Source organism: Streptomyces sp. NPDC001373, assembly GCF_042895815.1.
GTDB lineage: Bacteria > Actinomycetota > Actinomycetes > Streptomycetales > Streptomycetaceae > Streptomyces.
Genome location: NZ_JBIAWQ010000013.1, coordinates 1 through 178,725 on the forward strand (window position 1 = coordinate 1; position 178,725 = coordinate 178,725).

Genomic DNA, 178,725 nt, shown 5'->3' on the forward strand with positions numbered 1-178,725 from the left:
TCCTACGCCCTTGCGCCACCGTCCGCACCTTGCGGATCTCGAAGTCCATCGCACCCCTTGAGCTGGGGTGTTGCGACGACTCCTAGAACCCAAGAGGGGCTGACGGGGCCTTTCGGAAGACGTGAGAGGTCAGGCGGCCGAGCTGGAGCTGCTGCCCGTGCTCGAGGACGTCGAGGACGACGCGGCGGCCGGAGCCGAAGCGGTCGACGCCGTGGACGCGGACTTCGAGGCGGGCGTGCTGCTCGACGAGGCGCCACGGCTGTCGTTCCGGTAGAAACCGGAGCCCTTGAAGACGATGCCGACGGCGGAGAACACCTTCTTCAGGCGTCCGTCGCAGCTCGGGCACACGGTCAGCGCTTCGTCGGTGAACTTCTGCACGGCCTCAAGGCCCTCACCGCACTCGGTGCACTGGTACTGGTAGGTCGGCACGAATTTCCTCCTGGCACTCTGACTCAATGAGTGCTAACGACGCTCCATGGTGACGTATTCCGGCGGATCAGTCCACCGTTACAGGCGTGCGGTGACCGAGCCCACGCTCGGTCGCGCGCTCCCGCCCGGCCTGTTCGGCAGCGGCGGCGGCCGGCGCGGACGTGTTCACGAGGCGGCTCGGGGCCTTGGGCGCCAGCTTCCCGCGCAGCGCCACCAGGGTGGCCAGCGCGAGCGCGGTGGCGGCCAGCGGCACCAGGAAGCCGTACGAGGACCCGTGCGCGTCCGTCAGACGGCCGGCCACGATCACGGCGACGGCCTGGCCGAAGGCGACCGCACCGGTCAGCCAGGTGAAGGCCTCGGTGCGCGAGGCCGCCGGGACGAGCTGCTCGATCATCGTGTAGCCAGTGATCAGCGCGGGGGCGATGCACAGGCCGACGAGCAGGCCGACCGCGCCCATCAGGACGGCCGAGTTCACGGCCCACAGGACCGAGGCGGTGGCGGTCAGGCCGACGTAGCCCAGGATCAGGCGGCGGCGCGGGCCGATCTTCCAGGCGATGGCGCCCATGGTGATACCGGCGATCATGTTGCCGGCCGCGAAGACGCCGTACAGCAGGCCGTTGGCGCCCGGGTTGCCGATCTCGCCGGCGAAGGCGGTGAGCGACACCTGCATGCCGCCGAAGACGGCGCCGATGCCGAGGAACGCGACGATCAGGACGCGCAGGCCCGGGAACGACAGGGCCGACGCGTGCTTCTCGCCGTGGGCCGCCTGCGGGGCGGTCTTCGGCTCGGTGGCGCGCTGGGCGGCGAAGAACAGGCCGCCGAGCAGGGTCAGGGCCGCCTCGGTGGCCAGGCCGGCGGCCGGGTGGACGCCGGTGCACAGCGCGGTGGCGAGCACCGGGCCGACGACGAAGGTGAACTCGTCGGTGACGGACTCGAACGCGGCCGCCGTCGGCAGCAGCGGGGAGCCCTCCAGCTTGGCCGCCCAGCGGGTCCGGACCATGGGCCCGACCTGCGGGACGGAGGCGCCGGCCGGGACGGCGGCCAGCGCGAGCGCCCACAGGGGGGCGCCGAGGAGAGCCAGCGCGGTCAGAGCGGAGACCGCGGTGGCGTGGGCGAGGACGACCGGCACGAGGACGGCGCTCTGGCCGCGGCGGTCGGTGAGCTTGCCCATGACCGGCGCGAACAGGGCCATCGAGACGCCGGTGACGGCGGAGACGATGCCCGCGTCGCCGTAGGAGCCGGTGGCGTGCTGGACGAGCAGCAGGATGCTGATGGTCAGCATGCCGAAGGGCAGGCGGGCGGCGAAGCCGGGGAGGACGAAGGAGAGGGCGCCGGGTGTGCGCAGCAGCTGCGCGTAGCCGGGTCGGGCGGACGTGTCGGTCGTGACCGCGGATGTCACGGCCTGGCCTTTCCGCTGCCTGGTAGAACTCCCCGTCTGCGGACGGCCGGCCGCCTTGTGAGCGACCGTACCCGTACATGTGGGAGCCCCGAGAGCTGTCCTCTTGCGCAGAACCGAGTGATACCTGGGCGCCCACTGCGGGAGGGTGCCACGGCCGCTTTGCGGTCGCGCCAGCTCTGCGTCAGGCAGAGTTGGTTCGATCTGGTGTGCCTTCATCGTACAGGGGAATCCACTACCACGCCCTGTGATTACGGTGACAAGGTATGCCTTCACCTGCGATTAACTGGAACTTTGCATTCCGACCCGCAAGCCACCGGAAATGGCCGAATTGGAATGCTGCTCTAACGGGAATCCCCTGCTCAGACGGCCTTTCGGTCACCCTCCGGCACCTAGAGTGACGCTCCGCCACCCGTGCCCAGCCACCCCGCGAGCTTGCCCCCGCGCGCCACTGCCCGCAGCCGCGCCTCCGCCGCGTCTCGCACCGGATCCGTGGCGACCACCAGCAGCTCGTCCCCCCGGCGCAGCACGGTCGACGGCGCCGGCACGAAGCTCTTCGCGTCCCGGACCACCAGCGTCACCGAGGCGCCGGCCGGCAGCCGCAGCTCGCCGACCTCCACACCGTGCATCCGCGAGGCGTCCGGTATCGCGAAGGACAGCAGGTGCCCGCGCAGCTTCTCCAGCGGCGCCGACTCGATCCCCAGGTCCGCCGCGGCCTCGCCGGTCTCGCGCAGGTTCAGCTTGCGCGCCAGCCAGGGCAGGGTGGGGCCCTGCACCAGCGTGTAGACGACGACCAGCACGAAGACGATGTTGAAGACGCGGTCGCTGCCCTCGATCCCGGTCACCATCGGGATCGTCGCCAGGATGATCGGCACGGCTCCGCGCAGACCCGCCCACGACATCAGCACCTGCTCCTGCCATGCGACCCGGAACGGCAGCAGGCTGACGAACACCTCCAGTGGGCGCGCCACCATCGTCAGCACCAGTCCGATGATCACGGCGGGCCAGAAGTCGCCCGCCAGCTCGTGCGGGGTGACGAGCAGGCCCAGCAGCACGAACATGCCGATCTGCGCGATCCAGCCCAGCCCGTCCGCGAACCCCCGCGTGGCGGGCCAGTGCGGCAGCTTGGCGTTCCCCAGCACCATCGCCGCCAGGTAGACGGCGAGGAAGCCGGAGCCGTGCGCCATCGCGCCGGCGGCGTACGCGCTCACGGCGATCGCCATCACCGCGATCGGGTAGAGGCCGGAGGCGGGCAGTGCCACGTGCCGCAGCGCGTACGCCCCCAGGAAGCCCACGGCCAGGCCGATCGCGGTGCCGATGGCCAGCTCCAGCGCGATCTTGCCGACCAGCACGTACCACGCGTCCACCGGCGAGACCGTCGCGAAGGCGACCACCAGGATGACGACGGGGGCGTCGTTGAAGCCCGACTCGGCCTCCAGCACGCCGGTCACCCGCGCGGGCAGCGGGACCTTCCGCAGGACCGAGAAGACCGCCGCCGCGTCGGTCGAGGAGACGACCGCACCGATCAGCAGCGCCTGCCGCCATTCGAGTCCCACGAGGTAGTGCGCGCCGGCCGCGGTGACGCTCACGCTGATGGCGACGCCGACCAGCGACAGGACGACCGCCTGCGGCAGGGCCGGTTTGATCTCTTTCCACTTCGTGCCCAGGCCGCCCTCGGCGAGGATGACGACGAGCGCGGCGTAACCGATGACCTGGGTCAGCTCGGCGTTGTCGAATACGACGTTGCCGATGCCGTCCTGGCCTATCGCGATGCCTATGCCGAGGTAGATGAGCAGGCTGGGGAGGCCGCTGCGTGAAGAGATGCGTACCGCCGCTACCGCGACGAGCAGCACGAGCGAGCAGACCAGCAGGAGCTCATTGAGCGTGTGGACAGTCAGTGGGCGGCCCTTTCCTCAAAGCGCGCACGACGGAACGTTCCACCGGCGGCGTATTCGGCAAGTGCTTCGTTACCTTACCTAATCTTTGACGGACTCTTTACGCGATACCCACATTGTGAAACGGCAGTTCGTCCCTGTCCTACGGACCTTGACCCCTGGCGGATCAACGGAGGCGGTCCTGCGCCTATGGTTGCTCCAGCACTCCCAGGACCACCCTGCCCCTCGAAGGACAGCGATGCCCGCCAAAGAATCCGGACCTTCCGTCAAGAAGAAGGGACGACGCGCACGCCTGCTCGTGCTCGTCATGGTCCTGGCGCTCTTGGCGGTCCTCGGCTACGGCGCGTACTGGAGCGCGGACACCGTACGCGCTTCTTTCCCGCAGACCACCGGCTCCCTCAAGGTCCCCGGCCTGACCGGGACCGTCGACGTGAAGCGCGACGAGCACGGCATTCCGCAGCTCTACGCCGACCACGACGAGGACCTCTTCCGCGCGCAGGGCTTCGTGCACGCGCAGGACCGGTTCTGGGAGATGGACGTACGCCGTCACATGACCTCCGGCCGGCTGTCGGAGATGTTCGGCTCCGGCCAGGTCGAGACCGACGCCTTCCTGCGCACCCTCGGCTGGCGCCAGGTCGCGCAGGAGGAGTACGACAAGAAGCTCTCGCCCGAGACGAAGAAGTACCTCCAGGCCTACGCCGACGGGGTCAACGCGTACCTGAAGGGGAAGTCCGGCAAGGACCTCTCCGTCGAGCATGCCGCCCTCAAGATCACCGACAGCTACAAGCCCGAGAAGTGGACGCCGGTCGACTCGGTGGCCTGGCTCAAGGCGATGGCCTGGGACCTGCGCGGCAACATGCAGGACGAGATCGACCGCTCGCTGATGTCGAACAAGCTCACGCAGGCCCAGATAGACGAGCTCTACCCGGCGTACCCGTTCGACCGGAACAAGCCGATCGTCGAGGGCGGCACCGTCGCGGGCGGCAAGTACGCCCCGCAGGGCACCCCGGGCGCCACCACGGCGGGCACCGGCTCCGCGGCGGGCACCTCCGCCGGCACGACCGGTACCGGCACCACAGGCACCGGCACCACGGGCACGGGCGCAACGGGCACCGGCGGCACCACGGGCTCCACCACCGGCACCGGCTCGCAGGCCACCCCCAACGGCGGCACCAACCCCGCCACCGGCCTCGCCGACAACGCGAGCGCCCAGGGCGCGACCGTCGGCCTGCGCACGCAGCTCACCTCCCTCGCCAAGACCCTGGACGACATCCCGGCGATCCTCGGCCCCAACGGCAGCGGCATCGGCTCGAACTCCTGGGTCATCTCGGGCAAGTACACGACCACCGGCAAGCCGCTGCTCGCGAACGACCCGCACCTGTCCCCGCAGCTGCCCTCGGTCTGGTACCAGATGGGCCTGCACTGCCGCGCGGTCTCGGCCCAGTGCCAGTACGACGTCGCCGGCTTCACCTTCTCCGGCATGCCCGGCGTGGTCATCGGCCACAACGCCGACATCGCCTGGGGCATGACCAACCTCGGCGCCGACGTCACCGACCTCTACCTGGAGCAGGTCCGTCCCGAGGGCTACGTCTACGACAACAAGGTCGTCCCCTTCACCACCCGTGAAGAGGAGATCAAGGTCGCCGGGGGCGCGACCAAGAAGATCACCGTCCGCACCACGAACAACGGACCGCTGATCTCCGACCGCAGCGACGAGCTCGAGACCGTCGGCTCGCGCGCCCCCGTCCCGAGCTCGGCCCCCGACCGCGGCACCGGCTACGCCGTCGCCCTGCGCTGGACCGCCCTGGACCCCGGCAAGTCGATGGACGCGGTCTTCAAGCTCGACCGCGCCAAGGACTTCGCGAGCTTCCGGGCCGCGGCCGCGGACTTCGAGGTCCCGTCGCAGAACCTCATCTACGCCGACAACAAGGGCGCCAACGGCAACATCGGCTACCAGGCCCCGGGCCGCGTCCCGGTCCGAGGCCAGGGCGACGGCCGCATGCCGGCCCCCGGCTGGGACCCCAAGTACGCCTGGAAGGGCGGCCGCGACGGCAACGCCGGCTACATCCCGCAGAACGAGCTGCCCTGGGAGCTCAACCCGCAGCGCGGCTACATCGTCACCGCCAACCAGGCCGTCACCGAGTCCGGCACCGGCGCGGGCAAGTACCCGTACGTGCTGACCACCGACTGGGGCTACGGCGCCCGCAGCCAGCGGATCAACGACCTCATCGAGGCGAAGATCAAGGACAGCGGCAAGATCTCCACCGACGACATGCGCACCATGCAGATGGACAACAGCAGCGAGATCGCCGCGCTGCTGACCCCGATGCTGGCCAAGATCCCGGTCTCCGACCCGGACGTGCGTTCGGCGCAGAAGCTGCTGGAGGGCTGGAACTACACGCAGGAGAACGACTCGGCGGCGGCCGCGTACTTCAACGCGGTCTGGCGCAACATCCTCAAGCTGGCGTTCGGCGACAAGATGCCGAAGGAGCTGCGCGTCGAGGGCAGCTGCATGAACGTCATCGAGGAGGGCACCGGCCCGAACGACGACCTCGCCAAGACCGTCCGCGAGTGCGGCACCCGCGGCCCCGACTCCGCGCAGCCGGACGGCGGCGACCGCTGGTTCGAGGTGGTCCGCCGCCTGGTCAAGGACGAGAAGTCGCCGTGGTGGACCGCCACCCCGAAGACCGTCCACGACAAGCCCATCAAGACCCGTGACGAGCTCTTCGCCCGGGCGATGGAGGACGCGCGCTGGGAGCTGACCGCCAAGCTCGGCAAGGACCAGTCGACCTGGAGCTGGGGCCGGCTGCACCAGCTGTCGCTGAAGAACCAGACCATCGGCAAGGAGGGCCCGGCCTTCATGCAGTGGCTCCTCAACCGCGGCCCGTGGAACCTGGGCGGCGGCGAGGCCACCGTCAACGCCACCGGCTGGAACGCCTCCAGCGGGTACGACGTCACCTGGGTGCCGTCGATGCGGATGGTCGTCAACCTCAGTGACCTGGACAAGTCCCGCTGGATCAACCTGACCGGCGCCTCGGGCCACGCGTACAACGGCAACTACACGGACCAGACGACCCTGTGGGCCAAGGGTGAGCTGCTGGACTGGCCGTTTGGGAAGGCCGCCGTCGACAAGTCGACAGTGGACACCCTGACGCTCAAGCCGTGAGCGGCGCGCACGACCCGGCCCCGGCATCGCGGTCCGGACGGTGATCCGGACGCCGTGATCAGGTCGTGAAGCGCACCACCCCCGACGGGGTGGCGACCGCCTGGACGGGGTGGTCGTGCGGTTCCTCCGGGACCCGCGCGACCACCTCTTCGTCGTAGAGGAGCACCACCAGCGCCGGATGCGCGCCCGCGCGCTCCAGCCGCGCGAGCACCCGGTCGTACGAGCCCCCGCCGCGCCCGAGCCGCATCCCGCGCCGGTCCACCGCCAGCCCGGGCAGCAGCACGGCGTCCGCGCCGGTGACGGCCTGCGGGCCCAGCGGCGGGCCCGAGGGCTCCAGCAGCCGCATCCTGCCAGGGTGCGCGGCCTCGGCCAGGCTGTCCGGGCCCTCGTACGCCGCCCAGTCGAGGTCGTTGTCGGGCAGCAGCAGGGGCAGCAGCACCCGCTTGCCGGCGTCCCGCAGCGCGTCGAGCAGCTCGCGGGTGCCCGGTTCCGCGCCCACGGAGACGTACGCGGCCACCGTGCGCGCGCCGGCCAGTTCGGGCAGCGCCAGCGCGGAGCGCGCGAGCGCCCGGGCGGCGGTCCTGCGGGACTCGGGGGACAAGGTCCTCCGGGCGGCGAGGAGTTCCCGGCGCAGAGCGGTCTTCTCGGGAGGGAAGGAGAGGTTTCCGGGCAGGCTCTCTACCACAGTTCGGTCACATTTCCTTTTCTATCGGGACAGAGTTGGATCTATTTACCGGAATCTGGCCGGGTGTTCGGTACGACCCACTATGGTTCTGCCCATGACTCAGTCGCACCCCGTGATCAAGAAAGCCGTCATTCCGGCCGCGGGCCTCGGTACTCGCTTCCTCCCGGCGACCAAGGCGACGCCCAAGGAAATGCTCCCGGTCGTGGACAAGCCGGCCATTCAGTACGTGGTCGAGGAGGCCGTCTCGGCCGGGCTCGATGACGTCCTCATGATCACAGGACGTAACAAGCGGGCCCTCGAGGACCACTTCGACCGTAACTACGAGCTCGAGTCGGCCCTGACTGCGAAGGGCGACGACGACCGGCTGAAGAAGGTCCAGGAGTCCAGCGACCTCGCCACCATGCACTACGTCCGCCAGGGCGACCCGCGCGGCCTCGGCCACGCCGTCCTGTGCGCCGAGCCGCACGTAGGCGCCGAGCCCTTCGCCGTCCTCCTCGGCGACGACCTCATCGACCCGCGCGACCCCCTGCTGCGCCGGATGGTCGAGGTCCACGAGAACACCGGCGGCACCGTCATCGCCCTGATGGAGGTCGACCCCGCCAACGTCCACCTCTACGGCTGCGCCGCCGTCGAGGCGACCGGCGAGGACGACGTCGTCCGCATCACCGGCCTCGTCGAGAAGCCGGAGCCCGCCGAGGCGCCCAGCAACTACGCGGTCATCGGACGCTACGTCCTGCACCCCGCGATCTTCGGCATACTGCGGGAGACCGAGCCGGGCCGCGGTGGGGAGATCCAGCTCACCGACGCCCTGCAGAAGCTGGCCGCCGACGAGAGCGTGGGCGGCGCGGTGCACGGCGTGGTCTTCCGCGGCCGCCGCTACGACACCGGGGACCGGGGGGACTACCTGCGGGCCATCGTCCGACTCGCGTGCGAACGTGAGGACCTGGGCCCGGATTTCCGCACCTGGCTTCACCGTTACGTCACGGAGGAGATGTAGCACCTTGAGCAGCAGCGCACCGCAGGACACCCGCCGGCAGCGCCTGTGGTCGGTGGACGAGCACCTCGCGGACGTCCTCGCAGCCGTCCGGCCGCTGGAGCCCATCGAGCTCCAGCTGCTCGACGCCCAGGGCTGCGTCCTGGTCGAGGACGTCACCGTGCCCGTCGCCCTCCCGCCCTTCGACAACAGCTCCATGGACGGGTACGCCGTCCGCACGGCCGACGTCCAGGGTGCGAGCGAGGAGTTCCCCGCGGTGCTCACGGTCATCGGCGACGTCGCGGCGGGCAGCGGCGAGCTGCCTACCGTCGGCCCCGGCCAGGCCGCCCGCATCATGACCGGCGCCCCGCTGCCGCCCGGCGCGGAAGCCGTGGTACCGGTCGAGTGGACCGACGGCGGCACGGGCGGCGCCGCCGCCTCCGGGATGACCCCGGCCAGCGCCGCGCCCGAGGGCGCCGGCGGCGAGGTGCGCGTGCACCGCGCGGCCGAGGCTCGGGCGCACGTCCGCTCGCGCGGCAGCGACGTCCAGGCGGGCGACCTGGCGCTGGCCGCCGGCACCGTCCTCGGGCCGCCGCAGATCGCGCTGCTGGCGGCGATCGGCCGGGGCACCGTACGGGTGCGGCCGCGCCCGCGCGTGGTCGTCCTGTCCACCGGCAGCGAGCTGGTCCAGCCGGGTGAGGCGCTGGCCGCCGGCGCGATCTACGACTCCAACAGCTTCGCGCTGGCCGCCGCCGCCCGGGAGGCGGGCGCCATCGCCTACCGGGTCGGCGCGGTCGCCGACGACGCCGACACGCTGCGCTCGACGATCGAGGACCAGCTGATCCGGGCCGACCTGCTGGTCACCACCGGCGGGGTCAGCGTCGGCGCGTACGACGTGGTCAAGGAGGCCCTCACCGCGGCCGGCACCGGCGACGGCGACGAGCCGCAGGCCGGCGGCGTGGACTTCCGCAAGCTCGCGATGCAGCCCGGCAAGCCGCAGGGCTTCGGCACGGTCGGCCCCGACCACACCCCGCTGCTGGCGCTGCCCGGCAACCCGGTGTCCTCGTACGTCTCCTTCGAGCTGTTCGTGCGTCCCGCGATCCGTGCCCTGATGGGGCTGCCGGCGTCGCAGGTCAGCCGGGAGAGCGTGCGGGCCGTGCTGAAGGCCGACGAGCCGCTGCGCTCCCCGGCCGGCCGCCGGCAGTTCCTGCGCGGCGCGTACGACCCCGGGGCGGGCACCGTCAGCCCGGTCGGCGGATCGGGCTCGCACCTGATCGCCGCCCTGGCGCACGCCGACTCGCTGATGGTCGTACCGGAGGACGTCACCTCGGTGGAGCCCGGCACCGAGCTGGAAGTCATCCCGCTCGGGTAGCCCCCGCGTCCGCCCGGCGGTCCCGTCCGGCCGGCCGTCCCGCACGGCCGGCCGCCCTGTTCGGCCAGTGGTCCTGCCCGGCTGGGGACCGCCCGGTGCGGGTAGCGTGTTGCACCACACAGGCCCCGGCGTTTCGGGGCCCGGAGCGGGAGCGGCACGTAGACATGAGTACGCAGAGCAGGCTGACGCACATCGACGAGGCCGGCGCGGCCCGGATGGTCGACGTATCGACAAAGGACGTCACCACCCGCACGGCGCGCGCCAGCGGCCGCGTCCTGGTCTCGTCCCGGGTGATCGAACTGCTGCGCGGCGAGGGTGTGCCGAAGGGCGACGCCCTCGCCACCGCGCGGATCGCCGGGATCATGGGGGCCAAGAAGACCCCCGACCTGATCCCGCTCTGCCACCCGCTGGCGGTCTCCGGGGTGAAGGTGGACCTGGAGGTCGCCGACGACGCCGTGGAGATCCGCGCCACCGTCAAGACCACCGACCGCACCGGCGTGGAGATGGAGGCGCTGACCGCGGTCGCCGTCGCCGGGCTCACCGTGATCGACATGGTGAAGGCCGTCGACAAGGGCGCGGTCATCACCGACGTGCGCGTGGAGGAGAAGACGGGCGGCAAGTCCGGCGACTGGACCCGCTCGTGACGCCCCCGCGCGGCGGCGAGGTCCACAGCCACGTGCGGGCCGACGCCGACGGGGCCCGGGAAGCCGCCCCGCCCGCCGCCGGCAAGCACGCCCCCCGGGGCCTGGTGGTCACCGCCTCCAACCGTGCCTCGCAGGGCGTGTACGCCGACAAGGGCGGCCCGCTGCTGGCCGAGGCGCTGGAGCGGCTCGGCTTCGCGGTGGACGGCCCGCGCGTGGTCCCGGACGGGGACCCCGTCGAGCAGGCGCTGCGCGAGGGGGTGGCCGCCGGGTACGACGTCATCCTGACCACCGGCGGCACCGGCGTCTCGCCGACCGACCGGACCCCGGACGCGACCGCCCGCGTGCTCGACTACGAGATCCCGGGCATCCCGCAGGCCATCCGCGCCGAGGGTCTCGCCAAGGTGCCGACCGCCGCCCTGTCGCGGGGCCTGGCCGGCGTGGCGGGCCGCACGCTGATCGTGAACCTGCCCGGTTCCACAGGCGGCGTGCGCGACGGCCTCGCCGTCCTGTCGCGGATCCTGCCGCACGCCGTCGACCAGCTCCGGGGCGGCGACCACCCCAGACCGGACGCGGCATCCGGGAGCCCGAGCTGAACGGCCCGTCCTGGCCGGTGGTGCTGGCGGACGGCGACGTCACCCTGCGGCCGATAAAACTGCGCGACCAGCGCGCCTGGCGCGAGGTCAACCGGCGCAACCGCGACTGGCTGCGGCCTTGGGAGGCCACGATCCCGCCGCCGGCGCCGTGGGGGCCGGTGATCCACCGGCCGACGTACCGGCAGATGGTCCGCCACCTGCGGGCCGAGGCGAACGCGGGCCGGATGCTGCCCTTCGTCATCGAGTACCAGGGGCGGCTGGTCGGCCAGCTGACGGTCGCCGGGATCACCTGGGGCTCGATGTGCGCCGCCCACGTGGGCTACTGGGTGGACCGCGACGTGGCGGGCCGCGGGGTGATGCCGACGGCGCTCGCGCTCGCCGTGGACCACTGCTTTTTGAAGGTCGGGCTGCACCGCATCGAGGTCTGCATCCGCCCGGAGAACGGCCCCAGCCGCCGGGTCGTGGAGAAGCTGGGCTTCCGCGAGGAGGGGCTGCGGCCGCGCTATCTGCACATCGACGGGGCGTGGCGCGACCACCTGGTCTTCGCGCTCACCGCGGAGGAGGTTCCGGAGGGGCTGCTGCGCCGCTGGAACCGGGTGCGCAAGAAGGAAAGCCCGCCGCCCGCGACAGCCCCGTAAGCAGGTAATCGCAAAAGCGTTCGAATTAATGGTCGATTCGCCCATAACCTGATCCGAAGAATCACAAAAAAAGTCGGTGATATCAGCCGGATCGTGCGACACACCGGCCCAATTGGCTGATCCGGTCGGCCGCGCCCCTCTACGGTGTGGGGTGTGAGCAGCAGCGGCCTCATCTACGCAGTCATCGTGGGGGCCTGGGCCGCCTACTTGGTGCCCATGTGGCTCCGGAGGCAGGACGAGCTGAACGAAGCGCGTCCGACGGAACGCTTCTCCACGGCCATCCGGCTGCTTTCCGGCCGGGCGGGAATGGAGCGGCGTTACGCCAAGGGGCTGCGTGAGCGCGGTGAAGTCCAGGCGGAGCCCCAGCCCCACGCGGACCCGGACGCGGCGACGGAAACGGTGAATTCCGTGGACGCCGACGCCCGGGCCCTCGGCGTGTCCCCGACCAGGGCCGAGCCGAGATCCGTCGAGGTCGAGCGGGTCGAGAGGGTCCGCCGCCAGCAGCGCCTCCAGGTCCTCGCGCGCCGCCGGCGCACCACGGCCCTGCTCTTCCTCGCCTTCAGCGGCGGCGCGATCGCCGCCGCGGTCGGCGGGCTGCGATACCTGTGGGCGCCGGCCGTGCCGGCGCTGCTGCTGAGCGCCTACATCGTGCACCTGCGGGTCCAGGAGCGGCGGCGCTACGAGTTCACGATGGACCGCCGCCGCGCCGAGGCGGCCGCCCGCGCCCTGCGCGAGAGCCGCTCCCGCCACCGCCACCGCGACCGCGACCGCGCCACCGAGCCCGCCGGCGCCGCCGAACCGGACCCCGCGCCGCCGGTGTCCCCGCAGGAGGCCGGGCGCCGCGCGCTCGTCGAGCAGACCGACCACGCCGAATGGGTCGACCAGCAGCGCGAGCGCGAGCGCGGCCCGGCGCGCGGCGACAGCTGGGAGCCCGTACCGGTCCCGCTGCCGACGTACGTGACGGCCCCCGTCGCACCGCGCGCCACGGGCCCGGTCAACCCGGACGGCTGGAGCGCGACCCGCTCCAGCGCCGCCGAGCCGACCAACCCGCGCCTGCGCGCCCAGCCGGGCCCGGCCCCCGCGAAGCCGGACCCCCAGCCCCAGCCGTCCGCCCCGCGCCCGCGCGGCCGCGACGCCGGGCGCACCCCGCTCTTCGACCAGTACGAGAGCGACGAGCGGCCGCGCGCCGCGAACGAGTGACGGGGACGCCGTCCGGCGGGTGACCTGCGCCGACCCCCGCCGGACGCCTCCCGCGGCGGCCGCCGGCCGCCTCCGGGAACGCGTTTTGGAGCAGCGGCGCGGGGATGCTAATGTTTCATACGTCGCAAGGGCCTGTGGCGCAGTCTGGTAGCGCACCTCGTTCGCATCGAGGGGGTCTGGGGTTCAAATCCCCACAGGTCCACAGACGATGAAGGTCCCGTCCGATCGTAAGATCGGGCGGGACCTTTGTGTTTTCCCTGAAGAACCGTCACGCCACACTGGGGCGCATGACGAGCCAGGACGGCGCTACGGCGCAAGCGTGGAAAGCACTCGGCGGGGCTGACGAGCTCGCCGGGCGGGTGGCCTACCGGGGGCCGAGCGGCCTGGAGGGGCCGCTGCCGGTGCGGGAGTTGGCGCGGGCCACCGTCGGGGTGTGCGCACTCGCGGCGGCCGAGCTGGCCGCCGTAAGGGCCGGAGGGACGGCGCTGGACGCGGATCCCGTGGTCGTGGACGAGGGGGCCGTGGCGACGGCGTTCGTCAGCGAGCGGCATCTGCGGGTGGACGGCCGGGCGCCGGTGAGTTTCGCCCCGCTGTCGGGGTTCTGGCGGGCGGCCGACGGGTGGGTGCGCACCCACGCCAACTATCCCCATCACGAGGCGGCCCTCCTCCGGGCCCTCGGCGTGCATGCGACCCCGGAGGCGGTGCGCGGGGCGCTCGCGCGGCTGGGCGCCGTGGAGGCCCAGGAGCGCGTGTACGGGGAGGGCGGGCTGGCGGTCGCGGTGGCGCCCCCGTACGGGGAGCCGCAGCCACTGGTGGAGTGGACACCGGGGGACCTGCGCGAGCCGGTGGCGGGGAAGGCGGGGCTCCCGGCCTCCGGGGTGCGGGTGCTGGACCTGACGCGGGTGATCGCCGGCCCCGTGGCCACCCGCACGCTCGGCGTGCTCGGGGCGGACGTGCTGCGGATCGACGCGCCGGGGCTGCCGGAGTCGGACGACGCGCACGCGGACACCGGCTTCGGGAAGCGGTCCGCGCTCCTGGACCTCGCGCGGCCGGAGGACCGGGCGGTGCTGGAGGGGCTGCTCGACGGCGCCGACGTGGTGGTCACCGGCTACCGGCCCGGGGCGCTGGAGCGGTACGGGCTGGGCGGGCCCGAGCTGCTGGAGCGGCGTCCGTGGCTGGTGGTGGCGGAGCTGTGCGCGTGGGGCCGGCGCGGGCCGTGGGCCGGGCGGCGGGGGTTCGACTCGCTGGTGCAGGCCGGCTACGGGATCGCGGCGCGGTGTGCCGGGGAGGACGGCGTTCCGGGGGTGCTGCCGGCGCAGGCCCTGGACCACGGGACGGGCTACCTGGTGGCGGCGGGCGTCCTCAGGGCCCTGGCGGGCGGGACCGGGGGGCTGCTGCGGTACTCCCTCGCGGGGACCGCGTCATGGCTGGTGCGGGAGGTCCCCGGGTACGAGGCCGGGCCGTGGCTGCGGGAGGCGAAGTCGGGGTACGGGGCGCTGCGCCACGCCGCCAGTCCCTTCGGGGAGTGGGAGCGGGGGCCGTCGCGGTGGGGGTCCGACCGGGCGGTGTGGCTCGGCCGGTAGGAGGCCGGTGCGGCTGCGCGGGGCGGCTCCGCGGACTGGTGCCGCGCGGCGGTCCCGTTCGGCGGCGGCCGCGCGCGATGCGGTGGGTGGCGGCTGCGGGGCAGCCGCCGCATGCGGCGGTCGTGCGCTCCGCTCGTCCTCTCCGGCCGCCGCTTCGGCCGCGCGGGGAGCCTTGGAACGGGGGAACGGGGGAACGGGGCGGGCGTGGGAGCGGCTGTGCGGCGGCGGCCCGGCAGGGGCTGCGGGCGGGTCAGGCCGGGGTGCCCGGCGACGGGAGGAGCTTGGCCATGCACAGGCTCGACTCGTAGTCGCGGTAGTAGCCGAACTTCTCCGACGGCGCGTACCCCGACGAGAGGTACAGCGCGATCGCCTCGGGCTGCTGGTCGCCCGTCTCCAGGACCATCCGGGTGCGTCCGGCCGCCGTCGCGTCGGCCTCCAGCTCCGCCAGGATGCGGCGGGCCAGGCCCTTCCCGCGGGCGTCCGGGATCACGTACATGCGCTTGATCTCGGCGTCGCCGTCCGCGTAGCCCTCGTCGTTGTGGTCCTGGGCGCGCCAGCCGCCGCTCGCCACCGGGGTGTCCGCGGCGTCGTAGGCGAGCAGGTAGAGCCCGGCCGGCGGGACGAACATCGCCGGGTCGAGGAAGGTGGCGTCGCCCTCGCCGTCGTAGCGCGCCTGGTATTCGAGCTGGACCTGGGCGTCGAGTTTCAGCGCGTCCGGGTGGTCGTACGGTACGGAGCGCAGGTGTATCCCGTGAGACATCAGAACATCGTACGGAAGGCTGCGGTTATGGTGCTGGGATGCTCACCGTGACCACCGTGAATGTGAATGGGATCCGCGCCGCCGCCAGGAAGGGGTTCGTGGAGTGGCTCGCCGGATCCGACGCCGACGTCGTGTGCCTGCAGGAGGTACGGGCTGAGGAGGGGCAGATTCCGGTGGAGGCGCGGGAGCCCGGGGGCTGGCACACGGTGTTCGCGCCGGCCGCCGCGAAGGGCCGGGCCGGCGTCGCCCTGTATACGCGCAAGTCACCTGAACGGGTACAGGTGGGCTTCGGAAGTGACGAGTTCGACACGAGCGGGCGGTACATCGAGGTCGACCTGCCCGGGGTCACCGTGGCGAGCCTGTACCTGCCATCCGGCGAGGCCGGGACGGAGAAGCAGGAGGAGAAGTACCGCTTCATGGCGGAGTTCCGCACCTACCTCCAGGGGCTGAAGGTGCGGGCCGCTGCCGACGGCCGCGAGGTCGTGGTGTGCGGGGACTGGAACATCTGCCACCAGGAGGCCGACCTCAAGAACTGGAAGACCAACCGGAAGAGCGCCGGCTTCCTGCCCGAGGAGCGGGAGTGGCTCGGGAAGGTGTACTCGGAGGCCGGGTACGTGGACGTCGTGCGCGTGCTGCACCCCGACACGGCGGGCCCGTACTCCTGGTGGTCCTACCGCGGACGGGCCTTCGACAACGACGCCGGCTGGCGCATCGACCTCCAGGTCGCGACGCCGGGGCTGGCCGCCAGGGCCGTCAAGGCCTTCGTGGAGCGGGCCGAGACGCACCCGGAGCGGTGGTCCGACCACGCGCCGGTGACCGTGGTCTACGAGCTCGGAGCCTGAGGTTCACGGGGCGCACGGGCGGGCTCGGGCGCCCCGGGCGTCTCGGCTGGCACGGGTGCCTCGGCCGGCACGGGCGTCCGGGCCGGTGCGGGGCCGCGCCGCTGGTGCAGGCGGTCCATGGCCATCGTGAGCTCGGCCTCGACCACGCTCTTGGCCAGCGGGCGCAGCCGGCTGACGTCCTCCTCCCCGAGGTGGGCGGAGATCAGCTCGGTGAACAGCTCCGCCAGCGCGTCCGCGTGCACGCGCACCCGGCGGCCCGTCTCCAGCACCGCCGCGAGCGGTACGCCCTCGCGGACCAAGGCCGAGGAGACGTCCAGCAGGCGCCGGCTGACGTGCACGATCTCCTCGCCGTCGGTGGCGAGGTAGCCGAGATCGAGGGAGGCCGCCAGGTTCTCCGGGGTGACCTCGCCCTCGAAGTAGTCGGCCAGGGCCTCGGGCGAGAGCCGGACCGGGGTCTCCTCCGACCAGCCGATCCCGAGCAGCTCGCCGAGCTGGCCGACGTCGCGGCCCTTCTCGAAGGCGGCGGTCAGCTCCGCGATGCCGCCGAGGGTGTGGCCGCGCTCCAGCAGGGCGGCGATGGTGCGCAGCCGGGCCAGGTGCTGGTCGTCGTACCAGGCGATCCGCCCCTCGCGGCGGGGCGGCGGGAGCAGCCTGCGCTCACGGTAGAAACGCAGGGTGCGCACCGGGATGCCGGCGGCCTCCGCCAGCTCCTGGGTCCGGTACTCGCGCTTCACGGCCGCCTCCGCCTCCCACGTCCCCCGTGTCTCCACACGCGCAGCCTAGGGCGTACCCGCAGTAACTTTCCGGGCGCGACCCCTACCCATGGGTACGGAGCTGCTCTACCCTCCCGATTGTGCCAGTGATTGCTGGCAGTGTTGTGATGGGCGTGACGGCGTGTCCCGGCGTGGCCGGGACGGACTGCGGAAGCGGGAGGCGGCGGGCATGAGCGGCATGGGCGGGCACGGGCGCGAGCACGTACGGGTGGCGGTGATCGGGTCCGGGTTCGGCGGGCTCGGCGCGGCCGTACGACTGAGGCGCGAGGGGATCACCGACTTCGTCGTCCTCGAACGGGCCGACTCCGTCGGCGGCACCTGGCGCGACAACAGCTACCCCGGATGCGCGTGCGACGTCCCCTCGCACCTGTACTCCTTCTCCTTCGCGCCCAACCCCGACTGGCCGCGCACCTTCTCCGGGCAGCCTGCCATCCGCGCCTACCTCGAACACGTCACCGACACCTTCGGGCTGCGCCCGCACATCCGCTTCGGGCACGAGGTCCTGATGATGCGCTGGGACACCGAGGAGCTGCGGTGGGAGATCGACACCTCGGCGGGCGCCTTCACCGCCGACGTCGTGGTGTCGGCGACCGGCCCGCTGTCCGACCCGAAGATGCCGGAGATCCCGGGGCTGGACGGCTTCCCCGGCAAGGTGTTCCACTCCGCCCGCTGGGACCACGACTACGACCTGAGCGGCAAGCGCGTCGCGGTGATCGGTACGGGCGCCTCCGCGATCCAGATCGTGCCCGCCATCGCCCCGAAGACGGCACGCCTGACCCTCTTCCAGCGCACCCCGCCGTGGGTCATGCCGCGCACCGACCGGGCCATCAGCTCCCTCGAACGCCGCCTGCACCGCCAGCTGCCCTTCACCCAGGCCGCCCGGCGCGGGCTGCTGTGGGGGATCCGGGAGCTCCAGGTCAGCGCCTTCACCAAACGGCCCAACCAGCTCGGCCTCATCGAATCGCTGGCCAAGGCCAATATGGCGCGCTCCATCAAGGACCCGGCGCTGCGCGCCAAGCTGACGCCGTCGTACCGGATCGGCTGCAAGCGGATCCTGCTCTCCAGCGAGTACTACCCGGCGCTCGCCCGGCCCGACGTGGACCTCGTCGCATCCGGGCTGAAGGAGGTCAGGGGCTCGGTCCTCGTCGCCGCCGACGGGACCGAGACCGAGGTGGACGCGATCGTCTTCGGCACCGGATTCCACGTCACCGACATGCCGATCGCCGACCGCGTGGTCGGCGCGGACGGGCAGACCCTCGCGGACTCCTGGAAGGACGGGATGCAGGCGTTGCGCGGGGCGACCGCCGCCGGCTTCCCCAACTGGATGACGATCATCGGGCCGAACACCGGCCTCGGAAACAGCTCGATGATCCTGATGATCGAGTCCCAGCTGAACTACATGGCGGACTACCTGCGCCAGCTCTCCCTGCTCGGCGACGGAAGCCGCGGGGGGCGCACCGCGCTCGCCGCCCGCCCCTCCGCCGTCAACCAGTGGAACCGGCGCGTGCAGGCGCGCATGGAGCGGACGGTGTGGAACACCGGCGGCTGCACCAGCTGGTACCTGGACGCACAGGGCCGCAACACCACGGTCTGGCCGGGTACGACGGGTGAGTTCCGGCGCGCCACGTTGACGGTCGACCTGGCCGAGTACGAGGTCGTACGGGTCCGCGAGAGCGGTGCCGGGCGGCTCCCGGCCCCCGTCGGCGCGTCCGCCGCTGCCGCGTCCGCCGCTGCCGCCGACGCGGCCCTCGCCGACGAGGGCGCGGCGTGAGCCGCCCGCCGCACGTCACCGCCGGGCGCTACGCCCCGCCGGCCGCCGGCCGCGAACTGGTCGCCGTCTCCGCAGACGGCTCCCGGCTGCACGTCGAGGTGCACGGGCCAGAAGGGGCGCCCGCCGTGGTCCTCTCCCACGGATGGACCTGCTCCACCGCCTTCTGGGCCGCCCAGATACGGGCACTGGCCCGCGACCACCGGGTCGTCGCCTACGACCAGCGCGGCCACGGACGCAGCCCGGCCGCCGCCGCGTACAGCACCACCGCCCTCGCCGACGACCTGGTCGCCGTACTGGAGGCCGCCCTCGCCCCCGGCGAGCGGGCCGTCGTCGCCGGGCACTCCATGGGCGGCATGACCGTGATGGCCGCCGCGGGCCGCCCCCGGTTCGCCGAGCACGCCGCGGCCGCCCTGCTGTGCAGCACCGGCAGCGCGCGGCTGGTCGCCGAGGCGACCGTGCTGCCGATGCGCCCCGGGCGCGCCCGGACCCGTCTGACCCGTGGGCTGCTGGGTTCGCCCGCCCCGCTCGGGCCCGTCACCCCTGCCACGCGGGCGGTGCTCAAGTACGCGACCATGGGCCCGGGATCCGCGCCCGACCGGGTGGAGGCCTGCGCCCGGATCGTGCACGCCTGCCCCGCCGCGGTGCGCCGCGCCTGGTCGCACGTCCTGGCCGGCCTCGACCTGGACGACGGGCTCGCGCGGCTGACGGTGCCCACCGCCGTCATCGTGGGCCGCGACGACCGGCTGACCCCCGTCGTGCACGCCCGCGGGCTCGCTGCCGCGCTGCCGAACTGCGTGGGGCTGACCGAACTCACCGGAATGGGGCACATGACCCCCGTCGAAGCACCCGAAGCGGTGACTTCCGCCGTGCGCGAGTTGACGTCCCGGTACCTGACGGCGGCGCCCACCATGACCACGACCACGAGCACCCCGACCTCGACCTCGACCTCGACCGAGAAGGAGACGACGCCATGAGCGCTCGCAGGAGTCTGGAAGGCCAGGTCGCCGTCGTCACCGGCGCCGCCCGCGGGGTCGGCGAGCTGCTCGCCCGCAAGCTGTCCGCGCGCGGCGCGAAGGTCGCCCTGGTCGGCCTGGAGCCGGAGGTGCTCAAGGAGGTCTCCGAGCGGCTGCACACCGACAGCGACCACTGGTACGCCGACGTCACCGACCACGAGGCGATGGCCCGGGTCGCGCAGGAGGTCAAGCAGCGTTTCGGCAAGGTGGACATCGTCGTCGCCAACGCCGGCGTCGCCTCCGGCGGCCCGTTCGCCGACTCCGACCCGGAGGCGTGGCGGCGGGTGATCGAGGTCAACCTGATCGGCGGAGCCGTCACCGCCCGCGCGTTCCTGCCCGTCCTCATGGAGAGCCGCGGCTACTTCCTCCAGATCGCCTCGCTCGCCGCGATCACCCCCGCGCCGATGATGACGGCGTACTGCGCCTCCAAGTCCGGGGTCGAGGCCTTCGCGCACTGCCTGCGCGCCGAGGTCGGCTACAAGGGCGTCAAGGTCGGCGTCGGCTACCTCTCCTGGACCGACACCGACATGGTGCGCGGCGCCGACCAGCACGACGTGATGCGTGAACTGCGCGGGCGCCTGCCCTGGCCGGCGAACCGGACCTACCCGCTCGGCCCGGCCGTGGACCGGATCGTCGCCGGCATCGAGCGGCGTTCGGCGCACGTGTACGCGCAGTGGTGGCTGCGCGGGATGCAGGGCGTCCGCGGATACCTGCCGGCGGTCATCGCGGCGGGCGGGCAGCGCGAGATGAAGCGGTTCGAGCCCCGGCTGGCGAGCGTGCCCAAGGGGCTGGTGGGTGCGGGCGGGGCGGCCGACGAACAGGAGCGCGCCCAGAGCCGCTGATCAAAATGCGGCTTTTGCTCCCCCATGTCAGTCTGGTCGAGCCCGACCACCAACACCCCTCAGGGAGTGCACGCATGGGTATCAAGGACCAGTTCCAGGACAAGGCGGAGCAGCTCAAGGCGAAGGCGCAGCAGCCGCAACAGGGGGCGAAGGACGAGGCGTCCTCGCGTTCGCGGCAGGCCAAGGCGAAGAAGCCGCAGGCGCAGAAGCCGATCGACGACGTCCGCACCGAGCTGGACGACAGCTGGGACTGACCGTCCGCAGACAGCCCCGAGGGGCGCGATCCGCACGTCCCGCGGATCGCGCCCCTCGTGCCGTGCGCCCTCGTCGCCCCCGCGCCCTCGTCGCCGTCGCCCTCGTCGTCGGGCGCTCCGGCCGGCCGTGCGCTCCGTGCGCTACGGCCGCGGCGGGAGCTTCGGACGGCGTCCGTCCGGGACGTTCGTGTAGCCGGGCGGGATCGCGGCCGGGTCCTGTTCCAGCAGCTCCAGTGCCAGGTACACGGCGTCGTCCAGCTGCGCGTGGCGCCCTTCCGCCCAGTCGAGGGGGGTGCGCATGATCTCCAGGTCCGGTTCCACGCCGTGGTTCTCCACCGACCACCCGTACTCCGGGAACCAGGCGGCGTTCATCGGCACGGTGATCACGGTGCCGTCGCCCAGGGTGTGCCGGCCGGTCATGCCGACCACCCCGCCCCAGGTGCGCTGGCCGACCACCGGCCCGAGGCCGAGCAGTTTGAACGCGGCGGTGATCATGTCCCCGTCCGAGGAGGTCGCCTCGTCCGCCAGGGCCACGATCGGGCCGCGCGGTGCGTCGGAGGCGTAACTGACCGGCTGGGCACCGCGCGTCAGGTCCCAGCCCAGAATCGATCGGGTGAGTTTTTCGATGACGAGTTCACTGATGTGGCCGCCGGCGTTTCCCCGTACGTCGACGATCAGCGCGGGCCGGGACATCTCCATGCGCAGGTCGCGGTTGAACTGGGCCCAGCCCGAGCCGCCCATGTCGGGGATGTGCAGGTAGCCGCAGCGTCCGCCGCTGACCTCCCGGACGACGGCGCGGCGCTTGGACACCCAGTCCTGGTAGCGCAGCGGCCGTTCGTCGACCAGCGGGACGACCGCGACGCGCCGGGAGGGGCCCTCGCCCTCGGCCGGGGCGAACGTCAGCTCGACGGTGGTGCCCCCGGCCGCCGCGAGCAGCGGGTAGGGGCCGGCGACCGGGTCGACGGGCCGGCCGTCGACGTGGGTGAGGACGGCGCCCTCGCGGATGCCGGTGCCGGCGAGCGGGGAGCGGGCCTTGGAGTCGGAGGACTCGCCGGGCAGGATCCGTGCGACCACCCATCCCCCGTCGCGGCGCACGAGGTTGGCGCCGAGCAGGCCGATCGCCCGCTGGTAGTGGGGCGGGCCCTCGTTGCGGCGGGCGGGGGAGACGTACGCGTGCGAGGTGCCGAGTTCGCCGAGCACCTCGCGCAACAGGTCCGCGAACTCGTCCGGGGAGGCGACCCGTTCGACCAGGGGACGGTACTGGCTCAGCACCGCGTCCCAGTCGATGCCGCACATGTTCGGCTCCCAGAAGTACGCGCGGATGAGCCGGCCGGCCTCCTCGAAGGCCTGCCGCCACTCGGCCGCCGGGTCCACCTCGTGCAGGATGCGGCGCAGGTCGAGGTAGACGGTGGAGTCGCCGTCACCCGGTTCGGTGGCCGGCACGGCGCGGAGGTCACCGTCGTCGTTGACGACGATGCGGGTGCCGTCGCCGCTGACCGCGAACCAGTCCAGCCCCGAGGCCAGTTCGGTCTTGCGGGCCTTGGTCATGTCGAAGTGCTCCAGCGTCGGCTTGCCGCTGGTGTCGGCCGGGTTGGCGAAGGTCTCGCCGAGCGCGCCCGAGATGGGCCAGCGCAGCCACACCAGCCCGCCGCCGTGCACGGGGTGCAGGGCCGAGTACTTCGAGGCGGTCACGGGGAAGGGGGTGACCCGGCTCTCCAGGCCCTCCACTTCCACGGTCACCGTCCCGTCGCCCTCGCCGGGCTCCCCCTCGACGGGGTCGAGCCCGCCCGCCGCCGGGCGGCCGTCGGGGGAGAAGGCGAAGGGCGAGGGGGTCGCGGAGGACAGCGGTACCAGGTACGGGCGGCAGCCCAGCGGGAACGACAGGTCGCCGGTGTGGACGTCGTACACCGGGTCGAACCCGCGCCAGGACAGGAACGCGAGGTAGCGGCCGTCGCGGGTGAAGACCGGGTTCTCGTCCGCGAAGCGGCCGTTGGTGACGTCGACGACGACGCGGGCTCCCGGCCCGGAGATCCTCGCCATCTTGATCTGCCGCAGGGAGCGGCCGATCCCGGGGTGCGACCAGGTCAGCCAGTAGCCGTCGGGGGAGAAGGCGAGGTCGGTGACGGGCCCGTTGTCGGACCGGATCAGCTCGGTGGCCTGCCCGTCGGACTCCTCGGTCGCGTCGAGGAGCAGCAGCCGTCCGTCGTGGGAGGCGACGGCGAGCCGCTCGCCGGCCGGGTCGGACAGCAGCTCGGTGACGCGGCCCAGTTCGCCCGAGGCGAGCCGGCGCGGCTCGCGGTCCCCGGAGGCGCGGGGGAGGTAGGCGATCTCGACGGCGTCCTCGCCCTCGGCGTCGGTGACGTAGGCGACCTGGCCGCCGCTGCCGAGCATCTCGGGGAGGCGCACGCGCACGCCCGGGGTGTCGGCGATGGTGCGGGCCGGGCCGTCGCGGTGGGTGAGCCAGTACAGGCTGCCGCGGATGACGACCGCGCTGGCCCGGCCGGTGGTGTCCACGGACAGCGAGTCGACGTTGCTGGCGGCGGGCACCTGGTAGGTGCGGCGGCCCGCGCGCGGGCCGCCGAGGCGGACGTCGAGCCGGCGCGGGGAGGCGTCGGCGGCGAGGGAGTCCACGAGCCAGAGCTCGCCGGCGCACTGGTAGACGACACGGGAGCCGTCGCTGGAGGCGTGCCGGGCGTAGAACTCCTCGTGGTCGGTGTGGCGGCGCAGGCCGGTGCCGTCGGGCAGGCAGGAGTAGAGGTTGCCGACGCCCTCGTGGTCGGAGAGGAAGGCGATGCGGCCGTCGACGAACATCGGCGACTCGAGGTGGCCTTCGAGATGCTCCAGCAGGCGTACGCCGTGCAGCCACAGCCGGCCGGTGGCGCCGCCCCGGTAGCGCTTCCAGGAGGCGGGCTCGTGCGGGGGCTTGCCGGTGAGCAGCAGGCTGCGGTGTTCGCCGTCGATGTCGGCGACCTGGATGTCGGAGACCGGGCCCCAGGGCAGGCGTCCGCCGGGGCTGCCGTCCGTGGGCAGCTTGTAGGCCCAGGAGTAGTACGAGAACGGCTGCCCGTGCGAGGAGACGGCCAGGACGTTGCCGTCGGGGTCCCAGCCGCAGACGCGGGTGTCGGTGGAGCCCCAGTGGCTGAGGCGGCGCGCGGGGCCGCCGTCCACGGGGGCGAGGTGGATCTCGGGGTCGAGGCTGCGCCAGGTGGTGAAGGCGATCTGCCGCCCGTCGGGGGAGAAGCGGGGGTGGCCGACCCGGGTGCGGTCGACGGTGATCCGCCAGGCCCGGCCCGGTGTGCGGCCCTCGGGGACCAGCGGGGCGACCCACAGGTCGTCCTCGGTGGCGAAGCACAGCAGTTCGTCGTGCAGGTGCGGGAAGCGGAGGTACGCGACGTCGTGACTCACCCCACAATGCTTTCCGCGCCAGAGGGGCCCGGCAACTCGTACAGGTGCCCCATGTGTGACCCAGACCACCGGCCCTAGCGAAACGGAACGGTTTCGTTTCGTTAAGGGCGGGGGTACGCTTGCTGGTGTACGAAACCGTTTCGTTCGGATGGGTGGTCGTGATGAAGGGAAGCTGCCGGGTCACCGACGCGATGTCGGCGCGGCGCAGCCGGATCACCCCCGAGCGGGAGGCCGAGCTCCACGAGGCGGTCCTCGACCTCCTCCGCGAGGTCGGGTACGAGGCGCTGACCATGGACGCGGTCGCCGCCCGTACGAAGTCCAGCAAGGCCACCCTCTACCGCCAGTGGGGGAGCAAGCCGGAGCTGGTCGCGAAGGCCCTTCGGTGCACCCAGCCGGTCTCCCTGCGGGAGATCGACACGGGCACCCTCCGCGGGGACTTCGCACGGATGGTCGCGCACTCCGACGACGTGCAGATGGCCAAGGACACCGCCCTGATGCGGGGTCTGGCCCATGCCGTCCACGAGAGCCCGGAGCTGCACCGGGCCCTGCGCGACCTGCTGGTCGACCCGGAGATCAACGGTCTCCAGGCCATGCTCCGCCGCGCGGTGGAGCGGGGCGAGGTCCGTCCGGACTGTCCGGCGCTGGACTTCGTGCCGCACATGCTCATCGGGGCGTTCATCGCACTGCCGCTGATCGAGGACCGGTCCGTCGACCGGGCGTTCCTCACCCAGTTCATCGACGCCGTGGTCTTCCCCGCCCTCGGCGTCTGATTCCCGAGCGACTCCCCAGTCCTTCCTGAGCACCGCCGGGTACTGTCCGGTTCCGCCAGTGCCGTCCAGTACCCCCGGGGCCGCTGCCCGTACTCCCCGTACCTCCCCACGTACCGCCTGCTGCTCCTGACACGCCGCTCTCGTCGTCGGGCCGGCTTTTCACGCCCTGATCCGCCCTCGGCCCTGCGGCCGTACGGGCGCAGGATCCATCCCACGACCTGAAACGGGAGAACCACGACGTGGCCACCTTCCTCTACCGGCTCGGGCGCGGCGCCTTCAGGCGCCGCGGCCTCGTCGCCCTCATATGGGTGGCGCTGCTGGTCGCCGCCGGCTTCGGCGCGGCGACGGCCGCCGCGCCCACCTCCGGCTCGTTCTCGATCCCCGGCACCGAGGCCCAGAAGGCCTTCGACCTGCTGGACAAGAAGTTCCCGGGCATGTCCGCCGACGGCGCGACCGCCCGCATCGTCGTCAAGGCCCCGGCGGGCGCCAAGGTCACCGACCAGGGCCCCAAGGCCGAGGTGGAGAAGCTCATCTCCGGCCTGAAGGAGGGCGAGGGCGCCGCACAGGTCGCCACCGTCGACGACCCGTACCAGGTGCAGGCGGTGAGCCAGGACGGCTCCACCACCTACATCACGGTGAAGTACAAGGTCAGCGGCATGGAGCTGAAGGACGTCACGCGTGACGCCCTCAAGGACTCCGGGCACGACGCGCAGAAGGCCGGCCTCCAGGTGGAGATCGGCGGAGACGCGCTGATGGAGGCTCCCGAGACCGGCTCCGGCGAGGCCATCGGCATCCTGATCGCCGGCATCGTCCTGGTCATCACCTTCGGCTCGCTGGTCGCGGCCGGGCTGCCGCTGCTGACCGCGCTGATCGGCGTGGGCATCGGCGTCTCCTCGATCACCGCGCTCGCCAACGTGCTGGACCTCGGCTCCACCACCTCCACCCTCGCGATGATGATCGGCCTCGCGGTCGGCATCGACTACGCGCTGTTCATCGTCTCCCGCTACCGCGTGGAGCTCGCCGAGGGCCGTGAGCGCGACGAGGCCGCCGGCCGCGCCGTCGGAACCGCAGGCTCCGCCGTCGTCTTCGCCGGTCTGACCGTGGTCATCGCCCTGGTGGGCCTGGCCGTCGTCAACATCCCGATGCTGACGAAGATGGGTGTCGCGGCCGCCGGAACGGTGGTCATCGCGGTGCTCGTCGCCCTGACGCTGGTCCCGGCGATCCTCGGACTCGCGGGCAGGAAGGTCCTGCCCGCCGGCAAGAAGAGCAAGCTGTTCGGCAAGGGCCGCCCGGCCGGCGCCGAGGCCAAGCCCAACGGCGGCACCCGCTGGGCCCGCTTCGTGCTGCGCCGCCCGGTCATGGTGCTGCTGATCGGCGTGATCGGCCTCGGCGCGATCGCGGTGCCGGCGAGCAAGCTGGAGATGGGCCTGCCGGACGACGGCTCCAAGCCGGTCTCCACCAGCCAGCGCAAGGCCTACGACATGCTGTCCGAGGGCTTCGGCCCGGGCTTCAACGGTCCGCTGATGGTGGTCGTGGACGGCGACAAGGCGCTCGCCGACAAGACCGTCGACCGGATCAAGGGCCTGGAGGGCGTGGTCGCGGTGACCCCGCCGCACCAGAACGAGGCCAAGGACGCGGCCGTCATCAGCGTGATCCCGAAGGAGCGGCCCTCCTCCACGGAGACCGAGAACCTGGTCCACAAGATCCGCGAGGGCAACGGGGACGATGTGTTCGTCACCGGCGCGACCGCGATGAACATCGACTTCTCGCAGAAGATGAACGACGCGCTGCTGCCCTACCTGGCGCTCGTGGTCGGCCTGGCCTTCCTGCTGCTGATGCTGGTGTTCCGCTCGATCCTGGTCCCGCTCAAGGCGGCCCTCGGCTTCCTGCTGTCGGTCGTCGCCGCCCTCGGCGCGGTCGTCGCGGTCTTCCAGTGGGGCTGGCTCGGCTCCGTCTTCGGGGTGGAGCAGACCGGTCCGATCATGTCGATGATGCCGATCTTCATGGTGGGTGTCGTCTTCGGCCTGGCGATGGACTACGAGGTCTTCCTCGTCACCCGGATGCGGGAGGCGTACGTCCACGGCGAGCGGCCCGGGCAGGCCGTGGTGACGGGCTTCCAGTTCAGCGCCCGTGTGGTCGTGGCCGCCGCCGTCATCATGATCGCCGTCTTCTCCGGCTTCCTGGGCGCCAGTGACGCGATGGTCAAGATGATCGGCTTCGGCCTGGCCGTCGCCGTCCTGTTCGACGCCTTCGTGGTGCGCATGGCGATCGTGCCGGCGGTGCTGGCGCTGCTCGGCCACAAGGCCTGGTGGCTGCCGGCGTGGCTGGACCGGATCCTGCCCAACGTGGACGTGGAGGGCGAGAGCCTGCGCAAGCACCTCGGGGAGTCGGCGCAGGAGTCCGGGGCCCCGGAGGACCCTGACAAGCAGCGCGAGCTGGTCAACGCCTGACCCCGCGGGCGGCTAATGCCCGGTGGTTGGTTGGAGGCATGTGAATCCCGGCCCCGCATCTGGAACCCCAGGTGCGGGGCCGGCCGCGTCCGCTACGCCGTACGGGTGGCCGTGGGCCGCGCGCCGGTGGCGGATCCCGCGTCGGCGGCGGCCGCGGTGGCGTACGTACGGCGCAGGAAGCGCCGCAGCACGGCGCTGTCGAACTGGAGCACGGCGACACCGTCGGGGGAGTGGAACTCGACCACGGCCTGGACCCGGCCGCAGGGCCAGACCCGTACGTCGCCCGTCCCGGTCGGCGCGAGCAGGCCGGCCTCCAGCAGGGTGCGCGGGAAGACCCACTCGTTGTCGGTGCCGTCGGGGGACAGCTCGGCGGGGAAGACGATCCTGACGGCCAGGGGCTCGGCGGTGGTGAACCGCAGGGCCACCGGGATCGCGCGGAAGAGGGGGTCGTCGCTGATCACGCGGGCGCTGACCCGCTCCTCGACGGCCGCTGAGGTGGCTGGTGGATTCTCGGCGGTGGCTGACATCGACCGGACTCCTTGAATCGGAACATGCACGTCCGTTTTCCTGTCCAGCCTCGCACATTCCCACGAAACCGCACGTATGTATTTGTGTGGCGCCAGCTCTTGCCAATCGTTTGCAAGTGGGCACTACTCTTGAACGGTTAAACACTCATGCGAGGAAGAGGAAGCGGAGCCGCTCCATGCACGTGCCCGACGGATTCATCGACGCACCCGTCTCGGTGGCCGCAGGAGTGGCGGCCACCGCCGCTGTCGCGGTCAGCCTGCGCGGCGCCCGCCGCGAACTCGACGAACGCACCGCCCCCCTGGCCGGCCTCGTCGCCGCCTTCATCTTCGCCGTGCAGATGCTGAACTTCCCCGTCGCCGCCGGAACCAGCGGCCACCTCCTGGGCGGCGCGCTCGCCGCGATACTCGTCGGCCCCTACACCGGCGTCCTCTGCGTTTCCGTCGTCCTGCTGATGCAGGGCATCCTCTTCGCCGACGGAGGCCTCACCGCCCTCGGCGTCAACATCCTGAACATGGCCGTGGTGACCGTCCTCGTCTCCTACGCCGTCTTCCGCCTCCTGCTGAAGCTCCTGCCCTCGGGCCGGCGCTCGGTCACCGTCGCCGCCTTCGCCGGAGCCCTGCTCTCGGTGCCCGGCGCGGCCTTCATGTTCACCCTGCTCTACGCCCTCGGCGGCACCACCGACGTCCCGATCGGCAAGGTGTTCACCGCCATGGTCGGCGTCCATGTGCTCATCGGCATCGGCGAAGCCCTGATCACGGCCGCCACCGTCGGCGCCGTGATCGCCGTCCGGCCCGACCTGGTCCACGGCGCGCGCGGACTGGCCACCCCGCTGAAGCTGCGCGTCGGCGGAGAGCTCGTCGACGCCCCCGCCGCGGCCCCCGTCCCGGCCGCCGCCCGCTCCACCCGCAAGCTGTGGCTGACCGGCCTGGCCACCGCCCTCGTGCTCGCCGGGTTCGTCTCCTTCTACGCCTCCACCAGCCCGGACGGCCTGGAGAAGGTCGCCGCCGACAAGGGCATCGACAGCAAGGTGCAGGAACACGCCGCCGCCGACTCCCCGCTCGCCGACTACAGCGTCAAGGACGTCGACGACGCCCGCCTGTCGGGCGGCCTCGCCGGCGTCATCGGCGTCGGCGCGACCGTCGCCGCCGGCAGCGGCGTCTTCTGGGCCGTGCGCCGCCGCCGCGCCCAGGACCTGACCGCGTCCTCCACGGCCGCCCCGTCGGCGGGCTGACGTGGGAGCGGGCCACGCGCACAAGCTCTACCGGCACGGGCACTCGCCCGTGCACGAGCTGCCGCCGCACTGCAAGATCGCCGCGACCGCCGGCTTCGTCATCGTCGTCGTCTCGACACCGCGCGAGGCGATGTGGGCCTTCGGCCTGTACGCCGTCCTCGTGGCCGCCGTCGCCACGGCGGCCCGGATCCCCGCCGGGTTCCTGCTGCGCCGGCTGCTGATCGAGGTGCCGTTCGTCCTGTTCGCCGTGCTCATGCCCTTCGTGTCGCAGGGCGAGCGGGTGGACGTCCTCGGCATGTCGTTGAGCGTCTCCGGACTCTGGGGCGCCTGGAACGTGCTCGCCAAGGGCACCCTTGGGGTGGCCGCCTCCGTGCTCCTCGCCTCGACCACCGAACTGCGGGCGCTGCTGCTGGGTCTCCAGCGGCTCAAGCTGCCGCCGCTGCTCGTGCAGATCGCCTCCTTCATGATCCGGTACGGCGACGTCATCAGCGACGAGCTGCGCCGGATGGCCATCGCCCGGCGCTCGCGCGGCTTCGAGGCGCGCGGGATCCAGCACTGGGGGGTGCTCGCCAAGACCGCCGGCGCCCTCTTCATCCGCTCCTACGAGCGCGGCGAGCGGGTCTACCTCGCGATGGTCAGCCGCGGCTACGCCGGCTCCATGCCGGTGATCGACGACGTCACGGCGACCCGCGCCCAGTGGGCGTACTCGGCCGTGCTCCCGGTGACGGCGCTCGCCGTCTGTCTGATGGGATGGACGCTGTGACCGCTCCCTCAACTTCTAATGCCTCCACCGCTTCCGCTGCCGTTAGCCCCGCGCCTTCGCTGGAGGTGTCCGGCGTCGCCTACGCCTACCCGGACGGGCACCAGGCCCTCTTCGGCGTCGACCTCACCGTCGGGCGCGGCGAACGCGTCGCCCTCCTCGGCCCCAACGGCGCCGGGAAGACCACCCTCGTCCTCCACCTCAACGGCATCCTGGGCGGCGGCGTCGGCACCGTCACCGTCGCCGGGCTGCCCGTGGAGAAGCGCAACCTCGCCGAGATCCGGCGGCGGGTCGGAATCGTCTTCCAGGACCCCGACGACCAGCTGTTCATGCCGACCGTGCGCGAGGACGTCGCCTTCGGCCCGGCGGCCGCCGGCCTGCGCGGCGCCGAGCTGGAGGCCCGGGTCCGCGAGGCCCTCGAACAGGTCGGCATGGCCGGCTTCGCCGACCGCCCGCCGCACCATCTGTCCTTCGGGCAGCGGCGCCGGGTGGCCGTGGCGACCGTACTGGCGATGCGGCCGGAGATCCTCGTCCTGGACGAGCCCTCCTCCAACCTCGACCCCGCCTCGCGGCGCGAGCTGGCCGACATCCTGCGCGCACTGGACGTCACCGTGCTGATGGTGACGCACGACCTGCCCTACGCCCTGGAGCTCTGCCCGCGCTCGGTGATCCTCAGTGAGGGGGTCATCGCCGCCGACGGACGCACCCGGGACCTGCTGTGCGACGAGGAGCTGATGGGCGCGCACCGGCTGGAGCTGCCGTTCGGCTTCGACCCGCGCTCGGTGGCCGCGGCGTAGTCCCGGCGCGGGCCCGCGGGACGCTCCCGCACCGCCCACGGGGGCGTCCCGGGCGGCGAGGGCGCGGCATAAGCACAGGTCTTCGGTTGTTGGGGTGCTCGTGAACATCCAGGGTGTGGTGACCGAGGGCTTCGAGCCCGTACGAGAGGCCTTCGCGCGCAACTTCGAGGTGCTCGGGGACCGGGGTGCGGCCGTGGCCGTGTACCACGACGGCCGCACGGTCGTCGACCTGTGGGGCGGGACGAAGGACGCCCACGGCACCGAGCCCTGGGCCCAGGACACCGCGACGATCGTGCGCTCCGCGACCAAGGGCGTGGCGGCGGCCGTACCGCTGCTGCTGCACCAGCGCGGGCTGCTGGACCTGGACGCGCCCGTGAGCGCGTACTGGCCGGAGTTCAAGGCGGGCGGCAAGGAGCGCGCCCTGGTGCGCCACCTGCTCGCGCACCAGGCCGGCGTTCCCGCGCTGGACCGCGGCCTGACGACGGCGCAGGCGGCGGACGGGGCGTCCGGGGCGCGGGCCGTCGCCCGGCAGCAGGCGTTCTGGGAGCCGGGCAGTGCGCACGGCTACCACGCGCAGACCTTCAGCTGGCTGGTGTCCGAGCTGGTGCTGCGGGCCACCGGTCGCACCGTCGGCGGGATCCTGGCCGAGGAGATGGCCGAGCCGCTGGGGCTCGACTTCTGGATCGGCCTGCCGGAGGGCGAGGCGCACCGGGTGGGCCGGGTGGCGCCGGTCGAGCCGCCGCCGAGTGCGGGACTGCTGAAGACGCGGCCGAGGAGAAACGTTTCGGAGGCGTATGCCGACCCCGAGTCCCTGACCCGCCGCGCCTTCGCCGCCATCGACCCCCAGCCGGACGAGAACGACCCCGTCTACCAGGCGGCGGAGCTCCCGGGCTCGGCCGGCATCGGCACCGCTCGCGCCCTGGCGCGCTTCTACGCCGCGACCATCGGTGTGGTGGAGGGCGGGGCCCGGATCTTCACCCCGGCGACCACCGTGCTGGCCGGCACCGAGTTCGCGGCGGGGCCCGACCGGGTGCTGGTCGTGGGCACCCGCTTCGGCCCGGGCTACATGCTGCACGGTCCTTCGTCCCCGCTGCTGTCCCCGGCCTCCTTCGGCCACCCGGGCCGCGGGGGCTCGCTGGCCTTCGCGGACCCGGAGGCGGGCATCGGCTTCGGCTATGTCACCAACGCGCACGCCAAGTCGGTCACCGCCGACCCGCGGGCGCAGGCGCTGGTGCGGGCGCTGCGCTCCTGCCTTTAGCGCTTTGTCGCTTTGGCGTTTTTCGCCGTTGTCGTCGTCAGCTCCGCTCGCGTACGTCGGCCAGTTCCGCGGCGGCGTGCGTGACCAGTTCGTGCGGGGGCATCGGGAACACGGTGTGCGGGGTGCCGGCGGCCGCCCAGACGACGTCGTGCCGCAGGAGGGCCCGGTCCGCGAGGACGCGGGTGCGGGTGCGGTGGCCGAAGGGCGGGACGCCGCCGATGGCGTAGCCGGTGGTCTCGCGGACGACCGCCGCGTCCGCGCGGGTGACTTTCCCGGCGTCGAGTTGACGCCGTACCGCCTCGACGTCGACGCGCGAGGCCCCGTCCATGAGGACCAGGACCGGGACGCCGTCCGCCGCGAAGACCAGTGACTTCACGATCTGGCTGAGCTCGCAGCCGATCGCGGCGGCGGCGTCGGCGGCCGTCCGGGTGCCTTCGGGGAAGGTGCGGATGGCGAGGTCGAGGCCCAGATCGGCGAGGGCCTGGGCGAAGAGGGGGTGCGGGGTGCTGGTCGTCATGCCGGGACGCTAGCGCCGTGCGTGGCCGGAGGCGAGGCGTTTTGTCCCCGCCTCCCGGCCCGCGACCCCCTGCCGGCCCCGGCGCGCCCCGACCCGCCGCGCCGGCCCCGTCCCAGGCCGCCCAGGCCACCCCCGTCAGGAGGCGTTGAGGACCGCGGCCACGACGGGGCCCGCCGCGTCGGCGCCGTGGCCGCCGCCCTCGACCATGGCCGCCGCCGCCACGTCGCCGCTGAAGCCCGTGAACCAGCTGTCCGGGGCCGCCGCGCCGTCGACCTCCGCCGAACCGGTCTTGGCGCCCTTGTCGGAGCCGCCGACCGCCGCCATCGCCTTGGCCGCCGTGCCGCTCGTCGCCGTCTGCCGCATCATCCGCACGAGCTGCGCCGACACCCCCGGCGCCAGCGACCGGGGGGCCGTCGCCAGGGCGCGGCCGTCCAGCGAGGCCTTGACCAGGACCGGCTGGCGGAACGTTCCGGTGCGGGCGGTCGCCGTGACCGAGGCCATGTTCAGCGGGTTCATCAGGATCGGGCCCTGGCCGATGTACTCGGCCGCGGCGGCCGAACCCGAGGTCACCGGGACGGTGCCGTCCTGCGAGGGGATGCCCGTCTTCCAGTCCAGCCCGATGCCGAAGGCCTCCTTGGCCACCCGCGGCAGCGCGCCGTTGTCCTTCACGTCGTCGATCAGGCTGATGAAGGCCGTGTTGCAGGACCTGGCGAAGCTGGTCGAGAAGGGCTGGCCCTGAAGGGAGAAGCCGCCCTGGTTGCGGAAGGTCTTGCCGTCCCACGTGGCGCTCGGCGGGCACGCCGCCGGCCGGTCGGCCGCCACGAGGCCCTTCTCCAGCAGCATCGCCGCCGTCACGATCTTCATCGTCGAGCCGGGCGCCCGCCGGCCCAGCATCGCCGCGTTGAAGCCGTCCTGCCGGTGGTTGGCCACCGCCAGGATGTCGCCGGTGCTCGGCTGGACGGCGACGACCGAGGCCTCGGCGTACTGCGCCACCGCCTTCTCCGCCGCCGCCTGTACATCGGCGTCGAGCACGGTCCGCAGCTGCCCCGGCGTGCCCTCGACCAGGGTCGCCAGGGTTCGCCTGGGGGCGTCGGCGGTGGCCGGTTCGATCCACACCTCGACGCCGGGGGTGCCGCCCGCCTTCTCCCCGTACGTCTTGCGCAGCGCGTCCAGCACCGGCCGCAGCGAGGGGTACTGCTCGGGTGTCAGCTCCTTGCCGTGCCGGTCGACGGCCTTGAGCGGCGGGCTGGCCGGGGTGCCCGCGCGCAGCCGCTCGTCCTTCTGGAGCTGGGGGTGGACCACCGAGGGCTGCCAGTCGACGAGCGGCTTGCCGCTGTCGGCGCCGCGCACGACGGTCAGCCGCGAGTCGTAGGCGAAGGACTTGGCCGTTCCCGCGTGGGTGATCTCGGCCTCGACCTTGAACGGCACGCCGGTGGCGTCCGGGGTGCCGGGCGTGATGACCGCCTTGGAGACGAGCGCCTTGGACCGGAAATCGGCGAGCACGGGGTGCGCCGCCTGGGCGTTGTTCGTCAGGTCGGCCGCCGCGCGGGCGTCGCCGGCGGCCCACGCGGCAAGGAAGGCCTTCGCGACCTGGGCCGTCTCCTGGTCGGTGACCGGCCGGGTGGCCCGCTGCGAGGTCACCGCGCCGGTGCCCGCGTCCCCGTTCCTGCCCGCGCCGGAGCGGCCGTCGCCGCTGTCACCCACCAGGGTGACCACCCCGTACGCCGCACCGCCGGCCATCGCCAGGAACACCCCGCCGACGATGGCACCCTTCGCCGCCCCGTTCATTGCGTCCCCTCCCCAGGAGCCACAGCCCTCTGAACGCGTTCAAAGAGTCTGAGTGGCCCACCTTACGCGCCGGTAGGGGTCAGATCCACGTATCCAGCCACATCCGGCCACGCCACGAGTCCATGGGCAGGGTCTCGCCGGTGTAGATCGGCCAGAAATAGATGAAGTTCCAGACGATCAGGAGCACCAGCACCCCCGCCCCGATCGCCCCCAGGGTCCGCCGCCGCTCCGATGAGCCCGACGGCCCCAGCAGGGCGCCGATCATCATCGCCACCGCCAGGCACAGGTACGGGACGAAGACCACGGCGTAGAAGTAGAAGATCGTCCGCTCCTGGTAGTTGAACCAGGGCAGCAGCCCTGCGGCCAGCGCGCACGCGATCGCGCCCGCCCGCCAGTCGCGCCGGAAGAACCAGCGCCAGAGCACGTACACCAGGGCGAAGCAGCCCGTCCACCACAGCAGCGGCGTGCCCAGCGCCAGCACCTCGCGGGCGCACTTGCCGGCCTCGGTCGCCGGGCAGCCGTCGGTGCCGGGCGCGGGGGACTCGTAGAAGTAGGAGACGGGCCGGCCCAGGACCAGCCAGCTCCACGGGTTGGACTGGTAGGTGTGGCCCGAGGTCAGGCCCACGTGGAACTTGTAGACCTCCGTCTCGTAGTGCCACAGGCTGCGCAGCCACTCCGGCAGGAAGGACAGCGCGCTGTGCTGGTCGTTCTTGGCGGCCCAGTCGCGGAAGTAGCCGCCCCTGCCGTCGTCCGGGCTCAGGATCCAGCCGAGCCAGGAGCCCAGGTACACGGCGATCGCCACCGGCACCGTCGACAGGAAGCCGGGCAGCGCGTCCCGGCGCAGCATCGCCGCGTACGGGGCTCCCGCGCCGGCGGTACGGCGCGCGGCGGCGTCCCACAGCACGGTGAGGACCCCGAAGAAGGCCAGCACGACCAGGCCGTTCCACTTGGTGCCGAAGGCCAGGCCCAGGCAGACGCCGGCCAGCAGCCGGTACGGGCGCCAGCCCAGCCGCAGGGTCTCCGCGACGGCCGCGTCCGGGCGGGTGCGGCCCTCCTCGTCGACCGGGAGCGCCGCCGCGAGCCGGGCCCGTGCCCGGTCGCGGTCGACGAGCAGTGCCCCGAAGGCGGCCAGCACGAAGAACATCAGCACCAGGTCGAGCAGCGCGGTGCGGCTCATCACCAGGTGCAGGCCGTCGACCGCGAGCAGCGCGCCCGCCAGGCAGCCGAGGAAGGTGGAGCGGAAGAGGCGCCGGCCGATGCGGCAGAGCATCAGCACGGACAGCGTGCCGAGCAGCGCCGTCATGAAGCGCCAGCCGAACGGGTCGAAGCCGAACATCCACTCGCCGAGCCCGATCACCCATTTGCCCACCGGCGGGTGCACGACGTAGCCGGGGTCGGTCGGCAGCGGCACCGCGTCGGGGTTCGCGAGGATCGACTTGTCGACATCCTTGGGCCAGCTGGCCTCGTAGCCCTGCCGGATCGTGGCCCAGGCGTCCTTGGCGTAGTACGTCTCGTCGAATATCACCGCCTTCGGGCTGCCCAGGTGCGTGAACCGCAGCACCCCCGCGACGAGCGCCACCAGCAGCGGCCCCGCCCACGCCATGACCCGTTCCCAGGCCTGCCGGCTCGCTTCCGGGACCCCGAGCGCCGCCCAGAGCTGGGCGGACGGCCGGGCGTACGGGGGCACGAGGCGGGTACGGAGGTCGGCCGCCGGTGCGGCGGGCACGTAGCCGAACCCCCGCAGGCGGCGCAGCCACACGGGCGTCTCGTGCTCGGAGCCGCGTCCGCCCGGCGGGACGGGCGGGGCCCCCGCGGGGCTGGGCGGCGGCGTCGCGGTACTGGTCACCGGGTCATCGTAGGGAACGCCCCTGTGCGAGCCCCAGTCCCCACGAGCCCCAATGAGAGGATGAGCCGGTGACAGCAGACCAGCCCCACGGCGCGCGAACCCCCTCCTCCCACGGCGTACTCGTCCTCGCCGGGACCCCGATCGGCGACCTCGCCGACGCCCCGCCCCGGCTCGCCGCCGAGCTGGAGCGGGCCGATGTGATCGCCGCCGAGGACACCCGGCGGCTGCGCCGGCTCACCCAGGGGCTCGGTGTGCACACCACCGGGCGGGTCCTGTCGTACTTCGAGGGCAACGAGTCCGCCCGCACCCCCGAGCTGGTCGAGGCCCTGGAGTCGGGCCGGCGGGTGCTGCTGGTCACCGACGCCGGGATGCCCTCGGTCTCCGACCCCGGCTACCGGTTGGTCGCCGCCGCCGTCGAGAAGGACATCAAGGTCACGGCCGTGCCCGGGCCCTCCGCCGTCCTCACCGCGCTCGCGCTCTCCGGGCTCCCCGTGGACCGCTTCTGCTTCGAGGGGTTCCTGCCGCGCAAGGCGGGCGAGCGCCTCGGCCGGCTCCGCGAGGTCGAGGGCGAGCGGCGCACGCTCGTCTACTTCGAGGCCCCGCACCGGCTCGACGACACCCTCGCGGCGATGGCCGAGGTGTTCGGCGCCGACCGGCGGGCCGCCGTGTGCCGCGAACTCACCAAGACGTACGAGGAGGTCAAGCGCGGCGGGCTGGGCGCGCTGGCCGAGTGGGCCGCCGAGGGCGTGCGCGGCGAGATCACGATCGTGGTCGAGGGCGCCCCGGCCGCCGGGCCCGTCGACCTGGACGACGAGGAACTGGTGCGCAGGGTGCGGGTGCGCGAGGAGGCGGGCGAGCGGCGCAAGGAGGCCATCGCGGCGGTCGCGGCCGAGGCCGGCGTACCCAAGCGCGAGGTCTTCGACGCGGTCGTCGCGGCAAAGAACGCGGCACAGAAGATGCCGTAAATCGGTAAAGGGCTAACCTGAAAAGCAAAGCTCAGACCGCGCACCGGCCGCTTTGAGACATGACTGGCCCAAAGTACGTCCAACTCTGGACAGGGCCTGATGCGCTCCCGCCCGAAGAGGCGTCCACTGGCAATGGCACCAGTGGAACAAGAGGAGCTGGCATGAGTGAGATCGCAGACACCCCGGTACCCGTCCCCGCCGCAGGTCCTGCCGCCGTTACCGCCCCCGACGTGCAGATCGTGCACGAGGCCTACTCCTTCGCGTGCATGAAGTGCGGGTACGGATGGGAGCAGGCCTACGCGATCGAGCACCACACCGACGGCCAGGGCCAGCCGTTCATCATGTACAAGGTGAGCGGCGAGCGGGTGCCCTCCCCGCTGTCGAACCCGACCTGCCTGAACTGCGGCGGACACGTCGTACGGATCATGCGGGCCGGCCAGGTCTCCCAGGTGAACGCGACCATCGACCGGCTCTACCACCACCCCATAGCCCCCGGGATCGCCGGGCCCGTGCCGGCCGGCGAGAACCCCCCGCGCCCGCCGAAGCCGCGCGGGTCCTCGCACGACTCCCCGGGACCCGTCGCGGTCAACGAACCCGGCCGCCGCCGCGGCCTGTTCTCCCGTCTCCTGGGGCGGCTGCGCCGGTCATAAGATCGGCCCATGAGCCCCAGCCCTTCCTCCGCCGCCAAGGACGCCCCGCCCCCGCTGCCCGAACCCCTCCGGGTGGCGGTGGCGGACTCGCACACCCACCTCGACATGCAGTCCGGCACCGTCGAGGAGGGTCTCGCGAAGGCCGCCTCGGTGGGCGTGACCACCGTCGTGCAGGTGGGCTGCGACGTGAAGGGCTCGCGCTGGGCCGCCGAGACCGCGGCGGCCCACGCCAACGTCCACGCGGCGGTGGCCCTGCACCCGAACGAGGCGCCCCGCATCGTCCTCGGCGACCCGGACGGCTGGTCGCGCCAGGGCGCCCGCGCGGGTGGCGGTGAGGAAGCCCTGGACGAGGCCCTCGCCGAGATCGAGGCGCTGGCCGCCCTCGACCACGTCAAGGCCGTCGGGGAGACCGGGCTGGACTACTTCCGCACCGGACCCGGGGGCATGGCCGCGCAGGAGCGTTCCTTCCGCGCCCACATCGAGATCGCCAAGCGGCAGGGCAAGGCCCTCGTCATCCACGACCGCGACGCCCACGCGGACGTGCTGCGCGTGCTGCGCGAGGAGGGCGCGCCCGAGCGGACGGTCTTCCACTGCTACTCCGGGGATGCGGAGATGGCCCGGGAGTGCGCGGCCGCCGGGTACTACATGTCCTTCGCCGGCACCGTCACCTTCAAGAACGCGGCGCCGCTGCGCGAGGCCCTGGCCGTGGCCCCGCTGGAACTGGTGCTGGTGGAGACGGACGCCCCCTACCTCACCCCGGCGCCCTACCGCGGGCGGCCCAACGCGCCGTACCTGATCCCGCTGACGGTGCGGGCGATGGCGGCGGTCCGCGGCATCGACGAGGACGCCATGTCCACGGCCCTCGCGGCGAACACGGCCCGCGCCTTCGACTACTGACCGACTCCTGACCGGCCCGGCGCGGGCGGCCCCCCGTGCCGGTCGCCCGCCGTGCCCATCGCGTGCCGCGCCGCCCGCCCGCCGCGCACGCGGCATTGCCGACATGGGGACACAGAGACATGCCGTCATGGCGATGTGCCGACATTCCGGCACGGCCATGGCGACACCTTCGGTACATCCGTTCGTTCGACACACTGGGTAGTCGAACGGCTTTGGTGCGTGACGGCCGCTCCCGTTAGGGTGCCGTGCCCGAACCAGCCGGGCCGGACCAGTGGAGCGAGCGACGTGAGCGATACGCAGGGCAGTCACCGCCGTGTCTCCTGGCCGGAGACCGAGCCGGACGCGGGCCCGGACCCCGGCACGGGCCCGGACCCCGGCACGGGCCCGGACCCCGGCGTCCCCGCCCCCCGCGCCGAGGGCCGGCGGGCCGCACGCCGCCGCGCGGCCGGAGCGGTGCGCACCGACCCTCCCCCGGCCGCCGCCGGCCAGGGGAGCACCGGCCAGGGCAGCGCCGCCCAGGGCACCGGCAGGCGGCGCGCCGGCGCGGGCCCCGCCGCCACCCCCGCCCCCGCACCGGCCCAGGCCCCCGCCCGGCGGCCCGGCGGAGGAGGAGGCGGCCGCCGCCGGGCCGCGGCCCCGGCCGAGCCACCCCCACCCCCAGGCGCCGCCACCCCACCCCCGCCCGCCACGACCACCCCCACCCCCCCCGACCCGGCCGCTCCCGGCGACGGCCGCCGCCCCACCGGCAGGCGCCGCGCGGCTCCCCGCCCCGACGCCACCCCCGACGTCCCCGACCGCGCCCTCCCCGCCGCCCCCACCGGCCGCCGCCGGGCCGCCCCCCGCCCCCCGGCCGCGACCGGAACCCCGGCCGACACCGGAACCGCAGCCGCCCCCCGCCCCCCGGCCGACACCGCAACCGCGGCCGCGACCGGAACCGGAGCGGCAACCAGAAACGACACTGCAACCGCCCGCCGCACCGACGCCGGCGACGGCCCGAACACCCCCCACCCCGCCCCCGGCCGGCGCCGCCGCGCCCGCACCGCCGCCGTACAGAGCGCCGTCGTCCGCGACGGCTGGCGGCGCCTCGTCCCCCAGGCCCTCGTCGTGGCCGTCCTCGCCGGCGGCACCACCGCCTTCGTCGCCGCCGACAAGTCCGTCCACCTCACCGTCGACGGCGAACCCCGCACCCTCCACACCTTCGCCGGCAGCGTCGAGGACCTCCTCGACGCCGAAGGCCTCGGCGTCGGCCCGCACGACCTCGTCGCCCCCGCCCGCGACTCCGCCCTGGAGGACGGCGAAGAGGTCGTCGTCCGCTACGGCCGGCCCTTGCGCCTCACCCTCGACGGCACCAGCCGCCAGATGTGGACCACCGCCCCCACCGTCGACGCCGCCCTGCGCCAGCTCGGCGTCCGCGTCGAGGGCGCCTTCCTCTCCGCCCCCCGTACCGCCCCCGTCCCCCGCACCGGACTCACCCTCAGCGTGCGCACCGAACGCGGCGTCACCTTCATGGCCGACGGCCGCGAACGCACCATCCGCACCAACGCCGCCACCGTCCGCGAAGCCCTCGACCAGGCCGGCATCACCCTGCGCGGCGAGGACACCACCTCCGTCCCCCCGGACTCCTTCCCGCGCGACGGCCAGACCGTCACCGTCCTGCGCATCACCGGCACCCGTGAGGTCCGCGAGGAGCGCATCCCGTACGAGACCGAGCGCGTCGACGACGACACCCTGTTCGCCGGCACCGAGGTCGTCGAGCGCTCCGGGCACGCCGGCGCGCGCCGGATCACGTACGGGCTGCGCACCGTCAACGGGGTCCGCCAGCCCGCCCGCAAGATCGCCGAGGAGGTCGTCCGCGAGCCCGTCAGCCAGCTCGTCAAGGTCGGCACGAAGCCACTGCCCACCTCCGTCGCCGGGGCCGACGGCCTCGACTGGGCCGCGCTCGCCCAGTGCGAGTCCGGAGGCCGGCCCACCGCCACCGACGCCTCGGGCACCTACGGCGGCCTCTACCAGTTCGACGTGACCACCTGGCAGGCCCTCGGCGGGAGCGGCCGCCCCCAGGACGCCCCGGCCGCCGAGCAGACGTTCCGCGCGAAGAAGCTCTACGTGCAGCGGGGGGCGAGTCCGTGGCCGCACTGCGGCCGTAGGCTTTACCGGTGAGCACCGCAGAGCAGCAGCAGCCCCACGGGACCCCCGGGACCCCTTCCGACGCCCTCCTGGGGCCGGCCGACATCCGAGAGCTGGCCGCCGCCCTCGGCGTGCGCCCGACGAAGCAGAAGGGCCAGAACTTCGTCATCGACGCCAACACGGTCCGCCGGATCGTACGCACCGCCGAGGTCCGCCCCGACGACGTCGTCGTCGAGGTCGGCCCGGGCCTCGGCTCGCTGACGCTCGCCCTGCTGGAGGCCGCCGACCGGGTTGTCGCCGTAGAGATCGACGACATCCTGGCCGCCGCGCTGCCCGCCACCATCGAGGCGCGGATGCCGCGGAAGAAGGACCGTTTCTCGCTCGTCCACTCCGATGCCATGCTGGTGACCGAGCTGCCCGGCCCCGCGCCGACCGCGCTCGTCGCGAACCTGCCGTACAACGTGGCCGTGCCGGTGCTGCTGACCATGCTCGACCGCTTCCCCAGCATCGAGCGGACCCTCGTCATGGTCCAGGCGGAGGTCGCCGACCGGCTCGCCGCCCGCCCCGGCAACAAGGTGTACGGGGTCCCCTCCGTCAAGGCCAACTGGTACGCGGACGTCAAGCGTGCCGGGTCCATCGGCCGCAACGTCTTCTGGCCCGCCCCCAACGTCGACTCCGGACTCGTCTCGCTCGTCCGGCGCTCCGAGCCGATCAGGACCAGCGCCTCCAAGGCCGAGGTCTTCGCGGTCGTCGACGCCGCGTTCGCGCAGCGGCGCAAGGGCCTGCGCTCCGCCCTGGCCGGCTGGGCCGGCTCGGCCGCCGCCGCCGAGGCCGCGCTGACCGCCGCCGGGATCAACCCGCTGGCCCGCGGCGAGTCGCTGACGGTCGAGGAGTTCGCGGCGATCGCCGAGCACAAGCCCGCCGACGCGCAGAAGCCCGCGCTGTGAGCGCCGCGCCGCGCCCGGCGGTGACCGTACGGGTCCCCGCGAAGGTCAACGTGCAGCTGGCGGTGGGCGCGGCCCGCCCCGACGGCTTCCACGACCTGGCCAACGTCTTCCTGGCCGTCTCCCTCTACGACGAGGTGACCGCGACCGCGACCGACGGCGACGGGCCCACCGTCGGCTGCGAGGGCCCCGACAGCGACCAGGTGCCGCTGGACCGCACGAACCTCGCGGCGCGGGCCGCCGAGGTCCTCGCCGCCCGGGCCGGGCTCACCCCCGCCGTCCATCTGCACATCGCGAAGAACATCCCCGTCGCGGGCGGCATGGCCGGCGGCAGCGCGGACGGCGCGGCGGCGCTGCTGGCCTGCGACGCGCTGTGGGGGCTCGGCACCCCGCGCGAGGAGCTCCTGGAGATCTGCGCGGAGCTGGGCAGCGACGTCCCCTTCAGCCTCGTGGGCGGCGCGGCGCTCGGCACCGGACGGGGGGAGCTGCTCACCCCGGTCGAGGCGGGCGCCTTCCACTGGGTGTTCGCCGTGGCGCACGGCGGGCTGTCGACGCCGGCGGTGTTCCGCGAGTTCGACCGGCTGACGGAAGGCACGGACGTGCCCGACCCGCAGGCCTCCCCGGAGCTGCTCGCCGCGCTGGCCTCGGGCGACCCCGACGCCCTGGCGGCGGTCCTGCCGCGGTCCAACGGGCTCCAGCCGGCGGCGCTGTCGCTGCGGCCGGAGCTGGCGCGGACGCTGGAGGCGGGCGTCGGGGCCGGGGCCCTGGCCGGGCTGGTGTCCGGATCCGGGCCGACGACGGCGTTCCTCGTGCGGGACGAGGAGGCCGCGGCGAAGGTGGCTGCCGCCCTGGAGGCCTCGGGCACGTGCCGTGCCACGCGGGTGACGGGGTCGCCTGCGGCGGGGGCCACGGTCCTGGCGTAGCCGGCGCCGCCGTGGGCGGCGCCCCTGGGGGCACCGCCCAGCGGTGGCCGGGGCACCTCCCAGCGGAAGCTGGGGGAGGAACGGCGGACGGGCGGGGGACCGGCCCGCGCAGCGGCCCACCGACCCCCACCCCACCCCCGCTACTCAGGCCGCGGATGAGTACCCGCGCCCTGTTCCCGGCCGCCCCGCGCCGGGACCGTAGGGGCATGACAGCCAGCGCACGCGACCTCGCCGACGCCACCCCCGCCTCACGGGACCGGTATGTGGATCTGCTCCGCGTCGCCTCCCTCGGGACCGTCGTCCTCGGCCACTGGCTGATGGCCGCGGTCGGCGCCGACGGCATAGGCAACCTCCTCGCCCTCGTGCCCCCGCTCCAGGTGCTCACCTGGGGCCTCCAGGTCATGCCCGTCTTCTTCTTCGTCGGCGGGTTCTCCCACGCGCTCTCGTACCGGTCCCTGGAACGCCGCTCCGCCGGCCGACCCGTCTACGCCCTCTTCGTGCGGGCCCGGCTGCGCCGCCTGCTGCGGCCCACCCTCGTGTTCGTCCTCGTGTGGGCGGCGCTGGCCCTCACCGTGCAGCTCGCCGGCGCCGACCGCGGGCCGCTGGCCGGGGCCGCGCTGCGGATGGTGACGCAGCCGCTGTGGTTCATCGGGATCTACCTGGCCATGGCGGCCTTCACCCCGCCCCTGCTGCGGGCCCACGCCCGCTGGGGCTGGGCCGCCTTCGCCGCCCTGGCCGGCGCCGCCGCGCTCGTCGACGTCCTGCGCTTCGCGCTCCACGTCCCGTACGCGGAGTTCCTGAACTTCGCCTTCGTCTGGCTCGCCGTGCACCAGCTCGGCTTCCTGCGCGCGGACGGCCGCATCCGCCGCCCCGCCCTCCTCGGCGCGGCCGGCCTCGCCGGGGCGGTGCTCCTCGTCGCGGCCGGGCCGTACCCGCTGTCGATGGTGGGGATGCCCGGCGAGAAGGTCTCCAACATGGCCCCGCCCACTCTCGCCCTGCTCTGCCACGGCATGTGGCTGGTCGGCGCCGTCCAGCTGGCCGCCCGGCCCGCCGCGGCCCTGCTCGCCCGGCCCCGCGTCTGGCGCGGGGTGGTCGCCGCCAACGGGGTGGCCATGACCGCGTTCCTCTGGCACCTCACCGCCATGCTCGCCGTGTACGCCGCCCAGCTCGCCGCCGGCCTCGCCCTGCCCGAGCCCGCCACCGCCGCCTGGTGGGCGCAGGCGCCGGTGAGGATCCTGGCGGCGGCCGCCCTCACGGCCCTGCTCGTGGCCGGCTTCCGCCGCTTCGAGGCGCCCTCCGGGGCGGACGCCGCCCCCGGCAGCGGGCCCGTCGCCGCCCTCGGGGCCGCCCTGTGCCTCCTCGGGATCCTCGGTCTGTCCATGACCGGCCTCGGCGGGCTGCTGGAGGGGCACACCGCCACCCTCGTCGCCCTCCCGGTCACCGCGCCCGCCGCCATCGGCATGGCCGTGGCGGGCGCCTGGCTGGTGGAACGGTCGCCGTCGGCGCGGAGGGTTAGGCTGAGGGGCTGATCCACACCCTCCCCGGAGTCCTGCGGGGGATCCCCACCTGGAGCGCGTCTGATGGCCGTCAATCTGGTCAATGTCGAGGCAGTCAGCAAGGTGTACGGCACCCGTACCCTGCTCGACGGCATCTCCCTCGGTGTGTCCGAGGGCGACCGGATCGGCGTGGTCGGCCGCAACGGAGACGGCAAGACCACCCTCATCCGGATGCTCGCCAAGCTGGAGGAGCCCGACAGCGGCCGGGTCACCCAGAGCGGCGGCACGCGCATGGGCGTCCTGACCCAGCACGACTCCCTCGATCCCGCCGCCACCATCCGGCACGAGATCATCGGCGACATGGCCGACCACGAGTGGGCCGGCAACGCCAAGATCCGCGACGTGCTGACCGGGCTCTTCGGCGGGCTCGACCTGCCCGGCTTCGGCCAGGGCCTGGACACCGTCATCGGCCCGCTCTCCGGCGGCGAGCGCCGCCGCATCGCGCTCGCCAAGCTCCTCATCGGCGAGCAGGAGCTCCTCATCCTCGACGAGCCCACCAACCACCTCGACGTCGAGGGCATCTCCTGGCTGGCCGGCCACCTCCAGACCCGCCGCAGCGCCCTCGTCTGCGTCACCCACGACCGCTGGTTCCTCGACCAGGTCTGCACCCGCATGTGGGACGTCCAGCGCGGCTCCGTCTACGAGTACGAGGGCGGCTACAGCGACTACGTCTTCGCCCGCGCCGAGCGCGAGCGGATCGCCGCCACCGAGGAGGCCAAGCGGCAGAACCTGATGCGCAAGGAGCTGGCCTGGCTGCGGCGCGGCGCCCCCGCCCGTACCTCCAAGCCCCGCTACCGCATCGAGGCCGCCAACGAGCTGATCGCCGACGTGCCGGAGCCGCGCGACAAGTCGGAGCTGATGCGCTTCGCCAACGCCCGCCTCGGCAAGACGGTCTTCGACCTGGAGAACGTCACCGTCACGGCCGGCCCCAAGACCCTCCTCAAGCACCTCACCTGGCACCTGGGCCCCGGCGACCGCGTCGGCCTCGTCGGTGTCAACGGCGCGGGCAAGACCTCCCTGCTGCGGGCCCTCGCCGAGGCGGCCCGCACCCAGGGCGAGGTCCAGCCGGCCTCCGGCGAGATCACCGTCGGCAAGACCGTCCGCCTGGCCTACCTCTCCCAGGAGGTCGGCGAGCTCGACCCGTCGCTGCGCGTCCTGGAGGCCGTTCAGCGCGTCCGTGACCGCGTCGACCTCGGCAAGGGCCGCGAGATGACGGCGGGCCAGCTGTGCGAGCAGTTCGGCTTCACCAAGGAGAAGCAGTGGACGCCCGTCGGCGACCTGTCCGGCGGTGAGCGGCGCCGGCTGCAGATCCTGCGCCTGCTGATGGACGAGCCCAACGTCCTGTTCCTCGACGAGCCCACCAACGACCTCGACATCGAGACCCTCACCCAGTTGGAGGACCTCCTCGACGGCTGGCCCGGCTCGATGATCGTGATCTCCCACGACCGGTTCTTCATCGAGCGCACCACCGACACGGTGATGGCGCTGCTCGGCGACGCGAGCCTGCGGATGCTGCCGCGCGGCCTGGACGAGTACCTGGAGCGCCGCCGGCGGATGATCGAGGCCGCCGCCGCCCCGGCGCCCTCCCCGGCCGCCGCGGCCAGGCCGACCTCCTCCGGCGACTCGCGCGCCGCGAAGAAGGAGCTCCAGAAGATCGAGCGCCAGCTCAACAAGATGGCCGACCGCGAGACGAGCCTGCACGCGCAGATCGCCGAGCACTCCACCGACTACGACAAGGTCGCCAAGCTCGACGCGGAGCTGCGCGAACTCATCTCCGAGCGGGACGAATTGGAGATGCGCTGGCTGGAACTGGCCGAGGAGGCCTGAGCCCCGGGCCCGGTACGACCGGATAACGGGCTCGTCACAGGCCGGTCCGCCCTTGGGAACAGGGGTGCGACCGGCCCGTTGCGCGGCGGCCCCGAGTGATAGAAAGGGTCGGTTCTTTTCGATCTCCGGGGGTCCCTCCCGGTTCACCGACCGCCTGAAGCCGAAGGTATGCGCCGATGACCGAGCAGCCCCAGCCGCCGAACCAGCCGCCGCCCCCTTCCGGTTACGACCACCTCCCCGGGCCGCCCCCACCGGGATACGGCTACCCGCCCCAGGGCGGCAACCCGTACGCCCAGCAGCCGCCGACCGTCCCCCAGCCGCTCCTCCCGCAGGGCGGCCCCGGCTACCCGGCGGCCCCCGGAACGCCGTCCGGCGGCCGCGGCAAGGGCCCGGCCGTCATCGCCGCGGCCGTCGCGGGCGTCCTCGTCCTGGGCGCCGGAGCCTGGTTCGCCTTCGCCGGCGACGACGGCCCCGGCAAGCCGGCCGCCCAGGCCTCCACCCCCGCCGACCCCAAGCCCTCCGCCTCCCCGTCCGTGGACAAGGGCGACGGCAGCGGCAACGGCACCGCCGAGCAGACCGACCTCAACGCGGGCCGCAAGCCCGGCGAGGACAAGGCACTGTGGCTCAAGACCGTCAAGCTCCAGGGCCCCGGCTCGGGCATCCCCACCGCGGGCCAGTGGGTGGTCGGCGACACCGTCGCCAAGACCGTCGGCACCGCCCTCGTCGGCTACGCCGTCACCGACGGCAAGGAGAAGTGGCGGATCGACACCCGCGCGGAGATCTGCGGGCTCACCGACCAGACCACCGCCGACGGCAGGACGGTCGTCGTCGTCAAGGACGGCACCGGCTCCAACGCCTCCTGCAACCAGCTGAAGCTGATCGACCTGAAGGCAGGCAAGGAGGGCTGGACGAAGGAGGTCGTCAAGGAGGGAATCTTCGACGGCGGCGGCAGCGCCGCCGTGAGCCTCACCGGCGACACCGCCGTCGTCAACCGGCTCGGCGGCACCAGCGCCTACCGCATCAGCACCGGCGACAAGCTCTTCTCCGGCAACGTCCCCGAGGGTTGCCAGCCCACCCAGTACGCCGCCGGCAACGGCAAGATGCTCGGCATCGCCCTGTGCATGGACGACGACCACACCGTCGAGGTCCAGGACGCCGACCCGGTCACCGGAAAGAAGACCTGGGCCTACCGGCTCCCCAAGGGCTGGCAGGTCAAGGGCGTCTACTCGGTCTCCCCGGCCGTCCTCGACATCGGCAACCGCGACACCAAGGAACGCGCCGTCATCGCCCTGACCGCCGACGGCAAGAAGCGCTCCAGCATGGCCGCCGAGGGCTCCTTCCAGGTCAACTGCGGCGGCAGCAGCGTCGACGACCTCCAGGGCTGCGGGGACTCCGCCGTCGACGGAGACACCCTCTACCTGGCGACCGACACCAAGGCCGGCTCCGCCAACGAGATCGTCGCCTTCGACCTCGGCACCGGTAAGCCCAGGTGGCGCCAGGCCGCCGGGGACAAGCGGGGCCTGACCCCCCTCAAGGCCGCGAACGGACAGCTGACCGCCTACCGCACCGGCGCCCTCGACGAGCCCGGCGAGATCGTCTCGTTCCCGGTGGCCGGCGGCGCGCCCAAGACGCTGCTGCGCCTGCCCTCGGGCCCGTCCGCGAAGATCGAGGGCTCCTTCATGTTCGCCAAGAGGTCCTTCGAGGACGGCCGTTTCTTCCTGTCCGTGACCACGCTGGCCGCCAACAGCACGGACGAGAAGCTCCTGATGGCATTCGGCAAGTGAACGAGTCCACCGAGCCGCCCACCGAGAGGCAGTAGCAGCAGATGAGCACCCCGCCGCCCCCCAGCCAGCCGCCCTCCGGCGGTTTCGGCGGCCCCCCGCCGCCGCCCGGCCCGCCGCCCGGGCAGCCCCCGGCAGCCCCGCAGCCGCCCCAGGCCGCGACCCAGCCCGCCCAGCCGGCCGTGCCCCCGCCGGGCGCCCAGCCCGGCTACGGCTACCCGCAGCAGCCGCCCGGCCAGGCCTACCCGCCGCAGCCGAGCACCCTCCAGGCCCCGGCCCCGCAGCCGCCGACCCCGTCCGCGGGCGGCGGCAACGACCTGCGCAACCAGCTGATGATCGTCGGCGCGGCCGTACTGGCGATGGCCCTCATCATCGGCGGCGGCTACCTCTACACCTCCGACGACGGCGGCGGCGACAACCCGCCCGGCGCCTCGGCGAGCGGCTCGCCCGACCCCAAGGCCCCCGCCCTGGCCGGCAGCGAGAAGGCCCCGGCCAACCCCAAGTCGAAGACGCTGGTCAACGTCACCACCCAGCCGCCCTCCGACGTGGTCTCCGTCAAGGGCTCCTGGCTCACCGACACCACCTACGTCAAGTCCGACCTGGGCAAGGTCGTCGGCTACAACCTCACCGACGGCGGCAAGAAGTGGGAGCTCCCGCTCAACGCCAACGTCTGCGGCGCCAGCAAGCACGTCAGCGACAACAAGACCGCCATCCTCTTCGAGGAGGGGCCGGCCACCAACGAGAAGAAGTACCCCCAGTGCACCCAGGCCGGCGTCATCGACCTGAACACCGGCAAGCTGGTCTGGTCCGCCACCGCCAAGTCCGCCACCGGCGGTGACAAGCCGGTGGCCTTCACCGAGGTCACCATCAGCGGCCAGACCGTCGCCGCCGGCGGCCTCTACGGCGGCGCCGCCTGGAACCTCGCCGACGGCAAGCCCCTGTGGACCCCCAAGACCGACGCCGACGGCTGCTACGACCTCGGCTACGGCGGCGGCGAGGCCCTCGCCGTGCTCCGCAAGTGCGGACGCGCCGCGGAGGAGACCCTCTACGCGCAGGCCCTCGACCCCGTCACCGGCGCGCCGAAGTACTCGTACAAGCTGTCCGCGGGCATCGAGTGGGCCGGCATCCTCTCCACCAAGCCGCTCATCGTCGCCGCCAACGTCGGCAACACCGCGAAGAACGCCACCAACGTCAGCGACCTCTTCGTCCTCGACGACGCCGGTCAGCTCAAGACCCGCATCGGGCTCTCCGCGGGCAGCTACGCGCCCAGGTGCCCGGCGACCGAGGTCGAGCAGTGCACCAACATGGTCGTCGGCAACGGCAAGGTCTACCTGCCCTCGTACGAGCACCAGGGCGCGTCCCCCACCGGACGCACCAACGAGATCGTCTCCTTCGACCTGGAGACCGGCAAGGCCACCAGCGACCGCGCCGACGCGGGCGAGAAGTACGTCATGTACCCGCTGCGCATGGACGGGTCGAGCATCATCGCCTACAAGGTGCCCCCCTACGACGGGGGCGGCCAGGTCGTCAGCATCGACGGCAAGACGATGAAGGAGACCCTCCTGATGCAGAACCCGCCCGGCACCCGGAGCCTGGAGGCCGGCTTCTCACCGGACCGCTCCGAGATCCGATACCACAACGGGCGCCTGTTCATGGCCGAAACCCTCGCGAGCAAGCCCTACTCCGACAAGGAGAAGGACTACCTGTTCATCTCCTTCGCGGCGAACTGACGCCCGCGCGGACACGGCGCGCACAGCGGCGAGAGCCCCCGGACGGCACCCACCGATCGGGGGCTTTCGCGCGGTAACCCCCGCGCCCCGTCGAACAAGCGTGTAGCTTGCCGGGTCAGAAGGATCTGGGGTGGGAGCCTTGATGGGCGTACGCGTCATGGTGGTCGACGAGCACCGTCTGCTGGCCGAGGCGCTCGCCTCGGCCCTGAAGCTGCGCGGGCACCGCGTGCTCGCGGCGGCCGCGCCGGCGGCCGGAGCCGCCGAACTGGTCATCAGCCGCGCCCCGGAGGTGTGCCTGTTCGGCACCGCCACCCCTGCGGAACCCGGGGTCTTCGAACCCGTCGTGCGCATCAGGCGCGAGCGCCCGCAGATCGCCGTCGTGGTCCTCGGCCCGGTGCCGAGCCCGCGCGGGATCGCGGCCGCCTTCGCCGCCGGCGCCTGCGGCTACGTACGCCAGGACGAGCGCATCGAGGGCGTCGAGCGGGCCCTGGCCAAGGCGCGGGCGGGGGAGGCGGCCATCTCCCCGCAGCTGCTCCAGAGCGCCTTCGCCGAGCTCCTCAACCCCTCCGCGCAGCCCGACGACGAGGGGAGCCGGCTGCTGCGGCTGCTGACCCCGCGCGAGGTGGAGGTGCTGGTGCGGGTCGCCGAGGGCGAGGACACCCGGCTGATCGCCGCCGGGATGGACATCGCGCCGAGCACCGCGCGCACCCACGTCCAGCGGGTCCTGATGAAGCTGGGCGTAGGCTCCCGGCTGGAGGCGGCCGCACTGGCCGCCCGTACCGGACTGCTCGACCGGGCCGCGCCGCCCGCACAGCGGACGCCGCAGGAGCACCGGGACCGGCCGCAGCCGGCCGGGAGCTGAGCTCCCGGCGGGCCGGGGGGCCGGGCCCCCCGCCCCGCCGGGCCGGGCCCCCCGGGGCCCGCGATTTCCCCGGAAGCGCGGAATCCGGTAAGCCAGACACGAGACACCAGCACGCGCAGCCGCGTGCTTCCGCGAGAGGTAGGAGTACGAGTGAGCAAGTACCTGGTCACCGGTGGTGCGGGATACGTGGGCAGCGTCGTCGCCGCCCATCTCCTGGAGGCCGGACACGAGGTCACCGTCCTCGACGACCTCTCCACCGGCTTCGGCGAGGGCGTCCCCGCCGGCGCCACCCTGGTCAACGGCCGTATCCAGGACGCCGCACGCTACCTGGACTCCTCCTACGACGCCGTCCTCCACTTCGCGGCCTCCTCGCAGGTCGGCGAGTCCGTGGTGAACCCCGGCAAGTACTGGGACAACAACGTCGGCGGCACCCTCGCCCTGCTCACCGCGATGCGCGAGGCCGGGGTCCGCACGCTCGTCTTCTCCTCCACCGCCGCCACCTACGGGGAGCCCGCACAGGGCGCGCTGACCGAGACCTCGGTGACCGCCCCCACCAACCCCTACGGCGCCTCCAAGCTGGCCGTCGACCACATGATCGCGGGGGAGTGCGCGGCGCACGGCCTCGCCGCGGTCTCGCTGCGCTACTTCAACGTGGCCGGCGCCTACAAGGAGTTCGGCGAGCGCCACGACCCCGAGACCCACCTGATCCCCCTGGTCCTCCAGGTCGCCCTGGGCGAGCGCGAGGCCATCTCCGTGTTCGGGGAGGACTACCCGACCCCCGACGGCACCTGCGTGCGCGACTACATCCACGTCGCCGACCTCGCCGAGGCCCACCTCGCCGCGCTGCGCGTCGCGGCCGAGGGCGAGCACCTGATCTGCAACCTCGGCAACGGCAGCGGCTTCTCGGTGCGCGAGGTCATCGAGACGGTCCGCAAGGTCACCGGCCACGAGATCCCGGAGGTCGTCGCCCCGCGCCGGGCCGGCGACCCGGCGGTGCTGGTCGCCTCCGCGCGCACGGCGCACGAACGCCTCGGCTGGGTCCCGACCCGCTCGGACCTCACCGGCATCGTGACGGACGCCTGGAACTTCGCCCGCGGGCACCGCTCCTGACGCTCCGGACCCGAGGGGGGCCGCGCCCCCTGCGCCCCCTGTGCGCCGGTCCGACGACGCCTCGCCGCGCCCCCCGCACCGTCCGGTGCGGGGGGCGCGCGCCTGTCCGGCGGGCGCGGCCCACGGGCGCCCTGCGCGGGCGCCCGGCGTGCGTACGCCGGGTGAAACCGACCCCGCGCAACTGCCCGGGGCACACGCCGGCCGGGACCTCGCGCTCCCGGGCTTCCGGACAGTCGAAAACCGGCCACACGGAGGGCCGTTGCGGACCCAACGACCCGAAAATCGCTCGGAAAACTTCTGCTATTCGGCCAACCACCGGACGCGGCCCGCTCTACGCTGAAGCGTGACGCCGGTGGGGGCCGGTGTTGATTCAGGGGTCGAGACACGCCGGGTACGGCGTCCGGTCCCGGGTAGGTGCACAGATGTCGCGGCGGCGGCCGCGGCGGCCTGTGGGCCACCCGGCCGGGCGTCGTACCCGTAGTCGTCCGTTCCCCGACCCTTGGGGGTTTTGTGGTTCGTATCCGGGTCCTGGTGGTCGACGACCACCGCATCTTCGCCGAATCTCTCGCAGCCGCGCTCGCGGCCGAGCCGGACGTGGACGTGTCCGCGGCCGGCAGCGGTCCCGCGGCCCAGCGCTGCCTCGAACGCGCGGCGGCGGAGGGTCGCCGCTTCGATGTGCTGCTCGTCGACGCAGACCTCGGCGCGGCCGCCGCACGGGGCACGGCGGGCACGGCGGGCACGCCTGCCGCACCGGGCGCGCCCCCCGGTGCGGGTGCGGTCCTGCCCGTACCCGGCCAGCGCGCGCCGGGAGCCCAGGCCCCGCCGCCGGCGGACGGGATCGCCCTGGTCGCCGGGGTGCGCACCGCCCACCCCGGCGTGCGGACGGTGGTCCTCGCCGAGCGGGACGACCCCCGCCGGGCGGCCCTGGCGCTCCAGGCCGGGGCCTCCGGGTGGGTGGCGAAGGACTGCTCGCTGTCGCGGCTGCTCGCCGTGATCCGGGGGGTGCTGCGCGAGGAGACGCATCTGGCGCCGGCCCTGCTGACGGGGGTGCTGCGGGAGCTGACGGCCGCCCGCAAGCACCGCACCGACAGCGAGCGGCTCGTGGAGTCCCTCACCCCGCGCGAGCACGAGGTGCTGCGGTGCATGGTGGCGGGGCTGGGCCGCAAGGACGTGGCGGCGCGGCTGTTCCTCTCCCCGCACACCGTCCGCACCCACATGCAGAACGTGCTGGGCAAGCTCGGGGTGCACTCCACCCTGGCGGCCGTGGCCCTGGCCCGGCGGGCCGGCGTACGGCCGGCGGAGCTATCCGGGGATGTTGTCGAACGGAGCGGTCAACTGGCGTAGCAGGCCCGCCAGGTCGACGCGCTGGGCCGCGGAGAGCTGGGCCAGGATCGCCCGTTCCTGGGCCAGCAGCCCCGCCAGGGACTGGTCGGCGCGGTCGCGGCCCTCGGGGGTCAGCCGTACCAGCACCCCGCGCCGGTCGCTGGGGTCCGGCAGCCGTTCGACGAGGCCCTTCTTGGCGAGCCGGTCGATCCGGTTGGTCATCGTGCCGGAGGTGACGAGCGTCTGGGTCAGCAGCTGTCCGGGGGAGAGCTGGTACGGGGCTCCCGCACGCCGCAGCGAGGTCAGGACGTCGAACTCCCACGGTTCGAGGCCGTGCTCGGAGAAGGCCAGCCTGCGGGCGCGGTCGAGGTGGCGTGCGAGCCGGCTCACTCGGCTGAGCACTTCGAGCGGTTCCACGTCGAGGTCAGGGCGCTCTCGCCGCCATGCCGCGACCAGTCGGTCGACCTCGTCCTCCATGCGGATCAGTGTACGGGGTCTGTCGACATGAAGTCTCTTCAAATCGAGAATCTTGATATCGAGATATACTCTGGACGAGCATGGGGCATGGAGGGGGCCGGAACAGCTTCCGCTTCCGACCGCCCCACCAGTAGGGAGGCTCGAACATGCATTCCGACACCGCGCCGGCCGTGCGCCCCCGCGCCATGGACGGCTCCACCCCCTCCGCACCCGTCTGGGATCCCCACCAGTACCTGCGGCACGCCGGCCACCGGACCCGCCCCTTCCTCGACCTGCTGACGCGCATACCGGAGCTCCCCACCCGGCCCGCGCGCATCGCCGACCTCGGCTGCGGCCCCGGCAACGTCACCGCCCTCCTCGCCGACCGCTGGCCCGAGGCCCACATCACCGGCTTCGACCTGTCCCCCGAGATGCTCCGCCTCGCCGACGCCGAGCACGCCGGACCCACCCCCGGCGGCGGCCGCCTCGACTTCCGCCCCGGCGACATCGCCGACTGGATGCCCGAGGAGACCTACGACCTGATCGTCTCCAACGCCGCCCTCCAGTGGGTGCCCAGCCACCCCGGCTCCTTCGCCGCCTGGATCAACGGCCTGCGGCCCGGCGGGACCTTCGCCTTCCAGATCCCCGGCAACTTCACCGCCCCCAGCCACCGCCTCCTCGCCGAGCTCTGCGACACCCCGCGCTGGCGCGAACGCCTCGGCGGGCACGGCGCCCGCTACATCCACATCCTCGAACCCGCCGAGTACCTTGCCCGCTTCACCGAGCTCGGCTGCGCCGTCGACGTGTGGGAGACCACCTACTATCAGATGCTCCAGGGCCCCGACCCCGTCCTCGACTGGGTCAAGGGAACCGCCCTGCGCCCCGTCCTCACCGTCCTCGGCGACGACCGCGACGCCGCCGAACGCTTCCTCGCCGAATACCGCGAAGCGCTCCGCCTGGCCTACCCCAGCGGCCCCCGGGGCACCGTCTTCCCCTTCCGCCGCATCTTCGCCATCGCCCGCAAGGAGGCATGACCGTGCTGACCGCCGTCGACCACGTGCAGCTCGCCGCACCGCCCGGATCGGAGGACAGGCTCCGCGCCTACTACCAGGACGTCCTGGGCATGACCGAGATCTCCAAACCCCCCGTCCTCGCCGCGCGCGGGGGCTGCTGGTTCGCCGCGGGCGCGGTACAGCTGCACCTGGGGGTGGAGGAGGACTTCCGGCCCGCCCGCAAGGCCCACCCCGGACTGCGCGTGAGCGGCATCGAGGAGTACGCCGGCAGACTCCGCGAGCGCGGAGCGGACGTCGTCTGGGACGACAACCTGCCGGGCCACCGGCGCTTCTACTCGCACGACCCCGTGGGCAACCGGCTGGAGTTCCTGGAACCCCTCACCGGCCGCTGAACACGGCCGCCGCCCCAGGCGGCGGCCCCCCACGCACGACGGCGCCCCGTCACCGGAATCCCGGTGACGGGGCGCCGCCCCGCACACGTACGGCGGGCCCTCAGCTCTTGCGGTGGCCCACCAGCCGCGGCCGCGCCTCCAGGTGCTCCAGCCCGTGCCAGGCCAGGTTCACCAGGTGCGCCGCCACCTCCGCCTTCTTCGGCCGCCGCGTCTCCAGCCACCACTGCCCCGTCAGCGCCACCATCCCCACCAGCGCCTGCGCGTACAGCGGCGCCAGCTTCGGATCGAACCCCCGCGCCTTGAACTCCAGACCCAGGATGTCCTCCACCTGCGTGGCGATGTCACTGATCAGCGACGCGAACGTCCCCGTCGACTGCGCCACGGGAGAATCCCGCACCAGGATCCGGAAGCCGTCCGTGTAGTTCTCGATGTAGTCCAGCAGGGCGAAGGCCGCCTGCTCCAGCAGCTCCCGCGGATGCCCGGCCGTCAGCGCGCCCGTCACCCCGTCCAGCAGCTGGCGCATCTCGCGGTCCACCACCACCGCGTACAGGCCCTCCTTGCCGCCGAAGTGCTCGTACACCACCGGCTTGGACACCCCGGCCTTGGCCGCGATCTCCTCCACCGACGTGCCCTCGAACCCCTTCTCGGCGAACAGGGTGCGGCCGATGTCCAGCAGTTGCTGGCGCCGCTCGGCGCCCGTCATCCGGACCCGGCGTCCTCGCCTGGGCTTGTCGCTGCTGGTACTGCTGCCGTCGATCGCCACGTCCCCCATCATGCCGCGTTCGAGGTCTTTTCCTTGCGCCGGGCGTCGATCCTCGCCCCCGACGGCCACCGCACGTCCCAGGCCCAGCCCGCCAGCTCGAACCAGCGGATCAGCCGCGCACTCGAATCGACCTGCCCGCGCAGCACGCCGTGGCGCGCCGACGTCGGATCCGCGTGGTGCAGGTTGTGCCAGGACTCCCCGCACGACAGCACCGCCAGCCACCACACGTTGCCGCTGCGGTCCCGCGACCGGAACGGCCGCTTGCCCACCGCGTGACAGATCGAATTGATCGACCACGTCACATGGTGCAGCAGCGCCACCCGCACCAGCGAACCCCAGAAGAACGCCGTGAACGCCCCCCACCAGGACATCGTCACCAGACCGCCCACCAGCGGCGGCACCGCCAGCGACACCACCGTCCAGTAGACGAAGTCACGGCTGATCCGCCGGATCGCCGGATCCCTGATCAGATCCGGCGCGTACTTCTGCTGGTCCGTCTGCTCTTCGTCGAACAGCCAGCCGATGTGCGCCCACCACAGGCCCTTCAGCAGCGCCGGCACCGTCTCCCCGAACCGCCACGGCGAATGCGGGTCGCCCTCGTGGTCCGAGTACTTGTGGTGCTTGCGGTGGTCCGCCACCCAGCGCACCAGCGGACCCTCCACCGCCAGCGAGCCCATCACCGCCAGCGCGATCCGCAGCGGCCGCTTCGCCTTGAAGGAACCGTGCGTGAAATAGCGGTGGAAGCCGATCGTGATCCCGTGGCACGCCAGGAAGTACATGAACGCCATCAGGCCGAGGTCCAGCCAGCTCACCCCCCAGCCCCACACCAGCGGCACCGCCGCCAGCAGCGCCAGGAACGGCACGGTGATGAACAGCAGCAGCGCGACCTGCTCCATGGAACGCTTCTGCTCACCGCCGCGGGTCGCGGACGGCACCGGGATATCGGAGGGCGCCGCAGCACTCTCCATCAGATCGGGACTGAGGGTCATCGAGGATCCCCTGGGGGGTGAGAAGCCGGCAGATGCCCCGGTCAGGGGCCCCGCAGACCTACGGACCCGTAACCTACGGCAACGTAAGTATGGCAAAACCGCCCCGCCCGGCAAGGCCCCCCGCGCACACCCCACCCCCGAGCCACCCCCCACTCCATCCCCGCCACCCCCTCGGACCACCCCACCTCCGCGCCGCCGCACCGCCGCACCGCCACCCCGCACCACGCCGCCCCGCCACACCCGGGCCCGCTCTGCCGGGGCACAGGGGCACTCCACCTATCCTGGTGTCGTCGGACAGCGCGGTCCGCACGGGCAGCCCGGGCTGCGCACCACCATCGGCACCGCCGGACGCGCACCCCCGGGAGCCCACAGCCCAGTAGCGCTCGAACACTGCAAGGAGCCGCACCTGTGAGCAGTGCTGACCAGGCCCCCCAGGCCCCCGTCACCCAGCCCGCCGCCCCGTCCGACCGCAAGGACGCCGCTCAGACGGCCAACGCGGAACTGCGCGCGGACATCCGCCGCCTCGGCGACCTCCTCGGCGAGACCCTCGTACGCCAGGAGGGCCAGGACCTCCTCGACCTCGTCGAACGCGTCCGCGCACTGACCCGCACCGACGGCGAGGCCGCCGCCGCACTGCTGGGCGACACCGACCTGGAGACCGCCGCCAAGCTCGTACGCGCCTTCTCCACCTACTTCCACCTCGCCAACATCACCGAGCAGGTCCACCGCGGCAAGGAACTGCGCGCCCACCGCGCCGCCGAGGGCGGGCTCCTCGCCCGCACCGCCGACATGCTCAAGGACGCCGACCCCGAGCACCTGCGCGAGACGGTCAAGAACCTCAACGTCCGCCCCGTCTTCACCGCACACCCCACCGAGGCCGCCCGCCGCAGCGTCCTCAACAAGCTCCGCCGCATCGCCGCCCTCCTCGAAGAGCCCGTCACCGGAGCCGGCGACCGCCGCCGCCACGACCTGCGCCTCGCCGAGAACATCGACCTCGTCTGGCAGACCGACGAACTGCGCGTCGTCCGCCCCGAACCCACCGACGAGGCCCGCAACGCCATCTACTACCTCGACGAGCTCCACGCCGACGCCGTCGGCGACGTCCTCGAGGACCTCGCCGCCGAACTCCGGCGCGTCGGCATCGAACTCCCCGCCGGCACCCGCCCCCTCACCTTCGGCACCTGGATCGGCGGCGACCGTGACGGCAACCCCAACGTCACCCCCGACGTCACCCGCGACGTGCTGATCCTCCAGCACGAGCACGGCATCACCGACGCCCTCGAACTCATCGACTTCCTGCGCGGACTGCTCTCCAACTCCATCCGCTACACCGGCGCCACCGAGGAACTCCTCACCTCCCTCCAGGCCGACCTCGAACGCCTCCCCGAGATCAGCCCCCGCTACAAGCGCCTCAACGCCGAAGAGCCCTACCGCCTCAAGGCGACCTGCATCCGCCAGAAGCTCCTCAACACCCGCGAGCGCCTCGCCAAGGGCACCCCCCACGAGGAAGGCCGCGACTACCTCGGCACCGCCGAGCTCCTCAGCGACCTCACCCTCATCCAGACCTCCCTGCGCGAACACCGCGGCGGCCTCTTCGCCGACGGCCGCATGGACCGCACCATCCGCACCCTGGCCGCCTTCGGCCTCCAGCTCGCCACCATGGACGTACGCGAGCACGCCGACGCCCACCACCACGCCCTCGGCCAGCTCTTCGACCGCCTCGGCGAAGAGTCCTGGCGCTACACCGACATGCCCCGCGACTACCGGCAGAAGCTCCTCGCCAAGGAACTCCGCTCCCGCCGCCCCCTCGCACCCACCCCCGCACCCCTCGACCCCGCCGGCCAGAAGACCCTCGGCGTCTTCTCCGCCATCAAGGATGCCTTCGAGAAGTTCGGCCCCGAGGTCATCGAGTCCTACATCATCTCGATGTGCCAGGGCGCCGACGACGTCTTCGCCGCCGCCGTCCTCGCCCGCGAAGCCGGCCTCCTCGACCTCCACGCCGGCTGGGCCAAGATCGGCATCGTGCCCCTCCTGGAGACCACCGACGAGCTCCGCGCCGCCGACGTCATCCTCGACGAGATGCTCGCCGACCCCTCCTACCGGCGCCTCGTCTCCCTGCGCGGCGACGTCCAGGAGGTCATGCTCGGCTACTCCGACTCCAGCAAGTTCGGCGGCATCACCACCAGCCAGTGGGAGATCCACCGCGCCCAGCGCCGCCTGCGCGACGTCGCCCACCGCCACGGCGTACGCCTGCGCCTCTTCCACGGCCGCGGCGGCACCGTCGGCCGCGGCGGCGGCCCCTCCCACGACGCGATCCTCGCCCAGCCCTGGGGCACCCTCGAAGGCGAGATCAAGGTCACCGAACAGGGCGAGGTCATCTCCGACAAGTACCTCGTCCCCTCCCTTGCCCGCGAGAACCTCGAACTGACCGTCGCGGCCACCCTCCAGGCCTCCGCCCTGCACACCGCGCCCCGCCAGTCCCCCGACGCCCTCACTCGCTGGGACGCGGCCATGGACATCGTCTCCGACGCCGCCCACGCCGCCTACCGCGAGCTCGTCGAAGACCCCGACCTGCCCGCCTACTTCTTCGCCGCCACCCCCGTCGACCAGCTCGCCGACCTCCACCTCGGCTCCCGGCCCTCCCGCCGCCCCGACTCCGGAGCCGGCCTCGACGGACTGCGCGCCATCCCCTGGGTCTTCGGCTGGACCCAGTCCCGCCAGATCGTCCCCGGCTGGTACGGCGTCGGCTCCGGCCTCAAGGCCCTGCGCGAAGCCGGCCAGGACGACGCCCTCGGCGAGATGGGCGAGAAGTGGCACTTCTTCCGCAACTTCCTCTCCAACGTCGAGATGACCCTCGCCAAGACCGACCTGCGCATCGCCCGCCACTACGTCGACACCCTCGTCCCCGACGAGCTCAAGCACGTCTTCGCCCGCATCGAGGCCGAACACGAGCTCACCGTCCGCGAGGTCCTGCGCATCACCGGCGGCGAGAAGCTCCTCGACTCCCAGCCCGTCCTCCAGCAGACCTTCGCCGTCCGCGACGCCTACCTGGACCCCATCTCCTACCTCCAGGTCTCCCTGCTGGCCCGCCAGCGCGCCGCCGCCTCCCGCGGCGAAACCCCCGACCCGCTGCTGGCCCGCGCCCTGCTCCTGACCGTCAACGGCGTCGCCGCCGGCCTGCGCAACACCGGCTGACCCCGCCCGCACACGACGGAGCCCCCCGCACCATCCGGCGCGGGGGGCTCCACCATGTACCGCCCTACGAGTTGTACGCGGACTGCGCCCGTTCCAGACCCTCCTGGACCAGGCACTCCACCGCATCCGCCGACCGGTCCACGAACCAGTCCAGCTCCTTGCGCTCCGTCGACGAGAAGTCCTTCAGCACGAAGTCCGCCACCTGCATCCGCCCCGGCGGCCGGCCGATACCGCACCGCACCCGGTGGTAGTCCGCACCCATCGCCTTCGTCATCGACTTCAGCCCGTTGTGGCCGTTGTCCCCGCCGCCCAGCTTCAGCCGCAGCGTCGCGTAGTCGATGTCCAGCTCGTCATGGACCGCCACGATCCGCTCCAGCGGCACCTTGTAGAAATCGCGCAGCGCCGCCACCGGACCGCCCGACAGGTTCATGAACGACATCGGCTTCGCGATCACCACCCGCCGGTTCGCCGGCCCCGGAGCACCGATCCGGCCCTCCAACACCTGCGCCCGCGCCTTGTGCGCCTTGAACCTGCCGCCGATCCGCTCGGCCAGCAGGTCGGCCACCATGAAGCCGATGTTGTGGCGGTTGCCGGCGTACTCCGCTCCCGGGTTCCCGAGGCCGACGATCAGCCAGGGTGCCGCGTCGTCCGACATCAAAAGCTCCTTAAGGCCTTGAACGAAGACGACCGCCGTCCCGCTCCAGTGGAGCCGGACGGCGGTCGGTCAGCAACTGCTGAGGGAGAAGGGCGAGGCTCAGGCCTCGGCGCCCTCGGCCGCCTCGGCGGCCGGCTCCTCGGCCTGCGGGGCGACGACCTGCAGGACGGCGGTCTCGCCGTCGATGGCCAGCGTGGTGCCGGCCGGCAGGACCAGGTCGGAGGCGTGCACGGTGGCACCGGCCTCCAGGCCCGCGATGGAGACGGTGACCTCGGTCGGGATGTGGGTGGCCTCGGCCTCGACGGAGACGGTGGCGAGGAGGGTCTCCAGCAGGTTGCCGCCGGCGGCCAGGTCGCCCTCGGTCACGACCGGAACCTCGACCGTGACCTTCTCGCCCTTCTGGACGATCAGGAAGTCGACGTGCAGGATGTTGCGCTTCAGCGGGTGACGCTGGACGGCCTTCGGGATGACCAGCTCGGTGCCGTCGCCCGCGATGTCCAGGGAGAGCAGCGCGTTCGGGGTCTTCAGGGCCATCATCAGGGCGTGGGCCTCGACACCGACGTGCTTGGGGGCCGTGCCGTGACCGTAGATGACACCCGGGGTCAGGGCGTCGCGGCGGGCCTGACGGGCCGAGCCCTTGCCGAAGGACTCACGGAGCTTCGCGGAAAGCTTGATCTCGGACATGTTCACTCCTCGTGGGGTGACGAAAACGGACAGAAGTCACCCGGCCGAAACGGCCTGCTACGAAGAGCGCGTCGATAACGGAGCACCCGTACCGGAAAACAGGTACGGCCTCCCTCGCCGAGCAACTCGTCGAGTGTACCCGGCGGGGGAGGCCGCGCCCAAAAGGATCTAGCGCAGGACCCTCAGGCCCCTACTGCTGCTCCTCGAACAGGCTCGTCACCGAACCGTCCTCGAACACCTCGCGCACCGCGCGGGCGATCATCGGGGCGATCGACAGGACCGTGATCTTGTCGAGCTCCAGGTCGGACGGGTCGGGCAGCGTGTTCGTGAACACGAACTCGCTGACCTTCGAGTTCTTCAGGCGGTCGGCCGCCGGACCCGACAGGATGCCGTGCGTCGCCGTCACGATGACGTCCTCCGCACCGTGCGCGAACAGCGCGTCGGCCGCGGCGCAGATCGTGCCACCCGTGTCGATCATGTCGTCGACCAGCACGCAGACGCGGCCCTTGACCTCACCGACGACCTCGTGGACCGTCACCTGGTTGGCGACGTCCTTGTCACGGCGCTTGTGCACGATCGCCAGCGGCGCGTCCAGGCGGTCGCACCAGCGGTCGGCCACCCGCACGCGGCCGGCGTCCGGGGAGACCACCGTCAGCTTCGTGCGGTCCACCTTGGCGCCCACGTAGTCCGCGAGGACGTTGAGGGCCGAGAGGTGGTCCACCGGGCCGTCGAAGAAGCCCTGGATCTGGTCCGTGTGCAGGTCGACCGTCAGGATCCGGTCCGCACCCGAGGTCTTCAGCAGATCCGCGACCAGACGCGCCGAGATCGGCTCGCGGCCCTTGTGCTTCTTGTCCTGGCGGGCGTACCCGTACGACGGGATGATCACCGTGATGGAACGAGCCGACGCGCGCTTCAGCGCGTCGATCATGATCAGCTGCTCCATGATCCACTTGTTGATCGGAGCCGTGTGGCTCTGGATCAGGAAGCAGTCCGCGCCACGCGCCGACTCCTGGAAGCGGACGTAGATCTCACCGTTCGCGAAGTCGAAAGCCTTGGTCGGCACCAGGCTGACCCCCAGTTGGTGCGCGACCTCCTCGGCCAGCTCGGGGTGGGCGCGGCCGGAGAAGAGCATCAGCTTCTTCTCGCCGGTCGTCTTGATCCCGGTCACAGCACTGTCTCCTCAGACGTGTGAAAAGCTGCTCGCCCCCGTGTACGTCCGTCCCGCACACGGTGAGCCAGCCGAATTGCGTGCACCTATCACGGTACGCCGTCCAGGGCGTACTCGTTTCCGGTCAGTTCACCTCAGTGCTGGCCGGAGTCCTTCTCGGTCGAGGACTGCGCCGCCGTCGCGGCAGCGCTGCCGGGCCGCTTGCGGGCCACCCAACCCTCGATATTCCGCTGCTGGCCGCGTGCCACGGCCAGCGCGCCCGCCGGGACGTCCTTCGTGATCACCGATCCGGCGGCCGTGTAGGCACCGTCCCCGATCGTGACCGGAGCCACAAACATGTTGTCCGAACCCGTCTTGCAATGTGAGCCGACGGTGGTGTGGTGCTTGTGCTCCCCGTCGTAGTTCACGAAGACGCTCGCGGCGCCGATGTTCGTGTACTCGCCGATCGTCGCGTCGCCGACGTACGACAGGTGCGGGACCTTCGTCCCCTCGCCGATCGTCGCGTTCTTCATCTCGACGTACGTACCGGCCTTCGCCTTCACCCCGAGGTTCGTCCCCGGACGCAGGTACGCGAACGGGCCGACCGCCGCCTGGTCGCCGACGACCGCCCCGTCCGCCACCGTGTTGTCCACGCGCGCCCCCGCACCCACGCGGGTGTCCTTCAGGCGGGTGTTCGGACCGACCTCGGCCCCCTCGCCGACGTGCGTGTCGCCCAGCAGCTGGGTACCGGGGTGGACGAGCGCGTCCTGCCCGAAGGTCACCGTCACGTCCACGAACACGCTGCCCGGGTCCACGACCGTCACGCCCGCGAGCATGGCCCGCTCCAGCAGACGCGCGTTCAGCAGGGCACGGGCCTCGGCCAGCTGCACCCGGTTGTTGATCCCGAGGATCTGGCGGTGGTCGCTGCCCACCGCCGCGCCGACGCGGTGGCCCGCCTCGCGCAGGATCCCCAGCACGTCGGTGAGGTACTCCTCGCCCTGGCTGTTGTCGGTGCTGACCTTGCCGAGCGCGTCGGCGAGCAGGGCGCCGTCGAAGGCGAAGACCCCGGAGTTGATCTCCCGGATCGCGCGCTGCGCGTCGGTGGCGTCCTTGTGCTCGACGATGGCCGTGACGGCGCCGGTGGCGGGGTCGCGGACGATGCGGCCGTAGCCGGTGGAGTCGGGGACCTCGGCGGTGAGGACGGTGACGGCGTTGCCGTCGGCCTCGTGGGTGGCCGCGAGGGCGCGCAGGGTCTCGCCGGTGAGCAGCGGGGTGTCGCCGCAGACGACGATGACGGTCCCGTCGACCGTGCCGCCGAGTTCTTCGAGGGCCATCCGGACGGCGTGGCCGGTGCCGTTCTGCTCGTGCTGGACGGCGGTGCGGACGCCGGCGTCGATGCCGGCGAGGTGCGCGGTCACCTGCTCGCGGGCGTGGCCCACGACGACCACGAGGTGGGTCGGGTCGAGCTCGCGGGAGGCGGCGACCACGTGACCGACGAGCGAGCGCCCGCAGATCTCGTGCAGGACCTTCGGAGTGGCCGACTTCATGCGGGTGCCCTCACCCGCTGCGAGTACGACGACGGCTGCCGGGCGGGTTGCGCTCACGGGTGTGCCCTTCGGCTTCGGGGGTGGACCCGTGAAGGATAGCGGGGGGTCACAGGTCGGAAACGAGGCCGGGTCCCGACCTTGAGGTCAGGACCCGAATCTGAGCGGCCGTGTGCTGTGAGCTCCCGGAGAAGGATTCGAACCCTCATTCAATGGACCAAAACCATTTGTCCTGCCCTTAGACGATCCGGGATAGTTCGCCCTTTATGTCCGATTTTGTTGATCGGATTCGGTTGCAGCCCCTACTATGCCGCACCACCAGCCTTCGATGCGACGGTACAGACCGGCGCTTTGCAGCACGCGGACCGCGAGGCAACCGTTGTAGCCGTCGCCTGAGTTCTTCCGTGTGGCCCTGGGGTTGTGCCGCTTCGGGGTGGCCTTGAGGAAGCGTGACGTGTCGACCCCCGTGAACTCGACCCAGAAGCGTTCCGCGCCGGCGACGTCGGCCGTCTCGTGGATCATGACGGAGAGCCGGAGCTGCTCCTCCGTGACGCCCAGGAGGCGCAGCCACGCGAGGTGCACGCCGATCATGTCGGGGTCGCTGTTCACGAAGGTCGCACGCTCACGGCGCTCGTACGGCTTGTCCTTGGCGCCCTCCGACCAGTACAGGGCCACGCCCACCAGGAACAGCTCCCGGTCCGAGAGTGCGCCGATCTGGGAGGCGGCCTCCTGCTTGACCCGGCGCCGCTCCTCGTTGCGCACGGCGAGGGTGCGCTCCCATCCGTGCCTGGCGATCGCCGAGGCCTCCTCCGGGGAGCGGTGCCGCTCCGGCTTCGGCAGGTCGCGGACCCAGAGGGAGATCGAGCTCTTCGAGCAGCCGAGCTCGACCTGGATCTGGTCGTAGGTCAGGCCCTGGAGGCGAAGTTCGCGGGCCCGGTCGCGGAGGCCGTCCTTCGCGTTGGGCCGCTTCGTCCATTCCGGTGGGGGCTCACCCTCCAGGAGCCGGTTGAGGATGTCGTTGTTGTGGACCCGCAGGCGGTCGCGGATCTGTCGGCGGCTGAGGCCCTCGCGCCGCAGGGCGATGGCCTGCTCCCGGAGGGATTCGAAGGTCGTGGCCCCGCTGCGGAGGCCGCCTGTGCCGTCGCCGGGGGGAGGTCGGGTTTCGCTCATGCCGCCACTGTCGTCCGGAATATGGGATTCAGGTCTCGGATCGCGGGCGATTCAGTCGTACGTGCGATTACCCCGCGTTCGCGGGAATTGCGGTCGCGCCTGTGCTGGGGGCGCTGCGTACGCTGGTCGGCATGACCAGTACGGGGGACGAGCGCGAAGGGGCCGGGCGGGACGGGCCCTGGTGGTGGGAGCGGCGGCGGGGGGCCGTGCTCGATGTGGGGCTGGGGGTGGTGTCCGCCGTCGAGTGCGCCTTCGAGGGGATTCCGTTCGCGCACGAGGCCGGGCTGCCGGTGTGGCTGGGGGTGCTGTTCGGGTTCCTGGTGGGGGCGGTGCTGGTGCTGCGGCGGCGGTGGCCGATCGCCGTGGTGCTGGTCGGGATCGCCGTCACGCCGGCGGCGATGGGGTTCCTGCTCGCGGTGGTGGGGCTGTACACGCTGGCCGCCTGTGAGGTGCCCCGGCGGATCACCGCCACGCTGGCCGCGATGTCGCTGGCCGGGACGTTCGTCGTCACCTACCTGAGGACCCGGGGGGACGTCGAGGGGGAGGGGGCGCTGGTCTTCGTGCTGTCCGCGTTCATGGCGGTGGCGCTGACCGTGCCGCCGGTCCTGCTCGGACTGTACGTGGGGGCGCGGCGGCGGCTGATGGAGAGCCTGCAGGAGCGGGCGGACTCGCTGGAGCGGGAGCTGTCGCTGCTGGCCGACCGGGCGGAGGAGCGGGCGGAGTGGGCGCGGCAGGAGGAGCGGACGCGGATCGCGCGGGAGATGCACGACGTGGTGGCGCACCGGGTGTCGTTGATGGTGGTGCACGCGGCGGCGTTGCAGGCGGTGGCCGGTAAGGATCCGGAGAAGGCGGTGCGCAACGCGGTGCTGGTGGGGGACATGGGGCGGCAGGCGTTGACGGAGCTGCGGGAGATGTTGGGGGTGCTGCGGGCGTCGGATAAGCCGGTCAGGGCGGTGGCTCCGGTGGCTGCGGCGGTGGCGCCGGTGCGGGTGGTGGAGGAGGGGCCTTCGCTGGCGGAGCTGGAGGTGCTGGTGGGGCAGTCGCGGGCGGCGGGGATGAGTGTGGAGATGGTGGTGCAGGGGGAGCGGGGTGTGTATCCGGGGGAGGTGGAGCAGACGGCGTACCGGGTGGTGCAGGAGGCGTTGACGAACTGCCACAAGCACGCTCCGGGGGCGCGGGTCGTCGTACGGCTGGCGCACCGGGAGGGGGAGGTGGCGATGCAGGTGGAGAACGGGCCGTGCGAGGGGGAGGCGCGGGGTGCCGATCTGCCCAGTGGGGGCAACGGGTTGGTGGGGATGCGGGAGCGGGTGCTGGGGCTGGGCGGGGTGTTCGTGTCGGGGCCGACGGACGGGGGCGGGTTCCGGGTGTCGGCGGTGCTGCCGTTCGGGTAGTCCCGCCCCCGGGGTGTCAGGGGGCGGCGGTGGTGAGCCGGGCGGGCTGGAGGCCGGTGAGGAGGAGGATGAGGGCCTCGTCGGGGCTCGCGCCGAGGTACCAGTCGCCGGTGTGGTCGACGAGGTAGGTGCGGTTCTCGCGGTCGATGGCGAGGTGGGCGCCGCCGGCGGTGTCGGAGCCGAGGGGGCAGAGCTGGGTGGAGAGGGCTCGTCCGAGGTCGGCGAAGGTGCGGGCGAGGTGGAGTCCGGTGAGCGGGTCGAGGCGTACCGGGGTGGGGGCTATCTGGCGGCCGGGGCCGGGGGCGGTGACGATGAGGCCGCCGAATTCGGCCCAGGCTTCGACGGCGGCCGGGAAGACGGTGTGGCGGTGGCCGGCGGGGGTGGTGTGGTCGCGGAGGGCGTCGGCCCAGTATTCGGCTTGTTTGATGTCCCAGCGGCCGGGTTCCCAGCCTGCTGTGCGCAGGGCGGCGTCGACGCCGACGGGGAAGCGGTTGGCGGAGGAGCGGCCGTAGGAGGCCGATGCGGCCGAGGGGGTGGCGGAGGCCGAAGAGGCTGAGGAGGCGGTCATGGTGGCTACTCGGGCTGGGTGAGGTCGACGGGGCGTACGCCGAAGTGGTTGAGGAGCGCGTCGCAGGAGCGGCAGGGGGGTGCGTAGCTGCCGTGGAGCGGGTCGCCGTCCTCGCGGATGCGGCGGGCGGTGATCTTGGAGTGCTTCAGGGCGCGGCGGGCTTCGCTCGCGGTGAGGGGTTTGCGGGAGGCGCGTCTGCTGCGGGCGCCTTCGACGGTGGTGAGGTGGCGGGAGAGGAGTATGGCTTCGGGGCAGCGGCCGGTGAAGCGCTCCCGCTGGCCGCTGGTGAGGGTGTCGAGGAAGTCCTGGACGAGGGGGTGCAGGACGGGTGGCTGGTCGCCCTTGCCGGCGGTGCCGGTGAGGGTTTCGCCGCGGACGGAGAGGGCGGCGGCGACGGTGGGCAGGATGCCGTCGCGGCGGAAGCGGAGTACGGGCGGCGTGTCGGGGCCTGCCGTGGTGCTCCAGCGCAGGCGCGGGTCGCCGGCGGGGCCGGGTTCGGTGTTCTGTCCGCGGTCCGGGCGGGGTGCCGTGTGGTGCGTGCCCGCGGTGTGTGTGGTCGCTGTCTGCATGGTGCCTCTTCCCTCCCGTGCGGCGGTGGTGGCCGCTGTGGCGCACGCCCCCGTGCTGCGGGGACAGCCTGTCAAATGTCCGCTGTCACGTGGAAGCGGGGTCGAATATTCGTATCAATTCGGATGTTCCCGCCCCGTGTGCCCCTGCCGGGGTCGGGGGCGGGTGAGGGTCTTGCCGGAGCACTTAGGCTGTGGTGAACCGTCCAGATCCAGCAGGGGGCCACCACCATGACGACAGGTCGGCTCGGGCAGCAGGCCGTGCCACCCAACGCCGCGTACTCGGGGCAGGTCGTGCATTTCCCGGACCCGGTCCGGGCCGCTCGGCATCCCCATGGTGTGCGGATGGACGGGGACGGTCATCCCGACTTCTCGCGGTACGCGCGTGCGGCCGTGGAGATCGCCGAGCCCCCGGAGGGTTTCGGCGCGGACGAGCTGCGGCTGACGGACTGCGTGTCCGCCAATGCGGCGATGCACGAGGCGGGCCATCCGCTGTGGGACACGGTCGGGCCGGTGGCGACGCCGCACGGCTGGACCTGGCACCACGTGGCGGGTTCGCGGCGGATGGAGCTGGTCCCGGTCGAGGTGAAGGCGCTGCTGCGGCACCACGCGGGTCTGGCGACGGCTCCGGTGGACCACGAGAAGCGTGGCGGGCGGCCGCTCCAGGAGGTCCGGCCGGTCCACCTGGGGCTGCCGAAGTCGCTGGTGTCGGTGTCGGAGTCGCAGGTGCAGGGCGTCGAGGAGGACCTCGGGTACCGGCTTCCGGAGGCGTACCGGTCGTTCCTCAAGGCGGCGGGCGGGTGCGCGCCGGTCGGCGCGGGGCTGTTCGTGGAGCTGGGGATGCTGGTGGACCAGCCGTTCTTCACGGTGCGTGAGGAGGCGGCGGTCAACGACCTCGTGTACATCAACAAGTGTCTGCGGGACCACCTGACGAAGGACTACCTGTGTGTGGCCTTCGTGCAGGGCGGGCTGCTCGCGGTGAAGGTGCGGGGCGAGGGGGTCGGTTCCGTCTGGTTCTCCCCGTACGACGACGCGCGCGACCGGGACGGCTGGTCGGTGCAGGAGCGCGTGGAGCGGCTGTTGCTGCCGTGCGGTGCCGATTTCGATGCCTTCCTGGAGCGTGTGGCGGGGAATCCGCCGGAGCTGGAGACGGTGGCCGGTCTGATGGTGGACGGCGGTTTCGCGCGTTCGGTTCCGGTGGCTGACACCGGCATGGGTGAGGGGTGAGCGCGTCGTGGTGACGTTCGCGCAGGCGCAGGAGCGCGCCGAGGAGTGGATCAACGGGGACATGCCCGGGTATCAGCACCGCGAGGTGCGGGTGCGGGAGTTCGGGCTGGGCTTCGTGGTGTGGGCGGAGGACCGGGCCGGGGGTCCGGTGTCGGGTGGCGGCCGTCAGCGGCTGGTCATCGCGCGGGACAGCGGTGAGGTGACGCTGTGGCCGGGACTGCCGGTGGGTGAGGTGATCCGGCGGTACGAGGAGGAGTACGGTGCGGCCGCGACAGCGGCCTCGGAGGCCTCGGTCCCGCCGCCGCGGATCGACTCGGAGCAGACGTCGTTCATGTTGAGTCCGCCGGAGTGGCTGCAGGAGGCCGCGGACCGGGCGGGGATCCCACCGGTGGTGGGTGCGGGGTCGGGGTCTTCGGGGTCGTCCGGGTCCGGGTCCGGGTCCGGGGCGGCCGGCTCTGCCGGTGCCGCCGGGTCTGCCGGTTCTGCTGGGTCTGCCGGTTCTGCTGGTTCCGCGGGTGCGGGTGTGCCGGACGCGGTGCCGGCCGGGTCCGGGTCGTGGGCCGGTACCGATGTGAACCCGGGGGCCGGTGACGGTTCCGTGCCGCTGCCCGCGACGGTGTTCGCCCCGGCGCTCTCGGGTTCCGACCTGGACGACGCGCCCGCTCCCTCCGGGGCGGGTGCCGAGGCCAAGACCACGCTGATGGCGGGGGGCAGCCAGCTGCCGAGGACCGCGATCGCTCCGGCACTGGCGCTCCAGGCGGAGGCCCCGGGCGTCGCCGGTGCGGCGGGCGGGGTGCCGCAGGGCGCAGGCCCGGTGTCGCCGGTGGCGGGTGTTCCGGCTGCGGGTCCCGGGGCGCCGGGTGCGCCCGGGGCTTCCGGGGTGCCTGGGGCTGCTGGGCCGGGTGGTCCCGGTGCTCCTGGTGTGTCGGGGGCTCCTGGGATGCCTTCGGCTCCCGGTATGCCTGGTGCTCCTAGTGCTCCCGGTATGCCTGGTGCTCCCGGTGCTCCTGGTGCTCCTGGTGCTCCTGCTGTGCCCGGTGCTCCTGGGGCGTCGATGCCGTCTGCCCCGCCTGTTCCGCCTGCCCCGCCTGCGCCTGCCGGGATGCCTTCGGCGCCTGGTGCGCCTGGTGCTCCCGGTGCGCCTGGGGGCGGGGCGTACGCCGCGACGATGCTGGCCGGTCCCGGTACGGTTCCGCCGCCCGGTCCTCCGGCGCCGCCCGGGCCGCCCGGTGCGCCGACGCCGCCTTCCGCGCCGCCGGCCGCTCCCGGTTCCGGTTCCCTCGGGGGCGGGCTCGACCACGCCGCCACGATGCTGGCCGGTCCCGCGGTCGTGCAGGCCCCCCACCCGCCCGGTCCGCCCAACCCGCCCGGCCCTCCGGCGCCTCCCGCGCCCCCCGGTGCGCCCGCCGCGCCCGCGCCTCCGGGGCCTCCCGGCGGTTCGCTCGGGGGCGGGCTGCAGCATGCCGCGACGATGCTGGCGGGTCCGGCCGTCGTCCAGCCGCCCGCACCTCCCGGGCCTCCTGGTGCGCCGACGGCCCCGCCGGCGCCCCCCGGTGCGCCCGGTGCGCCCGGTGGCTCCCTCGGCGGCGGGCTCGACCACGCCGCGACCATGCTGGCCGGTCCTGCCGTCGTGCAGCCGCCCGCTCCGCCGGGGCCGCCCGGTGCTCCTGGTGCGCCCGGGTCCCCTGGAGCTCCCGGCGGTTCCCTCGGGGGCGGGATGCAGCATGCCGCGACGATGCTGGCCGGTCCCGGTACCGTTCCGCCGCCCGGGCCGCCGTCCGCGCCGCCCGGCGGTCCGGCGGGGCAGCCGCCGGCCCCGTCCGGCGTGCCCACGGTCGGCCCCGGCTACCAGGCCGTGCTCCGCTACCGGGCGCCCGACGGCTCCGAGCAGCAGCTCATCCGCCGCTCGGCGCCCGGCACCCCGCACCCCGAGTGGCAGATCCTGTACGAGCTCCGCGCGATGAACGTGCCGCCGCAGCAGGTGCTGGAGCTGCACACCGAGCTGGCCTCCTGCGAGCTGCCCGGCGGTTACTGCGCCCGGATGATCCGGGAGACCTGGCCGCAGGTGCGGATCACGAGCGTGGCTCCGTACGGGACCGATCACGCGGGCCGTCAGCAGGGCATGCGGCACCTGCTCACCCATCAGGGTGAGCTGCACCAGGTGGCGGACGGCCCGGCGCGTCCGGCGCCGGTGCGGGCGCCGCTGCCGCAGGTCCCGCTCCAGCCGGCTATCCCGATGGACGCGATCGCGCAGGAGCTGGCGGGTGCCTTCGGGCCGCAGGGGATCTTCCGCTTCGACCAGCGGGCGGTATCGCGCCAGGGCGTGCCGGAGATCGTGGCGCAGACGCTGATGTGGGCCGGTCTGCCCGTCGATTTCGGGCCGTTCTTCTGGGCGCAGGCCGTGCCCGGGCAGCCGGTGCCGACGCTGGCCGAGCTGGCTGCGCAGCGGCAGGTGCAGCCGGCGTCGGACGCGGGCTCGTACCTGGTCATCGGCAGCGACTTCGGCAAGGCGCTGTGCGTGCAGTACGGGACGGCGCACATCGTCGCGGTGCCGGTGGAGGGCGGTCCCGGCGGGGCGCCCGTGCCGCCGCAGTTCGTGAACTCGAGCCTGCCGCAGTTCGCGCGGTCGCTGGCGATGCTGGGTCACATGTGGCGTCTGCGCCAGCATCTGACGCCGGAGCAGGCGGGGCGGTGGACCGTCGACTTCCAGGCGAACCTGGCGGGGCTCGACAGTGCGGCGCTGGCGTCGCCGGAGAGCTGGTGGTCGGTGCTGCTGGAGCAGATGTGGGACGGACTGCTCTGAGCGGTCCGCTGATCGGATGAATGGCCGGGCCGGGACCCCTCCGAAGGGGGTCCCGGCCCGGCCATTCAGGCTTCTGGCCTCAAATGACGCATCCTTGACGGGAATCCCCGCGAGAGAGGCGCTTCCAGGATGAGTGCACCGATGTCACCTCACGGTCCCCAGGGTTTCTCGACCGTGCGCGGCGGCCGCGGCTACCGGCCGGAGGACGTCGACCGGTACGTCGCCCGGCTGGCCGGCAGCCGGGACGAGGCCTGGGAACGGGTGGCGCGGCTGACCGTCCTGGCGCGGCAGATGGAGCAGGAGGCGGAGCGGCTGCGCGCTGCGGTGGCGGCGCTGGCGCCGCAGACGTACGACGAGCTGAGCGAGCGCGCCCGGCGGATCCTGTCGCTGGCCGAGGAGGAGTCGGAGATCCTGCGGGCCGACGCGCGGGCGGACGCGGTGGAGGCGGCGGCCGCGGCGGAGGCGCACGCGGACCGGGTGGCGGAGCTGGCGCGGCACGACGCGGAGGCGGTGCGCGAGCAGACCGAGGTGCGGGCGCGGCAGGGGCTGTTGCAGGCGCAGCGGGAGGCGGACGCTCTGCGGGCGAAGGCGCGCGAGGAGGCCGCGGAGTGGCGGGCCGACGCGCAGGCCGTGCTGGCGGACGCGCGGCGGCGGGCGCAGGCGCTGCTCGCGGAGCAGGAGCAGGAGCAGGTGGAGCGGCGGGACGCGGCCGAGCGGGAGGCTGCGGCGCGGGCGGCGGAGCAGGAGGCGCGGCACGCGGAGATGGAGCGGCACGGGCAGGCGCGGCTGGCGGAGGCGCGGCGGGGGTTCGCCGAGGCGGAGGAGTCGGCGCGGCACGGCCAGGAGGACGCGGAGGCGCGGGCGGCGGAGCTGGTGGCGCAGGCGCGGGTGCGGCAGGAGCGGGTGGGGCGGGAGACGGAGCGGATCCTGCGGGAGCACGAGGAGGCGCAGGAGGAGATGCGGGCCCACATGAACCACGTCCGCTCCAGCCTGGCGGCCCTTACGGGGCGGGCACCGGCGGAGGGGTAGGCGGCGGGGCCGCAGCCCCTGCCCTGCCGGGGCGTTTCCCGGGTCGAGGGTGGGCCGGGGGCTGCCGGGCTGGGCGGTGTGCGGGTGTGCGGGTGGGCGGGTGTGCGGGGTCGGGGGTGGCCGGGGGCAGCAGGTCCAGCAGCCTCGCCGGCGTGTGAGGCGCTGGGGGTCTGGGGGCCGGCCCCCAGGGCGCGGTCCGCAGGCGTGCGGTCTGCGGTGGGCCGGGGTCCGGGCGCAGCCCGGGGAGCGGTGGAAGGGCGGGGCGAGGGAGTGGCTCCGCGCAGCGGGTCGCGCCGCAGCCCCGGCCGGGGGGACGGTCAGAGGCGGGTCAGGAACGAGTCGATCAGCGGGGCGATCTCGTCGAGGTGGGTCTCCAGCGCGAAGTGCCCGGCGCCTTCGAAGACGTGGACGTCGGCGCCCGGCGCGTCCCGCAGGTACGCCTTGGCCCCCGCGGGGGTGAAGAAGGGGTCCCCCGCGCCCCAGACGACGAGCACCGGTACCGCCGAGTCGCGGATCCAGGTCTGCCAGGCCGGGTAGTGGGTGAGGTTCGAGGCGTAGTCGAAGGCGAGGTCGGCCTGGGCGTCGGTGCGGCCGGGCAGGCCGAGGTAGTGGACGTCGAGGGTCCAGTTGTCGGGGGAGATCAGGGCGGGGTCCGCTACCCCGGTCTCGTACTGGAAGCGGGTGCCTTCCAGGGTGAACAGCCGCCGCACCCGTTCCTCGTTGCCCGGCACCTCCCGCCGCAGTCCGGCGAACTCGCGGGCTTCGTCGGAGAGTCCTTCGTCGTAGGTGTTGCCGTTCTGGACGACGAGGCCGGTGATGCGTCCGGGGCGGCGGGTGGCGAGCCGCAGGCCGACGGGGGCGCCGAAGTCGAAGAGGTACAGCGCGAACCGGTCCAGGGCGAGGGCGTCGGTGAAGCCCTCGACGATGTCGGCGAGGCGGTCGAAGGTGTAGGTGAACCCGGGCGGGGTGTCGGTGCGGCCGAAGCCGGGGTAGTCGGGGGCGATCAGCCGGTACGGGGTGGCGCGGAGGGCGTCCATCAGGCGGGTGAACTGGTGCGAGGCGGTGGGGAAGCCGTGCAGGAGCAGCAGGACGGGGCCGTCGGCGGGGCCGCTTTCGCGGTAGGCCACGGTCACGCCGGCGACGTCGACGGTGCGGTGCGCGATCATCACATGCCTCCAGGTCGTCAAGTGGCATTAGTCTCGGGCAGGGATCTCTAATGCGTCAAGGGTGCTTGTTAGCATTAGCGGGTGACGTTCTTTCCACTGACCGGTGAGCCACTCGCGCTCGATCTGCTGAACACCCGGCCGGCCGACGCCGGCGACCTCATCGCCGACCGGGCCGGTCTCGCCGCCTGGCTGGCGGTGGAGGGCGAGCGGCTGAGCCGTGTCGCCGAGGTGGGGGAGGCCGAGGTGGCCGCCGTGCACGCCGTGCGGGAGGCCGCCGGGCCGCTGCTGGAGGCGGCCCGGCGCGGTGAGCGGCCTCCGGCCGGGCCGCTGGACGCGCTGAATGGGATCCTCGCCGCCGCCCCCGCGCACCGGGAGCTCTACTGGTCGGCCCTGACCGGGCCGATGGCCTCCCCGCACCGCGAGGCCGCCCCGGCGGCGCGGCTGGCCGCCGAGCTGGCGGAGGCGGTGGTGGACCTGCTGACGGACCCGCGGGTGGCGTCGGTGCGCGCCTGCGAGGCGGAGGACTGCGTGATGCTGTTCCTGCCGGCGCACCCGCGGCGGCGCTGGTGCGTGGCGTCGGCCTGCGGGAACCGGGCGCGGGTGGCCCGCTACTACGCCCGGCACAAGGGGGAGCCGTCCTGACGGACCGCGCCCGGCGGGACGGCCCGCCCCGGCTCGGCTAGCCCGCCGGCCGGGCGGCGGCCGGTGCGGGGGCGGTGCCGTAGTGGTAGGGGTCGCTGCGCAGGCCGCGGGAGGTGACCACCAGGGTGAACGGGGGCTTGGCGTCCGGCGGGAGGGGGGCCGTGAGGGTGCCCGTCGCCGGGTCGTGGACGGTCGTGAGCGGGGTGTCGTCCAGCGTGAGGCGGGGGTCGGTGAAGCCGCCGCCCTCGACCGTGAGTGTGCCGTCCGGGGTGACGGCGGCGTGGGTGATCACCGGGTTGCCGCGGGTGGCCATCTTGTTCACCAGGTACGCGCCCGCCGGGGCGCCGGTCAGGGCCCAGATCTCGGAGGGGAGGTCGGGCAGGCCGCCTCCCACGTCGGAGAGGAAGAAGAGGACGACGTAGAGCATCGTGACCGCGCTCAGGGCCACGTACTGGAGGTCCATGAGGTCGGTCCGGCCGCTGTCGTTGGCGATCAGCTCCCGCAGCGGCCGGCGTCCGGTGGCGGTGGGCTTGGGCGCCGGCTTGGCCAGGGTGCCGTTCTCCACCCGGATCCCGACGACCGTCTTCGCCGCGATCAGCGCGATGTACGGGCCGCCGAGCAGCGGGAGGTAGACCGAGGTCAGGGAGGCGAGCGGGCCGTGCTCGCCGCGGAACCAGGCGACCCCGCCGCCCGCCGTCAGCCCGTAGCCGAGGATGGCGAGCAGCAGCCAGACCAGGATCACGGTCCAGGCCAGGGCCAGGGTGGTCGAGGTGGAGAGCCGGCCGTCGCGTCCGGTGACGAAGTCCGGCCTGCGGTACAGGCGCAGTGCGACGGGTCCGGCCAGGGCGGCCAGTAACGCCAGTGCGAAGAGTGCGGATGCCATGTGGTCCCCCCGGATGCGGTCCTGGGGAGAGCCTCACCCAACCAGGCCGGGCATGACAAGTTGTCAAGCGGTTGTCATTCGTGTTCCGGCAGGACCGGGAACCTCCGGGGCGCCACCAGCAGCAGGATCAGCAGCGCGGCCACCCCGGCGGCCGTCGCGCCGAGGAAGATGTGGTCCACCGCGGCCGCCACCGCCCCCCAGGTGCTCCGACGCGGCCCGCGGGAGGCCGCCCGGCTCGGCCAGGGCCCGCGACACGTCGTCCAGCCGGTGGGGCAGCCCCGGCAGCGGCTCCCGCGCCGGCCGGGCGGCGCCGGTCGCGTTGGCCACCGCCCCCGTCGGCGCGGCGCCCACGGCCTGGCCGACGGTGCGGCAGAACAGCACGGACGCCGTCGTGGTGCCGCGCTCGGCCCAGCCTGCCGTGGACGTCTCACGCGGGGCGCGCCGGGCGGTGCCCCCTACGTCCGGTCCGTCGAACGGCGGACGTCCCCTAGGGGTCCCTCAGCATGTGGACCCAGGGGACTTTCGTCCCGGCGGAGGAGGCCGAAGGCCCGTCCGTGTCCTTGACTGGTTCACATGGGCGGGGCCGCGGGGGCGGGGTGGGGTTAACCCCCCGGCGGATACGGCGACGGGCACCAGGGCGCCTGACACCCCCCGTTCAGCAGACTTCACGACGGCGACGCACGTACGCGGTACGCACGCAGTACGCACACCAACAGGGGAGAACACCGTGACAACGGCGATGACCGAGACCAGGCACGGAAGCGGCGGGGGGCACGGCTCCGCGGCCGCCCGGGCGCGCCAGGTCGTCAAGGCGTACGGTTCCGGCGAGACCCGCGTCGTCGCCCTCGACCACGTGGACGTGGACATCCACCGCGGCCAGTTCACCGCGATCATGGGCCCGTCCGGCTCCGGCAAGTCCACGCTCATGCACTGCCTGGCCGGCCTGGACACGGTGACCAGCGGGCAGATCCACCTCGAGGACACCGAGATCACCGGCCTCAAGGACAAGAAGCTGACGCAGCTGCGCCGCGACAGGATCGGCTTCATCTTCCAGGCGTTCAACCTCCTCCCGACGCTGAACGCCCTGGAGAACATCACCCTCCCGATGGACATCGCCGGCCGCAAGGCGGACCCGCAGTGGCTGGACCGGGTCGTGCAGACCGTCGGTCTCGCCGGGCGCCTCAAGCACCGCCCGACGGAGCTGTCCGGCGGCCAGCAGCAGCGCGTGGCCGTGGCCCGCGCCCTCGCCGCCCGCCCGGCGATCATCTTCGGCGACGAGCCCACCGGGAACCTGGACTCGCGGGCCGGCGCCGAGGTGCTCGGCTTCCTGCGCCAGTCGGTGGACGAGCTCGCCCAGACGATCGTGATGGTCACCCACGACCCGGTCGCCGCCTCCTACGCGGACCGCGTCGTCTTCCTGGCCGACGGCCGCATCGTCGACGAGATGTACGGGCCCACCGCCGACCAGGTCCTGGACCGGATGAAGGACTTCGACGCGCGCGGGCGGACCTCGTGACCGTCATGAAGACCGCGCGGCGCAACTTCTTCGCGCACAAGGGCCGGATGGCGCTGTCCGCCATCGCCGTGCTGCTCTCGGTCGCCTTCGTCTGCGGGACCCTGGTGTTCACCGACACCATGAACACCACCTTCGACAAGCTGTTCGCCGTCACCAGCTCCGACGTCACCGTCAGCCCGAAGGAGCCCGCCGACGCCGAGGGCGACCCCGGCCGCGGCCGCCCGCAGGTGCTGCCGGGCTCGGCCCTGGAGAAGGTGCGCGGCGCCCAGGGCGTCAAGTCCGCCGAGGGCGGCGTCCTCTCGACGGCCGTCACGGTGGTGAACTCCAAGAACGAGAACATGGGGTCGACCACCGGGGCCCCGACCATCGCCGGCAACTGGACCGACGGCGAGCTCAAGTCCATGAAGATCACCTCCGGCCGGGCCCCGCGCGGTCCGGCCGAGATGATGGTCGACGCCGACACCGCCGGCAAGCACCACCTCAAGCTCGGCGACGAGCTGCGCACCATCGCCATCACCGGCGACGTCCGGGCGAGGATCACAGGTATCGCCTCCTTCACCGTCACCAACCCGGGTGCGGCCGTCGTCTACTTCGACACCGCCACCGCCCAGGAGAAGCTGCTCGGCGAGCCCGGCACCTTCACCCACGTCAGCGTCACCGCCAAGGACGGCGTCAGCGACGAGCAGCTGAAGAGGAACGTGGCCGCCGCCGTCGGCGCGGACACCTACAAGCTGCAGACCGCCAAGGAGTCCACGGCCGCCAACAAGAAGGACATGGGCTTCCTCGACGTCATGAAGTACGTGATGCTCGGGTTCGCCGGCATCGCCTTCCTCGTCGGCATCTTCCTGATCTTCAACACCTTCTCGATGCTGGTCGCCCAGCGCACCCGTGAGATCGGCCTGATGCGGGCCATCGGCTCCGACCGGGGCCAGATCAACCGCTCGGTGCTGCTGGAGGCCCTGCTGCTCGGCGTCGTCGGCTCCGCCGCCGGTGTCGCGGCGGGCGTCGGCCTGGCCGTCGGCCTGATGAAGCTTATGGGCCAGATGGGCATGCACCTGTCCACCGGCGACCTGACCGTCCGCTGGACCACCCCGGTCGTCGGCCTGGTCCTGGGCACCGTCGTCACCGTCGTCGCCGCCTACATCCCGGCCCGCCGGGCCGGCAAGGTCTCCCCGATGGCCGCCCTGCGCGACGCCGGCACCCCCGGCGACCGCAAGGCCGGCGCGGTCCGCGCCGTCCTCGGCCTCGTCCTCACCGGCATCGGCGGCGCGGCCCTGTTCCTCGCCGCGGCCTCCGCCAAGGCCTCCGCCGGCTCGCTGTGGCTGGCCGTCGGCGTCCTGTTCAGCCTGATCGGCTTCATCGTGATCGGCCCGCTGCTGGCGGGCGTCGTGGTCCGGGTGCTCGCCGCGCCCGTCCTGCGGCCCTTCGGCTCCGTCGGCCGCCTCGCCGAGCGCAACGCCCTGCGCAACCCGCGCCGTACGGGCGCCACCGCCGCCGCGCTGATGATCGGCCTGGCGCTGGTCGCCTGCCTGTCGGTCGTCGGGTCCTCGATGGTGGCCTCCGCCACCGACGAGCTCGACCGCACCGTCGGCGCGGACTACATCGTCACCTCCCAGGGCGGCCAGCCGCTGATGCCGCAGGCCGAGCAGGCCATGCGCGGGGTCAAGGGCCTCGACCACGTCACCGCCTACCGCGAGGTCGGGGCGAGGATCACCGCCCCGGACGGCACCTCCGCCCAGGACCGGCTCAGCGCCACCGACCCGTCCTACGCCCAGGACGTCCGCCGCAAGACGGTCGCCGGGCAGCACAAGGACGCGTACGCCCCCGGCTCGATGGCGGTCGGCTCGGAGTACGCCGCAAAGCACCACGTGAAGGTCGGCGACGAGCTGGGCGTGGCCTTCGACGGCGGCAAGACCGTCAGGCTGAAGGTCGCCGCGATCACCTCGGACGAGGGCAACCTCGACAAGGGCGTGAAGTACGTCAGCACCGCCACCGCCGAGGCCAACCTGCCCGCCGACCGGCTGCCGCGCCCGTTCATGCTGCTGGCCAAGGCCGAGAAGGGGCAGGCCGACAGCGCCTACACGGCGCTCAAGGCGGCCATGGCCGAGTACCCGCAGTACAAGGTGCTCAACCAGACCGACTACAAGAAGGACCTCAAGGACCAGGTCGGGCAGCTGCTCAACATGGTCTACGGCCTCCTCGCCCTGGCGATCATCGTCGCGGTGCTGGGCGTCGTGAACACCCTGGCCCTCTCGGTGGTCGAGCGGACCCGCGAGATCGGCCTGATGCGCGCCATCGGCCTCTCGCGCCGCCAGCTGCGCCGGATGATCCGCCTGGAGTCGGTGGTCATCGCCCTCTTCGGCGCCCTGCTGGGCCTGGGGCTGGGCATGGGCTGGGGCGCCACGGCGCAGCGGCTCCTCGCCCTCCAGGGCCTGAAGGTGCTGGAGATCCCCTGGCCGACGATCATCGCGGTGTTCGCCGGCTCGGCCCTGGTGGGCCTGTTCGCCGCACTCGTCCCGGCGTTCCGGGCGGGGCGGATGAACGTTCTGAACGCGATCGCCAGCGAGTAGCCGCCGGCGGTCGTACGGGGGAAAGAGCGGGGATCCCCACGGGGGAGGTACGGGGATCCCGCGGGGGAGCACGGGGGAACGCGCCGGCCCCGGACCGTCCGAGAGGGCGGTCCAGGGCCGGCGCATCGCGCGTGGGGCCCGGCGGCCGCTACAGCTGCCGCTCCAGCAGGACCACCCCGCCCGCCTCGCCCGCCGGGACGAACCGCGACCCCGGGTGCAGCCGCCCCGCGTAGGCGAGGGGGTCCCCGGCCCAGCCGGAGGAGTTGTCGAAGACCAGGTAGGCCGGGCGCACCCCCGCGTGCCACCGAGCCAGAACACCCGGCAGCGCGACGCCAGCCGGGTCAGCGCGGGGTAGTCGGCCTCCACTGCCACCCCGTCCGGGATCCGTGCCAGTAGCCGCTCGACCGCGGTGACCCGCGCGGGCTTCGTGTACGTGGCCCGCTCCCCGAGCCGGGCCAGGGCCAGCGGCAGGCCGGTGGCGCTCAGCGCGAGCGCGGCGGCGAGCAGGGCGCCCGGCAGCTGGTGGGCGTACGCGCGCACCCACGGCCGGGGGCTGCGCCGGGCGCCGTCGAGGGAGTTGGCCAGCGCCAGCGCGGCGACCGGCATCAGGACGGCGCTGTAGTGTCAGTCGGCGGACCAGTAGTGCGGGTCCGCCGACGCGAACCGCCAGCCCAGCGTCGGCGGCCACCCACAGCAGCGGCGAGCGCAGCGCCAGCAGCCCGGTGGTGGGGACCAGCACCCAGGCCAGGGTGGTGAGCTTGGTGCCGAGGCCGTGCAGGGAGCCGCCGGGCCCGCCGACCTTCTCCCAGTAGGCGTACCCGTCGGGGGCGAAGGCGGGGACCGCCACCGTGAACACCAGTGCGGCGGCCGCCACCGCTGCCACGGCCACGGCCACGGCGACGGCGAGCCGCGCCGCCCGCCGGTCGGTGGGCCGGGCCCGCCAGGCGACGACCAGCGCCAGGGCGGCGAGGGTGATCCCGAGGTCCTCCTTGACCAGCAGCAGCGGCATCCCCCAGGCCAGGGCGGCCCGCCCACCGCCGCGCCAGCAGCGCCTCCAGGGCGAAGGCGAGCAGGGGCACCGCGCAGCAGATCTCGTGGAAGTCGAAGTCGACGGCCCGCTGGATCCCCCACGACAGCCCGTACACCGCCCCGAGCGCGAGCCACCGGGCCGGCCCGAGCAGCCGTACCGAGGCCCAGGTGACGGGCAGGGCCGACAGCGCGAACAGCGCCGCCTGCACCACCAGCAGGGTGACCGGGCCGGGAAAGAGCCGGTAGAGCGGGGCGATCAGCGCGATGACGGGGCTGAAGTGGTCGCCGAGGACGTTGGCGCCCGGCCCCTTCAGGTCCACGACCGGCGCCTGGAGGTGGGCGTGGGCCCGGACGGCCTGCTCGAAGATGCCCAGGTCCCAGGAGTTCTCCTCCATCCGCCGGTGGCGGGTCACGGAGAGTACGGCGTACGCGCAGAACAGCGCGGCGGCCAGCGCGTGCGGCGCCCGCGACCGGACCCGTGCGGCGGCCCGGGCCCGCCGGCCCGCGCTCCCCTCCACGAGGGCCGGCGCCACCGCCTCCGCCACGGCCGCCGTGGCGGTGTTCGCGGCGGCGCCGTCGGGCGGGCTTGCGGGTATGGGCATCGGGACAGACTGCCACCCGGTGCGGCAGCACAGCCTCCGCCCCTTGCCCCCGGCGGGGCCCGCGCCCCCCGCGCGCCCGGTGGGAGATCCGCGGCCGACCCGTACGGGAGCCGTACACGGTCCGCATCCCGCGCGCGGGTGACACACCCGCGGCATAGGGTGGGAACCCCCGGCCCGTTCACGTGTCGGGTGCTTCGCGTTGCCCCGCCCGCCCGTACCACCGGATGGAAAGCCGCCTTCATGAGCCTGCACGGACTGCTCGACGCCGTCACCCGGGACCCCGCCCTGGCCGAGGCGGTCACCGCGGCCGGGGACGGCAACCGCATGCACGTGGACCTCGTCGGCCCGCCCGCCGCCCGGCCCTTCGCGATCGCCGCGCTGGCCCGCCGTACCGGGCGGACCGTGCTCGCGGTGACCGCCACCGGGCGGGAGGCCGACGACCTCGCCGCCGCACTGCGCTCCCTGATGCCGCCGGGCCGTCAGGACACCGTCGTGTACTACCCGTCCTGGGAGACGCTGCCGCACGAGCGCCTCAGCCCGCGCAGCGACACCGTCGGCCGCCGCATCGCCGTCCTGCGCCGGCTCGCCCACCCCAGCGCCGACGACCCGGCCGCCGGCCCCGTCTCGGTGGTCGTGGCCCCCATCCGCTCCGTGCTCCAGCCGCAGGTCAAGGGGCTCGGCGACCTGCTGCCGGTCAGCCTGCGCCAGGGCGTGACCGCCGACCTCGGCGCGGTCACCGAGGCCCTGTCGGCGGCCGCGTACGCGCGCGTCGAGCTGGTGGAGAAGCGCGGCGAGTTCGCCGTCCGCGGCGGGATCCTCGACGTGTTCCCGCCCACCGAGGAGCACCCGCTGCGCGTGGAGTTCTGGGGCGACGAGGTCGAGGAGATCCGCTACTTCAAGGTCGCCGACCAGCGCTCCCTGGAGATCGCCGAGCACGGCCTGTGGGCCCCGCCCTGCCGCGAGCTGCTCCTGACCGACCAGGTGCGCGAGCGCGCGGCGGCCCTCGCCGAGGAGCACCCGGAGCTCGGCGAACTGCTGAACAAGATCGCCGAGGGGATCGCGGTCGAGGGCATGGAATCCCTCGCCCCGGTCCTCGTCGACGACATGGAGCTGCTCCTCGACGTCCTGCCGGCCGGGTCCATGGCCGTGGTGTGCGACCCCGAGCGGGTCCGCACCCGGGCCGCCGACCTGGTGGCGACCAGCCAGGAGTTCCTGATGGCCTCCTGGGCGGCCACCGCGGGCGGCGGCCAGGCCCCCATCGACGTCGGCGCGGCCTCGCTGCGCGGCATCGCCGAGGTCCGCGACCACGCCCGCGAGCTGGGCATGATGTGGTGGTCGGTATCCCCCTTCGCGGCGGACGACACCGACCTGGCCTCGGACACCCTCAAGCTCGGCATGCACGCCGCCGAGACCTACCGGGGCGACACCGCCCGGGCGCTCGCCGACACCAAGGGCTGGATCGCCGACGGCTGGCACACCGTCTACCTCACCGAGGGCCACGGCCCGGCCGCCCGTACCGTCGAGGTGCTCGGCGGCGAGGGCATCGCGGCCCGCCTGGAGGCCGACCTGGGGGCCTTGGAGCCCTCGATCGTCCACGTGTCGTGCGGCTCGCTCGACACCGGCTTCGTCGACCCGGCGCTGAAGCTGGCCGTCCTCACCGAGACCGACCTGACCGGCCAGCGCACCGCCACCAAGGACCTCGGCCGGATGCCCACCCGGCGCCGCAAGTCCATCGACCCCCTCGCCCTGGAGGTCGGCGACTACATCGTGCACGAGCAGCACGGCGTGGGCCGCTACCTCGAGATGGTGCAGCGCACCGTGCAGGGCGCCACCCGCGAGTACCTCCTCGTCGAGTACGCGCCCGCCAAGCGCGGCCAGCCCGGCGACCGCCTGTACATCCCCACCGACCAGCTGGAGCAGGTCACCAAGTACGTGGGCGGCGAGGCCCCGACCCTGCACCGGCTCGGCGGCGCCGACTGGACGAAGACCAAGGCGCGGGCGAAGAAGGCCGTCAAGGAGATCGCCGCCGACCTGATCAAGCTGTACAGCGCGCGCATGGCGGCGCCCGGCCACACCTTCGGCCCGGACACCCCCTGGCAGCGCGAGCTGGAGGACGCCTTCCCGTACGCGGAGACCCCCGACCAGCTCACCACCATCGCCGAGGTGAAGGAGGACATGGAGAAGTCCGTCCCCATGGACCGCCTGATCTGCGGCGACGTCGGCTACGGCAAGACCGAGATCGCGGTCCGGGCCGCCTTCAAGGCAGTGCAGGACGGCAAGCAGGTCGCCGTCCTCGTCCCCACCACCCTGCTGGTGCAGCAGCACTTCGGGACCTTCTCCGAGCGCTACAGCCAGTTCCCCGTCAACGTGAAGGCGCTCTCGCGCTTCCAGTCCGACACCGAGTCCAAGGCCACCCTGGAGGGCCTCAAGGAGGGCTCGGTCGACGTGGTCATCGGCACCCACCGCCTGTTCTCGCAGGAGACGAAGTTCAAGGACCTGGGCCTGGTCATCGTCGACGAGGAGCAGCGGTTCGGCGTCGAGCACAAGGAGCAGCTGAAGAAGCTCCGCGCCAACGTCGACGTCCTCACCATGTCGGCGACGCCGATCCCGCGCACCCTGGAGATGGCGGTGACCGGCATCCGCGAGATGTCGACGATCACCACCCCGCCGGAGGAGCGCCACCCGGTGCTCACCTTCGTCGGCCCGTACGAGGAGAAGCAGATCGGCGCGGCCATCCGGCGCGAGCTGCTGCGCGAGGGCCAGTGCTTCTACATCCACAACCGGGTCGAGTCCATCGACCGGGCGGCCGCGAAGCTGCGCGAGATCGTGCCGGAGGCGCGGATCGCCACCGCCCACGGCCAGATGTCCGAACAGGCCCTGGAACAGGTGGTCGTGGACTTCTGGGAGAAGAAGTTCGACGTCCTCGTCTCGACGACGATCGTCGAGTCGGGCATCGACATCTCCAACGCCAACACCCTGATCGTGGAGCGCGGCGACAACTTCGGCCTCTCCCAGCTGCACCAGCTGCGCGGCCGCGTCGGCCGCGGCCGCGAGCGCGGGTACGCCTACTTCCTCTACCCGCCGGAGAAGCCGCTGACGGAGACCGCGCACGAGCGCCTGGCCACCATCGCCCAGCACACCGAGATGGGCGCGGGCATGTACGTGGCGATGAAGGACCTGGAGATCCGCGGCGCGGGCAACCTGCTCGGCGGAGAGCAGTCGGGCCACATCGCGGGCGTCGGCTTCGACCTCTACATCCGCATGGTCGGCGAGGCGGTCGCGGACTACCGGGCCGCGGTCGAGGGCGGGGCGGAGGAGGAGCCTCCGCTGGAGGTGAAGATCGAGCTGCCGGTCGACGCGCACGTCCCGCACGACTACGCGCCGGGCGAGCGGCTGCGCCTCCAGGCCTACCGGGCGATCGCCTCGGCGTCCTCGGAGGCCGACATCAAGGCGGTGCGGGAGGAGCTCACCGACCGCTACGGCAAGCTGCCGGAGCCGGTGGAGAACCTGCTGCTGGTGGCGGGCCTGCGGATGCTGGCCCGGGCCTGCGGGGTCGGGGACATCACCCTCCAGGGCACCAACATCCGCTTCGGCCCGGTGGAGCTGCGCGAATCCCAGGAGCTGCGCCTCAAGCGCCTCTACCCGGGGACGGTCCTCAAGCCGGCCACCTCGCAGGTGCTGGTCCCGCGCCCGAAGACGGCCCGCGTCGGCGGCAAGCCCCTGGTCGGCCGCGAACTGCTGGCCTGGACGGGCGAGTTCCTGACCACGGTCCTCGGCTCGTAACCCCCGCCCCCACGGACCGTCCGCGCACCCGGCGCGGTCAGCCGGCCGGTTTCACGTCCTTGTACTCGACGCTCGTCGGGTTCGGGCCGTTCTCCCAGTGGGCCAGGAGGTACGGCGTGCCGTCCAGGCAGATGTGGTCGGTGATCTCGGTGCCGTCGGGGCCCTTCGACAGGAGCACGGCGACCGGTTTCATGTTCAGGTAGGTGTCCGGGCCCCGGCGCAGGCCGGTGCGGTCCGCCGGGAAGGTGCGGGCGGGGGAGCCGTCCCTGCACAGGGCCAGGAGGTGGGCGACCGAGGGGTCGCCCGGCCTCAGGTCGATCCAGCCGTCCTCCGTGTCGGGGGACTTGGCGGGCTGGCCCCTGAACTGGTCCTGGAGGAAGTCGTGGTCGCCCCGCAGGGAGACCTTGGCGTCGTTCACGAGGATCTCCCCCGTCCCGTGGCGGTTGACCTTGACCTCTCCGTAGCAACTGCCGTCGCCTTCGAAGGTCAGTCTCGCCGTGATCTCGCGTTCGCCGATCCGGCGTGAGATGACCGCGGTCTTGGAGTCCGCCCGCTCCGTCTCCTCGTACGCGGCGCGCAGCACGGCGGCCGGGTCCCGGCCGGCGAGCGGGTCGTGCGCCGTGGAGGCCGGCGACGGGGGGTGCGGCGCCGCGTCGTCGGACGTCGGGCCGCAGGCGGTGGCCGCGGCGGTCAGCAGGGCCGCGCAGGTGAGTGCGGCCGTGGTCGTGGCTCTGGGCATGCGGGTGCGCATGACGGGTCCCCCCTGGGATCGATCAAAGGATCAGAGCGTAGCCGCAGGGGTCAGGAGGGACGGTGGAGGTGCGGCGGGGGCAGGGCTTCCTCCAGTCCGCGCGGCCCGCGGTCCTGAAGCAGCTGTCCTGCGCGCGCCCGTTCGGATGGCAGCGTCACCCCCGGCCGGCCCCCGGCCGCCCACGGACCGCCTCCGGGCCGTCCGTGCTGCGACCCTGCAACGGTTGCGCGCATACCCTCACGGGCGGCCGGAAACGCTGTATACGCTTCCAGCCGTCACCCTTTCCGCACGGCCCGTCAGGAGCAGCGATGCACGGCCCCGGCATCCCGCCGCAGCAAGGCCCCCACGGCCACCGGCCCCTGTCCGGTGCGGCGATGACGCTGCGTGTGCTGTTCACGGCGCTTCCCTTGCTCACCTGCGGGTTCTTCGCCTGGGGATCGCTGCTGCGGATCGCCCTGCTCACCCGCAAGTCCCGCGACTGGGTGCTGCTGGTGCTCGGCGGGCTCCTCTCGGTCGTGTGGATCACCTTCATCGAGCTCGACCCGACCGCGGACACCAGCGGCTGGCAGGGCAACCTCGGCGCAGGTGGCTCGATCTTCACCGGTTTCGCCGTCTGCGTGTACTACATCGTCGCGGACATCAAGCACCACGAGGCGAAGGCCGCCCTGCCCCCGGCGGCGGCCGCCGCGCCCTGGTATCCGGCGCAGCAGTCCCCGTACGCCCAGCCCCAGCCGATGCACCGGCCGCAGCCCCCGCAGCAGACCCGGCCCTCCTACGGCTACCCGCCCGTCCAGCCCGCCGTCCCGCCGCAGCAGGCCCCGGCCCCCGTCCAGCCCCCGCGCATCGGGCAGGTCCGCGCCGAACTCGACGAGCTCAGCGAACTCCTGCGCAAGCAGACCCCGCAGACCCCGCAGACCCCGCCCGGGCCCCCGCGGCCCGGCGGCCCGTACCAGGACCCGAACAGCACGGCGATCCAGGACCCCCAGCAGTGACCCAGGGCGAACGGCTCATCGGCGAGCGCTACCAGCTCGCCACCATCCTCGGCCAGGGCGGCATGGGCCAGGTGTGGACGGCCTACGACCGGCGCCTGGACCGCCGCGTCGCCGTCAAACTGCTGCGCCCCGACAAGGTGGCCGGCCCCGGCACCGTCGCCGAGGAACTGCGCCGCCGCTTCGTGCGCGAGTGCCGGGTCACCGCGCAGGTCGACCACCCCGGCCTGGTCACGGTGCACGACGCGGGCAGCGACGGCGACGAGCTGTACCTCGTCATGGGCTACGTCGAGGGCTCCGACCTCGCCGACCACCTCGCCGCGCACGACCCGTACCCCTGGCCGTGGGCGGTCGCGGTGGTCGCGCAGCTGTGCGCGGTGCTGTCCGCCGTGCACGCGGTGCCGATCGTCCACCGGGACCTCAAGCCCCGCAACGTGATGGTCCGCCCGGACGGGACCGTCCTCGTCCTGGACCTCGGCGTCGCCTCCGTGATGGACACCGACACCACCCGCCTCACCAGCACAGGCTCCCCCATCGGCAGCCCCGCCTACATGGCGCCCGAACAGGCCATGGGCGGCGCGGTGGGCCCGTACACCGACCTGTACGCCCTCGGCGTGCTGCTCTACGAACTCCTCAGCGGCAATGTCCCCTTCGCCGGATCCACCGCCCTCGGCGTCCTCCACCGGCACCTGTACGAGCCCCCGGCCCCGGTGCGCGGCCTGCGGCCGGAGATCCCGCAGGAGCTGGAGGCGGTGCTGATGCGCCTCCTCGCCAAGGACCCGCAGGACCGGCCCGGCTCCGCGCAGGAGGTCTACGAGGCCCTCGCGCCGCTGCTCCCGGCCCCCGGCAGCCGTCCCGTCGCCGGGCCGCTCGACCCCACCCGGCCCTTCCTGCGCCCCCAGGCCCCCTGGCCCGACCGCCCGGCCGCCGTCGTCCCGCCGATGCCCGCCACGGCACCGGCCGCGCCCCGCCCGGACATCCCCGGCGCGGTGGACGAGGCCCGCAAGCTGCTGGACCAGGGGCGCCTCACCCAGGCCGTGGACATCCTCGGCGGCATCCTCCCGGCGGCCGCCGCCGAGCACGGCGAGCGCTCCCCGGTGGTGCGCAGCCTGCGCAAGCAGTACGCGGCCACGCTGATGGACGATGGCCAGTACCGTCGCGCCCTGCCCGAACTGCGCCGCCTCGCCGACGAGTTCCCGGCCGGCGACCCGCAGGCGCTGCGCTTCCGCTACGACGCCGCGCAGTGCCTGGAACAGCTCGGCGAGCCGGCCGCGGCCCTCGCCGAGTACCGCTCGCTGCTGCCGCTGTTCGAGAACCACTACGCCAACCCGGACCCGGGCCTGCCGCTGGAGGTCCGCCGCCGGATAGCGCACCTGCTGCTCTCCCTCGGCGACCGCCCCGCGGCCCACGACACCCTGGTCCGGCTCCTGTACGACGCCGACCGGGTGCACGGCCCGGCGCACCCCCTCCCGGTGGAGATCCGCCGGACCCTCCAGTGGCTGGGACAGGTGCGCTGACGGCGCCGGACCGCCGCCCTGCGCGTGCGGCCGGCGGGTGTCCTCAGCCGCGCCGGACGAGCCGCCGGAGCCCCGCCGGGTACTCCGGGCGGCGCCTGAGGACCGCCCGCGCGGCCACCGCCAGTGCCGCCAGACCCGCCAGCCCCGTGCCCGGGAGCAGCCCCGGCGGGGTGAACCCGCAGTGCAGGGTGGTCGTGCGGCCGTCCAGGGGCACGGCCAGCAGCCCCAGCCGCGACCCGGCCGGGCGCCCCTCGCAGCTCCAGCCCGCGACGGCCGGGACCGCCACGACCGCCGTGCCGGTGCTGCCGGCCGGCAGGGTGGCGGTCAGGCCCGCGTCGGACACCCGTACCGAGGTGGCGGCCGAGGTGCGCAGCGCGGCCACCGCCGCCGTGAGCTTCGAGCGGTCCAGACAGCCCAGCGTCCACCGGTCGGGGGCCCGGCGGTCGAAGACGAGCTGTGAGGACGGCCCGTGCGAGCGGCCCAGCGGCTGGAGCGCCGCCCGGTTCTTCGGCCGGGTCCCGTTCATCCTGGAGGGCCGGCCGTCGGCGAGGCTGGCCGAGCCGCTGTACTCCGGCGCCCACAGGAACGGGTCGGTGCCCGACCGGCAGACCCCGGGCGCGACCGGCTCCTCGTACACCTTCGCGCCCAGCAGCAGCTCCTGGTTGGCAAACGGGGACTCGCCGAACTGCGGCGGCGGCCCGGCCGGCCGGACGGTGACCAGCGGCAGGGCCTCCGCGCGGACCACCTTCCCGTCCGCCTTCAGCCGTGCCCCGACCGAGAACAGCGCGTCGGTCACCGGGTTGTCCAGGCTCTGCACGCTGCGCCCGCGCGAGGTCCAGCCCGCGCCGAGCGCCGCCATCGTGCGGGTGAACACGTCCGGGGTGTGACTGCTGTAGTACGAGCCGCCCTCGCCGCCCAGCAGCAGCGGGTCGTTGCCCGACAGCGCGGGCCGGCCCGCGTCGGTGCGGTACGCGGGCCAGCCGTCGGCCCGGGTCAGCGCCCGTTCGCGGGAGGTGTTCGCACGGCCCCAGGAGGGGTAGTCGTCCAGCCCCGCCAGCTTGCCCTTGTGCCCGTACGCCGTGGTCGCGGCGGCCTGCGCCACCAGCGCCGCCGCCAGCACGGCGGCCGCCGGCAGCAGCAGCCGCCGGTGGCGCAGCGCCCACCAGGAGCCCGCCGCCAGAGCCAGCCCGCCGCAGAACAGGGCGTATCCCCAGCCCGTGGACAGCGCGCTGCCGGCCGCCCAGGCGGCGGCCGCCGCCAGCACGCCGGCCCCGGCCGCCAGCGCCCGTACGCCGGGGAGCCCGGCCGCGAGCCCCGTCCAGGCGGCGATCACCGCGATCCCGGCGAGCACGAAGGTCTGCCGGTAGGGGCTGCCGTTCGGCGTCGCGAAGACGTGCCAGGCCAGATGGGTCGGCTCCCACTGCAGGGACAGCAGCACCGTCGCCACCAGCCCCGCCCACCACAGCCGGGTGCGCAGCGGCAGCGCCCGGTGGAAGGGGAGGGCCGTCACCAGCAGGAGGGTCCCCGTGCCGACGAACAGGGCGGGGGAGCCGAAGGAGTACGTGGCCGGCATCAGCCGTGCGAACAGGTCCGACCAGGGCACCGGGGAGAACTCCTTGGACCATCCCGGATAGGCCTGCTTCGAGCTCAGGAACAGCGGCACCAGCAGCGGGGCGGTCAGGGCCATGCCGAGCACGGTCGTGACCGCCGCCCGGCCGACCACCCGGGCCCGCTCCCGCACCCCCTCCCGGGTCAGCACCACCCGCACCACCAGTACCAGCGCGGCACCCAGCGTGGCCATGTAGGCGGTGTAGAAGTTCGCCGTCCAGGAGACGGCCACCACCAGCACCCCCAGCAGCGGCCGCCGCGTGCGCAGCGCCCACTCCCCGGTCAGGCACAGCAGCGGGAAGGCGATCAGCCCGTCCAGCCACATGGGGTTGTAGGAGGCCTCGATCACCGACCAGCCGCACAGCGCGTACGAGGCACCCAGCAGCCCCGCCGCCCACCACGGCCCCGGCCGCTGGGTGCGCAGCAGCCAGGCCATCGCGGCGGCCGCGGCCGTCATCTTGAGGACGGTGACCACGTACACGGCGAGGTCGATGTCGTGACGCGGGAAGAGCCCCACCAGCAGGGCGAAGGGGCTCGTCAGGTACGTGCCCAGGTCGGGCAGGAAGCTGGTGCCGTACCCCGACTGCCAGTTGAACAGGAGTCCGCCCCGCGCCCGCCCGTGCAGCAGGTCCCACAGGTGCGCGTGGAAGGGCACGAACTGGTTGCCGAGGTCGTTGACACTGCGGTGGCGGGGCCCGTACGGGAAGACCCGCGCGACGGCGTCCCCGGAGCACACGGCCACGGCCGTGACCAGGGCGGCGAACGCCGAGCCGAGCAGTCCGGGACGGCGCCGGAAGCGGCTGACGGGGGCCGGAGCGGGGCGCTCCGGACTGTGGTGCGGAGCGAGCTGCGATGTCGACATGGTGAGGCGACCTTCGCAGGAGCGTCGGGCCCGGCGGTAGCCGGGGGGTGAACGCGCACCCCCAACACCCCGGGAATCGTTGGTCGAAGCAGTGGCTCGGGCCACTCTGACTGCATACCATCGATCACCGCACGGCCTTGTGCACCGACGCACAATCCCCCGGCCCTGGAGGCTCCTTTGCACCGTCGCACAGCGCTCTCCGTATCCGTCGCCCTGCTCGCGGCGGCCCCCTTGCTGGCCGCCTGTTCGGGCGGGACCCGTCCCGGAACCGCGGCCGTCGTCGGCGGCGAGCGCATCACCACCACCGCGCTCCAGGCACAGGTCAAAGACGTGCGCGCCGCGCAGAACCGCTCCGAGCAGGGCGCCCGGCTGATCGGGGCGACCGCCGGGCTGGAGCGGCTCAAGCTCAACAAGATGATCCAGACCGCGGTGCTGGAGCGGGCGGCCGACGACGCCGGGCTGGGCGTGAGCACCAAGGAGATCGAGGACGTCCGCAAGGCGCAGCTCCAGCAGGTCGGCGGCGAGAAGGCGCTGGCCGCGGCGGCGCTGGAGCAGGCCCAGCTGGCCCCGGACCAGATCGACGCCGACACCCGCTTCAAGCTGCTGCGCGACAAGCTCTTCGCGCACTACGGAAGCCAGGACAAGGCCCTGGTGAAGCTCGGGGAGGCCGCGCGGGCCCTGCACATCGAGGTCAACCCGCGCTACGGCCGCTGGGACGAGAAGCAGATCCTGCTCGGCGACCAGCAGACCCCGTGGATCACCCAGAGGACGATGCCCGAGCAGGCGGCCCCCGCCGGAGCCTGACGTCCCGGGGCGGGGGTAGGTTCGGAGGGTGACCGACCACACCGCCGCACCCGCCCCCGAACCCGAGCCCGCCGAGCCCGCCGACACCTCCGCGCCCTCCGCGGCCGCGCCCTCCGCGGAGGGCGCGGGGGATGCCGGGCGGATCGTCCTGCTGACCGCCAGCCACCGGGTCGCCCCCGGGCTGCTGTCCTGGCCGGCCTGGCAGGCCCTGCACGCCGCGGACCGGGTGCTGTGCGCGGACCCGGACGACCCGCAGCTTCCGTACCTGCGCGAAGCCGGGGTGGACGTGGCGCACGAGGCCCCCGACGCACACGCTCTCGTCGATGCCTGCGCCGGGGGCCGCACCATCGTGGTGATCCCGGGCGGCGAGGGCGACCGGCGGCTGACCGACGGCCTGGCCCGGCTCGCCGGCTCGGGCCGGGTGGCGATGCCGGACCTGGAGCTGCTGCCCGGTTCGTACGACCTGCCGGGCGCGCGGCTGCTCGACCTGGTGCAGGTCATGGACCGGGTGCGCCGCGACTGCCCGTGGACCTCCCGGCAGACCCACGAGGGGCTGGTGAAGTACGCCATCGAGGAGGCGTACGAGCTGGTGGAGGCGATCGAGGACGGCGACCGGGAAGCGCTGCGCGAGGAGCTCGGGGACGTCCTGCTCCAGGTGGTCTTCCACGCGCGCATCGCCGAGGAGGGCGGCGGCCCGGGCGACGGGGAGGAAGGGGAGGACGTGGAGGCGTTCTCCATCGACGACGTCGCAGGCGACCTGGTCGACAAGCTGGTCCGCCGCCACCCCCATGTCTTCGGGGACGCCACGGCCGAGTCGCCGGAGGACGTCAGCGCCCACTGGCAGGCGACCAAGGCGGTCGAGAAGCGGCGGGAGTCGGTCACCGACGGGATCCCGCTGGGCCAGCCCGGTCTGGCGCTCGCGGCGAAGCTGGCCGGCCGGGCCCGTGCGGGCGGTGTGCCCGTGGAGCTGCCGCGGGGCGAGGGCGTCGGGTACGAGCTGCTGGAGCTGGCGGCGCGCGCGGAGGCGGCGGGAACCGACCCCGAGACGGCGCTGCGCGCGGCGGCCCGCGTCTACCGGGACGCGATCCGGGCGGCGGAGGGCGTCGGCGGGTAGCCGCCCGCGCCGTACTCCCCTACGCGGCTAATGTCTTTCGTGGGTACAGAGGCATTAGCCGAGCCCGCGCGAGTACGCCGGTGGGCGCCACATGCTTTCCGTGTGCGCGGACGCATGAGGTGGACGGTACGCGGCCGGCCGCCCGCGCCACATGCCTTCCGGCGGCGCGCAGGCATTAGCCGCGCGGGGTGCGGTCCGACGGGTTGTGCCAGTGCGGGGCCGGGCGGTGCAGGAACCACTCGCCGAAGCCCAGCGGCCGCTCGCCCCGGGCTGCGCCGGTGACGGGGACGACGTCGTGGAAGAGCCGGTCGGGGCGGGCCCCCAGCTCCTCCAGCAGGAGGGCCGTCTCCTCCATGAACACGGGCGGGCCGCTCAGGTAGACGTCCTGCTCCGGCCACAGGGCCCGGTTGCCGAGCGCGGTGGCCAGCCGGGCGGTGGCCTGGTTGCGGGGGCGGCCGGGGGCGGGGGTGATGTAGGTGACGCCGAGCCAGCGGAAGGCGGCGGCGTACGCGTCGATCCACGGCCGGTCGTAGAGGTGCGCGGCGTCCCGGGCGGCCAGGAAGAGCCGTACGTCCTGATCGGGAGGGTGCTGCGCGAGCTCCTCCAGCATGGCCCGGACGGGGGCCCAGCCGGTTCCGGCGGCGATGAGGGTGACGGGCCGGTCCGCGCGGCGCAGGGTCAGCCGTCCGGCCGGGGCGCTGAGCCGCAGCGGCTCGCCGATCCCGATCTCGCGGACCAGGGCGGTGCTGAGCCTGCCGCCCTCGATCCGGCTGACGTGGAGGTCGACCGTGTGGTCGGGGCGGGGGGCGTTGCCGAGGGAGTAGGTGCGCCAGACGGTGGGGACCCGCTCGCTGCTCACGCTGACGTGCTGGCCGGGCCGGTAGGGGAACGGGGCGTGCGGGGCCAGGGTCAGCACGCCGATGTCCTCCCCGTACCGGAGGTGGCGCACGACCTCCGCGTCCCACCAGGGCGGGTCCTCGCTCGCGGCGGCGCCGGCCGTCATGGCGTCGGCCATCACCTGGTAGGCCTCGCTCCAGGCCTTCTCGACCTCCGGGGTCCAGGCCGCGCCGGAGGTCGCGGCGAGGGCGGCGAGCAGGCTGGTGCCGACGGCGGCGTAGTGCTCGGGGCCGACCAGGAACTTGCGGTGGTCGCGGCCGAGGTCGCGGAGATAGGGGAGGAGGGTCTCGCCCTCCAGGTGGGAGACGACGTGGGTCAGGGCGGCGAAGAGGCGGTCGCGCTGGCGCTCCATGTCCTCTGAGGACGCCGGGAAGAGCCGGCGGATCGCGGGGTTGTGCCAGAAGAGGTGGGAGTAGAAGAACTTGACCGCGTGCTCGGCCCGTCTCTCCACCACCGCGAAGCTGCTTTTCAAGATCCTCACATCCACAGGACGGAAGTAGGAATGTCCGACAAGCGGCCGTCAAGTGATGGCCGATCTGCGGACAGCCGCGACGAACCGGCCATAAGGGATGGCCGGTAGCGAGCCGGGATACCGTCGACGGGTGCACGAGCAGACTCCCGACACCCCGCCCGCCCCCTCCGTCCCCCCGGCGCCGACCCTCTTCGACTGGGAGTTCGCCACCGACCCCTACCCCGCCTACGCATGGCTGCGCGAGCACTCCCCGGTGCACCGCGCTCAGCTCCCCAGCGGGGTCGAGGCCTGGCTGGTGACCCGGTACGCCGACGCCCGCCAGGCCCTCGCCGACCAGCGGCTGAGCAAGAACCCGGCGCACCACGCGGAGCCGGCGCACGCCAAGGGCAAGACCGGGATCCCCGGGGAGCGCAAGGCGGAGCTGATGACCCACCTGCTCAACATCGACCCGCCGGACCACACCCGGCTGCGCCGGCTGGTGTCGAAGGCCTTCACCCCGCGCCGTGTCGCCGAGTTCACCCCGCGCGTGCAGGAGCTGACCGACCACCTCATCGATCAGTTCGCGGGGAAGGGGGAGGCGGACCTCATCCACGAGTTCGCCTTTCCGCTCCCCATCTACGCCATCTGCGAGATGCTCGGCGTACCGCGCGAGGACCAGGACGACTTCCGCGACTGGGCCGGGATGATGATCCGCCACGGCGGCGGTCCGCGCGGCGGGGTCGCCCGGTCGGTGAAGCGGATGCGCACCTATCTCGGCGAACTGATCCACCGGAAGCGGGACGATTTGGGCGATGACCTCATCTCCGACCTGATCCGGGCGAGCGACCACGGCGACCACCTCACCGAGGCCGAGGCGACGGCGATGGCCTTCATCCTGCTCTTCGCCGGCTTCGAGACGACCGTGAACCTCATCGGCAACGGCGTCCACTCCCTCTTCATGAACCCCGGCCAGCGCGCCCTCCTCCAGGACTCCCTCGCGGCGGGCGAGACCGCCCTGCTGGAGACCGGGATCGAGGAGCTGCTGCGCTACGACGGCCCGGTGGAGCTGGCCACCTGGCGGTTCGCCACCCAGCCGCTGACCCTCGGCGGACAGGACATCGCCGTCGGTGACCCCGTCCTGGTGGTCCTCGCGGCGGCCGACCGCGACCCCGCGCGCTTCGCCGACCCGGACGCGCTCGACCTCTCCCGGAGTGACAATCAGCACCTTGGATACGGCCACGGGATCCACTACTGCCTGGGCGCCCCGCTCGCCCGCCTGGAGGGCCAGACGGCGCTCGCGACTTTGCTGAAGCGTCTGCCGGATCTGGAACTTGCCGTTCCCCCTACGGACCTGCGCTGGCGCGGCGGACTCATCATGCGAGGGCTGCGCACCCTCCCCGTCCGCTTCACAGTCCCGAACGTCTGAGGCGCGTGCGAAGCCCGACAGGGCCGCGGAACTGACCGGAATTCAGTCTTCGGCCCAACTTGTGACATCCGTTCGAAGGCGGCTAGGTTCTGCCGTTACCCCGCCGTTATACGAAAGGTGCAGGCACATGCTTCCCGGGAACGGCCGCCACAGACGACCCCGTCAGGTCCCCGCCATCGTCGTCACCGCCGGAGTCACCGGCTCCGCGCTGGCCCTGCCGCTGCTCGCCGCCACGGGCGCGAGCGCGGCCGACACCGCGACGTGGGACAAGGTCGCCGACTGCGAGAGCGGCGGCACGTGGAGCGCCAACTCGGGCGGCGGGACCTACGGCGGTCTCCAGTTCACCCTGGACCAGTGGAAGAACGCGGGCGGGCTCGAATTCGCCGAGCGCCCCGACCTGGCGAGCCGCTCGCAGCAGATAGCCGTCGCCGAGCGGGTCCTGGAGTCCCAGGGCCCCGAGGCGTGGTCGCTGTGCTCGGCCTCGGCCGGGCTGTCCAAGGGCGGGCCGAAGCCCGACGTGGACACGGGCAAGACCCCCGGGCCGGTCGCCCCCAGCCCGGTCCGGCCCGACTTCTCGGTGCCCGACACCGGCAAGGGCAAGTCCTCCACGGACTTCGGGGCGCCCACCCCGGCGCCCGGCGCGCCCGGCCCGAGCGTGCTGCCGGACTACCCGCTGGGTGCCACCAGCGGACTGCCCGTCATGCCGGAGCCGGACTACACCGTGCCGCCCACCCCGACCACCGGCCCCACCGTCCCGCCCACCGGTCCGGCGAACCCGGGCAACCCGGGCAACGGGAACGGTCAGGGCAACCAGAACGGCCAGGGCAACCAGGGCAACCAGGGCAATTCCAGCAACCAGGGCAACCAGGCCAATCCGGCGGCCCCGGGTGGCCCCGCCGCCCCGGTCGACCCGACGGCCCCTGCCACCCCGGGCGCCACGCCCTCCCCTTCGGCCACTCCCGCCCCCGGCGCGTCGGACGGCAACGGCAAGCACCGCGGCCCGGCCGCGATCGAGGTGCCCGCGGCCCCTGGCGCGGCGTCAGCCGCCGCCGGGGAGCCCGTGTACACCGTGAAGCCGGGCGACAGCCTCGCGGCCATCGCGGACGCCAACGGCCTCAAGGGGGGCTGGAGCGCCCTCTACAAGGCCAACGAGCAGGTCATCGGCACGGACGCGGACCTCATCAAGCCCGGCCAGAACCTGGATCTAAGCAAGAAACAGGGGTAGTTCGGGCACCCGATAAGAGGCGAATGTCTGTTATCGGCAAGTGAGACATGCATCTCTTCCGGACAACTGGCGTGTCTCATTCCGGAACTTCCGCAAACCCCGCTCCGACCTGCGCAAACGCACTCCCGAGGAAGGCAAGTAGGCCGGTTTCTCCCCAAAATCACACGTTGAACATCGGGGAGAGACCTGCCTACCTTCTGAGTCGCTCGCCACCGCGGGCTCCTTCGACCGCATCGCCGAATCCTGCCGGCGGCCGGAGGGAACAGTCGTCGCGCAAGCGCCGTTGGCAGGAGCGGGGGAACCAAGGTAGGCGCCGGGAAAGACCGTTGAGAGACGGTCCAAGTACCGGCTAGGGGTGAAGACGCGCAACTGCGCGGCCGGGCAACTCATCCGCCCGAACCCGACAGCTCACCTCGAAGGCGTCGGTGAGGAGAACTCCATGCTGCTTTCCGGCAAGGGCAAGCACCGCCGCGGCTCCAAGGCCGTCCGCATCGTCACGCTCGCCGGTGTCGCCGGTGTGGCCGTCGCCGCCCCGCTGATGGCCGCCGGCTCCGCCAGCGCCGCCACGGTCTCGGAGTGGGACAAGGTCGCCTCCTGCGAGTCCGGTGGCAACTGGTCCATCAACACCGGCAACGGCTACTACGGCGGCCTCCAGTTCTCCGCCTCCACGTGGGCCGCGTACGGCGGCAAGGCGTACGCCGCGCAGGCCAACCAGGCCAGCAAGTCGCAGCAGATAGCCATCGCCGAGAAGGTCCTCAAGGGCCAGGGCAAGGGCGCCTGGCCGTCCTGCGGCGTCGGCCTGTCCAACTCCGCCTACAACGGCGGCGGCTCGACCACCACCCCGGCCAAGCCGAAGCCGCAGACCAAGCCGGCCCCGGCCAAGCCCTCCACCCCGAAGGCCGACACCGAGACCAAGAGCACCGGCTCCGGTTCCGGCAACTGGACCCCCTCCAAGCCGGCCCCGTCGAAGCCGTCCGCCCCGAAGGGCGGCACCCCGGCGACCGGCAACGGCTCCTACACGGTCCGGGAGGGCGACACCCTCGGTACCATCGCCGATGCCAACGGCGTCAAGGGCGGCTGGGAGAAGCTCTTCGAGCTGAACAAGGACACGGTCAAGGACGCCGACCTCATCTTCCCGGGCCAGAAGCTGAAGCTCAGCTGAACTCCCGCGTAACACCCGCACGCCGGCCCCCGGGCCGGCGCGCGGATGAGCACCACCCCGGCACGGCCCGTGGCATCGACGCCCGGCGCGCATCCTTCTGCGCGCCGGGCGTCGTCATGTCCGGGCCGCGCCCGGGCACCGCACGACGGCCCGGGCCCCGCACGCCCGGGCCGCGCCCCCGCATGCCCGGCGCCGGGTCCCGGGCGCCCGCGCCGACGGGAGCGCATGGCGCGTCAGAGGCCCGTCGCAGCTCCACTTTTCAGGGGCCCTATGTCCCGGAAGGCGGGTATTCGGCCCCTTTTTCGTCCCAGGACCCGGGCGGTCGGCTGGCCGACCGCCCGGAGCCGGTTAGGCTCTAGTCGGCGAGGCCGTCCCAGGCCCCACGCCACCGCACACCCAGCGTCACATCCCAGAAGGAGATGCTCGTGCCGTCCATCGACGTCGTCGTAGCCCGGGAAATCCTGGACTCCCGAGGCAACCCCACGGTCGAGGTCGAGGTGGGCCTCGACGACGGCAGCACCGGCCGTGCTGCCGTTCCGTCCGGCGCCTCCACCGGTGCCTTCGAGGCCATCGAGCTCCGTGACGGTGACCCCAACCGTTACATGGGCAAGGGTGTCGAGAAGGCCGTCCTCGCGGTCATCGAGCAGATCGGCCCGGAGCTCGTCGGTTACGACGCCACCGAGCAGCGCCTGATCGACCAGGCCATGTTCGACCTCGACGCCACCGACAACAAGGGCTCCCTCGGCGCCAACGCCATCCTCGGCGTCTCCCTCGCCGTCGCGCACGCCGCGTCGGAGGCCTCGGACCTCCCGCTCTTCCGCTACCTCGGCGGTCCGAACGCGCACCTGCTGCCCGTTCCGATGATGAACATCCTCAACGGTGGGTCGCACGCCGACTCCAACGTGGACATCCAGGAGTTCATGATCGCCCCCATCGGCGCGGAGTCCTTCTCCGAGGCGCTGCGCTGGGGTGCCGAGGTCTACCACACCCTCAAGAAGGTCCTGCACGCCAAGGGCCTGTCCACCGGCCTGGGCGACGAGGGCGGCTTCGCCCCGAACCTGGAGTCCAACCGCGCCGCGCTCGACCTCATCATCGAGGCCATCAAGCAGGCCGGCTACACCCCGGGCAAGGACATCGCGCTCGCGCTCGACGTCGCCGCGTCCGAGTTCTACAAGGACGGCAAGTACGAGTTCGAGGGCCAGTCCCGCTCGGCCGCCGAGATGACGGACTACTACGCCGAGCTCGTCGAGGCGTACCCGCTCGTCTCCATCGAGGACCCGCTGTTCGAGGACGACTGGGCCGGCTGGAAGACCATCACCGACCGCCTGGGCTCCAAGGTCCAGATCGTCGGCGACGACCTCTTCGTCACCAACCCCGAGCGCCTGGCCCGCGGTATCGAGGAGGGCTCCGCGAACGCCCTGCTCGTCAAGGTGAACCAGATCGGTTCGCTGACCGAGACCCTCGACGCCGTCGAGATGGCCCAGCGCAACGGCTTCAAGTGCATGATGTCCCACCGCTCCGGCGAGACCGAGGACGTCACCATCGCCGACCTCGCCGTCGCGGTGAACTGCGGCCAGATCAAGACCGGCGCCCCGGCCCGCTCGGACCGCGTCGCCAAGTACAACCAGCTGCTGCGCATCGAGGAGATCCTCGACGACGCCGCGGTGTACGCCGGGCGCAGCGCCTTCCCGCGCTTCAAGGGCTGAGTCCTCGCCTGGCCTCCCTACGTCCCCGCACTCGGTCCCGTACCGTGTGCGGGGACGTATTGCGTAGCGCGCACCAGGGGAGGCGGATCAATGGCCGGGAACCGGGATCGGTTCTCCACCTTCTCCACGGCGACCAGGCTCCGGCAGCTCGGCGAGCGGACCGCGGCCCACGTCTACCGCTCGCAGTCCCGCCGGCAGGTGCGCCGCAGCCGGCTCACCGGCCGGGCGGCGCTGCTGGTGCTCGTCCTCTGTACGCTGGTCGTCGCCCTCGCGTATCCGATGCGCCAGTACGTGTCCCAGCGCTCGGAGATCGCGGAACAGCAGCGGGCGGCCGCCACCGCGCGCAAGCGCCTCGAACAGCTCCGCGACGAGAAGGCGCGCTGGCAGGACCCCGCCTACGCGGAGCAGCAGGCGCGCAGGCACCTGCACTTCCTGCGCCCGGGGGAGGTCGGCTACATCATGACCGACCCCGGGGCCGCGGCCGCGGAGCACCGCCGCGGAGGCCAGGGCGGGTCCGACCGCCCCTGGTACTCCAACGTCTGGGACGGCGTCGACAAGGCCGACCGCCCCGGCGACTGAACCACCCTCAAGACCGTCACGTACGAACGAACGAAGAGACTTCCTCCAGGCATGCAGACGCCCCCGCCCCAGACCGACCGGACCGAGCCGACCGACGCCGACATCGAGGCGTTCCAGCAGCAGCTCGGCCGCCCGCCCCGCGGGCTGCGCGCCATCGCGCACCGCTGCCCCTGCGGCCAGCCGGACGTCGTCGAGACGGCCCCGCGCCTCCCCGACGGCACCCCCTTCCCGACGCTGTACTACCTCACCTGCCCGCGCGCGGCCTCCGCGATCGGCACGCTGGAGGCCAACGGCGTGATGAAGGAGATGCAGGCCCGCCTGGCCGAGGACCCGGAGCTCGCCGCCGCGTACCGCAGGGCGCACGAGGACTACATCGAGCGCCGCGACGCCATCGAGGTGCTCCAGGGCTTCCCCAGCGCCGGCGGCATGCCGGACCGGGTGAAGTGCCTGCACGTGCTGGTCGGCCACTCGCTGGCGGCCGGCCCCGGGGTGAACCCGTTCGGTGACGAGGCCCTGGCGATGCTGCCGGAGTGGTGGGCCAAGGGCGCCTGCGTCACCCCGTGCGGGGAGAAGAAGGACGCGGAGCAGCAGGAGGAGTCCGCATGACCCGGGTCGCGGGCATCGACTGCGGTACGAACTCCATCCGCCTCCTCGTCGCCGACTGCGACCCGGCCACCGGCGAGCTGGTCGAGCTCGACCGCCGGATGACCATCGTCCGGCTGGGCCAGGGCGTGGACCGGACCGGCCGGCTGGCCCCGGAGGCGCTGGAGCGCACCTTCGCGGCCTGCCGCGAGTACGCCGCGGTGATCAAGGAGCTGGGTGCGGAGCGGATCCGTTTCGTGGCCACCTCCGCCTCGCGCGACGCGGAGAACCGCGAGGACTTCGTCCGGGGCGTGCTGGACATCCTGGGCGTGGAGCCCGAGGTGATCTCCGGCGAGCAGGAGGCGGAGTTCTCCTTCACCGGCGCCACCAAGGAGCTGACCGGCACCGCGCACCTGGAGAAGCCGTTCCTGGTGGTGGACATCGGCGGCGGCTCGACGGAGTTCGTCGTGGGCGAGGAGCACGTGCGCGCCGCCCGCTCGGTCGACGTGGGCTGCGTCCGGATGACCGAGCGCCACCTGGTGGTGGACGGCGAGGTCACCGACCCGCCGAACGCCGCGCAGATCGCCGCCATGCGCGCCGACATCGAGGCGGCCCTGGACGTGGCCGCCGCCACGGTCCCGCTGGGCGAGGCGCGCACCCTGGTGGGCCTGGCGGGCTCGGTGACCACGGTCGCCGCGATCGCCCTGGGTCTGGAGCGGTACGAGTCCGAGCGGATCCACCACTCCCGGATCTCCTACGAGCAGGTCCGCGAGATCAGCGGGCGGATGCTGACTGCGACCCACGCCGAGCGCGCGGCGATCCCGGTGATGCACCCGGGCCGGGTCGACGTGATCGGCGCCGGCGCCCTCGTCCTCCTCGCGATCATGGAGCGCACCGGCGCCACCGAGGTCGTGGTCTCCGAGCACGACATCCTGGACGGCATCGCCTGGTCCGCGGCCTGAGCGGTCCACCGGCGGGGATGTACGCGGGGGCGTCCGGGTCCGGTCCGGGTCCGGACGCCCCCTCCAGCCGTTCGAGGCCGTTTCTGCGGCGGTCGTCGTCCGGGTCTGTGGCCGAATATCGCGTTCCACCCGATGAGTGGCTGGTGGGGCGGGTGAGCACGCCCGGTGCGGGAGCAGTGCGAGGGCAGTGCGAGGGCTCCCGGGAGGCCGAAAGGGCCCTCCTGCGCACCAGGTTCGTGAAGTTCTTCACAAGGAAAAAGGGCCACCGGCGTCAACAAGAGGGCCCTTCGAGGGGTTCTTGAGGGTCGCAGGGCCGTTTCAGCACCTGTTTGTGCGATGCGCGGACGCCACGGGTTTCGTATCAGAGGTAAGGACGAAACCCAGTGGTCCAGTCCGGTTGAGGCCTTGGAGGCCAGTTCAGGGCGGGTGAACAACGAATCCCGTTACACCGTGGTTCCCGTTGCGTGCCATGATCTGGGTCACGCGGGGCGCGCAGTGTAGCAGAGGTCTCCCAGCTCCTTGTGAAGGGGCTCACGAGCATCACCCCTTGGGGTGCTGGATACTCATCTCATGAGCACCACGGAGCGTCCCAGGATCCTCGTTGTAGGAGGTGGGTACGTAGGCCTGTACGCAGCCAAGCGCATCATGAAGAAGATGCGCTACGGCGAGGCGACCGTCACGGTCGTCGACCCGCGCTCGTACATGACCTACCAGCCCTTCCTCCCCGAAGTGGCCGCAGGCAGCATCTCGCCTCGGCACGTCGTCGTCCCGCTGCGACGCGTGCTGCCCAAGGCTGAGGTTCTCACCGGCCGGGTCACCACCATCGACCAGGACCGCAAGGTCGCCGTCGTCACGCCGCTCGTCGGCGAGGCGTACGAGCTGCCCTTCGACTACCTGGTGATCGCGCTCGGCGCCGTCTCGCGCACCTTCCCGATCCCCGGCCTGGCCGAACAGGGCATCGGCATGAAGGGCGTCGAGGAGGGCATCGGCCTGCGCAACCACGTCCTCGAGCAGCTCGACAAGGCGGAGTCCACGACGGACGAGAACGTCCGCCGCAAGGCCCTCACCTTCGTCTTCGTCGGCGGCGGCTTCGCCGGCGCCGAGACGATCGGCGAGGTCGAGGACATGGCCCGCGACGCCGCGAAGTACTACTCCACGATCAAGCGCGAGGACATGCGCTTCATCCTGGTCGACGCGGCCGACAAGATCCTTCCCGAGGTCGGGCCCAAGCTCGGCACCTGGGGCAAGGAGCACCTCGAGTCGCGCGGCATCGAGATCTACCTCAACACGTCCATGGACTCCTGCGTGGACGGCCACGTGGTGCTGAAGAACGGCCTCGAGGTCGACTCCAACACCATCGTGTGGACCGCGGGCGTCAAGCCGAACCCGGCGCTGGCCCGCTACGGCCTGCCGCTCGGCCCGCGCGGCCACGTGGACACCGCCCCGACCCTCCAGGTCCAGGGCACCGACTACATCTGGGCCGCCGGCGACAACGCCCAGGTCCCGGACGTCGCCTCCCGCAAGGCCGGCGTCGAGAACGCCTGGTGCCCGCCGAACGCCCAGCACGCGCTGCGCCAGGCGAAGGTCCTCGGCGACAACGTGGTCTCCGGCATGCGGGGCTTCCCGCAGAAGGAGTACGAGCACTCCAACAAGGGTGCGGTGGCGGGCCTCGGCCTCCACAAGGGCGTGGCGATGATCGTCATGGGCAAGATGAAGATCAAGCTCAAGGGCCGTCTCGCCTGGTACATGCACCGTGGCTACCACGGCATGGCCATGCCGACCTGGAACCGCAAGATCCGCGTCTTCGCGGACTGGACCCTCGGCATGTTCCTCAAGCGCGAGGTCGTCGCCCTCGGCGCCCTGGAGACCCCGCGCGAGGAGTTCTACGAGGCCGCCAAGCCGGCGCCGGCCCCGGCCGCCGCCGCTGCCCCGGCCGCGAAGGCCAAGGCCTCCTGACCCGGAGCACTCCGCCGGGATCCTGAGCACGACCCCGAAGGGGCCGCCCGCCATCCGTGGTGCGGGCGGCCCCTTCGGCGTGCCCGGGCCCGGTCGCGAGCCCCCGCGCGGGCTCCGGCGCACGGCCCGGTCAAGGGGCGCTCAAGGTGCGGTCCAGGTGTGATTCGGCGGAGAATGGCCCTGTTCGGATATGGGTAGCCGGTTGGTCGGAACACCTTGGAGGTGCCTCGATGACCGACGCCGCGCCGCGGCTGGCAGCCCTTGCCGAAACCCTGCTGGGCGCCCCCCTGCCCGTCCGCATACGGGCCTGGGACGGCAGCGAGGCCGGCCCCGCCGCCGGCCCCGCCCTCGTCCTCAACAACCGGCGCGCCCTGCGCCACATGCTGTGGAAGCCCGGCGAGTTGGGCCTCGCCCGCGCCTGGGTGTCCGGTGACCTCGGCATCGAGGGCGACCTGTTCGAGATGCTGGACAAGGTGGCCGGCCTGGTCTGGGAGCGGGAGCCCGCCGCCGCTCCCGCCCGCCGCCCCCGCACGGGCCTGGCCAAACTCGCCGCGCTCCGCCCCCAGCCGGCCGCGCGCGCCTCGGGCGCCGCCGGCACCGCCGCGCTGCTGCGCGACCCGGCGGCCCGGGCCGCGGTACGGGAGCTCGTGGTGCTGTCCCGTCCGTGGACCCGGCCCGCGCCGCCCCCGGAGGAGGCCGTCCGCCAGGGCGGGTTGCGCCACTCCAGGAGCCGCGACCGCCACGCCATCAGCCACCACTACGACGTGGGCAACGCCTTCTACGAGCGGGTCCTGGGCCCCTCGATGGTCTACTCGTGCGCCTACTGGACCGGGGACGGCACGCTGGAGGACGCCCAGCGGGACAAGCTCGACCTGGTGTGCCGCAAGCTCGACCTCAAGCCCGGCCAGCGCCTCCTCGACGTCGGCTGCGGCTGGGGCTCCATGGCCCTGCACGCCGCTCGCGAGTACGGGGTCCGGGTCACCGGCATCACGCTCTCCCGCGAGCAGGCCGCGTACGCCCGCAAGCGGATCGCCGAGGAGGGCCTGACCGACCGGATCGAGATCCGCGTGCAGGACTACCGGGACGTCAAGGACGCCCCGTACGACGCGATTTCCTCGATCGGCATGGCCGAGCACGTCGGCTCCGAGCGCTACCGCGAGTACGCGGGCATCCTGCACGCGCTGCTGGCCCCCGGCGGCCGTCTGCTCAACCACCAGATCGGCCGACCTCCGGAGCCCGACGAAGCGGCGTACGAGATCGACGAGTTCATAGACGCCTACGTCTTCCCCGACGGCGAGCTCTCCCCGGTGGGCTCCACCGTCGGCGAGTTGGAGAAGGCCGGCTTCGAGGTCCGCGACGTGGAGGCGCTGCGCGAGCACTACGCGCTGACCCTGCGGGCCTGGGTGGCGCGGCTGGAGGAGCACTGGGACGAGGCCGTGCGGCTCACCTCGCCCGGCCGGGCCCGGGTCTGGCTGCTCTACATGGCGGCCTCCGCGCTGGGCTTCGAGCACGCCCGCCTCGGGGTCAACCAGATCCTGGCCGTCAAGCCGGGCGGCCGCGGGCTCTCGGGGATGCCGCTGCGCTCCCGGGTCTGGGGCGGCGCGTAGCCCCGTACGCCCCTCCGGGCGGGAACGGGAAGGGTCCCGGGGCGTGTCGCCCCGGGACCCTTCCCGTGTCGCCGTCCGCTCCCGGCCTACTCGGTCTTGATGGCGGTCAGCATGTTCAGCCGGGCGGCGCTGCGCGCCGGCCACATGGCGGCCAGGACGCCCACGACGGCGGCCAGCAGGATGAAGACGCCGAGGCGGCCGTAGGGGAGGACCAGCTCGTAGTTCGGCACCGACTTGGCGACGGTGGTGCCCACGGCCCAGGCCAGGAAGAGGCCGATGCCCATGCCGAGGACCGCGCCGAAGAGCGAGATCACCACGGACTCCAGGCGGATCATGTTCTTGACCCGGCTGCGGTCGAGGCCGATCGCCCGCAGCATGCCGATCTCCTGGGTCCGTTCGAAGACGGACATCGCCAGGGTGTTGACCACGCCGAGCACCGAGATGATCAGGGCCATGCCGAGCAGGCCGTACATGACGTTCAGCATCGTGTTGATGATGCCGCCCATCTCGTTGCGCATGTCCTGCTGGGTGGCGACGGTCATCGCCGGGTTCTTGCCGAGGGCGTCGATCACGGCCTGCTGGCCCGCCTTGGAGTCGCCGGCGGTGGCGTTGACGTAGACCTCGCGGACGTACTGCTGGTCGGTGTGCGCGCTCAGGACCTTGTTGTCCATGACGTACGGGGACAGCAGGCCCTCGAGGTCCTTGTAGACGGCGCCGATCTTGAGGTCGGTCTTCTGCCCGTCCTCGAACCGGGCCTGGAGCGTGGAGCCGACGGTGAGGTTCTGCTTCTTCGCGGTGCTCTCGGCGACCGCGATCCCGCCCTTGCCGAGGCTGCCCAGGGAGCCGGCCGTGACCTCGATGTTCAGCAGCTCGCCGATGGTGGCCGGGTTGACGCCGGACACGGAGCGGAAGCTGTCGCCGACCTTGAAGTAGCCGTCGGCCTGCGGGGAGACCGCCTTGATGCCGGGGGCCTTGGCCAGGGTCTCGGCCACGGACTTGTCCAGGCCGCCGATGCCGCCGGCCATGGAGACCTTGTAGTCGGCCTTCAGCTTGTCGGTGCTCATCCGGTCGACGGCGGTGCCCATGGTGACTCCGAGCACCGACAGGGTGGTGACCAGGGTGAGGCCGATGGCCAGGGAGGCGGCGGTGACGGCGGTGCGGCGGGGGTTGCGCACGGCGTTCTGCGCGGCCAGCTTGCCGGGGATGCCGAACACCTTGTGCAGGAGCGGGCGGACGGCGCCGATGACCGGACGCGACAGCAGCGGCAGCAGAACGATCATGCCGATGAGCATCAGGCCCGCGCCGCCGCCGATGACCATGCGGCCGTCGCCGCCCATGGACACGCCGAGGAAGACCACGCCGATGCCCGCGAGGCTGATGAGCGAGCCGAGGACGTTGCGCACGACCAGGGACTTCGCGGAGGCCGGGAGGTGGGCGCTGCCCATGGCGGCGACGGGGGCGATCCGCCCGGTGCGCCAGGCCGGCAGCAGTGCGGCGACGGTGGTGACGACGACGCCGATGAGCAGGGCGGCGACGATCGTGCCCGGGGCGATGACGAGGTCGCCGGCCGGGATCTTGGCGCCGATGGATTCCATCAGGGAGCGCATGCCGACGGCCAGGCCGATGCCGGCGGCCAGGCCGATGGCGGCGGAGGTGGCGCCGATGACCAGGGCCTCGGCGAGGACCGAGCGCATGACCTGGCCGCGCTTGGCGCCGACGGCGCGCAGCAGGGCCAGTTCCCTGGTGCGCTGGGTGACCAGCATGGTGAAGGTGTTGTAGATCAGGAAGACGCCGACGAACAGGGAGATGCCGGCGAAGGCGAGCAGCATGGTGCTGAAGCTGCTCATCTGCTTCTCGATGTCCTTGGCCTGCTGGGCGGCGAGTTCCTTGCCGGTCTGGGCCTTGGTGTGCTTGGCGTCGAGCAGCGGCCTGATGTCGGCGAGCAGCTGGTCGGCGGAGGTGCCGGCCTTGGCGGTGACGGCGAGCTCGTCGTAGAAGCCGGGCTGGAGGTAGAGCTCCTGGGCGACCTTGGTGTCGAAGAGGACCAGGCTGCCGCCGGCGTTGACGGCGCCGTCCTCGGTGGTGAAGACGCCGGTGAGGGTGAACTCCCTGACCGGGCCGTTGGTGGCGACGCGGACCTTGTCGCCGACCTTGTAGCCGCCCTTGGCCGCGGACTCCTTGTCGAGGGCGATCTGGTCGTCCTTGGCCGGGCCGGCGCCGTCGGTGAACGTGTAGCGGGGGTCCTTGCCGTCCTTGACGGGGACGTGGTTGGAGCCCTTGTTGGCCCAGCCGGAGCCGATCAGCCTGCCGTTCTCGTCGCCCACGCCGGCGAAGCCGGAGACGCGGCCGGAGACGGTGTCGACGCCCTTGACGGCCCTGACCTTCTCCAGGGTCTGCTGGCTGATGCCGGGCTCGCCCTCCTTCGCGCCGTCGTCGGTGCGGGAGGGGCCCTCCGAGGTGACGGAGACGGCTATGCCGTCGTAGCTCTTGGCGGACTGGCCGGAGAGGGCCTTGCCGAGGGTGTCGGTGAAGACGAGGGTGCCGGAGACGAAGGCGACGCCGAGGGTGACGGCGAGGACCGTCATCAGCAGCCTGGCCTTGTGCGCGAGGACGTTGCGCAGGGCGGTACGGAACATGGGGTTATCAGTCCTGGGCTGGAAGTCTGTTCGTGGCTGCGGTGGTCAGTGACCGATCAGCTGGTGCGGCCCTTGGCGTCGAAGGCCTTCATCCGGTCGAACACGCCGTCGGCGGTCGGCGCGTGCATCTCGTCGACGATGCGGCCGTCGGCGAGGAAGATGACGCGGTCCGCGTAGGAGGCGGCGACCGCGTCGTGGGTGACCATCACGACGGTCTGGCCGAGCTCGCGCACCGAGTTGCGCAGGAAGCCGAGGACCTCGGCGCCGGAGCGGGAGTCGAGGTTTCCGGTGGGCTCGTCGCCGAAGATGATCTCGGGGCGGGCGGCCAGGGCGCGGGCGACGGCCACGCGCTGCTGCTGGCCGCCGGAGAGCTGCGTGGGGCGGTGGGAGAGGCGGCCGGAGAGGCCGACCATGTCCACCACGGTGTCGAGCCACTGCTTGTCCGCCTTGCGGCCGGCGATGTCCATGGGGAGCGTGATGTTCTCCAGGGCCGTCAGGGTCGGCAGCAGGTTGAACGCCTGGAAGATGAAGCCGATCTTGTCGCGGCGCAGCTGGGTCAGCTGCTTGTCCTTGAGGCTGCCGAGCTCGGTGTCGCCGATGCGGACCGAGCCGCTGGAGAAGGTGTCCAGGCCGGCGACGCAGTGCATCAGGGTCGACTTGCCGGAGCCGGAGGGGCCCATGATCGCGGTGAACTGGCCCCGGCCGAAGTCCACGGAGACGTTGTCCAGCGCGACCACCTGGGTCTCGCCCTGACCGTACACCTTGGAGAGCTGCGTGGCACGGGCGGCCACGGCCTGGGCGGTGTGCTGCGGGGCGTAGTTCATGGCGGTCACGGGGACTCCTGTCGAGCGGATCTGCTGCGCGGTGGCGGGACCCTTCCATCCTCACCGCGCGCTTACCCCCGGGGGATCAGCCGAGGTGCCCGTTCGACGGCCCACTCGAGTCTGACCAGGGGGGTGGTCGTCTCCTCCTCTGGTATGACGGGAGCTCTGGGGGCGGGCTGGTGGGGCGGGGTGGCCCGGGGTGGCGTGGGGCAGCGAAATCACGTCATTCCCGGGGCGGGGCACGGTGTCGTCCCCAGTGCGGCCCACCGTGACTTATCGCTCCTGACGCCCACTCAATCACCAATAAAATCAGACAACATCGGATAGACGTGCCGCTGACGGGCGGGGTGTTGCGGATAGGCTCACCGCAGCGTTCAAGGCTTTACCACAAGGCCCACTGCGCCCTGCCCGGATGGTGGAATGCAGACACGGCGAGCTTAAACCTCGCTGGCCCTCGGGCCGTGCCGGTTCAAGTCCGGCTCCGGGCACTTCCGCAGCCGCGCCGCGCTCCCGTCACGCCGCCCGGGTCCCTTCGTTCGTCCCCGGCGCTTCGCCGCGCCTTCTCCTAAGATCCTCCTCCAGCAGTAGAGTGCTTTCTTTGCGAACGCATTACCCTTGACGCAAGGCCGCGCCCGGTGGCCATGGAGGAGTGAGATGAGGAGCAGTAACCCGGTCTTCTCGCGACGGGGGTTCAGCCGCGACAACGGCGGCTACGCGGGCTTCGACGCGGCTTACGCGCAGGCCGGGACCGCGACCAACCCGTACGCGACGAATCCTTACGCCATCGACCCGAACACGGGCATGCCGGCGGCGCCGGCCCGCGGCACGACGATGACCATCGACGACGTCGTGAGCCGTACGGCCATGGCGCTCGGCACCCTGATCGTCACCGCGACCATCGCCTGGCTCGCCCTGCCGGTCGACCCGGCGAACCTGGGCAAGTCCTACGGCATCGGTGTGGGCGCGGCGCTCGTCGCCTTCGTCCTCGTGATGGTCCAGAGCTTCAAGCGCAAGCCGTCCCCGGCGGTCATCCTGGCCTACGCGGCGTTCGAGGGCTTCTTCCTCGGCGTCATCTCCGCGGCGACCAGCTACTACCTCAGCGCCGGGGTGGTCATCCAGGCCGTGCTCGGCACGATGTGCGTCTTCGCCGCCGTCCTGGTGGCGTACAAGATGCGCTGGATCCGTGTCACCCGCCGCTTCACCGGCTTCGTGATGGCCGCGGCCCTGGGCTTCGTCCTGCTGATGCTGGCGAACATGCTGTTCATGCTGTTCGGCGGCGGCGACGGCCTCGGCTTCCGCAGCGGCCCGCTCGGCATCGTCTTCGGCATCGTCGGCGTGGTCCTCGGCGCCTGCTTCCTCGCCATGGACTTCAAGCAGGTCGAGGACGGCGTGACCTACGGCGCCCCGCGCGAGGAGGCGTGGCTGGCGGCCTTCGGCCTCACCATGACCCTGGTGTGGATCTACCTGGAGCTGCTGCGCCTGTTCCAGATCCTCTCCGGCGACGACTAGCCGTATGGTCGGTAGCAGGCAGGACGGGGAAGGCCCCGCGAGCGTCGCTCGCGGGGCCTTCCCGCATCTCGGGGGTGTGTGGAGAAGGGGGCCGGGGTTCAGCCGAACCGGCGGGCCGCTCTGCGCAGCCCGTACTCGTGGACGATCGCCTTCGCCTGGCCGTGCGACAGCTCGTGCGCGCCGAGCAGCCAGTTGACCTTCTCCTCGAACCGGAGGAGGGAGGGGCCCTCGTCGACGGTTCGGAGCCAGTCGGAGATCTCACGACCGGTGGTCTGGGGAATTCTGTCGATCATGTTGCGGTGGGTCTGTTCGGAGAACTCAACGGACATGGGCGCCTCCGGGGGTATCGCCGTACTGTTCCCTTCACTGCACCGTGCCGGAGAGTTCGCCCGTTGGCAATGGTGCCCGGGCGGCGCGTAAGGTCGGCCGGGTGCTCGATACCTCGCCCCTGACGGCCGCCGTGGAACGTTTCGCCGACCGGCTGCGGGCCGCCCCGCAGAGCCGGCTCCAGCGCGGGGCCGCCGCAGAGGCCCTGGAGCTGGCCCGTGAGCTGGCCGCGGCGGCGCAGCGGCTGGAGGACCCCTCGGGGTCGGCTCCGGCCCGCCTGATGCCCGACGAGGGCGTGTTCGTCGTCGGGGACCAGCTGGCGGTGGCCGGGCTGGACCTGGCCGAGGCGCTGCGCACCGCGGGCCCCGGCAGCGCGAAGGCCCCGTCCGAGATGCTGGACGAGGCCGTGGCGCTGGTGGAGCGGGTGGAAGTCAGAGCGATGCGATGACCCGGTCCGCGAGGATGTAGACGTTGCTGTCGGGGTCCTCGGAGTCGCCGCAGGAGAAGGTCAGCGCGTAGGCGCCGGAGATGCCCGAGCCGCCCAGCAGGACCGGGGCCGTGCCCGAGCGCAGGGCCTCGGCGAGGCGCTCCGCCGTCTCCCGGTGTCCCGGGGTCATGCACAGCGTGGTGCCGTCCGTGAAGACGTACACGTCGAGGGTGCCCAGCGGGCCCGGGCGGACGTCCGCGAGGGCCGTACGGGCCTCCGCGAGCTCCTCCAGGCGGCTGACGGTGCGCTCGTGGTCGGCGCCGGGGTGCGGCTGGACCGGGACGAAGTCGGGGTGCGAGGGGTGGCGCCGGCGGGCCGCGGCCAGCTCGGCCGAGTCCTCCGGGTACTCGTCGGCGAGGTCGTCGCCCAGGACCGGCTCCAGGCCGACCAGGTCCGCCTGCCGGGGCAGGAAGACGGGGCCGTCCTCGCCGAGCCCGGTCAGCCCGCCCAGCAGGGAGGTAGGGGTCTCCCCCGCGAAGCGAGGGGAGGCGTCGGCGGCGTCGCGGGCCTCCTGCGCGGCCCAGAAGGCCCGCGCCTCGGCCAGTTCGCGCTCGCGCTCCTCGGCGAGGGCGGCGGCCACGGCGGCTCGTATCTCGGCGGCGGGGGACTCGGCGGCGCTGCGGGCGTGCGGGACGCTCGCGCCGCGGGCGTGGGCCGGCAGGGCGAGCTCAGCGCGCAGGGCCGTGACCTGCTTGCGCAGTTCGTGGACGGTGTGCAGCGCAGCAGCGCCCACGGCCGTGGCAGCGGCCGTGGTCAGCAGCAGGGCAAGAGACATGGCGCTCACTGACTAACTCCTGATTGATTCGATCCCCCGACTTCCTACATCAGCTTGTCCTGTGCTGGGAATGGCGTGCAGTGCATTACGTCATGAATTGGACAGGTCTTTCGTCCTGGAGGCCCTGGGGGGATGACGTCTGACCTGGGCAAATACCGATCCCCCAGGACAAAGGTCACATCCTGGGGGAGATTCGGTCACAGGTCGGCCGCGACGGGATTAGACCTGATGTCAGTACACCGTATGGATCTAGAGGATCCCTTGCGGCGGCTGGGGGCCCGGCTGGAGCAGTGCCGAACCCCTCACTCTGCGCTGTGTCGCGTACGTCTCAGCCGCGGCGCGCCTCCGGCTCAGCTCAGGCGCTCGATGACCATGGCCATGCCCTGGCCGCCGCCCACGCACATGGTCTCCAGACCGAACTGCTTGTCGTGGAACTGGAGGCTGTTGATCAGAGTGCCGGTGATCCGGGCACCGGTCATCCCGAACGGGTGACCGACGGCGATGGCCCCGCCGTTGACGTTCAGCTTCTCCAGGGGGATCTCCAGGTCCCGGCAGGACGGGATGACCTGCGCGGCGAACGCCTCGTTGATCTCGAACAGGTCGATGTCGCCGACGGTCAGCCCGGCCCGCTTCAGTGCCTGCTTCGAGGCCTCGACCGGTCCCAGGCCCATGATCTCGGGGGAGAGGGCGGTCACGCCGGTGGAGACGATCCGGGCCAGCGGGGTCAGGCCCAGCTCCCGCGCCTTGGTGTCGCTCATGATGACCAGGGCGGCGGCGCCGTCGTTCAGCGGGCAGCAGTTGGCCGCCGTGACCAGGCCGTCGGGGCGGAAGACGGGCTTGAGGCCCTCCACGCCCTCCAGGGTGACGCCGGCGCGCGGGCCGTCGTCCTTGCTGACCACCGTGCCGTCCGGGGTGGTGACCGGGGTGATCTCGCGGGCCCAGAAGCCGTTCTTGATGGCCTCCTCGGCGAGGTTCTGCGAGCGCACGCCGAACTCGTCCATGTCCCGGCGGGTCACGCCCTTGAGGCGGGCCAGGTTCTCGGCGGTCTGCCCCATGGCGATGTAGGCGTCGGGGACCAGGCCGTCCGCGCGCGGGTCGTGCCAGTCGCTGCCCTCGCTCTGCGCGACGGCGGCCGTACGGGCCTCGGCGTCCGCGAAGAACGGGTTGTGGGTGTCCGGCAGGCCGTCGGAGGAGCCCTTCGCGAACCGCGACACGGTCTCGACGCCGGCCGAGATGAAGACGTCGCCCTCGCCGGCCTTGATGGCGTGCAGCGCCATGCGGGAGGTCTGCAGGGAGGAGGAGCAGTAACGGGTGATCGTGGTGCCGGGCAGGTAGTCCATGCCCATCTGCACGGCGACGATGCGGGCCAGGTTGTGGCCCTGCTCCCCGCCGGGCAGGCCGCAGCCGAGCATCAGGTCGTCGATCTCGCGCGGGTCCAGCCCCGGGACCTTGGCGAGGGCGGCCTGGATGACCGTGGCGGTCAGGTCGTCCGGCCGGACGTCCTTCAGCGACCCCTTGCCGGCGCGCCCGATGGGGGAGCGGGCGGTGGAAACGATGACGGCTTCGGGCATCGGGACTCCAAGGGGTGTGCGTGCGTCGTTGCGGGACCGCAAGCGAAGTTACCGCCCCGTACGGTCGGGGTCACCGGGGCGGGCGTGTGATGCCCGTCGCTCCGGGGTGTCCTCCTCCCCGGCGCCGGGGAGGAGGAAACGCCCGCCCCGCGTCAGGAGGGCGTCGGGGACGACGGTTCCGCGACGGCGTCCGCCGGGAGGCGGCGGCGCCGCCGGTGCTTGAGCAGGGCCCACGGGCCGCGGCCCGCCGTGACCTCCGTGCCCGGCTCGCCCGCCGCCGCGGACGCGGCCTGCGCCACCGGCAGCATGTCCTCGTTGCGCGACACGTCCAGGCGGTCCGACTCCGGCCACACCCCCAGCGCCGCGCACAGCGTCGGCAGGACGGCCATCGCCGCCGTCGCGTAGCCCTCCGCGGAGGGGTGGTAGGAGTCCGGGCCGAACATCTCCCGGGGGTTCGCCGCGAACTCCGGGCCCAGCATGTCCCCCATCGAGACCGTCCGCGCCCCCAGCGCGACCACCCCGATGGTCTGCGCGGCCGCCAGCTGCCGCGAGACCCGCCGGGCCATCCAGCGCAGCGGCTGGTACACCGGCTCGATCGTGCCCAGGTCGGGACAGGTGCCGACCACCACCTCCGACCCGGCCAGCCGCAGCCGCCGTACGGCGGCGGTCAGCAGCCGCACCGACTGCGTCAGCGGCATCCGCCGGGTCACGTCGTTCGCCCCGATCATGATCACGGACACGTGCGGCGCCGGCCGGTCCCCGTCCAGCAGCAGCGACACCTGGCGGTCCAGGTCGTCCGACTTCGCCCCCGACAGGGCCACGTTCCGCAGCTCCACCGGCCGCTCCGCCACCGCCGCCAGGCCCGACGCCAGCAGCGCCCCCGGCGTCTGGCGGGCCCGCCGCACACCCAGCCCGGCCGCGGTCGAGTCGCCCAGCATCGCCATGCGCAGCGGCCCCGGGCTCAGCTCCGGCCCGCCGAACTCGCCCCCGTACAGACCGTCCGCGCGCGGCGGGTCCGGCAGGCCCGTCCCCACCGTCCGCTTGGCGAACTGGACCTCCGCCAGCACCAGCCCCACCGCGGCCACTCCGACCAGCCCGAGTCCGCCCCCGCCGTACGCTGCCCCCGCCGCGATCCGGCGGGCCGTTCTCGCCCTGGACACCTCTCAGGCCACCTCCTCGGTCGTGTTGACCTTCCTGCCCCGTACTGCCGGTCGGCCAATCCCTTTCCGCATACTCTGGCCGGACCTCCCGGAGAACCCGTGGAGTCCCCTTCTTGGAGAACATGGTGCAATTCCACGACTCGATGATCAGCCTCGTCGGCAACACCCCGCTGGTGAAGCTCAACCGCGTGACCGAAGGCCTGCAGGCCACCGTGCTTGCCAAGGTCGAGTACTTCAACCCCGGCGGTTCCGTGAAGGACCGCATCGCCGTCCGGATGATCGAGGCCGCCGAGCAGAGCGGTGCCCTCAAGCCGGGTGGCACCATCGTGGAGCCGACCAGCGGCAACACGGGCGTCGGACTCGCCATCGTGGCCCAGCAGAAGGGCTACAAGTGCATCTTCGTCTGCCCTGACAAGGTGTCCCTCGACAAGATCAACGTGCTGCGCGCGTACGGCGCCGAGGTCGTGGTCTGCCCGACCGCCGTCGACCCCGAGCACCCGGACTCGTACTACAACGTCTCCGACCGCCTCGTCCGCGAGACCCCGGGGGCCTGGAAGCCGGACCAGTACAGCAACCCGAACAACCCCCGTTCGCACTACGAGACCACCGGCCCCGAGCTGTGGGAGCAGACGGAGGGGAAGATCACCCACTTCGTCGCCGGCGTCGGCACGGGCGGCACGATCTCCGGTACGGGCAACTACCTCAAGGAGGTGTCCGGTGGGAAGGTCAAGGTCATCGGCGCCGACCCCGAGGGCTCCGTCTACTCCGGCGGCAGCGGCCGCCCGTACCTCGTCGAGGGTGTCGGCGAGGACTTCTGGCCGACCGCCTACGACCCGAACGTGACCGACGAGATCATCGCGGTGTCCGACAAGGACTCCTTCCAGATGACCCGCCGGCTCGCCAAGGAGGAGGGCCTGCTGGTCGGCGGCTCCTGCGGCATGGCGGTCGTCGCCGCGCTGCGCGTCGCCGAGGGCCTGGGCCCGGACGACGTGGTCGTCGTGCTGCTGCCGGACAGCGGCCGCGGCTACCTCAGCAAGATCTTCTCGGACGAGTGGATGGCCGGTCACGGCTTCCTGGAGGAGGCCGGTCCGGCCGCGCGCATCGGCGCCGTCCTCGCGGACAAGGAGGGCGGCATCCCGTCGCTCGTCCACATGCACCCCGAGGAGACGGTCGGCCAGGCCATCGAGGTCCTGCGCGAGTACGGCGTCTCCCAGATGCCGATCGTCAAGCCGGGCGCCGGCCACCCGGACGTCATGGCCGCCGAGGTCATCGGCTCGGTCGTGGAGAAGGAGCTGCTGGGTGCCCTCTTCGCCGGGCGCGCCTCGCTGGGCGACCCGCTCGAGAAGCACATGAGCGCGCCGCTGCCGCAGGTCGGTTCCGGCGAGCCGGTCTCCGAACTGATGTCCGTGCTCGGCGAGGCCGACGCGGCCATCGTCCTGGTCGAGGGCAAGCCGACCGGTGTGGTGAGCCGTCAGGACCTGCTCGCCTTCCTGGCGAAGAACGCCAAGTAGGCCGGGGCGCGCCGGGGCCGGGGCCCGTGCGTGGCCGGTCCCGGCCCTTGGCGCAAACGGTACGGTCCCGACACGTGGCGGCAGCACCCGCTTAACACGGCACCGGCACAGTGGTCCTGTCGGCGGGGCAGTCCGGGAGACCGGGCCCCGGCCGGCGCCACATGCGGCGTCAGCGCACCTCCGGAGCGGCTCCCGGAGCGCGCCGGCGCCCCAGGACGCGGACGGCCCTGACCCGGCCCGTGTCCCCGGCGGGGCCGCCGCCGTCCCGCCCCCCGGTCCGACCCGGGGGTGCGGCGGCCCCGCCGACCCCTTCCTCGCGCCGGCCCCTTCCTCGCGCCGACCCCTTCCTCGCGCCGGCCCCTTCCTCCGGCCGGTGCCTTCCTCCGGCCGGTCCCGGCCGTGCGGCGGCCCGCCCGGGACCCCTCCGCGCGGTGGCTCCCCTTCCCCATCACGGGCACCGGCTTGCCGAGCTGCATAACCACATGCAGAGTGCACCCTGACTGAATATCTCGCTCGGACGGAGGGGACGGCGATGAGCGACAGCCCGGCCGCACGGCTGCAGAAGCTCTTCGAGGGGCACCGGCTGACGCCGACCCAGCGGCGGATCGCGCACTGCATGGTGCGCGGCGCGGCGGAGGTGCCCTTCCTGTCGAGCGTGGAACTCGCCGAGCTGGCCGGGGTGAGCCAGCCGTCGGTGACCCGCTTCGCCGTGGCCCTGGGCTTCGACGGCTATCCCGCGCTGCGGCGCCACCTGCGCGAGGTGGCCCCGGCCGAGCCGCCGCGGGCGGCGCGCGAGGAGTCGTACAACGAGTACCAGCAGGCCGTCGCGGGCGAGATCGAGAACCTGCGGCGGCTGGCGACGATGCTCGCGGACCCGGCGCCGGTGGAGGAGGCTGGCCGGCTGCTCGCCGGGTCGTCCCCGCTGCCGGTGCTGGGGCTGCGGGCGGCGTCGTCGCAGGCGCGCGGGTTCGCGTACTTCGCCGCCAAGGTGCACCCGGACGTGCGGCTCCTCGACGAGGGCGGCTCGATGCTCGCCGACCGGATCGACGCGGCGGCCGCCGCCGGGGCCTCGGCGCTGCTGTGCTTCGCCCTGCCCCGCCACCCGCGCGAGGTGGTGGAGGCCCTGGAGCACGCCCGGGCGGCCGGGCTGAGGACGGTGACGGTGGCCGACTCGGCGTTCGCGCCCGTCGCCCGGTACTCGGATCTGCTGATCCCGGCGCCGGTCGGCACCGGGCTGGCCTTCGACACGGCGTGCGCGCCGATGCTGCTGGGCCGGGTGCTGCTGGAGGCCATGGCGGACGCGCTGCCGGACGCGCAGGCCCGGCTGGAGTCCTTCGACGCCCGGGCCGCGGCGCGCGGCCTGTTCGTGGAGTGACCCCGGGCCGTCCGGCCCGCCGCACAGGCTAAGGATCAGGCTGGAGCAGCGCGTCCCGGAAGGCGCCGCCCGCCTCCGCCACCAGCTGTGCGGTCGTCTGCGCCGGGCGGGCCCGGCTGAAGCGGACGCGGCCCTCCGCGTCGGCGGCGAAGCCGTGGACGGAGGGGCGCAGCAGGCTGTTGTAGCCGTAGTGGGCGGTGAAGAAGTACGCGCCGGTGTCCGGTACGGCGATCAGGTCGCCCGGGGCCAGTTCGGGCAGCTCCCGGGCGGTGGCCAGGAGGTCCCCGGCGAAGCAGGCCGGGCCCGCGACGTCCTGGGCCACGGGGGCGCCCGTCTTCGGGGCGCCCTTCGCGTCGTACGCGAGGACCCGCAGCGGCCAGGCCGCGGGGGCGTAGACCGTACGGGTGGCCACCTGCACGCCGGCGTGGGTGAGGGCGATCGGGCGGCCGCCGGTGGCCTTGGTGTACTCGACGCGGGCCAGCACGGTGCCGTGCTTGGCCAGCAGCGACCGGCCGAACTCGGTGACCAGCCCGTACGAGCCGTCGAACAGGGCCGGGACGGCCCCGCGCAGGGCGGCGGCGTACTCCGCGTACGTCGGGGTCTCCTCGTCCGAGGCGAAGTTCACCGGCAGGCCGCCGCCGATGTCGAGGGTGTCGACCTGGCGGCGCCCGGCGGCGGCGTTGATCTCCTCGGCCAGGGTGTGCAGCTCCCGCACGCCCTGGGCGATCAGCGCCAGCGGCAGGCCCTGTGAGCCCGAGTGGGTGTGCAGCCGGGTGAGCCAGGGCCGGTCCAGGCAGGCCCGTACGAGCCGCTCGCGGGCGCCCGGGTCGCGCAGGCCGATGCCGAACTTCGCGGTGGCGGTGGCGGTGGAGAGGGCGTCGATGGCGCCGGCGCCGGTCTGGGTGTTGATCCGCACGCCGAGCGGGGAGCGGGTCGGGGCCGCCGCGACCAGGACGTCGAGCCGCTCCAGCTCCTGGTGGTTGTCGGCGTTGACGGCGATCCCGAGGGCCAGGGCCTCGCGCAGTTCCCCGGCGGTCTTGGCGGGCGAGTCCAGCACCGTCCGCTCCGCCGGGATCCCGGCCGCCCGGGCCAGCGCCAGTTCGCCGGGGCTGGCCACCTCGCAGCCCAGGCCGCACTCGGCGAGCAGGCGCAGGACGGGCACCAGCGGGGCGGCCTTGGCCGCGAAGGCGTGCAGCACAGGTGTCCCCGGGGCCGTCACAGCGGCGAAGGCGCCGGTCAGGGCGGCGGCGGAGGCCCGGATCCCGGCGGTGTCCAGCAGGCAGACCAGCGGCTCGGAGTCCAGCAGCCCCTGCTCCACGGCGGCCCGCACGGCCCGGTCGCGGCGCCCGGCGGCGTCCCGTGCGGCGGCGTCCCGGTGCGCGGCTTCGTCCCGTAAGGCGTCCATGGCGCCATCCCATCATCCGGCGGACTCGCGCGCAGCTGTTGACTGGATCTATTCAAGGAGTCAGGATGTGAATAGATTGACCAACATTCGGAGGAGGCACCGCCATGTCAGGACCCCGCCCCGTACGGGCCGCGCGAGGCACCGAGCTCAGCACCCTGGGATGGCAGCAGGAGGCCGCCCTCCGCATGCTGCAGAACAACCTCGACCCCGAGGTCGCCGAGCACCCCGACAAGCTCGTCGTCTACGGCGGCACCGGCAAGGCGGCGCGCGACTGGCGCTCCTTCGACGCGATGGTCCGCACCCTGCAGACCCTCAAGCAGGACGAGACCATGCTCGTCCAGTCCGGCCGCCCGGTCGGCGTGATGCAGACCCACGAGTGGGCGCCGCGCGTCCTGCTCGCCAACTCCAACCTGGTCGGCGACTGGGCCAACTGGGAGGAGTTCCGCCGCCTGGAGCACCTCGGCCTGACCATGTACGGCCAGATGACGGCCGGCTCCTGGATCTACATCGGCACCCAGGGCATCCTCCAGGGCACCTACGAGACCTTCGCCGCCGTCGCCGCGAAGAAGTTCGGCGGCACCCTGGCCGGCACCATCACCCTCACCGCCGGCCTCGGCGGCATGGGCGGCGCCCAGCCGCTCGCCGTGACGATGAACGACGGCGTCGCCATCTGCATCGACGTCGACCCGCGCGCCATCGAGCGCCGCATCGAGCACCGCTACCTGGACGTGAAGGCCGACAACCCGGCCCACGCCCTCCGGCTGGCCGTCGAGGCCCGCGACGCCCGCCGCCCGCTCTCCATCGGCCTCCTCGGCAACGCCGCCGAGCTGCTCCCGCAGATGCTGGCCGAGGGCGCCCCGATCGACATCGTGACGGACCAGACCTCCGCCCACGACCCGCTCTCCTACCTCCCCGTGGGCGTCGACTTCGACGACATGGCGGCGTACGCGGCCAAGGACCCGGCCGGCTTCACCACCCGCGCCCGCGAGTCCATGGCCAGGCACGTCGAGGCCATGGTGGGCTTCATGGACGCCGGCGCCGAGGTCTTCGACTACGGCAACTCCATCCGCGGCGAGGCCCAGCTGGCCGGCTACGACCGCGCCTTCGCCTTCCCCGGCTTCGTCCCCGCCTACATCCGCCCGCTCTTCTGCGAGGGCAAGGGGCCCTTCCGCTGGGCGGCCCTGTCCGGCGAGGCCTCGGACATCGCCAAGACCGACAAGGCGATGCTGGAGCTCTTCCCGGAGAACGAGTCCCTGCACCGCTGGATCAAGATGGCCGGCGAGCGGGTCCACTTCCAGGGCCTGCCGGCGCGCATCTGCTGGCTCGGCTACGGCGAGCGCGACAAGGCGGGCGAGCGCTTCAACGAGATGGTCGCCGACGGCACCCTCGCCGCCCCGCTGGCCATCGGCCGCGACCACCTCGACTGCGGTTCGGTGGCCTCTCCGTACCGCGAGACCGAGGCCATGCTCGACGGCTCCGACGCGATCGCCGACTGGCCGCTGCTCAACGCCATGGTCAACGTCGCCTCCGGCGCCTCCTGGGTCTCGATCCACCACGGTGGCGGCGTCGGCATGGGCCGCTCGATCCACGCGGGCCAGGTCACCGTCGCCGACGGCACCAGGCTCGCGGGCGAGAAGATCCGCCGCGTCCTCACCAACGACCCCGGCATGGGCGTCATCCGGCACGTCGACGCCGGCTACGACATCGCCGAGACGGTCGCCGACGAGCGCGGCGTCCGCGTCCCCATGCGCGAGGGTGACCAGGCGTGACCCCCTCCGGCACCACCGGCGCGGACGAGGCGTCCCGGGGCTCGGCCCCGGGCGCCCGCCCCGCCGCCCCCGCAACTGCCCCCGCCGCCCCGCGCGGCGGGGGCGGTCCCGCCTCGTTCCACGCCATGTGGGACGAACTGCGCCCCATCGGCCGGCACGCCGACAGCGGCGGCTACCGCCGCTTCGCGTGGACCGGGGCCGACGCCGACTGCCGGGCCTGGTTCCGGGCCCAGGCCGAGTCCCGCGGGCTCACCTACGAGGTCGACCGCAACGGCAACCAGTGGGCCTGGCTCGGCGACCCCCTGGCCGGCGACGCCGTCGTCACCGGCTCCCACCTGGACTCCGTCCCCGACGGCGGCGCCTTCGACGGCCCCCTCGGCGTGGTCTCCTCCTTCGCCGCTCTGGACGAGCTCCGCGCCCGCGGCGCGGCCCTCACCCGCCCCCTCGCCCTCACCAACTTCGGCGACGAGGAGGGCGCCCGCTTCGGCCTGGCCTGCGTCGGCTCCCGCCTCGCGGCCGGGCAGCTGACGAAGGAGAAGGCGTACGAGCTCCGCGACGCCGACGGGACCACCCTCCCGCAGGCGATGGAGCGGGCCGGCTACGACCCCGACGCCATCGGCGCCGACCCGGAGCGGCTCGCCCGCATCGGCGCCTTCGTCGAGCTGCACGTGGAACAGGGCCGCGCCCTGGACCTCTCCGGCGACCGGGTCGGCATCGCCTCCGCGATCTGGCCGCACGGCCGCTGGCGCTTCGACTTCCACGGCGAGGCCAACCACGCCGGCACCACCCGCCTCGTCGACCGCCGCGACCCGATGCTCACGTACGCGGCGACCGTCCTGGCCGCCCGTCAGGAGGCCGCCCTCGCCGGCGCCGTCGCCACCTTCGGCAAGATCTCCGTCGAGCCCAACGGGGTCAACGCCATCCCCTCCCTCGTGCGCGGCTGGCTCGACTCCCGGGCCGCCGACCAGGCCACCCTCGACACGGTCGTCACCGCCGTCGAGAAGGCCGCCCGCGAGCACGCCGACCGCGACGGCATCGACCTCGACGTCGTCCGGGAGTCCTTCACCCCGGTCGTCGAGTTCGAGCACGCCCTGCGCGACGAGCTGAACCGGATCCTGGGCGGGGCCGTCCCCGTCCTCGGCACCGGGGCCGGACACGACGCCGGAATCCTCTCCGCCGCCGTCCCGACCGCGATGCTGTTCGTACGCAACCCCACCGGCGTCTCCCACTCCCCGCGGGAGTTCGCCGCCGAGGACGACTGCACGGCCGGAGTCCTCGCCCTCGCCGACGTACTGGAAGGTCTGGCGTGTCGTTGATCGCGCAGAAGACGTACTGGCTGGAGCACGCCTGGCTCGGCGACCGCGTCGAGCCCGGCGTGGTCCTCGGCGTGTCCGCCGACGGCCGCATCGCCGAGCTGCGCACCGGGGCGGACGCCCCGCCGCCCGGCGCGCAGGTGCTGCGCGGCCTGACGATCCCGGGCCTGGCCAACGCGCACTCCCACGCCTTCCACCGGGCGCTGCGCTCCACCGTCCAGGTCGGCTCGGGCACCTTCTGGACCTGGCGCGAGGTCATGTACGGCGTCGCCCAGAACCTCACCCCCGACACCTACTTCGACCTCGCGCGGGCCGTGTACGCGGAGATGGCGCTGGCCGGCATCACGAACGTCGGCGAGTTCCACTACGTCCACCACGCCCCCGGCGGCGCCGCGTACGCCGACCCCAACGCGATGGGCGAGGCGCTGATCGAGGCGGCCGCGGCTGCCGGCATCCGCATCACCCTCCTCGACACCGCCTACCTGGCCGCGGGCTTCGGCGAGGCCCCCAACGCGCACCAGCTGCGCTTCTCCGACGGCACCGCCGAAGCCTGGGCCGAGCGGGTCTCCGAGCTGAAGCCCCGCGAGCACGCGCTGATCGGCGCGGCCGTCCACTCCGTACGGGCCGTCCCGGCCGGCCAGCTGGCCACCGTCGCGGCCTGGGCGCAGCAGCGGCAGGCCCCGCTGCACGTGCACCTGTCGGAGCAGACGGCGGAGAACGACGCCTGTCTCGCGGCGCACGGCCGCACCCCGACGCAGCTGCTCGCCGACCACGGCGTGCTGGGCCCCGGCACCACCGGCGTCCACAACACGCACCTGACGGACGAGGACATCGCCCTGCTCGGCGGCACCACCACCGGCACCTGCATGTGCCCGACCACCGAACGCGACCTCGCCGACGGCATCGGCCCGGCCGTCCCGCTCCAGCGCGCGGGCAGCCCGCTGTCCCTGGGCAGCGACAGCCACGCGGTGATCGACCTGCTGGAGGAGGCGCGGGCGATGGAGCTCGACGAGCGCCTGCGCAGCCGTACCCGGGGGCACTGGACGGCGAACGCCCTGCTGACGGCCGCCACCGCCGACGGCCACGCCTCCCTGGGCCGCCCCGACGCGGGCCGCCTGAAGGAGGGCGCCCTCGCGGACTTCACCACCATCGCCCTGGACACCGTCCGCACGGCGGGCCCGCTGCCGCGGCTCGGCGCCGAGACGGCGGTCTTCGCGGCCTCGGCCGCCGACATCCGCCACACGGTGGTGGGCGGCCGCCACGTGGTCCGCGACGGCGTCCACACGCTGGTCGGGGACGTGGCAGGGGCCCTGTCCGACGCGATCGCCGCCGTCCGGGGCTGACGCCCCCGGCTCCGTACGGGCGCCGCCTGCCCGTCGCCTCGAACGCCGGCGGGGCCGACCTCGGCCCCGCCGGCGTTTTGGACCCTCCGAGAGGAACCATGACCACCACCGTCATCACCAACATCGGCAGCCTCGTCACCAACGACCCCGCCCTCGGCGACGGCACCCCCCTCGGCCTGGTCGAGAACGCCGCCCTCGTCATCGAGGACGACAAGATCGCCTGGGTCGGGGCCACCGGCAAGGCCCCCGCGGCCGACGCGTCCTTCGACGCGAAGGGCCGGGCCGTCATCCCCGGCTTCGTGGACTCCCACTCCCACCTCGTCTTCGCCGGCGACCGCACCGCCGAGTTCAACGCCCGCATGTCCGGCCGCGCCTACTCCGCCGGAGGCATCCGCACCACCGTCGCCGCCACCCGCGCCGCCAGTGACGCCGAGCTGGAGGCCAACCTGGTCCGCCACCTCGACGAGGCCCTCCGCCAGGGCACGACCACCTTCGAGACCAAGTCCGGCTACGGCCTCACCGTCGCCGACGAGGCCCGCGCCCTGCGCATCGCCTCCGCCCACACGGACGAGGTCACCTACCTCGGCGCGCACATCGTCTCCCCCGACTACGCCGAGGACCCCGCCGGCTACGTCGACCTCGTCACCGGCGAGATGCTCGCGGCCTGCGCCCCGTACGCCCGCTGGGTGGACGTCTTCTGCGAGAAGGGCGCCTTCGACGGCGACCAGGCCCGCGCGATCCTCACCGCCGGCGCCGCCGTCGGCCTGATCCCCCGTGTCCACGCCAACCAGCTCTCCCACGGCCCCGGCGTGCAGCTGGCCGTGGAGCTGGAGGCCGCCTCCGCCGACCACTGCACCCACCTCACCGACGCCGACGTGGACGCCCTCGCCCAGGCGTCCGCCACCACCGTCGCCACGCTCCTGCCCGGCGCCGAGTTCTCCACCCGCGCCCAGTGGCCCGACGCGCGCCGGCTCATCGACGCGGGCGCCACCGTCGCCCTGTCCACGGACTGCAACCCCGGCTCCTCGTACACGAGTTCCATGCCGTTCTGCATCGCCCTCGCCGTCCGGGACATGCGCATGACCCCCGACGAGGCCCTGTGGTCGGCCACCGCCGGCGGGGCCCGCGCGCTGCGCCGCCCGGACATCGGCCGCCTGGTGCCCGGCGCCCGCGCCGACCTGGCCCTCCTCGACGCCCCCAGCCACGTCCACCTCGCCTACCGGCCGGGCGTCCCGCTCGTGTCCGCCGTCTGGAACCGCGGGGTGCGCGCCGCCTGACGCCCCGCCCGCGGCGCGGCCCGGTGCGCGGCCCGGCGGGCCGGCCGCCGGGCCTTCCAGGCCGGATCGTCCTTTGTCTTCCCTCCGCAAGGTCCCGGGCGTACCTTGAGCCACCAATCTGACATGGCGTCAGTAAGCCGTTCCGTGGCCCGAGGGGAAGACGAAGGTGTCCGACCGGAAACGCTCCACCGCGCTCGCGCTGGCCTCCGCGCTGGCCGGATCCGCCGTACTGCTCGCCGCCCCCGCGGCCCACGCCGACGTGGTCGACGTCGAGTACAAGTGCCAGACCCCCATCGGCGACAAGTCGGCGGTCTCGCCCATCGACATCAAGGCCGTCAAGGAGGGCGACGCCTACAAGCTGACGATGTCCTTCCAGAAGGGTGTCTCCTCCAGCCCCATCGAGCTCGGCAAGGGCGCGATGAACCCCAGCGCCGTCATCACGGCCGACGGCGCGGAACAGGCCTCGATACCGCTCTCCGGCCCCCCGAACCCCGAGGCGGTGCCCGCCAACACCCCCATCAGGATCACCGACCTCTCGGGCACCTACACCCCGAAGAAGAGCGGCAAGGTCACCTTCACCGCCGGGGTCCTCACCATCAAGGCCATGGGGACCACCACCACCTGCACCCCCGGCAACAACCCCAAGCCCTCGCTGGAACTGGAGGTCACGGCGGCCGCCGGGGCGCAGCAGCCCTCCGAGGAGGACACCCTCCCGCAGACCGGCCCCGCCGACTCCGCCCTCGCCCTCGGCACCCTCGGCGCCACCGTGGCCCTCTCCGGCGCCGCCGGGATGCTCTGGCTGACCCGGCGCGGCCGACGGGCCCGGCGGACCCCGGCCTGAACGGAGCGCCTGCCCGTGCTCCACGCCCTCACGCCCCGCACGCTCGCGCCCCGCGCCCTCGGGCGGCTCGCGGCGCTCCTGCTGCTGGCCGCCGCCGCCCTCCCCGCGTCCCCCGCCGCCGCCGACGAGCCCGGCTGGACCGCCGAACCGGCCTCCGGCGTCTCCGCCGCGGCGGCCCGCCGCCCCTCCTTCTACTTCGCGGGCCCCGCCGGCACCGTGCTGGAGGACCGCCTCGCCCTCGCCAACCCCGGCGACCGGGAGCGGGTCGTCACCCTGCGCGGGGCCGACGTCTACAACGCCGCCGACGGCGCCTTCGCCGTCCGCCCCGCGGCCGGGGGCCGCCCGGGCGGCGCCGCCCCGGGGGCCGGCTCCTGGATCAGCTTCGGCGCGGCCGCCACCGTGAGGCTCCCGCCGCACACCCGCGCCGTGGTCCCCTTCACCGTCACCGTGCCGCCCGCCTCCCCGCCCGGCGACCACCCCGCCGCCGTCGTCGCCGCCGAGGGCGGGCGCGAGGTGGGCGTCCGGGTCGATCTGAGGGTCGGCGGCCCGGCCCTGGCCGCGCTCACCGTCGAGGACGTCTCCGTACGCGGCCGCGGCAGGGCCGCCTCCGTCGCGTACACCCTGGTCAACCGGGGCAACGTCGCCCTCACGCCGACGCTCGCCCTGCACGCCGGGGGCGGCCTCGGCAAGGCCTCCGACCCCCGCCCCGCCCGGCCCCTGCCGGTCGGGCTGCTGCCCGGCCAGCGGGTCGCCCTGACCGAGCCCTGGCCCGGTGCGCCCTCCCTCGACCGGGTCTCCGTGCGGCTCACCGTCACCGCCCCCGGCGCCGCCGAAGCCACCGCCACCGCCACGGCCTGGCTCGTGCCCCGGGGCGGCGCCGCCTGGGCCGGGGCCGGCCTGCTGCTCCTCGGCGCGGCCGCGGCGGTCCTCGTACGGGTACTGCGGCGCGGCCCGCCCGGCCGTGGGGGCAAGCCGCGCGACGAGCCGTACGCGCCGGACGGGGGCCCGAGCGCCCCGGCCGCCGCATCCGAACCCGAGCTGACGGGAGCGCCCAGGTGAGCCGCACGCCCGGCCCGAGGGCCGTGTCCCGCCTCGGGGCCGTGCTGGCGGCCCTCGCCCTGGCCCTGCTGCCCGCCGCCCCGGCCGCCTCCGCCACCTCCGCCGCCCCGGCCGCCTCCGCCACCTCCGCCGCCTCCGCCGCGGGGAAGCCTGCCGTGGCGCTCTCCGTCCAGGAGGCCGCCCCGGGCGCCGAGCTCACCGCCACCGGCACCGGATGGCCGGCCAGGACCCTGGTCATGCTGCTGGTCTGCGGTCAGAACATGATCGGCGGCACCAACAGCTGCGCCAACGCCGACGGGGTGGCCGTCACGGTCGCCGACGACGGCCGGTTCACGGCCCGGCTGCCGGTCGTGGCGCCGCCCAAGCCCTGCCCCTGCGTGGTCGACGTGACCTCGGTCAACGGCGACCAGTCCACCGTCGCCGTCCCGCTGAAGATCACCGGCCATCCGGTGGCCGAGCTGCCCGCCGCGTCCGGGACCGCCCGGCTCGCGATGCTCACGGGTGTCCGGCTCAGGGGTGAGGACGGGGTGCTGACCTGGTTCGGGGCCCCGCCGTCGCGCAGGTTCACCGCCACCGTCGGCAACCTCGGCTCGGCGCCCGTCAAGGACCCCGTCTTCCAGCTGGGCACCGCGCACGGGGTGTTCGCCCCGCAGTGGGAGGAGGCCCGCTGGAAGGGCACCATCCCGCCCGGCGGCAAGGCGGAGGTGGGCCTGGACGTGGAGCTCCCGGCGGGCGCCCACGGCGACTACACGGTCTCCCTCAAGTACGGGGAGACCGTCCTCGCCGCCCAGCCGTGGGGCGTGGCCCGGCCGTACGGGGTGCTGCTGTTCTGGGGCCTGCTGCTGGTGGTGGTTCCGACGGCGCTCTTCCGGCTGGGCATGGCCGTCGTGGACCGGGTCCGGCCCCGCCCCGAGGCCTCCGGCCGCCACCGGTCGGCCGGACCGGCCGCGGCCCCGGACCCGGACCCGGGCCCGGCCTCGGCGGTGACCGCCCGCCTCCCGAAGGCCGCCGCGGCCGGCACCCCCGGGACTCCGGCACCGGCCCTGCCGTGGTTCACTCCGGACCCCCCGCGCCCCCGGGAGCCGCGGCCGCCACAGACATCCGCACCGTCCGATCACAGTCCGACGACGAAGGGACCCCAGTGAAGACCCAACGGAGGGCGAGCGCGGCACTGGCCGCGCTGCTGCTCAGCGGCGCGGGTGTCGCCGTGGCGGCTTCCCCCGCCCAGGCCGCCGAAACCACGTTCAAGGTCAGGTGCGTGCCGCCGGCCGGCGGCGGCGACCCGGTGGAGGGCGAGACCACCGCCCGGATCACCGCACCGGCCACGGCCAAGGTCGGTGACGAGGTGGACGTCTCGTGGGAGACGGTGAAGCCGGCCTCGAACAACACCGACCTGATGGTGATCCCGAAGGACTCCGTCCAGCCCACGGGCTGGCTCACCGCCGGCGACGGGGGAGGGGACGTCAAGGTCGTCGGGGAGAAGAAGAACCCGGAGATCCCCAAGAAGGCCCCCATGGTCATGTCCGTCATGAAGGGCAAGCTGAAGCTGACCAAGGCCGGCAAGATCACTGTGACCCCCGGCAAGTACGAGGTGGCGGTGACCTTCCCCTTCGGCACCTTCGTCACCAAGTGCGCCCCGGTGGGCGCGGTGATGGGCGGGGCCGTCATCGACGTCTCGGGCGGCGGCGGCACCGGCGGTACGACCGGCGGCACGAGCACGACGGGCGGGACGACCGGCTCGACGACCGCCGGCGGTACGACGGGCTCGACGACCACCGGCGGGACGACGGGCTCCACGACCGGCGGCTCCACGACCGCCGGTACCGTCGGCGGCAGCACGGCGGGCGGTTCCACCACCGGCGGCTCGGGCGGCCAGACCGACTTCCCGGGCAAGGCGGTGGAGGTCTCCTACGACTGCGGCGCGGTGGTGCCTAATGGAATCAAGACGCCAGTGACCATTAGCGCGAAGAGGAACGGCGGCGACTACGCCCTCACCGTCAAGACCGCCAAGGGCGCGATGGCCAGTCCCATGGCCCTCCCGGCCGGGGCGCTCAAGCCCTCGATGGACATCAAGCTCGGCGGCGCCGACAGCGGCACCGTCAAGGTCACCGGCCCGGCCAACGCCGAGCCGATCCCCGACAAGGCGCCGGTCAGCCTGAGCGACATGACGGGCACCTACAAGCCCGGAAAGTCGGGCAAGGTGACGCTCAGCCCCGACCAGCTGACGATCGACGTCACGATGGCTCCGGGCTCCACCCCGATCAACGTGCCCTGCAAGGCCACCGCCAGCGGGGTCTCCCTGGAACTGGACACCACCGCCCAGCCCGGCGGCTCCGGCTCCGCCACCACCGGCTCGGCCTCCTCGGGGTCCGGTTCGTCCGGCGCCGCCGGCGGCCTCGCCGAGACCGGCGCCCAGGACGGCGGCGGGGTCCGGGCCCTGGCCCTGGTCGCCGGCACCGTGATCCTGCTCGGCGCCGCGGTCTTCACCTTCACCCCCTGGCGCCGCCTGCGGGGCACCAGGTAGTCCGCACGGGAACGGACGAAGGCCCGGCACACCTTCCGGTGTGCCGGGCCTTCACCTACCGCTCGGGGTACCTCAGTGCACGTCGCCCATGAGCGCCTGGACCTTCTTGCGGTACGTGTACACCGCGAAGCCGGCCAGGGCCGCGGCGGCGGCCTGGAAGCCGATCACCCACGTGCCGTTGAGGTCGACGCCACCGATGGACAGGAGGCTGGTGGTGCAGTCGCCGGCGGTGACGGCGAGGAACCAGACACCCATCATCTGGGAGGCGTACTTCTGCGGAGCCATCTTCGTGGTGACCGAGAGGCCGACCGGGGAGACGCACAGCTCGCCGATGGTCTGGATCATGTAGATCGAGACGAGCCACATCGGGGAGACCTTGGTGTCGCCCGTCGCCATGCCCATCGGGACGATGAAGACGAAGAACGAGGCGCCGATCAGGACCAGACCCATCGCGAACTTCACGATGGTGTTCGGCTCCTGGTTCTTGCGGGACAGCCACAGCCACAGCCAGGCGAAGACCGGGGCCAGCGCCATGACGAACAGCGGGTTCAGCGACTGGTACCAGGTGGCCGAGAAGCCGAAGCCGAAGACGGTGTCGGCGGTCTTGTCGTCCGCGAACAGGGACAGCGTGGAGCCACCCTGGTCGTAGATCATCCAGAAGACGGCGGCGGCGATGAAGAACCAGATGTACGCGGTCATCTTCGACTGCTCGGCGCCCGAGAGGTCCTTGTCGCGCTTGATGCGCGCCAGGACGGCGATCGGGATGAGCAGGCCGGCGAGGGTCAGCGGGACCAGGGCCCAGTTCAGCGTGTAGGCACCGAGGGCGACCACGGCGCCGTAGAAGACGGCGATGCCCAGGACGGCGAGGACGACCTTGGTGAGGACGGCCTTGCGCTCCTCCGGCGTCAGGGGGTTCGGGACCTGGCTGCTCTTCGGGCTCAGGTGCTTGGTGCCGATCAGGAACTGGGTGAGGCCCAGGGCCATGCCGACGGCGGCAAGGGCGAAGCCCAGGTGCCAGTTGTGCTCCTTGCCGACCGTTCCGACGACGAACGGGGCGACGAAGGCACCGAGGTTGATGCCGATGTAGAACAGGGTGAAGCCACCGTCACGGCGCGGGTCGTCCGGGCCGTCGTACAGGTGACCGACCATCGTGGAGATGTTGGCCTTCAGCAGACCCGAACCGGCCGCGACCAGGACCAGACCCACGAAGAACATCGCCTGGCCGGGGAGAGCCAGGGACAGGTGACCAGCCATGATCACGAAACCGGCGATCGCGACCGTCTTGCGGGCGCCCCAGACGCGGTCGCCGAACCAGCCGCCGGGCATGGCCATGAGGTAGACCATGGACACGTAGACGGAGTAGATGGCCGTGGTCGTTGCCGCGGTCATGGCCAGACCGCCGCCCTGGCTGCCCGTGGCGGCGTCGGCGCCGCCCGAGACCAGGTAGTAGACCAGGAGGGCGCGCATGCCGTAGTAGGAGAAGCGCTCCCACATCTCGGTCATGAACAGAGTGGCCAGGCCACGGGGGTGGCCGAAGAAGGTCTTTTCGGCGGCCGGGGACGCCGAGTCCTTCGTCAGGCTGGAAGCCATGGTCGATCCTTGCTTGCTCGGGACGCTTGGCTTCGTGAGCTGTTCAGCGCCCGGTGGGGGGCGGCCGGCACCGGCGACGGATGTCCCTCCCCACGCCCTGGGGTCTCGTTCCCCGGAGTGGCGGGGCGATGGGGCAGTCGTAACCGGGATCCACGCCCTCCGCGCATCCTCGCGCGCAGGGCCCGGCCCATAGGTCATTCACTGTCATCTGGGCCGGACGATGCCGACCAGAGCAGAACTTGAGGTTCTTGGCTCGGATTTGAGCGCAAATGTCCCCTCGGTAGTGCATCGGGCGTTCCGCCACCATACGACAGGGCCCCGATGGATATGGAAGGGCTTGAGATATGGATCACAAGGAAAGAGGGAACCGATCCGTCAAGTTCGAAGGTCGGTAGTAGTTCATAACCCCAGTTCGAGAGGGGTATGCAGGCAGGCGCCTCCTTTCACCCGCCGCGGACTACCATCACCCACATGACGCGTGTACTGCTCGCCGAGGACGACGCATCCATCTCGGAACCCCTGGCCCGTGCCCTGCGCCGGGAGGGCTACGAGGTCGAGGTCCGGGAGGACGGCCCCACCGCCCTGGAGGCCGGACTGCAGGGCGGCGTCGATCTCGTCGTCCTGGACCTGGGACTGCCCGGAATGGACGGCCTGGAGGTGGCCCGGCGACTGCGCGCCGAGGGCCACGGCTTCCCCATCCTGGTCCTGACCGCCCGGGCCGACGAGGTGGACACGGTGGTCGGCCTGGACGCCGGCGCCGACGACTACGTGACCAAGCCCTTCCGCCTCGCCGAGCTGCTGGCCCGCGTCCGGGCCCTGCTGCGGCGCGGCGCCAACGACGCCGCCCAGGCCCCCGCCACCCACGGCGTGCGCATCGACGTCGAGTCCCACCGCGCCTGGATGGGCGAGGAGGAGCTCCAGCTCACCGCCAAGGAGTTCGACCTGCTGCGCGTCCTGGTCCGCGACGCCGGCCGGGTCGTCACCCGCGACCAGCTGATGCGCGAGGTCTGGGACACCACCTGGTGGTCCTCCACCAAGACCCTCGACATGCACATCTCCTGGCTGCGCAAGAAGCTGGGCGACGACGCCGCCAACCCCCGCTACATCGCCACCGTCCGGGGCGTCGGTTTCCGCTTCGAGAAGAGCTGACGCGGGCCGGCGCCGCAGCCGACGGAGCGCGTTCGCCCGTTAGGGCATGCTCTAGGGCATGCGCCGCCGTCTGATCAACTCCACGCTCGCCGTGGTCCTCGTCGTGATCGCCGTGTTCGGGGTCTCCCTCGTCATCGTGGAGACCCGGACCATCACCAGCAGCGCCCAGGACCGCATCGGCTCCGAGGCGCTGCGCCTGCTGGGCGTCGTCGAGGCCGACGCCCTGGAACACCGGAAGGTCGACGCCGGCTCGCTGTCCGAGCAGCTGGACGTCGGCACGTACGCCCGCATCACCGTCCCCGGACAGCCGCCCGTCGAGGTCGGCGACCGCATCGAGGACAACGTCATCCGGGGAACCGCGCGCGGCGAGCAGGGCGAGGTGGTGGTCGTCGAGGAGTCCCGCTCCACCGTCACCCGGGAGGTCGGGCGCACCCTGGCCGTCGTCGGCGCGGTGGCCCTGCTGGCCGTCGTCGCGGCCGTCCTGCTCGCCGTGCGCCAGGCCAACCGGCTGGCCTCCCCGCTGACCGACCTGGCCGAGACCGCCGAGCGGCTCGGCTCGGGCGACCCCCGGCCCCGGCACAAGCGCTACGGGGTTCCCGAGCTGGACCGCGTCGCCGACGTGCTCGACTCCAGCGCCGAGCGGATCGGGCGCATGCTCACCGCCGAACGGCGCCTCGCCGCCGACGCCTCCCACCAGCTGCGCACCCCCCTCACCGCCCTGTCGATGCGGCTGGAGGAGATCACGGTCACCGACGACCTGGAGACCGTGCGGGAGGAGGCGAGCATCGCCCTCACCCAGGTGGAGCGGCTCACGGACGTCGTCGAGCGGCTGCTGACCAACTCCCGCGACCCCCGCACCGGCTCCGCCGTCCCCTTCGACCTCGACGAGGTCGTCAAGCAGCAGGTGGAGGAGTGGCGCCCGGCCTACCGCAGCGCCGGCCGGGCCATCGTGCGCTCCGGCAAGACCGGCATGCGGGCCGTGGGAACCCCCGGGGCGGTCTCCCAGGTCCTGGCCACCCTCGTGGAGAACGCGCTCATGCACGGCGGCGGCACGGTCGCCCTGCGCACCCGCGTGACCGGCAACCAGGCCGTCATCGAGGTCACGGACGAGGGCCCCGGCGTCCCGCCCGACCTGGGCAACCGGATCTTCGAGCGGGCCATCAGCGGCCGCAACTCCACCGGCATCGGCCTGGCCGTCGCCCGGGACCTCGCGGAAGCGGACGGCGGCCGCCTGGAGCTCCTCCAGAGTCAGCCGCCGGTGTTCGCGCTCTTCCTCAGCCGTACCGCCCCGGAGCGCGCGGAGCCGGAGCGGACCGTCAGGTGAGGCCGGGCGGCCGTCAGCCCTGGTTGGCCACCGGCTCCGGGGTGCGGGTGGCTGCGGGCGCCTCGTGCCCGTCGCGCTGCTCCACGACCAGCGAGGGCGCGACGTCCGTGGGCAGGGCCTTGAAGACCCACGTCCGGTAGGACCAGAACCGGAAGACCGTCGCCACCGCCATGCCGAAGAACTTGAAGATGTTGTTCTGCAGCGAGCTGTCCAGGCCGAAGCCGTAGGTGGCGACGTAGAGCACACCGCTCTCGATGACCATGCCGATCACGCTGAACAGCACGAACAGGATCATCTCGCGGCGGCGGCTGCCCAGGTCGCGGTCACGGTAGGTGAAGTAGCGGAACCCCACGTAGTTCGTGATGATGGCCACCACGATGGCTATCACGTTCGCGCGGACCGTCTGCAGGTCCGTGGTGGTGCGCAGCAGGTTGAAGACGCCGAAGTTGACCAGGACGCCCGCGCCGCCGACCGCGCCGAACTTGACGACCTCCCGCGCGATGCCGCGGAGGCGCTCGGACAGCGGTACTGCGTTCGGCGTGCTCATGTGATGGTTCAGTCCCTGTCAGTCGTCGTGTGAGTCGCGGAGTGAGCCGTCAGCGTCCCGCTGGATGTGTCACCCGATCCCGTCAACCCCACCATGTTAAGTGTCACCCCGGGGGCCCGTTCGCGCCCCCGGCACCCTTGCGACGCAACGCACACAAGGCCTCCGGGCCCGACCGGCGGGTCTGCGCCAGGCCTGCGTCCGTATGGCGGAATACCGGCGGATACCCTGGAGAGGTGACGTTCCCGGTAGTCGGCATGGTCGGCGGCGGTCAGCTCGCCCGCATGACCCACGAGGCGGGTATCCCCCTCGGCATCAGATTCAAGATCCTCAGTGACACCCCCCAGGACTCGGCGGCCCTGGTCGTGAGTGACGTCGTCATCGGCGACTATCGCGACCTGGACACGTTGCGCGCCTTCGCGCGCGGCTGCGACGTGATCACCTTCGATCACGAGCACGTCCCCACCGAGCACCTCCGGGCCCTGGAGTCGGACGGCATCCCCGTCCGGCCGGGGCCCGACGCGTTGGTGCACGCACAAGACAAGGGGGTGATGCGCGCCAAGCTCGACAAGATCGGCGCGCCCAGCCCCCGCCACCGGATCGTGAGCGATCCGGCGGACGTGGCGGCCTTCGCGCAAGAGGTGGGCGGCTTCCCCGTCATCCTCAAGACGGTGCGCGGCGGGTACGACGGCAAGGGCGTGTGGTTCGCCCGCACGCCCGAGGACGCGGAGGCCCCGTTCAAGGCGGGCGTCCCGGTCCTCGCGGAGGAGAAGGTCGATTACGTCCGCGAGCTCGCGGCCAACATCGTCCGCTCCCCGCAAGGCCAGGCCGTGGCCTACCCCGTCGTCGAGTCCATCCAGGTGGACGGGGTCTGCGACACGGTGATCGCCCCCGCCCCCAACCTCTCCGAAGCCCTCGCGGGCGAGGCCCAGGCCCTGGCCCTGCGCATCGCCAAGGAGCTCGACGTGACCGGCCACCTGGCCGTGGAACTGTTCGAGACCACTGACGGCCGCATCCTCGTCAACGAACTGGCCATGCGCCCGCACAACAGCGGCCACTGGACCCAGGACGGCGCGGTCACCTCCCAGTTCGCCAACCACGTCCGCGCGGTCCTGGACCTCCCCCTGGGCGACCCGCGCCCCCGGGCCCGCTGGACCGTGATGGCCAACGTCCTCGGCGGGGACTACCCCGACATGTACGCGGCGTACCTGCACTGCATGGCCCACGACCCGCAGGTAAAGATCCACATGTACGGCAAGGACGTGAAACACGGCCGCAAGGTCGGCCACGTCAACACCTACGGCGACGACCTTGACGATGTGCTGGAGCGCGCACGTCACGCAGCCGGCTACCTCAGAGGAACGATCACGGAATGAGCACCTCCCCCGTCGTAGGCATCGTCATGGGCTCGGACTCCGACTGGCCGGTCATGGAGGCCGCCGCCCAGGCCCTGGACGAGTTCGAGATCCCCTACGAGGTCGACGTCGTCTCCGCCCACCGGATGCCGCGCGAGATGGTCGCGTACGGGGAGCAGGCCGCGGACCGCGGCCTCAAGGCGATCATCGCCGGCGCGGGCGGGGCCGCCCACCTGCCGGGCATGCTCGCCTCCGTCACCCCGCTGCCCGTCATCGGCGTACCCGTCCCCCTGAAGTACCTGGACGGCATGGACTCGCTCCTGTCGATCGTCCAGATGCCCGCCGGCGTCCCCGTGGCCACCGTCTCCGTCGCCGGCGCCCGCAACGCCGGCCTGCTGGCCGTCCGCATGCTCGCCGCGCACGACCCGGAGCTGCTCGGCCGGATGCGGGACTTCCAGCAGGAGCTCAACGACCAGGCCACCGAGAAGGGCAAGCGGCTGCGCGCCAAGGTCGCGGGCGCGGAATCCTTCGGGTTCGGCAAGTGAGCGCGGCGGACCTGCTCACGCAGGCCCGGGAGCTGCTCGCCGAGCACCCCGTGGCCGACGGCCACAACGACCTGCCCTGGGCCCTGCGCGAGCAGGTGCGCTACGACCTCGGCCGGCGGGACATCGCCGGCGACCAGTCGGCGCACCTGCACACCGACATCCCCCGGATGCGGGCCGGCGGGGTCGGCGCACAGTTCTGGTCCGTCTACGTCCGCTCCGACTTCGCGGGCGACGAGGCCGTCAGCGCCACCCTGGAGCAGATCGACGCCGTCGACCAGCTGATCGACCGCCACCCCGGCGCCCTGGCGCGGGCCCTCACGGCGGACGACATGGAAGCGGCCCGCGCCGACGGCCGGATCGCCTCCCTGATGGGCGCCGAAGGCGGCCACTCCATCAACAACTCGCTCGCCACCCTGCGCGCCCTGCACCGGCTGGGCGTGCGGTACCTGACGCTCACCCACAACGACACCATCGACTGGGCGGACTCGGCGACCGACGCACCCCGCCACGGCGGCCTCGCGGAGTTCGGCCGCGAGGTGGTGCGCGAGATGAACCGCATCGGCATGCTCGTCGACCTCTCGCACGTCGCCGACACCACCATGCGCGACGCCCTCGCCGTCTCGGCCGCGCCGGTGATCTTCTCGCACTCCTCGGCGCGGGCGGTCTGCGACCACCCGCGCAACGTCCCCGACGACGTCCTCGCGCAGCTGCCGGCCAACGGCGGCGTCGCGATGGCGACGTTCGTACCGAAGTTCATCCTCCCGGCCGCCGTCGAGTGGACCCTGGCCGCGGACGAGAACCTGCGCTCCCACGGCTTCCACCACCTCGACACCACCCCCGAGGCGATGGCCCTGCACCGGGCCTTCGAAGCCGGGCGCCCGCGCCCGGTGGCCACCGCCGCCACCGTCGCCGACCACCTCGACCACATGCGCGAGGTCGCCGGCGTCGACCACATCGGCATCGGCGGCGACTTCGACGGCACCGCCTTCACCCCGGCCGGGCTGGACGACGTCTCCGGCTACCCGAACCTGATCGCGGAGCTCCTGCACCGCGGCTGGTCCCGGGCCGACCTGGCCAAACTGACCTGGTCCAACGCGGTACGGGCGCTGCGCGACGCCGAAGCCGTCGCCCGCGACCTGTCGGCCACCCGCGGCCCGTCCAACGCGGTGCTCTAGCCCGCAGGCGGACACCGGCGGACACCGGCGGACACCGGCGGACACCGCCGGGACGGGGGCGGGGCGGGGGAACGACCCCCGCCCCGCCCCCGTTCCGTACGGGGTACACCCGAACGCCGCATTCGCCGGGCGGCACCGCCACCCCCCGTGTCACGGTGGCCCCATGTCTCCCTGCTGCCGCCGAGACCGGAGCGAATGCCATGGCCGACCTGCAGGATGAACCCCACTCCGTGGGTGTCGGAGCCGACGACGTCCCCGTCACCGCCCCCCTCATGGCGGGCGGATCCCTGGACCGCGCGGCCGCGCTGCTCGCCGTGCACCCCGTCGCCGACGGCTGCAACACCCTCGTCTGGACCCTGCGCCAGAGCCCGTACCACGACATCGACACCCCGGACACGGGCGTCGACACCGACATCCCGCGGCTGCGCGCCGGGGGAGTGGGCGCCCAGTTCTGGACCCTCCTCGTGCCGCCCGGCCCGCCCCGCGCCGACTCCTGCGCCCAGGCCGTGTGCGAGACCCTCGAACAGATCGACGCGGCCCGCGCCCTGATGCGCCGCTACTCCGACAGCCTCTACCTCGCGCTGACCGCCGACGACATGGCCGACGCCCGCAACCGGGGCCGCATCGCCTCGTTCCTCGGCCCCGTCCCCGGCAGCACCCTCACCGGCTCCCTCGGCGCACTGCGCGCCTTCCACGCCCTCGGCGTGCGCCTCATCGCCCCCGCCGGAGCGCCCTGGGCCGACGAGGACCTGACGGCCTTCGGCCACGAGGTGGTCAAGGAGGCGAACCGGCTCGCGATGCTCCTCGACCTGACGGGCTGCACGCCCTCCGCCGCCTGCCGGCTCACGGCGGCCTCCAAAGCGCCGGTGATCATCTCCAACACCGGCGCGGCCTCGCTCAACCCGCACCCGGACAACGTCACCGACGAGGTCCTGCTCGCCCTGCGCGCGGCGGGCGGCCTGGCGATGGTCACCTTCGACACCGAGCGCACCGGCGACTCCCTGCACGCCGTCGCCGACCACGTGGAACACGTACGGGCCCTCGCGGGCCCGGAAGGCGTCGGCCTCGGCGCCGCCTTCGGCGCCGAACGCGGAAGCCCGAGGCCGGCCGGACTCACCGACCCCTCGGGCTACCCGCGGCTGATCGCGGAACTACTGGAGCGGGGCTGGTCGGAAGCCGACATCACCCTGCTGACCTGGGGCAACGCCCAGCGGGTGCTGCGCGAGGCGGAGTTCACCGCCCGTGCCGCTCAGCACCGGGGCCCCACGCCCTAGCTAGGCGGCCCGCGCCGAGCCCGCCGCAGACTCCTGCCGCCGCAGCGCCGACTCCGGCAGCACGGTCGCCTTCCACAGCCGGACACCGGACCACACCGTCGCGTAGAGCAGCAGGCCGTTGCGCGTGCAGAGCAGGACCGTGCCCAGCGTGCTGTTGGTGAGGATGTCGGAGCCGTAGCAGATCGGGAAGATCAGCGTGGTCAGCGCGTTGGCGACGACCAGCAGCCAGGCGATCGGACGCTGGGTGGTGTTCTTCGAGGTCAGGCAGACGGCCGCGAGGCCCAGCAGCCAGATCATGTACTGCGGGCTGATGACGCGGCTGGTGACCGTGAAGACCATGATCGCGCAGAGCGCGGCGTCGAACGGCGTCGCGCTCGACCAGCGGTTGGCCTTCACGCGCCACAGCAGGAGCAGCAGGAAGCCGATCACGGTCAGCCCCAGCGAGGCCCGCGCGATGCTCGACACGTACGGACCGACGTACTCGAAGGCCCCGTACTGGAAGTTGACCTTGCCGGGCCACAGGTCCACCAGCCGCGCCGCCATCAGCGCCGAACCGCCCAGCGACTCGATCTGCACACCGCGGTCGCCCTGGTTGCCCAGGAAGCCCAGCGTGTCCTTGAACAGCAGCGCGAACACCGCCAGCAGCGCCGCCCCGGAGAGCGCCGCCGCCACGAAGGCGTCCCGCGTGGACTTGCCGCGCGGGGTGCCGAGCAGGGTCAGCAGCGGCCACACCTTGACCATCGCCCCGATACCGGCGATGACCCCGCCGACCCGGGGGCGGTGGCGCATCGCGAGCAGCGCGAAGACCGCGAGCAGGGTGACCTGGATGTCGTAGCGGGCGAACGGCGTCGCCATCATCATCGGCAGCGTCACCAACCACACCAGCGCACCGGCCATGCTGCCGTCACCGCGCCGCGCCGCCCGGATCAGGCCGAGCAGGACCACGCCGTCGCAGAGCACCGTCAGGGCGACGAAGGCCTGGAAGTAGGTGAGGAACGGCAGCAGGTCCGGGGAGAGGAAGATCGCCGCGGCCGCCGGCGGGTACTGCCACATGATGTCGTTGTGCGGCAGCGTCCAGTGGACGAGGACGTTGTACCAGTTGTGGTAGGTCGCGGTGACCTCCACCCGGACGACGTTCGAGCTGAAGAAGCTGTTGACGAGCATCCAGAGCATCGCCGCCCTGGAGGCCAGCCAGAAGCCCGCGATGCCCAGCAGGGCGCCGCGTCCTCGCATGGCTGCTTCGAAGGATCCCCACCGGTCACGCGTGGCGGGCACCGCCGTCGCGGATGCGGTGGGGTGGGCTGTGGGGCTGCTGGTCGTGGTCATCGGCGCGAAGTCTACCCAGTCGTTTATTCCACTTCCTTGACTGAGATCCTTCGAAAGTGGGTATCGGTATATGCCCTGGCCGGCCCCACGCCTCCCAAGTCCCTTACGCCTGCGGGCGCCCCATCGCCCGGTAGGTCCACCCGGCCGCGCGCCAGCGCAGCGGGTCCAGGGCGTTCCGCCCGTCCAGCACGAGCCGGTCCGTGACGACCGATCCCAGCTCGGCGGGGTCGAGCTCGCGGAACTCGCGCCACTCGGTGAGGTGCAGGACGACCTCGGCGCCTCGGGCGGCGGCGAGCGCGGAGTCGGCGTAGCCGAGGGTGGGGAAGACACGGCGCGCGTTGTCCATGCCCTTGGGGTCGTAGACGGTGACCTGGCCGCCCTGGAGGTGGATCTGCCCGGCCACGTTGAGCGCGGGGGAGTCGCGCACGTCGTCCGAGTCGGGCTTGAAGGTGGCGCCGAGCACGGCGACCCGCTTGCCCAGGAACGATCCGCCCACGGCCTCGCGGGCCAGCTCGACCATGTGGCCGCGGCGGCGCATGTTGATGGAGTCGACCTCCCTGAGGAAGGTCAGGGCCTGGTCGGCGCCCAGCTCGCCGGCCCGGGCCATGAAGGCGCGGATGTCCTTGGGCAGGCAGCCGCCGCCGAAACCGATGCCGGCGCGCAGGAACTTGGCGCCGATCCGCTCGTCGTGGCCGATCGCCTCGGCGAGCTTGACGACGTCGCCGCCGGCCGCCTCGCACACCTCGGCCATGGCGTTGATGAAGGAGATCTTGGTCGCCAGGAAGGAGTTGGCGGCGGTCTTCACCAGCTCGGCCGTCGGGAAGTCGGTCACCACCAGCGGGCTCCCCTCCGCCATGGGCGTCGCGTACACCTCCCGCAGCAGCTTCTCGGCGCGCTCGCCGCGGACGCCGACGACGATCCGGTCGGGGTGCAGGGTGTCCTGCACGGCGAAGCCCTCGCGCAGGAACTCCGGGTTCCACGCCAGCTCCACGTCCGCGCCCGCCGGAGCCAGCGCGGCGAGCTTCCCGGCGAGCCGCTCGGCCGAGCCCACCGGCACGGTGGACTTGCCCACCACCAGCGCGGGCCTGGTGAGGTGTCGGGCCAGGGACTCCACGGCCGAGTCCACGAAGCTCATGTCGCAGGCGTACTCGCCGTGCTTCTGGGGGGTGTTCACGCACACGAAGTGCACGTCGCCGAATTCCCCGACCTCCTCGAAGGACTGCGTGAACCGCAGCCGCCCGGTGGACCCCGGCAGCCCCGCGACGTGCCGGGCGAGCAACTCCTCCAGTCCCGGCTCGTACATGGGGACTTGGCCCGAGGCCAGCATCTCGATCTTCTCCGGCACCGCGTCCAGCCCCAGCACCTCGAAGCCGAGCTCCGCCATGGCCGCGGCGTGCGTGGCGCCCAAGTAGCCGGTGCCGATCACGGTGATCTTGAGGGGGGCCATGGGAGCTCCAGAGGTGCGGGGCCGTGTGCGGCCCCCGAGCATAGTCGGGCCGCTCACGGGGGACGTTCCCGGGAGTGCCCGGCTGTCACGCAGCTCACGTACGCGCCACATATCGCTGCACCGGGGCCGGGAACTAGAATTTGGGTTACTTAACGGTAGTTAGCATCCCGCGCCGAACGCCTTCCGGTGGCACACCGCTGTCGGAACGTCACTCGGCGCCGCACCTGGGGAGTGAAAGATCTTGGCGGGTTCTGCCGACTTCGACCTGTACCGCCCGGCCGAGGAGCACGACATGCTCCGCGAGTCGGTCCGCGCGCTCTGCGAGGCGAAGATCCTCCCGTTCGCGGCCGCGGTCGACGAGGAGGCCCGCTTCCCGCAGGAGGCCCTCGACGCCCTCGTCGCCAACGACCTGCACGCCGTCCACGTGCCCGAGACCTACGGCGGCGCCGGCGCCGACGCCCTCGCCACGGTCATCGTGATCGAGGAGGTGGCCCGCGTCTGCGCCTCCTCCTCCCTGATCCCGGCCGTGAACAAGCTCGGCTCCCTCCCGGTGATCCTCTCCGGTTCGGAGGAGCTCAAGGCCAAGTACCTCGGCCCGCTGGCCAAGGGCGACGGAATGTTCTCGTACTGCCTCTCCGAGCCCGACGCGGGCTCCGACGCGGCCGGCATGAAGACCCGCGCGGTCCGCGACGGCGACTTCTGGGTGCTCAACGGCGTCAAGCGCTGGATCACCAACGCGGGCGTCTCCGACTACTACACCGTCATGGCCGTCACCGACCCGGAGAAGCGCTCCAAGGGCATCTCGGCCTTCGTCGTCGAGAAGTCGGACGAGGGCGTCTCCTTCGGCGCCCCGGAGAAGAAGCTCGGCATCAAGGGCTCCCCGACGCGCGAGGTCTACCTCGACAACGTCCGCATCCCCGCCGACCGCATGATCGGCGCCGAGGGCACCGGCTTCGCCACCGCGATGAAGACCCTCGACCACACCCGCATCACCATCGCCGCCCAGGCCCTCGGCATCGCCCAGGGCGCCCTGGACTACGCGAAGGGCTACGTCCAGGAGCGCAAGCAGTTCGGCAAGCCGATCGGCGACTTCCAGGGCGTCCAGTTCATGCTCGCGGACATGGCCATGAAGATCGAGGCCGCCCGCCAGCTGACCTACGCGGCGGCCGCCAAGTCGGAGCGCGTCGACTCCGACCTCACCTTCTTCGGCGCCGCGGCCAAGTGCTTCGCCTCCGACGTCGCGATGGAGGTCACGACCGACGCGGTCCAGCTCCTCGGCGGCTACGGCTACACCCGCGACTACCCGGTCGAGCGCATGATGCGCGACGCGAAGATCACCCAGATCTACGAAGGCACGAATCAGGTCCAGCGGATCGTCATGGCCCGCAACCTGCCGTAACGCGCCCGACCCGCTGCATTCCGACGACAAGGCCCCCGGCGTCCGGGGGCCTTGTCCTGCTTGCGCCCGCACGCGGACCGCGCGCGTCCGGGCGATGAATGCGAAGGGTTCCTTTGTAACGATTCCGATCCAGCGGGTGGGGCCGCCCCCGGTGTGCGCCCCTGGTGGGGGCCGTGCTGCCGTTCCAGGGGGCTCGGACCTGGCCGGTCGGCGGGGTGCCGGGCGGCGACGGATCCGGCGGCCCGGGTTCCGGGGCTGAGCAGGGGCTCTTCGCCCCGCCGCGGTGCGTGGGGCCCGTATATAGGGGACGGGCCGGGGGCCTTGTACCCGCATCGTGCCCAACCCGCCGTAACCGGAACGTTGCCGGAGGCGGGCCGGGCGGGGCTCCACCGGGCTTTGCACCGTGCAGGATGGGCTAACTTTGAAGCTTCGTACGCCTGAACCGGTTGGGGAGAGAACAAAATGACGGAAGCGATCCTGCTGGTCGGCGGGCAGGGGACGCGTCTGCGCCCCGTGACGGTGAACACCCCCAAGCCGATGGTTCCGGCAGCGGGCGTCCCGTTCCTCGCCCACCAGATAGCCAGGGCCGCCGCCGCCGGTGTCACGCACATCGTGATGGCCACCTGCTACCTCGCCGAGGTCTTCGAGCCCTACTTCGGCGACGGATCCGACTTCGGCATCACCCTCGAGTACGTCGTCGAGGACGAGCCCCTCGGCACCGGCGGTGCCATCCGCAACGCCGCCCAGCGCCTGACCGGCGGCCCGGACTCCCCTGTCCTCGTCTTCAACGGCGACATCCTGACCGGCCTCGACATCGCCGGCCTGGTCGAGTCGCACCAGGCGGCCGACGCCGACGTCTCCCTCCACCTCGTGCGCGTCGAGGACCCCCGCGCCTTCGGCCTGGTCCCCACGGACGCCGACGGGCGGGTGCTGGCCTTCACCGAGAAGCCCGAGACCCCCGAAGAGATCATCACCGACCAGATCAACGCCGGCTGCTACGTCTTCCGCCGCAGCGTGATCGACTCCATTCCGGCCGGCCGGCCGGTATCCGTCGAGCGTGAGACCTTCCCCGGCCTCCTCGCCTCCGGTGCCAAGCTGCACGGCGTCACCGAGGACACCTACTGGCTGGACCTCGGCAAGCCGGAGTCCTTCGTCCAGGCCTCCGCCGACCTCGTGCGCGGCATCGTCTCCTCCCCGGCCGTCCCCGGCCCCCGCGGCGAGGCCCTCGTTCTCCCCGGTGCCCAGGTGGCGGAAGGCGCCAAGCTGACGGGCGGTACCGTGGTGGGTGCCGGCGCCCGGATCGAATCGGGCGCTGTCGTCCAGGGCTCCATCGTGCTGGACGGCGCGATCCTCGGCGCGGACACGGTGGTGAACGCCAGCCTCATCGGCGCCGGCGCCTCGGTGGGTTCGCGCACCGTCGTGACCGGTGCCGTCATCGGTGACGGTGCCGTCGTAGGGGCTGACAACGAACTTCGCGCGGGGGTGCGGGTGTGGTGCGAGGCCGAACTGCCCGACGCAGCCGTCCGCTTCTCCTCCGACCGGTGACCAACTTCAGTGAGGCATAACCCTGTGATAGGCGAGCAGCAGACTCCCCGCAAGACCGACGTTGCCACCACCAAGCTCCCCGACACCTGGGCGCACACCCCCCTCACCGTGGTCATGCCGACCTACAACGAGGCGGGCAACCTCCCGGGCATGGTGGAGCTGCTCATGGGTCTCGACCAGCCGGGCCTGCGCCTGCTGATCGTCGACGACTCCTCGCCCGACGGCACCGGCAAGATCGCCGACGAGCTCGCGGAGGGCTACCTCACCGAGGACGGCAAGCCGCGCATGTCGGTCCTGCACCGCACCGCGAAGGACGGCCTCGGCCGCGCCTACGCGGCCGGCATGGCCAAGGCCGTCGAGGACGGCGCCGAGTACGTGCTCCAGATGGACGCGGACGGCTCCCACCCGGCCGGCAAGATCGCCGAGATGCTGGGCGTGGCCCGCTCCACCGGCGCCGGCCTCGTCGTGGGCTCCCGCTACGTGCCGGGCGGCACCCTGTCCAACGCCTGGGGCGCGCACCGCAAGCTGCTCTCCCGCTGGGCCAACGCGTACGCGAGCACCATCCTCGGCACCCGCGTCCGCGACATCACGGGCGGCTTCAACCTGTGGAGCGCGGCCGCGCTGAAGGCGATCGACCTCGCGTCGATCGGCAGCGCCGGCTACAGCTTCCAGGTGGAGATGAAGTACAAGGCCCTGCGCCGCAACTTCCAGGTGATGGAGGTTCCGATCCACTTCGAGGACCGCACCGTCGGCGAGTCGAAGATGAACCTGGCCGTGCAGCTGGAGTCCATCGCGATGCCGTGGAAGCTCCGCGCCGCGGCGGGCAGGAAGTAGGCGGTCGCACGGACCGCGAGCGCAAGGGGCGTCCCCGGCCGGGGGCGCCCCTTGCGCCGTGTCCGGCGGGCGTCAGGACCTGGCGGGCGCCGGACGGCGTTCCAGGAAGCGCTTGAGCCGGCGGGCCAACGGGCGTTCCACGAAGCGCTGGATGAGCCAGGAGGCCAGCAGCATCACGGCCGTCGCGGACAGCATCAGCGTCCAGGGCTCGACGTCGCGGTGCCACTGCCGCAGCATCGTCAGGCCGGCCTGCTGGTGCAGCAGGTACAGCGGGTACGACATGGCTCCCGCGGCCGGCAGCCAGCGCCAGTCGATCCGGTCCAGCCATCCGAGGGCCACGGCCGCCATGATCACGTAGCACAGGGTGATGACGAGCAGGCACATCTCCCAGGACAGCCGGTCGCCCTTGACGGTGTTCCAGTGGACGATGTCGTTCAGCCAGCGCTGCATCAGCAGCCAGGAGAACACCAGCAGCGCCCACGGCTCTCCCGCCCGCGGCCCCTCGCGCCGGATCAGGTAGAAGCAGATGCCGGAGATGAACAGCGGGGAGTAGTCCGGGTTGGCCAGGACGTCGAGGACCGGCAGGCCCGAGCCCGGGGCGAGCAGCGAGGCGACGGTCCAGATCCAGCAGAAGTTCAGCACCTTGCGGTAGGTCAGCCCGGTCCAGGCGACCACCGCGAAGATCAGGTAGAAGCGGACCTCGGACCACAGCGTCCAGTACGACGCGTCCAACGGGGCCGCCCCCAGCGGGGTCTGCACCATCGTCAGGTTCGTCAGGATCTGGCTGAGCCCCGGCCCGGCGCCGCCGAAAGGCTTGCCGAAGGACAGCAGCACGCCCATCGTCACCAGGACGCAGAACCAGTACGCGGGCGCCAGGCGGACCACCCGGCTGCGCAGGTAGGAGCCCAGCGGGCGCCCCCAGGCCGACATGCAGATGACGAACCCGCTGATCATGAAGAACAGCTCGACGCCCATCCAGCTGTAGCGGCCGACGACGGTCAGCCAGCCGAACGCGTCGCGGCCCCACACGTCCTGACGGGTGTAGTGGTGGAGGAGCACCAGCACCGCGGCGAGGATCCGCAGCCCGTCCAGGACCCGTAGCCGGCGCCCCGCTCCCGGCGCGGGCGGCCGCACCTGTTCCGGCACGAGAGGCGGGACGGGGGGTCTGTCGCCGTCTTCCCGTCGCTCTTCGAGGACGCGCGGGGACGGGTGCAGGGACATGAAGGCTCCACGGGCAGGACGGACGCATGCCCGGTCGGTCGACGGCCGCGTCGGAACACGGGCCCGGCCGCGGTATCCCCCCGGCGGTCGGGCCGCAACAGTCTTACGAGAAAACCATCGCACTGTCCACAGCACCCGGCGGCGGGATGGGCGGTGCCCTCACCCGTTCAGCGGCCGGCCGGCGCCCCGCTCACTGCCCCTTGACGGTGACCTTCTGGTCGTTCTGGATCTCCTTGACCAACTGCTGGACCTTCGGCTTGTCCCAGACGAGGTTGCCGCCCCGCTGACCGGAGATCGGCATGTTCATCGACACGCCCTCACCGCTGTTGACGCCCTTCATGGCGAAGAACATCTCGCCCATGTCCCACAGCGACATGTCCTTGTCCACGATGAGGGTGTCCAGGCCGGCGCCCATCACCGGGTAGAGGGAGAACGGGTTGAGCACGGTCCCCGGGGTGGCGGCCTGGCTGGCGAGCGCCGACAGGAACTTCTGCTGGTTCTTCGTCCGTTGCAGGTCCGACTCGGCGAAGGCGTAGCGGGTGCGGACGAAGGCCAGGGACTGCTCGCCGTTCAGCGTCTGCCGGCCCGCCTTGAAGTCGGCGCCGGACTTCTCGTCCTTGAAGCCCTTCTCGATGTCCAGCTCCACGCCGCCCAGCGCGTCCACGATGTTGGCGAAACCGGCGAAGCCGATCTCGGCGTAGTGGTCGATGCGCAGGCCGGTGTTGAACTCGACCGTGCGCACCAGCAGCTCCGGCCCGTCGTCCGCGTACGCGGCGTTCAGCTTGGTCCGCTTGCCGGTGCCGGCGTACTTCTTGCCCGACTGGGATCCGACGAAGGAGGGGATCTCCACGTCCGAGTCGCGCGGCAGCGAGACCATGGTGTTCCCGCTGGAGCACTTGGCCAGGACCATCATCGAGTCGGTGCGCTTGCCCTCGGCGGAGCCCGTGTGGAGCTTCTTCTTCTCCTCGTCGGACATGCCCTCGCGACTGTCGGAGCCCACGATCAGGTACGTCGTGCAGTCGCCCTCCTTGGGCCGCTCGATCACCTTGGACAGGTCGACCTCGCGGCGGACCTTGGAGTCGGCCCAGAAGTAGGTGCCGACCGTGGTCACCACCAGCGCGGAGACCAGCACGATCGAGCCGATCTTGATCCGCTTGCGCCAGTCGACGGTGCGGACCGGCCCGGGACGGCCGGGGCCGCCGGGGCCGCCGGGACCCGCGGGACGCCCGGGGCCGCCGGGGCCGGAGGGGCGCCCGTAGACCTGGCCGGTGTTGTACCCGCTGTCGTACGAAGCGTCGGGGCCCTGCCCCTGCTGCGGCGGCACCCCGTAGCCGGAGCCCGGACGGCCACCCGGCGGCGGGGCCTGCGGCGGGGCCTGCGGCGGGACCGGCGGCCGCGCGGGGCGCTGCCCGGGACGGGGCTGCGACTGGGGAGGACGGGGGGCCTGCGGCTGCCGCTGGACGTGGCGCATCCGCTGCGCCCCCTCCGGCTGCGCCTGCCCGCCGCCGCGTCCGTACCCGTCATCGCGGCGGCCGCGCGCGTCGCGCTCGCCGCCAAAGCCGTCCCAGTCACTCATGCGCACAAGGATGCCCGGCCGGGAGTGTCGCGGGACACCCCGGTGGGGTGTTCGTTCCGGGGCTGTTGCAGACCTGATGCCTCCGGGCCGCACTTAAGGTGGCTGCATGACACAGATACCGGAGGCACCGGAGGGCAAGCCGATCTCGGCGTCCCGGACCACCCTCAGTCACATCATGACCGCGGCCGACACCAACCTCCTCGGCACCGTGCACGGCGGAGTGATCATGAAGCTGGTGGACGACGCGGCCGGCGCCGTGGCGGGCCGCCACTCCGGCGGGGCCGCCGTCACCGCCTCCATGGACGAGATGGCCTTCCTGGCCCCCGTCCGCGTCGGCGACCTGGTCCACGTCCGGGCGCAGGTCAACTGGACCGGCCGCTCCTCGATGGAGATCGGCGTACGGGTCCTCGCGGAGCGGTGGAACGAGTCCACCCCCGCCACCCAGGTCGGCAGCGCCTACCTCGTCTTCACGGCGGTGGACCCCGAGGGCAAGCCCCGCCGGGTCCCCCCGGTGATCCCGGAGACCGAGCAGGACGAACGCCGCTACCAGGAGGCCCAGATCCGGCGCACGCACCGCCTCGCCCGCCGCCAGGCCATCAAGGAACTGCGGGAACGGCGCATCGCCGAGGGATTCGATGAGGAATGATCCATTCGGCTGTGGCTGCGGCCCCCCCGTAGACTCCACGGCTGAGGTCCGACCGCCCGGTGCACGGACGGCGGCGCCGCCCCCCACCTGTTCCTGCTGCGGAGATGTGCCGATCATGTCGAAGCCCATACCGTCCCCGCGGACGCCGGGAGCGGAGCCGCAGCGCCCGCCCGCCGCCGCGTCCCGCCGGCCACGGCTGCGCGCCCTGGACGGCCTGCGCCTGGTGGCCGCGCTGATGGTGGTCGCCTTCCACTGGACCGGCGTCAACCGCTATCCCACGGTGTGGCTGGGCACCCCCGAGAAGCTGATGCCGGGACTGCAGCACGTCAGCGCCTACGGCTTCCTGGGCGTCCAGCTGTTCTTCCTGATCAGCGGCTTTGTCATCTGCATGTCCTGCTGGGGCCGGACGCCCCGTCAGTACTTCACCTCACGCGTGGTGCGCCTCTTCCCCGCCTACTGGGTCGCGATCGTGCTGACCGGCCTGGTGGTCAACTACGCCGCGACGGCCCGGCCGACGCGCGCGCACCTGAGCATGACGGACTTCCTGTCCAACATGACGATGCTCCAGCAGCCGCTCGGAGTGGCCGAGGTGGACCCCGTCTACTGGACCCTCTGGGTCGAGCTGCGCTTCTACCTTCTCTTCGCCTTCGTCGTGGTCTTCGGACTGACCTACCGTCGGGTGCTGGGCTTCTGCGGGATCTGGATGATCCTGTCGGTGGTGGGCCGCGGCTCGGACAACAAGCTGCTGGAACTGTTCGTCATGCCCGAGTACGCGCCGTACTTCATCGCCGGCACGGTCATGTACCTGATCTACCGCTTCGGTGCGAACTGGCTGCTCCTCGGGTCGGTCGGGTTCTCCTTCCTGGTCGCCCAGCACCAACTGCTGGGTACGGGCGCCAGCTTCAAGTACGGCGTGATGCACCCGCTCGACTGGACGGTCATGACCGTTTTCTGCCTGTTCGCCTTCGGTGTCGTACTGGCGGCGGCGATGGGCGCGTTCGACCGCATCCAGTGGAAGTGGCTCACCACCGCCGGTGCCCTCACCTACCCCGTGTACCTGCTGCACCAGGAGATCGGCTTCGCCCTGATCCGCTGGACCCGCCTGCAGGGGGTGGGCGTCTGGCCGACCCTCGCCGCCGCGCTCGCCGCCGTCCTCCTGCTCTCCTGGCTCGTGCACCGCTATGCCGAACGGCCCCTCTCCGCCCTTCTGCGGCGGATGCTGGACGCCCCCGGCCTGGCCCTGCCCAAGTCCGACCCGCCTGTACGCAGCCGCGCCGCTACCACCGAGCCGTCTGCCGTCCCCGCAGAAGGCGCCGCCACCCGATGACCTCCGCACGCACGTCGCCCGTCGCCCCGGCCGCAACGGACGATCCGGCCGACCGCCGGCGTCCCGGGCCGGCCGCAGGGCCCGGGACCCCCCGCCGGCTGCCGGTGCCCGACTGGCTCTGGGCCGCCCTGCTGACCCTGGCCGTCGCCTGCGTCGGCATCGGGCGGGCGCAGCCGTGGCGGGACGAGCTGGCCAGCTGGAACGCCGCCACGCGCAGCACCGGCGAGCTGGTCGGGATGCTGGGCCACGTGGACGCCGTGTCCGGCCTCTACTACCTGCTGCTGCACGGCTGGGTCTCCGTCTTCGGGGACTCCACCGCGATGCTCCGCCTCCCGTCGGCGCTGGCCATGGCCGGCGCGGCGGCCTTCGCCGTGCTGACGGCCCGCCGGCTCTTCGACCGCCGGACGGCCGTCTTCGCCGGTCTGCTCTTCGCCTTCCTGCCCGCTGTCTCCCGGTACGGCCAGGAGGCGCGGTCGTACGCCTTCGTCGTACTGGCGGTGAGCGCCGCGACCTGGCTGCTGCTGCGCGCGCTGGAGCGGCCGGCCCCGCGGCGCTGGGCGCCGTACGCCCTCGCGGTGGCGGCGGCCGGTCTGTTCCACGTCGTGTCGCTGCTCTTCCTGCTGCCGCACGGCCTGATCGTGCTCCTGCGCTGGTGGCGGGAGCGCACGGGGCGCACCCTCGTCGGCTTCGCGGTGACGGTGGCCGTGGCCCTGGTGCCGGTGGTTCCGCTGGTGCTGCTGGGGCAGCGCCAGGCGGGACGCCAGATCGGCTGGATCAAGACCCCGCACCTGCGCGGCATCGCCGACCTCTGGAACAACCTGTTCGGCTCCCCGACGATCGGCCTCGCCGTCGCCGCGGTGGCACTGCTGCCGCTCGCCTGGAGCCGGGGCCGGCGGCCCGCGGTGGAGCTGCTCCTGGCGGGGGCGGCCCCGATCCTGGCGGCCTGGGTGGTCTCGCAGGGCAGCACCTCGTACTTCATCGACCGCTACGTCCTCTTCACCCTGCCCGCGTGGGCGGTGCTCGCGGCGGCCGGTCTGGCCGCGCTGCGGCCGCGGGTGGTCGGCGCCCTCGCCCTGGCCGCGGTGGTCCTCCTCGGCCTCCCCGACCAGAGGCAGCTGCGGACCGAGTGGGCCCGGGTCGGGCTCGACGGCGAGGCGGCGGCGCGGGTCATCTCCCAGGGCTACCGGCCCGGGGACGGGTTCGTGCCCGTGCGCGGGGGCGACCGCGTGTTCATGATCGATTTCCAGGTGGAGTACTTCCTGCCGGAGAAGGTCCGGCTCAGGGATGTCTTCGCGGAACGCTCGGCGGTGGCGAGCGACGACCTGTTCCCCGAGGAGTGCGCGCAGCCCGTGCGCTGCCTCGGCTCCACCCAGCGGGTGTGGGTGGTGACCTGGAGCGGCACGAAGAACCCGTACCACAAGCTCCCTAAGGAGCAGGCCGACGCGCTGGCGGCCCACTACCGGGTGGCCGAGAGCAGGACGGTGCGCGGCCTGGAGGTCTCCCTGCTGGAGCGGGTCGGGTAGCGGCCCGGGCGGTGGCGGGAGGGGGCGTGGGCGGGGGTGCTACTTCCCGCACACCACCTGGTCGCCGGTGACCACGCCGAACTCGCCCTGGTAGGGGTCCTCGGCCCGCACCGGGACGACCTTGCCGTAGTCGGAGCCGGCGATCACCAGCACCGTCCGGCCCTGGCCGGCGACCGCGCGCAGCTCGCTGCCGGGCAGGGCCGTCGCCACCGTGCGGGCGGAGCGGTCCCAGCGCGGGTCGTACGAGATCACCGTGCGCCGGACGTCGCGGCCGGCGCCGTTGCCCGGGGCGCCGGTGGTGTCGAAGCCGGTGGCGCGCAGGGCCGCGTCCACGCGTCCGCCCAGCCCGTCGATCCGGGTGCCGTTCTCCACCTGCACCCGGATCTGCTGCGGCGGCACGTCGACCGGGACGGCCGTCGGCGTCGCGGGGGCCGCCGGGCGGTCCGCGGGCCGGCCGGGACGGGGCGGGGCCAGCGGGCGGTCCTCGCGCAGGGACTCGAAGAGCTGGGCGGCCTTGTGGTCGTCCCACTTGACCGTCGAGCCGATGCCCTTGACCTGGTACGAGGCGTCCCCGATGGGGACGGAGGCGAACTCGGACGAGGAGGGCGTGAACCCGCGCATCGCCTGCCCCAGCGCCAGCATCTGCTCGGAGCCGAAGTCCTTGTCGGCGCGCACCGAGCCCAGCAGGGTGGAGCTGACCTCCTTGAACTTCACCGGGTTGAGCAGCACCCCGCCTCCGGTGGCCTGCTTGATCAGGGCGGCTACGAACCGCTGCTGGCGCTGCATCCGGCCCAGGTCGGAGGCCCCGTCGACATGGCGGGAGCGGACGTACTGGAGGGCCTGGCCGCCGGTGAGGCGGTGGGTGCCGGGCAGCAGGCGCAGGCCGGTGTTCTGGTCGTTGAGGGCCTTGGCGGTGCAGATCTCGACCCCGCCCATCGCGTCGACGGTCCGCATGAAGCTGGTGAAGTCGACCTCCAGGTAGTGGTCGATCTTGACGCGGGTCATGTCCTCGACGGTCCGCACGGTCAGGTTCGGCCCGCCCTCGGCGTAGGCCGCGTTGAGCTTCACGGGGTGCGCCCGGTGGGGTTTGCCGGTGACCGGGTCCTGGTGCGCGGGGAGTTCGGCGTAGCTGTCGCGGGGCAGGCTGACCACGCTGGCCCGCTGCCGGTCGGCGGACAGGTGCACCAGCATGATCGTGTCCGTGCAGTGGCAGGGCTCCCCGCCGAGGCGGTACTCGCGCTTCTCCTCCGGGGTGATCTTGTCCCGGCCGTCGGTGCCGACCAGCAGGAAGTTCACCCCGTGCCCGGCCTGCGGACGGTTCTTCATGTCCTTGAAGGGGTCCACCCGTTCGATGCCGGTGTCCAGGCCGGTCATCACGGCGTGCCCGACCGCCCCGGACCCCAGCACCACCAGGGAGACCCCGGCCGCGATCCGCACGCCCCACCGGGGCCGGTCGCGCCGGCCGCGGGCCGTCCCGCCGCGGCCGCCGCCCTTCCGTGCGCGCTGCGGCTGGGCCGGCCCGGCGGGCCGGGTGGGGCGGTGCGGCTGGGGCACGGGGGACACCTCCCGGTACGTCGGGCAGATTCATCGGAACAGTAGGCCCATACGATCAGCGTCTGTCCGTACCGCTCGTCCGCCGCGCTTCCGTTTCCCCCGTACGCGTTAACGTGACACCGCTACCCGACCGTGAAGGACGACATGCCCGCCCAGCAGCCCGCAGTCTCGGTGATCATGGCAGTGCTCAACGAGGAGCGCCATGGTCGTCGCCAGCCGCCGCCCGTCGGTGCGCCGCGACCCCTCCCCGGTCTGAGGCATCACGCGAAGGGGGTGGCCCGGTCCGTGGGTACGGACCGGGCCACCCCCTTCGCATGCGCGCCGCCGCCGGCTACCAGCGGTACGGCTTGTAGACCTCCATGCAGGCGCCGGTGTCCGAGCCGTTGATCGCGTCGGCGGTGTCCGGGATCGCACCGGCCGGCGGCGGGGTCTGCTGCGGGTAGGCGTTGCCCTCACGCCAGTCCGCGCCCACGACCAGGGTGATCTTCGAGACGTCGGCCGACTGCTGCACCGCGGCGTTCGGGACGCCCAGGGAGGCCGCCACGCTCTGCGCCTCGTCCGCCAGGTCCGGCGTCGGGTAGCGCACCACGGTCGTCTTCTCCGGGGTCAGCGCGCTGTCCGCCCTGGCCCCCGTGAAGCCCTTGGAGACCAGCACCTCCGCGATCGCGTTCGCCCGGTGGGGCGCCAGCGGCTGGCCGGCGGCGGTGCCGTTGACCACGTTGACGGCGATCTTGTCCGGGGTGGTGACCGGGGCCTTCGAAGGCTGCTGCCCCGGCTGCGCCGGCGGCTGCGAACCGGCCGGGGCGGGCTGAGAGGCGTCGGCGGCGGGCTGGGAGGCCGACGGGCTCTGCGGGGTCTGCGGCTCGCCGTTCTTGTCGAACGCGATGTCCTTGCGGAGCATCGTCCACAGCCGGTCGGCGTCCGCCGGGTTCACGATGAGCCGGTTCTCGTCCCGCGGGTCCTGGAAGGTCGGCATCGTCGTCATCGTGATGCGGTTGGTGGGGACGTCCTTGAGCTGCATGGCCAGGTTGTACAGCTTCTTGACCGAGCCGATCTCCTCGGAGACCTCCAGGGCCTTGGTGCCCGCCTCGGCCAGGTCCGTGATCCGGCCGACGTCGGTGAAGGCGTTCTGGCTCTTGAGCTCGCGCATCATCGAGTTCATGTACATGTGCTGGGCCTGGGCCCGGCCCAGGTCGCTGCTGAACGCGTGCCGGGTGCGCAGCCACTGGAGCGCCTGCTCGCCCTTGACCCGGGTCGTGCCCTTCTGGAGCTTGAGGCCGGAGCCCCCGCCGGAGGTGGGCAGCGGCCGGTCCCAGACGTTGTCCTTGACGCAGACGGGGACGCCACCGACCGCGTCGGCCATCTTCACGACACCGGAGAAGTCGATCATCATCCAGTGGTCGATGTAGACGCTGGTCAGCTTCTCCCAGGTGGCCAGCGTGCAGCCGGGGCCGCCGCGGCCGAGCGACTCGTTGATCATCGCGTTGGTCTTCTTGAACTTCTCGCCGGTCTTCGGGTCCGTGCACTCGGGTATGTCGACCCGGGTGTCGCGCGGGATGCTCACGACCGACGCGTTCTCCCGGTCGGCCGACACGTGCAGCAGCATCTGCACGTCCGCGAGCGGGGGGTTGCCCACCGTGTCGCGGCTGCCGCCGAGTTCCACGTTCTCCGGCTTGTTGCGGCTGTCGGAGCCGATCAGCAGGATGTTCAGCGGGCGCTGGCCCTTGGCATTGGCGTGGGTCTTCTCCACGCCGCTCTCGCCGCTCAGGCGCTGCCCGCTGCGGATGTTGCCGTCGAGATGACGGTAGTAGAGGTACCCGGCCGCCGAGGTTCCCAGGATCAGGAACGCCAGGACGGACGCCACCCAGAACAGCACCCGCCGGCGACGCCGGCGGACAGGGATGCCACCGCCCGGGGGCCGGGCGCCGCCGCCCGAACCGTCCCGGGGTGGGGGCACCGCGCCGGACGCCTTCTTCTCGCCGCCGTCGGATATGCCGTCGGCGGCCTTCTCGGGCGCCCCCTCCCCCCGCACGCTGCTGTGCATCACGCGTACCCCCCTCAAGAATCTTTACTGGTCGGTATTGTGCCGGTCCTGCCGGCTACCGCCCCATCGGCGGTCTGTGGACGTGCCGCGGGCGGCCCGACGGCCGCCCGGTCCTGCTGAGCGGCCCCGTGCGCCGGCGTCCGCCGGGGCGGCCGGTCACTTGGCGCAGACCGCCTTGTCCGCCTCGACCCGCTGGACACCCTCGGGCGCCTGCTGCGGGACCGCGGCACCGAGCGGTGTGCCGGGCTCCTTGAAGTCGGAGCCCAGGGTCAGCTTCATCGGGGTCCTCGGCGCCGCGTCGACCGCGCCGGGCCTCAGGGCCGAGGCCGGCAGTCCCATCATGTCGGCCAGCGCCCTGGCCTGGTCGGCCTGGTTGGGGGCGTACTCCAGCTGCGTGGCGGCCAGCCGGGCCGAGGCGTTGCCGTGGTTGCCGGCCTTGTAGACGCCCTTGCTGTTCTGCAGCCACGTCAGGGTGGTGGACGCCGACCCCGGAGGGCCGCCGCCGTTGTACACGTCCACCCGGATGTCACCGGCGGGGGCGCGGTTCCCCTGGAGCAGCGCGTCCTGCCTGCCCTTGGCGTCGGCCTCGGCCGCGTCCTTGGCGGCCTGCTCCTTCTTCTCCACCTCCGTCAGGGACACGTCCCCCCGGATCATCTGGAGCAGCGGGTCCGCCTGCGCGGAGTTCACGACCACGGTCGCCTTGCGGTTCGCCGGCTCGGCCGGGTTGTCGACCACCGGAAGCGTGGTGAACGTGACGTTCTTGGGGTTGATGCCCTTCAACTCGCCCGCGAGCGCGGTGAGCTTGCCGATGGAGCCCAGCCCCTGGTCCACGGTCAGCGACTTCGTCGCCGCCTCCGCCAGCGAGAAGAACTTCTTCGGACTGGTCAGCGTCTCCTTGGACTTCATCTCGCGCATCATCGAACCCAGGAACTGCTGCTGGGTCTTGATCCGGTCCAGGTCGCTCTCGTTGCCGAAGGAGTGCCGCGTCCGTACGAAGGCCAGCGCCTGCTCGCCCTCCAGCCGGTGCTCGCCCGCCTTCAGGTTCAGCTTCGAGTCACGGTCGTTGACGTCCTTCGCCAGGCAGACGGGCACCCCGCCCACGGCCGTGCTCAGGTTCTTCACCGCGTTGAAGTCGACCATCATGAAGTTGTCGACGTCCAGGCCGGTCAGCTGTTTGACCGTGCGCATCGTGCAGCCCGGGTCGCGGCCCTCCTGCCCCAGGCTGTTGTTGAAGCGGGTGCCGCGGGTGCCGGGGATCTCCTTGACCGAGCCGTCGATCTTCGTCGGGCAGGCCGGGATGTCGGTGATCAGGTCGCGGGGGATCGACAGCGCGGTCGCGTTGCTGCGGTCCTTGGAGACGTGGAAGAGGATCGTGGTGTCGGCGTGGCCGACGCTCTCGGCGTCCCCGTAGCCCTCGTTGCCCTTGCCGCTGCGCTTGTCGGTGCCGATGACGAGGATGTTGATCGGCTGGTCCTTCTTGAAGCCGCCGCCCGCGCCGCCGGTGTCGATGACCTTCAGGTTGCCGTTCAGGTGCTCGTAGTAGATGTACGAGCCCACCCCGCTGCTGACCAGCAGGAACGCCAGGGTGCCGCCGGTGACCGCCAAAAGCCGCTTGCGGCGGCCCGGTGCTCCGTCGTCCTTGCGGGAGCGCCCGCCGCCGCGCCGCCCGCCGGGCGGGCCCTCGCCGCGGCGGGGCTTGGGAACGGCGGGGGAGGGGGCGGCCGGCGCCGGGGCGGCCGTGGGCGTGGACGTGGACGTGGACGTGGACGTGGACGATCTGCGCAGTCTGCGGGGGGACGGGGCCACGCGCTGCTGCGCAGCGGAACGGCCCAGTTGCAGTTCGTAGTTGCCAGTGCGGGGATTGAGGACCCACTGGTCGGCGGGGTCGATCTCGTCCGCCCGCCCACGGCTTTGCGCATCCACGGTTGCTCGAATCCTCCGTCGGTGCTTCGCGACGCGCCTCCCCCCAGGCGCGCGGTCAACGATCCGGCTGCTGGTGCACGGCCTCTTCACAGCCGGTGCACCGGATCGCTCACCTTATCCGGCCAGGTCAGCCGCAAACCATGCCGGTGACAAAATCCACTCCCCTTATAACGGGCCAAAGCGCTCATCCGGCTCGCTCGGGCCCCCGGCTTTTGGATTGCTTTACCGGCAGTCTGCCGTGCCCGCCGTGGTTCCTGTGAAGGTGGGGGCCGGTGTGGGTGCCGGAGGGGTTCCGCTTCCTGACGGCGAAACCCCGCCCGAACCCCCGTCGGCGGCCTCTCCCGAGCCCTCCCCGGATCCGCGGGGCGTCGCCTCCAGGGGCTCCGGATCCGCGCTCGCCGACGGCTCGGGAGCGGTGACCGTCACCGGCCGGTCCGTCCGCAGCCGCTCGAACAGCCGGGTCGCGTCCGGCTCCACCAGCTCGTCCCGGTTCGGATCGGCCGCGTACGGGCGGCGGGGCACCGTCAGGAACTTGACCTGGTCGGCCGGTATGTCCCTTACGCCCCGAACGAGTTCGTACAGTCCGCGCAACGAGGCCAGCCCCGGGTCGGTGGTCACCGAGGAGGTCGCCGCGTCCAGCAGCGGATACAGCTTCCCCGGGTTGAGCAGCACCCCGTTGCTGCTCACCTTCTCCCACAGCGAGCCCAGGAACGTCTGCTGGCGCTCCATCCGTTCGGTGTCGCTGCCGTCCCCCAGGCTGTAGCGGGCCCGGACGAACCCGAGCGCCTGCTCGCCCCGGAGCACCTGCCGGCCCGCCGGCAGCCGCAGGTGCGCCTCGGCGTCGTCCACCGGCCGCCGCAGGCAGACCTCCACCCCGCCGACCGCGTCGACCATCTTCTTGAACCCGCCGAAGTCCACGACCATGTGGTGGTCGATCCGGATCCCGGTCATCTTCTCCACCGTCCGGATCGTGCAGGCGGCCCCGCCCCACTGGAAGGCCCAGTTGAACTGCGCGAACCGGTCCCCCGTACGGGAGCCGTCGGCCCCCAGGCACTCCGGCACCCCGGTCATCAGGTCCCGGGGGATCGACACCGCCGTCGCGCTGCGGCGGTCGGCCGGCAGATGCAGCAGGATCACGGTGTCCGAACGCTGCGTGCCGCCGTCCTGCCCGTAACCCGCGTTCCCCGTGCCGGAGCGCGAGTCCGAGCCGATCAGCAGGATGTTCTGGGCGCCGGCCGCGAAGTGCGCCGGGCGTTCGCGCTCGTAGCGCCGCAGCTCGGCCGCGGCCGAGGTGTCCTCGGTGATGTTCCCGTCGAGCTTCGCGTACAGCCACCAGCCGGCCGCCGTCCCCACGAGGACCAGCAGCACGGCCCCGAGCCCGATCCAGCGCAGCAGCCGGCGCCGGCGGCGGCCGCGCGGGGGCCTTCCGCCGCCTGCGGCCGCTCCAGCGCCGTCCGGTATGCCCGCGCCGTCCCTCACTCGCGCACCGTCCCCTCGCCGTACCGGCCGCGGCTGCGCCGCACCGGCAACGGGCCGTGCGGGTGAGCACGGCCTGCAGCGATACTCCCTCCGGCCGGGGCGGACGGCCCGGGGGCGGGGGCCTGTCTAGACCCATGCGGGTGAGAGATCGCCGGAACCCGGGGCGGCGACGCGCCTCCGGGGCGGGGCGGGGCCGGGGGCCGGAGCACGGGCCGGGCCCGGCCGACCCGGCCGACCCGGCCGACCCGGCCGACCCGGCCGACCCGGCCGACCCGGGCGACCCGGGTGAGCCGGCCGACCCGGGCGAGCCGGGCCTCTAGACGGTGTGGGTGACGCGCTCGCTCTCCACCCGCTGCGCCAGCGCCTCCGGCGCCAGCCGGTCCAGGTTGCGGCACAGCACCACCGAGCCGCCCGCGGCCAGCGGCGCGTACAGCCCCGCCGACAGCCCCTCCCAGCTGTCGAAGCCCAGCCCCGACAGCACCCGGGCACCCCCGCCGAGCCCCCGCTCCGCCGCGTCCTCGCGGGCCCGCCCGACCAGCGCCGTGTACGACAGCTCCGCGCCGCCGACCACCAGCCCCGGCCCGTCCGCGTCCACCGGCGCGAACGGAGCGAACCGGTCACCCTGACCCGGCACCTCCACCGCGTAGTCCGCGAACCCGGCCGGCGCCTGCGGGAACCGCCCGCCCAGCGGACGCAGCGCGAGCGCGACCCGCTCACCGGAGCAGGCGCGGGCCTCCTCCAGCGTGTCGGGCCCGCTCACCACCAGGTCGGCGTCGGCGGGATCCCCGCCGATCTCCGCGACCACCCCGACGGAGGCGCAGGCGAGCAGCCACACGGCGCTCTGCCAGTGCGCGGGCAGCAGCAGCGCCAGCCGGTCGCCCGGTTCGGCGCCCAGGTCGCCCTGGAGCAGATTGGCGGTCTTGGCCACCCAATTGGCGAAGGTGGCGACGGACAATTCGACGCGCTCGCCCGTGGCGTCGTCGTAGAAGGTGACGAGCGGGCGGCCCGGATCGGCGGCGAGCGCGGATCGCAGCAGGTCGGCAGGGGTGCGGTCAGTGGCGTTCACCCGCCCCAGCGTACGCGGGCCCCTCCCTCGTACGGGGGTCGGCGGCTCGCCCGTCCAGGGGAGGCGCGCCCGGCGCGCCGTCGGACGGTGCGTCAGTTCTCCGATGGCGCTCCGTGGTGGGTGTGCCCAGCATCGCTTCCATGCGCGGATTCCTTGCTTCCTCGATCGGTGTCGTGACGGCCGCCGCACTGGCCCTGCCGCTCGCGCTCTCCACTCCGGCCCTGGCCGAGGCGGTCCCCGTCGTGCCGGGGTCCACCCAGTCGCTGCCCCTCGTCCCCCTCGGACCGTCCACCGGGGCCCGGATCCCCGGCGTCCCCGGCATGAGCGCCTCCCCGGACCTGCCCGAGACCCGGGGCCTGGCCCCGCGTGACGTCACGACGTTCTCCCTGGTCGGGGTCGTCTGGGACGACGCGGCGGCGGAACTCTCCGGCCGGGTCCAGGTCCGCACCCGCTCCGTCGCCACCGGCGCCTGGTCGGGCTGGCAGGACGTGGACACCCACAACGGCGAACACGCGGCCGACCCCGACGCGGTGGAACGGGGCACCGGCCGCGTCCGCGGCGCCACCGCCCCGCTGTGGGTCGGCCCGTCCGACGGCGTGGAGATCCGCGTCCAGGCGGAGCACGGCTCCGCCCCCACCCGCGCCGCCGCCCGCCCGGGCCGCCTCCCGTCGGGCCTGCGCATCGAACTCGTCGACCCGGGCTCGGCACCGCCGTCCTCCCCGGACGGCAAGAACGGCGCGTCCCCGGCCTCCTCCCCGGCCCTCCCCCCGGACGACGACAAGGGCGACATCGCCGCCGCCCTCCCCGAACTGTCCATGGGCGCGGCGGAGTCCTCCTCCGCCAACGTCCCGCACGCCCCGCTCGGCGCCCTGGAGATCAGCGCCCTCAACCAGGCCGACTCCACCGCCGACGCGATCGCCGCCGACGGCGAACTCGCCGCGGCCGCCCGCCCGTACATCGGCCCGCGCCCGCGGATCGTCACCCGGCGCGGCTGGGGCGCGGACGAATCCCTGCGCGAGCCGGGCTTCGTCTACACGAGCACGGTCAAGGCGGCGTTCGTCCACCACACCGCCTCCGGCAACAACTACGCCTGCAAGGACGCCCCGGCGGTGCTGCGCAGCCTGTACCGCTACCACGTGGTCAGCAGCGGCTGGCGGGACTTCGGCTACAACTTCGCCGTGGACAAGTGCGGGACGGTCTACGAGGGCCGGGCGGGCGGAGTCGCCAAGCCGGTGCTCGGCGCGCACACCATGGGGTTCAACGCGGACAGCATGGGCGTGGCGGTGATCGGCACCTACTCCTCGACGGCCCCGCCGAAGGCGGCGGTGAACGCGGTGGCCCGCCTCACGGCCTGGAAGCTCGGCCTCTTCGGGGCGGACCCGCGGGCCAGGACCACGCTGAGGTCGGGCGGCGGAAACCGGTACAAGAAGGGCTCGAAGGTCAAGCTGAACGTCATCTCGGGCCACCGCGACGGCTTCGCCACGGAATGCCCGGGCCGCCTCCTCTACAAGCAGCTCCCCCCGACCCGCACGGCCTCGGCCAAGCTCCAGGGCCGTTAGGGCGCGGGCCCGCCATCGCCCTCTCGCGGGGGAGACGGCGGGCCCGCCCGGCTGTCACCCCCCGCCGTTACGCTCGAAGCATGGCCGGACGTTTCGATCCCCTCACCCGTACCGACCTCCGCGCCGGTCGTACGCCCGTGCCCGCCGGTCCCGGCGTGGCCGCCGGGGGCGGGGCGAAGCGGCGGGGCTGGAGTTGCGGCCGGCCCGTCGACCTGGGGCTCGTCCTCGGGCCCCTGCGCCGGGGGCCGGGCGACCCCACCTTCCGCACCACCCCCGACGGGTCGGTCTGGCGTGCCACGCGGACCCCCGACGGGCCCGCCGCCCTCCGGGTCTGCGCCACTCCCGACGGGGCGGAGGCCGAGGCGTGGGGGCCGGGCGCCGACTGGGTCCTCGACGGGCTCCCGGCGCTGCTCGGCGCCGACGACGACCCCTCTGCCTTCGTCCCCCGCCACCGCCTCGTGCACGCCAGTCACCGCCGCCGGCCCGGCCTGCGCCTCACCCGCACCGGACTGGTCCTGGAGTCGCTGATCCCGACGGTCCTGGAGCAGAAGGTCACCTCCGACGAGGCCTACCGCTCCTGGCGCCGCCTGGTCCGCCTGCACGGCGAGCCGGCCCCGGGGCCGGGCGGTCTGTACGTGATGCCCTCCGCCCGGGACTGGGCGCTGATCCCCTCCTGGGACTGGCACCGGGCCGGGGTGGACGCGAAGCGGTCCGCCACCATCGTGCGGGCCGCCCGGGTGGCGGCCCGGCTGGAGGAGGCGGCCGCCATGGAGCTGCCGCAGGCCGTCGCACGGCTGGAGGCGGTGCCCGGAATCGGGCCGTGGACCTCCGCCGAGACCCTCCAGCGCAGCAACGGCGCCGCGGACGCCGTCACCACCGGCGACCTGCACCTGCCCGGGATCATCGGCTACGCCCTCACGGGGAACCGGGACGCCGGTGACGCCGAGATGCTGGAGCTCCTCGCCCCGTACGCGGGCCAGCGCCACCGCGCGGCCCGCCTCGTCCTGCTGGCGGGCCGCACGCCGCCGCGCCGCGCCCCCCGCATGTACCGGAGCGACATCGGCCGTCTCTGAGACGGGCGGGGCCGGGCGGGGGCGGGAAGGGCCGGGCGAGGGCGGGCAGGGACGGCCCGGGCCGGGCCGGGTCCTGCGGCCTACCGGACCTCGATGAACTCCTCCGCCGTCCGGCCCGGCCGCTGCGCGGGGGCCGCGGCGGGGTGGCCCACCGCGACGGCCCCCATCGGGTCCCAGTCCTCCGGCAGGCCGAGCACCTTGCGGACCACGTCCCGGCAGAACATCGTCGACGACACCCACGCCGAGCCCAGCCGCTCCCCGGCCAGTGCCACCAGGAAGTTCTGCACGCCCGCGCCCGTGGCGACCACGAACATCTCCCGCTCGGCGGCGTCGCGCCGGGCGTGTCCGTAGTCGTGCGCGCCGTCCGTGACCATGCACGGCACCACCAGGTAGGGGGCGTTGCGCAACACGTCCCCGCGCCGTACCCGCCGGGCGATGGACTCCTCGGACTTGCCGTCGCGCCGCAGGTCGGCGATCCAGGCGTCCCGCATGGCGTCGAGCAGTTCCAGCCGGGCGGCGGCCGACTCCAGCAGGACGAACCGCCACGGCGTCGTGTGGTGCGGGGCCGGGGCCGTCACCGCCGCCGCCACCGCGCGGCGTACCGCGCCGGGGTCGACCGGCTCGTCGGTGAAGGCGCGGACGGTGCGGCGCTGCGTGACGGCTTCCCGTACGGCCTCCGAGGTGCCCAGCCGGAACATGTCGTCGGCCGGTGCCCGTACGAGGTCCCGGGCGGTGGACGCGCCGCCCACCAGGTGCCCCAGGCCCCGGACGACCGCCACCGGGAGCCCGTTCGCCTTGCCCTTGACGAGGTCTCCGGCGGCCGCGAGTTCGTCCGCGGTCGCCACGACGGTAGCGCTCAGGGGGTTGCCGTGGGCGTCGGCGCCGCCGCGCAGGTCCTCCAGGACGCGCACCCCGGCCGCGCCGATGGCGACGTCGGTGAGCCCGGAGCGCCAGGGCCGCCCGAAGGTGTCGGTGATCACCACGCCCACGTCGACCGAGAGCAGGGCCCGCAGCCCGGCCCGGAGGGCGGCGGCGGAGGCGTCGGGGTCCTCGGGGAGCAGCAGTACGGTCCCGGGCTCGGTGTTCGAGGCGTCGACGCCGGCCGCGGCCATCACCAGCCCCTGCCGGTTCTCGACGATCCGCAGCGGACCCCGGCGGGCGACGACGCGGACGGTCTCCGCGTCGATGGCCTCCTCGCGGGAGCCGGCCCGTACGATCCGCCCCTCCGCCTTCGAGACGATCTTCGAGGTGACCAGCAGGACGTCCCCGTCGCGCAGGTCGGGCGCCGCGCCCGCGATCAGCGCGGCCAGGTCGTCGCCGGGCCGCACCTCGGGGATCCCGGGGAGGGCGCGCACCTCGTACGAGGAGGCGCTCACCGGGCCTGCCCGGCGAGGTCCAGTGCGGCGCGCGCCATGGCGGCGGTGGCGGCGGGGTCGGTCATCATCAGCGGCACGGCCCGGCAGGCGATGCCCGCGGCGGTGACCGCTTCGACCGCGTCGGCGTCGGAGGTGTCGACGAGCCAGCCGTCGAGCAGCTCGGACCCGTAGTGCAGGGCGACGGCGGTGGCCGTGGACTCCACGCCGACCGCGGCGAGCACCTTGTCGGCCATGCCGCGCACGGGGGCCCCGCCGACGATGGGGGAGAGGCCGACGACGGGCGCCGGGGCCTGCGCCACCGCTTCGCGGATGCCGGGGACGGCGAGGATGGTGCCGATGGAGACGACCGGGTTGGAGGGCGGGAAGAGGATGACGTCGGCGGCCGCGATGGCCTCCAGCACACCGGGTGCGGGCTTGGCCTGCTCGGCGCCGACGGGGACCACGGCCTCGGCGTCGAGGGAGGCGCGCAGCTTGACCCAGTACTCCTGGAAGTGGATGACGCGGCGTTCGCCGGTCTCCGGGTCGTTGACGGCGACGTGCGTCTCGACGCGGTCGTCGGACATGGGCAGCAGGCGGACGCCGGGCTGCCAGCGGTCGCAGAGGGCCTCGGTGACGGCGCTGAGCGGGTAGCCGGCGTCGATCATCTGGGTGCGGACGATGTGGGTGGCGAAGTCGCGGTCGCCGAGGCCGAACCAGGACGGTCCGACCCCGTATGCCGCGAGTTCCTCCTTGACGGTGAAGGACTCGTCGGTGCGGCCCCAGCCCTGGTCCTCGTTGATGCCACCGCCGAGGGTGTACATCACCGTGTCCAGATCGGGGCAGACCTTCAGCCCGAACAGGTGAATGTCGTCACCGGTGTTGCCGATGACGGTGATGTCCGCGTCGGGGACCGCCGACAGCAGTCCGCGGAGGAAACGGGCGCCGCCGATACCGCCGGCCAGAACAACAATGCGCATGCGGACAGTCTGTCAGCAGCCGCGGGACGTCCACCGCGGGGCGGTGCCCGGGCGGGTCAGGCCGGGACGTGCTCCTGGTGGGCCGGGGAGCAGCTGTGCATCGGCATCTCGGTGAGGCCGGGGAAGTAGACGTGCAGGCTCACGGCTCCTTCGAGGGCGTCGTTGACGACCTCGTGGGCGTAGCCGGGGCCGAAGACGCGCTGGGCGCCGGCGCGGTGGGTGAGCCGCCCGCGGGGGGTGTGCTCGGTGAGCTCCCCGTCGAGGACGGTCAGGACGCCGGAGGAGGCGCCGTGGTCGTGGAGGCCGCTGCCCTGGCCGGGGACCCAGCTGAGCAGCCAGACCTCGTAGCCGATGGGGGCACCCCCTGTCCGAGCGGAGTCGAGAGCTTGGGGGACGGCGCGCAGGCGGTGGTACCAGCGGGTGGTGGCGTCGTACTGGACGAGGTGCTCCCAGCTCGCGCGGTCCTCGGCGATGGAGCGGGCGAGGCCGGCGAACTCGGCGACGGTGGCCGGGTGTTCGCGGGCGGGCTGGAGGAGGTGCTGGACGGCGAGGATGTCGCCGGCGATCTGGAGGTCGCTCTCGACGACGGCGGGAGCGGCGGAGGAGGCGGCAAGGGCGGAGGCGGGGGCGCTGTTCATCGTGGGGGTGTCCTCGACGTGTGTCAGTCGTGCGGGGCGGTTGCTGTGGGGGGAGTGGCCGGTGCGCGGAGGAGACGGGGCTCCTGGGGCATCAACAGCTGCAACAGCAACAGCGAACCTGGGCAGCACACAGGAACCCACGAATGGGGGTCCGGGTGGTGGCTGCGGGCGCTGACATGGAGACAAGGAGACCGGGCCGAGGGTCGGACTGTCAACCCAATGTCCGTTTTGAGGGGAAACTTTCACCTCATCCGGTTACTGCGCACGGAGAAAGGTTTGTGCAGTCCATGCCGGGGGATGTGCCGCATCACTGATCCAGTGGGAGCCGTGCCCAAACCTCCCGACGCCAAGTCGTGACCGGAATGTGATCCGCGCCGCATCTGTGACCGGACTGCAACCCCTCCGCGGAGTGAAGCGTCGGCCCAGGGGAGAAGGTGTCGCTCGCCGGGACCGGTGGCTTCTGTCACGATTTTTGGCGATATGAACACTTTCTACATACGTTTGGTTCCGCAGAGTGAATAAGGCGCCCAATAGCAGATCTCGGCTTGACTGGGCAGAAGCCACACACTTGTAATTTCACTCGTGTCGTTACCTGGTGACCGGTAACGGCGACACCACGGGGACGCACAGACAGAGCGAGGGGCGCACATGACCGAGCTGTTTCAGGAACTGCTGGTCGAGGAGGCGGACGAGGAGCTCGGATGGCAGGAGCGCGCTCTGTGCGCCCAGACCGACCCCGAGTCCTTCTTTCCCGAGAAGGGCGGCTCCACCCGCGAGGCCAAGAAGGTCTGCCTCGCCTGTGAGGTCCGTTCCGAATGCCTCGAGTACGCCCTCGCCAACGACGAGCGATTCGGCATCTGGGGCGGCCTGTCCGAAAGAGAACGCCGCCGCCTGAAGAAGGCAGCGGTCTGACCCGGCCGCACGACGGCCCGCAGAACCGCACGCAGACCACCTGGTCAACCGCGCTCCGCGGAGCGCCGCACACCCCAGCAGACAGAGCGAACGGTCCGCCTCCCGCACCTTCCCCGCAGGAGGCGGACCGTCGCGTTCAGGGCCTTCCCCGCAGGAGGCGGACCCGCCCCTTCCCAGCCGTTAGTGTGGGGCGCTGTCCAGCAGCCTCCGAGGGCACACCACCCCCGGATCCCCAGGCCGGAGGGCCCGTACCGCGATGTCCCCGCACAGCAGCTCGCCGGTCTCCCACCAGGCGGCCGCCACCCCCGAGTTCCCCCGGCACGTCGTCACCGCGGTCCTCGTCGCCCACGACGGAGCCCGCTGGCTGCCGCAGACCCTCGCCGGACTCCTCGCCCAGGAACGCCCCGCGCAGGCCCACGTCGCCGCCGACACCGGCAGCGCCGACGAGTCCGCCCGCCTCCTCTCCGAGGCCCTCGGCGACGAGCGCGTCCTGCACCTCGCCCGCCGCACCGGTTTCGGCGCCGCCGTCGACGAGGCCGCCCGCACCGCCGGGACCCTCACCCCCGACGACCTGCCCTACCTCAAGCGCCCCAGCGGCTGGGACCCCGTCAGCCGCACCTGGCGCGACGACACGTACGACCTCCCCGACCTCCCCCACGGCGAGCCCGTCCAGTGGCTCTGGCTCCTCCACGACGACAGCGCCCCCGAACCCGACGCCCTCACCGAACTCCTGCGCGTCGCCGACCAGAACCCCGACGCCGCCGTCATCGGCCCCAAGCTCCGCGGCTGGTACGACCGCAAGCAGCTCCTCGAAGCCGGCGTCACCATCGCGCGCGGCGGCCGCCGCTGGACCGGCCTCGACCGCCGCGAACAGGACCAGGGCCAGCACGACCAGGTCCGCCCCGTCCTCGCCGTCTCCACCGCCGGCATGCTCGTCCGCCGCGACGTCTACGACGACCTCGGCGGCTTCGACCGCCGCCTGCCCCTCATGCGCGACGACGTCGACCTGTGCTGGCGCGCCCACAGCGCCGGCCACACCGTCCTCGTCGCCCCCGACGCCGTCCTGCGCCACGCCGAGGCGGCCTCCCGCGAGCGCCGCACCGTCGACTGCGCCGGCCGCTCCGCCGTCGACCCCCACCGCGTCGACAAGGCCGGCGCCGTCCACACCCTGCTGGCCAACACCCCCGGCCGCGCCCTGCCCTACGTCCTGCTGCGCCTGGTCCTCGGCACCCTCCTGCGCACCCTCGGCTACCTCATCGGCAAGGCCCCCGCCCAGGCCGCCGCCGAGTTCACCGGCCTGCTCGCCACCCTGCTGCGCCCCGGCCGGATCCTCGCCGCCCGCAAGGCCCGCCGCCGCAGCGCCGTACCCGCCGCCGAACTGCGCCCCCTGTTCCCCCCGCCCGGAGCCACCCTGCGGGCCGGCGCCGAACAGCTCGCCGCCTACCTCGGCTCCGGCCGCGACACCGACACCGCCCCCACCGGACGGCACGGCGGCGCCGTCGAGTCCGGGCCCGGCGGCGACGACGCCGACTACCTGGAGATCGAGCAGTTCTCCCGGCTCAAGCGGATCGCCCGCAAGCCCGCACCCGTCCTGTTCGCCCTGCTCCTGCTGGTCTCCCTCGCCGCGTGCCGCGCCCTCGTCGGCGGCGGCAGCCTCATGGGCGGCGCCCTGCTCCCCGCCCCCGCGAGCGCCCTGGACCTCTGGCACCGCTACACCACCGACTGGCAGCCCGCCGGCACCGGCACCACCGCCGGGGCGCCCCCCTACCTCGCCGTCCTGGCCGCCCTCTCCGCCCTGCTCTTCGGCTCCACCAAGGCCGCGCTGGCCCTGCTGCTCGTCTGCTCGGTCCCACTCGCCGGCCTCACCGCCTACTTCGCCTCCCGGCCGCTGGTCGAGTCCCGGCTGCTGCGCGCCTGGGCCGCCGTCGCCTACGCCTTCCTGCCCGCCGTCACCGGGGCCCTCGCCGGGGGCCGCCTGGGCACCGCCGTCCTCGCCGTCCTCCTGCCCCTGCTGGCCCGCTCCGCCGTCACCGCCTTCGGGTTCGCGGACCGCGACGCCCCCGGCACCTGGCGCGCGGTGTGGACGCACACCCTGCTGCTGACCCTGGCCACCGCCTTCACCCCCGTCGTCTGGCCGCTCGCCGCCGCCCTCGGCACCGGAGCGCTGCTGGTGCGCCGGGCGCGCTGGAAGACGTACGCCCCCCGGCTGCTCGCCGCCCTCGCCGTCCCCGTCCTCGTCCTCGCGCCCTGGTCCCTGGGCCTGTTCACCCACCCCGAACGCCTCCTGCGCGAGGCCGGGCTCCCCTACGGCAGCGGCTCCGCCACCCCCCTCGGCCTGCTCACCGCCGACCCCGGCGGCCCCGGCACCGCCGGCGGGCTCGTCCTCGCAGGAACCCTGCTCGCCGCCCTCGCCGCCCTGCTCCGCGCCGACCGCCGCCCGGCCCTCGCCACCGCGTGGACCGCCGCCCTGGCCGGGCTGTTCCTCGCCGTCCTCCTCAACCGCACCGGCTGGGCCGGCCCCGGCACCCTCCTCTACGGGCTCGGGCTGATCGCCGCCGCCGTGGTCGGCGCGGACGGTGCCCGGGAACGCGTCGCCGCCCGCAGCTTCGGCTGGCGCCAGCCGCTGGCCGCCCTCACCGCCCTCGCCGCGGCCGCCGCACCGCTGCTCGCGGCGGCCGCCTGGACGGTCGCCGGCGCCGACGGCCCGATCGGACGCCGCGACCCCGTGAGGGTCCCGGCCTTCGTCGCCGCCCAGTCCGAGGACAGCAACCGCACCCGCACCCTCGTCCTCGGCGGAGACTCGCCCGCCACCGTCTCCTACACCCTGGTCCGCGGCGGGGGTGTCCTCCTCGGCGACGCCGAGGTCCTCGCCGGGGCGGGGGCCCAGCCCCGCCTCACCCAGGCCGTCTCCAGCCTGGTCTCCGGCTCCGGGGCCGACCAGTCCGAGCAGCTCAGCGCCTTCGCCGTGCGGTACGTGATGATCCCCGCCGGCGGGCCCGCCGGACTGCGGCAGATCCTCGACGGAACCCCCGGCCTCAAGCAGCACCACCAGGACGACGGCACCGCCGTCTGGGAGGTCCAGCGCCAACCCGCCCGCGTCGCGATCGTCCCCGCCAGGCAGGGCCAGGCCCCCATCGCCGTCGACGCCGGCCCCGTCGAGGCCCACGCGAAGATCCCGGCCGGCGAGGAGGGCCGCACCCTGCGCGTCGCCGACCGCGCCGACCCGGGCTGGAAGGCCACCCTCGGCGGCAGGCCCCTCACCCCCGTCACCGTCGACGGCTGGGCACAGGGCTTCGAGCTGCCCCGGGAGGGCGGCCGGCTCGACCTCGTCCACGAGGACTCCGCCGCCCGGGACGCCTGGCACTGGGCGCAGGGCCTGCTCGCCCTGGTCCTGCTGGTGATGGCCCTGCCGGGCCGCCCCGCCCGCCTCGACGACGACCTCCCGGAGGAGACCGCCCCCGCCGCGGCGGACGGCGAGCCCGGCCAGGGCCGCCGCGCCCGCCGCCGGGGCGCGCCCGCCGCCGGGCACGAACCCGAGGCCGGCCCGGCCGAGGCCGTCGTCGACCCGTACGCGCAGATCCCCGCCCAGCAGGTGTACGGCGAGGAGTCGTACGCCTACCAGGAGCCCTACGCGTACGAGCCCGCCCAGGAACCCCCGTACGGGTCGGGCCACGAGCAGCAGCCGTCCGGCGCACCGCAGTACCCGCAGTACCCGGAGTACGGCGGGGCCTACGCCCAGCCCGGGGAGCAGTACCCCTTCCCGCACCAGCAGCAGCCCCACCCGTACGAGTACGAGCCCCAGCAGTACGACACCTACGGACAGCACCACCCGCGTCCGGACGGGAGCCACCAGCCGTGAAGCAGCGCGCCCCCCTGACGCTCGCGGCCGTGACGGCGGTCCTCGCCGCCGGCTGCGGCCTGGCCTTCGTCACCGCCCCCGGCGCGGCCCCGGCCGCCGACGCCCGGCGCGCGGCGGCCGCCCGGATGCCCGTGGAGCGCTCCGTGCTGGTCTGCCCGGCGCCCAGCTCCTCGGACATCGCCGACACCACGTACACCTCCGTCACCCCGGAAACCCCCGGGAAGGCCGCCGGCAAGGGCGCGGCCCGGCTGGCGACCAAGGAGGGCAAGGCCGTCCTGGAGCCCAGGGTGCCCGGCACACCGGTAGCGGCCACCGCCTCCGGCGCCGAGGCGCCCGCGCTGACGGGCTCCGCGCAGGGCGCCATGGCCCCCGGCTGGACCGCCCAGCAGACCACCAAGGTCGCGGTCGGCCAGGCGCGCGGCCTGCTCGGGCTCGCCTGCACCGCGCCCGGCACCGACTTCTGGTTCCCCGGCGTCAGCACCGCCAAGGGCCGCCAGGACTACGTCCACCTCACCAACCCCGACGACACCGTCGCCGAGGTCGGCATCAAGCTCTACGGCCCCGACGGCCTGCTCAAGCCCAAGCCGGGCACCGCAGACCCCGTCATCACGGTCGAACCCCACTCCACCACCAAGGTGTGGCTGGCCCCCCTGGCCGCCGACGCCCAGCTCCCGGACGTCACCGCACACGTGACGACCAGCTCCGGCCGGGTCGGGGCCTCCACGCAGATCGCCGAGGACGGCGTCGGCTCCGACTGGCTGCCGGCCGCCGCCGGCCCGGCGGGGTCCCTGGTCCTGCCCGGCATCCCGGCGGACGCCGCCTCGGTCCGGCTGGTCGCCTTCGCCCCCGGCGAGGACGACGCCGACCTGACCGTGAAGCTGTCCGGCCCGAACGGGTCCATCAGCCCGGCCGGCAAGGAGCAGCTGCACGTCAAGGCCGGGATGACCGCCTCCCTGGAGCTGGCCGACCTCACCCGCGGCGAGGCCGGCTCGCTGCTGCTGGCCCCCGCCGACCCGAAGAAGCCCGTCCCGGTGGTGGCGGCGCTGCGGGTGGTCCGCGGCACCGGCGCCAAGCAGGAGGTGGCCTTCATCCCGGCGAGCCCGCCGGCCGGAGAACGGGCCACCGTCGCCGACAACCGCCCCGAGGACAAGGCCACGACCCTGACGCTCACCGCCCCGGGAGCCGACGCCAAGGTCCGCATCACCGCGTCCCCGGGCACCGAGGGCGGGAAGGCGGCCGTCCAGGAACTCGCCCTCAAGGCGGGCACCACCCGCGCGCTGACCCCCACCCCGTCCCCCGCCGGCGGCAGGGGCCCGTACGCGCTGACCGTCGAGACCCTCTCCGGCGGCCCGGTGTACGCGGCCCGCACCCTGACCCTGCCGCAGGACGGGATCCCGATGTTCACCGTCCAGACCTTCGCGGACGACCGCTCGCGGGTCTCCGTCCCGAAGGCCGTCGAGGACCCCTCGGTCCTGGTCCGCTGAGCGGGGGCCGGCCCCCGCTCAGCAGGACTCAGTCCTGCCCGTAGCGGGGGTCGACCGTCTCCGGCGAGAGCCCCAGCAGCTCCGCGACCTGCTCCACGACGATCTCGTGCACCAGCAGGGCCCGCTCGTCGCGCGTCTTCGCACGGATCTCCACCGGCCGCCGGAACACCACGATCCGCGGCGGCCGCCCGTCGCGGGCCTCCACCAGGCCGCCCAGCGGCACCGCCTCGTCGTTCCAGCCGGCGTCCGGACCGCCCGGCGGCCCGGGCACGTCCGCGATCACGAACTCCACCTCGTCCAGCTGCGGCCAGCGTCGCTCCAGCCGCTCCACGGAATCCCGCACGAGGTCGCCGAACAGCTCCGCCCGGCTCGCCGACAGCGGCACCTGGGGCGGGGCCAGCGGCCCGCGCATCCCGCGGCCGTGCCGGTCGCGCCGCCGGATTCTGGGCTCCCGGGGGGCCGTCGCGTCGGGTCCGGGGCGGGGAGGAAGCGAACTGTCCGTCACCCCGGCAGGGTAGCCCGCGCGGGAGGGCGCGCCACGGCCTCGATCCGGTCACGACCTGGTGTCGCGGCGGTGTCGCACCCCGAACGATCCGGCCAAGATCGCGCACCATTACGGACTCGGTGCCCCTGTTCGTCACCGCCCCGCGGACACGACACGGGGGAGTGGCCGGGGGGCGAGTCGTCGCGGCCCGGTCAAGAGTGCGGTACCGTCCAACGTCGTGAGCCTTGTACGTCGCTGTTCGCGCACCGCGTGCGGCCGCCCTGCCGTCGCCACACTGACGTACGTCTACGCCGACTCGACCGCAGTTCTCGGTCCGCTCGCCACCTACGCCGAACCCCATTGCTATGACCTGTGCGCCGAGCACTCCGAGCGCCTGACCGCCCCGCGCGGCTGGGAGGTCGTCCGCCTGTCGGACGGCTCCGGGCCGTCCCGCCCCAGCGGCGACGACCTCGAAGCCCTGGCCAACGCCGTCCGTGAGGCGGCCCGTCCGCCCGAGCGCGCGGCCGAGGCGGGAGGCTCCTCCGGGAGCGCGCCGACGCCCGGCGAGACGCGTCGCGGACACCTGCGCGTCCTGCGTTCGCCCGACTCCTGACACCCGGATCGTCTGAAAAGCCACTCTCCGTACAAGGTAGGTTTGCCCCACCGCACGTAATCCTCAGGAGGGCAGGCAGTGGCCGCAGATCTTTCGAACATCGTCAAGGCCTACGACGTACGCGGCGTCGTACCGGACGAGTGGGACGAGCCGCTGGCCGAACTGTTCGGCGCGGCGTTCGTCGAGGTCACCGGTGCGAGCGCCATCGTCGTCGGCCACGACATGCGGCCCTCCTCCCCCGGCCTGTCGGCCGCCTTCGCCCGCGGCGCGGCCGCCCGCGGCGTCGACGTCACGCTGATCGGGCTGTGCTCCACCGACCAGCTGTACTACGCCTCCGGCAAGCTCGACCTGCCCGGCGCCATGTTCACGGCCTCCCACAACCCGGCCCAGTACAACGGCATCAAGCTCTGCCGCGCCGGCGCCGCCCCCGTGGGCCAGGACACCGGCCTCGCCACCATCCGCGAGCTCGCCGAGAAGTGGACCGACGAGGGCGCCCCCGAGATCCCCGCCGGCACCGTCCCGGGCACCATCACCGAGCAGGACACCCTCGCCGGCTACGCCGAGCACCTGAAGTCCCTGGTGGACCTCACGGCGATCCGCCCGCTGAAGGTCGTCGTCGACGCGGGCAACGGCATGGGCGGCCACACCGTCCCCACCGTCTTCGAAGGCCTGCCCCTCGACCTCGTCCCGATGTACTTCGAGCTGGACGGCACCTTCCCGAACCACGAGGCCAACCCCCTCGACCCGAAGAACATCGTCGACCTCCAGGCCCGCGTGAAGGCCGAGGGCGCCGACCTCGGCCTCGCCTTCGACGGCGACGCCGACCGCTGCTTCGTCGTCGACGAGCGCGGCGAGGGCGTCTCCCCGTCCGCCATCACCGCCCTGGTCGCGGACCGCGAGCTGGCCCGCAACGGCGGCACCGGAACGATCATCCACAACCTGATCACCTCCTGGTCCGTCCCGGAGGTCGTCCGCGAGAACGGCGGCACCCCCGTCCGCACCCGCGTCGGCCACTCCTTCATCAAGGCCGAGATGGCCGCCTCCGGCGCGATCTTCGGCGGCGAGCACTCCGCGCACTACTACTTCAAGGACTTCTGGAACGCGGACACCGGCATGCTCGCCGCGCTCCACGTCCTCGCGGCTCTCGGCGGCCAGGACGGCACGCTCTCCGACCTGGTCTCCTCCTACGACCGCTACGTCGGCTCCGGCGAGATCAACTCCACCGTCGCGGACCAGGTCGCCCGCACCGCCGAGGTCAAGGCCGCCTACGCCGGCCAGGAGGGCGTCACCTTCGACGAGCTGGACGGCCTCACCGTCTCCGCCGCCGACTGGTGGTTCAACCTCCGCCCCTCGAACACCGAGCCGCTCCTGCGCCTCAACGTCGAGGCCCGCGACGAGGCCACCCTCGCCAAGATCCGCGACGAGGTCCTGGCGCTCGTCCGCGCCTAGCAGAACGCCTCCGTGCGGCGGGGCGCGACCCGCCCCGCCGCGCGAAATCATCCCCGCCGGCGATCGGGGCGCGGGGGTGCGGCGGCAGAACCCCCGCAACGGCGCCGCACCCAACGACGCGTGACCCCGCCAGGCGGGGCCATCCCGCCGGGCGGGGCCATCCCGCCGGGCGGGGCCATCCCGCCGGGCGGGGCCACCTGGCCTGGGCGGGGCCACCTGGCCTGGGCGGGGCCACCTGGCCTGGGCGGGACCACCTGGCCTGGGCGGGACCACCCGGCCTGGGCGGGCCCCCTGCCTGGCGGGCGCACGCCGACCCGCTGAGCCGCACGCCCAGTGACTCGGCGGTACGCTGACCTCGCCCAACCCGCAACCCCCGAAGGGAAACCGCCCCATGCCGCTCGAAGCCGGCCTGCTGGAGATCCTCGCCTGCCCCGCCTGCCACGCCCCCCTTCAGGACAACTCGGCGGACGAAACCGCCCCCGAGCTGATCTGCACTGGCCAGGACTGCGGCCTCGCGTACCCGGTCCGCGACGGCATCCCGGTCCTCCTCGTCGACGAGGCCCGCCGCCCCGCCTGACCAGGCCCCACCGCTCGACCAGCCTGGATCCGTCAACACCGCCGGAGGCCCCCATGCTCGACGAGTCACTCCTCGACGCACCGGACGATCTCGCCCGTGCCGACCGCCGCGGCCTGCTCCGCGGCGCCGCCGAGGCCGGGGCCAGGGTGCGCACCGCCGCCCGGCACGCAACCGAGGCCGGCCTCGCGGACCTGCGCCCCGACGGCCGCCCCCGTGCCGTGCTCATCGCCGGCCCCGGCACCGCCGCCATCGGCGTCGCCGACCTCCTCGGAGCGCTCGCCGGAGCCTCCGCCCCCGTCATCCGCCTCCACCCCACCGGCGTCGCGCACGCCTCCGGGGCGCTGCGCTGGACCCTGCCCGGCTGGGCCGGACCCGTGGACCTGCTGCTCATCGCCACCACCGACGGCACCGAACCGGGCCTCGGCGTCCTCGCGGACCAGGCCTACCGGCGCGGCTGCACCGTCGTCGCCGTCGCCCCCGAGCGCTCGCCGCTCAGCGAGAGCGTCGACGGAGCCCACGGACTCCTCGTACCGATGGCCAAGGCCCCGTACCAGGAGTACGACGAATCCGCCGCCGCCGGACCCGGCGCCCTGTGGGCCCTGCTCACCCCGCTGCTGCTACTCCTCGACAAGGTCGGGCTGATCGCGGCCGCCCCCGAGACCCTCCAGGGCGTCGCCGACCGCCTCGACCGCACCGCCGAACGCTGCGGCCCGGCCATCGCCACGTACTCCAACCCGGCCAAGACCCTCGCCGCCGAGCTCGCCGACTCCCTCCCCCTCATCTGGAGCGAGGGCACCGGCGCCGGCCCGGCCGGCCGCCGCTTCGCCGCGACCCTCGCCGAGCTCGCCGGCCGCCCCGCGCTCGCCGCCGACCTCCCCGAGGCCCTGCCCCGGCACGGCGTGCTGCTCGCCGGCTCCTTCGCCGCCGGAGCCGACCCCGACGACTTCTTCCGCGACCGCGTCGAGGAGCCCCAGGCCCTGCGCGCCCGCGTCGTACTGCTGCGCGACCGGCCCACCGGCGGGCTCACCGCCGCACCGGCCGCGCGCGAGCTCGCCCTCAGCCACGACACGGCCATCAGCGAGCTCGAACCGGAGGAGGGCGGAGAACTGGAACAGCTCGCCGAACTCCTCGCCGTCACCGACTTCGCCACCGCCTACCTGGCGCTGGCGACCCGGGGACAGAGCTGAGGCACACAGCCGTGCCCGCACCGCACCAGATCCAGAAAGACGACGATGGACCGCCTGACGAACACGATCCGCCCCTACGCGTGGGGATCCGCCACCGCGATCCCGGCCCTCCTCGGGGTCGAGCCGACCGGTGAGCCCCAGGCCGAGATGTGGATGGGCGCCCACCCCGGCGCCCCCTCCCGCCTCGACCGCGGGGCCGGCGAGACCACCCTGTCGGCCGTCATCGCCGCCGACCCCGAGGGCGAGCTCGGCCCCGCCGCCGTCGCGAAGTTCGGCCCGTCCCTGCCGTTCCTCCTGAAGATCCTGGCCGCCGGCGCCCCCCTCTCCGTCCAGGTCCACCCCGACCTCGCCCAGGCCAAGGCCGGCTTCGAGGACGAGGAGCGGCGCGGCGTCCCCATCGACGCGGGCCACCGCAACTACAAGGACGCCAACCACAAGCCCGAACTCATCTGCGCCCTCACCCCCTTCGACGGCCTGTGCGGCTTCCGCCCGCCGGCCGAGGCCGCCGACCTCCTCGAAGGCCTCGGCGTCGACTCCCTCAAGCCGTACGTCGACCTCCTGCGCGCCCACCCCGAGGAGGCGGCCCTGCGCGAGGTCCTCACCGCCGTCCTCGGAGCCGACCGCGCGGACATGGCCCACACCGTCGCCGAGACCGCGGCCGCCGCCGAGCGCCTCGGCGGCCCGTACGCGCCGTACGCCGGGCTCGTCCACGACTACCCCGGCGACCCGGGCGTGATCGCGGCCATGCTCCTCAACCACGTCCGGCTCCAGCCCGGCGAGGCCATGTTCCTCGGCGCCGGCATCCCGCACGCCTACCTCGACGGCCTCGGCGTCGAACTCATGGCCAACTCGGACAACGTCCTGCGCTGCGGGCTCACCCCCAAGCACGTCGACGTCCCCGAGCTGCTGAAGGTCGTCGTCTTCGAGCCCAGTGCCCCCGGCGTCCTGCGCCCCGAGGCCGACGGCGAGGAGGTCTACGAGACCCCCATCGACGAGTTCCGCCTCTCCCGCTTCGCCCTGGCCCCCGGCGGCGCCCCCCACACCCTCCCCGGCACCACCCCGCAGATCCTGCTCTGCACCGCCGGGCAGTGCACGGCGCGTTCGGCGCAGGCCGGCGAACTGGCCCTGGTTCCGGGCGAGTCGGTGTTCGTCCCCGCGGGCGAAACGGTCGAACTGTCCGGAAACGGCACCGTCTTCCGGGCCACCGTCGTCGTCTGACACGGCAACGGCCGCACGGGCGGCTGCAACAATGTGCGGCCGTAGTCAGTGGCCAGGAAAGGACATCCAGCACCCATGAGCGCGTCGGGCGGCACCAAGGCGATCGTGGCGGCACTCGCCGCCAACCTGGCCATCGCTGTGGCCAAGTTCGTGGCATTCCTCTTCAGCGGCTCCTCGTCGATGCTCGCGGAGAGCGTCCACTCGGTCGCCGACTCCGGCAACCAGGGCCTGCTGCTGATCGGCGGCAAGAAGGCGAAGCGCGAGGCCACCCCGCAACACCCCTTCGGGTACGGGCGCGAACGCTACATCTACGCCTTCATCGTCTCCATCGTCCTCTTCACGGTCGGCGGCCTGTTCGCCCTCTACGAGGGCTACGAGAAGATCCACGACCCGCACCCCATCGAGGCCTGGTACTGGCCCGTCGGCGTGCTCTTCTTCGCGGTCGTCGCGGAGGGCTTCTCCTTCCGCACCGCGATCAAGGAGTCGAACGAGACCCGCGGCCGTCAGTCCTGGGGCCAGTTCATCAAGAGCGCCAAGGCCCCCGAGCTCCCCGTGGTCCTGCTGGAGGACCTCGGAGCGCTCGTCGGCCTCGTCCTCGCCCTGTTCGGCGTCGGCCTCGCCCTCCTCACCGGCAACGGAGTATGGGACGGCATCGGCACCCTCTGCATCGGCACCCTGCTGATCGTCATCGCCGTCATCCTGGCCCTGGAGACCAAGTCCCTGCTCCTGGGCGAGTCCGCCGGCACCGCGGAGGTCGAGAAGATCAAGGCCGCGCTCGTCGACGGGGACACCGTCACCGGCGTCATCCACATGCGCACCCTGCACCTCGGCCCCGAGGAGCTCCTGGTCGCCGCCAAGATCGCCGTCCAGCACGACGACACCGCGACCGAGGTGGCCAACGCCATCAACGCCGCCGAGGCCCGCATCCGCGCCTCCGTCCCGATCGCCCGCGTGATCTACCTGGAGCCGGACATCTACAACCCCGAGGCCGCGAAGGCCTCCAAGGCGGCGAAGACCGACGGCTGACCGGCCGGACCGGCACCGGACACACGAAGGCCCCCACGGCTCCTTTGGGTCCTAGGAGTCGTGGGGGCCTTCGCCCGTACGGAGGGACGCTACGACTGCACGTCCGCGCGCTCACCGGACGCCGCCGGAGACTGGGCCGGCGCGGCCACCACGGCCACGGGCACCGCCGCCGGAGCGGGGACGGCGGCCACCGCCCGGGCCCGCCGCCCGGCCCGCCGGGCCGCGAACGCCAGCACCGCGCCGACCACCATCACCAGCACACCGGCCAGCTGCCCCCACACGGCAAGCTTCGCCATCGGGTACATCACGACCTTCGCGACGACCCTGTCCGCCGCAACCGGCCCGTTGTTCGCGTACTGCGAGCCGTCCGAGTTCATCCGGTTGTCGGCCATCAGGAACACGTACCCCTCGGGCACCGTCACGTCGAACGCCACCGCCGACGGGTTCTTCCACTGCTCCAGGTACGGCTCGTCCAGCGCTTCCCCGTTGAGCACCAGGCGGTACTGGCCGGCGATCTTGCTGCTCGGCTTGTAGCGGATCCGGTCCCCGGCCACGGCGATGACCCGGTTCATCTGTGTCTTCTGCAGGGACCACGGAACGGACGCGAGGACGATGTCACCCCGGCGCAGCTTCCCTGCGGCCACCGGCTCCAGGTAGATGCTCTCCCCGTCGGTGTAGGTCGGCGCCATCTGCCAGCCGGCCGCCCTGCCCTCCGAGTACCGCGCCGGAGGGTTGACGGCCTTCGCCACCGTCACCCCTCCCAGGATGACCGCCCCGAGCACCAGCAGGACGATCGCCGCGATCCCGCGCCTGCGCCCTGGCCTGTGTGTCATTTCGTCCCTTCCGATGTACCTGCCTTGCATCGTAGGTCGACGCCGGCACGGCGGACGCCGCCGGGGCCCTGGTGCACCAAGTCCGCACATACCGATTCGGACACTGCCCGCACGCCTCCGACGAGGAGGGGATCAAAAGTCCGAAAGGCCCCGAACACTCCGTCGTACGGTCCGAAAACGGGGCGGTACTCCTTCCCCTGCGGGCTGGGGCCCGCCGCGCCGACCGGTGTAGATTCGTCATCAGTGTCAGGCGTCGCTGCTGATGGCGGTCGGGCGGTCCTCGCGACCGGCCGAGGGGAGAGAGGGCCCCGCGACGGACTGTGCTCGGCGCACCGGCTTGCCCGTGCGCGGCTCAGCCGTACCCACCTCTCGACCCATGAGGAGCAGCACCCATGGACTTCAAGGTCGCCGACCTTTCCCTTGCCGCCTTCGGCCGCAAGGAGATCACCCTGGCCGAGCACGAGATGCCGGGTCTGATGTCGATCCGCCGGGAGTACGCCGAGGCGCAGCCGCTGGCCGGCGCCCGGATCACCGGCTCCCTGCACATGACCGTGCAGACGGCCGTCCTGATCGAGACCCTGGTCGCGCTCGGCGCCGACGTCCGCTGGGCCTCCTGCAACATCTTCTCCACCCAGGACCACGCGGCCGCCGCCATCGCCGTCGGCCCGAACGGCACCCCGGAGAACCCGCAGGGCGTTCCGGTCTTCGCCTGGAAGGGCGAGACGCTGGAGGAGTACTGGTGGTGCACGGAGCAGGCGCTGACCTGGCCGAACACCCCCACCGGCGGCCCGAACATGATCCTCGACGACGGTGGCGACGCCACCCTCCTCGTCCACAAGGGCGTCGAGTTCGAGAAGGCCGGCGCGGCCCCGGACCCGTCCACGGCGGACTCCGAGGAGTACGGCCACATCCTGACCCTGCTCAACCGCACGCTCGCCGAGTCCCCCCAGAAGTGGACCCAGCTCGCCTCCGAGATCCGCGGCGTGACGGAGGAGACCACCACGGGTGTCCACCGCCTGTACGAGATGATGCAGTCCGGTGACCTGCTGTTCCCGGC

General features: G+C 73.0%; 142 protein-coding genes, 3 tRNA genes, 2 pseudogenes and 1 riboswitch. Of the genes and pseudogenes, 95 read left to right on the forward strand and 52 right to left on the reverse strand.

The annotated features are described in order from the left end of the window. Positions 1–129: 129 nt before the first annotated feature. From ACFY15_RS26120 to ACFY15_RS26130, 3 genes are all read right to left on the reverse strand, one after another. Positions 130–429: an FmdB family zinc ribbon protein gene (locus ACFY15_RS26120; RefSeq protein WP_390688475.1), complete on the reverse strand. Its 300-nt coding sequence runs from the start codon at positions 427–429 to the stop codon at positions 130–132. Between the two features lie 67 nt (positions 430–496). Beyond that, a complete protein-coding gene (locus ACFY15_RS26125) occupies positions 497–1,828 on the reverse strand; it encodes an MFS transporter (RefSeq protein WP_390826142.1) in 1,332 nt (443 codons plus the stop codon). A 389-nt stretch (positions 1,829–2,217) separates the two neighbouring features. Further along, on the reverse strand, positions 2,218–3,678 hold the full coding sequence (locus ACFY15_RS26130; protein WP_390688477.1) for a potassium/proton antiporter: 1,461 nt from the start codon (positions 3,676–3,678) through the stop codon (positions 2,218–2,220). A 280-nt stretch (positions 3,679–3,958) separates the two neighbouring features. Here ACFY15_RS26130 and ACFY15_RS26135 point away from each other — a divergent pair, with 280 nt between their 5' ends. Then, positions 3,959–6,886 (forward strand): penicillin acylase family protein, encoded by a 2,928-nt coding sequence (locus tag ACFY15_RS26135; RefSeq protein ID WP_390826143.1) that lies wholly within the window; start codon positions 3,959–3,961, stop codon positions 6,884–6,886. Between the two features lie 58 nt (positions 6,887–6,944). On the opposite strand, the gene ACFY15_RS26140 is transcribed toward ACFY15_RS26135, so the two are convergent. Beyond that, the gene (locus ACFY15_RS26140) at positions 6,945–7,571 is read right to left on the reverse strand and encodes a 5-formyltetrahydrofolate cyclo-ligase (protein WP_390688479.1); all 627 of its coding nucleotides are present in this window, start codon (positions 7,569–7,571) and stop codon (positions 6,945–6,947) included. A gap of 94 nt (positions 7,572–7,665) precedes the next feature. Here ACFY15_RS26140 and galU point away from each other — a divergent pair, with 94 nt between their 5' ends. The 8 genes from galU to ACFY15_RS26180 all read left to right on the forward strand — a co-directional run bounded on the left by galU (position 7,666) and on the right by ACFY15_RS26180 (position 14,574). Beyond that, the gene (gene galU, locus ACFY15_RS26145; RefSeq protein ID WP_390688480.1) at positions 7,666–8,568 is read left to right on the forward strand and encodes a UTP--glucose-1-phosphate uridylyltransferase GalU; all 903 of its coding nucleotides are present in this window, start codon (positions 7,666–7,668) and stop codon (positions 8,566–8,568) included. A gap of 4 nt (positions 8,569–8,572) precedes the next feature. Then, positions 8,573–9,916, forward strand: a complete 1,344-nt coding sequence (gene glp, locus ACFY15_RS26150) for a gephyrin-like molybdotransferase Glp (RefSeq protein WP_390688481.1) — start codon at positions 8,573–8,575, stop codon at positions 9,914–9,916. 164 nt (positions 9,917–10,080) lie between these two features. Then, positions 10,081–10,560: a cyclic pyranopterin monophosphate synthase MoaC gene (gene moaC, locus ACFY15_RS26155; RefSeq protein WP_366450871.1), complete on the forward strand. Its 480-nt coding sequence runs from the start codon at positions 10,081–10,083 to the stop codon at positions 10,558–10,560. 101 nt (positions 10,561–10,661) lie between these two features. Further along, the gene (locus ACFY15_RS26160; RefSeq protein ID WP_390688539.1) at positions 10,662–11,153 is read left to right on the forward strand and encodes a molybdenum cofactor biosynthesis protein B; all 492 of its coding nucleotides are present in this window, start codon (positions 10,662–10,664) and stop codon (positions 11,151–11,153) included. A 17-nt stretch (positions 11,154–11,170) separates the two neighbouring features. Then, positions 11,171–11,791 (forward strand): GNAT family N-acetyltransferase, encoded by a 621-nt coding sequence (locus tag ACFY15_RS26165; protein WP_390688482.1) that lies wholly within the window; start codon positions 11,171–11,173, stop codon positions 11,789–11,791. A gap of 153 nt (positions 11,792–11,944) precedes the next feature. Then, the gene (locus ACFY15_RS26170; protein WP_390688483.1) at positions 11,945–12,991 is read left to right on the forward strand and encodes a hypothetical protein; all 1,047 of its coding nucleotides are present in this window, start codon (positions 11,945–11,947) and stop codon (positions 12,989–12,991) included. 128 nt (positions 12,992–13,119) lie between these two features. Beyond that, positions 13,120–13,193 (forward strand) — tRNA-Ala (locus tag ACFY15_RS26175). Positions 13,194–13,278: 85 nt separating this feature from the next. Further along, complete coding sequence (locus ACFY15_RS26180; RefSeq protein WP_390826144.1) at positions 13,279–14,574, forward strand: CoA transferase; 1,296 nt, start codon at positions 13,279–13,281, stop codon at positions 14,572–14,574. A gap of 250 nt (positions 14,575–14,824) precedes the next feature. On the opposite strand, the gene ACFY15_RS26185 is transcribed toward ACFY15_RS26180, so the two are convergent. Then, a complete protein-coding gene (locus tag ACFY15_RS26185; RefSeq protein ID WP_390688485.1) occupies positions 14,825–15,334 on the reverse strand; it encodes a GNAT family N-acetyltransferase in 510 nt (169 codons plus the stop codon). A gap of 38 nt (positions 15,335–15,372) precedes the next feature. Here ACFY15_RS26185 and ACFY15_RS26190 point away from each other — a divergent pair, with 38 nt between their 5' ends. Continuing rightward, complete coding sequence (locus ACFY15_RS26190; RefSeq protein WP_390688486.1) at positions 15,373–16,176, forward strand: exodeoxyribonuclease III; 804 nt, start codon at positions 15,373–15,375, stop codon at positions 16,174–16,176. On the opposite strand, the gene ACFY15_RS26195 is transcribed toward ACFY15_RS26190, so the two are convergent. After that, on the reverse strand, positions 16,158–16,946 hold the full coding sequence (locus ACFY15_RS26195; RefSeq protein WP_390826145.1) for a MerR family transcriptional regulator: 789 nt from the start codon (positions 16,944–16,946) through the stop codon (positions 16,158–16,160). The genes ACFY15_RS26190 and ACFY15_RS26195 overlap by 19 nt on opposite strands. Before the next feature lie 172 nt (positions 16,947–17,118). Here ACFY15_RS26195 and ACFY15_RS26200 point away from each other — a divergent pair, with 172 nt between their 5' ends. The 4 genes from ACFY15_RS26200 (at position 17,119) to ACFY15_RS26215 (ending at position 20,829) form a co-directional block, all read left to right on the forward strand. Next, positions 17,119–18,720, forward strand: a complete 1,602-nt coding sequence (locus ACFY15_RS26200; RefSeq protein ID WP_390688488.1) for a flavin-containing monooxygenase — start codon at positions 17,119–17,121, stop codon at positions 18,718–18,720. Then, positions 18,717–19,694 carry an alpha/beta fold hydrolase gene (locus ACFY15_RS26205; protein WP_390826146.1) on the forward strand — a complete coding sequence of 326 codons (978 nt, stop codon included), beginning with the start codon at positions 18,717–18,719 and terminating at the stop codon, positions 19,692–19,694. Before ACFY15_RS26200 ends, ACFY15_RS26205 begins: the two co-directional genes overlap by 4 nt. Continuing rightward, positions 19,691–20,575, forward strand: a complete 885-nt coding sequence (locus ACFY15_RS26210) for an SDR family oxidoreductase (protein ID WP_390688490.1) — start codon at positions 19,691–19,693, stop codon at positions 20,573–20,575. The genes ACFY15_RS26205 and ACFY15_RS26210 overlap by 4 nt, the downstream gene beginning before the upstream one ends. A 74-nt stretch (positions 20,576–20,649) precedes the next feature. After that, complete coding sequence (locus ACFY15_RS26215) at positions 20,650–20,829, forward strand: hypothetical protein (RefSeq protein WP_390826147.1); 180 nt, start codon at positions 20,650–20,652, stop codon at positions 20,827–20,829. 141 nt (positions 20,830–20,970) lie between these two features. Here the strand turns inward: ACFY15_RS26215 and ACFY15_RS26220 are convergent, their stop codons facing one another. Further along, positions 20,971–24,234 (reverse strand): S41 family peptidase, encoded by a 3,264-nt coding sequence (locus ACFY15_RS26220; RefSeq protein ID WP_390826148.1) that lies wholly within the window; start codon positions 24,232–24,234, stop codon positions 20,971–20,973. Positions 24,235–24,425: 191 nt separating this feature from the next. Here ACFY15_RS26220 and ACFY15_RS26225 point away from each other — a divergent pair, with 191 nt between their 5' ends. Both ACFY15_RS26225 and ACFY15_RS26230 read left to right on the forward strand, forming a co-directional pair. Continuing rightward, positions 24,426–25,004, forward strand: coding sequence for a TetR/AcrR family transcriptional regulator (locus ACFY15_RS26225; protein ID WP_042816673.1), 579 nt, complete (start codon positions 24,426–24,428; stop codon positions 25,002–25,004). Positions 25,005–25,243: 239 nt separating this feature from the next. Next, positions 25,244–27,454: an MMPL family transporter gene (locus ACFY15_RS26230; protein WP_390688493.1), complete on the forward strand. Its 2,211-nt coding sequence runs from the start codon at positions 25,244–25,246 to the stop codon at positions 27,452–27,454. 92 nt (positions 27,455–27,546) lie between these two features. On the opposite strand, the gene ACFY15_RS26235 is transcribed toward ACFY15_RS26230, so the two are convergent. Then, the gene (locus tag ACFY15_RS26235; RefSeq protein WP_390688494.1) at positions 27,547–27,981 is read right to left on the reverse strand and encodes an SsgA family sporulation/cell division regulator; all 435 of its coding nucleotides are present in this window, start codon (positions 27,979–27,981) and stop codon (positions 27,547–27,549) included. Between the two features lie 176 nt (positions 27,982–28,157). Here ACFY15_RS26235 and ACFY15_RS26240 point away from each other — a divergent pair, with 176 nt between their 5' ends. The 4 genes from ACFY15_RS26240 (at position 28,158) to ACFY15_RS26255 (ending at position 32,028) form a co-directional block, all read left to right on the forward strand. Continuing rightward, a complete protein-coding gene (locus ACFY15_RS26240) occupies positions 28,158–29,213 on the forward strand; it encodes an energy-coupling factor ABC transporter permease (RefSeq protein ID WP_390826149.1) in 1,056 nt (351 codons plus the stop codon). Between the two features lies 1 nt (position 29,214). After that, entirely contained in the window at positions 29,215–29,976 is a 762-nt protein-coding gene (gene cbiQ, locus ACFY15_RS26245; RefSeq protein ID WP_390688496.1) for a cobalt ECF transporter T component CbiQ, read from the forward strand. Further along, the gene (locus ACFY15_RS26250; protein ID WP_390688497.1) at positions 29,964–30,770 is read left to right on the forward strand and encodes an energy-coupling factor ABC transporter ATP-binding protein; all 807 of its coding nucleotides are present in this window, start codon (positions 29,964–29,966) and stop codon (positions 30,768–30,770) included. The genes cbiQ and ACFY15_RS26250 overlap by 13 nt, the downstream gene beginning before the upstream one ends. Positions 30,771–30,870: 100 nt before the next feature. Beyond that, a complete protein-coding gene (locus ACFY15_RS26255) occupies positions 30,871–32,028 on the forward strand; it encodes a serine hydrolase domain-containing protein (protein ID WP_390688498.1) in 1,158 nt (385 codons plus the stop codon). A 37-nt stretch (positions 32,029–32,065) separates the two neighbouring features. Here the strand turns inward: ACFY15_RS26255 and ACFY15_RS26260 are convergent, their stop codons facing one another. The 3 genes from ACFY15_RS26260 to ACFY15_RS26270 form a co-directional block, all read right to left on the reverse strand. Continuing rightward, the gene (locus ACFY15_RS26260) at positions 32,066–32,545 is read right to left on the reverse strand and encodes a YbaK/EbsC family protein (RefSeq protein ID WP_390826150.1); all 480 of its coding nucleotides are present in this window, start codon (positions 32,543–32,545) and stop codon (positions 32,066–32,068) included. Positions 32,546–32,680: 135 nt separating this feature from the next. Further along, on the reverse strand, positions 32,681–34,333 hold the full coding sequence (locus ACFY15_RS26265; protein WP_390826151.1) for a penicillin-binding transpeptidase domain-containing protein: 1,653 nt from the start codon (positions 34,331–34,333) through the stop codon (positions 32,681–32,683). Between the two features lie 79 nt (positions 34,334–34,412). After that, entirely contained in the window at positions 34,413–36,179 is a 1,767-nt protein-coding gene (locus ACFY15_RS26270; RefSeq protein ID WP_390688501.1) for a dolichyl-phosphate-mannose--protein mannosyltransferase, read from the reverse strand. A gap of 68 nt (positions 36,180–36,247) precedes the next feature. Here ACFY15_RS26270 and rsmI point away from each other — a divergent pair, with 68 nt between their 5' ends. The 13 genes from rsmI (at position 36,248) to ACFY15_RS26335 (ending at position 52,892) form a co-directional block, all read left to right on the forward strand. After that, complete coding sequence (gene rsmI, locus ACFY15_RS26275) at positions 36,248–37,144, forward strand: 16S rRNA (cytidine(1402)-2'-O)-methyltransferase (protein ID WP_390688502.1); 897 nt, start codon at positions 36,248–36,250, stop codon at positions 37,142–37,144. Positions 37,145–37,305: 161 nt separating this feature from the next. Then, positions 37,306–37,794, forward strand: a complete 489-nt coding sequence (locus ACFY15_RS26280) for a hypothetical protein (RefSeq protein ID WP_390688503.1) — start codon at positions 37,306–37,308, stop codon at positions 37,792–37,794. A 9-nt stretch (positions 37,795–37,803) separates the two neighbouring features. Further along, positions 37,804–38,691: a TatD family hydrolase gene (locus ACFY15_RS26285; RefSeq protein WP_390688504.1), complete on the forward strand. Its 888-nt coding sequence runs from the start codon at positions 37,804–37,806 to the stop codon at positions 38,689–38,691. A 285-nt stretch (positions 38,692–38,976) separates the two neighbouring features. Beyond that, positions 38,977–40,848, forward strand: a complete 1,872-nt coding sequence (locus tag ACFY15_RS26290) for a ubiquitin-like domain-containing protein (RefSeq protein WP_390688505.1) — start codon at positions 38,977–38,979, stop codon at positions 40,846–40,848. Then, positions 40,845–41,762, forward strand: a complete 918-nt coding sequence (gene rsmA / locus ACFY15_RS26295; protein WP_390688506.1) for a 16S rRNA (adenine(1518)-N(6)/adenine(1519)-N(6))-dimethyltransferase RsmA — start codon at positions 40,845–40,847, stop codon at positions 41,760–41,762. The genes ACFY15_RS26290 and rsmA overlap by 4 nt, the downstream gene beginning before the upstream one ends. Further along, complete coding sequence (locus ACFY15_RS26300) at positions 41,759–42,682, forward strand: 4-(cytidine 5'-diphospho)-2-C-methyl-D-erythritol kinase (protein ID WP_390688507.1); 924 nt, start codon at positions 41,759–41,761, stop codon at positions 42,680–42,682. Before rsmA ends, ACFY15_RS26300 begins: the two co-directional genes overlap by 4 nt. Before the next feature lie 206 nt (positions 42,683–42,888). Continuing rightward, positions 42,889–44,211 carry an acyltransferase family protein gene (locus ACFY15_RS26305; protein WP_390688508.1) on the forward strand — a complete coding sequence of 441 codons (1,323 nt, stop codon included), beginning with the start codon at positions 42,889–42,891 and terminating at the stop codon, positions 44,209–44,211. Between the two features lie 51 nt (positions 44,212–44,262). Then, positions 44,263–46,065: an ABC-F family ATP-binding cassette domain-containing protein gene (locus tag ACFY15_RS26310; protein WP_390826152.1), complete on the forward strand. Its 1,803-nt coding sequence runs from the start codon at positions 44,263–44,265 to the stop codon at positions 46,063–46,065. Between the two features lie 176 nt (positions 46,066–46,241). Further along, positions 46,242–47,849, forward strand: coding sequence for a PQQ-binding-like beta-propeller repeat protein (locus tag ACFY15_RS26315; RefSeq protein ID WP_390688510.1), 1,608 nt, complete (start codon positions 46,242–46,244; stop codon positions 47,847–47,849). A gap of 41 nt (positions 47,850–47,890) precedes the next feature. After that, positions 47,891–49,576, forward strand: a complete 1,686-nt coding sequence (locus tag ACFY15_RS26320) for a PQQ-binding-like beta-propeller repeat protein (RefSeq protein ID WP_390688511.1) — start codon at positions 47,891–47,893, stop codon at positions 49,574–49,576. A gap of 142 nt (positions 49,577–49,718) precedes the next feature. Further along, positions 49,719–50,438: a response regulator transcription factor gene (locus tag ACFY15_RS26325; RefSeq protein WP_390688540.1), complete on the forward strand. Its 720-nt coding sequence runs from the start codon at positions 49,719–49,721 to the stop codon at positions 50,436–50,438. 150 nt (positions 50,439–50,588) lie between these two features. Continuing rightward, positions 50,589–51,548, forward strand: coding sequence for a UDP-glucose 4-epimerase GalE (galE, locus tag ACFY15_RS26330; protein WP_390688512.1), 960 nt, complete (start codon positions 50,589–50,591; stop codon positions 51,546–51,548). 510 nt (positions 51,549–52,058) lie between these two features. Further along, positions 52,059–52,892, forward strand: coding sequence for a LuxR C-terminal-related transcriptional regulator (locus ACFY15_RS26335; RefSeq protein WP_390688513.1), 834 nt, complete (start codon positions 52,059–52,061; stop codon positions 52,890–52,892). On the opposite strand, the gene ACFY15_RS26340 is transcribed toward ACFY15_RS26335, so the two are convergent. Then, positions 52,851–53,348: a MarR family transcriptional regulator gene (locus ACFY15_RS26340; RefSeq protein WP_366450841.1), complete on the reverse strand. Its 498-nt coding sequence runs from the start codon at positions 53,346–53,348 to the stop codon at positions 52,851–52,853. The two genes, ACFY15_RS26335 and ACFY15_RS26340, sit on opposite strands and share 42 nt — an antisense overlap. A gap of 146 nt (positions 53,349–53,494) precedes the next feature. Between ACFY15_RS26340 and ACFY15_RS26345 the strand changes: the two genes are divergently transcribed. Together ACFY15_RS26345 and ACFY15_RS26350 are read left to right on the forward strand one after the other, a co-directional pair. Next, positions 53,495–54,361, forward strand: a complete 867-nt coding sequence (locus tag ACFY15_RS26345) for a trans-aconitate 2-methyltransferase (protein ID WP_390688514.1) — start codon at positions 53,495–53,497, stop codon at positions 54,359–54,361. A 2-nt stretch (positions 54,362–54,363) separates the two neighbouring features. After that, a complete protein-coding gene (locus ACFY15_RS26350) occupies positions 54,364–54,732 on the forward strand; it encodes a VOC family protein (protein WP_390688541.1) in 369 nt (122 codons plus the stop codon). A 100-nt stretch (positions 54,733–54,832) separates the two neighbouring features. On the opposite strand, the gene ACFY15_RS26355 is transcribed toward ACFY15_RS26350, so the two are convergent. Beyond that, positions 54,833–55,507: a TetR/AcrR family transcriptional regulator gene (locus ACFY15_RS26355; protein ID WP_366450839.1), complete on the reverse strand. Its 675-nt coding sequence runs from the start codon at positions 55,505–55,507 to the stop codon at positions 54,833–54,835. Further along, on the reverse strand, positions 55,504–56,484 hold the full coding sequence (locus ACFY15_RS26360) for an acyl-CoA desaturase (protein WP_390688515.1): 981 nt from the start codon (positions 56,482–56,484) through the stop codon (positions 55,504–55,506). The genes ACFY15_RS26355 and ACFY15_RS26360 overlap by 4 nt, the downstream gene beginning before the upstream one ends. A 501-nt stretch (positions 56,485–56,985) precedes the next feature. On the opposite strand from ACFY15_RS26360, the gene ppc reads away from it, so the two are divergent. Then, positions 56,986–59,679, forward strand: coding sequence for a phosphoenolpyruvate carboxylase (ppc, locus tag ACFY15_RS26365; RefSeq protein ID WP_390688542.1), 2,694 nt, complete (start codon positions 56,986–56,988; stop codon positions 59,677–59,679). 64 nt (positions 59,680–59,743) lie between these two features. On the opposite strand, the gene pth is transcribed toward ppc, so the two are convergent. The 6 genes from pth to ACFY15_RS26395 all read right to left on the reverse strand — a co-directional run bounded on the left by pth (position 59,744) and on the right by ACFY15_RS26395 (position 64,879). Then, positions 59,744–60,334: an aminoacyl-tRNA hydrolase gene (gene pth, locus ACFY15_RS26370; protein ID WP_390688516.1), complete on the reverse strand. Its 591-nt coding sequence runs from the start codon at positions 60,332–60,334 to the stop codon at positions 59,744–59,746. A gap of 99 nt (positions 60,335–60,433) precedes the next feature. Beyond that, positions 60,434–61,018, reverse strand: coding sequence for a 50S ribosomal protein L25/general stress protein Ctc (locus ACFY15_RS26375; protein WP_390688517.1), 585 nt, complete (start codon positions 61,016–61,018; stop codon positions 60,434–60,436). Between the two features lie 190 nt (positions 61,019–61,208). After that, complete coding sequence (locus ACFY15_RS26380) at positions 61,209–62,186, reverse strand: ribose-phosphate diphosphokinase (protein ID WP_042815924.1); 978 nt, start codon at positions 62,184–62,186, stop codon at positions 61,209–61,211. Between the two features lie 134 nt (positions 62,187–62,320). Next, a complete protein-coding gene (gene glmU / locus ACFY15_RS26385) occupies positions 62,321–63,769 on the reverse strand; it encodes a bifunctional UDP-N-acetylglucosamine diphosphorylase/glucosamine-1-phosphate N-acetyltransferase GlmU (protein WP_390688518.1) in 1,449 nt (482 codons plus the stop codon). A gap of 122 nt (positions 63,770–63,891) precedes the next feature. Further along, positions 63,892–63,962 (reverse strand) — tRNA-Gln (locus ACFY15_RS26390). 11 nt (positions 63,963–63,973) lie between these two features. Continuing rightward, positions 63,974–64,879: a hypothetical protein gene (locus ACFY15_RS26395; RefSeq protein ID WP_390688519.1), complete on the reverse strand. Its 906-nt coding sequence runs from the start codon at positions 64,877–64,879 to the stop codon at positions 63,974–63,976. 131 nt (positions 64,880–65,010) lie between these two features. Here ACFY15_RS26395 and ACFY15_RS26400 point away from each other — a divergent pair, with 131 nt between their 5' ends. Next, a complete protein-coding gene (locus ACFY15_RS26400) occupies positions 65,011–66,270 on the forward strand; it encodes a histidine kinase (RefSeq protein ID WP_390688520.1) in 1,260 nt (419 codons plus the stop codon). Positions 66,271–66,286: 16 nt separating this feature from the next. On the opposite strand, the gene ACFY15_RS26405 is transcribed toward ACFY15_RS26400, so the two are convergent. Both ACFY15_RS26405 and ACFY15_RS26410 read right to left on the reverse strand, forming a co-directional pair. Further along, positions 66,287–66,838: an SUKH-3 domain-containing protein gene (locus ACFY15_RS26405; RefSeq protein ID WP_390688521.1), complete on the reverse strand. Its 552-nt coding sequence runs from the start codon at positions 66,836–66,838 to the stop codon at positions 66,287–66,289. 5 nt (positions 66,839–66,843) lie between these two features. Continuing rightward, positions 66,844–67,407 carry a YwqJ-related putative deaminase gene (locus ACFY15_RS26410; RefSeq protein ID WP_390688522.1) on the reverse strand — a complete coding sequence of 188 codons (564 nt, stop codon included), beginning with the start codon at positions 67,405–67,407 and terminating at the stop codon, positions 66,844–66,846. A 228-nt stretch (positions 67,408–67,635) separates the two neighbouring features. On the opposite strand from ACFY15_RS26410, the gene ACFY15_RS26415 reads away from it, so the two are divergent. The 3 genes from ACFY15_RS26415 to ACFY15_RS26425 all read left to right on the forward strand — a co-directional run bounded on the left by ACFY15_RS26415 (position 67,636) and on the right by ACFY15_RS26425 (position 72,463). Then, the gene (locus ACFY15_RS26415; protein WP_390688523.1) at positions 67,636–68,631 is read left to right on the forward strand and encodes an SMI1/KNR4 family protein; all 996 of its coding nucleotides are present in this window, start codon (positions 67,636–67,638) and stop codon (positions 68,629–68,631) included. A gap of 7 nt (positions 68,632–68,638) precedes the next feature. Continuing rightward, complete coding sequence (locus ACFY15_RS26420) at positions 68,639–71,434, forward strand: SUKH-4 family immunity protein (protein WP_390826153.1); 2,796 nt, start codon at positions 68,639–68,641, stop codon at positions 71,432–71,434. Between the two features lie 141 nt (positions 71,435–71,575). Continuing rightward, positions 71,576–72,463: a cellulose-binding protein gene (locus ACFY15_RS26425; RefSeq protein ID WP_390688525.1), complete on the forward strand. Its 888-nt coding sequence runs from the start codon at positions 71,576–71,578 to the stop codon at positions 72,461–72,463. A 317-nt stretch (positions 72,464–72,780) separates the two neighbouring features. Here ACFY15_RS26425 and ACFY15_RS26430 read toward each other — a convergent pair whose 3' ends face one another. Continuing rightward, positions 72,781–73,629: an alpha/beta fold hydrolase gene (locus ACFY15_RS26430; RefSeq protein ID WP_390826161.1), complete on the reverse strand. Its 849-nt coding sequence runs from the start codon at positions 73,627–73,629 to the stop codon at positions 72,781–72,783. An 81-nt stretch (positions 73,630–73,710) separates the two neighbouring features. On the opposite strand from ACFY15_RS26430, the gene ACFY15_RS26435 reads away from it, so the two are divergent. Then, positions 73,711–74,271 (forward strand): CGNR zinc finger domain-containing protein, encoded by a 561-nt coding sequence (locus ACFY15_RS26435; RefSeq protein ID WP_390688527.1) that lies wholly within the window; start codon positions 73,711–73,713, stop codon positions 74,269–74,271. Positions 74,272–74,308: 37 nt separating this feature from the next. Here ACFY15_RS26435 and ACFY15_RS26440 read toward each other — a convergent pair whose 3' ends face one another. Both ACFY15_RS26440 and ACFY15_RS26445 read right to left on the reverse strand, forming a co-directional pair. Further along, positions 74,309–75,154, reverse strand: a complete 846-nt coding sequence (locus ACFY15_RS26440; protein ID WP_390690413.1) for a hypothetical protein — start codon at positions 75,152–75,154, stop codon at positions 74,309–74,311. Positions 75,155–75,228: 74 nt separating this feature from the next. Next, positions 75,229–75,577, reverse strand: a pseudogene (locus ACFY15_RS26445) (MFS transporter); the annotation flags it as partial. A gap of 316 nt (positions 75,578–75,893) precedes the next feature. On the opposite strand from ACFY15_RS26445, the gene ACFY15_RS26450 reads away from it, so the two are divergent. Next, the gene (locus ACFY15_RS26450; RefSeq protein ID WP_390690476.1) at positions 75,894–76,670 is read left to right on the forward strand and encodes an ABC transporter ATP-binding protein; all 777 of its coding nucleotides are present in this window, start codon (positions 75,894–75,896) and stop codon (positions 76,668–76,670) included. Next, positions 76,667–79,240, forward strand: coding sequence for an ABC transporter permease (locus ACFY15_RS26455; protein WP_390690414.1), 2,574 nt, complete (start codon positions 76,667–76,669; stop codon positions 79,238–79,240). Before ACFY15_RS26450 ends, ACFY15_RS26455 begins: the two co-directional genes overlap by 4 nt. A 148-nt stretch (positions 79,241–79,388) precedes the next feature. Here the strand turns inward: ACFY15_RS26455 and ACFY15_RS26460 are convergent. Further along, positions 79,389–80,871: pseudogene (locus ACFY15_RS26460) on the reverse strand (DUF2079 domain-containing protein). A 240-nt stretch (positions 80,872–81,111) separates the two neighbouring features. Here ACFY15_RS26460 and mfd point away from each other — a divergent pair. Then, positions 81,112–84,654: a transcription-repair coupling factor gene (gene mfd, locus ACFY15_RS26465; RefSeq protein WP_390826154.1), complete on the forward strand. Its 3,543-nt coding sequence runs from the start codon at positions 81,112–81,114 to the stop codon at positions 84,652–84,654. 37 nt (positions 84,655–84,691) lie between these two features. Here mfd and ACFY15_RS26470 read toward each other — a convergent pair whose 3' ends face one another. Further along, entirely contained in the window at positions 84,692–85,393 is a 702-nt protein-coding gene (locus ACFY15_RS26470) for a hypothetical protein (RefSeq protein WP_390690416.1), read from the reverse strand. Positions 85,394–85,779: 386 nt separating this feature from the next. On the opposite strand from ACFY15_RS26470, the gene ACFY15_RS26475 reads away from it, so the two are divergent. Together ACFY15_RS26475 and ACFY15_RS26480 are read left to right on the forward strand one after the other, a co-directional pair. Next, the gene (locus ACFY15_RS26475) at positions 85,780–86,397 is read left to right on the forward strand and encodes a hypothetical protein (protein ID WP_390690417.1); all 618 of its coding nucleotides are present in this window, start codon (positions 85,780–85,782) and stop codon (positions 86,395–86,397) included. Further along, complete coding sequence (locus ACFY15_RS26480) at positions 86,394–87,911, forward strand: protein kinase (RefSeq protein WP_390690418.1); 1,518 nt, start codon at positions 86,394–86,396, stop codon at positions 87,909–87,911. The genes ACFY15_RS26475 and ACFY15_RS26480 overlap by 4 nt, the downstream gene beginning before the upstream one ends. 43 nt (positions 87,912–87,954) lie before the next feature. On the opposite strand, the gene ACFY15_RS26485 is transcribed toward ACFY15_RS26480, so the two are convergent. Continuing rightward, positions 87,955–90,381 (reverse strand): YfhO family protein, encoded by a 2,427-nt coding sequence (locus tag ACFY15_RS26485; RefSeq protein ID WP_390690419.1) that lies wholly within the window; start codon positions 90,379–90,381, stop codon positions 87,955–87,957. Positions 90,382–90,558: 177 nt separating this feature from the next. Here ACFY15_RS26485 and ACFY15_RS26490 point away from each other — a divergent pair, with 177 nt between their 5' ends. Both ACFY15_RS26490 and ACFY15_RS26495 read left to right on the forward strand, forming a co-directional pair. After that, positions 90,559–91,185 (forward strand): SurA N-terminal domain-containing protein, encoded by a 627-nt coding sequence (locus ACFY15_RS26490; protein ID WP_390690420.1) that lies wholly within the window; start codon positions 90,559–90,561, stop codon positions 91,183–91,185. A gap of 28 nt (positions 91,186–91,213) precedes the next feature. Further along, entirely contained in the window at positions 91,214–92,299 is a 1,086-nt protein-coding gene (locus tag ACFY15_RS26495) for a nucleoside triphosphate pyrophosphohydrolase (protein WP_390690421.1), read from the forward strand. A gap of 175 nt (positions 92,300–92,474) precedes the next feature. On the opposite strand, the gene ACFY15_RS26500 is transcribed toward ACFY15_RS26495, so the two are convergent. Continuing rightward, the gene (locus ACFY15_RS26500; protein ID WP_390690422.1) at positions 92,475–93,677 is read right to left on the reverse strand and encodes a globin domain-containing protein; all 1,203 of its coding nucleotides are present in this window, start codon (positions 93,675–93,677) and stop codon (positions 92,475–92,477) included. Between the two features lie 121 nt (positions 93,678–93,798). On the opposite strand from ACFY15_RS26500, the gene ACFY15_RS26505 reads away from it, so the two are divergent. The 9 genes from ACFY15_RS26505 (at position 93,799) to ACFY15_RS26545 (ending at position 104,852) form a co-directional block, all read left to right on the forward strand. Beyond that, positions 93,799–95,073, forward strand: a complete 1,275-nt coding sequence (locus tag ACFY15_RS26505) for a cytochrome P450 (protein WP_390690423.1) — start codon at positions 93,799–93,801, stop codon at positions 95,071–95,073. Between the two features lie 127 nt (positions 95,074–95,200). Next, positions 95,201–96,298, forward strand: a complete 1,098-nt coding sequence (locus ACFY15_RS26510) for a transglycosylase family protein (protein ID WP_390690424.1) — start codon at positions 95,201–95,203, stop codon at positions 96,296–96,298. A gap of 268 nt (positions 96,299–96,566) precedes the next feature. After that, positions 96,567–96,735: riboswitch (cyclic di-AMP (ydaO/yuaA leader) on the forward strand. Between the two features lie 2 nt (positions 96,736–96,737). Further along, positions 96,738–97,460 (forward strand): transglycosylase family protein, encoded by a 723-nt coding sequence (locus tag ACFY15_RS26515; protein WP_390690425.1) that lies wholly within the window; start codon positions 96,738–96,740, stop codon positions 97,458–97,460. Between the two features lie 419 nt (positions 97,461–97,879). After that, positions 97,880–99,166 (forward strand): phosphopyruvate hydratase, encoded by a 1,287-nt coding sequence (eno, locus tag ACFY15_RS26520; RefSeq protein WP_390690426.1) that lies wholly within the window; start codon positions 97,880–97,882, stop codon positions 99,164–99,166. Positions 99,167–99,256: 90 nt separating this feature from the next. Further along, positions 99,257–99,745 carry a septum formation initiator family protein gene (locus tag ACFY15_RS26525; protein ID WP_390690427.1) on the forward strand — a complete coding sequence of 163 codons (489 nt, stop codon included), beginning with the start codon at positions 99,257–99,259 and terminating at the stop codon, positions 99,743–99,745. A gap of 51 nt (positions 99,746–99,796) precedes the next feature. After that, positions 99,797–100,351: a DUF501 domain-containing protein gene (locus ACFY15_RS26530; RefSeq protein WP_390690428.1), complete on the forward strand. Its 555-nt coding sequence runs from the start codon at positions 99,797–99,799 to the stop codon at positions 100,349–100,351. Next, positions 100,348–101,289 (forward strand): exopolyphosphatase, encoded by a 942-nt coding sequence (locus ACFY15_RS26535; protein ID WP_390690429.1) that lies wholly within the window; start codon positions 100,348–100,350, stop codon positions 101,287–101,289. Before ACFY15_RS26530 ends, ACFY15_RS26535 begins: the two co-directional genes overlap by 4 nt. Positions 101,290–101,859: 570 nt before the next feature. Then, complete coding sequence (locus ACFY15_RS26540) at positions 101,860–103,245, forward strand: NAD(P)/FAD-dependent oxidoreductase (RefSeq protein WP_042812164.1); 1,386 nt, start codon at positions 101,860–101,862, stop codon at positions 103,243–103,245. A gap of 230 nt (positions 103,246–103,475) precedes the next feature. After that, positions 103,476–104,852 carry a class I SAM-dependent methyltransferase gene (locus tag ACFY15_RS26545; RefSeq protein ID WP_390826155.1) on the forward strand — a complete coding sequence of 459 codons (1,377 nt, stop codon included), beginning with the start codon at positions 103,476–103,478 and terminating at the stop codon, positions 104,850–104,852. A gap of 86 nt (positions 104,853–104,938) precedes the next feature. On the opposite strand, the gene ACFY15_RS26550 is transcribed toward ACFY15_RS26545, so the two are convergent. Further along, positions 104,939–107,488, reverse strand: coding sequence for an ABC transporter permease (locus ACFY15_RS26550; protein WP_390690431.1), 2,550 nt, complete (start codon positions 107,486–107,488; stop codon positions 104,939–104,941). A gap of 56 nt (positions 107,489–107,544) precedes the next feature. Next, positions 107,545–108,312, reverse strand: a complete 768-nt coding sequence (locus tag ACFY15_RS26555; RefSeq protein ID WP_366450990.1) for an ABC transporter ATP-binding protein — start codon at positions 108,310–108,312, stop codon at positions 107,545–107,547. 406 nt (positions 108,313–108,718) lie between these two features. Here ACFY15_RS26555 and ACFY15_RS26560 point away from each other — a divergent pair. Both ACFY15_RS26560 and ACFY15_RS26565 read left to right on the forward strand, forming a co-directional pair. Continuing rightward, positions 108,719–108,800: transfer RNA gene (locus ACFY15_RS26560), tRNA-Leu, on the forward strand. A 166-nt stretch (positions 108,801–108,966) separates the two neighbouring features. Beyond that, positions 108,967–109,821, forward strand: coding sequence for a Bax inhibitor-1/YccA family protein (locus ACFY15_RS26565; protein WP_390690432.1), 855 nt, complete (start codon positions 108,967–108,969; stop codon positions 109,819–109,821). 98 nt (positions 109,822–109,919) lie between these two features. Here the strand turns inward: ACFY15_RS26565 and ACFY15_RS26570 are convergent, their stop codons facing one another. Then, positions 109,920–110,150, reverse strand: coding sequence for a DUF4287 domain-containing protein (locus tag ACFY15_RS26570; protein WP_042812614.1), 231 nt, complete (start codon positions 110,148–110,150; stop codon positions 109,920–109,922). Positions 110,151–110,251: 101 nt separating this feature from the next. Here ACFY15_RS26570 and ACFY15_RS26575 point away from each other — a divergent pair, with 101 nt between their 5' ends. After that, positions 110,252–110,596 carry a hypothetical protein gene (locus tag ACFY15_RS26575; RefSeq protein ID WP_390690433.1) on the forward strand — a complete coding sequence of 115 codons (345 nt, stop codon included), beginning with the start codon at positions 110,252–110,254 and terminating at the stop codon, positions 110,594–110,596. On the opposite strand, the gene ACFY15_RS26580 is transcribed toward ACFY15_RS26575, so the two are convergent. The 3 genes from ACFY15_RS26580 to ACFY15_RS26590 form a co-directional block, all read right to left on the reverse strand. Beyond that, positions 110,580–111,410, reverse strand: coding sequence for a hypothetical protein (locus ACFY15_RS26580; RefSeq protein ID WP_390690477.1), 831 nt, complete (start codon positions 111,408–111,410; stop codon positions 110,580–110,582). The genes ACFY15_RS26575 and ACFY15_RS26580 overlap by 17 nt on opposite strands. 350 nt (positions 111,411–111,760) lie before the next feature. Further along, positions 111,761–112,981 (reverse strand): acetyl-CoA C-acetyltransferase, encoded by a 1,221-nt coding sequence (locus tag ACFY15_RS26585; protein ID WP_390690434.1) that lies wholly within the window; start codon positions 112,979–112,981, stop codon positions 111,761–111,763. Between the two features lie 152 nt (positions 112,982–113,133). Next, the gene (locus tag ACFY15_RS26590) at positions 113,134–114,141 is read right to left on the reverse strand and encodes an SGNH/GDSL hydrolase family protein (protein ID WP_390690435.1); all 1,008 of its coding nucleotides are present in this window, start codon (positions 114,139–114,141) and stop codon (positions 113,134–113,136) included. A gap of 125 nt (positions 114,142–114,266) precedes the next feature. Here ACFY15_RS26590 and ACFY15_RS26595 point away from each other — a divergent pair, with 125 nt between their 5' ends. After that, the gene (locus ACFY15_RS26595) at positions 114,267–115,652 is read left to right on the forward strand and encodes a cystathionine beta-synthase (protein ID WP_390690478.1); all 1,386 of its coding nucleotides are present in this window, start codon (positions 114,267–114,269) and stop codon (positions 115,650–115,652) included. Between the two features lie 532 nt (positions 115,653–116,184). Next, positions 116,185–117,027: a MurR/RpiR family transcriptional regulator gene (locus ACFY15_RS26600; RefSeq protein ID WP_390690436.1), complete on the forward strand. Its 843-nt coding sequence runs from the start codon at positions 116,185–116,187 to the stop codon at positions 117,025–117,027. Positions 117,028–117,055: 28 nt separating this feature from the next. Here ACFY15_RS26600 and ACFY15_RS26605 read toward each other — a convergent pair whose 3' ends face one another. Continuing rightward, positions 117,056–118,432: a diaminopimelate decarboxylase gene (locus tag ACFY15_RS26605; protein ID WP_390826156.1), complete on the reverse strand. Its 1,377-nt coding sequence runs from the start codon at positions 118,430–118,432 to the stop codon at positions 117,056–117,058. Between the two features lie 104 nt (positions 118,433–118,536). Between ACFY15_RS26605 and hutU the strand changes: the two genes are divergently transcribed. From hutU to ACFY15_RS26645, 8 genes are all read left to right on the forward strand, one after another. Further along, positions 118,537–120,201, forward strand: a complete 1,665-nt coding sequence (gene hutU, locus ACFY15_RS26610) for a urocanate hydratase (protein WP_390690438.1) — start codon at positions 118,537–118,539, stop codon at positions 120,199–120,201. Positions 120,202–120,326: 125 nt separating this feature from the next. Continuing rightward, positions 120,327–121,517, forward strand: a complete 1,191-nt coding sequence (locus ACFY15_RS26615; RefSeq protein ID WP_390690479.1) for an allantoate amidohydrolase — start codon at positions 120,327–120,329, stop codon at positions 121,515–121,517. Further along, positions 121,517–122,857 (forward strand): formimidoylglutamate deiminase, encoded by a 1,341-nt coding sequence (locus ACFY15_RS26620; protein ID WP_390690480.1) that lies wholly within the window; start codon positions 121,517–121,519, stop codon positions 122,855–122,857. Before ACFY15_RS26615 ends, ACFY15_RS26620 begins: the two co-directional genes overlap by 1 nt. 98 nt (positions 122,858–122,955) lie before the next feature. After that, on the forward strand, positions 122,956–124,134 hold the full coding sequence (gene hutI / locus ACFY15_RS26625; RefSeq protein ID WP_390690439.1) for an imidazolonepropionase: 1,179 nt from the start codon (positions 122,956–122,958) through the stop codon (positions 124,132–124,134). A 166-nt stretch (positions 124,135–124,300) separates the two neighbouring features. Continuing rightward, positions 124,301–124,975: an LPXTG cell wall anchor domain-containing protein gene (locus ACFY15_RS26630; RefSeq protein ID WP_390690440.1), complete on the forward strand. Its 675-nt coding sequence runs from the start codon at positions 124,301–124,303 to the stop codon at positions 124,973–124,975. 15 nt (positions 124,976–124,990) lie between these two features. Beyond that, the gene (locus ACFY15_RS26635; protein WP_390690441.1) at positions 124,991–126,034 is read left to right on the forward strand and encodes a hypothetical protein; all 1,044 of its coding nucleotides are present in this window, start codon (positions 124,991–124,993) and stop codon (positions 126,032–126,034) included. Then, entirely contained in the window at positions 126,031–127,179 is a 1,149-nt protein-coding gene (locus ACFY15_RS26640) for a hypothetical protein (RefSeq protein ID WP_390690442.1), read from the forward strand. Before ACFY15_RS26635 ends, ACFY15_RS26640 begins: the two co-directional genes overlap by 4 nt. Beyond that, a complete protein-coding gene (locus ACFY15_RS26645) occupies positions 127,176–128,558 on the forward strand; it encodes a hypothetical protein (RefSeq protein ID WP_390690443.1) in 1,383 nt (460 codons plus the stop codon). Before ACFY15_RS26640 ends, ACFY15_RS26645 begins: the two co-directional genes overlap by 4 nt. A gap of 72 nt (positions 128,559–128,630) precedes the next feature. On the opposite strand, the gene ACFY15_RS26650 is transcribed toward ACFY15_RS26645, so the two are convergent. Next, the gene (locus tag ACFY15_RS26650) at positions 128,631–130,148 is read right to left on the reverse strand and encodes a peptide MFS transporter (protein WP_390690444.1); all 1,518 of its coding nucleotides are present in this window, start codon (positions 130,146–130,148) and stop codon (positions 128,631–128,633) included. Positions 130,149–130,619: 471 nt separating this feature from the next. On the opposite strand from ACFY15_RS26650, the gene ACFY15_RS26655 reads away from it, so the two are divergent. Together ACFY15_RS26655 and ACFY15_RS26660 are read left to right on the forward strand one after the other, a co-directional pair. Continuing rightward, complete coding sequence (locus ACFY15_RS26655; protein WP_042812873.1) at positions 130,620–131,297, forward strand: response regulator transcription factor; 678 nt, start codon at positions 130,620–130,622, stop codon at positions 131,295–131,297. Between the two features lie 58 nt (positions 131,298–131,355). Then, the gene (locus ACFY15_RS26660; protein WP_390690445.1) at positions 131,356–132,621 is read left to right on the forward strand and encodes an ATP-binding protein; all 1,266 of its coding nucleotides are present in this window, start codon (positions 131,356–131,358) and stop codon (positions 132,619–132,621) included. 13 nt (positions 132,622–132,634) lie between these two features. On the opposite strand, the gene ACFY15_RS26665 is transcribed toward ACFY15_RS26660, so the two are convergent. Beyond that, positions 132,635–133,168, reverse strand: coding sequence for a GtrA family protein (locus tag ACFY15_RS26665; RefSeq protein ID WP_390690446.1), 534 nt, complete (start codon positions 133,166–133,168; stop codon positions 132,635–132,637). A 233-nt stretch (positions 133,169–133,401) separates the two neighbouring features. Between ACFY15_RS26665 and ACFY15_RS26670 the strand changes: the two genes are divergently transcribed. From ACFY15_RS26670 to ACFY15_RS26685, 4 genes are all read left to right on the forward strand, one after another. After that, the gene (locus tag ACFY15_RS26670) at positions 133,402–134,541 is read left to right on the forward strand and encodes a 5-(carboxyamino)imidazole ribonucleotide synthase (protein WP_390690447.1); all 1,140 of its coding nucleotides are present in this window, start codon (positions 133,402–133,404) and stop codon (positions 134,539–134,541) included. Further along, the gene (gene purE, locus ACFY15_RS26675; protein ID WP_042812871.1) at positions 134,538–135,065 is read left to right on the forward strand and encodes a 5-(carboxyamino)imidazole ribonucleotide mutase; all 528 of its coding nucleotides are present in this window, start codon (positions 134,538–134,540) and stop codon (positions 135,063–135,065) included. The genes ACFY15_RS26670 and purE overlap by 4 nt, the downstream gene beginning before the upstream one ends. After that, the gene (locus ACFY15_RS26680; protein WP_390690448.1) at positions 135,062–136,240 is read left to right on the forward strand and encodes a dipeptidase; all 1,179 of its coding nucleotides are present in this window, start codon (positions 135,062–135,064) and stop codon (positions 136,238–136,240) included. The genes purE and ACFY15_RS26680 overlap by 4 nt, the downstream gene beginning before the upstream one ends. Before the next feature lie 200 nt (positions 136,241–136,440). Continuing rightward, positions 136,441–137,514: a membrane dipeptidase gene (locus ACFY15_RS26685; RefSeq protein ID WP_390690449.1), complete on the forward strand. Its 1,074-nt coding sequence runs from the start codon at positions 136,441–136,443 to the stop codon at positions 137,512–137,514. Here ACFY15_RS26685 and ACFY15_RS26690 read toward each other — a convergent pair whose 3' ends face one another. Beyond that, the gene (locus ACFY15_RS26690; protein WP_390690450.1) at positions 137,515–138,840 is read right to left on the reverse strand and encodes a glycosyltransferase 87 family protein; all 1,326 of its coding nucleotides are present in this window, start codon (positions 138,838–138,840) and stop codon (positions 137,515–137,517) included. Between the two features lie 103 nt (positions 138,841–138,943). Continuing rightward, on the reverse strand, positions 138,944–140,287 hold the full coding sequence (locus ACFY15_RS26695; RefSeq protein ID WP_390690451.1) for a UDP-glucose dehydrogenase family protein: 1,344 nt from the start codon (positions 140,285–140,287) through the stop codon (positions 138,944–138,946). A 241-nt stretch (positions 140,288–140,528) separates the two neighbouring features. Here ACFY15_RS26695 and ACFY15_RS26700 point away from each other — a divergent pair, with 241 nt between their 5' ends. From ACFY15_RS26700 to ACFY15_RS26710, 3 genes are all read left to right on the forward strand, one after another. Continuing rightward, positions 140,529–141,686, forward strand: a complete 1,158-nt coding sequence (locus ACFY15_RS26700; protein WP_365146144.1) for an acyl-CoA dehydrogenase family protein — start codon at positions 140,529–140,531, stop codon at positions 141,684–141,686. 462 nt (positions 141,687–142,148) lie between these two features. After that, on the forward strand, positions 142,149–143,231 hold the full coding sequence (locus ACFY15_RS26705; RefSeq protein ID WP_390690452.1) for a sugar phosphate nucleotidyltransferase: 1,083 nt from the start codon (positions 142,149–142,151) through the stop codon (positions 143,229–143,231). 24 nt (positions 143,232–143,255) lie between these two features. Beyond that, entirely contained in the window at positions 143,256–144,065 is an 810-nt protein-coding gene (locus tag ACFY15_RS26710; RefSeq protein WP_390690453.1) for a polyprenol monophosphomannose synthase, read from the forward strand. A 72-nt stretch (positions 144,066–144,137) separates the two neighbouring features. Here the strand turns inward: ACFY15_RS26710 and ACFY15_RS26715 are convergent, their stop codons facing one another. Together ACFY15_RS26715 and ACFY15_RS26720 are read right to left on the reverse strand one after the other, a co-directional pair. Beyond that, positions 144,138–145,286 carry an acyltransferase family protein gene (locus ACFY15_RS26715; protein ID WP_390690454.1) on the reverse strand — a complete coding sequence of 383 codons (1,149 nt, stop codon included), beginning with the start codon at positions 145,284–145,286 and terminating at the stop codon, positions 144,138–144,140. A 190-nt stretch (positions 145,287–145,476) separates the two neighbouring features. Further along, positions 145,477–146,862: an LCP family protein gene (locus ACFY15_RS26720; protein WP_390690455.1), complete on the reverse strand. Its 1,386-nt coding sequence runs from the start codon at positions 146,860–146,862 to the stop codon at positions 145,477–145,479. A gap of 106 nt (positions 146,863–146,968) precedes the next feature. On the opposite strand from ACFY15_RS26720, the gene ACFY15_RS26725 reads away from it, so the two are divergent. The 3 genes from ACFY15_RS26725 (at position 146,969) to ACFY15_RS26735 (ending at position 150,358) form a co-directional block, all read left to right on the forward strand. Then, positions 146,969–147,508 carry an acyl-CoA thioesterase gene (locus ACFY15_RS26725; protein WP_042816988.1) on the forward strand — a complete coding sequence of 180 codons (540 nt, stop codon included), beginning with the start codon at positions 146,969–146,971 and terminating at the stop codon, positions 147,506–147,508. 115 nt (positions 147,509–147,623) lie between these two features. Continuing rightward, the gene (locus ACFY15_RS26730; RefSeq protein WP_390690456.1) at positions 147,624–148,835 is read left to right on the forward strand and encodes an acyltransferase family protein; all 1,212 of its coding nucleotides are present in this window, start codon (positions 147,624–147,626) and stop codon (positions 148,833–148,835) included. Further along, a complete protein-coding gene (locus tag ACFY15_RS26735) occupies positions 148,832–150,358 on the forward strand; it encodes a glycosyltransferase family 39 protein (protein ID WP_390690457.1) in 1,527 nt (508 codons plus the stop codon). Before ACFY15_RS26730 ends, ACFY15_RS26735 begins: the two co-directional genes overlap by 4 nt. Before the next feature lie 39 nt (positions 150,359–150,397). Here ACFY15_RS26735 and ACFY15_RS26740 read toward each other — a convergent pair whose 3' ends face one another. The 4 genes from ACFY15_RS26740 to ACFY15_RS26755 form a co-directional block, all read right to left on the reverse strand. After that, positions 150,398–151,795 (reverse strand): LCP family protein, encoded by a 1,398-nt coding sequence (locus ACFY15_RS26740; protein ID WP_390690481.1) that lies wholly within the window; start codon positions 151,793–151,795, stop codon positions 150,398–150,400. A gap of 448 nt (positions 151,796–152,243) precedes the next feature. Next, positions 152,244–153,956: an LCP family protein gene (locus tag ACFY15_RS26745; protein WP_390690482.1), complete on the reverse strand. Its 1,713-nt coding sequence runs from the start codon at positions 153,954–153,956 to the stop codon at positions 152,244–152,246. A gap of 156 nt (positions 153,957–154,112) precedes the next feature. Continuing rightward, positions 154,113–155,879, reverse strand: a complete 1,767-nt coding sequence (locus ACFY15_RS26750) for an LCP family protein (protein WP_390826157.1) — start codon at positions 155,877–155,879, stop codon at positions 154,113–154,115. Between the two features lie 222 nt (positions 155,880–156,101). Further along, positions 156,102–157,358: an LCP family protein gene (locus ACFY15_RS26755; RefSeq protein WP_390690459.1), complete on the reverse strand. Its 1,257-nt coding sequence runs from the start codon at positions 157,356–157,358 to the stop codon at positions 156,102–156,104. A 140-nt stretch (positions 157,359–157,498) separates the two neighbouring features. Here ACFY15_RS26755 and ACFY15_RS26760 point away from each other — a divergent pair, with 140 nt between their 5' ends. Then, positions 157,499–157,678, forward strand: coding sequence for a hypothetical protein (locus ACFY15_RS26760; protein WP_390690460.1), 180 nt, complete (start codon positions 157,499–157,501; stop codon positions 157,676–157,678). Here the strand turns inward: ACFY15_RS26760 and ACFY15_RS26765 are convergent. Further along, a complete protein-coding gene (locus ACFY15_RS26765; protein ID WP_390690461.1) occupies positions 157,675–158,424 on the reverse strand; it encodes a TIGR03089 family protein in 750 nt (249 codons plus the stop codon). The two genes, ACFY15_RS26760 and ACFY15_RS26765, sit on opposite strands and share 4 nt — an antisense overlap. 140 nt (positions 158,425–158,564) lie before the next feature. On the opposite strand from ACFY15_RS26765, the gene ACFY15_RS26770 reads away from it, so the two are divergent. Next, on the forward strand, positions 158,565–159,983 hold the full coding sequence (locus ACFY15_RS26770) for a peptidoglycan recognition protein (protein ID WP_390690462.1): 1,419 nt from the start codon (positions 158,565–158,567) through the stop codon (positions 159,981–159,983). 80 nt (positions 159,984–160,063) lie between these two features. Then, positions 160,064–161,056, forward strand: coding sequence for a DNA-3-methyladenine glycosylase family protein (locus ACFY15_RS26775; protein ID WP_390690463.1), 993 nt, complete (start codon positions 160,064–160,066; stop codon positions 161,054–161,056). 80 nt (positions 161,057–161,136) lie between these two features. Here the strand turns inward: ACFY15_RS26775 and ACFY15_RS26780 are convergent, their stop codons facing one another. The 3 genes from ACFY15_RS26780 to ACFY15_RS26790 are packed head-to-tail and all read right to left on the reverse strand — an operon-like array spanning position 161,137 to position 164,026. Next, positions 161,137–162,432 carry a coenzyme F420-0:L-glutamate ligase gene (locus tag ACFY15_RS26780; RefSeq protein ID WP_390690464.1) on the reverse strand — a complete coding sequence of 432 codons (1,296 nt, stop codon included), beginning with the start codon at positions 162,430–162,432 and terminating at the stop codon, positions 161,137–161,139. Then, on the reverse strand, positions 162,429–163,388 hold the full coding sequence (gene cofD, locus ACFY15_RS26785) for a 2-phospho-L-lactate transferase (RefSeq protein ID WP_390690465.1): 960 nt from the start codon (positions 163,386–163,388) through the stop codon (positions 162,429–162,431). The genes ACFY15_RS26780 and cofD overlap by 4 nt, the downstream gene beginning before the upstream one ends. 56 nt (positions 163,389–163,444) lie before the next feature. Further along, a complete protein-coding gene (locus ACFY15_RS26790; protein WP_390690466.1) occupies positions 163,445–164,026 on the reverse strand; it encodes a cysteine dioxygenase in 582 nt (193 codons plus the stop codon). 648 nt (positions 164,027–164,674) lie between these two features. Between ACFY15_RS26790 and ACFY15_RS26795 the strand changes: the two genes are divergently transcribed. The 3 genes from ACFY15_RS26795 to ACFY15_RS26805 all read left to right on the forward strand — a co-directional run bounded on the left by ACFY15_RS26795 (position 164,675) and on the right by ACFY15_RS26805 (position 170,281). After that, positions 164,675–164,938, forward strand: a complete 264-nt coding sequence (locus tag ACFY15_RS26795; RefSeq protein ID WP_003983763.1) for a WhiB family transcriptional regulator — start codon at positions 164,675–164,677, stop codon at positions 164,936–164,938. A 256-nt stretch (positions 164,939–165,194) separates the two neighbouring features. Beyond that, positions 165,195–168,797, forward strand: a complete 3,603-nt coding sequence (locus tag ACFY15_RS26800) for a glycosyltransferase (RefSeq protein WP_390690467.1) — start codon at positions 165,195–165,197, stop codon at positions 168,795–168,797. After that, entirely contained in the window at positions 168,794–170,281 is a 1,488-nt protein-coding gene (locus tag ACFY15_RS26805) for a DUF5719 family protein (RefSeq protein WP_390690468.1), read from the forward strand. The genes ACFY15_RS26800 and ACFY15_RS26805 overlap by 4 nt, the downstream gene beginning before the upstream one ends. A gap of 28 nt (positions 170,282–170,309) precedes the next feature. Here the strand turns inward: ACFY15_RS26805 and ACFY15_RS26810 are convergent, their stop codons facing one another. Then, on the reverse strand, positions 170,310–170,786 hold the full coding sequence (locus tag ACFY15_RS26810; RefSeq protein WP_390690469.1) for a metallopeptidase family protein: 477 nt from the start codon (positions 170,784–170,786) through the stop codon (positions 170,310–170,312). Positions 170,787–171,003: 217 nt separating this feature from the next. On the opposite strand from ACFY15_RS26810, the gene ACFY15_RS26815 reads away from it, so the two are divergent. From ACFY15_RS26815 to ACFY15_RS26840, 6 genes are all read left to right on the forward strand, one after another. Further along, complete coding sequence (locus ACFY15_RS26815) at positions 171,004–171,378, forward strand: DUF3499 domain-containing protein (RefSeq protein WP_042818885.1); 375 nt, start codon at positions 171,004–171,006, stop codon at positions 171,376–171,378. Between the two features lie 78 nt (positions 171,379–171,456). Then, complete coding sequence (locus ACFY15_RS26820) at positions 171,457–172,827, forward strand: phosphomannomutase/phosphoglucomutase (RefSeq protein WP_390690470.1); 1,371 nt, start codon at positions 171,457–171,459, stop codon at positions 172,825–172,827. Positions 172,828–173,218: 391 nt separating this feature from the next. Beyond that, positions 173,219–173,404, forward strand: coding sequence for a Trm112 family protein (locus tag ACFY15_RS26825; RefSeq protein WP_351829954.1), 186 nt, complete (start codon positions 173,219–173,221; stop codon positions 173,402–173,404). Between the two features lie 53 nt (positions 173,405–173,457). Beyond that, positions 173,458–174,591 (forward strand): SIS domain-containing protein, encoded by a 1,134-nt coding sequence (locus tag ACFY15_RS26830; protein WP_390690471.1) that lies wholly within the window; start codon positions 173,458–173,460, stop codon positions 174,589–174,591. Between the two features lie 45 nt (positions 174,592–174,636). After that, positions 174,637–175,809, forward strand: a complete 1,173-nt coding sequence (gene manA, locus ACFY15_RS26835) for a mannose-6-phosphate isomerase, class I (protein WP_390826158.1) — start codon at positions 174,637–174,639, stop codon at positions 175,807–175,809. A 75-nt stretch (positions 175,810–175,884) separates the two neighbouring features. Continuing rightward, positions 175,885–176,835 (forward strand): cation diffusion facilitator family transporter, encoded by a 951-nt coding sequence (locus ACFY15_RS26840; protein WP_390690473.1) that lies wholly within the window; start codon positions 175,885–175,887, stop codon positions 176,833–176,835. A gap of 89 nt (positions 176,836–176,924) precedes the next feature. On the opposite strand, the gene lepB is transcribed toward ACFY15_RS26840, so the two are convergent. Then, the gene (lepB, locus tag ACFY15_RS26845) at positions 176,925–177,668 is read right to left on the reverse strand and encodes a signal peptidase I (protein WP_390826159.1); all 744 of its coding nucleotides are present in this window, start codon (positions 177,666–177,668) and stop codon (positions 176,925–176,927) included. Between the two features lie 392 nt (positions 177,669–178,060). Here lepB and ACFY15_RS26850 point away from each other — a divergent pair. Then, the coding region (locus ACFY15_RS26850) for an adenosylhomocysteinase (protein ID WP_390826160.1) at positions 178,061–178,725 on the forward strand (665 nt) is incomplete at its 3' end.

What these genes read in the sequence shown, in the direction of transcription:
- ACFY15_RS26135 (WP_390826143.1), top strand. Translation starts at nt 3,959, where the DNA reads ATGCCCGCCAAAGAATCCGGACCTTCCGTCAAGAAGAAGGGACGACGC.
- galU (WP_390688480.1), top strand. Translation starts at nt 7,666, where the DNA reads ATGACTCAGTCGCACCCCGTGATCAAGAAAGCCGTCATTCCGGCCGCG.
- moaC (WP_366450871.1), top strand. Translation starts at nt 10,081, where the DNA reads ATGAGTACGCAGAGCAGGCTGACGCACATCGACGAGGCCGGCGCGGCC.
- ACFY15_RS26180 (WP_390826144.1), top strand. Translation starts at nt 13,279, where the DNA reads ATGACGAGCCAGGACGGCGCTACGGCGCAAGCGTGGAAAGCACTCGGC.
- ACFY15_RS26185 (WP_390688485.1), bottom strand. Translation starts at nt 15,334, where the DNA reads ATGTCTCACGGGATACACCTGCGCTCCGTACCGTACGACCACCCGGAC.
- ACFY15_RS26190 (WP_390688486.1), top strand. Translation starts at nt 15,373, where the DNA reads ATGCTCACCGTGACCACCGTGAATGTGAATGGGATCCGCGCCGCCGCC.
- ACFY15_RS26200 (WP_390688488.1), top strand. Translation starts at nt 17,119, where the DNA reads ATGAGCGGCATGGGCGGGCACGGGCGCGAGCACGTACGGGTGGCGGTG.
- ACFY15_RS26210 (WP_390688490.1), top strand. Translation starts at nt 19,691, where the DNA reads ATGAGCGCTCGCAGGAGTCTGGAAGGCCAGGTCGCCGTCGTCACCGGC.
- ACFY15_RS26215 (WP_390826147.1), top strand. Translation starts at nt 20,650, where the DNA reads ATGGGTATCAAGGACCAGTTCCAGGACAAGGCGGAGCAGCTCAAGGCG.
- ACFY15_RS26225 (WP_042816673.1), top strand. Translation starts at nt 24,426, where the DNA reads ATGTCGGCGCGGCGCAGCCGGATCACCCCCGAGCGGGAGGCCGAGCTC.
- ACFY15_RS26235 (WP_390688494.1), bottom strand. Translation starts at nt 27,981, where the DNA reads ATGTCAGCCACCGCCGAGAATCCACCAGCCACCTCAGCGGCCGTCGAG.
- ACFY15_RS26240 (WP_390826149.1), top strand. Translation starts at nt 28,158, where the DNA reads ATGCACGTGCCCGACGGATTCATCGACGCACCCGTCTCGGTGGCCGCA.
- ACFY15_RS26250 (WP_390688497.1), top strand. Translation starts at nt 29,964, where the DNA reads ATGGACGCTGTGACCGCTCCCTCAACTTCTAATGCCTCCACCGCTTCC.
- ACFY15_RS26260 (WP_390826150.1), bottom strand. Translation starts at nt 32,545, where the DNA reads ATGACGACCAGCACCCCGCACCCCCTCTTCGCCCAGGCCCTCGCCGAT.
- ACFY15_RS26265 (WP_390826151.1), bottom strand. Translation starts at nt 34,333, where the DNA reads ATGAACGGGGCGGCGAAGGGTGCCATCGTCGGCGGGGTGTTCCTGGCG.
- ACFY15_RS26280 (WP_390688503.1), top strand. Translation starts at nt 37,306, where the DNA reads ATGAGTGAGATCGCAGACACCCCGGTACCCGTCCCCGCCGCAGGTCCT.
- ACFY15_RS26285 (WP_390688504.1), top strand. Translation starts at nt 37,804, where the DNA reads ATGAGCCCCAGCCCTTCCTCCGCCGCCAAGGACGCCCCGCCCCCGCTG.
- ACFY15_RS26305 (WP_390688508.1), top strand. Translation starts at nt 42,889, where the DNA reads ATGACAGCCAGCGCACGCGACCTCGCCGACGCCACCCCCGCCTCACGG.
- ACFY15_RS26310 (WP_390826152.1), top strand. Translation starts at nt 44,263, where the DNA reads ATGGCCGTCAATCTGGTCAATGTCGAGGCAGTCAGCAAGGTGTACGGC.
- ACFY15_RS26315 (WP_390688510.1), top strand. Translation starts at nt 46,242, where the DNA reads ATGACCGAGCAGCCCCAGCCGCCGAACCAGCCGCCGCCCCCTTCCGGT.
- ACFY15_RS26320 (WP_390688511.1), top strand. Translation starts at nt 47,891, where the DNA reads ATGAGCACCCCGCCGCCCCCCAGCCAGCCGCCCTCCGGCGGTTTCGGC.
- ACFY15_RS26325 (WP_390688540.1), top strand. Translation starts at nt 49,719, where the DNA reads ATGGGCGTACGCGTCATGGTGGTCGACGAGCACCGTCTGCTGGCCGAG.
- ACFY15_RS26340 (WP_366450841.1), bottom strand. Translation starts at nt 53,348, where the DNA reads ATGGAGGACGAGGTCGACCGACTGGTCGCGGCATGGCGGCGAGAGCGC.
- ACFY15_RS26345 (WP_390688514.1), top strand. Translation starts at nt 53,495, where the DNA reads ATGCATTCCGACACCGCGCCGGCCGTGCGCCCCCGCGCCATGGACGGC.
- ACFY15_RS26355 (WP_366450839.1), bottom strand. Translation starts at nt 55,507, where the DNA reads ATGATGGGGGACGTGGCGATCGACGGCAGCAGTACCAGCAGCGACAAG.
- ACFY15_RS26360 (WP_390688515.1), bottom strand. Translation starts at nt 56,484, where the DNA reads ATGACCCTCAGTCCCGATCTGATGGAGAGTGCTGCGGCGCCCTCCGAT.
- pth (WP_390688516.1), bottom strand. Translation starts at nt 60,334, where the DNA reads ATGTCGGACGACGCGGCACCCTGGCTGATCGTCGGCCTCGGGAACCCG.
- ACFY15_RS26375 (WP_390688517.1), bottom strand. Translation starts at nt 61,018, where the DNA reads ATGTCCGAGATCAAGCTTTCCGCGAAGCTCCGTGAGTCCTTCGGCAAG.
- ACFY15_RS26395 (WP_390688519.1), bottom strand. Translation starts at nt 64,879, where the DNA reads ATGAGCGAAACCCGACCTCCCCCCGGCGACGGCACAGGCGGCCTCCGC.
- ACFY15_RS26400 (WP_390688520.1), top strand. Translation starts at nt 65,011, where the DNA reads ATGACCAGTACGGGGGACGAGCGCGAAGGGGCCGGGCGGGACGGGCCC.
- ACFY15_RS26405 (WP_390688521.1), bottom strand. Translation starts at nt 66,838, where the DNA reads ATGACCGCCTCCTCAGCCTCTTCGGCCTCCGCCACCCCCTCGGCCGCA.
- ACFY15_RS26410 (WP_390688522.1), bottom strand. Translation starts at nt 67,407, where the DNA reads ATGCAGACAGCGACCACACACACCGCGGGCACGCACCACACGGCACCC.
- ACFY15_RS26415 (WP_390688523.1), top strand. Translation starts at nt 67,636, where the DNA reads ATGACGACAGGTCGGCTCGGGCAGCAGGCCGTGCCACCCAACGCCGCG.
- ACFY15_RS26425 (WP_390688525.1), top strand. Translation starts at nt 71,576, where the DNA reads ATGTCACCTCACGGTCCCCAGGGTTTCTCGACCGTGCGCGGCGGCCGC.
- ACFY15_RS26430 (WP_390826161.1), bottom strand. Translation starts at nt 73,629, where the DNA reads ATGATCGCGCACCGCACCGTCGACGTCGCCGGCGTGACCGTGGCCTAC.
- ACFY15_RS26440 (WP_390690413.1), bottom strand. Translation starts at nt 75,154, where the DNA reads ATGGCATCCGCACTCTTCGCACTGGCGTTACTGGCCGCCCTGGCCGGA.
- ACFY15_RS26450 (WP_390690476.1), top strand. Translation starts at nt 75,894, where the DNA reads ATGACCGAGACCAGGCACGGAAGCGGCGGGGGGCACGGCTCCGCGGCC.
- mfd (WP_390826154.1), top strand. Translation starts at nt 81,112, where the DNA reads ATGAGCCTGCACGGACTGCTCGACGCCGTCACCCGGGACCCCGCCCTG.
- ACFY15_RS26470 (WP_390690416.1), bottom strand. Translation starts at nt 85,393, where the DNA reads ATGCCCAGAGCCACGACCACGGCCGCACTCACCTGCGCGGCCCTGCTG.
- ACFY15_RS26475 (WP_390690417.1), top strand. Translation starts at nt 85,780, where the DNA reads ATGACGCTGCGTGTGCTGTTCACGGCGCTTCCCTTGCTCACCTGCGGG.
- ACFY15_RS26485 (WP_390690419.1), bottom strand. Translation starts at nt 90,381, where the DNA reads ATGTCGACATCGCAGCTCGCTCCGCACCACAGTCCGGAGCGCCCCGCT.
- ACFY15_RS26510 (WP_390690424.1), top strand. Translation starts at nt 95,201, where the DNA reads ATGCTTCCCGGGAACGGCCGCCACAGACGACCCCGTCAGGTCCCCGCC.
- ACFY15_RS26515 (WP_390690425.1), top strand. Translation starts at nt 96,738, where the DNA reads ATGCTGCTTTCCGGCAAGGGCAAGCACCGCCGCGGCTCCAAGGCCGTC.
- eno (WP_390690426.1), top strand. Translation starts at nt 97,880, where the DNA reads ATGCTCGTGCCGTCCATCGACGTCGTCGTAGCCCGGGAAATCCTGGAC.
- ACFY15_RS26525 (WP_390690427.1), top strand. Translation starts at nt 99,257, where the DNA reads ATGGCCGGGAACCGGGATCGGTTCTCCACCTTCTCCACGGCGACCAGG.
- ACFY15_RS26530 (WP_390690428.1), top strand. Translation starts at nt 99,797, where the DNA reads ATGCAGACGCCCCCGCCCCAGACCGACCGGACCGAGCCGACCGACGCC.
- ACFY15_RS26535 (WP_390690429.1), top strand. Translation starts at nt 100,348, where the DNA reads ATGACCCGGGTCGCGGGCATCGACTGCGGTACGAACTCCATCCGCCTC.
- ACFY15_RS26540 (WP_042812164.1), top strand. Translation starts at nt 101,860, where the DNA reads ATGAGCACCACGGAGCGTCCCAGGATCCTCGTTGTAGGAGGTGGGTAC.
- ACFY15_RS26545 (WP_390826155.1), top strand. Translation starts at nt 103,476, where the DNA reads ATGACCGACGCCGCGCCGCGGCTGGCAGCCCTTGCCGAAACCCTGCTG.
- ACFY15_RS26550 (WP_390690431.1), bottom strand. Translation starts at nt 107,488, where the DNA reads ATGTTCCGTACCGCCCTGCGCAACGTCCTCGCGCACAAGGCCAGGCTG.
- ACFY15_RS26555 (WP_366450990.1), bottom strand. Translation starts at nt 108,312, where the DNA reads ATGAACTACGCCCCGCAGCACACCGCCCAGGCCGTGGCCGCCCGTGCC.
- ACFY15_RS26565 (WP_390690432.1), top strand. Translation starts at nt 108,967, where the DNA reads ATGAGGAGCAGTAACCCGGTCTTCTCGCGACGGGGGTTCAGCCGCGAC.
- ACFY15_RS26570 (WP_042812614.1), bottom strand. Translation starts at nt 110,150, where the DNA reads ATGTCCGTTGAGTTCTCCGAACAGACCCACCGCAACATGATCGACAGA.
- ACFY15_RS26580 (WP_390690477.1), bottom strand. Translation starts at nt 111,410, where the DNA reads ATGTCTCTTGCCCTGCTGCTGACCACGGCCGCTGCCACGGCCGTGGGC.
- ACFY15_RS26585 (WP_390690434.1), bottom strand. Translation starts at nt 112,981, where the DNA reads ATGCCCGAAGCCGTCATCGTTTCCACCGCCCGCTCCCCCATCGGGCGC.
- ACFY15_RS26600 (WP_390690436.1), top strand. Translation starts at nt 116,185, where the DNA reads ATGAGCGACAGCCCGGCCGCACGGCTGCAGAAGCTCTTCGAGGGGCAC.
- ACFY15_RS26605 (WP_390826156.1), bottom strand. Translation starts at nt 118,432, where the DNA reads ATGGACGCCTTACGGGACGAAGCCGCGCACCGGGACGCCGCCGCACGG.
- hutU (WP_390690438.1), top strand. Translation starts at nt 118,537, where the DNA reads ATGTCAGGACCCCGCCCCGTACGGGCCGCGCGAGGCACCGAGCTCAGC.
- ACFY15_RS26615 (WP_390690479.1), top strand. Translation starts at nt 120,327, where the DNA reads ATGTGGGACGAACTGCGCCCCATCGGCCGGCACGCCGACAGCGGCGGC.
- hutI (WP_390690439.1), top strand. Translation starts at nt 122,956, where the DNA reads ATGACCACCACCGTCATCACCAACATCGGCAGCCTCGTCACCAACGAC.
- ACFY15_RS26650 (WP_390690444.1), bottom strand. Translation starts at nt 130,148, where the DNA reads ATGGCTTCCAGCCTGACGAAGGACTCGGCGTCCCCGGCCGCCGAAAAG.
- ACFY15_RS26655 (WP_042812873.1), top strand. Translation starts at nt 130,620, where the DNA reads ATGACGCGTGTACTGCTCGCCGAGGACGACGCATCCATCTCGGAACCC.
- ACFY15_RS26660 (WP_390690445.1), top strand. Translation starts at nt 131,356, where the DNA reads ATGCGCCGCCGTCTGATCAACTCCACGCTCGCCGTGGTCCTCGTCGTG.
- ACFY15_RS26665 (WP_390690446.1), bottom strand. Translation starts at nt 133,168, where the DNA reads ATGAGCACGCCGAACGCAGTACCGCTGTCCGAGCGCCTCCGCGGCATC.
- purE (WP_042812871.1), top strand. Translation starts at nt 134,538, where the DNA reads ATGAGCACCTCCCCCGTCGTAGGCATCGTCATGGGCTCGGACTCCGAC.
- ACFY15_RS26685 (WP_390690449.1), top strand. Translation starts at nt 136,441, where the DNA reads ATGGCCGACCTGCAGGATGAACCCCACTCCGTGGGTGTCGGAGCCGAC.
- ACFY15_RS26690 (WP_390690450.1), bottom strand. Translation starts at nt 138,840, where the DNA reads ATGACCACGACCAGCAGCCCCACAGCCCACCCCACCGCATCCGCGACG.
- ACFY15_RS26695 (WP_390690451.1), bottom strand. Translation starts at nt 140,287, where the DNA reads ATGGCCCCCCTCAAGATCACCGTGATCGGCACCGGCTACTTGGGCGCC.
- ACFY15_RS26705 (WP_390690452.1), top strand. Translation starts at nt 142,149, where the DNA reads ATGACGGAAGCGATCCTGCTGGTCGGCGGGCAGGGGACGCGTCTGCGC.
- ACFY15_RS26715 (WP_390690454.1), bottom strand. Translation starts at nt 145,286, where the DNA reads ATGTCCCTGCACCCGTCCCCGCGCGTCCTCGAAGAGCGACGGGAAGAC.
- ACFY15_RS26720 (WP_390690455.1), bottom strand. Translation starts at nt 146,862, where the DNA reads ATGAGTGACTGGGACGGCTTTGGCGGCGAGCGCGACGCGCGCGGCCGC.
- ACFY15_RS26725 (WP_042816988.1), top strand. Translation starts at nt 146,969, where the DNA reads ATGACACAGATACCGGAGGCACCGGAGGGCAAGCCGATCTCGGCGTCC.
- ACFY15_RS26730 (WP_390690456.1), top strand. Translation starts at nt 147,624, where the DNA reads ATGTCGAAGCCCATACCGTCCCCGCGGACGCCGGGAGCGGAGCCGCAG.
- ACFY15_RS26735 (WP_390690457.1), top strand. Translation starts at nt 148,832, where the DNA reads ATGACCTCCGCACGCACGTCGCCCGTCGCCCCGGCCGCAACGGACGAT.
- ACFY15_RS26745 (WP_390690482.1), bottom strand. Translation starts at nt 153,956, where the DNA reads ATGCACAGCAGCGTGCGGGGGGAGGGGGCGCCCGAGAAGGCCGCCGAC.
- ACFY15_RS26770 (WP_390690462.1), top strand. Translation starts at nt 158,565, where the DNA reads ATGCGCGGATTCCTTGCTTCCTCGATCGGTGTCGTGACGGCCGCCGCA.
- ACFY15_RS26775 (WP_390690463.1), top strand. Translation starts at nt 160,064, where the DNA reads ATGGCCGGACGTTTCGATCCCCTCACCCGTACCGACCTCCGCGCCGGT.
- cofD (WP_390690465.1), bottom strand. Translation starts at nt 163,388, where the DNA reads ATGCGCATTGTTGTTCTGGCCGGCGGTATCGGCGGCGCCCGTTTCCTC.
- ACFY15_RS26790 (WP_390690466.1), bottom strand. Translation starts at nt 164,026, where the DNA reads ATGAACAGCGCCCCCGCCTCCGCCCTTGCCGCCTCCTCCGCCGCTCCC.
- ACFY15_RS26795 (WP_003983763.1), top strand. Translation starts at nt 164,675, where the DNA reads ATGACCGAGCTGTTTCAGGAACTGCTGGTCGAGGAGGCGGACGAGGAG.
- ACFY15_RS26800 (WP_390690467.1), top strand. Translation starts at nt 165,195, where the DNA reads ATGTCCCCGCACAGCAGCTCGCCGGTCTCCCACCAGGCGGCCGCCACC.
- ACFY15_RS26825 (WP_351829954.1), top strand. Translation starts at nt 173,219, where the DNA reads ATGCCGCTCGAAGCCGGCCTGCTGGAGATCCTCGCCTGCCCCGCCTGC.
- ACFY15_RS26830 (WP_390690471.1), top strand. Translation starts at nt 173,458, where the DNA reads ATGCTCGACGAGTCACTCCTCGACGCACCGGACGATCTCGCCCGTGCC.
- manA (WP_390826158.1), top strand. Translation starts at nt 174,637, where the DNA reads ATGGACCGCCTGACGAACACGATCCGCCCCTACGCGTGGGGATCCGCC.
- ACFY15_RS26840 (WP_390690473.1), top strand. Translation starts at nt 175,885, where the DNA reads ATGAGCGCGTCGGGCGGCACCAAGGCGATCGTGGCGGCACTCGCCGCC.
- lepB (WP_390826159.1), bottom strand. Translation starts at nt 177,668, where the DNA reads ATGACACACAGGCCAGGGCGCAGGCGCGGGATCGCGGCGATCGTCCTG.